Source organism: Vibrio sp. 1078-1 (assembly GCF_033340475.1).
This window is the reverse complement of the sequence record NZ_JAWOWM010000001.1, coordinates 229,640-460,325: the sequence shown is the minus strand read 5'-3', so window position 1 is coordinate 460,325 and position 230,686 is coordinate 229,640. Positions and strand designations below refer to the sequence as shown.

Annotated in this window: 199 protein-coding genes, 1 pseudogene and 1 riboswitch (2 of these 201 cut by a window edge); of the genes and pseudogenes, 90 read left to right on the top strand and 110 right to left on the bottom strand. The window is 44.9% G+C overall.

Annotated elements, in window-relative coordinates; genetic code table 11:
* Both R7190_RS02045 and fhuB read left to right on the top strand, forming a co-directional pair.
* A protein-coding gene (locus R7190_RS02045) for an iron-siderophore ABC transporter substrate-binding protein (RefSeq protein WP_052484250.1) crosses the window boundary here: on the top strand, positions 1-273 show its 3' end. It extends 657 nt beyond the left edge of the window; the window shows 273 of its 930 coding nt (coding positions 658-930); its start codon lies off the left edge, out of view; its stop codon occupies positions 271-273.
* A complete protein-coding gene (gene fhuB / locus R7190_RS02040) occupies positions 270-2,237 on the top strand; it encodes a Fe(3+)-hydroxamate ABC transporter permease FhuB (protein ID WP_005383903.1) in 1,968 nt (655 codons plus the stop codon). Before R7190_RS02045 ends, fhuB begins: the two co-directional genes overlap by 4 nt.
* Before the next feature lie 95 nt (positions 2,238-2,332).
* Here fhuB and R7190_RS02035 read toward each other — a convergent pair whose 3' ends face one another.
* The 8 genes from R7190_RS02035 to R7190_RS02000 form a co-directional block, all read right to left on the bottom strand.
* Entirely contained in the window at positions 2,333-3,181 is an 849-nt protein-coding gene (locus R7190_RS02035) for a mechanosensitive ion channel family protein (RefSeq protein ID WP_005375171.1), read from the bottom strand.
* Positions 3,182-3,276: 95 nt separating this feature from the next.
* On the bottom strand, positions 3,277-4,617 hold the full coding sequence (locus R7190_RS02030; RefSeq protein ID WP_186585122.1) for an HlyD family type I secretion periplasmic adaptor subunit: 1,341 nt from the start codon (positions 4,615-4,617) through the stop codon (positions 3,277-3,279).
* A complete protein-coding gene (locus tag R7190_RS02025) occupies positions 4,592-6,310 on the bottom strand; it encodes a type I secretion system permease/ATPase (protein ID WP_033906740.1) in 1,719 nt (572 codons plus the stop codon). Before R7190_RS02025 ends, R7190_RS02030 begins: the two co-directional genes overlap by 26 nt.
* Positions 6,311-6,462: 152 nt before the next feature.
* Positions 6,463-7,053, bottom strand: coding sequence for a calcium-binding protein (locus R7190_RS02020; RefSeq protein ID WP_033906739.1), 591 nt, complete (start codon positions 7,051-7,053; stop codon positions 6,463-6,465).
* 206 nt (positions 7,054-7,259) lie between these two features.
* Entirely contained in the window at positions 7,260-7,916 is a 657-nt protein-coding gene (locus tag R7190_RS02015; protein ID WP_186585121.1) for a LuxR C-terminal-related transcriptional regulator, read from the bottom strand.
* A 228-nt stretch (positions 7,917-8,144) separates the two neighbouring features.
* Positions 8,145-8,813: a LuxR C-terminal-related transcriptional regulator gene (locus R7190_RS02010; RefSeq protein WP_021707603.1), complete on the bottom strand. Its 669-nt coding sequence runs from the start codon at positions 8,811-8,813 to the stop codon at positions 8,145-8,147.
* Positions 8,814-9,059: 246 nt separating this feature from the next.
* A complete protein-coding gene (locus R7190_RS02005) occupies positions 9,060-9,260 on the bottom strand; it encodes a restriction endonuclease subunit S (RefSeq protein WP_005375165.1) in 201 nt (66 codons plus the stop codon).
* Positions 9,261-9,316: 56 nt separating this feature from the next.
* Positions 9,317-11,233 carry a methyl-accepting chemotaxis protein gene (locus R7190_RS02000; protein WP_182016460.1) on the bottom strand — a complete coding sequence of 639 codons (1,917 nt, stop codon included), beginning with the start codon at positions 11,231-11,233 and terminating at the stop codon, positions 9,317-9,319.
* Between the two features lie 310 nt (positions 11,234-11,543).
* Between R7190_RS02000 and R7190_RS01995 the strand changes: the two genes are divergently transcribed.
* The 6 genes from R7190_RS01995 to R7190_RS01970 are packed head-to-tail and all read left to right on the top strand — an operon-like array spanning position 11,544 to position 18,310.
* On the top strand, positions 11,544-12,500 hold the full coding sequence (locus R7190_RS01995; protein WP_025768547.1) for an AAA family ATPase: 957 nt from the start codon (positions 11,544-11,546) through the stop codon (positions 12,498-12,500).
* Between the two features lie 13 nt (positions 12,501-12,513).
* On the top strand, positions 12,514-13,440 hold the full coding sequence (locus R7190_RS01990) for a DUF58 domain-containing protein (protein WP_033906737.1): 927 nt from the start codon (positions 12,514-12,516) through the stop codon (positions 13,438-13,440).
* A gap of 37 nt (positions 13,441-13,477) precedes the next feature.
* A complete protein-coding gene (locus R7190_RS01985; RefSeq protein WP_017821862.1) occupies positions 13,478-13,954 on the top strand; it encodes a DUF4381 domain-containing protein in 477 nt (158 codons plus the stop codon).
* Entirely contained in the window at positions 13,947-14,951 is a 1,005-nt protein-coding gene (locus tag R7190_RS01980) for a vWA domain-containing protein (protein WP_050550100.1), read from the top strand. The genes R7190_RS01985 and R7190_RS01980 overlap by 8 nt, the downstream gene beginning before the upstream one ends.
* Entirely contained in the window at positions 14,944-16,659 is a 1,716-nt protein-coding gene (locus tag R7190_RS01975; RefSeq protein WP_318137505.1) for a VWA domain-containing protein, read from the top strand. Before R7190_RS01980 ends, R7190_RS01975 begins: the two co-directional genes overlap by 8 nt.
* A gap of 4 nt (positions 16,660-16,663) precedes the next feature.
* Positions 16,664-18,310: a BatD family protein gene (locus R7190_RS01970; RefSeq protein ID WP_186585118.1), complete on the top strand. Its 1,647-nt coding sequence runs from the start codon at positions 16,664-16,666 to the stop codon at positions 18,308-18,310.
* A gap of 128 nt (positions 18,311-18,438) precedes the next feature.
* Here the strand turns inward: R7190_RS01970 and R7190_RS01965 are convergent, their stop codons facing one another.
* The 5 genes from R7190_RS01965 to R7190_RS01945 form a co-directional block, all read right to left on the bottom strand.
* Positions 18,439-20,562 carry a GGDEF domain-containing protein gene (locus R7190_RS01965; RefSeq protein ID WP_170889984.1) on the bottom strand — a complete coding sequence of 708 codons (2,124 nt, stop codon included), beginning with the start codon at positions 20,560-20,562 and terminating at the stop codon, positions 18,439-18,441.
* A 327-nt stretch (positions 20,563-20,889) separates the two neighbouring features.
* Complete coding sequence (pstB, locus tag R7190_RS01960) at positions 20,890-21,639, bottom strand: phosphate ABC transporter ATP-binding protein PstB (protein WP_005375156.1); 750 nt, start codon at positions 21,637-21,639, stop codon at positions 20,890-20,892.
* 60 nt (positions 21,640-21,699) lie between these two features.
* A complete protein-coding gene (pstA, locus tag R7190_RS01955) occupies positions 21,700-22,563 on the bottom strand; it encodes a phosphate ABC transporter permease PstA (RefSeq protein ID WP_005383923.1) in 864 nt (287 codons plus the stop codon).
* A gap of 22 nt (positions 22,564-22,585) precedes the next feature.
* A complete protein-coding gene (pstC, locus tag R7190_RS01950) occupies positions 22,586-23,518 on the bottom strand; it encodes a phosphate ABC transporter permease subunit PstC (protein WP_005375154.1) in 933 nt (310 codons plus the stop codon).
* A gap of 100 nt (positions 23,519-23,618) precedes the next feature.
* On the bottom strand, positions 23,619-24,440 hold the full coding sequence (locus tag R7190_RS01945; protein ID WP_005375153.1) for a phosphate ABC transporter substrate-binding protein: 822 nt from the start codon (positions 24,438-24,440) through the stop codon (positions 23,619-23,621).
* Positions 24,441-24,771: 331 nt separating this feature from the next.
* Between R7190_RS01945 and R7190_RS01940 the strand changes: the two genes are divergently transcribed.
* Positions 24,772-26,415, top strand: coding sequence for a methyl-accepting chemotaxis protein (locus R7190_RS01940; RefSeq protein ID WP_186585116.1), 1,644 nt, complete (start codon positions 24,772-24,774; stop codon positions 26,413-26,415).
* A 108-nt stretch (positions 26,416-26,523) separates the two neighbouring features.
* Here the strand turns inward: R7190_RS01940 and R7190_RS01935 are convergent, their stop codons facing one another.
* The 6 genes from R7190_RS01935 to R7190_RS01910 all read right to left on the bottom strand — a co-directional run bounded on the left by R7190_RS01935 (position 26,524) and on the right by R7190_RS01910 (position 36,647).
* Positions 26,524-27,099 (bottom strand): DUF1566 domain-containing protein, encoded by a 576-nt coding sequence (locus R7190_RS01935; RefSeq protein WP_005375151.1) that lies wholly within the window; start codon positions 27,097-27,099, stop codon positions 26,524-26,526.
* 1 nt (position 27,100) lies between these two features.
* On the bottom strand, positions 27,101-28,552 hold the full coding sequence (locus R7190_RS01930; RefSeq protein ID WP_171344174.1) for a DUF1566 domain-containing protein: 1,452 nt from the start codon (positions 28,550-28,552) through the stop codon (positions 27,101-27,103).
* Positions 28,553-28,577: 25 nt separating this feature from the next.
* Positions 28,578-30,830: a proprotein convertase P-domain-containing protein gene (locus tag R7190_RS01925; RefSeq protein WP_186585114.1), complete on the bottom strand. Its 2,253-nt coding sequence runs from the start codon at positions 30,828-30,830 to the stop codon at positions 28,578-28,580.
* A 9-nt stretch (positions 30,831-30,839) separates the two neighbouring features.
* Entirely contained in the window at positions 30,840-32,981 is a 2,142-nt protein-coding gene (locus R7190_RS01920) for a TonB-dependent hemoglobin/transferrin/lactoferrin family receptor (RefSeq protein WP_186585112.1), read from the bottom strand.
* The gene (locus R7190_RS01915) at positions 32,982-34,979 is read right to left on the bottom strand and encodes a prolyl oligopeptidase family serine peptidase (RefSeq protein WP_186585110.1); all 1,998 of its coding nucleotides are present in this window, start codon (positions 34,977-34,979) and stop codon (positions 32,982-32,984) included.
* Positions 34,980-35,303: 324 nt separating this feature from the next.
* Complete coding sequence (locus tag R7190_RS01910; protein WP_031812859.1) at positions 35,304-36,647, bottom strand: DEAD/DEAH box helicase; 1,344 nt, start codon at positions 36,645-36,647, stop codon at positions 35,304-35,306.
* A gap of 550 nt (positions 36,648-37,197) precedes the next feature.
* Here R7190_RS01910 and R7190_RS01905 point away from each other — a divergent pair.
* Entirely contained in the window at positions 37,198-37,452 is a 255-nt protein-coding gene (locus R7190_RS01905) for an Lpp/OprI family alanine-zipper lipoprotein (RefSeq protein WP_005375145.1), read from the top strand.
* A 26-nt stretch (positions 37,453-37,478) separates the two neighbouring features.
* On the opposite strand, the gene R7190_RS01900 is transcribed toward R7190_RS01905, so the two are convergent.
* Genes R7190_RS01900 through R7190_RS01885 form a run of 4 tightly spaced genes read right to left on the bottom strand, consistent with a single transcriptional unit; the run spans position 37,479 to position 41,590 of the window.
* A complete protein-coding gene (locus tag R7190_RS01900; protein WP_025768560.1) occupies positions 37,479-38,405 on the bottom strand; it encodes a L,D-transpeptidase family protein in 927 nt (308 codons plus the stop codon).
* Positions 38,406-38,411: 6 nt separating this feature from the next.
* Positions 38,412-39,827, bottom strand: a complete 1,416-nt coding sequence (gene phrB, locus R7190_RS01895) for a deoxyribodipyrimidine photo-lyase (protein WP_033906725.1) — start codon at positions 39,825-39,827, stop codon at positions 38,412-38,414.
* A 22-nt stretch (positions 39,828-39,849) separates the two neighbouring features.
* Complete coding sequence (locus R7190_RS01890) at positions 39,850-40,650, bottom strand: MerR family transcriptional regulator (protein ID WP_065275469.1); 801 nt, start codon at positions 40,648-40,650, stop codon at positions 39,850-39,852.
* Positions 40,640-41,590 carry a YbgA family protein gene (locus R7190_RS01885; RefSeq protein ID WP_017635475.1) on the bottom strand — a complete coding sequence of 317 codons (951 nt, stop codon included), beginning with the start codon at positions 41,588-41,590 and terminating at the stop codon, positions 40,640-40,642. The genes R7190_RS01890 and R7190_RS01885 overlap by 11 nt, the downstream gene beginning before the upstream one ends.
* 398 nt (positions 41,591-41,988) lie before the next feature.
* Here R7190_RS01885 and deoD point away from each other — a divergent pair, with 398 nt between their 5' ends.
* The 9 genes from deoD to R7190_RS01840 all read left to right on the top strand — a co-directional run bounded on the left by deoD (position 41,989) and on the right by R7190_RS01840 (position 52,678).
* Positions 41,989-42,699: a purine-nucleoside phosphorylase gene (gene deoD, locus R7190_RS01880; protein WP_005375140.1), complete on the top strand. Its 711-nt coding sequence runs from the start codon at positions 41,989-41,991 to the stop codon at positions 42,697-42,699.
* A 70-nt stretch (positions 42,700-42,769) separates the two neighbouring features.
* Positions 42,770-44,239: a hypothetical protein gene (locus R7190_RS01875; protein WP_005383936.1), complete on the top strand. Its 1,470-nt coding sequence runs from the start codon at positions 42,770-42,772 to the stop codon at positions 44,237-44,239.
* A 166-nt stretch (positions 44,240-44,405) separates the two neighbouring features.
* Positions 44,406-45,890 (top strand): hypothetical protein, encoded by a 1,485-nt coding sequence (locus R7190_RS01870; protein ID WP_005375137.1) that lies wholly within the window; start codon positions 44,406-44,408, stop codon positions 45,888-45,890.
* On the top strand, positions 45,874-47,457 hold the full coding sequence (locus R7190_RS01865) for a GGDEF domain-containing protein (protein WP_017820511.1): 1,584 nt from the start codon (positions 45,874-45,876) through the stop codon (positions 47,455-47,457). The genes R7190_RS01870 and R7190_RS01865 overlap by 17 nt, the downstream gene beginning before the upstream one ends.
* 244 nt (positions 47,458-47,701) lie before the next feature.
* The gene (locus tag R7190_RS01860) at positions 47,702-48,082 is read left to right on the top strand and encodes a DUF3302 domain-containing protein (RefSeq protein ID WP_064376388.1); all 381 of its coding nucleotides are present in this window, start codon (positions 47,702-47,704) and stop codon (positions 48,080-48,082) included.
* On the top strand, positions 48,082-49,212 hold the full coding sequence (locus R7190_RS01855) for an HlyD family secretion protein (RefSeq protein ID WP_005375134.1): 1,131 nt from the start codon (positions 48,082-48,084) through the stop codon (positions 49,210-49,212). The genes R7190_RS01860 and R7190_RS01855 overlap by 1 nt, the downstream gene beginning before the upstream one ends.
* Positions 49,213-49,547: 335 nt before the next feature.
* Entirely contained in the window at positions 49,548-50,096 is a 549-nt protein-coding gene (locus R7190_RS01850) for an ECF-type riboflavin transporter substrate-binding protein (RefSeq protein WP_005375133.1), read from the top strand.
* A 6-nt stretch (positions 50,097-50,102) separates the two neighbouring features.
* Complete coding sequence (locus R7190_RS01845; protein WP_186585108.1) at positions 50,103-51,842, top strand: ABC transporter ATP-binding protein; 1,740 nt, start codon at positions 50,103-50,105, stop codon at positions 51,840-51,842.
* Positions 51,839-52,678, top strand: coding sequence for an energy-coupling factor transporter transmembrane component T family protein (locus tag R7190_RS01840; protein ID WP_005383942.1), 840 nt, complete (start codon positions 51,839-51,841; stop codon positions 52,676-52,678). The genes R7190_RS01845 and R7190_RS01840 overlap by 4 nt, the downstream gene beginning before the upstream one ends.
* 122 nt (positions 52,679-52,800) lie before the next feature.
* Here the strand turns inward: R7190_RS01840 and R7190_RS01835 are convergent, their stop codons facing one another.
* The 4 genes from R7190_RS01835 to napG form a co-directional block, all read right to left on the bottom strand.
* Positions 52,801-53,082, bottom strand: a complete 282-nt coding sequence (locus tag R7190_RS01835) for a YrhK family protein (protein WP_025768568.1) — start codon at positions 53,080-53,082, stop codon at positions 52,801-52,803.
* Positions 53,083-53,288: 206 nt separating this feature from the next.
* Positions 53,289-54,470: an MFS transporter gene (locus tag R7190_RS01830; protein ID WP_005375129.1), complete on the bottom strand. Its 1,182-nt coding sequence runs from the start codon at positions 54,468-54,470 to the stop codon at positions 53,289-53,291.
* 199 nt (positions 54,471-54,669) lie between these two features.
* Positions 54,670-55,524 (bottom strand): quinol dehydrogenase ferredoxin subunit NapH, encoded by an 855-nt coding sequence (napH, locus tag R7190_RS01825; RefSeq protein ID WP_053350046.1) that lies wholly within the window; start codon positions 55,522-55,524, stop codon positions 54,670-54,672.
* Positions 55,524-56,294: a ferredoxin-type protein NapG gene (gene napG, locus R7190_RS01820; protein ID WP_005383947.1), complete on the bottom strand. Its 771-nt coding sequence runs from the start codon at positions 56,292-56,294 to the stop codon at positions 55,524-55,526. Before napG ends, napH begins: the two co-directional genes overlap by 1 nt.
* A 395-nt stretch (positions 56,295-56,689) precedes the next feature.
* Here napG and R7190_RS01815 point away from each other — a divergent pair, with 395 nt between their 5' ends.
* Positions 56,690-57,190 (top strand): GNAT family N-acetyltransferase, encoded by a 501-nt coding sequence (locus R7190_RS01815; protein WP_017820512.1) that lies wholly within the window; start codon positions 56,690-56,692, stop codon positions 57,188-57,190.
* Between the two features lie 46 nt (positions 57,191-57,236).
* Here the strand turns inward: R7190_RS01815 and R7190_RS01810 are convergent, their stop codons facing one another.
* Both R7190_RS01810 and R7190_RS01805 read right to left on the bottom strand, forming a co-directional pair.
* Positions 57,237-58,214 carry a phosphotransferase gene (locus R7190_RS01810; RefSeq protein WP_132936476.1) on the bottom strand — a complete coding sequence of 326 codons (978 nt, stop codon included), beginning with the start codon at positions 58,212-58,214 and terminating at the stop codon, positions 57,237-57,239.
* The gene (locus R7190_RS01805) at positions 58,211-58,486 is read right to left on the bottom strand and encodes a GNAT family N-acetyltransferase (RefSeq protein ID WP_005375124.1); all 276 of its coding nucleotides are present in this window, start codon (positions 58,484-58,486) and stop codon (positions 58,211-58,213) included. The genes R7190_RS01810 and R7190_RS01805 overlap by 4 nt, the downstream gene beginning before the upstream one ends.
* 127 nt (positions 58,487-58,613) lie before the next feature.
* Between R7190_RS01805 and R7190_RS01800 the strand changes: the two genes are divergently transcribed.
* The gene (locus R7190_RS01800) at positions 58,614-59,360 is read left to right on the top strand and encodes a flagellar brake protein (RefSeq protein WP_042521645.1); all 747 of its coding nucleotides are present in this window, start codon (positions 58,614-58,616) and stop codon (positions 59,358-59,360) included.
* A gap of 124 nt (positions 59,361-59,484) precedes the next feature.
* On the opposite strand, the gene R7190_RS01795 is transcribed toward R7190_RS01800, so the two are convergent.
* The 3 genes from R7190_RS01795 to R7190_RS01785 form a co-directional block, all read right to left on the bottom strand.
* On the bottom strand, positions 59,485-60,444 hold the full coding sequence (locus R7190_RS01795) for a porin (RefSeq protein WP_064354918.1): 960 nt from the start codon (positions 60,442-60,444) through the stop codon (positions 59,485-59,487).
* A 397-nt stretch (positions 60,445-60,841) separates the two neighbouring features.
* Positions 60,842-62,470, bottom strand: coding sequence for a methyl-accepting chemotaxis protein (locus tag R7190_RS01790; protein ID WP_005375120.1), 1,629 nt, complete (start codon positions 62,468-62,470; stop codon positions 60,842-60,844).
* A 293-nt stretch (positions 62,471-62,763) separates the two neighbouring features.
* On the bottom strand, positions 62,764-65,124 hold the full coding sequence (locus R7190_RS01785) for a Lon protease family protein (protein ID WP_042521651.1): 2,361 nt from the start codon (positions 65,122-65,124) through the stop codon (positions 62,764-62,766).
* Positions 65,125-65,311: 187 nt separating this feature from the next.
* On the opposite strand from R7190_RS01785, the gene R7190_RS01780 reads away from it, so the two are divergent.
* Complete coding sequence (locus tag R7190_RS01780) at positions 65,312-65,809, top strand: hypothetical protein (RefSeq protein WP_017635485.1); 498 nt, start codon at positions 65,312-65,314, stop codon at positions 65,807-65,809.
* Positions 65,810-65,894: 85 nt separating this feature from the next.
* On the top strand, positions 65,895-67,526 hold the full coding sequence (locus tag R7190_RS01775; protein ID WP_186585106.1) for an ABC transporter ATP-binding protein: 1,632 nt from the start codon (positions 65,895-65,897) through the stop codon (positions 67,524-67,526).
* Between the two features lie 242 nt (positions 67,527-67,768).
* Here the strand turns inward: R7190_RS01775 and R7190_RS01770 are convergent, their stop codons facing one another.
* Both R7190_RS01770 and R7190_RS01765 read right to left on the bottom strand, forming a co-directional pair.
* Positions 67,769-69,802 carry a prolyl oligopeptidase family serine peptidase gene (locus R7190_RS01770; protein ID WP_318137504.1) on the bottom strand — a complete coding sequence of 678 codons (2,034 nt, stop codon included), beginning with the start codon at positions 69,800-69,802 and terminating at the stop codon, positions 67,769-67,771.
* A 120-nt stretch (positions 69,803-69,922) separates the two neighbouring features.
* The gene (locus R7190_RS01765; protein ID WP_186585104.1) at positions 69,923-70,822 is read right to left on the bottom strand and encodes a LysR family transcriptional regulator; all 900 of its coding nucleotides are present in this window, start codon (positions 70,820-70,822) and stop codon (positions 69,923-69,925) included.
* Between the two features lie 162 nt (positions 70,823-70,984).
* Between R7190_RS01765 and R7190_RS01760 the strand changes: the two genes are divergently transcribed.
* Together R7190_RS01760 and lldD are read left to right on the top strand one after the other, a co-directional pair.
* Entirely contained in the window at positions 70,985-72,676 is a 1,692-nt protein-coding gene (locus R7190_RS01760; protein WP_005375111.1) for an L-lactate permease, read from the top strand.
* Positions 72,677-72,991: 315 nt separating this feature from the next.
* Positions 72,992-74,131: an FMN-dependent L-lactate dehydrogenase LldD gene (gene lldD, locus R7190_RS01755; protein ID WP_005383962.1), complete on the top strand. Its 1,140-nt coding sequence runs from the start codon at positions 72,992-72,994 to the stop codon at positions 74,129-74,131.
* A 90-nt stretch (positions 74,132-74,221) separates the two neighbouring features.
* Here lldD and R7190_RS01750 read toward each other — a convergent pair whose 3' ends face one another.
* Positions 74,222-74,569, bottom strand: coding sequence for a helix-turn-helix domain-containing protein (locus R7190_RS01750; protein WP_005375109.1), 348 nt, complete (start codon positions 74,567-74,569; stop codon positions 74,222-74,224).
* A 301-nt stretch (positions 74,570-74,870) separates the two neighbouring features.
* Between R7190_RS01750 and R7190_RS01745 the strand changes: the two genes are divergently transcribed.
* Complete coding sequence (locus R7190_RS01745) at positions 74,871-75,974, top strand: mechanosensitive ion channel family protein (protein WP_025768576.1); 1,104 nt, start codon at positions 74,871-74,873, stop codon at positions 75,972-75,974.
* Between the two features lie 72 nt (positions 75,975-76,046).
* Here the strand turns inward: R7190_RS01745 and R7190_RS01740 are convergent, their stop codons facing one another.
* The 11 genes from R7190_RS01740 to R7190_RS01690 all read right to left on the bottom strand — a co-directional run bounded on the left by R7190_RS01740 (position 76,047) and on the right by R7190_RS01690 (position 89,919).
* Positions 76,047-76,766, bottom strand: coding sequence for a carbonic anhydrase (locus tag R7190_RS01740; protein ID WP_042521660.1), 720 nt, complete (start codon positions 76,764-76,766; stop codon positions 76,047-76,049).
* Positions 76,767-76,907: 141 nt separating this feature from the next.
* Positions 76,908-77,876 carry a spore coat U domain-containing protein gene (locus tag R7190_RS01735; protein WP_158173227.1) on the bottom strand — a complete coding sequence of 323 codons (969 nt, stop codon included), beginning with the start codon at positions 77,874-77,876 and terminating at the stop codon, positions 76,908-76,910.
* A complete protein-coding gene (locus tag R7190_RS01730) occupies positions 77,873-80,299 on the bottom strand; it encodes a fimbria/pilus outer membrane usher protein (protein WP_390904739.1) in 2,427 nt (808 codons plus the stop codon). Before R7190_RS01730 ends, R7190_RS01735 begins: the two co-directional genes overlap by 4 nt.
* Positions 80,299-81,054 carry a molecular chaperone gene (locus tag R7190_RS01725; RefSeq protein ID WP_005375103.1) on the bottom strand — a complete coding sequence of 252 codons (756 nt, stop codon included), beginning with the start codon at positions 81,052-81,054 and terminating at the stop codon, positions 80,299-80,301. Before R7190_RS01725 ends, R7190_RS01730 begins: the two co-directional genes overlap by 1 nt.
* A 20-nt stretch (positions 81,055-81,074) precedes the next feature.
* Positions 81,075-81,572 (bottom strand): spore coat U domain-containing protein, encoded by a 498-nt coding sequence (locus tag R7190_RS01720; RefSeq protein ID WP_017820521.1) that lies wholly within the window; start codon positions 81,570-81,572, stop codon positions 81,075-81,077.
* 39 nt (positions 81,573-81,611) lie between these two features.
* Entirely contained in the window at positions 81,612-82,157 is a 546-nt protein-coding gene (locus tag R7190_RS01715) for a spore coat U domain-containing protein (protein WP_005375099.1), read from the bottom strand.
* 389 nt (positions 82,158-82,546) lie between these two features.
* The gene (tdh, locus tag R7190_RS01710; RefSeq protein WP_005432271.1) at positions 82,547-83,578 is read right to left on the bottom strand and encodes an L-threonine 3-dehydrogenase; all 1,032 of its coding nucleotides are present in this window, start codon (positions 83,576-83,578) and stop codon (positions 82,547-82,549) included.
* Positions 83,579-83,781: 203 nt separating this feature from the next.
* Complete coding sequence (locus R7190_RS01705) at positions 83,782-84,975, bottom strand: glycine C-acetyltransferase (RefSeq protein WP_186585103.1); 1,194 nt, start codon at positions 84,973-84,975, stop codon at positions 83,782-83,784.
* 212 nt (positions 84,976-85,187) lie between these two features.
* Positions 85,188-87,518 (bottom strand): putative bifunctional diguanylate cyclase/phosphodiesterase, encoded by a 2,331-nt coding sequence (locus R7190_RS01700; protein WP_054730634.1) that lies wholly within the window; start codon positions 87,516-87,518, stop codon positions 85,188-85,190.
* A complete protein-coding gene (locus tag R7190_RS01695) occupies positions 87,515-88,447 on the bottom strand; it encodes a transporter substrate-binding domain-containing protein (protein WP_042521667.1) in 933 nt (310 codons plus the stop codon). Before R7190_RS01695 ends, R7190_RS01700 begins: the two co-directional genes overlap by 4 nt.
* 62 nt (positions 88,448-88,509) lie before the next feature.
* Positions 88,510-89,919, bottom strand: coding sequence for an aminotransferase class V-fold PLP-dependent enzyme (locus R7190_RS01690; protein ID WP_005375092.1), 1,410 nt, complete (start codon positions 89,917-89,919; stop codon positions 88,510-88,512).
* A gap of 541 nt (positions 89,920-90,460) precedes the next feature.
* Here R7190_RS01690 and R7190_RS01685 point away from each other — a divergent pair.
* Positions 90,461-90,976: a superoxide dismutase family protein gene (locus R7190_RS01685; RefSeq protein ID WP_017635497.1), complete on the top strand. Its 516-nt coding sequence runs from the start codon at positions 90,461-90,463 to the stop codon at positions 90,974-90,976.
* 27 nt (positions 90,977-91,003) lie between these two features.
* On the opposite strand, the gene R7190_RS01680 is transcribed toward R7190_RS01685, so the two are convergent.
* From R7190_RS01680 to R7190_RS01665, 4 genes are all read right to left on the bottom strand, one after another.
* Positions 91,004-92,377, bottom strand: coding sequence for a sensor histidine kinase (locus R7190_RS01680; RefSeq protein ID WP_213986393.1), 1,374 nt, complete (start codon positions 92,375-92,377; stop codon positions 91,004-91,006).
* Positions 92,378-92,493: 116 nt separating this feature from the next.
* The gene (locus tag R7190_RS01675) at positions 92,494-93,225 is read right to left on the bottom strand and encodes a response regulator transcription factor (RefSeq protein WP_186585102.1); all 732 of its coding nucleotides are present in this window, start codon (positions 93,223-93,225) and stop codon (positions 92,494-92,496) included.
* 146 nt (positions 93,226-93,371) lie between these two features.
* Positions 93,372-94,067 carry a spondin domain-containing protein gene (locus R7190_RS01670; RefSeq protein ID WP_186585101.1) on the bottom strand — a complete coding sequence of 232 codons (696 nt, stop codon included), beginning with the start codon at positions 94,065-94,067 and terminating at the stop codon, positions 93,372-93,374.
* Between the two features lie 9 nt (positions 94,068-94,076).
* Positions 94,077-94,760, bottom strand: coding sequence for a spondin domain-containing protein (locus R7190_RS01665; protein ID WP_104980162.1), 684 nt, complete (start codon positions 94,758-94,760; stop codon positions 94,077-94,079).
* Positions 94,761-95,311: 551 nt separating this feature from the next.
* Here R7190_RS01665 and R7190_RS01660 point away from each other — a divergent pair.
* From R7190_RS01660 to R7190_RS01650, 3 genes are all read left to right on the top strand, one after another.
* Complete coding sequence (locus R7190_RS01660) at positions 95,312-95,785, top strand: hypothetical protein (RefSeq protein ID WP_186585100.1); 474 nt, start codon at positions 95,312-95,314, stop codon at positions 95,783-95,785.
* A 77-nt stretch (positions 95,786-95,862) separates the two neighbouring features.
* Positions 95,863-96,792 (top strand): LysR family transcriptional regulator, encoded by a 930-nt coding sequence (locus R7190_RS01655; protein WP_033906703.1) that lies wholly within the window; start codon positions 95,863-95,865, stop codon positions 96,790-96,792.
* A gap of 11 nt (positions 96,793-96,803) precedes the next feature.
* Positions 96,804-97,187: a VOC family protein gene (locus R7190_RS01650; protein ID WP_053303870.1), complete on the top strand. Its 384-nt coding sequence runs from the start codon at positions 96,804-96,806 to the stop codon at positions 97,185-97,187.
* Positions 97,188-97,244: 57 nt separating this feature from the next.
* Here the strand turns inward: R7190_RS01650 and R7190_RS01645 are convergent, their stop codons facing one another.
* From R7190_RS01645 to R7190_RS01620, 6 genes are all read right to left on the bottom strand, one after another.
* On the bottom strand, positions 97,245-98,684 hold the full coding sequence (locus tag R7190_RS01645) for a PepSY-associated TM helix domain-containing protein (RefSeq protein WP_186585099.1): 1,440 nt from the start codon (positions 98,682-98,684) through the stop codon (positions 97,245-97,247).
* Between the two features lie 154 nt (positions 98,685-98,838).
* Positions 98,839-99,198: a hypothetical protein gene (locus R7190_RS01640; protein WP_080276971.1), complete on the bottom strand. Its 360-nt coding sequence runs from the start codon at positions 99,196-99,198 to the stop codon at positions 98,839-98,841.
* 218 nt (positions 99,199-99,416) lie between these two features.
* Positions 99,417-99,806: a cytochrome b562 gene (locus R7190_RS01635; RefSeq protein WP_021035869.1), complete on the bottom strand. Its 390-nt coding sequence runs from the start codon at positions 99,804-99,806 to the stop codon at positions 99,417-99,419.
* A 156-nt stretch (positions 99,807-99,962) separates the two neighbouring features.
* Positions 99,963-100,715 carry a phosphatase gene (locus tag R7190_RS01630; RefSeq protein ID WP_186585621.1) on the bottom strand — a complete coding sequence of 251 codons (753 nt, stop codon included), beginning with the start codon at positions 100,713-100,715 and terminating at the stop codon, positions 99,963-99,965.
* A gap of 83 nt (positions 100,716-100,798) precedes the next feature.
* Complete coding sequence (locus tag R7190_RS01625; protein WP_318137503.1) at positions 100,799-101,245, bottom strand: SRPBCC domain-containing protein; 447 nt, start codon at positions 101,243-101,245, stop codon at positions 100,799-100,801.
* A gap of 99 nt (positions 101,246-101,344) precedes the next feature.
* The gene (locus R7190_RS01620) at positions 101,345-102,268 is read right to left on the bottom strand and encodes a DMT family transporter (RefSeq protein ID WP_186585098.1); all 924 of its coding nucleotides are present in this window, start codon (positions 102,266-102,268) and stop codon (positions 101,345-101,347) included.
* A 128-nt stretch (positions 102,269-102,396) separates the two neighbouring features.
* Here R7190_RS01620 and R7190_RS01615 point away from each other — a divergent pair, with 128 nt between their 5' ends.
* Entirely contained in the window at positions 102,397-103,290 is an 894-nt protein-coding gene (locus tag R7190_RS01615; protein WP_033906699.1) for a LysR substrate-binding domain-containing protein, read from the top strand.
* A 73-nt stretch (positions 103,291-103,363) separates the two neighbouring features.
* The gene (locus tag R7190_RS01610; protein ID WP_025768593.1) at positions 103,364-104,422 is read left to right on the top strand and encodes a S1 family peptidase; all 1,059 of its coding nucleotides are present in this window, start codon (positions 103,364-103,366) and stop codon (positions 104,420-104,422) included.
* Between the two features lie 16 nt (positions 104,423-104,438).
* Here the strand turns inward: R7190_RS01610 and fliJ are convergent, their stop codons facing one another.
* Genes fliJ through R7190_RS01570 form a run of 8 tightly spaced genes read right to left on the bottom strand, consistent with a single transcriptional unit; the run spans position 104,439 to position 112,462 of the window.
* Positions 104,439-104,879, bottom strand: a complete 441-nt coding sequence (fliJ, locus tag R7190_RS01605) for a flagellar export protein FliJ (RefSeq protein WP_017820533.1) — start codon at positions 104,877-104,879, stop codon at positions 104,439-104,441.
* Positions 104,880-104,903: 24 nt separating this feature from the next.
* On the bottom strand, positions 104,904-106,250 hold the full coding sequence (fliI, locus tag R7190_RS01600) for a flagellar protein export ATPase FliI (protein WP_005375057.1): 1,347 nt from the start codon (positions 106,248-106,250) through the stop codon (positions 104,904-104,906).
* On the bottom strand, positions 106,243-106,998 hold the full coding sequence (gene fliH, locus R7190_RS01595) for a flagellar assembly protein FliH (RefSeq protein ID WP_005375050.1): 756 nt from the start codon (positions 106,996-106,998) through the stop codon (positions 106,243-106,245). Before fliH ends, fliI begins: the two co-directional genes overlap by 8 nt.
* A gap of 4 nt (positions 106,999-107,002) precedes the next feature.
* The gene (locus R7190_RS01590; RefSeq protein ID WP_005375048.1) at positions 107,003-108,016 is read right to left on the bottom strand and encodes a flagellar motor switch protein FliG; all 1,014 of its coding nucleotides are present in this window, start codon (positions 108,014-108,016) and stop codon (positions 107,003-107,005) included.
* Positions 107,985-109,736 (bottom strand): flagellar basal-body MS-ring/collar protein FliF, encoded by a 1,752-nt coding sequence (gene fliF, locus R7190_RS01585; protein WP_005384024.1) that lies wholly within the window; start codon positions 109,734-109,736, stop codon positions 107,985-107,987. The genes R7190_RS01590 and fliF overlap by 32 nt, the downstream gene beginning before the upstream one ends.
* Positions 109,737-109,739: 3 nt before the next feature.
* Positions 109,740-110,096, bottom strand: a complete 357-nt coding sequence (gene fliE / locus R7190_RS01580) for a flagellar hook-basal body complex protein FliE (protein ID WP_005375045.1) — start codon at positions 110,094-110,096, stop codon at positions 109,740-109,742.
* A gap of 15 nt (positions 110,097-110,111) precedes the next feature.
* Entirely contained in the window at positions 110,112-111,443 is a 1,332-nt protein-coding gene (locus tag R7190_RS01575; RefSeq protein ID WP_047102378.1) for a sigma-54 interaction domain-containing protein, read from the bottom strand.
* The gene (locus R7190_RS01570; protein ID WP_033906697.1) at positions 111,443-112,462 is read right to left on the bottom strand and encodes an OmpA family protein; all 1,020 of its coding nucleotides are present in this window, start codon (positions 112,460-112,462) and stop codon (positions 111,443-111,445) included. Before R7190_RS01570 ends, R7190_RS01575 begins: the two co-directional genes overlap by 1 nt.
* Positions 112,463-112,841: 379 nt before the next feature.
* On the opposite strand from R7190_RS01570, the gene R7190_RS01565 reads away from it, so the two are divergent.
* The 9 genes from R7190_RS01565 (at position 112,842) to lafA (ending at position 121,051) form a co-directional block, all read left to right on the top strand.
* A complete protein-coding gene (locus tag R7190_RS01565) occupies positions 112,842-113,660 on the top strand; it encodes a FliM/FliN family flagellar motor switch protein (RefSeq protein WP_005375039.1) in 819 nt (272 codons plus the stop codon).
* On the top strand, positions 113,657-114,028 hold the full coding sequence (gene fliN, locus R7190_RS01560) for a flagellar motor switch protein FliN (protein ID WP_005375038.1): 372 nt from the start codon (positions 113,657-113,659) through the stop codon (positions 114,026-114,028). Before R7190_RS01565 ends, fliN begins: the two co-directional genes overlap by 4 nt.
* 18 nt (positions 114,029-114,046) lie before the next feature.
* Positions 114,047-114,805, top strand: a complete 759-nt coding sequence (fliP, locus tag R7190_RS01555) for a flagellar type III secretion system pore protein FliP (RefSeq protein WP_005375037.1) — start codon at positions 114,047-114,049, stop codon at positions 114,803-114,805.
* A gap of 12 nt (positions 114,806-114,817) precedes the next feature.
* The gene (fliQ, locus tag R7190_RS01550) at positions 114,818-115,087 is read left to right on the top strand and encodes a flagellar biosynthesis protein FliQ (protein ID WP_005375036.1); all 270 of its coding nucleotides are present in this window, start codon (positions 114,818-114,820) and stop codon (positions 115,085-115,087) included.
* Complete coding sequence (fliR, locus tag R7190_RS01545; protein WP_005375027.1) at positions 115,087-115,863, top strand: flagellar biosynthetic protein FliR; 777 nt, start codon at positions 115,087-115,089, stop codon at positions 115,861-115,863. The genes fliQ and fliR overlap by 1 nt, the downstream gene beginning before the upstream one ends.
* Positions 115,860-116,987: a flagellar biosynthesis protein FlhB gene (gene flhB, locus R7190_RS01540; protein WP_005375025.1), complete on the top strand. Its 1,128-nt coding sequence runs from the start codon at positions 115,860-115,862 to the stop codon at positions 116,985-116,987. Before fliR ends, flhB begins: the two co-directional genes overlap by 4 nt.
* A gap of 31 nt (positions 116,988-117,018) precedes the next feature.
* A complete protein-coding gene (gene flhA / locus R7190_RS01535; protein WP_005375024.1) occupies positions 117,019-119,109 on the top strand; it encodes a flagellar biosynthesis protein FlhA in 2,091 nt (696 codons plus the stop codon).
* 19 nt (positions 119,110-119,128) lie between these two features.
* Positions 119,129-119,899 carry an EAL domain-containing protein gene (locus tag R7190_RS01530; protein WP_005375023.1) on the top strand — a complete coding sequence of 257 codons (771 nt, stop codon included), beginning with the start codon at positions 119,129-119,131 and terminating at the stop codon, positions 119,897-119,899.
* Between the two features lie 300 nt (positions 119,900-120,199).
* Positions 120,200-121,051, top strand: coding sequence for a lateral flagellin LafA (gene lafA / locus R7190_RS01525; RefSeq protein WP_005375019.1), 852 nt, complete (start codon positions 120,200-120,202; stop codon positions 121,049-121,051).
* A 70-nt stretch (positions 121,052-121,121) separates the two neighbouring features.
* Here lafA and R7190_RS01520 read toward each other — a convergent pair whose 3' ends face one another.
* Positions 121,122-121,409, bottom strand: coding sequence for a hypothetical protein (locus R7190_RS01520; protein WP_005375016.1), 288 nt, complete (start codon positions 121,407-121,409; stop codon positions 121,122-121,124).
* A gap of 416 nt (positions 121,410-121,825) precedes the next feature.
* Between R7190_RS01520 and fliD the strand changes: the two genes are divergently transcribed.
* The 9 genes from fliD to R7190_RS01475 all read left to right on the top strand — a co-directional run bounded on the left by fliD (position 121,826) and on the right by R7190_RS01475 (position 128,457).
* Positions 121,826-123,172, top strand: a complete 1,347-nt coding sequence (fliD, locus tag R7190_RS01515) for a flagellar filament capping protein FliD (RefSeq protein WP_031781075.1) — start codon at positions 121,826-121,828, stop codon at positions 123,170-123,172.
* A gap of 32 nt (positions 123,173-123,204) precedes the next feature.
* Positions 123,205-123,591: a flagellar export chaperone FliS gene (fliS, locus tag R7190_RS01510; protein WP_005375014.1), complete on the top strand. Its 387-nt coding sequence runs from the start codon at positions 123,205-123,207 to the stop codon at positions 123,589-123,591.
* Entirely contained in the window at positions 123,575-123,895 is a 321-nt protein-coding gene (locus R7190_RS01505) for a hypothetical protein (RefSeq protein ID WP_005375013.1), read from the top strand. The genes fliS and R7190_RS01505 overlap by 17 nt, the downstream gene beginning before the upstream one ends.
* Positions 123,892-124,965 carry a flagellar hook-length control protein FliK gene (locus tag R7190_RS01500; RefSeq protein ID WP_005375012.1) on the top strand — a complete coding sequence of 358 codons (1,074 nt, stop codon included), beginning with the start codon at positions 123,892-123,894 and terminating at the stop codon, positions 124,963-124,965. Before R7190_RS01505 ends, R7190_RS01500 begins: the two co-directional genes overlap by 4 nt.
* 22 nt (positions 124,966-124,987) lie before the next feature.
* A complete protein-coding gene (fliL, locus tag R7190_RS01495; RefSeq protein ID WP_005375011.1) occupies positions 124,988-125,488 on the top strand; it encodes a flagellar basal body-associated protein FliL in 501 nt (166 codons plus the stop codon).
* Positions 125,489-125,500: 12 nt separating this feature from the next.
* A complete protein-coding gene (locus R7190_RS01490) occupies positions 125,501-126,229 on the top strand; it encodes a FliA/WhiG family RNA polymerase sigma factor (RefSeq protein WP_005375008.1) in 729 nt (242 codons plus the stop codon).
* 10 nt (positions 126,230-126,239) lie between these two features.
* Positions 126,240-127,097 (top strand): flagellar motor stator protein MotA, encoded by an 858-nt coding sequence (gene motA / locus R7190_RS01485; RefSeq protein WP_005375006.1) that lies wholly within the window; start codon positions 126,240-126,242, stop codon positions 127,095-127,097.
* Positions 127,097-128,092 (top strand): flagellar motor protein MotB, encoded by a 996-nt coding sequence (locus R7190_RS01480; RefSeq protein ID WP_053350024.1) that lies wholly within the window; start codon positions 127,097-127,099, stop codon positions 128,090-128,092. Before motA ends, R7190_RS01480 begins: the two co-directional genes overlap by 1 nt.
* Before the next feature lie 77 nt (positions 128,093-128,169).
* Positions 128,170-128,457: a hypothetical protein gene (locus R7190_RS01475; protein WP_005375002.1), complete on the top strand. Its 288-nt coding sequence runs from the start codon at positions 128,170-128,172 to the stop codon at positions 128,455-128,457.
* Here the strand turns inward: R7190_RS01475 and R7190_RS01470 are convergent.
* The 4 genes from R7190_RS01470 to R7190_RS01455 all read right to left on the bottom strand — a co-directional run bounded on the left by R7190_RS01470 (position 128,454) and on the right by R7190_RS01455 (position 130,000).
* Positions 128,454-128,672, bottom strand: coding sequence for a DUF6500 family protein (locus R7190_RS01470; protein ID WP_005375001.1), 219 nt, complete (start codon positions 128,670-128,672; stop codon positions 128,454-128,456). The two genes, R7190_RS01475 and R7190_RS01470, sit on opposite strands and share 4 nt — an antisense overlap.
* 10 nt (positions 128,673-128,682) lie before the next feature.
* Positions 128,683-129,060 carry a PH domain-containing protein gene (locus tag R7190_RS01465; RefSeq protein WP_005386881.1) on the bottom strand — a complete coding sequence of 126 codons (378 nt, stop codon included), beginning with the start codon at positions 129,058-129,060 and terminating at the stop codon, positions 128,683-128,685.
* 112 nt (positions 129,061-129,172) lie between these two features.
* Positions 129,173-129,388, bottom strand: a complete 216-nt coding sequence (locus tag R7190_RS01460) for a TIGR02450 family Trp-rich protein (protein ID WP_005374999.1) — start codon at positions 129,386-129,388, stop codon at positions 129,173-129,175.
* Positions 129,389-129,526: 138 nt separating this feature from the next.
* Positions 129,527-130,000 carry an HPP family protein gene (locus R7190_RS01455; RefSeq protein ID WP_005386883.1) on the bottom strand — a complete coding sequence of 158 codons (474 nt, stop codon included), beginning with the start codon at positions 129,998-130,000 and terminating at the stop codon, positions 129,527-129,529.
* Positions 130,001-130,098: 98 nt separating this feature from the next.
* Between R7190_RS01455 and R7190_RS01450 the strand changes: the two genes are divergently transcribed.
* On the top strand, positions 130,099-130,644 hold the full coding sequence (locus R7190_RS01450; protein WP_186585097.1) for a TetR/AcrR family transcriptional regulator: 546 nt from the start codon (positions 130,099-130,101) through the stop codon (positions 130,642-130,644).
* A gap of 84 nt (positions 130,645-130,728) precedes the next feature.
* On the opposite strand, the gene R7190_RS01445 is transcribed toward R7190_RS01450, so the two are convergent.
* Entirely contained in the window at positions 130,729-133,167 is a 2,439-nt protein-coding gene (locus tag R7190_RS01445; protein WP_186585095.1) for a formate C-acetyltransferase/glycerol dehydratase family glycyl radical enzyme, read from the bottom strand.
* A gap of 2 nt (positions 133,168-133,169) precedes the next feature.
* Positions 133,170-134,111: a glycyl-radical enzyme activating protein gene (locus R7190_RS01440; RefSeq protein WP_186585093.1), complete on the bottom strand. Its 942-nt coding sequence runs from the start codon at positions 134,109-134,111 to the stop codon at positions 133,170-133,172.
* A 258-nt stretch (positions 134,112-134,369) separates the two neighbouring features.
* Here R7190_RS01440 and R7190_RS01435 point away from each other — a divergent pair, with 258 nt between their 5' ends.
* The gene (locus tag R7190_RS01435) at positions 134,370-135,044 is read left to right on the top strand and encodes a fructose-6-phosphate aldolase (RefSeq protein ID WP_186585091.1); all 675 of its coding nucleotides are present in this window, start codon (positions 134,370-134,372) and stop codon (positions 135,042-135,044) included.
* A gap of 240 nt (positions 135,045-135,284) precedes the next feature.
* On the opposite strand, the gene R7190_RS01430 is transcribed toward R7190_RS01435, so the two are convergent.
* The 4 genes from R7190_RS01430 to R7190_RS01415 all read right to left on the bottom strand — a co-directional run bounded on the left by R7190_RS01430 (position 135,285) and on the right by R7190_RS01415 (position 139,268).
* A complete protein-coding gene (locus tag R7190_RS01430; protein ID WP_186585089.1) occupies positions 135,285-135,713 on the bottom strand; it encodes a DUF2809 domain-containing protein in 429 nt (142 codons plus the stop codon).
* The gene (creD, locus tag R7190_RS01425; RefSeq protein WP_213986392.1) at positions 135,700-137,040 is read right to left on the bottom strand and encodes a cell envelope integrity protein CreD; all 1,341 of its coding nucleotides are present in this window, start codon (positions 137,038-137,040) and stop codon (positions 135,700-135,702) included. Before creD ends, R7190_RS01430 begins: the two co-directional genes overlap by 14 nt.
* A gap of 75 nt (positions 137,041-137,115) precedes the next feature.
* Positions 137,116-138,558: a two-component system sensor histidine kinase CreC gene (creC, locus tag R7190_RS01420; RefSeq protein WP_186585619.1), complete on the bottom strand. Its 1,443-nt coding sequence runs from the start codon at positions 138,556-138,558 to the stop codon at positions 137,116-137,118.
* Positions 138,558-139,268, bottom strand: a complete 711-nt coding sequence (locus tag R7190_RS01415) for a response regulator (protein ID WP_186585085.1) — start codon at positions 139,266-139,268, stop codon at positions 138,558-138,560. The genes creC and R7190_RS01415 overlap by 1 nt, the downstream gene beginning before the upstream one ends.
* Positions 139,269-139,527: 259 nt before the next feature.
* On the opposite strand from R7190_RS01415, the gene R7190_RS01410 reads away from it, so the two are divergent.
* Positions 139,528-140,040, top strand: coding sequence for a DUF2799 domain-containing protein (locus R7190_RS01410; RefSeq protein WP_005374970.1), 513 nt, complete (start codon positions 139,528-139,530; stop codon positions 140,038-140,040).
* Between the two features lie 34 nt (positions 140,041-140,074).
* On the opposite strand, the gene R7190_RS01405 is transcribed toward R7190_RS01410, so the two are convergent.
* Both R7190_RS01405 and R7190_RS01400 read right to left on the bottom strand, forming a co-directional pair.
* Entirely contained in the window at positions 140,075-140,533 is a 459-nt protein-coding gene (locus R7190_RS01405; protein WP_005386911.1) for a GNAT family N-acetyltransferase, read from the bottom strand.
* 24 nt (positions 140,534-140,557) lie between these two features.
* Positions 140,558-141,028 carry a GNAT family N-acetyltransferase gene (locus R7190_RS01400; RefSeq protein WP_017820545.1) on the bottom strand — a complete coding sequence of 157 codons (471 nt, stop codon included), beginning with the start codon at positions 141,026-141,028 and terminating at the stop codon, positions 140,558-140,560.
* A 132-nt stretch (positions 141,029-141,160) separates the two neighbouring features.
* Here R7190_RS01400 and R7190_RS01395 point away from each other — a divergent pair, with 132 nt between their 5' ends.
* The 10 genes from R7190_RS01395 (at position 141,161) to R7190_RS01350 (ending at position 152,363) form a co-directional block, all read left to right on the top strand.
* Positions 141,161-142,351, top strand: coding sequence for an MFS transporter (locus R7190_RS01395; protein WP_138939454.1), 1,191 nt, complete (start codon positions 141,161-141,163; stop codon positions 142,349-142,351).
* Positions 142,326-143,294, top strand: coding sequence for an HTH-type transcriptional regulator YidZ (gene yidZ / locus R7190_RS01390; RefSeq protein WP_042521700.1), 969 nt, complete (start codon positions 142,326-142,328; stop codon positions 143,292-143,294). The genes R7190_RS01395 and yidZ overlap by 26 nt, the downstream gene beginning before the upstream one ends.
* 141 nt (positions 143,295-143,435) lie before the next feature.
* Positions 143,436-144,305, top strand: a complete 870-nt coding sequence (locus R7190_RS01385; protein ID WP_186585083.1) for a DMT family transporter — start codon at positions 143,436-143,438, stop codon at positions 144,303-144,305.
* A gap of 388 nt (positions 144,306-144,693) precedes the next feature.
* On the top strand, positions 144,694-146,868 hold the full coding sequence (locus R7190_RS01380; RefSeq protein ID WP_186585081.1) for an FUSC family protein: 2,175 nt from the start codon (positions 144,694-144,696) through the stop codon (positions 146,866-146,868).
* 10 nt (positions 146,869-146,878) lie between these two features.
* Positions 146,879-148,525 (top strand): TolC family protein, encoded by a 1,647-nt coding sequence (locus R7190_RS01375; protein ID WP_186585079.1) that lies wholly within the window; start codon positions 146,879-146,881, stop codon positions 148,523-148,525.
* Positions 148,525-148,728, top strand: a complete 204-nt coding sequence (locus R7190_RS01370; protein ID WP_005374946.1) for a DUF1656 domain-containing protein — start codon at positions 148,525-148,527, stop codon at positions 148,726-148,728. The genes R7190_RS01375 and R7190_RS01370 overlap by 1 nt, the downstream gene beginning before the upstream one ends.
* A 12-nt stretch (positions 148,729-148,740) precedes the next feature.
* Complete coding sequence (locus R7190_RS01365) at positions 148,741-149,631, top strand: HlyD family secretion protein (RefSeq protein ID WP_132936268.1); 891 nt, start codon at positions 148,741-148,743, stop codon at positions 149,629-149,631.
* 16 nt (positions 149,632-149,647) lie between these two features.
* Positions 149,648-150,334 carry a potassium channel family protein gene (locus tag R7190_RS01360; protein WP_017634413.1) on the top strand — a complete coding sequence of 229 codons (687 nt, stop codon included), beginning with the start codon at positions 149,648-149,650 and terminating at the stop codon, positions 150,332-150,334.
* Positions 150,327-151,475, top strand: coding sequence for an AI-2E family transporter (locus tag R7190_RS01355; RefSeq protein WP_005386936.1), 1,149 nt, complete (start codon positions 150,327-150,329; stop codon positions 151,473-151,475). Before R7190_RS01360 ends, R7190_RS01355 begins: the two co-directional genes overlap by 8 nt.
* Positions 151,476-151,691: 216 nt before the next feature.
* On the top strand, positions 151,692-152,363 hold the full coding sequence (locus tag R7190_RS01350) for a DUF2057 domain-containing protein (protein WP_017634411.1): 672 nt from the start codon (positions 151,692-151,694) through the stop codon (positions 152,361-152,363).
* 59 nt (positions 152,364-152,422) lie between these two features.
* Here the strand turns inward: R7190_RS01350 and R7190_RS01345 are convergent, their stop codons facing one another.
* Both R7190_RS01345 and R7190_RS01340 read right to left on the bottom strand, forming a co-directional pair.
* The gene (locus R7190_RS01345) at positions 152,423-152,869 is read right to left on the bottom strand and encodes an RDD family protein (protein WP_132936267.1); all 447 of its coding nucleotides are present in this window, start codon (positions 152,867-152,869) and stop codon (positions 152,423-152,425) included.
* Positions 152,870-153,049: 180 nt separating this feature from the next.
* On the bottom strand, positions 153,050-153,814 hold the full coding sequence (locus R7190_RS01340; RefSeq protein WP_017820554.1) for a ferredoxin--NADP reductase: 765 nt from the start codon (positions 153,812-153,814) through the stop codon (positions 153,050-153,052).
* Positions 153,815-154,024: 210 nt separating this feature from the next.
* Here R7190_RS01340 and R7190_RS01335 point away from each other — a divergent pair, with 210 nt between their 5' ends.
* Positions 154,025-154,477 carry an acyl-CoA thioesterase gene (locus R7190_RS01335; protein WP_005374933.1) on the top strand — a complete coding sequence of 151 codons (453 nt, stop codon included), beginning with the start codon at positions 154,025-154,027 and terminating at the stop codon, positions 154,475-154,477.
* A gap of 1,351 nt (positions 154,478-155,828) precedes the next feature.
* Here the strand turns inward: R7190_RS01335 and R7190_RS01330 are convergent.
* A complete protein-coding gene (locus R7190_RS01330; protein WP_186585077.1) occupies positions 155,829-156,047 on the bottom strand; it encodes a VF530 family DNA-binding protein in 219 nt (72 codons plus the stop codon).
* A gap of 132 nt (positions 156,048-156,179) precedes the next feature.
* On the opposite strand from R7190_RS01330, the gene R7190_RS01325 reads away from it, so the two are divergent.
* The gene (locus tag R7190_RS01325) at positions 156,180-157,103 is read left to right on the top strand and encodes a LysR family transcriptional regulator (protein ID WP_158173249.1); all 924 of its coding nucleotides are present in this window, start codon (positions 156,180-156,182) and stop codon (positions 157,101-157,103) included.
* Here R7190_RS01325 and R7190_RS01320 read toward each other — a convergent pair.
* A complete protein-coding gene (locus R7190_RS01320) occupies positions 157,100-157,390 on the bottom strand; it encodes a putative quinol monooxygenase (RefSeq protein WP_005374925.1) in 291 nt (96 codons plus the stop codon). The two genes, R7190_RS01325 and R7190_RS01320, sit on opposite strands and share 4 nt — an antisense overlap.
* Positions 157,391-157,459: 69 nt before the next feature.
* Positions 157,460-158,113: an oxygen-insensitive NAD(P)H-dependent nitroreductase NfsB gene (locus tag R7190_RS01315; RefSeq protein WP_005374924.1), complete on the bottom strand. Its 654-nt coding sequence runs from the start codon at positions 158,111-158,113 to the stop codon at positions 157,460-157,462.
* A gap of 167 nt (positions 158,114-158,280) precedes the next feature.
* Between R7190_RS01315 and R7190_RS01310 the strand changes: the two genes are divergently transcribed.
* Together R7190_RS01310 and R7190_RS01305 are read left to right on the top strand one after the other, a co-directional pair.
* On the top strand, positions 158,281-159,744 hold the full coding sequence (locus R7190_RS01310; protein ID WP_186585076.1) for a helix-turn-helix domain-containing protein: 1,464 nt from the start codon (positions 158,281-158,283) through the stop codon (positions 159,742-159,744).
* Between the two features lie 129 nt (positions 159,745-159,873).
* Entirely contained in the window at positions 159,874-162,531 is a 2,658-nt protein-coding gene (locus R7190_RS01305; protein WP_186585075.1) for an alpha-amylase family glycosyl hydrolase, read from the top strand.
* An 83-nt stretch (positions 162,532-162,614) separates the two neighbouring features.
* Here R7190_RS01305 and R7190_RS01300 read toward each other — a convergent pair whose 3' ends face one another.
* A complete protein-coding gene (locus R7190_RS01300) occupies positions 162,615-163,772 on the bottom strand; it encodes a D-alanyl-D-alanine carboxypeptidase family protein (protein ID WP_186585074.1) in 1,158 nt (385 codons plus the stop codon).
* Between the two features lie 210 nt (positions 163,773-163,982).
* Here R7190_RS01300 and R7190_RS01295 point away from each other — a divergent pair, with 210 nt between their 5' ends.
* Together R7190_RS01295 and R7190_RS01290 are read left to right on the top strand one after the other, a co-directional pair.
* Positions 163,983-165,278 carry an alpha/beta fold hydrolase gene (locus tag R7190_RS01295; protein WP_186585073.1) on the top strand — a complete coding sequence of 432 codons (1,296 nt, stop codon included), beginning with the start codon at positions 163,983-163,985 and terminating at the stop codon, positions 165,276-165,278.
* A 455-nt stretch (positions 165,279-165,733) separates the two neighbouring features.
* The gene (locus R7190_RS01290; RefSeq protein ID WP_005374899.1) at positions 165,734-166,714 is read left to right on the top strand and encodes a rhodanese-related sulfurtransferase; all 981 of its coding nucleotides are present in this window, start codon (positions 165,734-165,736) and stop codon (positions 166,712-166,714) included.
* 68 nt (positions 166,715-166,782) lie between these two features.
* Here the strand turns inward: R7190_RS01290 and R7190_RS01285 are convergent, their stop codons facing one another.
* The gene (locus R7190_RS01285; RefSeq protein ID WP_005374898.1) at positions 166,783-167,088 is read right to left on the bottom strand and encodes a DUF6482 family protein; all 306 of its coding nucleotides are present in this window, start codon (positions 167,086-167,088) and stop codon (positions 166,783-166,785) included.
* A 108-nt stretch (positions 167,089-167,196) separates the two neighbouring features.
* On the opposite strand from R7190_RS01285, the gene R7190_RS01280 reads away from it, so the two are divergent.
* The 3 genes from R7190_RS01280 to gbpA all read left to right on the top strand — a co-directional run bounded on the left by R7190_RS01280 (position 167,197) and on the right by gbpA (position 171,194).
* Positions 167,197-168,678, top strand: a complete 1,482-nt coding sequence (locus R7190_RS01280; RefSeq protein ID WP_017820144.1) for a cryptochrome/deoxyribodipyrimidine photo-lyase family protein — start codon at positions 167,197-167,199, stop codon at positions 168,676-168,678.
* Between the two features lie 80 nt (positions 168,679-168,758).
* A complete protein-coding gene (locus R7190_RS01275) occupies positions 168,759-169,259 on the top strand; it encodes a fasciclin domain-containing protein (protein WP_186585072.1) in 501 nt (166 codons plus the stop codon).
* A gap of 272 nt (positions 169,260-169,531) precedes the next feature.
* Positions 169,532-169,632: riboswitch (cyclic di-GMP riboswitch) on the top strand.
* A gap of 98 nt (positions 169,633-169,730) precedes the next feature.
* Complete coding sequence (gbpA, locus tag R7190_RS01270) at positions 169,731-171,194, top strand: N-acetylglucosamine-binding protein GbpA (protein ID WP_186585071.1); 1,464 nt, start codon at positions 169,731-169,733, stop codon at positions 171,192-171,194.
* Positions 171,195-171,247: 53 nt separating this feature from the next.
* Here gbpA and R7190_RS01265 read toward each other — a convergent pair whose 3' ends face one another.
* A complete protein-coding gene (locus R7190_RS01265; protein WP_186585070.1) occupies positions 171,248-172,120 on the bottom strand; it encodes a patatin family protein in 873 nt (290 codons plus the stop codon).
* 190 nt (positions 172,121-172,310) lie between these two features.
* On the bottom strand, positions 172,311-172,952 hold the full coding sequence (locus R7190_RS01260) for a MarC family protein (protein ID WP_186585069.1): 642 nt from the start codon (positions 172,950-172,952) through the stop codon (positions 172,311-172,313).
* Positions 172,953-173,147: 195 nt separating this feature from the next.
* Between R7190_RS01260 and nfsA the strand changes: the two are divergent.
* A pseudogene (gene nfsA, locus R7190_RS01255) lies at positions 173,148-173,870 on the top strand (oxygen-insensitive NADPH nitroreductase).
* 69 nt (positions 173,871-173,939) lie between these two features.
* Here the strand turns inward: nfsA and R7190_RS01250 are convergent.
* The gene (locus R7190_RS01250) at positions 173,940-174,833 is read right to left on the bottom strand and encodes a hypothetical protein (RefSeq protein ID WP_031780904.1); all 894 of its coding nucleotides are present in this window, start codon (positions 174,831-174,833) and stop codon (positions 173,940-173,942) included.
* 458 nt (positions 174,834-175,291) lie between these two features.
* Between R7190_RS01250 and R7190_RS01245 the strand changes: the two genes are divergently transcribed.
* The 3 genes from R7190_RS01245 (at position 175,292) to R7190_RS01235 (ending at position 179,199) form a co-directional block, all read left to right on the top strand.
* Complete coding sequence (locus R7190_RS01245) at positions 175,292-176,410, top strand: polysaccharide export protein (protein ID WP_017820139.1); 1,119 nt, start codon at positions 175,292-175,294, stop codon at positions 176,408-176,410.
* Positions 176,411-176,538: 128 nt separating this feature from the next.
* The gene (locus R7190_RS01240; RefSeq protein WP_085569411.1) at positions 176,539-176,979 is read left to right on the top strand and encodes a phosphotyrosine protein phosphatase; all 441 of its coding nucleotides are present in this window, start codon (positions 176,539-176,541) and stop codon (positions 176,977-176,979) included.
* Between the two features lie 51 nt (positions 176,980-177,030).
* A complete protein-coding gene (locus R7190_RS01235; protein ID WP_186585067.1) occupies positions 177,031-179,199 on the top strand; it encodes a polysaccharide biosynthesis tyrosine autokinase in 2,169 nt (722 codons plus the stop codon).
* 65 nt (positions 179,200-179,264) lie between these two features.
* On the opposite strand, the gene R7190_RS01230 is transcribed toward R7190_RS01235, so the two are convergent.
* Positions 179,265-179,636, bottom strand: coding sequence for a hypothetical protein (locus R7190_RS01230; RefSeq protein ID WP_017634450.1), 372 nt, complete (start codon positions 179,634-179,636; stop codon positions 179,265-179,267).
* Between the two features lie 7 nt (positions 179,637-179,643).
* A complete protein-coding gene (locus R7190_RS01225) occupies positions 179,644-179,952 on the bottom strand; it encodes a monooxygenase (RefSeq protein WP_186585065.1) in 309 nt (102 codons plus the stop codon).
* A 109-nt stretch (positions 179,953-180,061) separates the two neighbouring features.
* Here R7190_RS01225 and R7190_RS01220 point away from each other — a divergent pair, with 109 nt between their 5' ends.
* The 3 genes from R7190_RS01220 (at position 180,062) to R7190_RS01210 (ending at position 184,192) form a co-directional block, all read left to right on the top strand.
* Positions 180,062-180,952: a LysR family transcriptional regulator gene (locus tag R7190_RS01220; RefSeq protein WP_033906667.1), complete on the top strand. Its 891-nt coding sequence runs from the start codon at positions 180,062-180,064 to the stop codon at positions 180,950-180,952.
* A 280-nt stretch (positions 180,953-181,232) separates the two neighbouring features.
* Positions 181,233-182,498, top strand: a complete 1,266-nt coding sequence (locus R7190_RS01215) for a DUF1835 domain-containing protein (protein WP_186585064.1) — start codon at positions 181,233-181,235, stop codon at positions 182,496-182,498.
* Positions 182,499-182,887: 389 nt separating this feature from the next.
* Positions 182,888-184,192 (top strand): dicarboxylate/amino acid:cation symporter, encoded by a 1,305-nt coding sequence (locus tag R7190_RS01210; protein WP_186585063.1) that lies wholly within the window; start codon positions 182,888-182,890, stop codon positions 184,190-184,192.
* A 104-nt stretch (positions 184,193-184,296) separates the two neighbouring features.
* Here the strand turns inward: R7190_RS01210 and R7190_RS01205 are convergent, their stop codons facing one another.
* The 4 genes from R7190_RS01205 to R7190_RS01190 all read right to left on the bottom strand — a co-directional run bounded on the left by R7190_RS01205 (position 184,297) and on the right by R7190_RS01190 (position 187,174).
* A complete protein-coding gene (locus tag R7190_RS01205; RefSeq protein ID WP_053303903.1) occupies positions 184,297-184,671 on the bottom strand; it encodes a YkvA family protein in 375 nt (124 codons plus the stop codon).
* A gap of 164 nt (positions 184,672-184,835) precedes the next feature.
* Positions 184,836-185,960: a M20 family metallopeptidase gene (locus tag R7190_RS01200; protein WP_186585062.1), complete on the bottom strand. Its 1,125-nt coding sequence runs from the start codon at positions 185,958-185,960 to the stop codon at positions 184,836-184,838.
* Between the two features lie 9 nt (positions 185,961-185,969).
* Positions 185,970-186,437, bottom strand: coding sequence for a YjiG family protein (locus R7190_RS01195; protein ID WP_005374849.1), 468 nt, complete (start codon positions 186,435-186,437; stop codon positions 185,970-185,972).
* Complete coding sequence (locus tag R7190_RS01190; RefSeq protein WP_186585603.1) at positions 186,437-187,174, bottom strand: nucleoside recognition domain-containing protein; 738 nt, start codon at positions 187,172-187,174, stop codon at positions 186,437-186,439. The genes R7190_RS01195 and R7190_RS01190 overlap by 1 nt, the downstream gene beginning before the upstream one ends.
* A 448-nt stretch (positions 187,175-187,622) precedes the next feature.
* On the opposite strand from R7190_RS01190, the gene R7190_RS01185 reads away from it, so the two are divergent.
* Positions 187,623-187,910, top strand: a complete 288-nt coding sequence (locus R7190_RS01185; RefSeq protein ID WP_049872671.1) for a hypothetical protein — start codon at positions 187,623-187,625, stop codon at positions 187,908-187,910.
* Positions 187,911-188,006: 96 nt separating this feature from the next.
* Positions 188,007-188,723 (top strand): DsbA family protein, encoded by a 717-nt coding sequence (locus R7190_RS01180; protein WP_005384623.1) that lies wholly within the window; start codon positions 188,007-188,009, stop codon positions 188,721-188,723.
* A gap of 69 nt (positions 188,724-188,792) precedes the next feature.
* On the opposite strand, the gene R7190_RS01175 is transcribed toward R7190_RS01180, so the two are convergent.
* The 5 genes from R7190_RS01175 to R7190_RS01155 form a co-directional block, all read right to left on the bottom strand.
* Positions 188,793-190,853 (bottom strand): alpha-amylase, encoded by a 2,061-nt coding sequence (locus tag R7190_RS01175; protein ID WP_186585602.1) that lies wholly within the window; start codon positions 190,851-190,853, stop codon positions 188,793-188,795.
* A 180-nt stretch (positions 190,854-191,033) separates the two neighbouring features.
* On the bottom strand, positions 191,034-191,708 hold the full coding sequence (mtgA, locus tag R7190_RS01170; RefSeq protein ID WP_186585601.1) for a monofunctional biosynthetic peptidoglycan transglycosylase: 675 nt from the start codon (positions 191,706-191,708) through the stop codon (positions 191,034-191,036).
* A 137-nt stretch (positions 191,709-191,845) separates the two neighbouring features.
* Positions 191,846-194,089: a 1,4-alpha-glucan branching protein GlgB gene (gene glgB, locus R7190_RS01165; protein WP_186585617.1), complete on the bottom strand. Its 2,244-nt coding sequence runs from the start codon at positions 194,087-194,089 to the stop codon at positions 191,846-191,848.
* Positions 194,090-194,321: 232 nt separating this feature from the next.
* On the bottom strand, positions 194,322-196,502 hold the full coding sequence (malQ, locus tag R7190_RS01160) for a 4-alpha-glucanotransferase (RefSeq protein ID WP_005374838.1): 2,181 nt from the start codon (positions 196,500-196,502) through the stop codon (positions 194,322-194,324).
* Between the two features lie 117 nt (positions 196,503-196,619).
* Positions 196,620-199,073, bottom strand: a complete 2,454-nt coding sequence (locus R7190_RS01155) for a glycogen/starch/alpha-glucan phosphorylase (RefSeq protein WP_005374836.1) — start codon at positions 199,071-199,073, stop codon at positions 196,620-196,622.
* Between the two features lie 734 nt (positions 199,074-199,807).
* Between R7190_RS01155 and malT the strand changes: the two genes are divergently transcribed.
* From malT to sstT, 7 genes are all read left to right on the top strand, one after another.
* Positions 199,808-202,516, top strand: a complete 2,709-nt coding sequence (gene malT / locus R7190_RS01150) for an HTH-type transcriptional regulator MalT (protein WP_005374834.1) — start codon at positions 199,808-199,810, stop codon at positions 202,514-202,516.
* A gap of 578 nt (positions 202,517-203,094) precedes the next feature.
* Positions 203,095-204,012: a DUF368 domain-containing protein gene (locus R7190_RS01145; RefSeq protein WP_025998607.1), complete on the top strand. Its 918-nt coding sequence runs from the start codon at positions 203,095-203,097 to the stop codon at positions 204,010-204,012.
* Between the two features lie 243 nt (positions 204,013-204,255).
* The gene (locus R7190_RS01140; RefSeq protein ID WP_017634464.1) at positions 204,256-204,681 is read left to right on the top strand and encodes a hypothetical protein; all 426 of its coding nucleotides are present in this window, start codon (positions 204,256-204,258) and stop codon (positions 204,679-204,681) included.
* A 9-nt stretch (positions 204,682-204,690) separates the two neighbouring features.
* Entirely contained in the window at positions 204,691-205,305 is a 615-nt protein-coding gene (locus tag R7190_RS01135; RefSeq protein ID WP_017634465.1) for an SCO family protein, read from the top strand.
* On the top strand, positions 205,295-205,603 hold the full coding sequence (locus R7190_RS01130; RefSeq protein ID WP_017634466.1) for a PTS transporter subunit EIIB: 309 nt from the start codon (positions 205,295-205,297) through the stop codon (positions 205,601-205,603). Before R7190_RS01135 ends, R7190_RS01130 begins: the two co-directional genes overlap by 11 nt.
* Before the next feature lie 275 nt (positions 205,604-205,878).
* Positions 205,879-206,955, top strand: coding sequence for a ribosome small subunit-dependent GTPase A (rsgA, locus tag R7190_RS01125; RefSeq protein ID WP_054574875.1), 1,077 nt, complete (start codon positions 205,879-205,881; stop codon positions 206,953-206,955).
* Positions 206,956-207,311: 356 nt separating this feature from the next.
* Positions 207,312-208,529 (top strand): serine/threonine transporter SstT, encoded by a 1,218-nt coding sequence (sstT, locus tag R7190_RS01120; protein WP_005374821.1) that lies wholly within the window; start codon positions 207,312-207,314, stop codon positions 208,527-208,529.
* 65 nt (positions 208,530-208,594) lie between these two features.
* Here the strand turns inward: sstT and pdxY are convergent, their stop codons facing one another.
* The 6 genes from pdxY to R7190_RS01090 form a co-directional block, all read right to left on the bottom strand.
* On the bottom strand, positions 208,595-209,464 hold the full coding sequence (gene pdxY, locus R7190_RS01115; RefSeq protein ID WP_186585600.1) for a pyridoxal kinase PdxY: 870 nt from the start codon (positions 209,462-209,464) through the stop codon (positions 208,595-208,597).
* A gap of 101 nt (positions 209,465-209,565) precedes the next feature.
* A complete protein-coding gene (locus tag R7190_RS01110) occupies positions 209,566-209,754 on the bottom strand; it encodes an AbrB/MazE/SpoVT family DNA-binding domain-containing protein (RefSeq protein WP_042522194.1) in 189 nt (62 codons plus the stop codon).
* Between the two features lie 147 nt (positions 209,755-209,901).
* Complete coding sequence (potE, locus tag R7190_RS01105) at positions 209,902-211,212, bottom strand: putrescine-ornithine antiporter (RefSeq protein ID WP_042522196.1); 1,311 nt, start codon at positions 211,210-211,212, stop codon at positions 209,902-209,904.
* A 61-nt stretch (positions 211,213-211,273) separates the two neighbouring features.
* Positions 211,274-213,454 (bottom strand): ornithine decarboxylase SpeF, encoded by a 2,181-nt coding sequence (gene speF / locus R7190_RS01100; RefSeq protein WP_186585599.1) that lies wholly within the window; start codon positions 213,452-213,454, stop codon positions 211,274-211,276.
* A gap of 410 nt (positions 213,455-213,864) precedes the next feature.
* The gene (locus R7190_RS01095) at positions 213,865-214,311 is read right to left on the bottom strand and encodes a helix-turn-helix transcriptional regulator (RefSeq protein WP_025768646.1); all 447 of its coding nucleotides are present in this window, start codon (positions 214,309-214,311) and stop codon (positions 213,865-213,867) included.
* A gap of 537 nt (positions 214,312-214,848) precedes the next feature.
* Positions 214,849-216,045, bottom strand: a complete 1,197-nt coding sequence (locus tag R7190_RS01090; RefSeq protein ID WP_186585598.1) for a tetratricopeptide repeat protein — start codon at positions 216,043-216,045, stop codon at positions 214,849-214,851.
* Between the two features lie 545 nt (positions 216,046-216,590).
* Between R7190_RS01090 and pulA the strand changes: the two genes are divergently transcribed.
* Positions 216,591-220,580, top strand: a complete 3,990-nt coding sequence (pulA, locus tag R7190_RS01085; protein ID WP_186585597.1) for a pullulanase-type alpha-1,6-glucosidase — start codon at positions 216,591-216,593, stop codon at positions 220,578-220,580.
* A gap of 99 nt (positions 220,581-220,679) precedes the next feature.
* On the opposite strand, the gene R7190_RS01080 is transcribed toward pulA, so the two are convergent.
* The 5 genes from R7190_RS01080 to R7190_RS01060 all read right to left on the bottom strand — a co-directional run bounded on the left by R7190_RS01080 (position 220,680) and on the right by R7190_RS01060 (position 227,368).
* On the bottom strand, positions 220,680-222,296 hold the full coding sequence (locus R7190_RS01080) for an endonuclease (protein ID WP_186585596.1): 1,617 nt from the start codon (positions 222,294-222,296) through the stop codon (positions 220,680-220,682).
* Positions 222,297-222,627: 331 nt separating this feature from the next.
* Positions 222,628-224,241: an alpha-amylase family glycosyl hydrolase gene (locus R7190_RS01075; protein ID WP_186585595.1), complete on the bottom strand. Its 1,614-nt coding sequence runs from the start codon at positions 224,239-224,241 to the stop codon at positions 222,628-222,630.
* Positions 224,242-224,361: 120 nt separating this feature from the next.
* Entirely contained in the window at positions 224,362-224,868 is a 507-nt protein-coding gene (locus tag R7190_RS01070) for a hypothetical protein (RefSeq protein ID WP_005374788.1), read from the bottom strand.
* A 317-nt stretch (positions 224,869-225,185) separates the two neighbouring features.
* Positions 225,186-225,995: a MalM family protein gene (locus R7190_RS01065; RefSeq protein ID WP_005374786.1), complete on the bottom strand. Its 810-nt coding sequence runs from the start codon at positions 225,993-225,995 to the stop codon at positions 225,186-225,188.
* A gap of 101 nt (positions 225,996-226,096) precedes the next feature.
* The gene (locus R7190_RS01060; RefSeq protein WP_005374784.1) at positions 226,097-227,368 is read right to left on the bottom strand and encodes a maltoporin; all 1,272 of its coding nucleotides are present in this window, start codon (positions 227,366-227,368) and stop codon (positions 226,097-226,099) included.
* Positions 227,369-227,814: 446 nt separating this feature from the next.
* On the opposite strand from R7190_RS01060, the gene glgX reads away from it, so the two are divergent.
* Positions 227,815-229,806, top strand: coding sequence for a glycogen debranching protein GlgX (gene glgX / locus R7190_RS01055; protein ID WP_065275519.1), 1,992 nt, complete (start codon positions 227,815-227,817; stop codon positions 229,804-229,806).
* Positions 229,807-229,884: 78 nt separating this feature from the next.
* On the opposite strand, the gene R7190_RS01050 is transcribed toward glgX, so the two are convergent.
* A protein-coding gene (locus tag R7190_RS01050) for an L-serine ammonia-lyase (protein ID WP_186585593.1) crosses the window boundary here: on the bottom strand, positions 229,885-230,686 show its 3' portion. It continues 569 nt past the right edge of the window; only the last 802 of its 1,371 coding nucleotides appear in the window; its start codon lies beyond the right edge, outside the window; its stop codon occupies positions 229,885-229,887.

Genomic DNA, 230,686 nt, shown 5'->3' with positions numbered 1-230,686 from the left:
GCTCCAATTAAAGAGGACCCACGTGCGTGGGGAGTAAAGCAAGATCGAATCAATCGGCTTCAGAGCCTTCAAAACAGCTACGTTCTCTACGTACAACCTTTCCCAGAAGAACGAAAACTGAAAGAGTCGCCACTTTGGCAAGCGATGCCGTTTGTGAAAAAGCAGCGGGTAAATTCAGTCAGAGCAGTGTGGGCGTATGGCGGTGCCATGTCTTTGCAATACACCGCTGAAGCGATTACCGACAGTCTAATAGAGTTGGCACCAGAACAATGAGAACGAAACATTATATTGGTTATCTGGCGCTGATTACATTACTTAGCGTCTTTAGCCTACAAATTGATACTAATTTATCACTTTTCGAACAATGGCAATTATTAACAAAACCAGAGGTAGCAACCGAGTTTCGTGACGTATTCTTTACGCAAGCGCAGCTTCCTAGGTTAAGTATGACCCTGCTTGTTGGTGCCATGCTTGGTCTCACCGGCAGCTTAATGCAGCAATTAACGCAGAATAACCTCACCTCGCCGTTGACTCTTGGCACCTCTTCTGGTGCTTGGCTTGCATTAGTCGTGGTAAACATTTGGTTCGTCGATTGGGTCGCCGATTACTCTGCATTAGCCGCAATGTTTGGGGCTTTAGTGGCGTTTGGCCTGATCGTATCAATTGCCGGTGTGCGTAATATGACAGGTTTGCCGTTGGTCGTTTCGGGGATGGTGATCAATATCTTGCTCGGTTCTATCGCCACAGCCATTATTATTTTAAACGCCCAGTTCGCACAGAATATTTTTATGTGGGGAGCAGGAGACCTCTCTCAATACAGCTGGGATTGGTTTGAGTGGTTATTGCCTCGCTGCGCTATCGCAATCGTAATTTTGATCGTCGCACCACGTATTCTGACCTTAATGAAACTAGGACAAGAAGGCGCAGCAGCCCGAGGCTTAGCGGTATTACCCGCGTTTGGTGCGTTAATGGTGATGGGTATTTGGCTGGTATCTGCCTCCATCACCGCAGTTGGTATTATCAGCTTCATCGGATTACTGACACCCAATATTGCCAGAGCGATGGGGGCAAGAACACCGCGCGACGAATTGATCAGCAGCATGCTTTTGGGCGCAATGCTACTAATCATCACAGACTCTGCCGCTATCTCGCTGAGCTTATGGTTAGAGGAAACCATTCCTAGCGGCGTAGCGGCTGCAGCTATTGGCGCTCCCGCTTTAATTTGGTTTACTCGTAAAAAACTGACGGCAACCGATCAACTTAACCTTTCAATGAGCCAAGGAAAAACGGCGCTTTCTAAACGCGCGGTATGCAGCATTGCGCTATTCAGTCTGGTTGGGATTCTAGCTTACTCATTCGTTACCCATGGTATAAACGGAATTCAATGGTCTGTGCCAGGTGAGTTCCAATGGCAATTGCGCTGGCCGCGCATGTTAACCGCACTTTCTGTCGGTATTGCGCTATCCGTTGCCGGAATCATTTTGCAACGCATAGTTTACAACCCTCTGGCAAGTCCCGATATTCTCGGTGTGTCTTCCGGAGCCACGTTTGCCATTATTACGACAGGAGTCATCGCTGGGTCGCTTCTCTCCGCATTTAGCTGGGGTATCGCTTTTTTCGGAAGTATGTCCGTATTGATGTTATTGCTGGTTATCGGTAAACGAAGCCATTTTAATCCATCTAACTTCGTGTTGTCCGGCATCGCACTAACGGCACTATTAGAAGCCCTCGTTCAATTTTCGCTAGCTCAAGGCTCAGGTGACAGTTACAAAATTTTATTGTGGCTAACTGGTTCTATTTATCGAGTCACAGCCGACACCGCACTGATGTTATGTTTGGCCATAATAGTTCTGCTTGCCGCTGTATTCTCGATTTCTCGTTGGCTAACACTAATTTCCATCGGGCGACAATTCTCAAATGCACGAGGGCTTAACCCTACCGTAGCCAATACGCTTATGCTCACCATCGTTGCTTTGTTATGCGCCTTTTCTACCGCTACAGTTGGTCCAATATCTTTTGTTGGCTTGGTCGCTCCCCATATGGCGATGATGTTAGGAGCAAGAAAAGTGAAAGAGCAACTGTGTGTCGGAGCCTTAATTGGCGCAACCCTAATGTTGTGGGCAGATTGGCTAGGACAAATCGCTATTTATCCAAGTCAGGTCGCAGCTGGCACGTTGGTCGCTATTATAGGCAGCACTTACTTCCTATTTTTAATGCTGAAGAGTAAATTCAGCTAAGTTGGGAATATTTTGACTGCCTAAAAATACGCTAAGAAACACAAACCCCGCTATTTTGATAGCGGGGTTTGAAATTAAAGGCGAAGTACGATGCTCTATTCTTCTCGCACTACAGGAAAACGTTGCTCATAAAGTTCCATAAAGTCCTTACGAATTAAATGCTCTAAGTGGTTCGCTTTATCGGTTGGGCAGAAAATCATCACGTGCAGAATTTGTTCGCCATTAATGTTACTAGAAATATGCATATGTGGCTCAGAACCAGGAAGGTCAACACCAGCATGTTTTTCAATCATCGCATTGTAACGATGTGCAACATCAGCAAAGTAACTGCAATGTTCTTCAATTTTATCAGTTAAAATCGGTAACAGTGGATACAAATTGACGAAGTCTTTCACCACTACAGAAAAGTTGTGGTAAACGTACCGCTTCATGAAGTTGAGGTTCTTTACTGGATAGGTAAAGAACATACTATTAGGCAATGTCGCTGTTTTGCCGGTGTAATGATATTGCCCGTGATGCAGGTCGATCTCTTGAATCACCGTCGCCATCATATTGTGCTCAATCACTTCACCGCATAACTTCCCGACCTCAATCCAGTCCCCAACGCGAAAAGAACGTGAACTTGCTCTTTGAATCGAACCCGTAAAACACAAAATGATTTCTTTGGATGCCACTACAATGGCAACGGCAATCGCCGTTACACTCAGAGCAAACTCGTTAATTTCTGATTGCCATAAAATAAATAAAATCAGTAATGTAACAGCAAAGGTGCCATTTTTAGTTCTGGACATCCAACTACGCTGATCTTCTGAGAGAAAAGCGTGATCACCACGAATCATCGATAAAATTGCACGACGAATTAACCACATAATCGCAAAGATCAGTGCGGTAAAAATCAATTTATGAGTGAGAAGAAAATCGACAACTAACTGCACTTTCTCCATTCCACGGCTCCCTCGAATAAAAATACGGCCCAGTAACAGCTAACGATAACAAATTATTTTGTCTGTTGTCCGTGCTCACTCAAGTCTTTTTGAAATTACTCCTCTCTGAAGGCGCGATTCATGCTTTCTGTAATTGGCTTTATTAGGTAGCTCAATGGCGTTCGTGGCTCAGATAAAATAAGCACTTCGGCATTCATGCCTGAGGTTAAACGATGTTTTGTCACATCTTCCGGTGAAATTGCAATTCTAGCGAGATAAAAATCTTCTTGGTTTTCTTGCGAGAGCTTATCGGCAGAAATCGTCAGCACAGTACCGTCTAAAGGTGCCAACGTCCGTGCATTCAGAGCGGTCAGACGAACATGCGCTTGCTGGCCTGGATTCACTAAATCAATATCCTGAGGATTAACACGAGCCTCGACTAACAACTTATCGTCTTGCGGGACCAGTTCTAGTAACGTTTCACCCGAGCCAATCACACCTTTTTCGGTAAACACTTGCATGTTGACTACGCGACCAGAAATAGGTGCGTTGATCGTTGTTCTTGCGACAATATCTTGAGCGGAGCGATATTCTTCCCGAATTGCGACAATTTCCGTTTTGGTATTTCGTAGTTCCTCGACAATCTCATTCAGCCTTTCAAGCTTCAACTCTTCAATTTGCGCTAGGTTCTCATCTAACCTTTTTCTAACGGTGAGCGACTGCCTATCTAACTGGCTTAAGGTACTTCTCACCTCCGCTGCTAAGCGCTTGAGTTGAAGTAAAGTAGATTTTCCCGAGAAACCTTTTTGCACCAAGGCTTGGTTGCTGTCTATTTCTTCAGCAATAAAGTTGAGCCGTTCCGTCTCAATCACTTTGGTTTGCTGAAGGTTTTCAAGCTCTAAGTTTGCTCCAGAAATACTCTGCTCAATGATACTCAGTTTACTATCAAAGAATCGCTTTCTCGCTTCAAAGATCTTGTTTTGAACCAGTTGTGCTTCTTGTACGATATCGACACGGGGAATGCTTTCAAGATCATCAGACCATACAATCGTTGGAAGCTCATCAAGCTCCGCACTTAAACGGTTTTCCTTTGCTAGAGTATGGATAAAACGACCACTTAACGAATCCAACTTAGCCATAGCTTGACGCTTAGAAAGTTGAATTAATAACTGACCTTTTTCGACTAAATCCCCTTCCTGTACATATAGCTTTTCAATAATACCGCCTTCTAAATGCTGAATTTCTTGTCGCTTAGTGAGAACAGACAAATCACCATAAGCAATCGCTGCACTTTCTAATTTGGCTGTTGCAGCCCAGTAGCCAAGGCCTCCAAGAAAAACACTTAAGGTCACCACACCAAGTAAAATTGGTTTTCGAAAGCTTAGTCTCGCTTTGGGGCTATAACGGTATACGATCTCGGTAGAACTCTGATTAACGGTTGGCAGTTGATTGCTCATTTCTTACCCTTGGGATATCTGTTCTTTCTTCGCCCATCAAACGTTTTAATACTTCATCTTTAGCGCCGTATAACTTGACTCGGCCGTCAGCCAAATACAACAGCCTATCCATTTGTCGTAACGTACTCGGATTGTGGGCAATGACGATAATCGTTGTACTCTGTGCTTTTAAATGGGCAATCAAACGTTGATACGCAGCCTCTCCCTCACCATCGAGGTTGGCATTCGCTTCATCGAAAATCACAATAGGTGGGTCGCCATAAACGGCTCTTGCAAGAGCGATTCTCTGCCTTTCCCCCCCAGATAAACCACGGCCATTTTCACCAATAATGCAATCATAGCCTTTGTTTTTCTTGAGTATTAATTCATGACATCCTGCTAGTTGAGCCGCCTTGATGACTTTAGCGGGGTCTTCTTCTTTAAAGCGCGCGATGTTCTCTCGAATTGTGCCAGGAAATAACTCCACCTCTTGAGCGAGATACCCAAAATGCACGCCGCGATCTTCAGATGCCCATACGGAGACTTCCATTCCATCAAGAGTCACTTTACCCGCTAATGGCTTAACCGTACCTAATAACAGCCGAGCAAACGTCGATTTACCCGTACCAGAAGGGCCAATCACCCCAACAGCAACACCCGGAGGAATCGATAAGTTGATCGATGACAGCACTGGTTCGGTTGCTCCAGGATGGCGATAGGCCAGTCCGGTAAGCTCATAGTGTCCTTTTGGTTTAGGCAGTGGCATATCTGATTCATCTTGGCGCACGATCGCATCGATTTCTTTCAACCTTTTATAGGCGCCTTTAGCAGACATCGCACTTCGCCACGTGCCTATCGCCTGCTCCATCGGCGATAATGCCCGACTCATTAATATGGAGCTCGCGATCATCGCCCCTGCCGTTATCTCATGTTGGATAACTAACCATGCACCACCTCCCAGTAAAAATATCTGTAGTGATCCACGCACAAACTTAGAAAAGTTAGCCATGTAGATGGACTTACCTGCAACTCGCTCTTCAAGCACATTCACTTCACTCACGCGCGACTGCCACTTCTCTAAAAATGCATTCATCATCCCCATTGCGAGAATTGAATTGGAGTTTTGCGTGGCTAATTCTGCGTTGTTGATATGAGAAATCGCTCTGACTTCGCTCTCTTGCATTGTTTTACGCGTCATTAGCTCATTAAGTAGACCTAGGCTAAACAATACGATAGATCCAAGTAACGCGATGTGACCTAGTATCGGGTGCAATAAATACACAAATAAAATAAACAGCGGTGTCCAGGGCGCATCCAACAGTGGATAAGGTGCTTGACTGCTCAAAAAGCTTTTGATGTTCTGAATGTCTCTCAGAGTTTGCGAGGTATAACTCTTCCCGGTATGTGATTGATATTGAATCGTGCGCTTGAGCATGAAAGCGGAGAGTTTTGTGTCCATCCAATAACCAAAAGATTTACTCATTTGTGCTCGTGCAATGTCGATGATGGACATGGTTAACAGCGCGACAATTACGATGACAGTGAGCAAGAATAAAGTATCGGTTGAGTAGGAGGATATCACTCGGTTGTACACTTGAAGCATGTACAACGGAATCGAGAGAACCAATAAGTTGATAAAAAGGCTAAAAACGATCAGCAAGCCCGCAAGCGTGCATAGTTTTTGTTTCACTTCTTTGAAAACCGTTTTTTGCACGACTACTTCCGTTTAACGTGAAAATTGTAGGCGCCAGAAATACTAGCGCCTAGCTTAAGGTAACCTCAAATCGCTCTAGAGTGTCCGATTAGTTCACCTCAGCATGGCAGAGCCACGCAAACTAATTCCCATCCAGAGTTATTTTCAGTCGTTTAGATTACGAACAGATCTGCACCATAGGTGTTGATGTCAGTTTCAGTCACGCCAATAAGTTTCACTGTTAGATCAGCCCCATCGGTAAACACTGCATTCCCAACTGCATCGTAGCTAAAGCTTAAATCACCAAAGTCAGTGACAGAGTCGCTAATGATGTGCAAAGAGTCTTCACCAATGATGAAGTCAACAACTTTGGCTTCGCCATGGCCACCAAACTTATCCGTGAACACAAACTTATCGCCATTGCTGCCGCCAACTAAAACGTTGTCACCAGAACCAGCAACAAGAATATCTTCACCGACACCACCATTTAATTTATTGTCGCCCAGCAAACCCAACAGCAAGTCATTACCGGTACCACCGCCGAGGTAGTCGTTTCCTGTACCAGCCCTAAGGATGTCATCTCCTGCACCACCAGTTAGGCGATCATCGCCGTCGCCGCCGATCACATAATCATTACCGCCACCGCCAACAAACGAGTCATTACCACCAAAACCGATAAACAAATCATCGCCGCCATCGAAATCAGCAAATTGGTTATTTACACCTGCATCGCCTAAATACGTGTCATTGTCACTTGCGCTCATTTTTATTCCCTCTTAGCTTATTAATTGAATAGACCTTCTGTTCCACGTCTGACTAGATTCGTCACGACATGAGAAGTCTAATAGTCAACTGAATAGGAATAAGTTTGAATATGGGATGATATTTCAGACTGACATTTTAATAATAAATATAAAATTTAGTACTTTATAGAGTATTTTCTTTTTATTACAGCAAGTTAATACTAGTACTACAGGTTTCTCTTAGCCCAACTTGTAGCTTGCGTACGGTTCTTTACTTCTAACTTTCTAAAAATATTGTATAGATGTGATTTAATAGTATGCTCGCTGATAAATAAAGAATCAGCGATTTCCATATTTGAACCACCTTCTTTCAACATTTTTAAAACCTGAACTTCACGCCGAGTAAGCTCAACCTCAATAGCAGGTTCGATAATGTTATTTGCTTCTCTACCTCGATAATAATTTACTAGCTGATCAAGTAATCTTCGAGACAGCCAGTTATCCCCTTTTATTATTGCTTTTAATCCCTGACAAACCTTGTCCATTGAATCTCCTGGACCAAATATACCTTTTACATGAGGCCAAGAAGCGAGTTCTTCTGTGTCTAAGTCATAACCTAGATTAAGCATTATGGTTCCTAGCACTTTATTACTATCTTTTAAATAAACTAAAGTTTCGGAAGGAATCTCAACTGAAAAATCAACAAGCAAAAAGTAGCGTTCCGGAATGAGTTCATGATAGCTAGGGTTCTTAGTATCAATGATCGTTATTTTAGTTTCTGTATTTTTAGAAAGCATTTCCTTAAAGTTTTCACTCTGTAAACTTTGTTGAGTGAGCATTAGGATGTCAGGCTTTTCCATATACTGTTCCATAATGTTTCTCATACTTTCAGTGACTTAACATTCTTAAATTAGTAGTTAATCGTCAGCACTTAGTTTGATATGTAAGTGCTAGTTCACAGAGTAAAGTTATTTGCTACTTTTTTAAATTCTAAAGTTATTAAAAAGAGAATCAAAAAAAGTGTTTCTCATAAAAGAAACACTTTTAACACATTCAGGTCACAGAAATTATTAAGAGTTTACTAAATTAGGCAACCTAATATTGCAATAGCATTACACCGTTAACGAGTTGTCTGAAATATTTTCCTTTGCCCAAATAAGTGCTTGAACTCTATTTTTCACATCAATCTTCTTGAAAATATTATGTAAATGCGTTTTTACCGTATTCTCGCTGACAAATAATTGTTCGGCGATTTGTTGATTGGACGCCCCCATGGAAAGAAAGGTAATTATTTGTTGCTCTCGTTTGGTCAGAATAGCGGAAACATTCTTATTTATAGGTTTGCAATGTCGACGAAGGTAAGTAATGTACTGCTGAGAAAACTTACGGCTGAACCACATATCTCCTTGAAGCACCTTACCAATACCAACTTGCAACGTTTTTATATCATCAGAGGTATAGAAAATACCGGCCAAAGTACGCCAAGCAAAGAGATCTTCTGTCGATATGGATTGCTCACAATTAATTAAGATTTCAAGCGTGTCTTTCTGCTTGGCCGCTTTAAACTCCGCATAACGGCGAAAAATTTCATCCGTGATCACGCTGCAATCAACAATAATGGCTGATGCAAGAGATTCATGTAACACTCCGTGAATCAGATTATCTGGCGTGATTAGAGCAACACTAATACCGAGTTTGGTCTCCAATACATCTTTCAACAGAGATGACTGTAGACTTCCCTCCGTGATTAAAATAACGTTTCTTTTTTTTTGCTGCTCCATCCTGATCGCATTCCCTTGGTCGTTTTTATTGAAATACGCAATAGATTTAGATAGAGCGGTAGTATTGTCAAGTATGAAAATTACTAGTACTAATTAATAACTCATTGAAGTGTCAATAATTTTTAAGTGGCAAGTATGTGAGAGGTATTAGCATTTTTCAGACATTAAAAAAGGGAGTATAAACTCCCTTTTTGTGTTTGAGCAGGTGATTTAATCACGCACGTTAGAGGCAAAACACCACCTAACTTAGTGGATTGGAACTGCGTTTTTTTGGTTAAACTTACCAAAGTGTTGTTCTAACACTTCTGGCGTCAGCTTACCTTCCGCTTCCAGCTTTTTCAGCTCAGCGACGATCGCTTTTTGCTCTTCTAGCGACGGCAGTTTTACTTCTGGCTCCTGAGCGGTTTCTTGAGAAATTTGCTCTAGTTCTTTTTCGAAGTCATTCATAGTACTTACCTAAAATTAATGATTGAACTTTTAAACTTCGCCTATTCTATCCAACTCTATAACTTGAAGCTACCAACCATCTTGTCCAAACGAGAAGAGAGCGCTTGAAGATCGCGACTTGCATCCGCCAACTCTTCTGCTGTCGCGGTTGTCATTTCATTTATCGCGTTGATTTCTTCGATATTTTGATTAATGGTATGCACCACCGTGGATTGCTCTTCCGTCGCCGTTGCAACCTGTGTATTACGATCAGAGATGTCGGTGATTCGTTCAGAAATACTGATTAATACCTCGACTGCTTCATCGGTAGAAGTAACCCCTTCTATGGTGACCGCTTTGCCCGCTTCCATAGCACTTACCGCGTCTTGTGCGTCACTTTGAAGCTGATTGATCATGCGCTGAATCTCTTCTGTAGAATCGGCCGTGCGTGAAGCTAGGTTTCTTACCTCATCAGCAACAACCGCAAAACCACGTCCCTGCTCACCAGCACGAGCAGCCTCAATTGCAGCGTTTAGCGCAAGTAAATTCGTTTGCTCAGATATGTCACGAATTACACCCAGAATCGAGCCAATATCTTTGGTTGTCGATGCCAACTGCGTCACAACAATATTGGTTGTTTCAACATCATCGGCTAGGCGGCTGATCACCTCTTTTGCTTTCATCACAACTTCTCGACCAGTTTGAGTGTTATCTGAAGCCTGATTTGCCGTATCAGCAGCGGTAGCAGCGTTCGATGCAATTTCACTGATGGTCGCACCCATTTGGTTGATAGCTGCAACTACTTGAATGGTTTGATCACGCTGCTCTTGGCTGTTGTCGTGTGTGGATGTTGCTTTCGTTGACACACTTTCTGCCGCTTGACTTAATGAGCCACTGGTTAAAGCAACCTCTTTCATCGTGGCATGAATCTTCTCAATAAATCCATTAAAGCCTTTTGAAAGCTGAGCAATTTCATCATTACCCTTAATTTCAATACGCTGCGCCAAATCGCCTTCACCTTGCCCAAGGTCGGTAAAACGATCGGCAATCAGTCGGATTGGTTTCGTAATGCTGTTTGCTAACCATACGCCCATGAGGATGAATACAACGGCAACAATGATGGTCGTAAACAGCATTTTTTTAGCTGTCGCATTCAGGTCTGCGAATACTTCATCAACGGGAACCACGCCAATAACAAACCAGTTCATTGAAGGAACATACAAACTAGAAACAAAAGTATCCTGCCCTTCAAACTCCACATTAATTAGGTTGAAGCTATTTTTGTTCAACAGCGCACTTGCGTCACTACCAAATAGTTTAGTGATAGAAGTTTGGTTCTTACCTTGTTGACGGTGTATTTGAATCTGGCCTTGTTCATTAGTGAGGAACACGTAACCCGTATCTTCAATTTTAAACCCATTGAGCAAAGTAACCATGTCTCCCATAGATTTAGAGAGACCTGACATTGATGTACCATTAAGATCTTGGAAATTGGCAAACATTTTCACTTCGCCATTTGCCTCTTGGAACACACTCACGGACGTTTCTTGACCAGACGACGTAAATCCAAAGAACCAAGCATCTTGCGTTCGGTTAAGTTGACGTAAGAATCCGTTTTGATTCCAGTAATATGCCGTTTGACGATTCGCTACCGACGCATCATTAAGACCATACTGTGATTTAACGTTATTGAGCTGCTGAACCAACTGAACTTCTACTGACGGATCACGGTCTGTATTAGATAGGGCTTCAACAATAAATTCGTTTGTAGCCAGCTGTTTTGCCGCTTGTTGCATTTCGACAACTTCGCGGTCAATTTCGGTATTGATTTGCTGCAACATCGCAGGTAGCTCGATGTCAATAAGACGATGGCTCAATACATCTCTCGCATGACGCTGAGCCATAACACCAACAATGATTGTTGATGCTAGAACAGCAAACGTAATGCCAAGTACAACCTTCTGTTTGATGCTCAAGGAATAAAGTTTCAACATATTCGGACCTTTTAAAAGAATCACTTGTTATTGGCCCCACAAGGGGAATCAGGTGCATATCTCATGACACGCACACCACGGAATCTTTATCGGCTCATATGTACAAAACTAGAGGCATTTCTCATTATATTATGAAAAATAAATGTAACACACTGTCAAATAAGCACTTTCAGAGATAGCACGTACTTGCAATTCTCTGTAGCGTCCCAATATTGAAAAGATAAATTGCAATAGAGCGTTGGAACTTTTTTCACATGGAAAATGACCAATACTCAACACGAAAATCACATGGATACCGAGAGTCCAAAGCATGCATAAATCTAACTTCGAAACTCTTCAGCAATACTTAGAGTCGCAGATCATCGGACAGCAAGATCTGGTAAAGCAACTGCTTGTTGCGCTTCTTGCGGATGGGCATATTTTAGTTGAAGGCCCTCCTGGGTTAGCAAAAACCCGTGCAGTAAAATCACTCTCAGACTGTGTTGAAGGCGACTTCCACCGCATTCAGTTCACCCCAGATTTGCTGCCAGCCGATTTAACCGGCACCGATATCTTCCGTCCCGAAACCGGAGAATTCACTTTCCAATCAGGTCCTATATTCAACTCGCTTATTCTTGCGGATGAGATAAACCGTGCGCCAGCCAAAGTACAAGCGGCAATGCTTGAAGCAATGGCAGAGAAACAAGTCACAGCAGGTCGTCATACCTACCCGCTGCCAGAGTTGTTTTTGGTTATGGCAACTCAAAACCCGATAGAGCAAGAAGGGACCTACCCCCTTCCTGAAGCGCAGCTAGACCGCTTTTTATTGCATTTAGAAGTGGAATACCCAGATGCGGAGCATGAGCTATCTATCTTGCGTATTAACCGCGGAGAAGCAAAAGGCGAAGCAAAGGTTGAACGCCCAATGTTAAGCCAACAAGATATATTCACCGCACGTAAAGAAGTGTTGGATATTCATATGGCGGAAACGATAGAGCAGTACATCGTCCGTTTAGTTATGGCGACACGTCAAGCCAACGAATATGACACTGAGTTGGACAAGTGGTTGTCAATGGGTGTGAGTCCGCGTGCCACCATCGCTCTTGATCGCTGTGCACGTGCGCACGCTTGGCTTGCTGGTCGTGATTTTGTCTCTCCGGAAGATGTTCAAACCATGGCTTATCCGGTACTGCGCCACCGTTTATTGTTGAGTTACCACGCTCAAGCGGAAGGCATTACGGCAAACCAGGTCATCGATAAACTGCTAAACCTTGTTGGCAGTGCATAAACAGGTGAGTGATATGTCCGCTACACATTCATTACCACCTCATGCGAATGGGGTGACATTAACCCTTGAAGAGCTGCTCCAATATCGCACTCAATCTGTACGTTGGTTACCACCAGCACAGAGTCTCTGGTCGCAGATGAGTGGTAACCATACCAGTCGCCAAAAAGGGCGAGGTATGGATTTTATGGAGGTGCGCCAATATCAACCTGGCGACGATATTCGCAGCATTGATTGGCGAGTCACCGCTAGGACCGGTAAAGCACATACGAAGTTGTTTGCAGAAGATAAAGAGCAAGCGGTCATTCTTTATCTTGATCTAAGTTCTAGTCTACATTTTGGATCTAAGTATGTACTCAAATCCGTTCAATTGGCCCACTTTGCCAGTGTTCTAATTTGGCTAACTCTAGCTAAAAAAGATCGCATCGGCGCAGTGATTGATGACGGACATCAATGTCTTGAATTTCGCCCCTCTTCTTTACAAAGACAAGGGCTGCGGATTCTTAACGCCATAGTCGACATACATAATGCGCAAGTAACTCGTACTGCAAGCAACGACACTCGTACACTGCCGTATGCACAAGTATTGGAGACACTTCATACGCTCACCCCAAAAGGCAGCGAATTGATTATGCTCAGTGATTTTGCCCACGTAACACCAACGGAACTGGCACAACTACGTCGACTCAAACAACACAATAGCGTAAGGGCTGTTCAGTTTTATGATCCGTTAGAAAGAGGCGAAACAGACTTTAGAGGTCAAGTGAAAGCTTCGGATGGGCTGCATAGTCAATGGTTTAACTTTGGCTCTAAAGGACAACGAAGAGAACTCGAAAACCACTTTACCCAACATCAAGAAACCATTAAGCAGCAATGCCATTCAATAGCAATTCCATTTAACACGCTATCAAGTGGCCGGCCCTTAATTTCACAATTAAGCTAACAAACTGACAAGCAGTATTTATTAAGCAGTAATAATAATGACAACAAACAACCAAAGCCTAGACCTTGAACCTTTGATTTTGCCAAACGCACCGGATTGGTTTCCGCTCGCTTGGGGATGGTGGGTGGTGCTTGCAGCAACCTTGCTGTTCGTTTTCGGCATTTGTCTTTATGTGAGATGGCGTAAAAAACACTTACGCGCAAAAAAGACAGCATTAACACTTTTAACTCAACCTACCGCGCCTCATACCCCTTCCTCTGCTCTGGAAATATTGCGCCAGGCAGCATTGAGTTACTTTCCGCGTGAAGAGATCGCACCATTAACTGGAATCGCTTGGTATGAATTTCTCGATAGCCATACCAAAGAAAGTCGATTCGTAGACAAACAACATCAGTGGCAAGAAGCGTTGTATCAGAATTCTTCCCAAGGGCAGCATCAAAGCTTGGTAGACGATTGTGTCTTTTGGATAACCTACGCTTTGCCACCAAAGAAAAAGGCAAATAACCGTGACTGAGCAAACACTCATAACCGATCTTGCCCAATGGCTAAACATTGAATTTGTCTGGTGGTGGGCACTGTTTTTGTTGCCCATCCCCTGGCTGGTATACAAGTTTCTGCCACAAGAATCTCAACAAGCCGAGATCAAATTGGCGTACTTACCAACTAATGAGAATCGCAGCAAGCCTAAGCAAGCGCTGCAAAAAGCACTTTCAATCGCGATCTGGGGCCTTCTTGTCGTCGCTTGTGCGCGTCCAGTTTGGTTTGGCGATCCCGTTGAATTCCAACCCAAGTATCGGGACTTGATGTTAGTCGTCGATCTGTCCGGTTCGATGCAGCAGGAAGACATGGAACTCAACGGCGAATATATCGATCGCCTCACAGCAGTCAAAAAAGTTCTGTCTGATTTCGTAGCAAAGAGAAAAGGTGACCGTCTCGGAGTTGTTTTGTTTGGCGACCATGCTTATTTGCAAACACCACTCACTGCAGACCGCAAAAGCGTCATGCAACAGATTAATCAAACCGTCATCGGCTTGGTTGGTCAACGAACCGCCATTGGTGATGGTATTGGGTTAGGCACAAAAACCTTTGTAGACAGTGATGCTCCCCAACGAGTCATGATTTTGCTCAGTGACGGCAGCAATACTGCAGGGGTGCTCGAGCCGCTAGAAGCAGCGGAAATTGCGAAAAAATACAACGCCACTATTTACACCGTGGGCGTGGGCGCTGGTGAAATGATGGTGAAAGAGTTTTTCATGACTCGCAAAGTCAACACCGCAGCCGACTTAGATGAACAAACACTGACTAAAGTGGCAGAGGTGACAGGTGGACAATATTTTCGAGCGCGAGATACGGAAGAGCTCGAAAAGATTTATGACACCATCAACCAGCTAGAACCCGTATCTAGCGACACACAAACTTGGCGCCCACAGTCTGAATGGTTTCCATATCCATTAAGCGCTGCATTTGTATTATCGGTATTGTTATTCCTATTAAGGAGAAAACATGGCTGAGTTTATTTTCCTCAATCCTTATTGGCTTTTGGGGCTCATCGTGATCCCTATAGCACTCTTGCTTAATCACAAATTTAGAGCCCAAAAGTCCACACTGATTGCCCCTCACCTATCGCGGATGCTCGGACAAAACACGCAGTCTAAGCATTACTTCACTCTATGGGGTTTAGCTTGGGCAATAACTTGCATTTCATTAGCGGGGCCAAGCTGGCAGTCCAATGCTCGACCAAGCTTTGAGTTAAACCAAAACCGAATCTTGGTGCTTGATATGTCTCGCTCTATGTTTGCTACAGACATCAAACCCAATCGGTTAGCACAAACACGTTATAAGGCGCTCGATTTGCTGCCTAAATGGAAAGAGGGAGCCACTGGACTTATTGCTTACGCTGGCGATGCCTATAACTTAAGTCCACTGACAACTGATTCCAGCACGCTTGCGGGCATTATCGAAAATTTGTCACCAGAGCTGATGCCTTTTCAAGGAGCAAACCTGCCTGCCGCGATTGAACTTGCGATCAACCAGTTTTCTCAAGCTGGCACGCAACAAGGCGATATCATCGTGTTAGCGGATGATCTTGATACGTCAGAGCTGTCTCGCGCGTTAGATTTAGTCCAAGGTACAAAGTTTCGCATTTCTGTTCTTGCCGTCGGGACTCCTAACGGTGCGCCTATCGCGCTGCCCGATGGCTCTCTGCTAAAAACTGCACAAGGCACAACCGTCGTAGCGAAAACAAACCTGAAAAATCTACAGACGCTAGCGAATAAAACTGGCGGTCTATTTGTTCCTATTCAGCACACCAACCGTGATGTTGAAAATATCGCGGCCTTTACTAATAACATTGGTAGCCAGCTTTCTGCGACCCAAAGCGAAGAAGTTAAAACTGATTCTCGTCTCAACAGTGGCTTTTGGTTACTGCCGTTGTTACTTATTCCTGCGGCTTTACTGTTTCGACGCGGCCTGATTTGGGTGGTAGTTGCGACTGTAGTCCCAGTAACGTGGACACCGCATGCAGAAGCTAATCCGTTCTTAAATGCCGACCAACAAGGAGCGGAACTCTACAAGCAAGGTGAGTATGAACAGGCGCAAAACCTATTTACAAACCCAAGCTGGAAAGGAGCCGCCAGTTATCAAAAAGGTGACTACGAAGCCGCTATCGAAGCATTTTCTCATGATGCCTCCCTTAACGGCCTCTATAACCTCGCCAACTCGCTCGCTCAAAATGGTCAATTAGAAGATGCGGCTGATTTGTATAAAAAACTGCTAGAGGAAAAGCCTAACTTTGAAGCCGCGAAGAAAAACCTATCGGTTGTAGAAGAAAAGCTAAAACAGCAACAGCAACAGCAACAGCAACAGCAACAGCAACAGCAACAGCAACAGCAACAGCAACAGCAACAGCAACAAAAGTCTCAAAACGAAGGGAAAGAAGCGCAAGGACAACAGTCACAAAATCAGCAAGATTCTGAAAATAAAAAAGAAAAACAAAAAACGGAACAACATCAACCGCAACGAGATGACAAGCAAGTGAAGGATCAAGGTGAACCAATACAGGCTAAAGCGCATCCCGAAAAAATGCATCAGGATGATCCTGAGTTCCGTCGACTAGAAGCAGTAGAAAGTGCTCGCGACCCAAGCTTTTTGATCCGTGCGCAAATGCAACTTCAAGCGCAACAAAAACAACCTCCACAACAATCTCAAAAGGAGTGGTAAGCCTGTGATGAACAAAGGCGTAAAACTGGTCTTTATTTTTGTGGCCAGCCTAATATCCAGTTTCTCGGTGATGGCACAGACACTTCAAGCTAGTGTGAATAAAACACAAGTAGCCAAGAATGAAGTGATTAACCTCAGAATCATTTCAGATACTGAGCTCAGCTCAGACTCAATCGACTTCAATGTTCTAGAGAAAGACTTCTTCTTGGGTCAACCTCGTTATGGCCGCTCTAGCAATAACATTAACGGAAGAAAATCAGTGCGTACCGAGTGGAGTATCTCAATTGCACCAATGAAAGAAGGTGTTCTGACTATTCCAAGTTTTTCCGCTGATGGCATGAAAACGGAGCCGATCAAACTACGTGTCAACGCGAGCCAAACAGACCCCAATCTTGATGATCTATTTAGCTTTAATATTACGGTCGACAACAGTACGCTCTACCCTCAGCAATCTGCAACATTACGTATACAACTTCTAATTAAAGCGGACACTCGACGCCTAGATAACCCGCAAATAGTACCTCCGCAGATTGAAGGCATGAAGCTTGAGGCACTGGGTGGCTTACAACAAAGACAGAAGATCTTAAATGGGTTAGAAGTAGCGGTCATAGAGCAGTCGTTTCGCTTAACGGCCAATCAACCAGGCACTTATACCTTGATAGGTCCTAAACTGACCGGTTCTTATATTTATGGCGACAGCTTGACGGGCTCAACCAAAATAATGCCTATCAACACCAAAGCGGAACGCATTCCAATCACGGTCAAACCGATTCCGAGCGAATTTAAAGGTGAATGGCTTCCTGCTTCAGCGTTAGAAATGACACAGAGCTGGCAAGACGATCAAGGTAATCTACTGTCGATTAACGCGATCAACACAGTAAAGCAAGGTTCTTCACTCACTCGAACCATTCAAGTTAAGGCTCGCGGTACACAAGCCGAATATCTGCCACGAGTCAATATTAGTTACCCGAGTTCACTGCGCGTGTATCCCGAACAACCTAAGTTCGATAGCGCGAGAGATGGCACCGTTACCATGACGGTGAAGCAAGTCATTATTCCTACAGAGGCCAGGAAATATACCTTACCAGGATACGACTTGAACTGGTGGGACAGTCAAAATGATGAAGCGAAGAAAACAACGTTACCAGAGCTAACATTAGACGTAGAGAAAAATGACACTGGGCTAATCACGTTGCCGGAATCGCCTCTTTCAGCACCTTTAGTGTCAACCCCTAGTCCTGAATCAAGCGGCGGTGTGAGCAGTCTCTGGCGAACGTTAACCTTTGTTTTCTCAGGGCTTTGGATAATGACATTGGGAATCGCAATTTGGGCATGGAAAAAGCGCCCAATAACAGCAAGTGGAACGGTTTCAAATGCTGAACAACCACTTTACATCAACGCGCTAAAAAAAGTCATCGAAGAAGGCGATGCTGCGAAAATTGAACGCTCTGTAAATGAGTATTTAACCACTCATCAAGACAGGTTAAACCCTGGTGACGTACAAGCAATTAAGCAAGAGCTTAATGCCATGAATCGAGCGCGTTTTAGTGCTAACCAACAACCTTGGAGCCCTGATTCGCTGCTAGCCAAAATTCAAAACCTTGGCAAAGCAAACGTAACGAAAACCGACCACCAACTCGAAAAGTTATAAATAACTAGATAACAATGGCAGCTCTCATGAGCTGCCAATTCTCTTATCCGGTCAAATTTGCTTTAGCGGTTTTATCTAGAGCACCAACCGCCACCTATTCCCTATCAAGTTGCTCTTATGAACATCACTTACTCAACAAACACTTGGGGCTCGTATTCGTATCGCCTTACACAATTTCGCCCATGATTCTTCGCTTGATAGAGTGCCTTATCCGACAACTGATATAAATGGTCGAAATTAAAGTCTTTGCCTTTCGCTTTATAACAGGAGTAACCGACTGAAACGGTAAGTAACTCCCCTTCTGGGTTATGTCGATGCTTTATCCCCTCGCCCTCGATACATTGACGAATGCACTCTGCTCTCAGTCGAACCTCCTCTTGATCAGAACCAATCATGAGCAACGCAAACTCCTCACCTCCGATACGGCAAAAAACTTCATCTTCACCTTTGGTATGATGATCCAAGATATAGCCAATTCGCATCAAGGCAATATCGCCTTCGAGATGACCATAGTGATTATTGAATAAGCCAAAATGGTCAATATCAATCAGGATCAGGCCAAACGACATGTCGTCTTCACACTCTAGGGCACAATATTTTTGCATCACATGTTCTAACATGCGGCGATTACCAAGACGCGTCAAAGGATCGAGCTTAGAAAGTACCTCAAGCTGTCGATTGGCTTCCTCCAACTCTTTTGTTCGGTTCTGAACCTCCAGCTCTAAGTTTTCGTTTAATTCGCGAATAGCCTCTTGAGCTTGAGTACGTTGCAATACTTCAGCTAAGCTGGACGCGAACATACGAATCACTTCACGTAACTGAGAAGTTAACGGCGCACGTGTCAGCAAATTATCAACAGCGATAAAGGCGATAGGACCACTGCTATTTGAAGTCAATACCGTCATCGCAGCCCAACCAAAGCCAACAATATTACAGTCATGATAAATAGGCACTGATTCTTCAAATGCGACTTCGTTTGGCATTGAGCGAGCCAGATTTATAAGAGAGAAATCTTGGGTTTCGCCAAAGAAGTAAGATTCATCCACCACATTACCTTGAATATCGGTACCCCACGTTCCTTGCATGTAAGAGCAATTTTCATCAGTTAAAAACACCGCCATTCGATCAATACCAAGATTTTTAATGGCGAAAGTGACGGCCGATTTGCATACTCCACTGACAGTAGTGCAACGTGATAACTCAACCATGCTTGAATGCAGCATGCGTACGTTTTGTTCTTGGCGCTTACGAATGTAAATTTGAGAGAAAAGTGAACCAAACGAGTCCAACATCTGTTTTTGATATGCCGTTATCGGCTTACGATGAATAAAGTTATCTAGCGCGAACCACCCAAACGGTTCATTGCCATCGCGTAAAATCAACATCGCATTCCAGCCCTGCCCGATGACCTTACCTGCTGTGTATATTGGCGCGTCTTCTACAATCACTAAGTTGCTCTCAAGGCTAGATAACGCGGTGATATACTCCTCGCTAAGTTGATGTAAATCGTATTGTGTGTGAAATTCATCAATCGTAATTCCTGACTCATCCGTGCCGTATGTACCACTGAAGCTGCGCTTTTTCATATCGAGAAGCATCAGTGTAGAGCGATCAAACCCAAGTCGTTCACGTAACGCTTCGACGGCTTTGTAGTACAAGTCCTTTAAAGAATCAGGATTAGAGATTTCGAGTGCAACTTGCTGAACTAACTTCATATTTTCGATAAAGCGCTCGCGTTGGCTAATCTCATCAACATATTGCGCTTCACGAATATCTCTGTGCCTGATCTCTTTCGAGGCATTTTTTTCAGCACGAATACATTGCCAACGCGCCGCTGCGAGCTGCATTGCGTCGTAACTTTCTTCATAGATATTATGTGCTGTGCGAGCATGTACAGATTGAATCAGTAGGTAGGTACGTTTGATAGGCGTGTTGTCGAGCATCATGATGTAACTATCACCGCCTAAATCTCGGGTGTGATTCCAGTTACAAGTGTTGATCGCCAGAGGTATGATGCTTTCAGAGGTATCAAACTGACTTGCCCACTCCCAGAATGTCTCAGGATAGTTTTGGGTTGGGTAAAGCTCTCCGCGAGAGAAGCTCATTGAATGACGAGGGTTAATTGAAGGATCTTCAAAAATAGCGAGGGCTTGAGGGGAGAACAGACTCTCTAAATGATCAAAGATTGCCTCCGCTAGCAACCGATGGTCCCTCGTTGAAGACACTTTTCTTGTAAAACTTCTTAAACTCACCCTACCAACCTAATCTACTTTTTTATCCTCGATAAAAAACTACTTAGGCCATGATATGCAATCAATACGTTCAAATTTGAGCTGTTAAGTCATTCGCAAAATTATCAGACTTAGTGTTACATTCGAGAGCTCTTCAGCACTTTTAAAGCCATATTTCACATAAGTTACATGCTTTATAAACTGGGGAGGAAAGTTGTACTTATTTACAAGATTTTTGTGTTGGTAGATGTTTTAAGCCTACGACTTAAAAAGAAAAAGGCCCCTCATCAAGAGGGGCAAAGTTACCATCGCTTATAGTTATTTAGTTATGCTTGTAAATACGGTGGATTAACCGAAATCACCATTTACGTAGCCTTGAGTACGGTCGTCTTGAGGGTTGCTAAAGATCACTTGCGTATCGTTGTGCTCAACCAGTTCACCCATTAGGAAAAACGCAGTGCGGTCAGAGATACGACGCGCCTGTTGCATTGAGTGAGTCACGATAACGATGGTGTAGTTCTTCTTTAGCTCTTCCATCAGTTCTTCGATTTTGTGTGTCGCAATTGGGTCAAGTGCCGACGTTGGCTCATCCATCAGAATCACATCAGGCTCCATCGCGATTGTACGTGCAATACATAAACGTTGCTGCTGACCACCAGAAAGACCGAATGCGTGTGATTTAAGGCGATCTTTCACCTCATCCCAAAGTGCAGCACCGCGCAGCGAACGCTCTACCACTTCATCAATTGTCTTTTTGTCTTTGATACCTTGAGCACGTAAGCCGTAAGCCACGTTCTCGTAAATGCTCATCGGGAATGGGTTTGGCTTTTGGAATACCATGCCGACTTTGATGCGAAGGTCAGCAACATCAATGTTGCCGTAAATATCTTCGCCGTCCATCGCCAATTTACCTGTAATTTTCACGCCTTCGATTAGATCATTCATTCGGTTCAAACAGCGTAGAAGCGTTGATTTTCCGCAACCTGACGGGCCGATAAGTGCAGTTACTTGGCGAACTGGAATTGGTAAGTTGATCGATTTCAGTGCTTGGTTGTCACCGTAGAATAGGTCTAGGTTTTCAATATCAAATTTGTTCATTGTCTTAATCTCTTAATTCTTGAATTCGTGTCTTTTAACGTGCGTTCTTAATTAGTGTTGTTAGTAAGTTGCGGTGTTAAAACGTCTAGCAATCAGTTTCGTTACCATGTTGATCAAGAGAACAACTACGATAAGCACTGTTGCCGTACCGTAAGCCTGATTCCATTCTTCAACGGTAAACAGTTCGGTAGTCAGTTTGTATAGGTGAACGGTTAGCGTACGACCTGAATCCAATAAAGAATCCGGAATACGTGCAACCATACCTGCTGTCAGGAATACTGGAGCAGACTCACCAATGACACGACCAATACTTAGAATGACCGAGGTTAAGATACCTGGCATTGCGCTCGGAAGAATCAAACGCCAGATAGTGTAAATCTTAGAAGCACCGAGGCCATAAGAGCCTTCACGGTACGTTTGTGGTACTGCCATCAACGCTTCTTCCGTTGTACGGATGATAACTGGCAGGATTAGGATACTTAGCGTCAATGCACCCGACAGAATCGAGAAGCCAAGGCCAAGAATCGCCACGAAGAAAGTCATACCAAACAGGCCGAAAATGATCGACGGGATACCCGCCAATGACTCGGTACAGAATCGGATGATTTTCACCAAACGACTGCCCACTTTCGCGTATTCGGTCAAGTAGATTGCCGTCATGATACCGAGTGGCGCTGCCACTGCGATAGAAGCGATAACCATGTAAATGGTCGCCACAATCATTGGGAAGATACCGTGCTCTTCACCTGTGCGCGTATAGTTATCAGTAATGAAGTTCCAATCTACGTGTTGTAGACCGTTTGATAGGATGTACCAGATAATCCAGAACAAGAAACCTACCGTTAGTGCTGCCGAGATCCAGACAAATGCGTTAAAGACATTATCTTTGAACTGGCGTGCTTTTTTTAGTTTTGCGCGATCCATAATAGTCACCTTTAACGAGCGATTACTTCGCTTTTTCTCGGTTTAGGTACAGTAGTACAGCGTTCAACGACATGATGAAGACCAGAAGTACTACACCTGTAGCGTAAAGTGCGTTCGCGTGAACACCACTTGCGTAAGACATTTCAATAGCGATGTTTGCAGTTAGTGTACGAGCCGAATCAAGGATGCCTTCTGGCATTGCCGGCGCATTACCCATAACCATGATAATCGCCATGGTCTCACCCAACGCACGACCGATACCCAGTATCACACCTGTCATGATGCCTGAGCGAGCCGCTGGAACGAGCAACTTAAAGATGGTGTAGATTTTCGATGCGCCCAGTGCCAAAGAACCTTCTTTATAAGTACGAGGGACAGCGCGGATAGACGTTTCAGATACCGTAATTACTGTTGGTAGAATCATCACACCAAGAACAATAATACCGGCCAAGATAGTGTTACCTGCAGGTACATCAAATACCTTCTGAATCAATGGAACGATAATAACCAGACCGAAGAAACCGTAGACCACTGAAGGAATACCGGCTAGCAGCTCAACCGCTGGACGGATGATGTCTGCTAATCGCTTTGGTGCGATTTCAGCGATAAAAATGGCGGTCAGAACACCAATTGGAACCCCAACAATGACAGCACCAGCCGTCGATACGATAGATGCCACAATCATGGTGGCGACACCGTAAAGCGCAGGTGGTAACCAGTTTTGTCCTAAGACAATGCCCGATACGCCTGCTTCTTGGAATGCCGGAATACTCTCTCGAACGATGAAGTATGCAATAACGGCCAATGAAACAATGCCGATTACGGCACTCGTTAGGAACAAGCCGTGGAAGATGCGCTCTTTCCAGTCTACACGACGCTTCTCGCGTAGGCCTGACTTGCTGATAGCTCTAGCGTCAGTATTCATAAGCTTTTCACTATTTGTTGCGATGGTCATTTAAAAATCTCACGGTTCTGGGCAATGCCGTTGAACACAATGGATAGAAAAGGCTCAGCCCGAAACGTTGGGCTGAGCAAACTTTAGAGTCCCGATGGGATTAGTTAACTGAGATGTAACCTTTTTGGTCAACTAGCGCTTGCGCTTCGTCAGTTAGCATCCAGTCTAGGAATTTTTGCGTTTCTGTTGATGGCTTGCCTTCTTTGTAAAGAACAAGGAATGGACGCGCTACTTTGTAAGAACCGTTTTTAACGTTAGCTACCGTTGCATCAACGCCGTCGATTGCTAGCGCATTAACAGTGTTGTCTACAGTACCAAGAGAAATGTAGCCGATTGCGTATGGGTTAGATGCAACCATTGTTTTCAGTGCGCCGTTACCGTTTGCAACTTGAGCACGTTGAGAGATAGCTGATACCTTCTTACCAGAAATCTTCATTTTTAGAGACATGATGTCTTCAAATGCGCCACGAGTACCAGAAGCTGTGTCACGAGTAATGGCTACGATTGGCTTGTCTGCACCACCGACTTCTTTCCAGTTTGATACTTCGCCTTTGTAGATTGCAGTCACTTGCTCGGCTGTTAGACCTGGCAGTTTGTTTTGTGGGTTAACAACCACTGCGATACCATCACGAGCAACCACTTCTTCGATTAGTGTTGATTCTTTTTCAGAGTCTTTTAGATTACGAGAAGACATACCAAGGTCTGCTGAACCATTTTTCGCTGCTTTTACACCAGCTGAAGAACCAGGACCTTGAACTTCGATAAATACGTTAGGGTTCTTCTTCATGTACGTTTCAGAGAAAACTTCCATCAGTGGAGTTACGCTGCTAGAACCCACTGCAGAGATAGTTTCTTTAGCAGAAACAGGAGTCACTGCCATTGCGCCTAGAAGTGCGATTGCACCGATTACTGTCTTTTTCATCACAATTTCCTTAAGTGGCTTTATTGCCGTTGTGTTTCACTTGAACGGTGCTCACTTTAGAATTTGAATATGACAGTTGTGTTTCACTTAGTTGAACCCTCTATGACACGTTGTCATTTCTAACTATTAATTCCGCGACTTATCCCTCTCTCAATTTGAACGTAACGTTTTTATAACGTTGCCTCATGTTCAAGATGATAACCCCATCGATTTTGGTACATTTCATAACAATTAGATATGAGTAACTCATTGATTTGGCGAATGTAACAATTAAAATCGAAATGCTTATTTATAAAAAAGATAATAATCAAACCGATAGAGGGTCAATCTCATGCGTCAATTTCTTAGTACGCTTTCTATTAAACTTCAGGTTTTTCTGCCTGTTCTATTCACAGTTATATTACTCATCATTGGACTAAGTGTCGGAATCGGTAAACTCGATCAAGCATTCAATAAGGTTTCGGCTTCCACCCATAAGCTAATCATTCACAAAGAGGAACTTAGCGGCATCGTAGACAACACTTACGCCATGCGCATCAAAGCCATTTATAGTCTATTTAGAGCCGAAGATGTTCAGTCTCTCAACCAAGAGCTTTCTGAGCGACAAAACAAAAACCGCGATTTTCTTAACTCCATCGACAATCTCCCTGGCGTTCAAAATGAAGTCAATGCTATGCGTAAGGCCATGAATCACTATGTTGATTTCACTCGCGTTACCATGACACCTCTGCTCACCACTAAACACTCTTCTGATTACACCACCTCTGATTTCAATCAAAAGTACGAATCTGCAATGGCTGAGTATCGATTAGCTGGCGAAGCGATGATCAACGCCATCGACAAACTATCTAAACAATTGAATCAAATCGTCACCGATGAAGTCGAAACGAATGGCGAACAACATTCAACCACGCTCACTTACAGCACCGTCTCGCTTGCGGTGATCTTGAGTGCTGCTTCACTTATTAGTTGGGTACTCGCCAGCTACATCGTTGCGCCGATTCGTAACCTTCAAGTAACGATGCAGGAAGTCGCGAAGGGAAACCTACTAGTTAAGGCCGAAGCCATCGGGAAAAACGAAGTGTCTCAGCTGGCTCGAGATGTAAACCAGACCATAGAAAAACTGCGTGAAACTGTAAGCGCATTGGTTCGCATTAGTGAAGATGTGGCATCAGCATCAACCGAGTTAGCAACTGTTATGACTCAAAGCAGCGTCAACTCGGATCAAGAAAAGCAAGAAGTTGAGCAAGTAGCCTCGGCGATCAATCAGCTAGAGTCGACCGCAGCTGAAGTATCGACCAATGCACAAGAAGCCGATAGTGCATCAAATCAAGCACGTACGTTAACCTCACAAAGTATAAGCATGTTTGGGGAAAGCACTCGCGCAAGTGAAAAGATGGCGGAACAACTTAACGAAGCCGCTGCCGTCGTGACTTCACTAAAAGATCAATCAGAACACATTGGTCGCGTGATCGAAGTGATTGAAGGTATTTCTGAGCAAACGAATCTACTTGCACTGAATGCAGCGATTGAAGCTGCACGGGCGGGCGAAAGTGGCAGAGGCTTTGCGGTAGTGGCCGATGAAGTACGTATGCTGGCAGCGCGAACTCAGGAGTCCACCAAAGAGATCCAAACCATTATAGAAGAGCTACAGCAACAATCTGGTCACGCAAATGAAAGTATGCATTCCAGCTTAGCCATGTTGTCAGACAACCAAGCTCTTACACAAGAAGTTAGCCAATCACTTGCTAATATCAGTAATGCTATCGCCGATCTGAACTCAATCAACACTCAAGTTGCGACCGCATCAGAAGAGCAGAAACAGGTTACGGCTGATATCAACAACAACTTAACGAACATCTATGAACTAGTGAGCCAGAACGTCACTGGTATCACTCAATCCGCCGCGGCAGCGCAAGAGTTGTCTGGTTTAGCAGAAAATCAAAAACATCAACTTAAGCAGTTCCAAGTTTAAATACTCTGCTCAACACGATAAGTTCCAAAGGTTAGAAAAGAAAAAGCTCCGCACTGGCGGAGCCTATCATAAAGGCAAAGCTATCAACCCTTATTAACGTAATAATTATTATTCATCTGTCACTAACAAGAGAGAGCTTTTGAAACTTGAGTTTAACGGATCTCTATTGAAAACCTCACCATTAGTCGTATCAAAAGTTGCAACATGCTTACCGTCGCCATTAGGTGTGTTGCTCCAGACATAACGCCCTAGAACATCATCTCCATCTTTCAGACTATAGCCGCTAGCAAACCCTGTACTATTTATGGCTGGGCTGTGGCAAGCTCGCTCAGTTAGAGATACTAGCTCTTTGATATTTGCTAGTCGCCAATTTTTTTTGTCAGCAAAATTGTGAAGAGGATGGTTGCCGTCCTTATTACGAATTTGTTTGGCTGTGGAGAGAGCGAGTTGCCATGACATTGTAGATCGCGTCCCCTGGCATTCTTGGTTTCCTACATTCCATGTCATACCAACTGGACAGCGCATCCATGTTAGACCTGTTTTCAGGTCAGTTACGGTACCGCTCTCAGAATATGTATAACGCGTGTTAGGTGCCGTTTTAGCAAAGTCAGTAGAACACTCTTGTGCAGCTATTGCAGTTTGAGAAGCCAAAGTAAGAGATAGTACAGTTATTAATTTCTTCATCTTATTGCCCCTTAACTGCGACTAGACGGATTGGGAATTGGTAAGAATCATCGGCACCCGCACTTGTGTTGCTTGATCGAATCTCGACGTATGAAATAGTGCCTCTATCTTTGCCCCGGGAGACAATCGCAGGGAAATAAATCTCGCCATCAATAAGTTGTGATGATGCATTCGTAAACTTAAAATCGCTATGCCAAAACGCACCATATCCTAAATAAGGGCTACCTATGGTTTGCTGTGGAAAGTATTTAACATTAAAACCATAGACGTTGTATTTTGCATATTCATCGTTCGGAGCAAACAGTGTTTGTTCACCAAAGTCTAGTAAGTCATAAGTCTCACGGTAAGTAGGCAAGCGCCAACCAGTGATTCCACATAACGATTGTTTGTTTATGTACTGAACATATTGGCTAGTGGTACAAACTTCATCACCAGCGTCTTTACAACCTGCAAGCTCTACATCTTTGCTAAATGGCTTAAATGTTTCAGACTCAAACGCAAATAGGCGATCTTTAAATTGAACTGAGCTCGCATCCGCACTTTTGTTTTCCCAAACAAGACCAGTACGCTCGTCCATAGTACAAGCCCACTCAGTCGCATCTGCAGCTAAAGCTGCACCTTGTGAATCTAGCTTAACGAACTTAAAGCCAGCGCCTGTCGACGTTTGCTTGTCCTCTTTGTCGAAGCCGTATTCTGCATCTTGACCAGGGTAAGACGCTTGAACCTCAGCAACGTCTGCTGCTCCTTCAGCAAAATAAAGAACGGCGCCCGTATCGTTACTACCAACCGTTTGTTCAGCAACCGCTACAATTTCTTCAGCAAATGCACTTACTTCCGCTTCAGACAGAAGATCAGAGGCCAACGATTTACCTTGAAAGCTAAGATTTTGAGCAAGCAGCGCTACGCCTTTGATCATTTGCTTTGGTTGCATCGCAGCTAATAGCACAACCGTGTTTTGCTCTAGCTTGTCTAGCTCGCTAGCTTCTGCGTTAGACATCACCGTACCAGAAAGAGAAACGCCGGCATCGGCGAGTTGCGCTTTCACAATCTCTTCAGCTTGAGCAACGGTTTTACCGTCAATTACAAGACCCGCGAGCAACGTTGTTACACCATTGACCGTGTTACCCGTTGCTAAATTTTGACCCGGAGCCGCAAGACGCAACGTTTGGTTTGAACCTTGATCAACTTGAGCAAGAATGGTGCTGGTTAGTACGTTTTTGTCGCTTGAAGTCAGGCTAAATTTACCGGCATTATCCGTTTTAGCACTCGGTTCAGTGGAATCACAAACGTAGTTTTGGTTTAAATCGATACATACTGGCGTATCAAGAAGTGTACCTGCAGAAACGATGGTGCCAGCTACATCATAGGTCGGTGCCGACGTGTCACCACCAGAACCTCCGCCACAGCCAGCAAGGGCTAGTGACATAGCAACGAAAGAATATTGAAACTTCATAGATTTTATCTTCTTTTGATTTTAATTAACGAGAGCGAATCACTCTCACCATTGAAAGCAGGACAAGTCCTAACAAGGTCCAAGGCGAACCACTGCCACCTGAATCACCGCCACTGCTTTCTTTAGTGGTATCAGCACTACACTGATACTGAGCAAAGTGACTCACACCCCACTCTTTCAACACCCCAGAATTCCCTGACACGCGGTCAGACACTTCGAGACGCCAAGTACCCCAACTCGGTTGACCGACAAGTGCTCGTAACTCCTCGTCATACTGAGCGGTGAAGTAACCTTTAAATCCTTTGGTATTGCTTGATTGATGACTAAGTAGCACGACCGATTTGCCTTGTGGAGACACAAGCGTCACTTGCAGATCCTGCAGTGAGTCATGTTCGATGTTCAGGTAAACCGCAAACGAATCATCAATCGTGAGTGACTTGTCCGATAGCGTCTGAGAGAACAGCCTGTCGCCCTGCTCTGGCAAAGCGGAATTCACTGATTGAGGCTGGATATCAAGCTCTGGCGTACCATTAACCAGCATCACCTGTTCACTCCACTGGTGAGTCTTTAAACCTTCTGCAAATTGGTAATCCAATGAAATAGAGGAATCGAATTGCGTGCCACACGTCAGACCGCTTGGTAACCCCACCTTCATAGAGGTCGAATCAGAAAGCGTTTCATCAAAGTCGAAAACGGATGCGTTGTTTAGCTGCCATTGCCCTTTGATGCTCGCTTCGCGGCCAGTTTGGCTCAGACTCACACCAACGTCTTCACCTTGTCCGATGTATCGAGCGTCATAGCGAACACGAAGAGGGGCTTTAAGTAAGTTGTGTTTGTTGAAGCTGTCCGTCAGGAATTGGGCGTAATCTTTATTTGGGAACAAGGTGTTTGCGGCAAACACGGTCGATTCCGCCAGATCATGCATTTTCACGCCACGACCAATGCCGTACATGCCTTCAAGTACAATGGCGTCAAACTCACGGAACACGTTATCGGTATCATCACCGTATCGTTCAACCGATGCTTTAAGCGCTTGAAACAGTGGCGTTGACCATAGCTCGTCGCCTAGTTCACCACCTACGCTAACGTGCGCTGGATACTCTGAGCCCTCGAAGTAACGCGCTCTTTGGTTCCATAAGCTACGAGTTGTTTTGCGTGTTCCGAACACACCGTCCCAGTTGAACACCGTATCTAACTCGAATTCTTGACCACGACGCGAAGCATCCAAATATTGAGTGCGGTAGCTCGCGCTGCCTGCCCAGTAATCAGCAAAACCTTCTGCGATAGCACCAGTGTGACCGTACGCCCAATCCGGTACGATTTGGTAATGAATGCCATGCCCAAGTTCGTGTATCACTACATCAGCATCGACTGCATCCGGAGAAACACCACCGACACCCAGCATGAGTGCTTTCGGACCGTAATAGTAAGTAGAGTTATCTTTTGATAAACCGCGAGCATCAAAACGAAGCGGTTCGTCAAACAAGTCGTAAATCAGGCTTGTCAGATATTGGATCGAGCTATCAAGATGATAAAAAGCCATCAACTGTGGGAACGCATTGTCACCAAACTCGGTGCTTTGCATCTCATCAACACTGTCAAATGCTTGAACCCCTTCTGCGCTGAGGAAGTCCAACGTATCGAGTACAGGCGCTTCACCAGGTGCTGGGGCTGCAAATAAACCCGTCGCATCCACTTGCTTTAATCTTGGGTTAGAGAGGTAGAACTTACCGCCGGACTTTAAAACCTCGATCGACTTGGTGACGTACTCGATCGGCTGAGGGTAATCGGACAGTGCTGACCACGTCGATTCTGGTGCCGCTTGCTGTTGCATGGTGCGAAGATCTGGGTTGAATAAAGAAACCTCAACATTAACCAGACTTCCAGAGCTCAAAGCAGGTGGCTCTTGTGCTTGCAGTTGGCGAGGTGATTCCAATTCCATTGCAACCGTTGGTTTACCGTTGCGAATGATCGTATCTTCAAGGCTCTTAAACACTCGCACAACGTGATGATTTTTATCGGTTGTTACTACGAGGGTGCGCTGTGCTTGATATTCACCGTTTACCCAAACATCAAAATTGTAATGCTCACCAAGCTGAGACTGGGTTTTGTAACGGAACTTAAACTCGCCAGCTTCTGAGTAGTGGCTGTCTAGATAAGTTTTCGCTTGCGCTTCATTCGTTACCACAGAGTCCGTTGCGGGATAATCCCACTCTGCAGCCTGCGCCGCAGGGGTACAAGCAATAAGCAGCGAAAACGCCAATGGTTTTAGCTTCATGATTTCGTCCTAGAATTCGTATTTTGCAGTCAGCGTGAAGTAGCGCCCAGGCTCAGTTGAGTAACGCTTACTTTCCTCAGCGATACCCGCTACGTCTTGGTATCGGATGTACTCTTTGTCGAACAGGTTGACGATATTTGCGCTAACACGAAGGTCTTTGGAAACGTAGTAAGTTGCGCCAAGATCAAACGTATTCCACGCGCTTGTCTGCGCACACTCTGTCGCTAGACCAAGTGTGGTCTGGCATTTAGGAACGCGATCCATGGCAGCGGCCCAGTTCCAAGCCACGTAAGCGTTGAAGTCTTGGTTGGCGTATTTCAGTTGAGCATTACCTTCGAATGGCGTAATGCTTCGAACGTATTCGCCTTCCGCGTCTTTGCCATCTACGTAGCCAAACTTAGTGCTGATGTCCCATTGTTTGGTGAGCGCGTACCCCGCAGAAAGCTCTGCGCCATAAGTCTCTACGCCATCAAGGTTTTGGTACTGTTTGATGTAATTACCAGTGCTTGAGTCAAAGCCTGTGGTCACAACATCGATGAAGTTTTCAAACTTGTTGTAGAACACAGACGCATAGACATGCGCACGACCGTTATCGAACTTGTTACCAATTTCAAATGAGTCGGAAGTTTCAGCTTCTAGATCCATGTTTGGTGCAATTACAAACGGCGTGAGCGGCACAAAGTCGTGGCTTACGAAGCCATACGCTTTATCGTATTCCGGAGCACGGTAACCATGGTTATAAGATACATAAGCAATGTTGTTGGCAAACATTTCACGAGAAACCGACAGGCTTGGAGATACCTCTGAGCTATCCATGTCTTTTAATGGGAAGCCGCCCACTTCACCCGCACCGTCTGGCGTGAGACGGTGCGCATCAAAGCGTAGGCCACCTGTGATGGTCCATTTATCCAGTTCCACCATGTCTCGAACGTACAAACCAATGTTATAAGCACGAGCAGGAGCGAAAGGTTGTTTGGTCGAAGGTGTTACTCCGTTCCAATCAATCTTGGAGTCGCTATCTGTGCGTTCGTAATAGTCAGTAGAAAGCTCGACACCGTAAGCCAATTGGTGCTCAGCATTTGCTGCATAAATCGTATTAGTGAAATCGCCACGGAAGCCAATTGTTTCGTCAATGAAGGTTTTGTGTTCCAGCTCGCGACGCTTGGTGATCAAACCATTGTGATCCACTTGGCGCATTAAACGGTTGGTGTCTTCCACCACTTCGGTGTGACGCCAGTAAACTTTGGTATCCAACTCTTCGAACCAAGTTGGATTAATCGGAGTCACCTCTGCACCAATATAAGCGCTGTACTCTTCTGTGGTTTCATCCTCAGCAAAGTCTTCAATATGCCAGATGCCATCAGGTTGAATGGACGGTGAACCCTCCAAACGCTCTTGATTCTGGGTGTAGAGTTCCGCTTTGGCTTTCAACATCACCTCTTCATTGAAAAAGTGGTTGATCGTATAAGCACCGCTGTAACCATCTAGGTCGCGGTTATACAAATCTTCATCAAAGTTACGTGTCTCTTGCCCCTGCCAGTATGAAACGTTAAACAAACTCTCTGTATCACCGGAACGAAAAGCTAGATTACTCGTGCCTTTGTACTTGTTGCTGATATCGGTGTAAGTACCGGAAACATCGGTGTAGAAGTCTTTGTCTTTTAAGAAATCACCCGGCTGACTGGATTCTAAAATCACCACACCGCCGATCGCGCCAGAGCCATGCACCGAAGAACTTGCCCCTTTAATGATTTGCAGCGATTCAAAATTGGATAAATCAAAAGTATCTCTCCCAACTGCATCATTAATGTCATTCGCACCGAAGCCATCCGCAGAACGAATGCCATCACGAACGATCATAATGCGGTTACCCGTCATACCACGGATGGTAATGTTTTGCGGACGTCCTGCACCGCCCGTCACACTTACACCAGGTTCGTTACGCAGCACGTCATATAGCTCGGTCTCGCCTCTTTCTTCGATTTGCTCGTTTGTGATAACCGCGACACTACCTGCCACTTTTGACAATGGCTGATCGATTTTATTGGCGGTTACCACCACCTCTTCCATTGAGAAAACCTTAGATTCGGCGTGCACTTGACTGGCAGCAAGTACCGAAAGTACTGCCGCTGACACTGGGGTAAGCTTCATTTACTGCTCCGCTTTAGATGTTTTAATGAGTGATAGTAGAAATGCGTATTCTTTTGCTTGTTGTTCTTGCGCTTGTCGTGGGTCCATTTGGTGGCCCGAATTAAAATCAGTTTGCAACAAGTACGGCCCGTTGTGCTCACTTAACGCTGAAACTTTAGCCAGATACTTTGCGCCTTCCCAATATGGCACGCGCTGATCAATTAAACCGACTTGAACCAACATGGGTGGGTAAGCGTTTTTATGGATATTGAGAATCGGATCGTACGCCTTCATTAACGCCAATTGTTCAGGTTTGGTTGGGTTACCCCATTCGCCATACTGCTGTGTGGTAAGCGGAAGTGAGGTATCCGACATACTTGCAACCACATCAACAAAAGGCACTTTAAGTACGACACCTGAAAACAATTTAGGATCTTGATTAACCGCTCCGGCCACCAACGTACCACCAGCACTAGAACCGATGGCGAAAACCTCTCTATTGCCACGTTCGAATGTTTGCAGCGCCTTCGCGGCCGCGACAAAATCACCAATAGAATTGGCTTTTCGCACACCACGGCCTTGCTCGTGCCATTCATCGCCAAAGTACCCACCGCCACGGACATGGGCGATAGCGTAAATCACACCTTGGTCGAGTAAACTGATAACCTGAGGCATAAAGTACGGTTTCATCGTAAAACCATACGCGCCGTAACCGTAAATCATCACAGGAGATTGTGGGTGCAATTTGTCTTTGCGATACGCCAAAGAGACCGGGACAGAAACGCCGTCGTGCTTAATAAAAATACGTTGGGATACATAACGCTGACTATCAAAGTCTTGGTAAGCATCTTGAGAGTACAAGGATTTATTCAGCGTTTTTACATCGAACTCTTCCCACTGAGGAGGCGTAGTCATCGACATGCTTCGGATACGAATTTTGTTTGATTCAAAATCGCCCAATGTGCTTAGCCAAGCGACATTACCATCGTGTTCCAATGGCAGTATCACTTTTTCCTGCCCTTGGTAAGAATACACCGTCAATGTCGACAAGTTGTTTGGCTTACTAAGTGCCACAACTCCTGCATCATAAAGGTAGAACTGTTCAAGCGGCTCACGAGGATTGGTAAAGCGTTGCCATGTTGCGCCAAGCGGTGCGAGTTCGGCTTGGTAAAGGGCGAACTTTCCTTCCAGGTTGCTTTTAAGATAAATATAACCTTTCGCCACATCCGCGTAATATTCCACACCCACTTCAGGCTTTCGCAATGAATCTGAGACAGTGCCCGTTTCTAGGTCGACAAGCTTCTGCTCTGTTGTTGACTCGTTGTTGCTTTGCAGCACAGCATAACGGCTATCTGCCGCACGATAGAAAGAAAGTAACCAATCTGACTTGGGTTCATTCCATAGGACTGTTTTTGCCAAAGATTCAGTGGAGATACGTAAGATCTGATGAGGTCGCTGGGTGCGCTTTTCTTTTGCAACGAGGAATGCCACTTTCCCGTTAGGTGACAACAATACGCCACTATCGACGTGCGTCGCCAGTTCCGTAGATTGACCGGAGAGTAAATCAACAACCACAGCACGATATTGTTCGCTGCCGTCGATATCTTCCGTGAAAAGTAGCGTGTCACCATTCACTTGCCATTGACCAAGTTGGTAGTACTGATGCGCAGATTGTCGTTCATCGAAATCGAACACCACGTTTTCTGGTGCATGTTGACTCGCACGGGATAATAGTAAGTAACGACCATCGCGACGCATTAGCGTCCACTCTCTTCCACTCACGATCGACCATGGCTTATCACCTTTGTCTGCCACCATGGTATCCCACTGCGTTAGTAGGTTTTTTGTCAACGTCTGATAACTTTTTTGGTGCTGTTCAGTTTTGTGGTTTTGTTCTGTTAGGTAGGTAAGAACTCGCTCATCTTTACGAGCATCATCTCGAAGCCAGTTGAAATCATCAGCAGCAAAGCCAGAACTAGAGGTAATTATGAGCCCTAAAAAAACATGAGTAAATTTCATATAGAGAGCGAATTCATTTATAGGATTAATACAATGGCGCGTATTCTGCCCTTAAATAAAAATGAGATCAATTATCATTTTCATGATCATGTGAGATTTTTATCTAGTGTGTGAGGAAAAACGTTTGCTTTGACCGAGGTTATAAAACTTAATAACTTCCTAAATTAGCGCTCTATGCTGTTTATATACAACCAGACGGATATAAAAGCTGACTAACGAGTGAGTATGGAAAGACGCTATTTCACCTAGCGACAGACATAAAAAATCCGAGTGCGAACACTCGGATTTTTAAGAACTAAAATCAATGGGAAACTACAGCAGCTTTTACTCTTCAGAGCTCGGTGCCGCTGGTTTTTTCTTAGGGATGAAGACATCATCACCCACAGATACGTTTTTGTAGAAGCTCTTGTCACGCTTAGCTGGTTTTTTCGCCGATTTTTTCGCTTGAGGGCGAGCTTTCTTTGCGGTCGCTTTCTTATTGCGGAAATCTGGTTTAGGTGGCTTAAGGCCTTTAAACTTACCTTTCAAATCTTCGAACAATGAAAACTCAAGATCTTGTTGTAGGTATGCTTCTACACGTTTAAAGCTATCCCAGTCTTTTGGACCAACAAGAGAGATTGCATCCCCTTTGTTTCCTGCACGACCAGTACGACCAACTCGGTGTACGTATTCTTCGGTATGCTTTGGCATATCGAAGTTGATGACGTGTGTCACAGTTGCAATATCCAAACCGCGGGAAGCAACATCAGTCGTTACAAGGATCTTAAATACTGCGCGCTCAAACTGACTCATAATGGTGTTACGTTGAGTCTGGTTCAAGTTACCACTTAGTGCTACAGCCTTCAGTTTCTTTTCGTTCAGCTTTTCTGTTAGTCGCTCAGTATCATCACGCGTTGCCGTAAAGATAATAACTTGACGGTATTCAGCCTCAGAAAGAACACGATCTAAAATTGCCTCTTTATGATCTAGGTGATCACACAAGTAAAATTTTTGCGTGATATCTTTATGCTCTTCGTTAGAAACGCCGATAGCAATTCGCTTTGGCGCATTGAGCATTTCAGCCGCGATTTCATTGACGTCTGCATGATCTAATGTCGCAGAGAACATCAACGTTTGACGACGACGATGCTTGGCTGCTTTATGAATGCGACGAAGCTCTGGTGCAAAACCCAAATCCAACATGCGGTCTGCTTCGTCAAGAATCAGCGTTTCCAAACCATCCAGATAAAGCGAACGATGATCTAAGTGATCAGCCAAACGTCCTGGTGTCGCCACGATAAATTTCGGGTAACGACGCAGAGCTTTTACTTGATCGTTAAAGTTCTCACCACCCAAAATCAGTGCTGCTTCATAAGATAGGCCAGCTAGCATAGAACGAAGCTCACCATATACTTGTTTCGCTAGCTCACGAGTAGGAGCAAGGATTACCGCGCGAGGGTCTTTCGCAGAAAACGATTTTGTCTTTAAAGACTTATGAAGCATTGGCAATACAAACGCCAAAGTCTTGCCCGAACCTGTTTTCGAAGATGCCAATAGATCCTTGCCTGCAATCGCAACAGGAATCGCCTGCTGCTGAATGTCAGTCGCTTTTTTAAAATCGTAGTGTTTTAGGTTCTTCAACAATCGGTTGTCTAGGCCTAGATCTTTAAATTGCAAAGTATTCTCCAATAAATCAGTCAGCGTCTGAGCGCTCTGTAGTGTCGTTTCCGCTCTAACGCAGCAAAAAAATAAAGCTCGGTATAATACCGCAAATCATAGGAGTATAGATAGAGATCACACAAACTAATTCCCTGTGGTAACGGTAAAACATCATTTGTGGCTCAGTTCAGAGTAAAGACTAGCCTTTTTGATGAGCAGCTGGACAGGAAGTTTAGAGAAAAGCCGTTCAAATATGCCTTCTATCCATCAACAAAACGACTTAAATAGCAGTTATTTGGGCCAATAAACTTTCATTTGTGTCAATATCGTCTAAATTATTGATATCAGGAACGTGGCAAATACACCTGCTATGAAAACTGTTGTGAGAACGAAATAAAGGATAGGTAGTTAAACTTTGTTAAGTTCAGGTAAAAGTTGACGTCAGGTACTCCATGAAATTCTTGGGTTTTTTTGACTTTTGCTACATCATGTACTGATAAAATGTAACCACATTTAACCTCGCTACTGTATAAAATAATAGTTAGTAGCGAGACTTTCACTATAAGCAAGGAGTTCTTATATGAACAAAACGTTGATCGCAGCTGCAGCAACTTCAGTACTTCTACTAGCCGGTTGTGCTTCTTCTGATGACGCAGCTACAGCAAATGCAGCAAAATTAGACGAACTAAGCAACCAAGTTAGCCAACTAAGCCAAGACGTACAAGCTCTTCAATCTGACGTTCAAAAATCAGGCGCAGCAGCAATGGCTGCTCAAGAAGAAGCTGAGCGTGCTAACGAGCGTATCGATAACATCGCTCAGTCTTACACTAAGTAAGATTTAATACCGCGTCTTAACGCCCGTTAAGGCGCGGTTATTTCGATAGGAACCCCATTCTGTGCAGCGATTGCTGCTTTAGCCTTCACGTTTTTCATACCGAATTCATCCAACCACCACTTTAACTCTTTCGGCACTTTCAGTTCATCTTTCTCGCCATTACTACGAGTCAAAGGCTCATGTGCTTCTAAGAACACACTTCTGTCAGGCTCAAGTGTCATTTTGATAGGCTGGTTAATGATATTAACGTCTTCGCCGTTACGAACCTTGTCAAATAACCACTCAATGTCACTTGGGTCCATACGAATACAACCCGCGCTGACTCGCATACCAATCCCAAAGTCCTTGTTGGTACCATGAATTAGGTATTCGCCATTCCCGTAAGCTAAACGCAATGCAAACATACCAAGTGGATTATCAGGCCCCGCAGGAACAACGGCTGGTAGGTCAATGCCCTTTGCTTTGTACTCGGCACGAATAGAGGCTGGAGGAGTCCATGTAGGGTTCGGTCGTTTTTGGCTGATACGCGTTGTCATTACTGGGGTATCGCGCCCTATTCGGCCAATTCCGACAGGAAATACATGGACAATATCCTCTCCTTTCGGAAAGTAATATAAGCGCAGCTCGGCTAGATTAATAACGATACCTTTATAAGGTACGTCTGGGAGGATTAGCTGTGTCGGAATAGTAAGAACATGCCCCTCTTCTGGTAAGAAGGGATCCACTCCTTTGTTTGCGGCCATTAAACCTAGCATACCCACATCGTAGAGCTTAGCGATATTTGCCATGGTTTCGCCTTCTTGAACGACGTGGTTTTCAAGGCGACCAATTAAACGGCTTCCATCCTCTGGTAATTCGTACATCTTAGCGAATGATAGACCACTCACTAAAGATAACGACACAGATAGCAGGGTACGTTTTGCGAAACTCATTGATCGCTTTTTGCTAAGCATTTCACTCTATTCCTTGGCACTTTTAAAGAGCTGTAAGGTTATCTCTCTTTCTGTCTTGTGATCAACCATCGGCTTGTGATATTCCAGTAAAGAAAAGCCCTCCCAAGTCCAAGGTTTATGGATGTATTTGTTCGGTACACTTTTGATTTCTGGTACCCAGTGGCGCACAAATTCACCATTAACATCGAACTTTTCGCCTTGGCTTATCGGGTTGAAAATACGAAAGTATGGCTGCCCGTCACAACCCGTAGAAGCAGACCATTGCCAGCCACCATTGTTCGCTGCAAAATCGCCGTCCACCAGCTTACTCATGAAGTACGCTTCTCCCCATCGCCAATCAATATGTAAGTCCTTGGTAAGAAAGCTCGCGACAATCATACGTAATCGGTTGTGCATCCAGCCTGTTTGATTGAGCTGACGCATTGCTGCATCAACGATTGGGTATCCTGTTGTTCCTGTCTTCCATCGCTCAAAGGCTTTCTCATCATAGGACCACTGGATTTTATCCTCCCAATCGATAAATCCTTTGCCTTTGACGAGTTTTGGTTCGAAAACCAATAGGTGCTGATAAAACTCACGCCAAATGATCTCACTTAACCAAGTTGCTTTCCCTTCTGTAAGGTCATTTTGTTGATTTTCAGCATACAAACGAGCAATACACTGCCTTGGTGATAGCGCGCCAATCGCAAGGTATGGAGACAGTTGGCTAGTGCCATCAATAGCTGGAAAGTCTCGCTCGCTTTGATACGCGTCACTGCGCTCCCGTGCAAATTCCCTAAGCTGCTTCAAAATATCATTAGTCGAAGCCAGCCAGTCTTCACTGGATTCTCGAGGATAGCTAAATGTGAAGCTTGAATTAAATCGAGCCGACTCTAATTGTTCGAGTACCTTTTTATTGAGTGGCGCTTGCTCGTGAGGTTTTACTACCGTCGGCATATGGAACTGCGTTAACCAAGCACGCTTGAATGGCGTAAACACCTTAAAATATTCGCCTTGCTTATTAAGAACCGTCGTTGGCGCGTGCACACATTTGTCATGAAACAGTTCAAATTCGATATCGTGAGAAGCTAACGCTTCACTTACTTGTGTATCGAGCTCTCGTTCGTTCACCTCATAGTGAATGTTTGCCATGACAGACGTGGCTTCAAGTGTTTCCGCCCACCCACTAATCACATCTGTACAATCGGAAAACGACGGCACCTCTTTGTACAAAAAGGGAATATTAAGGCTTTCAAGCTCCTCGTTAAGACAAGCTAAGCGACGAGCAATGAGGTCTGCCTGCATCGGCGCCATGTGATGCTCCCGCCACTGCTCTGGCGTCGCGATAAAGCAAGCGACGACAGGCTGACCTGAATCCAATGCCGCTTTGAGTGCCGTGTGGTCTAACGTACGTAAGTCACGTCGAAACCATACTAAAATCATGGTAGCTCCTATCTTTTGTCTACTAAGTTAGGTGTAATTTCTCTATCACTTCAGAGCACCCCATCCGATCACCTAGTTGTGCGTGAAGCATTTTGATGGACGCTACTTGTTTAGCAGCTAGCGCTTTGTTGGAGAAAAGGTAGATAAACGAACCATTTTCAACGACCTCGTGATCTAGTAGACCAGAAACATCATCAACCTTATCGATCAAAGTCGTGTGATACCCTTGTTCGCAAAGCTTCGCTGCTTGAATCCAACTCTCAGACTCTCTGTTTTGTTCAAAGCTAATGAGCAGACACTTTCCTTTGGAAGCGGCTTTGTTTTCAGAATCGATTACAAGGACAAGTCGAGTGATCAAACAAGTCTGAAATAACCCTACTTGTAAAGATCGCAGCGATCCTTTCACCATGTCTAGCGCATCAAATACTGGGCTAATAAACTGATCAATAACGAGTTTTAGTGGATACTCTTTAAGAACAGAGGCAAGTAAACTCTCTGCTTTTCCTCGATTCAGGGTAGACAGCGCAAGCAGCATGTTTTCAACTTCTTCGAGTGTGCGAACCTCGTTTTTGACTTCGACATCGGCGCTTTTTCCTAGCAGCCCCTTCACTTTACCAATCGAAATCCCCTTCGCGAGCCAGCTCTGGACTTCGCGAATCGTATCGAGATCTTGCTGGCGATAAAGTCTGTGTCCTTTTTCAGTTCGCTGAGGTTGGATCAAGTTGTATCTTCGTTGCCAAGCTCTCAGCGTAACTGGTTTTACACCCGTGATTTCTGCGACATCTCGGATCGCGTATAGTTTTTCTTCTGAACTACAAACCATAGCGTAATCTCATCTCCTGCGGATACGGTTCTAAAAACTTCTGTTTTGCTAAATATTCGTCTGGGTAAGTATTTAAGTAATGCTTAATCAATGTAAGTGGTGCTAGCAGAGGCAGCATTCCGATACGGTAGTCGTGAATCACTGTCGCTAACTCTTCTTTTTCTTCTTTAGTTAGTGAGCGTTTGAAGTACCCTTGTAAATGCATCAACACATTTGTGTTATTTTTGCGGCTAGCCCGATTCGTTAACGCCTTCATCAGTCCTAAACGATACTCTTGGTAAAAGTCTTCAATTTCATAATTAGCGACATCAGCGACTAAGCGGCCAAGGGAGCGGTATGACTCTGGGTGGTGTGCCATTAACGTCAGTTTGTAGCGCGAATGAAAGTCGATGATTTTGCCACGAGTAGGCTCACCATCCATCGAGTCGTAAAAGTCATTTAGACAAAATACTCGAGTGATAAAATTTTCTTTCAATACAGGGTCGTTAAGTCTGCCATCCTCTTCAACAGGCAACCAAGGCATTTTTTGCATCAATGTTTGTGTATACAAGCCAACACCTTCTTTCGCAGCACTGTTCTTGCTGTAAACCTTGACTCGCTCCATGCCACAAGTTGGTGACTTAGCACAAACGATGTAACCACAAAGCTGCTCGCTTTGAAGTTCATCTACTTTATTGGCCGAGTAAGTGAGCATATTGTCGGTATGATCATTTTCTGGATTTTTGGTTTCAACCAATGCAACACGCTCTTCATTAGAAACAAGACGAATGGTTGGACGGGGTACTGGCATACCTACGCCGACTTCAGGGCATACCGAAATAAAGTCAAAATACGGGCTAAGCTCTTTAGTCACAAAGTTGCTCACCTTATGACCAGAGTCAAAACGCACTCGTTCACCCAAAACACACGAACTGATACCTACTTTGATCGAAGATTCCATGATGACGCATCCCTATACAAAAAGTTTTGTTGTATAACTTATAGCAAGCCTTTCCAGATTGTACAAGAAAATAAGTTGTACAATTTAATCGTTTTACTTCACTCGAAAGTATTTCGATCAACCAGCTGTCAGAAAAAAGTTTGGCCCAAAAACAAAGAATTTGTGCGCGCAATCGACAAACTGCTCAAAAGCAAATCGATTGCTCTTTTGATTTCAACAGATTTGGTTATCAATAGGAGTTGCAGTTTCTAAATGCGTGGTTTTTGTGACTAAGCTCTCAAGGGGCCACTGTACGTCCCGTTATTATTGCCTCAACGAAAACGAACAAGTTCAACAGAATTGGTAATAGCGTTCTATAATAGAGGCGTTTTATCAAAACAAAACTTTGGAGAGCACTTATGGCAACCCCACACATTAACGCACAACCAGGTGATTTCGCTGAAACAGTTCTAATGCCAGGCGACCCGTTGCGCGCTAAATACATCGCTGAAACGTTCCTAGAAGATGTGAAACAAGTTTGTGACGTTCGCAACATGTTCGGCTTTACTGGCACTTACAAAGGCAAAAAAGTTTCTGTAATGGGCCACGGCATGGGTATCCCGTCTTGCTGTATCTACGTACACGAGCTAATCGCTGAATACGGCGTGAAAAACGTTATCCGTGTGGGTAGCTGTGGTGCAGTACGTGACGACGTGAAACTAATGGACGTTGTTATCGGTATGGGTGCTTCTACAGACTCTAAAGTTAACCGTATCCGTTTCAACAACCACGATTTCGCAGCAATCGCTGATTACGGTCTTCTAGAAGAAGCAGTTAACCAAGCGCGCGCTCAGGAAGTGCCTGTAAAAGTAGGTAACGTATTCTCTGCAGACCTGTTCTACACACCAGAAGCAGACATCTTCGAGAAGATGGAAAAACTAGGCATCCTAGGTGTAGACATGGAAGCGGCTGGTATCTACGGCGTAGCAGCTGACCTAGGCGCGAAAGCACTGACTATCCTGACAGTTTCTGACCACATCATCCGTGGTGAAAAACTAAGCTCAGAAGAGCGTCAGAAGTCGTTCAACGACATGATGAAAGTTGCACTAGAAACTGCAATCAACATCTAAGAACAAATAGTAAGTAATAATTTGCAGCCAGAGTTATGCTGGCTGCCCGAATTATCCCGAGGGGGCGATTGTGTCTAACGGCGAACTGCCAAAAGACGCAGATGGGTTACAACTCAACTTTTGTAAAACATTGGCGTGTGACAACTTTGGATTGAGTGATGCAAAGCGTTACGTTCTGCAACATGCGAACCCTAAGCGTCCGGCGATGGTATGCCGTGAATGTGGAGCTTTCCCCCCCTTACTTAATAATCGCGATGTCGTGAACGAACTTCATCGCCTGCGGCACGTCCACAGTGACGGGTTGCCTGCTTGCCGTAATGATGATTGCGACAACTTTGGACTTTCTGTCCACACTCACAAACACCTCTATCACGCTTTCGGTTACAGTGGCGATCGCCAACGTTACCGCTGTAAAGTGTGTCAAAGTACCTTTGTCGACAAGTGGTCTGGTGCCAACAAGAAGCTTCAATTTCAAGAGAACTTGATGGGTTTATTGTTTACGGGATATTCCGTACGAGAAATCTGCCGCAAGCTTAGTATTAACCCAAAAACCTTTTACGATCATGTTGACCATATAGCTAGCCGCTGCCGCCGCAAGCTGGCAACCATTGATGCGCGCTGGGTAAACCACGCAACGCATTATGAATTGGCCTCAAACTATATTGCATTGCAACCGAACAGCAATAATGGTGTGTATTGGATTGTTTCTGGCGAAGCGCATTCTGGCTATATTCTTTGCCAGCACGTCAATTATTCCGCTGATGAAGAGCCAATCGCAACTCTCGATCATAATCCTTACGATGAGGTGTCTCGTTTTGTTTCCCAGGAGTACGTAGCGGAAGCAAGTGAGCCGCTTGCGGAACCTTCTCATCACCTCAGAGAGCGAATTGACCAAAAATACCAAACAATTTTGGCTCGCGGTAACGTAGAAGACCCTCTTGGTAATCTATCTGTATTTCATTACCCTTCAAAAGGGGCATTAGTCCGTCCGCCATACACCTCGTATGCACACTATTTGCACGTACTTGATATGTGCTGCCCAAACAAACGTGTATCTCTATACATGCCTCAAGATCCCCTACTACGTTCAGCTGCATTGAGCGTTTGTTTACCTCGTATTAAAGAGAAAAGTGTCGACTTGATGTATGTAGAAGAGGACGCTAGTTGGGACATGAGCACTCCCTTTGGCAAAGTCGATATCGCCTATATGAGTTGGTGGCGCGATCGTTGGGCAATCTCTAGTCAAAACGAAAACCACAAAGGCATTTGCTACCTCGCTGGCGATCAAAATGAGCCTGAAAAATGGTTTAACGTTGCGACAACTCGTCATGTGAAGTTTTATCAAAACCGCTTTCAGATTCTTTTCGAAAGCTTCATTAACGAGCCACGTCGCAAATTACGACCTGCTGGTATTTTACCTCTTTTAGATATATTCAGAGCTTGGCATAATTTGTGCTATCAGGATAAACAAGGTCTTACCGCTGCACAAAGGTTGGAAGTCTCTGATGCACCTTTGACAATCAAACAGCTCCTATCGTAGCTATTCTATTGGTAATTTAGATGTAGTAATTAGGGGTTGTAACGGTATACATTACGGCCCCTGATCGTTTACCAAAACGTTATCCGCATCGCTTTGGTAAAGAAACATGCATCTAACCACTTAATATTAGGTGTGATTTCCAGTTCGATAGTCATGGATGTGAACGTTGGATAAAAACCAAATTCAGCTAGAAGATGATCTCACTAAGCTTAAAGGCCAAATAAAATCGGCCCCTAAACATACCTTTAATATTGCGCAGCAATATCGTATCCGCGCGGAACAAATTTTATTTGTGGACGGAGAGATCAAAGCCTTACTCATCATGGCGCAATGCTGTTGGTGCCTAATGGATTACCGACAAGGCTTAAAACTCGTCAAAGACGCTTACAGCAAACAAACACAGCTTGAAACCGACGATCATCTCCCGGAAATTCTCCATCTTTTTGCACTCCAATATTGGGGCCAAGCAAAGTATTATTCCGCGCAACAATATTGGATTAATGCGCTCGAACAATCTGCTCTTGTTGATGATGTTGAAATTCAAATCGAATCTCTAATTGGGCTTGGTAATGTATGGCGCATCACTAATGAACACCAACTTGCCGCTTCAACTCATGAGTTAGCCGTTAAAGTGGCAAACAATGTTCGTATTGCTTGGTTAGAAGGCAAAGCGCGCATCCTATTAGCTTGGGACTATTACTTACTAAATAAGTTTGTCGAGATGCTTACGGTACTGGATGGAGCAACCGAAGTATTAAAAGATCATGATGACAGTACGTGGCAAGCCGAGATCTGGGACTTTAAAGGGTTAGCACTGCTTGGACTAGAACGCCTTGATGCGGCCGAAGAAGCCACCCAAAAAGCCCACCAGCTCGCCATTGAGCATGACCTCGTTTGGATGAAAGCACACTCTTTTATTAGCCGAGCAAGACTTGAGCTTTTGCGCCAAAATACAGACAGCGCTGCCAAGTTGCTACTTGCAGCAGAAGAGTCTGCACTCAGTTTCGACCACGGTGAGCTACTCAGCCAAATTTGCTTCCAACAATCACGAGTCGCTGAAGAACAAGGTGACTTTGAGTCTGCGTTTAACGCGTTCAAGAAATACCGTAAGCACGCACTCAAAATGCTCAAAGAACAAACTCATCGAATCAGCATGGATAAAGCAAGAGGCTCTAAACGCCAACTAGAGCAGCGAGCACGTAAGCTGATCAATCATATTCGCTCTCAACACGAATACGACCCTGAAAAACAGTTCTCTAATGTCGTTTCTGAGACCTACTGGTGGGAACAGTTAGTTTTGTTTAAAACGGAGCTCAAACGCTCTAACCACGCCATCATTATGATTCAGCATTCAAACCCCGAAGTTCTCGATGTTTGTACCGAGCTCGTTCATGCATTGACAACCTCCAGCGACCTCATCTCGAGAATTTCCAGTAACAGGCTAGCAATGTTAATTGCAGAAAAAGGTCAAGCAGCAGAAGAGGTCTACCGCACTGTCCAAGCGATGTTAGACATCTATCCATGGAAGCGACGCGGAATCAAAGGCCCGAAACCGATACTGTATTTGCAAGATATCCTGACCTTCCCATTCACGTTAGAACAGCTCGAAGAAAGTTATATTGAGGTAATGAAGAATGGAACAACTGCTTAGCAAGGTGACTGACGCAGGTATCGATCCTTCTTCCGTTTCAGGTGAAGAAGCGATTACGCTATGGGAACACATAGGGTTACATATTGCGTCAACAAACCGAGAGAAAGCGCATTGCTATATCATTAGCGCCGAGTATCGAAGAGAGATCAAACAGCTCAACGACAGCATTAGTGAATTGAAACAAGCGCTTGAGTTGCTTGTTTTACCAGAGGATGTAGAAGATATTCTTTCTGTGAAAGCAAGCTTGAGTGAGCGTTTGGTTGAAGTAGGTGACTACAATGCGGCATTAACCGAGTATGTTGCTTCAACCAATATCGCCGTCGAGTACGGCTATATTGATGAGTACGTATTGGCCATTATTGGAATGGGTAATTTGTGCGATGCCCATGGGGATCACCAACGTGCATTACGTTATTATCAAAAAATAGATGCTATCGATCACGCTATTGGCAGTCGATCCCTACGCCTTCGTTACAAGCTGTACATGCTTGCCTGTTATATCAGCTTGAACCGTACCGCAGACGCCAAAGAACTATTGAGTGAATGTGAAGAACTGAGCATTCTCGTCAGTGATAAAAACCTCGCCGCACAAATTCACCTCTACCGAGCCAAATTACATCGTCTGCAAGAAGACTACCCCAATGCGTTGCTGGCTATTTCGAATGTTCAGTATACAACGGGTAGTGCCACGACATACTGGTTATCCACGATGGTCAAAATTGAGACTGCGTATTGTCTAAACGGTGTAGGGCACACTTCTTTAGCTAATTTAACGTTGGACTCCATCAGTAAAAGGATTCAAAAGCAACTATCTCCTATCGTTACTCAGCATTTTTATAACGCGATGAGTCAAGTTTACGCCTCTCAAGGGTTGTATCAAGAAGCATTAAATTGTGAAAAAAAAGCGCATAGAATCGAATCTGATCTTGTAAAACATATTCCGATCGGTGAGTTAGGGTCTGCTCAACTACGCCGACTTTCACGCTTTGAGTTACAACTCAAACTCATTTTGTCAGAGCTAGAAAACAAAGAACTAAAAGAAACCACCAAGCAGCATAAAAATACTGTTGCTCAGCTACAGCAGGACGTCTTTACCGATCCACTTACGTCTTTACACAACCGACGCTGGTTAGAAGTTAAACTAAAAGATCTACTTCTGCACGATACTGCATTTGCATTGATGGTCATCGATATCGATCACTTCAAATCCATCAATGACGAACTAAGCCACTTGGTTGGCGACAAAGCGATCAAAAGTGTGTCACAGGAACTGGCGTCCTACTTCAGATTTAAAGGCGCATCGTGCGTACGATTTGGTGGTGAAGAGTTCCTCGTGATCCTTGAGAATACCCAACTGGAACGCGCAGAAATGCATGCCGAGAATTATCGTGAACGGATTTATCAATATGGTTGGGACGATATTCTTGGTGAACGGGGGCTGACCGTATCCATAGGGATTACCTTGCATCGAGAAGGCGAGAATACTCAGCGAACTTTTTATCGTGCAGACAAAGCTCTTTATCGCGCCAAAGCCAATGGCAGAAACCAAGTCTGTACCGAACTTTAAACCATGCCCCGGTTGACACCTGGGGCTTTAGTATACTTTTTACTTATCCTTCCTATATCACTTCACTGCTTGTTTAAATAAGTACTCAGCAACACCTTAACTGCCAATAAACATCAGTGGATACTTACATCGCATAAACATAATTCCTACATAAAAACCGCTTGATTCATCTGTAGTTAAGACAAATACTTAAATTGTTAATTTACGTAGATTTTCCATTTCGCAATACGCACAGGTAGGTAAGATGTTTCTAGACTATTTTGCACTTGGGTTACTCATCTTCGTTGCTTTAGTGATCTTTTACGGAATCATTGTCATCCATGATATTCCATATGAAATCGCCAAAGAGAGAGAGCACCCGCACCAAGACGCAATTCACTACGCTGGCTGGGTCAGCCTTTTCACTTTGCATGCGCTGTGGCCATTTTTATGGATCTGGGCAACATTATGGCGCAAGGAACGCGGCTGGGGTTTTAAACAACTAGAACAAGAAACACACGACATTCATCACCGCCTTGAAGAACTCATCGATGAAGTCAACGAACTCAAAAACCAAGTATCGATGTTGAAACAACAAAAGATTCAGCAAAAGCCTTTGCCTGAACAAAGTAAAGAGGACGAATAATGGACTTATTGCTGATTCTGACTTACGCCGCTCTTTGTATTGCCATTTTTAAAATTTTCAATATTCCTCTAAACAAATGGACCGTTCCAACCGCCGTACTTGGCGGCGTAGTGTTAGTGGGCACACTCGTGCTGCTTATGAACTACAACCACCCATTTACTCAATTGGGTAACCAAGTGTTCCCAACTACGCCTATCGTCTCTGGCGTGCGTGGCCGCGTGGTGGAAGTGCCAGTCCAAGCCAACCAACCGCTCAAAACGGGCGATATTCTTTTCAAAATCGATCCTGTGCCTTTTGAAGCAGAAGTTGCTCGCCTTGAAGCGAAAGTCAAAGAAGCAAGCCAAGGTGCGTTGGGTTTAGAGTCTGATCTAAGAGAAGCAGAAGCTGCTGTATTGAAAGCGCAAGCGGACAGAGATAAAGCACAAAGGGAGTTTAGCCGATATCAAAGGGGCTTTGATCGTGGCGCGTTTACTGAACAAGATTTAGATACTCGACGCCAAGCGTATAAAGCGGCAGAAGCCATGTTAGACGTTGCGATTTTGCAACAAGAACAAGCGCAAATCGCTCTGGACTCTGAAATCGGAGGCGAAAATACCCAAGTCGCGCAACTTCTTGCCGAGCTGCGTAAAGCAGAGTTTAACCTAGAGCAAACCGTCGTTCGTGCGCCAACCGATGGTTACGTTACGCAATTGGCTTTGCGTCCTGGTGTTATGGCTGTGCCGTTGCCACTTGCCCCGGCAATGACCTTCGTACATACCGAAGACATTACGTACACCGCGGCATTCAGACAGAACTCATTACAACGCTTGAAGCCAGGCTTTGAAGCAGAATTTATGTTCCGCGCAATTCCGGGCAAAGTGTTCCGTGGCGAAGTCATTGACGTGATTCCAGCCATTGGTGAAAGCCAAATTCAAGCGCGAGGCGCTCTGCTTGGGACTGATGCCTTGCGCACGAGCGGACGTGTTTTTGCGAAGCTGAAAATTACCGACGACTTGAGTGGATACCACCTACCAATGGGTACTGCGGTTGAAGTTGCAGTTTATTCAGACAGCTTTACTCACGTATCAGTGATGCGCAAAGTGCTTATTCGTATGAAGAGCTGGCAGAACTATTTATACCTCGACCATTAATGAACATATAGCGCATTCATTTATTGGTAAAAATAACATCAAACCGTGTAATCAGGGGCTGACGATCAGCCCCTGATTCATTCTAGCCATCCAGATAGATAGCATTCCCACTTTTATTAATATTCTGTATAATGCGCGCCTTATTTTTAATGCTTGCTAAAACCAAAGCCAGTCAAAGGGATGCGTGAATCAAATCACACATTTCCTGAAGAAAAATAGAGCAAACAATAAGCAGCTTGGTTGTTTTGAATATATGTTACACAATCAAATAACTAACGCTTTCCAACAATATAAATGAACGTTCTTTAAAATCGACTATTGAACTGAGGTTATCTATGAATCTTTCCGCTAAAACTGTTGTGGTTATTGCAATCGGTGCTGCTCTTTACGGTATCGGCGGCTTACCTATGTTTGGCATCCCTGTGTTTGCAAACACAACGCTAAAACCAGCAATGGCAGTATTAGCATTGTTCTCAGTACTATTTGGACCACTTGTTGGCTTCTTGGTTGGTTTTATTGGTCACTGGGTTACTGACCTATTTGCAGGTTGGGGCGTATGGCTCACTTGGGTACTTGGTTCAGGTATTGTTGGTTTGATTATCGGTCTATTCCCTTCTCTAACGCGCTACCGTTTGGAGAAAGGTGATTTCAATATGAAAGACTTCGCGTTATTCGTAGTACTTGCGCTATTAGGCAACGTATTTGGTTACGGTTGCTCTGCATTCCTCGACACGATTTTATACGCAGAACCGTTCACTAAAGTGTTTACCCAGCTTTCTATTATCGCGATCGGTAACACCATTCTTATTGCTATTGTTGGCTTCTTCATTCTTAAGTCTGTCGCTAAACGTAACAAGCAAAGCCGTAACTTAACAGAGGCTTAATGTCGAATGACAATCGAATTTTCTAACTTCTCTTTTAGATATGAGTCGCTGGACAAACCGACGCTAAAAAATATCAATCTAAGGATAGAGAAAGGAGAGAAAATCGTCATTATCGGTCCAAGTGGTAGTGGTAAATCTACTCTTGGGCAATGTCTTAACGGACTGATCCCACACGCAATCAAAGGGGAAACCAGTGGAACATTGACCATCAATGGTCAAGACACCGCCCCTTTCGACATGCACCAATACACTGAGCAAGTTGGCACCGTACTCCAAGATACGGACAGCCAATTTGTCGGTTTGAGCATTGGCGAAGACATTGCATTTGCGCTGGAAAACCAGCTAACTTCAAATATCGACATGTACCCATTGGTCAAAGCCACGGCCAAAATGGTCGACTTGGAACAGATGTTAGATCGCTCTCCCCACGATTTATCTGGCGGGCAGAAACAGCGTGTTTCTTTGGCGGGCATTCTCGTCGATGACGTCGATATCCTTTTGTTTGATGAACCACTAGCTGCGCTTGACCCTAAAACGGGTAAAAAAACCATCGAGATCATCGATGATCTACACCGCGAAACGGACAAAACCATAGTAATCATTGAGCATCGTCTTGAAGACGTTCTGCATTGCTCAGTTGACCGTATTATCTTGATGGAAAGCGGCGAAATCATTACCGATACAACGCCAGATGAAATTTTAGCGTCGCCTCTACTAGAAGATTACGGCATCCGCGAACCGCTTTATATTTCAGCACTGAAAGAAGCAGGCTGCGCGATTGAGGGCGATGCAAAACCTTCTAGCTTAACTACCTTACCGTTGGAGCAATATAAACCAGCGGTACAAGCATGGTTTGATGGTTCAACAGCACAACCACCTAAAACGCCAGCCGAGACTTTGCTTGAAGTCCGTGGCCTCACCTATTCTTACGACGGTGAGAAAAACGCGTTAGAAGACGTGAGTTTTGACATTAAGTGTGGCGAGTTTGTCTCTGTACTTGGCAAAAATGGCTCGGGTAAATCGACCATCACCAAACTGATTATGGGCGTTATTGAAGCGGATAGCGGCTCAATGAGCATGAATGGTCAAGATCTTAACGAACTGACCATCTTCGAGCGTAGCCAGAAAGTGGGTGTGGTGATGCAAAACCCGAATCACATGATTTCCCATCACATGATTTTCGACGAAGTGGCCTTCGGCCTCCGTAATCGTGGCGTTGAAGAGAAACAAATCGACGCTAAAGTACTTGAAGTCCTAGAGCTGTGCGGTTTGAGCAAATACCGTCACTGGCCAATCGAAGCATTGAGCTACGGCCAGAAAAAGCGCGTAACCATTGCGTCAATTTTGGTCTTGGAACCAGAGCTTCTGATCCTTGATGAACCGACGGCAGGTCAGGACTATCGAAACTACACGTCTATGCTGAGTTTCATCGAAAAGCTCAATCGCGAGTTGGGCGTAACCGTAATGATCATCTCTCATGACATGCATTTAGTGTTGGAATACACCTCGCGCTCTATCGTGATTGCAGACAGTAAATTAGTCGCGGATGCACCAATGACGCAGGTATTCAGCAGTCCAGAGCTACTAGACCAAGCAAACCTCACTACCACAAGTTTGTTTGAGTTGGCTACGAAAGTTGGTATCGAGGACACCAATGGCTTTATGCAGCACTTTATCAATGTAGAAAAAGCGCACCGCCAACAAAAAAGCGACGACGTAAACCAACTAGAGAAAGCGGTGGCATGAAAGACAATAAGATGAAGTTTGGTATCAACTACATCGATACCCAATCGCCACTTCATAAGTTGAATGGCATTACTAAGTTCTTGCTTTTCATTGCTTGGGTAACGGTGGTATTGACCACATTTGACTTGCGAATCATCGCGCTGTTGATCGTGCTGGGTTTGGGCTTATTGAAAATGACCAAAGTGCCCTTTCATGTCTACAAACCGCTGTTATTCGGTACAGGTACGGTATTACTGATCAATGCCCTGTTTATGTTCGCGTTAGCACCGCAACAAGGTACTGAGTTCATGGGTTCATCAACGGTTTTACTCTCGTTACCCGGTAATTACTCGCTCACTCAAGAGACATTGTTTTACCTAGTAACAGTGACGTTGAAGTACTTCAGCATGTTCCCAATCGCATTGGTGTTTGTATTTACCACTCATCCGACAGAGTTTTCAGCCAGCTTGAACCGTTTAGGTGTGCCTTACAAAATCGCCTATGCCGTAAGCTTAACGCTGCGCTACTTGCCGGAAGTGAAAAAGGACTTTGTTAACATCATGCACGCGCAACAAGCACGCGGAGTAGAACTGAGCAAGAAGGCTCCGTTGTTCAATCGTATGAAGAACGTCGCGAAGATTCTTGGACCTCTGATTTTCTCTAGTTTAGACAGAGCCGATCAAATCTCAAACGCGATGACGCTACGTGGTTTTGGCCGCCACTCCTCTCGCACTTGGTACAGCTTAAAACCACTGACCAAAGCCGATATGATCTGCATGGCTGGGATTGCGGTGATAGTGATTGCTGCGATCAGCAAGCGTGTGATGGACACACAACTGTTCTGGTATCCGTTTTAAATTCTGAAGCTTCAAACTGAACATAACGTGGTTAGTGTTGTGACCACGTTATCTTCCGTCTTTCCCCTCGATAACTCACCTGTTGGCTTCTTGCTTGCGAGTGTTCAAAAGAAGCGGTAATTTCAGCGGCTCGCTGATGTGCCAGAAAGTTGCTTATTTAAACGACCAACATGAACTAAACTCATCAGTTTTATCAGGGGCTTAATGATCAACTGCGCACTGCCTACAATGAAAAGCCAAGTACCACTTTCAATCAACGAATCATTCAAAAAGAAAAAGCTACCAATTAAAAACCAAATAGCAATGAGTAGGTCGTTTGCAGCACCTAACGCCTCATAGCGGCGCTGAATAACGATGTGACGGCTTCCTAGATCTAAATCCAACTCTCTGCCATGTATCTGCACTGTATAGCTCCCCTCTTATTGTTTCGCGTCAGTTACGCCCAAGTTATTTCGAAATACTTAGTTCTAAACCCTAACGGACGTGGCATGCATTGACAACCATTGGAGGGATTATCTATTTGCAATAAAAAGAAAAGGGCGCATAAGCACCCTTTTTAGCGAGTCTAATTACAGGTATTCGCTTTAATGATTAGATAGTGAGTACCAACTTAACTCCACTTCAACAAGCGAGTTTCGTTGCCTTCTTCCGGCTTCGCTGGAATATTGAGTGACAACAGCAAGCTCACTGCTGCCATACCAGCGCCGATGTAAAATACGCTAGCAGGTGAAACCAGCCAAATCACACCAAACGTAACAGGTATTACAACCGCCGCAATATGGTTAATCGTAAACGCAACGCCCGCGGTCGACGCCATATCTGCTGGGTCGGCAATTTTCTGGAAGTAGGTTTTAATCGCAAGCGCTAACGCGAAAAATAGATGATCGACAACATACAATGCTGCCGCCCACTCAGCCGTTTGCACCAAACCGTACCCGACAAACACGAAGATCAAACCGACGTATTCAAACATCAACGCTTTGCGCTCACCTACAACGCCGATAAAACGGCCTATTCGCTTCGCAAACAAGAAGTTAAAGACATAGTTAATCAGGAACAGCAACGTAATATCTGCGGCGGAGTAACCAAACTTTTCTACCATCAAGAAACCAGCGAACACCGTAAAAATTTGACGGCGTGCTCCACTCATAAACGTAAGCGCATAGTATAACCAGTAACGTTTACGCAGGATGAGCTTCTTGTTCTGAGGCACTTTTGTCTTAAATTGTGGGAAGGCAAATGCCATCACCAAAATGAGCACAAAACCTAAACCACCAGCCATTAAATAGACCGTTTTAAAATCAAGTTTGAGCTGTTCGAGCGAAACCCAAATGGCGCCGTAGGTAAACAGAGAAGCCAAAGCTCCAACAGAAATAAACTTACCCAGCATTTCTGGCGCTTCTTCTTTAGATAGCCATTGTAAAGACAAAGACTGCTTGAGTGTTTCAAAGTAATGGAAGCCGGTGGACATTAACAAGGTTGTAAAAAGTAGACCGTACAAAGTGGGAAAATAACCTGTTAATGCCGTACCAAGCGTAAGCATCGCCAAAGATACGAGCATAAAGCGTTGCTCTCGGATAAACAGCAATACAAACACGGCGGTAAAGGCCAAAAAACCCGGAATTTCGCGCACACTTTGCAATAGGCCTATGTCGGCACCATCAAAGTTTGCTTTCTCTATAACAAAGTTGTTCAACAACGCCATCCAGGTAGAAAAAGCAATGGGCACGATAATGGAAATTAACAGGAGGAAATTTTGCGGCGTTCTCCAGCCGTGCGATGAGGTAGTCATGATGTTTCCTTTAAATATGAAGGCATCATCATAGCTTTAAATGTAACAAATTCGCAATATCATTATTATTTTCAACCCAGAGCAAGCTGATATGGCTGAGGAATATTGTTATGAAGATAAACATCGCACTCAATTCCTTGGCTAAGCGCGATGTTCAAGTATCAAGAGAACTAAAGCATGAGTAAATGTGCTCAGTGGCTTAATCAATGACTTTTACTGATAGGCGATTTTTAAATTCAAACACATGTTCTGGACACACATCCAAACAACGGCCACAGCTAATGCAGTTTTGATCCATAACTCGACGATCTCCCTCTTTCAAAGGCTGCCGAAGCACTTCTGGTTCTGGGCAAATGTAAAAGCAATCCATGCATTTGGTGCAATCTTCGCGCCGAACAGCAGTAACGCGCAACAGGCTTTTTCGGCCTATCACGCCATAGGTAGCCCCCAGTGGACATAAGTGCCCACACCACCCATGCTCAACCAAGAGTAAATCCAACACAAACACTAGGGCGATTAGCACCCAACCTGCGCCCATACCAAACACCAACCCGCGATGCAGTGCCGCAACTGGATCTAACCATGTCCAAAGAATCGCGCCAGATAGCGCACTGCCCAACATCAAAACAGGGATCAGCCAATAACGAATCATGGGAGACCAACGATAGCTCGCTTTAATGTTGAACTTTCGACGCAACCACGCCGCCAAGTCTGTCACGATGTTCAACGGGCACACCCAAGCACAAAATGCGCGCGGCGCCAAAATCGCGTAAAACGCAACGACAATCACTACGCCTAACAACGCATTAAACTCCGGAACATGCCCTGTCGCCAAAGCTTGAAGCACAATTAACGGGTCACTTAACGGCACGGTATCGAGCAACATACTTGATGACAGATTACCAGTTAGAATTCCCAGCGTCGGCCCAGCCATAAACAGCGCAATGATGGTGAACTGACATAGCCGACGTAAAATCAAAAACCGATGCGCGCGCCACCAACCAAGCTTTTCAAGCGCTTCTTTGCCAGCATTTTGAGCTAAATTCTTTGCCATTACTTACCTCCTTTTAGCGATTCAAGCGCACCTTCCGGTACAGGCGTCTCACTAGGGAGGATATTTTCGAGTGGTTTGTCGATCTCTTTCCAACCAAAATTGTAGTGGCTGCCCACTTTGCCTTTCGCCAAATCCGTCGGGACGACTTTAATAGCAGCGACATCCAACACGCACGCTTGTTCACACTTACCGCATCCGGTACACACTTCGGAATTCACTGTTGGGATAAGTTTGGCGTGATAACCGGTTCGGTCGTTGTGAACCATCTCTAATGTGATGGCTTCATCAATCAGCGGACAAACGCGATAACAAACGTCGCATCGTAACCCTTGCCAGTTAAGGCAAGTTTCATGGTCAATAAGAACCGCTGTACCCATTCGAGCATCATCAATATCGGTTAGTTTCGGATCCAGCGCCCCACTCGGACAAGCGACAACACAAGGAATGTCTTCGCACATTTCGCAGGGAATATCGCGTGCAGTAAAGTAAGGTGAGCCAGTCGCGACGGGTGAAAGTAATGTCGCAAGTTTCAAGGTATCGTAAGGACATGCCTGAACACACAAGCCACATCGAATACAAGCTGATTCGAAATCGCCTTCCGGCAGTGCACCAGGCGGACGAATAGGCACACCTTTGGTTTCTCGAGCTTGGCTTTGTAGCGATTGTAAGCCCAATACACACGCAGCTGCGCCAACACCAGCCGCAGTTCGAGCTGTATCACGCAAAAATCGGCGCCGACTTTGCGATATTTTAGACTGAGAGGATTTCATGCTATTTCCTCAACAAAACTCCCTTATCAAGTTAAGCATAAATAGCCCTAAACGTGTCGTTTCCCTATACCTCATAGGAGGTAACCCCATCCTCTATTGATTCAAGTCAACTGACGCACAGTGCCGTCGTCACAGTTTGACTAAATGCGTTTATTTACTGCGACATGAAATTCACCACGATACTCTGCAGTACGCGCCATTCTCAGTACAATAATTCAACACCTTTGCAATCTACTCGCTCAATTCGATGATAAATCACTACTAAAAATTCAAAAAATGACATCATAACAAGCTAATTTAAAAGGCATTTATCCATTAAACATAAAAAAACACTATCCAAATAAGAAAACTGTGGTTAGATTAAAAATTAAAACTAAAAAGCGAAGGAGAGAGGCATGGAAATTATCGTACGTCCAACGACCGTCGAAGACGCAGCGGCACTCGTAGAAATCTATTCACAACCAAAAGCACAACGTGAAACCCTGCAACTCCCAAAGCCTTCGCTCGCGATGTGGGTGGAAAGATTGTCAAACATACCTGATGGTGTTTATAGCTATGTCGCTGAAATTGATGGTAAAGTCGTCGGAAATATTGGCTTTCACCACTCTCTACGTCCAAGAACGATGCACACGGCATCGTTTGGCATCGGAGTACATGATAGTTTCCACGGACTCGGTATTGGTAGCAAATTGATAGAAACAGTCACTGAACTAGCAGATAACTGGTTAAATGTGAGAAGAATTCAGATAGAGGTCAATGCCGATAACGACGCCGCCATTGGGCTTTATAAAAAGCATGGATTTCAAATTGAGGGTGAAGCGATTGACGGTTCCTTCCGTGATGGTGAATTCATCAATACCTATTACATGGCGCGCATCAGACCAGGCCAAAGATAAAACAAAGCCTCCTACTAATTGGAGGCTTTTCTTTTTAAACTTCGACTCACTTTCGTAAGTAAGCCAACGCTCTGCGAGTCAATGCTTCTGTGTAGGGATTGATCTTCCAGTGGTCGGGACTCCAACCTTTCACAAATCGCTGAAAGTCTGCCCAAGCCACAGCAAACAAAGGACGCCACTCACGCTCGACTTCATTAGGGTCAAGATTCGGTTGATAGACAATTAGCGCGTGTTGCAACTGAGCAAAATACGTATCCAAAACCCAAACTTCCATCTCTGCACAACGTTCTGGCTTAACGGCGCTACTCATAAACAGTGCCACATCTTTCATTGCACACCCACATCCAACGTATTGAAAGTCAACCGCAACAACGCTTGATTCTTCTTCATCAAAACAGAAGTTCGCCAATTTGGCATCACCGTGTACTAGTGTTTTAAACTTAGCTTGCGAAAGCGTTTGATCAATCAATTGAGCCGCATTTTGTAGCTCAGTGTCTTGCAATGCTTCAAGCTCGTCGGGTCTGGTTGCTAAGTGCCAGTATGTTCCGGTATGCCACAACTTATCCGAACGAACATCGATGTATCGCGCATGAAAGTTCGCCAACCAAGTGAGGCAGGCTTGTAGATGCTCTAGCTGTGCATCTGTGATGACTTTTGGAAAGCCCACCTCGGCGAGATCTTCCATCACAATGAGCCATTCATTCTCCGATTGGAACGTTTTTAGACCTTGTGGTACTCGGCAGCGAGTATCCACCCCTCCGGAAAAATACTCATACCAATTCACTTCCACCTGATAAGAGTGCAACTTTCTTTGATGAGAACGGTCCGTATTCCAGCCTCTAGGATGCTCTGAAGGCTTAGGGAGTTTTACATGCTTAATGATCACTGAACCAGTAGAATAAGTAACTCGGACTAACTCCCCATAGCCTCCCCATAGCGATTGTATGACTTCTACAGAGCGGTAATTACCGAGATTGAGTTCCTGGCCAATATTTTGGTAGCGTTGGTGGTTGTTACTCATCATGTGAGCAGATGTGACCACGTTTGGTTCTTCTCCATGTAGTGAATAACATATGGGCAAACTGGTTTGATTTGATAACCGAGTGACTCAATTTCTGGCAACACCGCTTCCATCATCACTTTTCCGTACCCCTTACCTCGCAGTGCTTCAGGAACAACCGTTGATGTAATGTGCATGACATTACCCTTAAGCTGATAAATCACCTTGGCTTTATAACCCTGCTCTAAATCAACCCAGAATGTACTATTCGTGGTCTCATGAGTTACTTTATGCATATCTTGCTCTCTAATTTTTGTTACAGATTGATTGAATCAAACTATATCACTGAATAAAATCGATACCATGCGAGAGTGCTGCTTCGCCTCACGCGATTACCTTCTTACATCAGGTACGACAATTATAATGAGAAATATGAGCCCAATTGCCAGAGACGGCAAGCTACCTCTGCAAAGCAAGAAGGCACCAGAACGTCAGGCAAGTACATTAAATAGCACCGATGCAATGGCAATGGTCGAACACGGCAGTGAAGTGAGCTTAAACGTCACCACCCCCGTTGGTACAAAGTTTATTACAACCAGCACATTTGTTGGCTGTCACTCAAATAATACTGCATTGATAGAGGTTCCGAACATCTCCGATGAAGACTTGAAGTTCTATTTTCAGGAAGGCTTTTGGATCAATGTAAAAGCCTACTCTCATCGAGGTGAAGGGGCCGTTATCCCATTTCGGGCCCAATTGCAGCATCGACTAGGCGATCCGTACCCAATTTTGGTGCTAGACCTACCCAACACTATGCAGGTCTTTCAGCTTCGCAAAGAAGTGCGTTACGAAGTAAATTTGAGAGCGCGTGTTTGTTTAGAAGCCTATCGAACTGAATGCGAAATAAGAGATTTATCTCGTAGTGGCTGTCGTTTTGTAACATCACCGATGAGCCGACCACTTCAGGTTGGTGACCACGTTTCATTGGATCTAACGATGCCCGGAGAAAGTCGTATGCTAGCGCCGTTGCGAGGTCGTATTTGTAATTTACAAAAATCAACGCACTATGCTCGCTACGGAATGGAGTTTGATGAGGTTGGTAAAAACAACGCTAAAAACCTCCTCAGTCACCTCAAATTTGATGGTACTAAGCTCACACTAAAAAGATAGATTTGATCACCCCTATCGCTTATCAAGAAGCTTTGAAGTGCTAGAAAACAAGAAACCCCTTACTTTTCAGTAAGGGGTTTTTATTTACTAAGAATAAGGCAGTATCTTAGATAAGAGTCATGACTTAGAAGTCGTAACGTAGACCTAGCGCTAGCTCATCTTTTTCAGCCGCGCCTTCGTTATCCATTAGATCGAAGTTGTATGATGCGTAGCCACGGAAGTTAGGCTTGAAGTAGTAAGTTACATCAACAGCTAGGTTTTCTACAGTATCTGCGTCTTCTAGTTCACCTTTGTTGAACGTAGAAGTGAATACAGTTTGACCCATAGTGTAAGCAGCGGCTAGTTCGTAGCCTTTGTAATCAAAAGTCTTACCTGCAACATCCATATCCGCGCCAGTGTAGTTACCAGCGAAGTAGAAGTCACCTACAGAGTATGCAGCTACCAGCATGAACTCATCGCTGTCGTTTTGATCTGCGTAACCAGCACCTAGTTCAAAACCAGTGTTAGCAAACGCGTAAACACCAGATAGAGAGAAGCCATCTTCCTCGTTGTCTGTAAAGCCTTGTGCATCTGTTGTGCGATCAGCAAAACGGTAGCTAGCGCGTACAGCTAGTTGCTCGAATTGGCCTTTGTAAGACAGCATGTTATCTGTACGGTCAGAAACAGGCAGTTTAAGTGCTGCTGTGTTACCGTGGTAAGCCATAATGTCAGTAAAGTCAGTAAGAACCACTAGTGCGCCGTCGTTTTTACCGTAAGTTACTTCACCGTATTTGCCACCCAGACCTGCATAAGCGTAACGAGTTTCAAGATCACTATTGTTATCTACGGCACCTTCTTCTTTTGTTTTGAACTCACCTTCCCAAAAACCAACGCCGTATAGGTTTTCATTGATTTCCTGTTTGCCTAGGAAGTTAAGACGGATGCGAGTACGGTCTTCTGCCTTACCATCCATCATAGAAAGACGCGCTTCAGCGCGGCCGCCCATCTCAAGAGAAGTGCCATCTTGGTTGTATAGTTCTGAAGCGACAACTTGAGATCCTGATGCCATTAGCGCCACTGCTACAGCTAAAGTTTTTAATTTCATTGTTATTTTCCATATCATTGTTTTATATGTGTTTTCTCACCAGAAAAACAGGACTTTTCTGTACCAACGAGAAAACTGGCGGCATAGTAGCAGCTGTTATTTTTCACGCAACGTGTTGAATAAACAGCACTTATAGAAGAAAACACCACTTAAAATGACGATATGAATACCTCTCAACCATCAAGTTATCGGTTGAGTTAAAAAAAATGTTCGCGTCAAAAAAAAATTGACGAAAAAAATGTAAAAACAATATCACAAAACGTGATATTGCCCGCAAAAAAATCTTGTTAACTGACTGTTTTAGATAGACTTATTGATAATAAATCCGATTATTACAAACAAAAAAATCCCTGAGCATTCACTCAGGGATTTAGAGATTTGATAAGTAGATGATGAATTAAAGCTTAAAGAAACTTAATTGCTCTTTCTGCTTCTCTGCAAGTAATGAAAGCTCAGTACTCGCACTTGCACTTTGGCTGATGCCCGCTACGTTTTGGTTTACAAGCTCCGACATGTTAACCACGTTGCGATTGATATCTTGAGTAACTTGAGACTGCTCTTCGGCTGCGGTTGCTACTTGCGTGTTTGAATCGTTGATGTTGGCGACCGACTCGGTAATTCCAACCAACGCTTCATTCGCTTGTTGCGTCAGCTCGTTGTTGCGGCTAAGCATATCAAGGCTGACTTGCATACTGTCATTCGCCAGCCCAGACTGCGCTTGAAGCTCTTCAATGATCGTTTGGATCTCTTGTGTCGAGTCTTGAGTACGAGCTGCTAGCATGCGTACTTCATCAGCTACTACCGCAAAACCACGACCAGATTCTCCAGCTCGCGCCGCTTCAATCGCAGCATTCAATGCTAGCAAGTTGGTCTGCTCAGATACGCCGCGAATCACTTCAATAACATCGTTGATCTGTACAGATTGCTCTTTTAGACGCAAAACAACTTGCGCTGCATCGTTCAATGCTTGAGACATTTGCGCACTTGCTTCCGCACTTTCTTGGAAGATGGCCAAACCTGATTGAGCAAGTCCATCAGCTTCACGCGCAGTTGCGTCAGCAGAGGTCGCGTTATCACTCACATTATTCGCAGTGCTTGCAAGCTCATTAACCGCAGATGCAACTTGCTCGATCTCCGCCAACTCTTGTTGAGCGTTCGCTTCCGCTTGCGTCATTACCGCAGCTAATTCGGTCGATGCAGATGCAACTTCCTCACTAATACGGGTTAACTGGTCCACAGTGTTGTATAACTGCTCTGCGGTTTGGTTTACATCTTTGCTCAGCTTAGAGATCTCATTGTCCCCATCGACATCTGCACGTACTGATAGATTACCCATTGCTAACTGACGCATCACTTCTTGCAGCTTTTGGATTGGTGTAACAATCATGCCAGATAGGAACCAAGCGCCTATCAATGAGAAAGCAAATACCGCTAAAACCGTCAACATAGCGTTATTTTGCACACGTTCATTTTGCTGATGACTTCTGATAGTAGATTGTTCAGCTTGCTCGTTTACATGCTTTGATAGTGTGTTAATTTGTTGGACCATTTCTCGGCCAACATTGCGATACTCTTTGACAAATGCACGGTACTCGCTATCCGATTTCAAACCTTGATCGTATTGGTTGAAGAAAGCAACTGAGCGCTCTGAATATCGCACATAGGATTCAATTGCTTGGCGAACTTTAACGGCATCGTCACGGAATAGATTTCGGGCTTCAATTGCACTTAAATCGGCATCAACTTGCTTTAAGCCTTCTTTCAATTCGGTTAGAAAATTCTCACGACGAGAAGCATCGTAAATAGCGTAAACCGCGCTTATGCGCAGAGGGTAAATTTGGTCGTCAATACTCGCCAATGTGTCTTTGTGAAAAACCAAAGATTCTTGGTTGGAAGCAATAACATCTTGCTCTGCTTGAAGATTGTTTTTAGTAATCCAAAGAGCAATAAACAAAACAATCGCGGTAAATAATACCGGAACCAAAATTTGCGTTCGTACTGACAAATTTTTCAGTGATAACTGCATGACAGGGCCTCAGTTGTATGCGTGATGTCTATATCCAAACAAACTCGAGCTGTGCTTATAACAACGTTACTTTTCGGCAGTTTGAATATCTATGCTTCCTTGCGACGGGATAAATCCCAGACGAATAAACAAGTGGCGAATATTAGAGGTCGATCACACTTTTGTCTAGTACAAAAACTCTCCATTTTCAATCTGTTATTGACAATATCCCGACAGTAGCGTCGGGATATTGTCGTTATGATAAATTATGATCACTTATGATGAGATACATTCACATTTAGGACGGTTTCAGCCTATTTTCTCAACGAATTGAGCTTAGCTTGAGCAAGGCCAAAAATGGTATCGATTGGATAAGAACCTTCATCAGTTGGCTCACCAGCAACTTTCCCCGTAAACAATTCGATAGCTTCAGTAACATGGCCAATCGCCCAAATATTAAACTCACCTTTTTCGACTGCTTTCACGATGTCGGAACGAAGCATTAGATTGTGAACATTAGAGCGCGGAATAATGACCCCTTGCCCGTCATGACGACCTTTAATTACACACACATCATAAAAGCCTTCGATCTTTTCGTTTACGCCACCAATAGGCTGAGCTTGACCAAATTGATTCATCGACCCTGTTATCGCAATGTCTTGTCGGTTTGGTTGCTTTGAAAAAGCAGACACAACCGCACATAACTCAGCCATGCTGGCACTATCACCATCAACACCACCATAAGATTGCTCAAAGGTAATGGTGGTCGTTAATGGCACTCGTGCCGTTTTACCAAATACGGAAGATAAGTAGGCAGACAAAATCATCACGCCCTTAGAGTGAATACTGCCACCCAAATCCACGCTGCGCTCGATATCGATAACATCCCCATCACCGTAACACGTCGTCGCTGTGATGCGATTCGGTGCACCAAACATGTAGTCACTAGTGCTCAATACCGAAAGTGCGTTGACTTGGCCTACGGCTTCTCCTTCGGTGCGAATCAGCGTTGTGCCGTTAATAAAGGTTTCCATTACGTTATCGCGTAATCGGCTTACTCGCATTTCTTGGTTATTGAGCGCCTCTTCAACATGCCCAATACGAATCATGTTGGAGTTGGCTTGACGAGCTACGTAGTTCGACTCTCGAAGCAAGTTGGCGATATTAGCCGAATGTAGAGATAGCTTGGATTGGTCGCCAGACAAACGTGAGCTGTATTCGATGATTCGAGCAATGGCTTTGCGATCGCAATGCAGCATATTGTTGTCATGCACCACGCTAGAGATAAAGCGCGCGTAATGCAGCTCAGACTCCGGCGTACGTTTCATTTCGTCTTCGAAATCTGCCGTCACGCGGAACAACTCGCTGAACTCTGGATCGTAATGTTGGAGTAATTGGTAAGTTCGGTAATCACCAAATAAGATGATTTTGATATCAAGCGGAATCGGTTCAGGATCGAGTGATACCGCCCCCGTCAATGTGACTTCTTTTTCTAGAGACGTAAAACTCAATTGACGAGCACGCAATGCGCGCTTCAAACCATCCCAAACGTAAGGCTGTTCAAGTACTTTCTGAGCATCCATTAATAGAACGCCGCCATTCGCCTTATGCAAGCTCCCTGCGCGAATCAGCGAGAAGTCGGTAAACACCGTTCCCTTGAAAGTGGCAGTCTCAATCGACCCGAAGAGTGAATGATAGTTGGGGTTTTCTTCAACAACGATAGGAAATTCGCTGCTTTTACGGCTTACCAAGACGTTCACTTTATAACGACGTGGCAATTTTTTATCCAAGGATGCCGTCGCAATTTCGCCTTGCTCGCCACTTTGGTCAAGGAAGATATCTGCGTTTTCAACAATATCTTTTTGCAGCTCAGTTAAGTAGGTTTTGATTTCGGAATATTGCGCGTAATCCACTTTGAGTTTTTTGATGAAGTGAGTAATCACATCAAGTGTCACTTCATCATTGAGCTTTTTGATTTTATCGCTGTATGTCTCTTCCCACTCCGTAAGCTCACGAACCATCGAGCGCAATCTCACTTCGAGTTCATCAATAGCATCGCTGAATTGCTCTTGTTCTTTTTTGCTTAGTACATCAAAAGACTCTTCCGTATGAAGCTCATCACCGTTCATGGCGACAAACTGATAATCCCCCTGCGTAGTCAGTGTTAGGCTGATGCCCTTTTCTTTTGCCTCTCGACTAATACGATCCAGCTCGTTTTGTTGCTTAGCTGCCAATTGATTTTTTAATCGCTCAGCGCGGCTAAAGTACATTTCATTGTCGAATGCTAGGGGTAAAGCATTCAATAATTTGCCCATTAAAGCTTCAATATCAACACGTAGCTTATTTCCGATACCACAAGGCAACTTTAATACCTTTGGTGTACGGGTATCCTCAAAGTTCGCAACGTAACACCAATCAAACAGGGCTGCTGCATCGTGCTGGTGACGATTCAGATAGCGCAAGATCATGGTGCGTTTACCTAGCCCATTCTGACCAATGGCGTAGATGTTATACCCTTTCTCTTTGATGGACATCGCAAACTCGACCGCTTTTTGCGCGCGCTCTTGGCCCACGATTTCATCAATTGGAGGTAACTCCTTGGTCGACTTACATGGCATATTCTCTAGATCTGCTACAGAATATAGCTGCTTAGCTTCCAATCTTAGTATTGCCATATCCACTTCCTTTTTTCTTATTTTCGTTATTTGAGTGTAGAGATTATTTGCTTAATTTTAAGTGATTTACCTTCCACCCTAGATTGATTGGACATTTTATGAACACATAAGTGATATTAACACGCACTTGCAATTGATAATCAATTTCATTTAATATCTAAACAAATCAAATGTTGTGGAGATGGATATGAATATTGAGCAATGCTGGATGCGCTACTTAAAAGCGGAGCAACTGATGGAACAAGGCCATTGGCCAGAAGCTCATCGTTTATATGACGACGTGCTCAACAATCTACCCAACCACATTCATTTAGCGCTAGAAAATGCACAAACTAAACCTTGCCAGTTTGTATGTCTCATTACGGGGCTTAGAGATGCCAGCGTGACGCAATCAGAGATTCTCAACAAACTCGGCTTACAACATGATGCGTTCTCAATACTCAATCAAACTTACGCGCTATTTCAATTTTTGCAGCTAGAGAGCCATGAACTGATTGAGCGCGTAGGTCACCTACTTGGTCAACAGAGCGAAGACTTGTTAGCTCACATGGCGGCATTTTGCTCTGCCCAACGTAATGCTCAATGGATGATAGAACTCGAGCACGTAACGCGCGCGCATGAGCAGTTCTTACATTTGCAAGCAATGAGTTCGGCAAAAGCTTCGCCTTCTCACCTGTATAATTAATCTAAAGCTCAAGCATTGAGGCCAGCTAGGTTTGTACTGTCCATTGCTTGAGTATCATTTGCTTTATCAACCACAAGGATCTGTGATGTCTTCTAAAACCATTCTTTCGGTGAACAACCTATCAGTCAGCTTTACGACAAACGATGGGATCGTCGATGCAGTAAAGAATGTTAGCTTCGATTTAAAAGCAGGCGAGACGCTGTCCATCGTTGGCGAATCTGGCTCTGGCAAGTCAGTATCAACCAATGCACTGATGAAACTACTGCCAGACAACGCTATTTTTCATGAAAGCTCATCCATCATGTTTGAGGGTAGCTCCATCTTGGATAAAACAGAGCGTGAAATGCAAAGTATTCGCGGTGATCGCATTGGCATGATTTTTCAAGAGCCGATGACCTCACTAAACCCGTACATGCGGGTGGGTATCCAAGTCGCTGAGGCCATCATGTGTCACCGCCCGGTCGACAGACGAACAGCAAAAGCAAAGGTGTTAGAGCTGTTTGAATTGGTTCATATGCCAAACCCAGAAAAAGCGTACAACAAGTACCCACACGAATTTTCTGGTGGTCAATTGCAACGCATCATGATTGCGATGGCACTGATTAACGAGCCCGATATTTTGATCGCCGACGAACCTACAACAGCGTTGGATGTCACGGTTCAAGCAGAAGTGTTGCACCTGATTAAAGAAATTCAGGCTCAGATGGGCATGGCAATCCTATTTATTACTCATGACTTAGGCGTCGTAAAACACTTTGCAGACCGTGTCATTGTGATGTGTAAAGGAGAAGTCGTCGAAGAAGGCGAAACGCAAACACTCTTCGAGGACCCAAAGCACGAATACACACGTATGCTAATCAACTCGATTCCTAAAGGCAGTAAGGAGCCTATTAGCGAAAGTGCTACACAGCTTTTAAAGGCCGACGATATACGAGTCAAATTCTTGGTAAAGTCGCATTTTATTGCGAGCAAGAATGAGTACTTCGAAGCGGTAAAAGGCATTTCTCTTGAGCTTAAACAAGGAGAGACCCTCGGGATCGTTGGGGAGTCCGGTTCAGGTAAGTCTACACTCGGCCGAGCTTTGATAGGTCTACTGCCCTCAACTGGCAAAATAGAATATAAAGGCCAAGATATGGCCTTGCTGACAAACAAAGAACGTTTTGAGCTGAAAAAAGACGTTCAGATGGTATTCCAAGACCCTTATGGTTCGCTTTCTCCTCGTATGACTATCGGCGAGATCATCACAGAAGGATTAACTGTCCACCAACCAATGTTGAGTAAAAAAGAACGTATGCAGAAAGCACGCGACGTGCTCCGTGAGGTCCGCTTAGATCCCGCGTCCATCAACCGTTATCCGCACGAGTTTTCAGGAGGCCAGCGTCAGCGTATTGCTATCGCGCGAGCACTGATCCTTGAACCTTCGTTTATTCTGCTTGATGAGCCAACCTCTGCATTAGACCGCTCGGTGCAACTGACAGTGATTGACCTTCTGAAAGATTTGCAGAAAAAACACAATATTGGCTACTTGTTTATTAGCCACGATCTATCAGTAGTTAAAGCACTCTCTGATCGTGTTCTAGTCATGCAAAAGGGCGAGGTCATGGAACAAGGTACGGCCGAAAAGATTTTCCAAAACCCTAAAAATGACTACACGAAAAAACTGATAGATGCCTCATTTGATCTTGAAAACAGTGAAAATCAGCACAATGCGGCTTAGGTTCATCACAGTTTCATATTCATAAACTAGGATTAAGAAAAGGTGATAAATTCATCTTGTCTTAAGAATGGCGTAGCTGCCTTTCGGTTTGGCCGCCGAGACTGGTTGGTTCAAGGGTCAGACTTAGTCAACCTGGCTCAAATACTGGCAAACAGTATGAATTGAGTTCCCCCAACCATGAAAAATGCCGCGACACTGTCGCGGCATTTTTTTATTCTCAGAAGTTTCTAACAACTAGGGCATTAAATCGACTCAATACCCATATTATGTAACGTAAATGCATACACGTCTGTGGTGAGGTCAATTTGCTTACTCAGCGGCATTCCTGCACCATGACCGGCATTAACATCAATGCGTATCAATACTGGATTAGCGCCTTGCTGTTTGTCTTGCAGCTCCGCAATAAATTTGTACGAATGTGCTGGCACAACTCGGTCGTCGTGATCAGCAGTTGTCACCAAGGTAGCAGGATATTGCACGCCTTCTTTTACATTGTGAACAGGAGAGTAACCAAGCAAGTATTGGAACATCGCTTCACTTTGCTCCGACGTGCCATAGTCATACTTCCAGCCTTCTCCAGAAGTAAACGTGTGATAACGCAGCATATCAAGCACGCCAACCGCAGGCAGCGCGACTTTGAATAGTTCAGGGCGTTGCGTCATACACGCTCCAACTAACAAACCACCATTAGAACCACCGCGAATCGCTAGGCGATCCGAGCTAGTGTAGTCGTTTTCAATCAGGTATTCCGCCGCCGCAATAAAGTCATCAAACACGTTTTGCTTTTGCTGCTGAGTGCCTGCGTTGTGCCAGGCTTTACCGTATTCACCGCCGCCTCGCATGTTGGCGACAGCATATATACCCCCCAACTCTAGCCAGTTGGCTACATTGCCAGAAAACATTGGAGTAAGGCTGATGTTAAAACCGCCGTAACCATACAACATGGTTGGTGCTCTACCATCAAGTGCAATGCCCTTCTTGTATGAGATGATCATCGGAACTTGCGTGCCGTCTTTTGAGGTGTAAAACACCTGTTTTGATTCATACTCATTACGATCGAACGGTGCCTTTGATTCCTGAAACAGTGTCGATTCACCAGATTCGACATCAAATGAGAAAATCGTCGGAGGCGTCACGTAGTTAGTGAATGTGTAATAAAGTGTGGTTTCTTCTTTTTTACCCGCCAGACCATAAGCCGTGCCTTCTCCCGGCAATTGTACATCTCGAATCCACTCACCTTGGTAGTTAAACTGCTGCACTTTAGAAAGCACATCTACCATATAAGTCGCAAACAGATAACCGCCACCTTTGCTGATTTCTAACGGCTGTTCTTGTTCAGCAATCACGTCAGCCCATTGTTCTGTCTGAGTGTTGTAGCTGACAACTTTGCCATTCGGCGCGTCTAGGTTGGTGTAAAGCAGCAAGGTTGCGTCTTGGCTATCAATTAAGTAGGTGTCTCCTTGCGTTGTCTCGCGCAGCGTCACAATTGCCTGTAACTCAGACTGTAAATCAATATAAAACAGACGATTACCCGATGTAGATTCTGCGCCAGAGATAATGAGGAAGCGATCATCTGTCGTCGTCGTACCAGACACATAACGATGAACTTGCGTATCCAACTCACCGAAAATCACTTTATCTTCAGATTGAGGTGTACCAAGTTCATGATAATAAAGCTTGTGATGCTCAGTTCGAGCAGACAACTCGCTGCCTTGCGGCTTATCGTAGCTTGAGTAATAGAAGCCTTTGCTGCCCAGCCAAGAAATCGACGTAAACTTCGCATCAACAATCTCAGGCTCTAGCTGTTCTTTGGTTTCCGTATCAATGACAAAGATCTTACGCCAATCACTGCCCCCTTCCGAGATGGAATACGCGACCAAACGGTAGTCTTTAGAGAAGCTGACTTCGCCAAGAGAGGTCGTGCCCTCTTCGAAGAAAGTATTTGGATCAAGGAAAACCTCGGCTTCTCCCTCGCCTTTACGTCGATACAATACGCTTTGGTTTTGCAAACCGTCGTTTTTGTAGAAGTAGGTGTAGTCACCACGAACAAATGGCTGGGAATATTTTTCGTAGTTTTGACTCTTCGCCACTAAGTCACGGATTTGTTGGCGGTACGGTATCTGACCAAGGAAATCGAAGGTGACCGAATTTTGACCCGAAACCCATTGAGCGGTTTCTTCACTGCGATCATCTTCTAACCAGCGATAAGGGTCGGTAATGTCGTGACCAAAATAAGTGTCCACGACAGAATCTTTACGTGTTTTTGGGTAATGCATAACGTCCGTGTTACTCCGTTGTTTTTATTAAGTTGTTTATCTTCAATCGTTTTATTGCGGTGATTACCTTAGAGCACCCTATTTTGATTTCAACGACATTGTTTTAAATCTATGAAGAACCTAGAAATAATGAGATATCGTTAAGTATCGGTCACGAATGTGCTCAATAAGCAGCTTCACTTTGTTCGGTGGTTGACGAGTAAACGGATACACCGCGTAGATACCCAACTTTTTACCTACTAATTCAGGAAAAATATCCACCAGTTGACCATTACGAATATCGTGATACACCAAACAGCGCGGGACGTAAGCAATACCATGGCCGCCCAGAGCGGCTTTACGTAATGCGGTCGCGTTATCAGTAGAAAAGCAGCCCGATACTTTGACGATGTAATTGCCACCTTCTCCTTTAAACTCCCAATCCGTTGCACCTGTGGTTTGGTAAGCGTATTGCAGACAATTGTGCGTGGTGAGATCAATCGGCTCGATCGGTTTCCCATTTTTCGCAATATAAGAAGGTGACGCGCATACCACCCATTGGGAATCGAGAATATGTCGTGCGATCAAACTAGAGTCGGCTAAGTAGCCAGTTCGAATGACTAAATCGTAACCATCAGCCACTAAATCGACAAAGCGATTATCCAATGACATGTCCACGGTCAGACCCGGATGAAGGTTACAAAATTCGGCAACAGCATCAGCAAGTATCAAATCTCCAGAGATACACGGCACGGACATTTTTATATGACCGCTCACATTCTCTCCAAAGCCTGCAACAGCATCCATAGCCTCCTGAGTGGCCTGCTTCACATTTTTAGCACTGTGGAGTAACACCTTACCTGCCTCGGTCAAGGTTAATTTGCGCGTTGTTCGATATAATAGCTGAGCCCCTATTTCTTCCTCCAACCTCGCCATTCTTTTGCTAACTACCGAATTTGTAAGGTTATTTGCCTCTGCAACCTTACTAAAGCTACCAAGTTCGATTACTTGAGAAAATAGGATTAAGTCGTCTGCTCTCATACCATTATGTCACTTTTGGAATTAATTATTTTCATTATTTCCCTATATCAACAAAAAATAAAGGAGTAAATTCACGCCAAATTAACAAAACCATTACAACAAAAAGTCACCTCTACAGCGGATTGACACCGTTCGAGAAGTCAGCGTACGAAGGATGTACAAATGAGTGAAACCCTACTTGCCCTAGTGGCATTTTCGCCAATTGTTGTTGCCGCCATCTTATTGGTTGGTCTCAACTGGCCTGCTAAAAAAGCCATGCCTGTCGCGTTCGGTCTAACCGTCGCTATCGCACTTATGTTTTGGGATATGTCAGCCAATCGCGTACTGGCTTCCGTATTCCAAGGACTCGGCATTACTGTCTCTGTTCTATGGATCGTGTTTGGTGCCATCTTCTTGCTCAACACTTTAAAACACACTGGAGCGATCACCACAATCCGTAATGGATTTACCGATATTTCGGCTGACCGCCGTGTACAAGCCATCATCATTGCTTGGTGCTTTGGCTCGTTCATTGAAGGCGCATCTGGGTTCGGTACCCCGGCAGCAATCGCTGCACCACTACTGGTTGCAATCGGCTTCCCTGCGCTAGCCGCTGTCCTAATGGGCATGATGATTCAGTCTACGCCTGTTTCATTCGGCGCGGTAGGCACGCCTATCATCGTAGGTGTAAACAAAGGTTTAGACACCCATAACATCAGTGAGTCGTTGGCCGCACAAGGTGCAACGTGGGAAATGTACCTGCAAGATATCACAGCACACGTTGCTGTCATTCACGCAGTCGTAGGTACGATGATCCCGGTATTAATGGCGATGATGTTAACACGTTTCTTCGGCAAGAACAGAAGCTGGAGTGAAGGCCTGGATATTCTACCATTTGCGTTATTCGCTGGTGTCTCTTTCACCGTTCCATACGCGTTAACCGGCGTATTCTTGGGCGCAGAGTTCCCTTCACTTATCGGTGGTTTGGTTGGTCTGTCTATCGTTGTTACCGCAGCGAAAAAAGGCTTCTTAGTACCAAAGACTAAGTGGGATTTCGAAAGCGAAGACAAATGGCCTGCAGAGTGGTTAGGTTCGCTAAAAGTCGATCTAAACGACAATCCGGGCAAGCCAATGAGCATCGTAAAAGCTTGGGTTCCATATGTAATGCTGGCAGTTATTCTCGTCGCAAGCCGCGTAAGCCCAGAACTGAAAGGCTTTGTACAAAGCGTAAGTTTGTCGTTCAGCAACATTCTTGGTGAGACTGGCGTTAGCGCTGCGATTCAGCCGTTATACCTTCCTGGTGGCATTCTGGTGTTTGTCGCACTACTTGCTGCAATGTTACAAAGCGGCAGCGTAAAGCCATTGCGTGAAGCATTTGGCGAGTCAAGCAAAACACTGATTGGGGCGGGTTTTGTCTTGGTATTTACCATTCCGATGGTTCGTATCTTTATCAACTCAGGCATCAACGGTGCTGACCTAGCAAGTATGCCCGTCACAACCGCAAACTTCGCCTCTGACCTTGTTGGTTCTGCGTTCCCAGCGCTGAGTGCCACCGTTGGTGCACTGGGTGCGTTCATCGCTGGCTCAAACACGGTATCAAATATGATGTTCAGCCAGTTCCAATTCGAAGTGGCACAAACGTTGTCTATTTCGAGTGTGATTGTTGTATCACTCCAGGCCGTCGGTGCTGCTGCAGGTAACATGATTGCGATTCACAACGTTGTTGCCGCATCAGCCACGGTAGGTTTGCTTGGTCGTGAAGGCGCAACATTGCGTAAAACGATTATCCCTACGTTCTACTACATTGTAATGACAGGCATTATTGGATTGGTTCTGATTTATGGCTTCCAAATGACAGATGTCTTGATGAAGTAACGCGAAACGCAGGGTTTACAGCCCTGCCTAATTTGACACAGCTGTCTGCACTACTACCCCGACATGTTGATTTAGCTTGCTACATCAATTCCCCCGACAGCTGTGTCACCCTTTCCAGTTTGCATAACTGATTGAGTGATTTAATAAAATTTTTCAACCAATTATGTAAATGGGTTACCAACATCACCGATTCAAACGTAAGTGAACCATAGGTAACTATACTCATTTTGATGTCTTCACTGCTTTGCGATGAAGGCTCAACGAAAGAGCAAATTGCTCCACAACTTTGCTTAGAATAACCGCTAGGACACCATTATGATTATCTCAGCTTCTACTGACTACCGCGCTGCCGCGAAAGCCAAGCTTCCCCCGTTTCTATTCCATTATATTGATGGCGGCTCTTACGACGAACGCACGCTGAAGCGTAATACTGACGATTTAGGTGATGTCGCTCTTCGCCAACGCGTCCTACGCGATATGACAGATTTGAGCCTAGAAACCGAGATCTTCGGTGAGAAACTGGCAATGCCAATCGCGCTAGCTCCTGTTGGTCTAACTGGTATGTACGCGCGCCGAGGCGAGGTGCAAGCAGCAAAAGCAGCCGAGAAAAAAGGCATCCCATTTACTATGTCGACTGTTTCGGTTTGTCCGATTGAAGAAGTCGCACCTGCAATTGAACGTCCAATGTGGTTCCAGCTTTACGTGCTTAAAGATCGTGGCTTTATGAAAAACGTACTTGAGCGTGCAAAAGCAGCAGGCGTAACAACGCTGGTGTTTACCGTTGATATGCCAGTTCCTGGCGCACGTTACCGTGACATGCACTCAGGTATGAGTGGCCCTAACGCGGCCATGCGTCGTGTATTCCAGGCGATGCGCCACCCAAGCTGGGCGCTGGATGTGGGTCTACTTGGTAAACCGCACGACTTAGGTAACATCTCTACTTATCGTGGCGAACCAACAAAGCTAGAAGATTACATCGGCTGGTTAGGCGCAAACTTCGACCCTTCTATCTCCTGGAAAGATCTTGAGTGGATTCGTGATTTTTGGGATGGCCCAATGGTTATCAAAGGCATTCTAGATGAAGAAGACGCGAAAGATGCGGTACGTTTCGGCGCAGATGGCATTGTGGTATCTAACCATGGTGGCCGTCAGTTAGATGGCGTACTTTCAAGTGCTAAAGCACTGCCAAGCATTGCGGATGCGGTAAAAGGTGATCTTAAGATCTTCGTAGACTCTGGTATTCGTACTGGTCTTGATGTCGTTCGTATGCTCGCACTTGGTGCAGACTGTACGCTTCTTGGCCGTTCATTTGTGTACGCATTGGCAGCACAAGGCGGAGCAGGCGTTGAAAATCTACTGGATCTGTACGATAAAGAAATGCGTGTAGCAATGACGCTGACTGGAGCTAAGTCTATCGCGGATCTTTCACGCGATTCGCTAGTGAAAATCCCATAATCTTTGCGAGCGAGCAAAACAGAAACGAAAAAACGAGCCAACAGTGGCTCGTTTTTTATTGCTCTTCAACCCGATAATTTGACGAGCAAGCTAGCTAACTTGGTGAACGTACTCGATCACGACTTGGTTTCCGTCGATAAACACGTTACTGATATCACCATCCACCGTCACACGATTTTGTAAATAAACGGTACCAGATGCAGATAGATCACGCTCCGTCAAAGACGGAATCACCTGACCAGGACGTACATGTAGCTGCTCGCATAGCTGTTTTACAAAACCTAGCGTCAGTGGAGAATTACCACGTAACAAGCCAGAAAACTCGTGTAGACTCAAACCAAGGCGCTTAGCCATTTCCATTTGAGTGATGTGCATTTTGGCTTTTTGTGACATCCAGATGTCGTAGAGCGCGTTTCGATCCAGCTCTGTAAATTCCATATCTGCCTCCGCTAATTCAAGAGCCAATACACTCTCACACTTACTTAAGATAAATGTTAGCGATAAGTCAGAGAAGTTATAATTGATCGTCCAAATATCAACCCTCAATCATTGGTAGCGTACCTCTGAACATGCATGAGGCGGTCGCTCAACAGAACATTGAGGTGACTCTCTTGTCATCGGAAGGAAAAGTCCATCTCGGACGGTTTAGACATAAGTAAATGATTTAAAGGAAATCACTGGGGTGAAGGAGTAATATCTGCTACCTTTCCTTCCATGGTTCACTAGAAATAAGTTACATATGCCACAGTGGTTTACCGAATTACAAAGCTACATTGAAACGTCTCATCAAAATTGGAGTGGAAGCGTCCTTTTCATTACGCTCGCTAGCTTTATAGCTTGGATAACTTGGCGGCTGATCCGCTCTCGCCTCGCTGCGCTCGTAGAGAAAACGCCCTTCCACTGGGATGACATGTTGCTTGATGCGCTAAAAGCGCCAGTCAGTACACTCATTTGGTGTTGGCCAGCAACCGTCTCTATCGGCATCATATTAGAGAGCGAGCTCAACGATAAAATAAACTGGTTAAGTACGCTGAAACTGATTTTAATCATCAGCATCTTCGTATGGACCGTTATGCGGCTCATTACCAATGTTGAAGAGCATGTTCTCGAACAAAAGAACCGAGATGAAACAACAGTACAAGCGATAGCTAAGGTCGCGCGCCTGTTCTTTATTACCGTCGGAATTCTAACCGTAATGCAGGCATTTGGTCTGTCACTATCGGGCCTACTTACCTTCGGTGGTGTTGGTGGTTTGATCGTCGGTTTAGCGGCGAAGGATTTGCTGTCTAACTTTTTTGGAGGTCTTATGATCTACTTCGATCGTCCATTTAAAGTTGGCGATTGGATCCGTTCTCCAGACCGACAAATAGAGGGGACGGTAGAACGCATTGGCTGGCGTATGACCATTATCCGAACTTTCGATAAGCGTCCACTGTATGTGCCAAACTCAGTGTTTAGCAGCATTGTCGTAGAAAACCCATCTCGCATGCTGAACCGACGTATCTACGAAAAAATTGGACTTCGTTACGACGATGCTGAAAAAATGCCGCAAATTATCACCGCGGTAAAAGAAATGCTGAAAAATCACAAAGACATTGATGCACGCCAAACACTTATCGTCAACTTCGATACATTCGGTCCATCATCATTGCACTTCTTTATCTATACCTTTACTAAAACCGTGAATTGGGTGAGATACCATGAGGTTAAGCAGGACATACTGCTTAAGGTAATCAACATCATTAAAGAACACGATGCAGATATCGCGTTCCCTACTCAGACGCTTAAGCTTGATCCTATACAAATGGTAAAAGCGGAAGAGCAAGAAGATCACGGCTTCTAGTTTTCACCAATACCCAAATAACCAAGCCCGCTATGTTTAAGCGGGCTTTTTATTTTTCTTCGCATGAAGTGGTTATTGTTGCGTTAACACCATACGTGCATTCAGCGGTTGGATTGGGCGATTGTTTTTCCCCATTACTTCCGAAAAAGATTTTATCTGCTCAGGAGAAATAGTTTGTGCTTCTTTCATCACGAACCAACGTACACCTTCAGAGCATGGCGGTGTCGTTAGTGAGCCGTTAAAGCGGTAGTAGTCTTTATCACTTGGGATAAGGGCATCAGCATCAAATGGAACCTTGATGGTAACATCTTGATCTTTAGTTGGAATGTTAGCTAGCATCTTAGCTAGATCTGGGTTCGCGTCACCCAGTTTAAAGAACACCGCGACAACAGCTAGATGACCTACTTTGTCGGCATGCACAAAGTGTGCTTCTAGAGGGTATTCTTTACCGTCCACATGGTTTTCAGATGGCGTATGGAAGTGGAACTGTTTCAACGTAAACTCTTTACCATCAATGGTGAGTGTGTTTTTACCTTCTAAACCAGTCTGTAAAGTGTGACCGTTGTTCAGCAGTGAAATTGCCTTACCTTCGTAGTCGAAATTCAATTTTTCTAGCTTCGCTTCGGTCGCCGATTCAATGTTGATTGGGCTCTGGTTTTGACCTTTTGCGCACTCAGATGCAAACTCACCCCAATGAGCTGGCCCATGGTTTCCCTCGTAGCCCCAGCTTGCTGCATAAGCTGTTCCTGTAAATACCAGTGCCAAACCTAATGTTGTTAGTGACTTCTTCATCATTTTCCTTATTTCTGAAAGTTAAATTCCGTGAGAATAAAGCCATACTAATCTCACAAAATTAAGCAGTGACAGAGTGAAAACTATGATTACAAAAAATTTTTGGAATAGAAGCCTCTAATGATGTAATTGACATGATGCTCAAAATTGAACGTCAACGATTATTGAATCGGTGTAAGTACCTGCAGGAGGGGTCGTTTGGCTGGTTAGTATCTGCGCGCGATAATTATAATTCTGTGGAGTGATACCATCCGGAATGGAGCCGCCAGTATCGACGTCACCGTGTTCACGACGTTCAGAACTGGTGCCTCCCCAGCGCTCCATCGTTGATGACTTATAGATTTCATACTCCAAATAGTGACCACTAGAAATCATTCGCCGCTGACCGCCGGACGCATTTAGGCCGTCATTCAAGCCAATGGAGAAGGAACTATTCTTGGTACAAGTTAACGATATAACCTGACTGACTGGTTCAAAACCGGCCACTAATGGGGACGAACCAAAGTCAATATCTGGCGCCGTGATCATACAATCAGGGGTCACTTCTAACTCAACCGTAATCACGCTTTGAGCGCTGCCATTGGCGCGGCCAATGCATACCCCTAGAACCCCGATACCCTTACAGTAATCCCAAATCCAGGATACGGTGATTTGGTCTTTATAAGTCCCAGCGGAAAGATTACTACCCACTCCCGTCCGAGCATAAAGCGGAAACTCAGCTTGAGTGCCAAACAACCCGAGTAAATCGAGTAACCCGATTTCAAAAAAATTGTAAGTTTGGCCGAATACATACTCTTGTGAAAGACCTGGATCGCCAAAAATCTGATAGCTGAGCTCCGAACTCGGATCATCCTCATTTAATAGCAAACCATTATTTATACTGTTAAACGTTGCTGATACGTAGTCGCCACTTAACAAAGACACAAGTGTAGAAAAGTCACACGTAATCCCCGCATGAGGCTGAGCTGAGCTTTGCTGCTGAGAGCTTGAAACAGTAAACGAAGAAACATTGCCAAACAAGATTAAAGGTGTTGCCGCCGTGAGCTGACAAGCCATTGTCGAGCACGAGAAAAAGAGAAGTAGGCTAGCAAACCAGCTGCGCAAAATCATAGTGCGGTCTCTTCTTCGGCTTTGATACAAACCTGCTCAGGCAATGTTTGTATTTTTTGACTGTCACGCTGATACAACCCCTCAATAAACACTTTACATGGCGACTGTCCTTGAGGATAAAACTGAATATAGCGGCCTAGGTCAACGCCTTCAAAGTACGTAAAACCATCCCAACCAATTTGGCTTGTTAAGCCCGTTTCTGAGCGGCCATATGTACCAATCGGAAGGAACAAATGATTTTCGTCTACCACCGTCATGCTCAGTGCAATTTGTAGCTCTATTGGGAACTCTAACAGGTAGCCGTAGCCCGAATGTATCGAAGCAAACTGCTCTGTCTCAGAAAACGCAGCATTGGCTGGTAAATTAAGTGGATCGATTTCATATTTGGCGGTGTAATACGCCGTAGCCCAAGGAACAAGTAAGTAACCTTCATCGTCTGTCACTCCGACAATTTGATTCTCATATTTAACCGGAATACCTTCAAAACCACTGGTGCTCACCACAGCGAAGCTGTCATACACTTCATTCGCCGGGAATATTTCTCCATCCAACGTAGAGACCGAACCTGCCATTTCCGCAAAATAATCATAGTCGCCACTGGTGCCATTTAACCCCGCTCTGAACTGCGCCCATGACGCACGGTAGGTCAAATCAGCCTGTTTACGGTTTTCTGGGTGTTCGTTAATATCATGCGCTAAATTGACGCCCCACCCACCTCGTATTGGCGCAAGGCGGCTGTAACCCACTCGCCCTCGCACATCGCCATCGTCCTCTCTTTTCAGCGTTAGCCCCGAACTTCCCCCCAAAGAACTGAAAGGTAGAGAGAATTGCGCCAACGTAACACTCTGACCACCAATACTATGATTGTAAGAAAGGGACATATTGATATTAAAAGGCAGAGCGTAGCTATAAGTGAGATTTAGGGTACGTGAATCTGAGTCGGATTGTTGAATATCAAAGTACCCACCAGAAAGTGAGCCCCAATCTCCCAAACGGACTCCCATATTGATTTGTGATAGATGGCGCGACGCGAGTGAAGCGTCTTTGCCTTCATCGAGCATTTCGTAATTTGGTAAATGAGATAAGGTATAAAAGTCGGCTTGTTCTACTTGAGTTCGAGCAGCGAAGCTAAACAGCCGAGACTGATAACTATAACCTAGCGCATATGAGGTAGATTGATCCTGAAAATTACTCACACGAAACGAGGCATCCACCGTACCCAAGTTGAAAGCATTAGTGACAAAGCCCAGCCCCGCAACGATCAGGTCATCTTTTGCTTCAGCTTGAGCTTCTAATGTTAACCAATCAGTCATGCCATGACGCAGAGCGGTAACCACGCCACCGTCTCCATAGTCGTTAGATGCATTACCGAAATTTTCTCTGATCGCACCAATACTCGCACTGTAAGATGTAAATCCGGTCTTCAGTAGATCGGAAGAGAGAAAAAATGGGCTGGTCATGACCGTTTGCTTACCTTGAGCATCCGTTGCAATTACCGTTGCTTCCCCAGCACCAGAGAGCATTGGAATATCGTTAATAATGAAAGGACCGGGCCCAACATTCATTGAGTCAGTTTTAAAGCCATTGATAAACAAATCTAACGTAGTGGGCGCTGTGACCTCACCATAAAATGCAGGTAACGGCGTCGTCACGACATCCGGACGCATAGAGAAATCATGTGACAACTGAATACCCGCCAGTCTTACTGGTTGGCTCCAAGATAAAGGGCGAACAATATAGTCCCCTACCTCCATACGAATTCGCTTCTCTTGATTGACGTACTCGTAACTCGTATCAAAACGAGTGTACTGGCTGCTTTGCTGGGACTGAACATCGCGATGAAAGTTAGATTTAAATATCCCGGTAGTAGAAAAAACGCCAAACTCAGAAAAGGCTCTGACTTCATGATTGATAGAAACCTCCTTTTGTCGGCTTTCGTTCTCGTACACACCAAATACGTTGTAGTTAAGCAGGCCACCACGCCCAAACTGAGCCGGGGAAAATCGCCCCATATCCTGCGCTGATAAATTCTGCATCGGTAACCAATTAGGCGGTACGTCAATTGCGAGTTGCAATGACGATTGCAAGTAACGCACGTTAACACCTGGGATAGACGTAACCTCAAGTCTCTCTTCGGTTCCAGGCAACGACTTGGCGGTAACCCCAACTGAAATGAGGTCCTCCCGGAGCAAAAAGAACTGATCGCCAACTCGCTCAACTTTCGCAACAAGCCCGGTTGCTCTTTGATTGATCACCAACTCCAGATTGAGGCTAATATTCTCAAACTTTTCTAATGAGAAATTTTCAGGACTCGGTAGCTCAGAGAAGTGGTTTGCTGAATTTGCACAAAGACCAATACTGCTCCACGTTACGCTAAGTAATACCAACCAAAAGAAAGCATTCATTGTATTAAATCTATTCATTATTGCTTCAATGGTATTTGGTAACGTTTACCTCCAATATTCGCGCTCAAACTCAAGGGTCTGACATTACTATGGGGAATAGACCAAACCTTATACTGTTCAGGAAGAATATAGCCAGCTAGTCCATCGGAAATAACGACAGGATCTTTATTTGGTAGATTCAACTGTAAATTCACTAAGCGAACATGGTGTTTTCCTGAATTTTTAATGTGAACAAAACGCTGATTATTTTTCTTAATAAACTGTGCCTGTAAATCATCCCATAATTCACTGTCACGGTTTGGTTTTTGAGTATCAGTCAGCCCTTTCCCGTAAATAAACAAAGGTATCGAGTAACGCATTCGGACTTTTACAGCGAGTTCATTTTCCGTCAATTCTGTTTGAGGGTTTTGAGTTGGCGGTAATTCATCTATGATCACTCGGTATGCATACTCCTTACCCGCAGAGGCCTCATCTTGGTTGATGATGCGGATTAACTGCTTTTCACCTGGTTCAATTTTGACAAACGGAGGGGTTGCAATTAACTGGCTTTGACTTGAATAACTATCTTCTCCTTCGTTTTGTTCCCACTTAAAAATTCTCACCTGTAAATAAGAATCAACACTGCCTTTATTTACCATCCAAAGTGATGTTGCATTACTCTCCTCTGATATTTTGGGGTAAATCGGCCAAATTAATAATGAGTTAGCATTGGCATTTGAGAAAAAAACAAAAAGGAAGGTTATTAATAATAGTTTTTTGAGTATGAATTCCATTTCACCCCTCCAAAGTTCACTTACCACTCTAATGTCAGCGTCAGCGTATCCATATAAATTCCAGCCATTTCATTCCCATTTATTGTCGCCTTTGCCCAGATAGGAAACTGAATATTATCTGGGTCTTGGTCGGTATCGACGGAATATTGCGTGTCAATATCAAGCACCTGCGTATAATTTAGATCCTGAAACAAAAAGTAATCTACCGTTGTCGCTTCTTCACTGTGCTTTAGCTTACGTACACCGTCCGATGCATTCATCCCGCCATTTACGGAAACATTCATCGTAATACCCGGAGTACAACTTAATGTGAGTGATGAACTGTAAGTGATGCTGCCTTGTACTTCCGTCGCGTAAACTGAAGAATGCTCACCAAAATCTAACGTGCCTATTTGCCCAGCTTGGGTTGCGCTTTCTTCTTGTACTGCGCCGTTAATCAAACAACCTGTATCTACGGTGGCAGACACCTGAAAAGTTTGTGTCGCATCAGCCAGCACAGTTAAAGAGCACAAACTCATCGCGACAAGTGAAAAGCCCCTAACAACCAGCGTCACGTTTTACCAGCTTAGCGTCACACTGATGGTATCGGAGTATGTGCCGGCAATGCTGCTCGTACCGTAAGCTTTCGCAAAAAGCTCAATAGTTTGCGATGTTGCACTAGTAAATTCAGACAGAGCTACCGTCCCGCCTTGTATAATTTGTGTGCTTCGGTCTGAGTCGGTAAACAACGTATAATCAATAAATTGCGCGCCATTTGACATCGCGTAGGTACCAACGGTCGCACTTGCATCATACAATCCGGTGCCCAATGTAAACGTCGGTGTCACACCGTTACTACAAAGCACTTCAATACCCGTCGCACTACCACCATTTACCACACCATCTTGTTCACTGAAGATTGCAGGCACGTCTCCAAAGGCGAGTGAGCCAAAGCCAACGCCAGAAGCTGCATCTACCGCATTGTTTCCATTAATCACACAACCTTGTACAAGGTTAATTGAAACATCAATCGTACCGCTCACTGACGCTCCACTCGCTTGCCAACTAAATGAGGTTAAGAGCAGAGGCATCATCAGATAAAATCTTTTCATATAAAGCTCCATTTTTACATTCCACTGTATATCGGTAACCTTTTTATTAGTTATAGCTCAATTATGACAAACCAAATGCATATAAAATGTAAAACAATAAAAAGAAGCAGGATAAGGATAAAGACGAACAGCAAATAAAAATATTAAACTTAAAAGTGACGATTTTTAAGCATGTAATGCTAAAAAATAACCACTAAAAACAAATGGTTATTATCTTGTTCCAAATACAGAATCGACAATGAGTTAGAAGGTAGGGTGAAGTTGAGTGGAAAAAATCTAAAAAAAGTAGCAGAACGACACGAGAAGTTTAGAAAAGATTGGCGACCATTTCTTCCCGAAACAAGAATCTTCATGAAACAAAAATGCGCCCCAAAAAGGAGCGCATTTCTTACTTGAATAAGTTATTCCCAATCAAGAATAACTTTGCCTGACATACCGCTGCGCATTACATCGAAGCCTTCTTGGAAGTCATCAATCTTGTAGTGGTGCGTGATGATTGGCGATAGATCCAGACCAGATTGGATCAGTGAAGCCATCTTGTACCAAGTTTCGAACATTTCGCGACCGTAGATACCTTTGATCACCAAGCCTTTGAAGATAACTTGGTTCCAGTCGATACCCATGTCTGACGGTGGAATACCTAGTAGTGCAATGCGACCACCGTGGTTCATTGTGGTTAGCATTGAGTTGAATGCTGCTGGGTTACCAGACATTTCTAGACCAACGTCGAAGCCTTCTGTCATGCCTAGCTCAGCCATTACGTCTTCTAGTTTCTCTTCTGCAACGTTTACTGCGCGTGTTACGCCCATCTTACGAGCAAGTTCTAGACGGTATTCGTTCACATCTGTGATCACTACGTGGCGAGCACCAACGTGTTTTGCAACTGCCGCTGCCATGATACCGATTGGGCCAGCACCTGTGATAAGCACGTCTTCGCCTACTAGGTCGAAAGAAAGCGCGGTGTGTACTGCGTTACCAAACGGGTCAAAGATAGACGCTAGATCGTCAGAGATGCCTTCAGGGATCTTGAACGCGTTGAACGCTGGGATCACTAGGTATTCTGCGAATGCACCTTCGCGGTTAACGCCCACACCAATCGTGTTACGACATAGGTGAGTACGGCCGCCACGACAGTTACGACAGTGACCACACGTGATATGACCTTCGCCAGATACGCGGTCACCGATTTCAAAGCCACGAACTTCCTGACCAATCGCAACCACTTCACCCACGTATTCGTGACCAACAACCATAGGCACTGGAATTGTCTTTTGTGACCATTCGTCCCAGTTGTAGATGTGTACGTCTGTACCACAGATAGCGGTTTTCTTAATTTTGATCAGAATGTCGTTATGGCCAACTTCAGGTTTATCAACCTCAGTCATCCAGATGCCTTGTTCAGGCTTTAGCTTTGATAATGCTTTAATTTTCATAGTATTCACCAAACATTGCCCCGCTCTATGCGTGACAAAAAATTCTTTCATCTAATGCGTTTAAAGAAGAAATAAAGGCTTTGCCCATGAGCCGACTCTGAAGAGTTGGGAAAGCCTTTTTATCTTTAAGCGTAAACTCTTTCTCCTTCCTATCTAATCCCTCTCCTATGTTTTAGGAGGAGGCTAGGAAGAGGAAACGAAACTTAGATGATGCCCATGTCCTTACCAACTTGGATGAACGCGTCGATTGCACGGTCTAGTTGCTCACGAGAGTGCGCTGCAGACATTTGAGTACGGATACGCGCTTGACCTTTTGGTACAACAGGGAATGAGAAGCCGATTACGTAGATGCCTTTCTCCAGCGCACGCTCTGCGAATTCTGCTGCTACTTTTGCGTCACCAAGCATGATCGGAATGATTGCGTGGTCAGCACCACCCATTGTGAAACCAGCGTCTTCCATACGAGTACGGAAGTGTGCTGCGTTTTCCCATAGACGATCACGTAGGTCACCGCTCTCTTCTAGTAGATCTAGAACGCGGATAGAAGCGCTTACGATTGCTGGTGCAACAGAGTTAGAGAATAGGTATGGACGAGAACGCTGACGTAGCCAGTCAATCACTTCCGCTTTACCAGATGTGTAACCGCCTGAAGCGCCGCCCATTGCTTTGCCTAGCGTACCAGTGATGATGTCGATACGGTCAACTACGTTGTGGTGCTCGTGCGTACCTGCACCTGTTTTGCCCATGAAGCCAACAGCGTGAGAGTCATCAACCATAGTCAACGCGCCGTACTTCTCTGCTAGGTCACAGATAGCCGGAAGGTTTGCTACTACGCCGTCCATTGAGAACACACCGTCCGTTACGATAAGAATGTGGCGAGCACCTGCTTCTTTCGCAGCGATCAGTTGTTGCTCTAGCTCTTCCATGTTGTTGTTTGAGTAGCGGAAACGCATTGCTTTACATAGACGAACACCGTCGATGATTGACGCGTGGTTTAAAGCGTCAGAGATGATTGCGTCTTCTTTGCCTAGAATAGTTTCAAATAGGCCCGCGTTTGCGTCGAAACATGATGTGTAAAGAATCGTATCTTCTTTACCTAGGAACTTAGAAAGCTTCTGCTCAAGCTCTTTGTGGATGTCTTGCGTACCACAGATAAAACGTACTGAAGCCATACCAAAGCCGTGCTCGTCCATGCCTGCTTTACCCGCTTCGATAAGTGCCGGGTGGTTAGCAAGACCAAGGTAGTTGTTCGCACAGAAGTTTAGTACTTCTTCACCAGTAGAGATTTTAACAGCCGCTTGCTGTTGAGACGTAATGACACGCTCTGATTTGTAAAGGCCTTCCGCCTTTACTTCTTCGATTTGCTGCTGAATCTGTTGGTAGAATGCAGAAGACATTTGAAATTCCTTCCTAGTTATTTTGGCGAGTATTTACTCGTTTAGAATTAGGCTTAGCCTTTATGTGACGGGCGTCACGGGCTATCACTCATCAATTAATTGTAGTGTAATTCAAGGAAGGAGGAAGGATTATACCTTAAGGTGGAAAAGCATTAATGAATCCTAGGCACAAATTCGATTAATGCTTTTCTATGAGGTTGTTATAAAAGGAATTATAGCCAGGTAGGCTTAGCCAAAAGTGCTTCAAAGTCCTTAGCAGGTAATGGTCGGCTATAGTGGAAACCTTGTCCGAACTCACAGTTTAGGTTTTTCAGGTAATCCACATGACGCTGTTCTTCGATGCCTTCTGCGACGATCTTAAGATCCAGCGCTTTCGCCATTGCTATGATTACGTTGACAAGCTCGCGGTCTGAGTCGTTCTCGAACATATTTTGCATAAAGCTACGATCAATCTTTAAGCGGTCGAACGGAAACTTCTGCAAGTAACTCAGCGCAGAATAACCAGTACCAAAATCATCAATAGTAAGTTTGGTGCCTAACGCTCGTAAGTTATTAAGCATGTCTAATAGCTCAGAATCGTGATTGAAGAGGAGACTTTCTGTCACTTCAATATCGAACTTATCGGACGGAAGACCAGACTCCTCAAGGCTGTGTTTAATAAACGTAAGTAAGCGCTCGCAGTACCTAAATTGAACACTAGAAAAGTTTACAGAAACAAACAACGGAGTCAGACTCTGCCATTGTGCCGCTTGTCGACACGCTTGTTGAATAGCAAACTCACCAATTTGATGAATTAAACCATTTTTCTCTGCAATAGAGATAAACTCTTCAGGGTTTACAAATCCGTACTTGTCATCATTCCAACGCATTAGCGCTTCTGCACCTACGATTTTACCACTACTCAGCTCAATAATTGGCTGATAATACAGCTCTAATAACTGATTGGAGATCGCACTTCTCAGACGATTTTCCAGATCCAAATAGCGTTGCAAATCTTGGTTCATATTATGGTTATAAAAACAAAAGCCATCACGCCCATCTTGTTTCGCCCGATACATTGCCATATCAGCACATGCAAGGAGCTGCTCAGCGTTGTCTCCGTCATCCGGGAACACAGACATTCCAACGCTGCTACTCAAGAAGAATTCATGGTTGTTCCAAACAAACGGATCGTTAAACGCCGAAAGCACACTTGAAGCAACTCGCTTTGCAGTATCATTATCAGGCAAGTCTGGGATGACGAGTAAAAACTCATCCCCACCAATTCTCGCCAATAAGTCTGTTTTTCTTGCGACTTGATACAGTCGCTGAGCACTGAGTTTAAGGATTTCATCCCCAACAAAGTGTCCCATTGAATCGTTAATCTGCTTAAAGTGGTCTAAGTCGATGAACATCACCAAAACTTTAGACCCACTACGCGATGCCCTAATTAACTCCAAAGCCAATCGCTCGGAACCATAACTACGATTAGGTAAATTGGTTAATGTGTCATATTTAGCTTGGAAGGCGAGTTCTTTTTCAGACGCTTTTCGACGTTCAATTTCGTTCGTTAATTTTTTATTCTGTTGAGAAAGAATATCTTTACGCTTTTTTTCTTCCTCAAGCTTAATTTTCAATTCAATCCTATTATTGTTCGTGATGAATGCATAACATAAAGCAATGACGATCATAACGGCGAGAATACTCAAACCAATAATAAAGAGCCGTGATGTAAATATATCTCGTTCACTCAAAGGCTCGAACCACGCCATCAATTTGAAGTGATGTTTATCCACAGGCACTTCAAAGTAAATTTTTCCGTCTATAGCCTCAGAAACGAAATAGTTCTCATCCTTATTGTGAGAAGGTGTTTTATTTATGGTATCCCATACAACCATTTCCACGTCTTTTATTTTTAGCACCATTCGGCTATAACTATCTTCGTGTTCTTGGTTAGTAAGTTGGTCAATAACAATATTCTTATTAAGATCGGCAATTAAAAAGGCAACAGGCTTTCCGGAGAACTTAACTTGCTTAATGACTTGAATGCGAACGTCATCATTGTATCGCGTCGCACAAACCTCTTCGGGATGCCCGTGTTGAGTCATTAAGGTTTGTATGTCCATTTTGTGCTCGGCAAGGTTTTCAGATCCAGTGGTGACAATGGTGACTCCATCACTGCCTACCAGCGTGAGCTTCTTATAGATTTGGCTGCTATTAATTAGCTTACTGTCTATCTTCTCATCGAAGCGACGCTTTAAATTAATTAAACTGGCACCTAACCCATACTCCATTGACATTCCAGAAGCTAAATTACCAAAGAATGTTTGTATTGTTTTATCTGTAGCTAGATTATCAACATCTTCACTCGCTATGGTAAATAAATTATCGAGTGTGCTTGCATAACTTTTAACTTTTAAATCTAGTTCTCTGTATTGAGATTCTTTTAATTTATTTTGACCTACGCTAGTCACAGTAATAAGCATAGCTAGGTAAATTGAAACTAATATTGCGCTTATTGTAATAAATCTTTTACTGGAAAATTTTTTAACGGCCTTATTCATCGGACTTTCTTTTTATCTTCTATAAAGTAATCGTTATAAAAGTAGTAAATAGATGGATAGTATTTTTTTACTAATTTTTCGTATGAACCGTCTTTTTTTATCGAGTTTAAATAACGATCAAATGCTTTGCGTAATTCAGGGGAATTTTTACGGAATGCAACAGCCATTTTTTGATTTTCAGATATAGGGCCAATGACTTTTATTTCGCCCGGCCATTTTTCGAGGGCAATTAGCGTATCCGCAACATCTAATAATGTGCTTTCCGCATCATTTTTCATTATCGCTGGAACCATCTCATTAAGGAGACGCGCCCCATCAGGTAATATAACTTTTGCACCTGTGTCATATAAGTCATAAAGGTTAGGATCCAAGCAAGAATGTTCTAAAGCTAACACTTCGCGACCATCGATCAGCTGCTTGACGTTTTTAACATCTTCATTGACCGACCCACTTGGTTTAATCGGGCTCAGACTAGAGTCGGATCTGGAAACCAACCATACACCTGAAGGAAAATAATCTTGTGAAAAATCGACAACCTCAGAGCGCCAATCAAGAATAGTAACGCCATTTGCGATCAAATCGCCTTCAATTGGAACACTTTCTCCGACAACAGCCTGCTTGTTGTGATATTGCACATTTTGCCCTGTCAACTTACCAACCACGTCGCTCCACTGTGCTGGAACATACTGGTACTGAACACCTAACGACTTGGCAAAACCTTTTATTATCTCTACATCCAAGCCAGTCAAAGTTTCCACTTCACCTTGTTCAATATAGGAGACAAAGTTAGCGTACGGGACACCAATGTGACGCAGTACACCGCGTTCACGGATTTGTTGTAAATCGTCTGACCAAGCGGCAGACGACGCAACAGAGGTAACCATGAGCGCCACCGTCGCTAAAGTTCTTTTGAATGTTATGACTGACATAATAATATCCTTACCTTTCACAAAGCGCCCAATAATGGGCGCTTGAGTGATAAACAACGATGTTAGAACGACGAGTAATACAAATTCGTCATCGCCACTACGAGCCCTTCCACATCTTGTTCGTCATGGAACAAATGCGTAGAGATACGCAGCGCGTAAGTATCAAAGTCATCATCCTTATGCAGCTTAAAGCTAGTCGTACGGATGATGTAACCATACTCTTCACGTAAACGATCTCGGAATTCCGTCAGTATCTCTTCATTAGTTACATCGGAGAACGGGTTAACCGTCGTTAAGCCACTGGTTAAGCCTTCCACGTTTGGTGAATACATTTTGGCTTGTGGTAAGTACTCTTGAAGCAAGGTTTTACATAAACTACCAAGGCTTACAACTCGCTCTTCGATACGGTCTCGACCAATCTCATCCCACATTTTGCAACTATCAACTAGTGCTTGTTTCGCAGGATAGTTATCGTTACCAATGTATTGCATTTGCAGCTGTTTACCTAGGTAATCAGCATGAGAAAGTGAGGAGTTGATCAACCATAACGGGTTCTCTCGGTCACTCCAATACTCATTCAAACGGTTACCGTTATCACGAACATACAGAATACCTGTCGCACCCGGACCACACTGCCACTTATGACCAGATCCTGCATAGAAATCACAATCCATATCGTGGAAATCAAGGTCAAACATACCGACCGTATGCGCGCCATCAACAAGAGTAGGTACACCATACTCTTTTGCTAAAGCACAAATGGCTTTTGCTGGTAGCGCGGTTCCTGTTTTGTATGTGATATGAGAGAAAACAATTAGGCGAACGTTTTGATTCGCATCAAGCGCGTCTCGGAACGCTTGAATGTAATCTTGCTCAGAAACGTTTTCGGTACCAGTAAATACTGGTAGTTGAATTTCTACCACATCCACACCAAAACGATGTTTCGCTACGTTCATAGGTGATGTTGCAGCAATATGTTCATGGTGTGTCGTTAGAATCACATCACCTGGTTCAAAGTGTAAGCCATTAATGATCGAGCATAAGCCATCAGTAGTGTTGCGGCTGAGAATGATCTCTTCTGGGTTAGCACCAAAACCTGGTGCGACGTCTTTAACCATCTCAGAAACATACGGCCAAGAGCCAAATTTGCCTTTCATATCCCAAGGATATTTAGCCACCAGCTTGTTGTTATGCTCGTAATCTTCAAGAACATGTTTTGGCATTGAACCTGTTGTACCAATGTTCATGTAAGTGGTTCGTTTGTCCAAAACGAACTGCCTTCGCACTTTACGCCAGAAGCGCTTATCGTGTTTTCTACCTAGCCCGCGGCTGCTCCAATCAATTTTCTGTTCTCGTGCTTGAGCTACGCCTGAGAAAGCGGAAGCACTCACACCAGCAACAACAGCTCCTGTTGCGCCTTTCAGAAAATTACGGCGGCTGCTATTAGTCTGAATAGATTCCTTGTCTTTCATCTTTTTCAATCCTTGTCGGAAATTAGCCATATTATTAATTTTAAGTGCGTAACTATCTGTTACTAAAACATTATTACCCATTACAATCAGAGTTTAATTTTTTCCTCTGCCATTAAGTGACTTTAGTTCCAATTTTTTATCTTATTTGATGATATAAGCAACAGTTTGACCACAAATCTATAAACAACAATGTTCACATTAATATATTCGTTAATTTGACTATTCTTTATTGCGGACAATTCCACCAAATTCTTTATAAAACAATTATGAGCTTTGTTATAAAGTCATTAAAAATTTAACTTTGCGTTAATTTAAAAATATTCAGGCTATTTTAAGATTGGCGTCTATTCTTTTTATATCTTAACGATCTCAATATGTTAAGACTAAATAAAAGAAAGCTGATTTCGGATCGAGATATCAGTTTAAGACCATAAAGTGATACACATCACTCTATGACATAAACTCACCGCTCAACATACATAAGTAAAACAGGTTTTCACTAATATGTGCTTGAGCGTACACCCTAAAAGAAGGAGGTCCCATGTTAAAAGGATTGCTATGCATTTCAGTTGCATCCGCTCTTGTCGCCGCCCCTAACGCGCTAGCAAAAACGGTAGAAATGACTGCTCTCAACACCAATGAGAGTGCGGGTACCATTGAGATTTCACAAAGTGATTATGGCGTTGTTTTTACGCCTCAATTATCAGGTTTGTCAGCAGGTGTGCACGGTTTCCATGTTCACACTAATCCATCTTGCGATAGCATAGAAAAGGATGACAAAACCGTATTAGGCGGCGCAGCAGGTGGCCATTATGATCCTAACAACACAGGGAAGCATGGCTATCCTTGGACCGATGACAATCATTTAGGCGACTTGCCTCCACTCTATGTGGACATGGACGGCAATGCCAATCAGCCCGTTGTCGCACCTCGCCTAAAATTATCGGATTTAAAAGGTCGAGCGTTAATGATCCATGCAGGTGGTGACAATCACTCCGATCACCCAAATAAGCTAGGTGGTGGTGGCGCTCGCGTCGTATGTGGTGTTATTGAATAAACATTAACTTATGTCTCACACTTCTCTTTAGATTGCGAGAAGTGTGAACTTCTGTTGATACTGAGAGGAGGTTGCATTGGTCTCAAGATAGCTGTGGTGAAGCATTAAGATCGATTGGACAATCTTCGTCCCGATCCCCAAAGAACCGCCCTCCGCTTCTTCCTCGATGTGATTGACGAAGGTAAAGTGGATGCGCGACTTATCTTCACTCAAATACGCTTGGCAATGCACTTCCGAGCCAATTGGGCTGTGGCGCAATGCATTTTCAAGCAGGTTCAACACCAACCGCTCTAAGAGTCCTTTATCACCCACGGTTTGGATTTCGTTATCGATATCCACTTTCAACACCACTTCTTTACGAGAAAACTGGCTCTGCATCGTTTCTGCACATTCTGCCATCAAAGCGCCAAGATCTACGGGGCGGTACTCGTAGTTTGGCAATGGAGCTTCTTTGCGCGCAGCGTCTAACAAAGAATGCAATTGAGTTGAGAGCTTCTCACAATTTCGGAAAGCGACGTCAATCAAAGGATCAGATTCCGGATGTTGCAAACGCCACGTTTCCAAATAGCCCAGCACGCTCGATAACGGCGTTTTTAAATCATGACTAAGCTGCAACAAGCTTTGACGACGATGAGACGATTGATACTCCAACTGTAAAAACTGTTGCTGAATGTGCTTCGCCATCATCTGATAAGAGTGCGCAATCGGCACGAGCTCCGGCACTTGGTGAGTAAAATCAGGTTGCAGGCGGAAATCATGTTCGGCTTGCTGTTGAAGTTGCTTGGTCACACGCTCAATCGGGTTCAATAGGCTACGTTTCACCAGCACATAAGCCCCAAGAGCAAAGCCTAAGATGGAGACTAAGACCAATCCTGCCAGCGCGATGTAAGGGGTATCGACTTGAGCATTGGCAATGGCGTCATGTCGGGTACTGCCAATCACCACGTAGAGATAACCGACCGTAGAGCCTAATTCCTCTATCGCCGCGACAGAAAAGACTTTGTGCTCACCACGATTGCGTGGGTCTTCACCCAAAATAGGAAAAGGCTGGTCATTTAAGAATTGCTTAATGGGATTGAGATCCACCTTCCCCATGATCTCCGCCCCTTCCGGCGCTGCGTGAGTGGTAATGTTGCCTTGGCTATCGAGGAAGTAGATTTCAAAATCAGGGCCGATCAGCATGAGCGTATGAAAGATCGACTTAAGCGCTTTGGGGTTGTAATCCGTCCCGATCATCAGCGGATTATCATCACGCATATGGCTAGCTAGCTCTTTATGCAGGCTTTGCTTAGTGCGTAACTCAATGGTTTCTTTTTGCCAATTGTAAGTCAGTGCAATCACCACCGCCGCGAGGCAGAACCACAAGCTAGTAAATACCACTAAGCGAGATTTGAAGCTCATCCTATCGCCTCCTTAAACAGCGGTGTTTTTGAAACATCCGTGATGATTGAAAAATGACGGTGAAAACAACTGCCGACTTACTGTCTTGGCTTGATGTTTTGACTTACTTTCTTGCATTAGTGTCTTGGCTGAAACTTATACCCAACACCCCACACGGTTTGTATGAAGTGATGATCAGAGTCAGACAACGACAACTTGCTGCGTAAACGGTTTATGGTGCTACACACAGTGTGGTGATAACCAGAATGACTGGTGTTCCAAACGTGATCGAGCAATTCATCTTTACTGTAGACTCTGCCCGGACGAGTCGCGAGAAACTGCAGCAAAGTAAACTCTGTCGCGGTGAGCGTGACATCCTTGTCGTTTAAGGATACTTGGTGCAACTCCGGAATGATTCTCAGCGGACCAAAATCCATCGCATCTTTGAGGACCTCATTTGCCACTTTGGCTTCTGCGGTTTGGCTGACTCGGCGTAGCACGTTTCGCACTCGTGCTTGGAATTCTAATACGCTAAATGGCTTAGTGATGTAGTCATCAACACCCGCTTCTAAACCGTCAACCTTGTCCATTTCACCGTCTCTGGCTGTCAGCATGAGCACTGGGCTCCAATCTTGTTGCTGACGCAAATAATGGCAGATGTCTAGGCCATCGCCGTCTGGTAAACCTCGGTCAAGGATCAATAAATCAAAGGGTTGTTGCTGGTATTGCGTTTTAGCATCGGCGACATTTGTCGCTCGCGACACTTGGTGTCCTTGAAACTTGAGATGCATCTGAACCAGTTCTGCCAAATCATCGTCATCTTCCACCAACAAGATGTTCGCGACTAAATTGATTGCCTGTTGTTCCATGGTCCTTTCCTTGCCTTCGAGTATCCTCACTTTGCACATGACCGGAACAAATTAGAAATTCTTTCAAAAAAGGTTCCGATGACGCCATGAGGGATAAAGCGCTCGGCTACAAGCGCTTTGGAAAGGAGACGTCATCGGAGCCTGTGTTACTCGACTCGAGTGATGGTGACTTTCGCACCTGGGTTCAAGAAACGATGGTTCGCAGAAAGCGCTGAGTTTGCTAATCCGTCATCTTGGCTAACGACCCCCGCATGGAATGCAACAACATCACTGCTGTCATTACGAGCGGCATTGAAGCCCTCACCACCACCTGCTGGGCCCGGGATGGTTGCGGCAAGTTCATCGTTTAGCTCTGTACCGGAATCCCAAACGTTCATGCTCATTTCGTAGCTTTCACCTACTGCGAGCGATTTGAGCGATAGCCCCGTTTCGCCAACAAAGGCATCGTTGGTATTCACGAACATAGACGCCACAGACAAGTAACCGTAACGACTAGGGTCAACCGTGATGGTGACTTCGTCCGATGCGCCCGGCAACACCAATCCATTACCCGAAATGCCTTGGTAAACACTGTCATTGCTGTTCATCAATTCAATTAACTCTGCGTTACTACCGCCTTCGGCAAGATGCTCAAGTTCAACAGATGCCACTTGGCCAATTTCAAACAGTTGGTAGTCACCATTGTGAGTGAGTACCGCTAGCGGAGACATAGGTTGATTCGCAGTCAAGTTCGCCACGTTGACGGTGTAACGGTACGATTTCACTACGTCGTTATCATCATCGCTTGGACAACCGGCGAGCAAGCCGACTGAAGCTGCTACTAGTAAGATTCTGTATTTCATACATCCCCCTTACTTCACAACGATTGTGATGGTTGCAACTGGGTTTAACCAACGATGGCTGCTGCTGTCTAGGTCACTGATGCCGCCAGTTGGGTCGCTATCACCAAGGTTACCCGGATGCACGTGAACTTTGTCGTTAGTTACCGTTGCTTCAACGCCTGTGCCGCCAGTACCAAAGGTAATGAAAGGTGGGTTTGGCATGCTAGACGCAAGCTCATCGTTCGCTTCTGTACCAGCATCGTAACTTCTTAGCGTTGCTCGGTATGTACCCGCTTCCGTTGGAATCTTCCAACTATCTAGACCGACAAAACCGTCATTGGTTGGCAGCAACATCGCGCTCAGAGAAAGATATCCGTGGTCGCCACTGTCTAAGGTGAAGGTGGTTGCAACACCCGGATTCAAAATGCCACCAGCAGGGTTCTCAACCACCGCACCACCAGCGTTACCAATCACGCTAGCAAGACCAGAGATATCACCGCCTTCTGCCATAGCTTCTAGTTCTGGCGTTGCTGCTTGACCCGTTCTGAACATTTGAAGATCAGAACCATGTGCAGCGACAATAAGTGGCGTAAAGTAGATGCCTTTGGTTGCGTTTGTCACGGTGATTTCCAATTCCGCCGCGTTCACTGATGTAGAACCTAGTGCCATAGCGACTGAAGTCATGACGAGTCCGAGTTGGGTACGTTTTTTCATTGTGATTCCATCCTTTAATGAGGGTTGAACTACCCAAGCCCATGTGTACGGCTTTACTTCTTTGTTCGTGACTTGAGTAGGTTAAGCATTACGTTTCGAACGTTTTGCGTTCTTGCCTCTAAGAATGACGAGCAAATCTATCAGCAACTTCATCGAATTCTCATAAAATTCTCACAAGTTCTGTTCGAATTCTGTCAGCAGCACTTTTTTATTTATACTCAAGTAACCTCGAGATGCTTGGTTCAGCGAGGATGACTTGGTTTGAAGGCGAGGCAACAATTTGAAAATCTAGTGGTTCTAAATCGAAAATTGTTAACGAAGCATGCGAACCAAGGCAACTCGCCCTTCGGGAGCGTGCCACTGAAGCAATTTCTTCGTCAAACAACTTGGAAAGAGCTCGCTATTCCGCTTCGTTGTTTTCCTTGAACTTGAATCAGTGACAACGCTCTGAACCATGTATCTTGAAGTCACTTGAGTATATTCAGATATTTACACTTCGCGCTCTCCCCTCCTACAATGCGGTATTCCCTGTTTAAATCACGATTCTCACCATGATTCATAACGTTCTGTCTGCCTACTATGGCGAAATCTACGGCATCGCTTTTTTCAACCACTACTTGAGCCATTACACCCAAAGTGAACAACAAACACTGTGGCAAACCTTGATTGAAGTGGAAGAGCTAACCGCAGAAAAGCTCAAACCTGTACTGCTAACACATGGCATGGATATCGAAAGTCGACACCAAGAGATGCTGGATAAAGGCTTGGCAGATGCAACTAAGTGGATTGGTTTACCATGGCAAGAGTTGGTGGCGACTCTTTTGAAGTGGGTAGAACCTTATGAGGTTAAGTATCGAGAGTGGCATGAAGAAGTGAAAGCTTCACAGCAGTATTCAATCGCTGAGCGAGAAGCTATCGAGTTAATTGCAGACCATGAAACGGCCATTTATCACTGTTGGCAGCAATACCATACTGGTGAATCTGGCTTGCCTGCACTCAATGCATTTTTGGCAAAATATCGTTAAAGCGAGACGGTGACACTTGAACCTCGTGAAACCGTACCAGACAATATCGTTATTCCGCTGCGCAGAACTGAACAATTATGGTTAATCCAAAACTCATTGCCCTACTTCCTGATCTTGCTTCGTTTATCTTGGTGGTAAACGAAGGCAGTTTTACCGCTGCTGCTAAACAACTCGGCGTAACGCCATCGGCTTTAAGTAAGTTGATCACACGGTTGGAACAAGCCCTCTCGGTCAAACTGTTTGAGCGCACAACTCGTAAGTTGATCATCACTCAAGCAGGGCAAAAGGTTTACGACCAAAGCATCGCAATGGTGAATGCCGCGCAGCAAGCCGTTGAGCTATCTGCGGAAGATCATGCTGAGCCAACAGGCGCACTCACAGTAGCAGCCCCTGAAGCATTTCTTAATTCGGTGCTTCAACCGTTTGTGTTGCCATTCCTAGAACGTTATCCAAACATTCAGCTTAAGCTGCGTGCAGCAGATGGTGAGATTGATCTGTTCCGCCAAGGTATTGATGTTGCCTTTAAGCTCACCGACAAACCCGATGAGAATCTAGTGCTCAAAGAGATCAGCAAGACCAATCTCGTTTTATGTGCCTCTCCAGATTACCTAGCCAAACATGGTATGCCTGAGCACCCAACCGAGCTTGAGCAACACGACTGCATTTATCTTGCCGAGAACGACAAAGACAACATCTGGTCATTCTTTAAAGAAGAAGCGTTCCACTCCATTGCCGTGAGTGGACGCTACGCCGTCAACCATTCTCAAATGCGCTTGAACGGGGTTAAGTCTGGCTTGGGAATTGGGATCTTCCATGACTTCGTGATCAAAGACGCGTTAGAGCAAGGAGAAGTGGTAGAGGTTCTGCCGGATTGGATGATCAAGAGTAACTACCATGGCGCTATCGCGATGCAGTATGCGCAAACCAAATACATGCCCGCTCGTCTGCGTGTGTTTATCGACTTCGTTAAGGAGCATTTAGTCTCCGAGGATACTAACCATGCTTGAAGAGGCTAACCATGTTTAATGCCATTCATCACGTCGCGATCATTTGCAGCGATTACCCAAAGTCAAAACGCTTTTACACTGAAGTGTTAGGACTGAAAGTCATTGCCGAAAACTATCGTGAAGCCAGAGACTCCTACAAGCTTGACCTCGCTTTACCTGACGGCAGTCAAGTTGAGCTGTTTAGCTTTCCGGGCGCCCCTGAGAGACCGAGCTTTCCCGAAGCGCAAGGCCTGCGACATCTCGCTTTTTTGGTTGATGATGTTGAGCAAGTCAAAGCCTACCTAGAATCGAATGACGTTGAAGTTGAGCCAATTCGTATTGACGAATTTACAGGCAAAGCCTTTACCTTCTTCCAAGACCCAGATGGCTTGCCACTGGAGATTTACCAGAAATAAAAAGAGCCAGCACTTCGACTTCGCAGGCTCTTTTATTATTCCATTCTTTGTCTGTTACTAATTCAACGCCGTTTTCAGTTTCTCAACGCGGTTGAACAACAGCCAATCCAGTGCGAGAACCGTAACAATTGCCAAACCGCCCATCGGAAACGCCAGACACAATATCACCAACGTTACTAAGCCAAGCTTCCAAATACCGTCTTGCTGAAACTTAGGTGGTGCGCCCAATGCGGCACTGCGACTTGGTCTACGAATCCACCACATCACCACACCTGTGATTGAGATTAAGATGAACGCCAAACAGAACACTACGTTGAGCACTTTGTTCAATATACTCACATCACCTTGATGCAATGACACACCTGCCGCCATGAACTTGGCAAATACGCTGTAATCTTGCCACGTTACATCCACCAACAAGCGACCGGAATATTGGTCAAAGTGGCTGGTGCGATCTTGTCTTGGGTCGGAGATATCGCCACCCATGGAGTTAGCTGCAACGGTGTAAACGCCCTTCTCAGAGCGTGGCAAAAACAGCTTATAACCAGTGAAGCCCATCATTTCAGCCTTGAGGATGATATCATCAATGGAGAGCGCATCATGGCTGCCTGCGTATGCCATATCTTCCTTCATATTGGCATGATCATGAGCGGGTTTGTCTTTCGATTCAGGCACAGCAGCAAGCTCTAAGTTCCATGGCATCTCTTCTGAAGCGCCATGGTTGAGATCTTTGTGTGTCAGTGTGGATTCCGGTTTCTCACCCCATGTGTAATAGGTTGGGAAGGTATTCCAAGCTTGCACCATTTTCGCCCCCCAGATCCCTGCCCACGACAAACCTGAAATCAAAAAGAACAACAGAACAATCGACAGCACACCACCTAAATTCGCATGCAGGTCACGCATCAAAATCCGAGGACCGTTGTTAAGGCGAATTTTCAAAAAGCCGGCGCGACTGGCGTTGTCTCTAGGTAACCAAAGGTACAAACCAGATACCAACAGCAAAATCCCCAGACTTGCGGCGATTTCAATTAAACGGTCGCCTAGGTCGCCAATGAGCAGCGTACCGTGAATACTATTCATCAGTTCATAGATGCTATCACCACGATTAATGGTGCCTTGTACGTCTCCTGTGTAAGGATTTACTGCAACAATCAGCGAGCTGCCTTCTTGGTTTTGAAGCGAGAATCGGTTGGCGATATCGGCCGTTTTAGCAGGTACAAATTGAGTGACATTAAAATCGGGATACGCCTGCTTTACGGTTTCCAATTGTGCAGAGACAGGAATCATGTGCTCTTGTGGTGAAACTTGTAATGTCGCTTCGTATCGAGCCAGTTCGATTTCATCATCAAACAACATCACCAACCCCGTGAGGGAAAGCATGAGCATAAATGGAATGACGAACAAACCTGCGTAAAAGTGCCATCGCCACGTCATAAAGTAGATGGATTTTGCGCGTGAGGCTTCCTTGAGTTGAGGCTTTGCCGAGTTTCTCAACATGTGTATTTTCCTTTTTTCATTGTTGAACACCCAAATTCAGTCAAACGCATCCTGCACATACACATTTGTATGCGGCGCTAATTGACTTAGATTCGGGAGTACTACTGCTCGAAGTGGCAGTGTTGTTGGCTTTATTTACTTGTAATTGTTTTTGTTATGAGAAAAGGGAAACTGGCGGCGCTCGAGGAACTGGTGTTTCAAATCGCACACTTAGAGCCAAATAAGCGTAGCTGTCAGAAGTCACCAAGCTCTGTCTTGAAAGTATCGGTGTCGTTGGAAGTGTATCGTGATGAAAAGTCGAGAAGTGGCTAAACGGACAAGGCTTGCCTTTGTGGCTGACCGAATTGTCGCCCTCTTCTATTTGGACCAACTCAAATCCGTTAAGCGTACATAGCGTCGCCCACACGCCCATGCTGTTACCATGAGCATTGATAACAGGCATCAGTGTCACTAGCACCCAACTGAGAGCACTAGCAAATAACATCGAGCGGTAAAAAGGAATTAATCTACGCATAACGGTGACTTAACAAATTTCACACAGCGTAACCAATTTTGAGTGATAGCTCAAAAACAGGATCAATAAGTGCTTGCTACCTCACAGGTTTTCTTGAATGCATCGATTGACAGTCGCAAAAAAGCCCGCCGAAATGGCAGGCTGATAATGTGTTCATTCATTACTTAGAGATAACGCGTAATCCACTGCCACGAGCAAATGCTCCGCTCAGTATATAATTAGCCAAACAACTTGCTCCAAATGCTTGGATTGCGCTTGTCGTGGTACTCTTCACGAAGACTATCGATTTCACGCAGTTGAGCTTTTGCTTCTTGTAGCTTGCCCGCATCAAGATCCGCTTCAATCTTATCTAGCGTTACCGTCAGCTTGTTAAAGCCTTCTAAGTAAGTATCAAACTTCTCTGGTGGGTAATTACCACGCTTAGATTGTTCAACAATCGCTTGCAAGCTATCAATCGCAGATTTCATGGTTTCGACATCAGATGCTTCTGCCGCCTGTTTGAATTCCATCTTCATCTGTTTCATGTTTTGTTTTAAATCAACCGCTTCTGCCATTGCGTATGTTGAGCCAAACGCAATCGCACACCCTAGGACTAAAGGACGTAACATTTTTCACTTCTCCATTTATAGTGCCGAATTCTGTGTCGGCTTTATTCACCCAAATAACCTACGCCATAAAAGGCGAAAAACTAGCTTAGTTGAGTATTTCCGGGTCGCAGTGTAAAGCAATCTGGCGTCGGGTGCATACCTTAAATGTAATCAAGTTTATGCGTTGAGAATGCTGTCATATTCTGCAATTGGTTTACGGCCTCTCAAAGCTAAGAAAGACAAAAACTGCTGAGCGGTGTGAGTAATCACTTTCTTGCTATCAATACCCACTTTGTCCATTAACTCTCCAACCAAATCCAGATTACCAACATCGTGACAGAAGTGCGCGTCACTGCCCGTGGTGAAGAAAACACCGAGATCTTTCCCGATTTGTGCAATCTCGTGGCAACGGTCTACGCTGCCTACTCGGCTGTTGCCTTTCAGCGTGGTGTTATTAATTTCAATCGCGACATTGTGCTCTTTCGCGCACGCTAAAACGGTCTGAAAATCAAAGTCGAAATTTGGATTACCAAGATGACCGAGCGCATCAATACGACCACTCTGAATGACATTAACAAGTGCTTCCGTGTGAGTTTGCTTGTTTGCAGGACGAAAAACGGGTTCATGAAAACTCGCAATCACCCAATCTAAGTTGCGGTCCACACTCAGTGGAATATCAATGTCGCCTTCGGTATTCATAATGTTAGATTCAACGCCGCGAATAATCGCAACGCCTTCAAGAAAACGAGGCAGAATTTTCTGGTTAGAGAAGAACCAGTAATGAGGCGCACCCGGCATTAATTCTGCGTGATCGGTCGTGCAGAACATATCCAGCCCGTTCTCTTTTGCCAACTTTGCATTTTCAATCAAGGTACTGTACGCGTGACCACTGGCGTACGTATGTGTATGGGTATCAACTTTAAATTCCATCATCCACTCTCTTAGGTGCGCTATCTTGCGTGCTATTGTATACCTTCCGGCAACGCATCGTCAGCCCAAGATAAGCAAGAACCCTAAGCTTGCTCTTCACTAATGGCTTTTATCAAGGGTAAGGCTTTTTCCCATCCGTGATTAAACATGGAAACAAAGTCATTGTGAGTATGAATGATAACATTGAGTAGTAAACGATCGTTGTTGGTATCGATCTGGTAGATCTCTCGCGATCCGATCCACCTAGATGCTAGGTCAGCATCGAGTTGTTGACGATTATCCGGATTAAAAATGGCAACATGATGAAATTCAAGTTTTTGAAGCGGTAGCACCGTATCTATGATCGCCCTTGTCCCGCCCATATCTGGATCAAAAAAAGTGATGCCACCTCCTTCTTCCCAAGCTCCTTCAAATTGAGACTGCGGTGAAAAGGCTTGCGCCCAACGTTTATACAACTCAACATCGGTTAGCACTTCCCACACTCGTTGCGGTGTCGCCGAAATTTCGACGTAATAATTTAGCGTAAGCATGATTTCTCTCCTTGAACCTTTCTTGACGCTAGCCCATACTCAGGAAAAATCAAACCACACGACCAATTTATCTACCTGCCCCCTTCATTTTCCGACAGACTAAGAAGTTCTCGCTTGTAAACCGCCACTGCGATGCGCCGTAAAGCGAACCCAACATGTGTTCAGTATGATTGCGAGCACTATTAAACTCATCCCAACAATTTGACTTTGACTCATTCGGTCTTCAAAAAACAGGCTCTGCCAAACCGCAGTGAATAATAAGTTAGTAAAAATGAGTGGTGCAAGTTGAGAGCCACTGCTTGCCAGTTTATATGCTTTGGAGCGAAAAACTTGGGTGTTAATGATCATCAGAGACATCATACCGATCCACAGCACATTTGAAGAAATCTCAGGCGCCATAACACTCATATTAAGTAACGCGTCGAAGTCGTTAAACAAAGTTAGCGGCAACAGAAATACGGCAGCAAAACCAAACGCCCAAAAGTTGATTTCTAGCGGCGACATATTTGTTTTACTCACTTTATATAACGTAAGCTGAGAACCAGAATTGAAGAGTCCACCAGCCAAGCCGAGCAATAAATCCGCTCGCCATGTGATCTCACTTCCACCGCCCGCCAACATAACCACACCAGTGAACGCCATTGCTAAAGCCGCCAATGTTGAAACACGAATGCGCCCCCTCATGAACAGCTTTTCAACCAAGGGAATAAATAATGGGCCAGTAGCAAACAAAACGACCCCCTCAACGAGCGTTAACGTTTGTAATGACGCGATAAAGCAAAGTTGTGACAAACCGATACAAAGAGCACGCAATAAAATAGGCTTTAGCGTGCCCGCTTTAGGAAAGGTAAGGTTTTTCACACGAAGTAAGATAAGCAAGATAAGCGCAGGCACCAAAAAACGTAAGAAGCTAAATAGTGTGACGGAAAGTTCGCCTGACAACTGCTTTGCTAACAGTCCAGTAACAGATAAGCTTAACGTAGACATCAACATGAAAAGGATAGATTTATTTACAGCATTCATTCAATACTCCTTAATATATGGAGCATTTTAAAAGACATCACTTATCGTAAATAGCGAGTAATATTAACCATTGATGTAAGAAAAACTTACAGTTTAACTTATCTATCACCAGCTACGGTTTTTAAATTATGCGGAAACTAGTCCCCTTAAAGTCCATCTACGCATTTGTTGCAGTAGCTGAGTCTGGCAGCATGACAGAAGCAGCACAGATATTAAGTGTGAGCCACTCAGCCGTAAGTCAGGCAATTAAATCGCTGGAGAGTCAAGTCAACAAGCCTCTATTTGATCGCATAGGCAGACAAGTTCAACTCAACGCGGACGGTAAAAAGTATTACAGGAAGGTGGCACCCGCTTTAGAGCAAATTGTCGATGCAACGGAAGCACTCATCCAAGATCAGAACTTGCAGCGTGTTACGCTCAATATGGTGAATTCATTGGCTCTTCACTGGTGGATTCCTCGAATGTCAGATTTACAAGGGTTTGCTCCTCAATTAGACGTTCGTTTATCAAACCTGTCTGGCAGATTCAATTTAGAACAAGAAGGTATCGACGCGGCCTTGGTGCATGGAAATCCCGAAGAATGGCAGGATTACTACTGCGAAAAGCTCAGTGAAGATGAACTGGTTTTGGTGTGCAGTCCTGAATTGATAGCGAAGACCAAGGACTCAAACATCACTCAACTCTTAAAGCAGTATCCCATCATTGAAGTTACTAACGAACGAAGAAAAAATGACTGGAACGTGTGGCTGGACGCGACGGGTATCCAGCGACCTAAAAATAAAAAACCAATCACTTTTAACATGTCGATACAAGCCGTCCAGGCCACAACTCGTCGTTTGGGGTTATTGGTCACTCATCGCTTGTTTGTGAAGGATGACATCAAATATGGTCAGCTAATCGAGCTGGGTGAACCCGTCATTAATCCTCATCAACAGCTTTACTTTGTATGCCCGCCACACAAGCTAAAGCTTGAATCGTTTCATCTGTTGCGATCTTGGCTACAACAATCATTCAACTATTAGAAACTTTTGTTAAGCACATTCACTGAAAAACTAGTATAAAGTTAGAAGAGCACTTTTCATCCAAGGATGGTTTATGAAGCAGTATCAAATATGGCTAAGCGCACTCTGTTTTGCAGTATCTTTGAGTACGACCGCTGAAGTAGAAAATGATAACCGCCTTTCAGAACAAGGGATCTCCACGGCAATTATTGGGGGTCAGCAGGCTACCCAAAACCAACTTCCTTTTTTTGCACGTCTTATTCTACATAAAACTGGCGCTAATCAGTTTGCCAATATTTGTGGGGGAACCATTGTAAACGACCGCTTCATTTTAACTGCGGCTCACTGCGTAGAACCAAGCGTTTTTACTGACGGCTGGACAATCAACGACCTACGAGTGTTAGTCAAAAACCCTACGATGAATGACGTGTTTGTTGAAGAATTCAAAGATGTTCGCTCTATCACGATTCATCCTGATTATGTGCCTAGCGATTTATGGATTAATGACATCGCTGTCCTTGAATTGACTAGACCTATCACCGATAACGTCCAATCCATCACTTTACCGCAAGACTTTGGAGACTACAGCAGCAAGTCAGTTTATCAGATATTCGGTTTAGGTCAGACCTCAACCAATGATGAAAGCCCCCCTAACTATTTACGCTGGGCAGAAGTAAAACCCCTTACCGACACCCAATGCGCTTCGTTGGTAACAGGGTTTAACGCTCAGGAAAGTTTATGTGCGAATGGATTTCCTGAACGAAGCTACACTGGTATCTGTCGGGGTGACTCAGGCGGTCCTCTCACCTATCAAGACAATAATGGCATGTATCAGCAAATTGGCATTGTGAGCTACGGTTCTTCAGTTTGCGAATCCGCTGCGATTCCAAGTGTGTTTACCGAGATTTTGAACTATGCAACATGGATTGAGACCCAAACCAGCTCAGGTGTAAAAACCAGTTATAACGCCCTCTTAGCAAGTTCGGAAGATTATCATAGCGAAGGGGACTCTGGCTTTGAGCCTGTCGATACCAACACATCTGGCTTTGGTAACAACGGCAGCAGTGGCGGCGGTGCTCTCGGATCAGGGTTGATCATGCTTGGAGGCTGGTTTGGTTGGCTAAGACACCGCAGAAATTATTCGCGCTCCTAGTAGCGTCAACAAGACATCATAATATCTTGCGCTTAACGCGAGAGTTAATGATGTCTTCAATCATCTTTTGCTCTTTTTTCGCTTTTTCATAGTTCTGCTTAGTACGCCAACGATCAAGCACTTTTTCTAACCCTTGAACGCGTGCGTGCTTGTGTTCTAGCGTTTTCTGTACAGATGCACATTCCGCTTGCATAACGGCTTGCTCTTGCTCGTGGTGACGAAGCATTCTTTGTAGCATTTGGTCAACACGATTAAAGTTCATCAAAGCCGCGCTCGTCAGCGTCGGGCCGGTTCGGGTTGATTGTCCAGCGTGGCCTTTCAACGCCGACAACTGTTCCAATTGCATTGAAAGATGGGAGTGACGCTGACGCATGGCATCAAGTTGTTGACCCACACGGTCACGCTGTTTTTCTTCCATTTGCTGTAACTTGCCTACGGCTTTTAACTTGGATTTCATTTCAGCCTTGTCACTCCCATTTGATTAAGCACTTTGAAAAAGCTGCGCGAGCTCGGTCAAACTGGTTGGGTAATCTACAGACTCGTTGGCAGCTTGTTGTAGATATGCACGCAAATTTGGATACATAGCAACAGATTGATCTAACTCAGGATCTTGTCCTGGTTGATAACCCCCTAATGGCAGTAACTCTTTAACCTGAAGGTAGTTGGAGTACATTTGACGGAAGTTATTCGCAATCGTGCTGTGTGCGTCCTGCGTACAAGTATTCATACAACGGCTAATAGACGCGTTGATATCTATCGCGGGATAATGCCCTTGCTCAGCCAGTTGACGCGATAAAACGACATGCCCATCTAAGATGGCGCGCGCGGAATCCACGACAGGATCTTGTTGGTCGTCCCCTTCTGCCAATACGGTATAAATTGCCGTTAAGCTACCATGTTGATTTTCACTGTTACCCGCTCGCTCTAGGAGTTGAGGTAACACGCTGAAGACTGAGGGCGGATAACCACGAGAAGCTGGAGGCTCACCGAGCGAAAGAGCGATTTCGCGCTGTGCCATGGCGTATCGGGTTAGAGAGTCCATCAGAAGTAGAACGTCTTTGCCTTGGTCTCGGAAATACTCTGAAACGCGATGACAAAGTAGTGTCGCTCTTAACCTCATTAGCGGGGATTCATCAGCAGGAGCCGCGATAATGATCGCTTTCTTGCGCGCTTCTGGGGTTAAGTTTCTCTCGATAAACTCACGTACTTCTCTGCCTCGCTCACCGATAAGCCCGACCACAATTACATCGGCCTCCGTGTTTTTGGTGATCATCCCCATTAACACACTTTTACCGACGCCACTGCCAGCCATCAAACCAATACGTTGGCCTTTGCCTACCGTCAATAGTCCATTAATCGCTCGCACGCCTACGTTGAGTGGCGTATCAACTGGGCGTCGCTTCAGTGGGTTAATCGGTTTTGGTTCAAGTGAAACTCGATCACCCCCCTTAAGCGGTGCCCCGTCATCTAACGGCTCACCTAAACCATTCAGTACGCGTCCTAACCACTGAGAGCTTAGCTGCACGGTACTATCACCATCAAGAGGGATGACTTTTGCACCTGCAAACAGACCGCCTAAACGGCGGATAGGCATGAGGTAAGCAATAGTGTGTTCAAAGCCCACAACTTGCGCTTCGATCATATCGCCTTCCGCGGTTTCTACGAGACAACGCTGCTCAAGCTTAAACCGACACCCTACGGCTTGTAACATTAAGCCGTTTACTTTTATCAATCGCCCTGTTACGCGAGCAACAGGGATTGAATCGAGCGAAGCCAAGGCTTCGCTCAAACGCTCACTTAATAGTTCATGGCTTAGGGTATTACTCATGCTCAGACTCTACCTGTGGAATACTGACTTCATCCAAAAGGTGTTGCTTTACATTGTCCATACAGGCTTCCAAACGAGAGTCGCAGCTCGCATCCGCTTCTGCGTCATCAGTCACTAACTGACAGCCACCAATAGGAAGCTCCGTATTAGGGACCAGTTTCCAAGATTGCGGCAAATCAGCATTGATGTGAGTAATGCGCTCTAAATCTTGCGGATTTAAATGCACAGTTACTGTTTCCGCTTTACCAGGCATGGCAGACAATGTCTCGTCCACCAAAGCTAGGATCTGCTGAGGCATTAAAGTGAGCTCGGCACGAATCACTTGCTGAGCTACCTTTTGTACCAGTTCACAAATCATATGGCGTTGTTGCTGTTCTTTTTCATCTTGCCAACGAGAAAGGGCGTGAAAAAGTTCATTGACAGGCTTCGCCGCCTCCAAAAAGCCTTGCTTTCCAGACTGCTCACCGGAAACAAAGCCTTTTTGGAAACCTTCTTTTTGGCCTTCCAACAGACCTTGTTGCTTGCCCTGTTCGATACCTTGGCGTAAGCCTTCCTCATGTCCTTGTTGCAAACCTTGTTGAAAACCTTCTTCAAGTTGCTGTTGGATATCTATTTGAGGTTCTTGCCAGCCTTGGTTATCTAGCCCGAATTCGTCTTCGATAGTCTTAGGTTGCGCTAAAGGCGGAAAACGGTGTAAACGATACCCGCTCGGAGGCAATCGCATAGTACTTGATTTTGTCTCTAGCATGACCTTACTCCACCGTTGGCTCTTCATAGAGAAGCAGCTGAACTTCACCAGATTCATCCAGCTCACGTACCATTTGCATGATGTCTTGACGTGCTTTTTGAACTCGACTTAACGCAACAGCGCCGCGTGCGTCCATGTCATCTTCTAGCGCTTTTACCATACGTTGCGGCATTGAACGCTTAATAGCTTGTTGTAAGGTAATATCGGAACCTTTTAGCGCAACTGCCCACAACTCTAGCGGGATTTGCTGCACCAACATGTCCATAGTTTCTTCGCGTTGTCGGCCAAGAACCATAAAGTCGAACATGTTTTCTTCGATTGCATTAACAACATCTTCATCATGCAACTTCAGCATTTCCATCAATGAACCACGGTCACCTTCAAAGCGGTTAATGATATCTGCTGCTTGCTTAACACCTGATAACGGCGTGCTTTGACTTGCGGATACTTTTTCGATGCAACGCTCAACGAGTTCATGCAAATCAACGGCAACTTGATGATCGATATCTTGCAATTGAGCAATACGGAACAATATTTCGTCATGGTAATCTTGTGGCAAGTGCTTCAATACCGCTGAAGAGCTGTCCGCTGGCAAATACGCTAGAAAAATTGCTTGCATTTGTGGGTGCTCATTCACAATGAAACGAGCGAGAGTTTCTGCTTCCACCCACTGTAAGCGCTGCATGTTGTTGCGAATTTCATCGCCATATAAGGTATTTAATAACCCTTTTGCCAAATCGTTACCCAACGCTTTGCGCAATGTATTAGATAGGTATTCCTTAGAGGCTCCTCGAATACCGCTGTGCTCACGGAAATCTTCAAAGAAAGTTTGAATAACACCACGAGCAGAATCGCTCTTAATGCCATTTAACTTCGCCATTGCACGAGTCACACGCTGGGTTTCATCACGGCTAAAGTGTTGCAAAACCTTCGCTGCGGCATCCTCGCCCATGCCTAATAGCACGAGCGCGGTTTGTTCAACATAACTAAGCGTCTGCTTTGATAGAACTGTGTTCATTGATGTTTACCCATTGTTTCAGTATTTCGGCTACGCGCTCTGGCTCTTCATTAGCAATAAGCTGTAGGTGTTTCAATTGAATTTCTAATGGCGAACCTGCTGGTGGTAGCATGTCGCTGTTTACATCTAAACCTGAAGAGGCTGAGATGCCTTTTTCAGATAGGCGGCGATCAAGTACTTCTTCATGCTCGCGCTCTTCACGCGTTTGCAAGTTTTCGTAGTCAGGTTCTTCCTGAGGCTCAGCAAAATTTAGCTCAGGCACAGGTTTATCAACGCCAGTTAGGTGCATGATTAATGGACGCAGTACGAAGAAGATCATCGCCAAGCCTAACAAGCCACCAATAACGTAGCGTATTGGCTGCTGTACTGTAGGGTCTTGCCACCACGGCAGTGCAGGAGGAGCATCAATTTCAATTGGGGTGAAGTTGAAACTCATTAAACTTAAGCTGTCACCTCGTGTGGCAGAGATACCAACAGCATCCATGATCATGTTTGAGATTTGCTCTTTATCGGCTTCACTCCACGCCACACCATCTGGCGAAGCTTTCGAGTTCAACAAAACCGAGACACTAAGCTTTTCTATTTGGCCTTGTTGGTATTGAGTACGACGAACACTACTACCTACAGCATATTGACGATTCACTTCAGATCGCGCATTCGTGTTTTGGCTATCGTTCGTTTCCACTTCACCAGATCCTGTCACTGGCGGTTGGTTACTTAGAGAACCTGGAACACCCAACGCAATTTGATCAACCGAGTTGTTATGAATGGTGTGCTCATTACGCACAACCGGCGCGTTATCCAAAATTTCTTGTGTTTCTTCAACTTGGCTAAAGTCCAGATCGGCAGCGACTTGTACGCGGAAGTTACTCGGCCCCACAATCGGCGTAAGCATATCTGCTGCGCGTTGGATGATCTGTTTTTCAACACTCTTCTGGTATTCAAGATATTTCGCGTTTACTTTGCCGGCTTCCGCAGAAGCGACATCCGCACTAAGAAGACGGCCATACTGGTCAATGACAGAAACAAATTCTGGCTTCATTGCCGTGACACTACCGACCACTAGGTTAATGATCGCTTCGACTTGTTCAGGCTTTAAGTCTTCACCAGGTTTGAGCTCAAGCATGACAGATGCTGATGGATTCTCACTGTTTTGGCGGACGAATAGAGTTTGACGAGGTATTGCTAAATGAACACGCGCGTTCGCTACTGAGTTCAAAGACATGATAGTACGTACTAACTCACCTTCTAAACCATGACGATAACGCGCCGTTTCCATAAATTGGCTCGTACCAAGAGAGCTATCTTCCTTGAGCGAATCCAAACCTGTCGGCAGCTTAGCTTTAACACCTTTTGATGCAAGCAACATGCGTACCTTCGCAACCTCACCTTCTGGTACAAGAACTTGTCCATTTTGCTCTTGCATGCGGTAGCTTACGCCTTCGCTTTCTAATACCGACACAATTTCGCCGATATCAAAACGCTCTTGTTGGCTATAAAGCGGACGAAAGCTCTGCGAGGAACTCCATAGTGCAACCACAATAATCGCTGCAACAATCGCAGCTAACACCGCAGATAGCACTAAGTTTCTCTGACTGCTAGACCAGATTTGCTTCAGCTTCGTTGTCACATCGTCCATGCCATTGGCAGTAGAAAATGTCTGTGCTGTGCCGGTAGCCATAGCTGTGTTTCCGGCGACTTGGGGGGTTAGTTCTGACATGAATTACACCGGCATCTTCATAATATCTTCAAATGAGGTCACGACTTTGTTGCGCACTTGCATCAAAGCATTAAAGGACAAGCTGGCTTTTTGGCTCGCGACCATTGCACCAACTAGGTCATCACTTTTTCCTGTTTCTACGGCCGTCATTTTTTGACTAGCCACTGATTGATGTTGATTCACTGTATCCAACACATTTGTCATCGCTTGTGAGAACGATAAAGGTGCGTTTAGTGATTGTTGATCTAAAGGATTTGCACTCACGATAAACTCTGGCGGCTGCACTTGTGCCTGCATCGCCTGCATTTTTGACAACATAAGTTGCTCTGCCGAGACCGCATGAGTAGGTTGACTTGCCATCTATTTTTTCTCCTATTAGGCAGCCGAGCCTAGTGCCGACTGTAAATCAATACCATGTTCTCGCATTGCTGCGAGCTTGTAGCGTAGCGCTCGAGTAGAGACTCCAAGCGCGTTTGCGGTTTTCGTTCGGTTTCCACCAAACTGACGTAACTTTTCCAAAATAAACTGATATTCAGCTTGCTTCTTCGCTTCTACATGACCAAAGTTTGAAGTTGGCTCTGCTGTAGGAACTGACGCGACAAGCTCAATAGGCAGCATCAGGTCATGGGCTGTAATGTAATCACCATGACGCATGACCAAAGCGCGTTGAATGACATTTTCCAACTCACGAATATTGCCCGGCCAGTGATACTGACTCAGCGCACTAATCGCATCTTGGGATAGGTGACAGCGGCTGCTATCTTGATACTTTTCAATAAAGAATTGGCTAATCGGTAGAATGTCCTCTTTTCTTTCACGCAAAGGCGGCCAGTGCAGAGGCAGCACATCTAATCGATAATAAAGATCTTCACGGAACGTGCCTTTTTGAACTTCCTCACGTAAGTCTTTGTTGGTTGCCGCAATAACACGAATATCGAGCTGAACGGCTTTATGGCTACCAACACGTTCTACTTCACGCTCTTGAAGGACGCGCAACAATTTCGCTTGAACCGCAGGTGACATTTCACCAATCTCGTCAAGCAGAATCGTCCCGCCATTTGCTTCTTCAAACTTACCGCTTTGAGAATTTGTCGCTCCGGTGAACGCGCCTTTTACATGACCGAATAGCACAGCCTCTAACATTGACTCTGGAATGGCGGCACAGTTAACCGCCACAAATGGACCATTGATACGCGGAGAGTGCTCATGCACATATCGCGCCAGCACTTCTTTACCCGTTCCCGATTCACCTGTAATAAGCACACTCGCGTTAGTACATGCTGCACGATGCGCCAATTGCAGAACTTGTTTGCTTCTCCAAGACTCCGCAACAATGTTGGCCATTGGCTTACCTAACGCTTCAACACGTTTAAGCAGATTAACCAACTGATTAGATTCAAATGGGCGTAATAGATAATCAGTAGCGCCCGCTTTCATCGTCTCAGCAGCCAAGATGCCTTGCTCTTGGTCGACAATCGCAATAACAACACCCGAATTTCGCTGCTTTTGGTGACACGCGACAAACTCACGAACACACATATCCGGCAGCGTAGAGCTCACTAAAGTGATTTCTGCTCGCTCTTCAAGCAAAGCGCCTCGACCAGTACGAGTGTGTTTCGCGGTGTAACCTGCATTTTGCAACACATCCAATACTGGTTGAGCAAGAGCTTCATTTGGCTCAACCAACAAAATTTTCGTTTTCGTCATCATTGAACCTTAACTTTCGTTTGTTGATTTTGTGATTGTAGATCTGGGTAGTGTTTCGTAGCCGTATACTCGTTGTCCCTCACTAAACGCAGGGTGACACGTCGGTTTTTTGCTTGGCCATTAACCGAGTTATTGCTGGCAATTGGGTAACGCGAACCATGAGCTCGTGTTTCGATCATCGACTCGTCGACCCCAAGCTCAATCAAAGCGTTGGTGACTTGCTCTGCTCGAGTACGTGACACAGAAAGGTTCGTTAAACTTGAACCAACGTTATCGGTGTGACCGTCGATGAGGATTTTGGTCACTCGATCATCCACAGATACATAGCTATACAGCGCTTCTAGTGTTGCTTTCTGTCCACGACTTAACGTCTTCTGACCAAACTCAAATGAGAGCGCCATATCCCTTGCCTCTGAAAAAGACAATTTAGGCAATCGCGCGCGACACGCATTAAATGATTTCAATGCGTTTTGAATTTGAAGAGTAGGAATCACAATCTCTGAAACAGAGGAAGCATTACTTCCTTTAAGTGACAGCGTCACCCAACTACCCGAAGCAATTGAATCCATGAATTCTTCAGCGCCTTTATTAAAGATGAAACGCTGAGACGGCTTAGTAAATTCAAGGGAACCAAATTCTTTTCTATAAAGCTCATCACCCCAAGGAGCATTTTGAGTTGTTAAAGCAATCGTTTTCCATTTATTGTTTTCATATTCTATATCGGAAATAAAATAGAATTTATTATTAGGTTCCGCTAGGAAATAAAACTTCCCATAGTCTTTATTTGATTGCAACAAGTTGCATTTGAATTTATTTCCCTCATATGTCCATTTAGAGAGGTCCATAGGGATTGTTAAGACTTCTTCTGAATATGACACTTTTGAAAAAATAAAACTGATAACAATAATTGTGTTACAAATTATCAAACGGACATGATTCATGTATATCTTACATTCCCATGACTTAAACCGTTTAATTAAATATGCCACCAAGCCGAGAGAACTGGCATAGCTAATCATTTTAATTACCTATTCTGAATATTAAAATTGGTTACAAAACGCTCAAGAGAGCACGCTTAGCCTCCAACGGAAGCTTTAAGCATAAAAAACAGTATCTTATAATTTATTTATTTGAAGTTGTTGTTACGCCATAAAGGCAATTTAAAAAATCTATAACAACTAAAACGCTCAACATTGTTATTTTATTTATTAAGCGATTTATAAAGAAAACTAACTCTTTTTAAATTTCATTAAAAGATTATGACTATATGAACAAAGCAACATGTGAACTAAAGTCACAATCTTAGAGTTTGGAGCTAAAAGATCATTAAAATTTCTGTGTAGACTACACGCCATTAAGTTAAAACACTTTCGATTGTTAACGCACGGTAAAATATAAATGGAAAATAGAGTTAGCGAGCCTATTTCTGATAGTCAACTACTTGATGTAGAATTATTAGGCAAACCTATTCATATCATTCGTGAGAAGCTCGATAATTTAATTTCAGAATCTTGCTCAAACCTTACGACTGAATTACAAAATTGGCTCAGCACAGGAAAAGTGGAAGCTAGCTTAACCTCAGTAGACTTGCACCGCTTTACATCGGTTGAGATGGACAAAGAGCAAACGTCGACCTATCAACATCAGGAAGGCGGCATGGTATTCATCCATGGTAACCCTCACACGCTAATAAAGTTGGCTGATAGATTTTATGGTGCAAGTGCAGAGCGTTCAGCCGCTACTCTGACGGCCAGTGACTTACGTTTACAAGAGCGCATCAGTCGAATCATCATCGGTTGGCTTGCTCCTGGTGAAATGTGGGACACGGGTGAGTATGAGACCCCTAGAGGTATTGGCATTAACGTTCAATTAAACATTGCGTTTGACGATCATCAAGGCTCAATTCATCTCAAGCTAGATGGTCATCTTATTCAAACGCTAATCGAGCAGCTTGAACTGCAGCCTGATACCGATTTGTTTCAACCTTTCTGTCGTTCTTTAGAGACGACCCCCGTTCGACTGAACGTTGTTCTAAGTAAAAAGAAGATGCCTTTAAGTGATGTGGTTGGCTTACAACCCAACGATATTTTACCTATTGAGCTTCTTAACACGGTTCCAGTAAGCATTGGCAACCAATCTCTATTTACAGGTCGTATTGCCGAGCAAGACGGCCAACTTGTTTTGATCTTTAACCCTGATAAGGAACCGCAGCGATGAGCGAAGCGCTAGAAACTAATGCATTCGACGCAGAAGAACTGAACTTTGATGATTTTCAATTAGAAGACTTTGAAGCCGAAGATACGCTCCAACAAGAACCAGCCACTGCGGAACGTGACCTTAGCTTTTTCAAAAGCATTCCTGTCACAGTCACGCTGGAAGTTGCGAGTAAGGAGATCCCACTTGGGGACTTAATGAAAGCGGGTGAAGGCACGGTTATCGAGTTGGAAAAGCTCAATGGCGAGCCTTTAGACGTGAAAGTAAACGGTTCTCTTATGGGCCACGCTGAAGTTGTCGTTGTCAATGATAAGTATGGACTTCGTCTGATCGATGTACATGACTCTGCATTGAGTGGCGTTGGTCAATAATCTTAGGTAGGCATCACAATGAAAAATCTGAGCGCTTGGCACCGTTGGTTACCTCTTTTGGTATTGGTGTCACTTTTGTTTGCTTTCCCAACAATGGCGGCTGACAACGGCTTAACTATCTTGTCCGTTTCTGATGGCGACACACAACAAGAATACAGCGTTAAACTGCAAATTCTGTTGTTGATGACGGCGCTCAGTTTTCTTCCAGCATTTATTTTGATGGCGACGAGCTTTACTCGAATTGTCGTTGTCCTTGCGATTTTGCGCCAAGCTCTTGGTCTTCAACAAAGCCCACCTAACAGAGTGTTGGTCGGGATCGCTCTCGCATTGACGTTACTGATTATGCGCCCTGTCTGGAGCGATATTTATGAAAATGCGTTTCAGCCATACGACAACGGCGAAATCACGCTAATACAGGCTTTTTCTGTTGCAGAGAAACCAGTGAGAGAGTTCATGCTGGCACAGACGCACCAAAGCTCTCTTGAACAAATGTTACGTATTGCCAATGAGCCTCTCGACCAAAACGTTGAGGATATTTCATTTGCCGTTGTCTTGCCTGCATTTGTCATTAGTGAACTAAAAACCGCCTTCCAAATTGGTTTTATGCTTTTCATCCCGTTTTTGGTCATCGACTTGGTTGTCGCCAGTGTCCTGATGGCAATGGGTATGATGATGCTATCACCTTTAATTGTCTCACTTCCCTTTAAGTTGGTGGTATTTGTACTCGTGGATGGTTGGGCAATGACAGTTGGCACCTTATCTGCCAGCTTCGGTTAACTAGGAGCAGTTATGACCCCAGAACTAACCGTAACGTTATTTTCCGATGCAGTATGGCTGATCATTTTGATGGTTGCCGTATTGGTTGTTCCAGGCTTAATTGTCGGTTTGTGTATCGCCGTATTTCAGGCTGCCACACAAATCAACGAGCAAACACTCAGCTTTTTGCCACGTTTGCTCGTTACCTTATTAATGGTGATTTTTGCAGGTCACTGGATGCTCCGTAAGATCATGGAACTGTTTGATTTCTTGTTCCACAACATACCAGGGATGATTGGCTAATGGCCATCACATTTGCAGAGCTCTCGGCGATACTCGGTCAACTCTGGTGGCCGTTTTTTCGTGTGGGAGCCGTATTTATTTCAATGCCTTTCTTTGGTGATGCAATTATTCCTGTTTGGGTTCGTACTTTACTGGCCCTCTCGATCGTTGTCATTACTGGACCGTTAATGCCACCCATGCCACAAGTCGAATTATTCTCTATGACTTCCCTGTTCCTTGCTTTTGAGCAAGCTATTTGGGGGGTAATGTTTGGGTTAATTTTGCACATGCTCTTTAACGTTTTCACCATGCTTGGTCAGGTGATTTCTCTGCAAATGGGCTTAGGTATGGCGATGATGAATGATCCTATTAACGGGCTTTCTGTCGCCATTTTGGGACGCATATTTCTGATTTTCTCAACCTTGTTGTTTCTTGCGCTAGAAGGACACTTACTCGTCATAGATATCGTGATTCAAAGCTTTGTTGTTTGGCCAGTCGGATCTGGTATCACATCGCTTTCTCTGCAAGGTGTTGTCAATATTTTCGGTTGGATGTTTGCCTCTTCACTAGCTTTGGCTTTACCCGCTATTGTTTCCATGCTTCTAGCCAACATCAGTTTTGGTGTAATGAACCGAGCCGCACCATCACTTAATGTCTATGCGTTAGGTTTTCCTATGACGATGCTGCTGGGTCTATTCAGCGTATTAATCTCAGTTTCTGGTGTTCCTGGTCGCTACACGGCGCTCGTTCACGACACCATTAGACACTTGAGTAACTTTATGTTGGGGGGAGCATGAGCGATCAATCTTCTCAAGACAAAACTGAAAAAGCCTCACCGCAGAAGGTAAAGAAAGCCCGTCAGGAAGGACAAATTCCTCGCGCGAAAGAGTTTACTACTGCGGTTATATTTCTAGCGGTGGCGCTCTACTTTTACTCTCAGCTTAATAGTATTTGGGAAAGCATGTCGGGGATCTTTCGCTACAACATGATGCTGACGCGAGCCGACCTAGAAAATCCTAAACAACTTGTCGAGCAATTGGGACAAAGTTTAGCAGTCATCATCGACATGCTATTACCATTGTTTACCGTCATTATTATCGTGACCTGTGGTAGTAGCCTTGTGCTAGGCGGCTGGATGTTCCGTCCCGCGAACGTGATGCCAAAGCTCAGCAAAATTAATCCTTTGAGCGGGATAAAGCGCATTTTTTCGACCCGCTCAGTGGTTGAGCTCTTAAAGTCGACGTTCAAAGTAGCCGTGATCTTCGGCATCTTATATGGCTATTTAGACAACCACTTACAGCCATTACTTGGCATGCAAAACCTCCCACTCAGCCAAGGTTTTTCTCTAGTAATGTCAATTCTGTTTGAAGGCTTACTCTTAATGGGCTTCGCCTTGTTGTTATTTGGGGTTATCGACATTCCTTATCAGCGTTGGGAACACCTAAAAGAACTCCGCATGACGAAACAAGAATTGAAAGAGGAATTTAAAAATAATGAAGGTCGTCCGGAAGTAAAACAACGTATTCGTCAAATACAGCAACAGTTTGCGCGCCGTAAGATCGATAAAATGGTGCCGACGGCTGACGTGATCATCACAAACCCAACGCACTACGCAGTCGCACTGAAATACGAGCCTTCGCTTTCTGACGCGCCCTTTGTCGTCGCAAAAGGCGTAGACGAAACTGCTATGCACATTCAACGTATCGCCCGAGAAAACAAAGTGGAAATCATTAACTCCCCGCCACTTACCCGTTCGATTTATCACACGACGGCGATTGAACAAGCAATCCCAAGCCAACTGTACATCGCAGTGGCACATATTCTTACTTACGTTTTGCAATTGAAAGCCTTTCGTAAAGGTGAGGGAAAAGAGCCAATTCCTTTACCTCATTTTTCGATTCCAAAACATTTGCAGCACTGATTAACCCGCGTTTATCCAAGGACACGAAAGTATGCTTAACCGGTTAAAACAACTTCAAACATCAACCAAAGGCTACGTTGGCATTCCAATCGTCTTGCTAATGATATTAGCAATGGTGATTCTTCCTTTGCCTCCTCTGCTACTGGATGCGCTGTTTACCTTTAATATCGTCTTAGCAATCCTAGTATTGCTGGTCAGCACAACCGCAAAGCGACCATTAGATTTCTCTGTTTTTCCAACTATTTTGCTGGTCGCAACATTATTACGTCTCACATTGAACGTGGCTTCTACGCGAATTGTACTCCTAGAAGGACATAATGGTGGTGACGCAGCGGGTAAGGTCATTCAAGCATTCGGTGAAGTCGTCATTGGCGGTAACTACGTCGTTGGTATGGTGGTGTTCGTCATCTTGATGATCATCAACTTCGTCGTAATCACCAAAGGTGGTGAACGTATTTCTGAGGTTTCAGCCCGCTTTACGTTGGATGCTTTACCAGGCAAACAAATGGCAATTGATGCCGACTTAAACGCTGGCCTTATCGATCAGGAAACGGCTCGCTTACGCCGTAAAGAAGTCGCCAACGAAGCCGATTTTCATGGTTCGATGGATGGTGCATCAAAGTTTGTGCGTGGCGATGCCATCGCAGGTTTGTTGATTCTGTTTATCAATATCATTGGTGGTATTAGTATTGGTGTCTTCGAGCATGGACTCGCTGCGTCTGACGCCTTTAAAACTTATGCCCTACTCACAATCGGTGATGGTCTAGTTGCTCAAATTCCTTCACTACTATTGGCAACGGCTGCCGCGATTATCGTTACGCGAATTAATGATAGCGATAATGGCATGTCGGAAACCATGCAAAAGCAATTACTGGCAACTCCTGCAACGCTATTTACTGTCGCAGGTATTATGGCGGTAATCGGTATGGTACCGGGTATGCCACACCTAGCCTTTTTTGCGTTTGCTGGCGCATTAGCGTTCGCAGGGTGGCGTCAAACCAAGAAGCCAGTGCAAGACTCCCAGATTGAAGAGGTCGAAGCACTTTCACAAGCAATGCAAGACGATGATACACCGCTGACATGGGATGATATTCCTCACGTCCAAACATTATCACTTGCGCTTGGTTACCGACTCGTCCATCTAGTCAACAAAGAACAAGGGGCTCCTTTATCACAACGTATCCGCGGTGTGCGTCGAAACCTTTCTGAACAAGTTGGCTTTTTATTACCTGAAGTTCGTATTCGTGACAATCTGAGCCTCAAGCCAAACCAATACACAATTTCTCTAAATGGCGAAGTCATTGAGCAAGGTTTTATTGAACCAGAGCGTTTAATGGCGATAGCGGTTGGCGAAACTTACGGTGAGGTAGATGGCATTTTGGGTAGCGATCCTGCTTATCAGTTGCCAGCTGTGTGGATTGAGCATCAAGATAAAGCAAAAGCACTTAATATGGGTTACCAAGTTGTCGATGATGGCACTGTTATTGCCACTCATATTAGTAAAATCATGAAGACAAACCTTGCAGAATTGTTTACGCACGACGATGTGGAAGCAATAACCCAGCGTTTGACACAACAAGCCCCGAAACTAGCAGAAGCATTAGCAGCAGCACTTAATCCAGCGCAGCAGCTGAAAGTATATCGTCAGCTTTTATTGGACCAAGTGCCACTAAAAGATATTCGCACGATTGCCAACACAATGTTGGAATCCGCGGAAAATACAAAGGACCCGATCCTACTTGCATCTGATGTGCGCTGTGCACTAAAGCGTACGCTTGTTAACTTAATTGCAGGACAAAAGAACGAGTTAAATGTCTACGCACTGTCTGATGAGTTAGAACAAATGCTACTAACTTCACTGCAACAAGCACAATCTTCTGGTACGGTAACACTAGATAGCTTCCCAATTGAGCCAAACATTCTTGGTCAGTTCCAACAAAACTTGCCATTGATCAGACAACAGCTTAAGCAACAGGGGCTACCTCCGATCCTTCTCGTTATGCCACAGCTGCGCCCTCTTCTAGCGCGTTACGCTCGTACATTTACACAAGGGCTGGCAGTATTGTCTTACAACGAAATCCCAGAAAACAAACAAATCAATGTGGTAGGAAACCTTGGTTAATCTTATTTCAACACATGCGATGTACGAACATTTGGTTGGTCTCGCAGTACAACATATCGTCACGGATGACGATCAATTAGTCTTTGATGCTTTAAAACACAATGATGTCCAACACGCATGCCAAGCAATTAGGGAAGCTCAATCAGGAGAAGTAGAATTCCAACACCTGACGTTGAGATTTGGTATGCGTGGAGAACAAAGTGTCTATCAATTCAAACTCTCTGAACAAATGCAGTACTGCCTGGATTTGTTCAGTCTTTACCTTGCACTAAGACAAACACAATTTCAGTTAGAAGCCTTTCATCACGACTTGATTAGTAATGTTGTCGTGCCGATTCGCGTGGATGCATTACTGTGGGAGCCTGGGGTTTATTTCCTCGAACAGACGATTCAATTCCACTCTTCTGCTTTTCAACATGTGATTCCTTCTCTTCAAGCTGATGAAACGTTATGTGATCGTGATAAAGTCGCCACACTCACCAAAAAGTTAAAAGAGAATGCATATTCACTTTGGTTTGAAGTCGCAACATCGCAAGTGAACTTCGAGCGCGTCGCAGACTTTAGTCCCGATATGATCAAATTGTCAGTCACACTAGAAGATAAAGAAGAAAGACACGCTTTCCTACCTATTGCTAAGTTCTTAAGAAAGCATAAATATACTTGGGTTGCCGGACGTGTAGCGAGTCAAACGGAACTTAACCGGTATCGTTTATTGGGTGCCAGTTATTATTTTGGTTATTTCAGCGATATCCCAACCTCTCTCTCCTTTCAATCTTTTGATGAGGAATAGTTGAAACTCAACCATTTATATTTAAAACAGCACGATTTATTCGTGCTGTTTTTTATTTATAACGGATAACCACAAGATCATTGGGCAATAGTTTCTTTAACTTAACTAAAAAATTTAGGCTTATATGATGATTTTCCCGGTTTTCATGGAATACAAATCACTAAAAATCATCAATTTTTATCTTTTTTAGAAATTTTTTAATTTTCAAATTAATCATTAAAGCCGACCGACCGCCTCTAGTTAGTGACAAGGGAATATCCCGAGGCCTGAAAGATATAGTGACTAACTAAGGAGACTAAGATGGCTTTATCAATGCACACTAACTACGCTTCGCTTGTAACTCAAAACACAATGAACACAACAAGCGGACTTCTAAACACAGCAATGGAACGTCTAAGCACAGGCTACCGTGTGAACTCAGCTGCTGATGACGCTGCTGGTCTTCAAATTGCTAACCGTCTAGAAGCGCAAACACGCGGCATGTCAGTAGCAATGCGTAACGCACAAGACGGCATCTCTATGATGCAAACTGCTGAAGGTGCGATGGATGAAATGACAAACATCGTTTACCGTATGAACGACCTTGCTACACAATCGTTGAACGGTTCAAACAGTGCAACAGACCGTGCGTCTCTTAACAAAGAGTTCACACAGCTTACTGCAGAACTAAACAACATCGTAGACAACACTAAGTTCGGTGGTCAAAACCTTCTTAAAGGCGGCGGCTTCGGTGCAGGTGACGTAACATTCCAAATCGGTGCATCTTCTGCTGAAACATTGACTGTAAGCGCAAGCGCAGGTATCGGTGAAATCACTACTATCCTTGCTGATGCAGCAATTACAGATGGTATCGATGACGCGACTAAAGCAAAAGCAGCACTAGACAAAATCAGCGGCGCTGACGGTCTAGTAGAAAAAATTGGTAGCTCTCGTGCAGACTTCGGTGCGAACATCAACCGTCTTGAGCACACTATGGCTAACCTTGGTAACATGGTAGAAAACGTTACAGCATCTAAAGGTCGTATCATGGATACAGACTTTGCAGTAGAGTCTTCAAACATGACTAAGAACCAAATGTTGATGCAAGCAGGTACAACAGTTCTGTCTCAAACTAACCAGCTTCCAAGCATGGCAATGTCACTACTACGCTAATTACTTAGTTAATAGTGCGCTTAATTTAAATCGTCTTAATTATAAAGCCTTCCTATGGAAGGCTTTATTTTTATCTACGAATATAAATAGAGCTCGTATTATCTTTGTGAGATTCAGGCACTCTGAATCCGAACTTCAACATAATATTGAATAAAACCTTATTAAACAGTTCTAATTCTATCGTCTCTAATTTACTTCCTATTTTACTATCTCTAAGTTCAGGAAAATTGAACTTAGCTTCCTTTAAGATACTAGCTATCTCATCAGAATTGATGCTCTGTTTACTTAATAGTTTTTTGTTAATGAACTCTTCATATGCACGAGCACATTTCATCAATCGTAACGCAAATTCATTCATAACTGACATTCTTTGAAACGTAAAAAATTTAATTTTTAGTGAGAACACTTGCACATCGCACTATCAAAAATAATATCAGAACGCAATTAATGCACTCTGTAAGAATTATCTGAATCAAGCTGAAGTAAAGGCTGAATATAACGTCTAATTAAAACATCTCTCCTAATTAGAACCGTCAATACAATTAAATATTTTCTTTGTTTAGGTCGCCTTTTCTTATAAGGAAATTACTTTTTCCATGGAGGAAGGCGGAACAAACAAGGTGGAAACACCACTTCCTCCCAAGAAAACAAAATAGCTTTAAGCCTTTGTTTTAATTGAATTTAATATACGGCACGCATCTTGCCACTGATAATTAAACTAAGGCGTAGCATTCAAAGTATTCAAGCCAATAAGAGATGAGAGGAGCACACCTCATGAGTTCTTTAGACCCAGTAAAAATGGCAACCCAATTCGCACAATTGGACACAAACCCATTCAAAAACCGTTACCAAGCGCAAGCTAATGTGTACCAGTCACAACTGTCAGCTTTTAATAAAGTTGAAAGCGCACTACGTGATTTTCGTACTGCAATGAAAGAGATGAATAACAGCACAAACAGCATCATCAAAAACAGTGCGACACTCTCTCAAGAAGGTAACTTTACTGCAAACGCGGATGCTAAAGCGCTAACGGGTAACTATCAGATTTTTGTAGAAAAAGTGGCAACGGCGCATCAAGTATCTACAGGAATGCCTGCAGACCTTGAGGCGACGACAGAAGTACCAACAACTGGATCTTTAGAATTCACCATCAACGGTGAAACAATGACTCTAGACTTGTCCTCCGTTGATGTTAATGGTGACGGCACTGCAACGATCAGTGATTTAGCCAGTGCGATTAACAATCACACGGATAACCCTGGCGTTAACGCCACTCTAGTTCGCTCGAATGGTCAAACACACTTTATGCTATCGAGCACTGAGACTGGTGTCGAAAATAAGATCAACGTATCTGCAACGGGTACTGGCCAAGCGTGGTTTGAAGACGCCTTCACCAACCTCAAGCAAATTAACGCTCCGCAAGATGCGGTTATGTGGCTAGGTGCAAAAGACTCAGGCCTGAAACTAACCAACGCAAGTAATACTTTTGAAGGTGTCATCGACGGTGTTGACATTACCGTATCTAAACCGCAAGCCGCGGGAGATTCGCCAATCGGTTTAAAAATCGGAGCTGATAGCGAAGGCACTAAAGAACAACTAGATAAGTTTGTGGAAACCTACAATGCCCTTGTTTCGACTATCGATCAGTACACCCAAATTGGCGGTGAAGATCAGAAACGCGGCGTGCTCGCTAGCGACTCGACATTGCGTTCTATTGAGAGTCAGTTAACGGGGTTAATCCGAGGTGAACACAATGGTATGCGCCTAAGCGAAATCGGCGTGAGCCTAGACCGCAACGGTAAAATGAAAGTTGATCAAGAAAAGTTCAAAGAAGCTCAACAAACAAATAGCGCAGGCTTAGAGGCGTTGTTTAATGGGGATGACGCTTTGCTAGATTCTCTTGACGCGATGGTAGAGCCTTTCTTGAAGTTCTCATCAGGTACCTTCAGCACGCGTAAAGACGCAATACAGTCAAGCTTAGACCGAATCAAAGATAAACAAACCAATTTAGAGCGTAAGTACGAAATGTCGTACAACCGCTATCTCAAACAATTCACTCAAATGAATTCAATTATGACCCAAATGAACCAAACCATGTCCATGTTTAATGCTCAAAAATAAGACATTTGGTTCCAAATTTAGGAGAAATATTCATGCTTATGGATTCTGGTTACGATTCGTACCAACAAGTCGATCTCGACGCTCAAGCGGCAGCAGCAAATCCACACCAATTGGTCATCATGTTAATCGATGGCCTACTCGATGAAGTTGAACGTATTCGCGGCCACCTAGCCGCAAATCGTTTGGCCGAGAAAGGGAATGGAATCAACAAATGCATGAACATCTTGATTGGACTAACAAGTGCTTTAGATGATGAAAACGGCGGTGAAATTGCGGAAAACCTACGCCAGCTGTATGACTTCTGCCAAGTCGAACTTTATTACGCTAGCGTGCAAAACGATGCAAATCGCTTGGTTAACGTTGAGCGTGTAATGGGTAACATTCGTGAAGGTTGGATGAATTTTGGACAACAAGCATAAAGTATCGCCAGAGCGATTCCGTCATTTATCTCAGCTCATCCAGTTCGCCGCAAAAACGGCCGATTGGCATGCGCTCAAGCGGTACGACTTGCAGTTGCGAGAGCTTTTGATCAGTCACAAGCCTTTTTTGAAAGATCCTAAGCTTGCCCCTGAAATCCAGCGAGCGAAAACAGTGCACGCTAATGCCTTCGCAGTATTAGAGAAGTCGACCAACGAGTTGAAAAAAGAGATGAACATGGTCAATGACCATCAAGAACGCGCTATGGCCTATCAATTAGCAATGACCATGGAGCTAACTCAATGATCATACCTTCTTCAACTCAGCACTCGGGTAATTCGCCAGCTAACAATGAGGGTCACATCAAGCAAGCGAACTCGGTACACGGCTTTTCTCATGGTTTTAAATCAGGGAACAAGCAGAATGGTGAGCAAGACTTTAACTCTGCGTCAGCGGTACCGAGTTTTCACCTTACGGCCTCTACTTTGAACAGCGCAAACAAAGTACAAAGTCATGGTTTTGATACTGATGACCGCTCAGCTTCAGATCCGGATGCCAACTTGACCAGTACACTAGGGTTAACAGAATCGACTGATCTTGCAGCGCAAGCTCAAGCTTTAACCCAGGGTATGATTACCATGGCAGAGAAGCAGGCTGAGAAACTAGGAAAAGCGTCATCTTTAATGACTGCGAGCGAAGTTAAGTCTGTTACTCAAGATTCGTCTAACGCTATGTTAAACACATCATCAAAACAAGATGTGAAGCAAAGTCTGCCGACTTCATCGAGTTCGCGTTTGCCTATCTCCGGTGCTGAGTTTCAAACTCTTTTGAATCAACCTGTTCAAGGGCAACCAACCGCCTCTCTACTTCAAGCACAAGCTCCTACAACACAACCTGCACATTCACCGGTTGCGACGAGTCATGTTCAAGCTCAAGGCTCTGAGTGGGCAGCGGTGCGTGTTGATACCACTGCCGGAAAGTGGGGGGAGCAAATGATGCAAGTATTACATGATCGCGTGACGCTCCAAGCTCAACAAAATGTACAAGAAGCAAAAATCCGCCTAGACCCACCAGACTTAGGGAAATTGGATTTACTTGTACGTGTTGAAGGTGACCGATTGAGTGTCCACATCAACGCCAATGCCGCAGCAACACGAGAAGCTTTAATGCAAGTTTCGGAACGATTGCGTACTGAGTTACAAGAGCAAAACTTCGTTCATGTCGATGTCAATGTTGGCTCTGATCAAAACCAAGGTCGAAATGACCCACATGCAAACGAAGAAGACGCCAATATTTTCGCCGCACGAGAATCTGGTGCATTCCAAACCACGACAACAACTAACTATTCAGAACACTGGCTAAGCACTCAAGCTTAGTGAATCTTCGAGGAAAAAGGTTATGACCAAACAACAAATGATCGCCCTGTTTATCGCCATGATCATCACCAGTGCCCTCGTTTCGGCCGTCACAATTATGGGCGGAATCTGGTACTTAAACAAACACGCTCAAGAGTCACCTGACTCTGGTTCACTGATCGAAGACTCTCCACTGTCTTTTTTGGTCACAGAACAACCGACAAGTAAAGGTCCTAGCTTCCATCCTTTGGACAAAGTCGTTTTGACCGTTAAAGGCAAGAAACAGACTCACTTTGTGATGCTAGAACTGGCAATTGAGACACGCCGCCCAGAGCGTATCAAAGAGATCGATGAATACATGCCTATGGTACAAAACTCTCTATTAAAACTGTTTAGCGACAAAACGTTTGATCAGTTACAGCAAGCGGGTGCCATCGATATTCTGCAAGACGAAGTGAAGCAAACGCTTCTACTCGCTTTTGCTAAAACAGACATCGTCCGAGAAATCGACGATGTTTTGTTGACTAAATATGTTGTGCAATAACGGAGCACAACCATGTTAGACATGAATGTACAAGACACTTACACCACAGAAGAGGAAGTGACAACACCGTCACGACCAATTGATGAAAACGCATTGCTACAACGTCATCAGGTCATGGTAAAACGCGTAGTTAACCAGCTGCGCGTTCATGCCACTTCTCACTGTAGTATTGAAGATATGCAGCAGATAGGCCTTATCGCTCTAGTCGAGGCTGGACGCCGATATGGCGATGTTGACGATCCTCACTTTCCTGCTTTCGCCGTTTGTCGAGTTCGGGGAGCTATTTTAGACGAATTACGCCGACTAGATTGGCGTTCACGTAAGACTCGTCAACAAGCCCACGAGCTCAACGACGTGACTCGAGATCTCACTCGAACGTTAGGTCGAATGCCAACGGATGCCGAAATCATCCAGGCTTTAGGGACGAATGAGCAAGATTATTACAACCGTCAAAATGCCGCTCTCGCAGGCGAGATGCAAAGCCTTGATCAACTGATGGAGAGCAGCGGTGATAGCTACATTGGCGGACAATACGATGGCATGGAACATGAACATATTCGTCGTAGTTTAGACAGTGCTTTGGGTAAGTTACCTAAGCGCGATCAACTGCTCCTGACTCTGTTCTATCAACATGAACTCAACTTACACGAAATAGCTCTGGTATTGGATCTGACACCACCTCGTATATGTCAGCTTCACAAACAAGCGCTGAAACAACTCAACCAATTAATGTCCTCTTAGGAGTCACAAGATGCAAAAGTTTTTTGGAGTGCTCACTATCCTGGTGTGCGTCTTCGGTGGATATATGTGGGCCGGTGGTAGCTTAGGTGCTATCTGGCAGCCAGCCGAATTCCTTATCATTATTGGCGCCGCTGCTGGTTCTTTGATCATCGGTAATCCGCCTCATGTACTAAAAGAAATGCGTCGCCAAGTGCCAGCGACCATTAAAGGTCCAACAGAAGAGCATGAGTACTACATGGAATTAATGGCACTACTCAACAACTTGCTAGAGACAGCGAGAAACCGCGGATACAAGTTTCTGGATTCTCATATTGAGGCTCCGGAGCAAAGCTCTATGTTCCTCGCTTACCCGACGATCGCCGAAGATCATCGCCTAATTTCTTTCATTACTGACAATTTACGTTTAATGGCAATGGGACAGATGTCGCCTCATGAATTAGAGGGACTGCTAGAGCAAGAAATCGAAGCAATACAGAACGAAATGCTTTTACCTTCACGCTCACTACAGCGTACAGCAGAAGCACTACCTGGCTTCGGTATTCTTGCAGCAGTTGGTGGCATCATTATCACCATGCAAGCTATTGATGGCTCAATCGCTATGATTGGTTATCACGTTGCGGCAGCTCTCGTTGGTACATTCATTGGTATTTTCGGTTGTTACTGTGGCTTAGATCCACTAAGTAACGCCATGGCTCAGCGAGTAAAACGTAATATGACTGCTTTTGAGTGCGTTCGTGCAACCTTGGTTGCCTACGTAGCGAAAAAGCCGACATTGCTCGCCATTGACGCTGGTCGTAAACATATTCAGCTAGACATCAAACCAACATTCAACCAAATGGAGAAGTGGTTAGCTGAACAGGAGGGATAATGCAAAAACAAGAGCATGTAGTGTTCAAACGTGCCAAAGTATACAGCCATGATGAGTCGTCTCATGGCGGCGCGTGGAAAGTCGCGTTTGCTGACTTCATGATCGCCCTAATGGCGCTGTTTCTTGTACTTTGGGTTATGCAGGTGGTAGACAAAGAAGAGCGTAAAGCGATTGTTGCCCACTTGCATAGTTCAAGCGTATTCGACAAGAGTTACGGCAACCCATTTGATACGTCACAAAGTATTTCTCCTATCGACTTGGCACAGGACTCTTCTGTGCCAAGTAAACACAACTCCAACCATGTGGTAAGCTCTTACTTCAAAGGTGATGGGGATGGACCAGAAATTGATTCTTTGATTCCTGGTAACTTCGATACTCAAGAGCAACTTGCCGCACTAGCGAAAGTAATTGAGCAAATGACTGCCCAAATTAATGCGCAGGGAAATGTAAACGTCACGGTGACACCACAAGGTTTGCGTATCGTCCTTCAAGATGATTACAAACAGCATATGTTCAGCCGTGGTGGTGCGGAACTTACTCCTTTTTTTGAAGATTTACTTCTCGCACTAGCACCTGTATTTCATCGTGTTAACAACCCTCTGATCATAAGCGGACACACAGATGCAATTCCATTTAAAAAGCGTTTTGGTCGTCAATCTAACTGGGCGTTATCAGCCTCTCGAGCAGACGTAGCAAGAAATACGTTAGTTGCAGGCGGTATGCCGGATGATAGAGTAATGCAGGTAACGGGTATGTCAGATAGAGCGCTGCTTAATCCTGATGAGCCAGATTCTAGCGAAAACCGTCGTATTGAGCTGTTTGTTTTAACGACTCCTGCCGCTAAAGTGCTTGAGACCCTTTTTGGCAACCACCAAGAAAGCGAACTGCAAAAAGCGAAAGATAAGGCTGAATTCAACCAACCAGTCATTCGTCAAGAAGTCATCAATTACTCCGGCGATACCGCCACCAGCGAAGTAAAAATTCAAGAATTATAATCTTAAAAGGTCACCACTCTGATGGTGACCTCTCTAACCAAAGCCTCTGTTACTGTGACTTTTTAGTTGAGTTCTATATGCACATAACATCATCCGAAAAAAGAAAAAGCGACTTACTGAAGAAAGCCTTTTTATGGCTCATTGTCTTCGATTACCTTTTATTGGCGTTTTTCTTAACTCAGCTATCAAGTATGACATTAAACAGCGGAACCATGATCAGCTTGTTACTTGTAGTTTATAACGTCTTACTTGTTTCGCTATGTTTTCAACGAACCAACAAGCAGGACTCTTACATTATCTACCCTGTTTTGTCCGCAACGTTATTAGCATTTGTCTGCTTTCTTTACTTCTTTTTTTTAATTTAGCTCCCCGACTCGACCATTGATTTTACTTTTACTGCTTTTTCGAAGTGGTCGAGCTGATGAGTCTGAATCCACCACGTAGCCGCTTCCATCAACAGCTCTGGGTCGTCATTTTTATTAGCGAAAAACGCATAAAATGAGAGACCAACCAATTCACCTTTACTCGCGATCTTTTTGTCACAGACCTCTATAATTTTGTCTCTCAGCGAAGCTCTCATTTCTAATCCCTTAACCTAGTACATACTCACTAACCATACGGTTGAAAGAAATCAAATCAAACGAGCCTTTAATTTCAAAACGCACTCTTCCCACCTCACTCATGAAGAACTCGATTTCACAATCCAAATCAAAAGTACCAGAGGTCTCGATAGAAAATGCATTGATCTTACTGTAAGGCAAAGAAGTGTAATCCACTTTTGAGCCGGTAATCCCTTGCACATTTGCCGCTATCACTCGCTTGTTCGTAAACACCACTTGGTCACGAACTGTTTTAAAAGCAGCGAAAATAGTCTCACCATCAATCAAGAACTTAAGGAAGTCTTCTCTGGCATTAGAAACGTCAATCGGCTTAAGCTTAAATACAGAGGAATTGTCGAAATCAATCATAATTAATCCTTTGAGTGGGCGTTAGAACGAATTATCAACGTATCAGATAGCACCACTTTTGCCTACTCGCAACGCACGTTTCTGCTTGATTCGCCCAACAACGAAGCGTCACTCACTTCCACCCTTGCATCCATTGCTCAGAGTCTTTTAGGTCTTGCCAGTTCATCTCTCGGTCGCGTTTACTCATGACTGCCTCGATGACACATCTCACAACGTTACCATCTTCATCTAGTTCCATTTCCGTCACGACAAAATGCTTCTCTTTGTTTTTAGGTGAAATTGCCGTCCATTTACTGTGCAATAGTTTCTTAGGGTGGATTCTGTTCATCGCATTGTACCAACTTAACTACCATGTTGATGTATACGACTGAATACCAAGAGAGAATCAGATTTTGTTTTTGCAAACCGACAAAAGATAAAACCGCAAAAGAGATCACTCCCTTTCGCGGCTCTAACTACAATCCGACTAGGTCTTCTGACCATTCAATCGAGGGTTTAAGTACTGACTTTGTAGCAACTGTAACCCTTTACCGACCAGAACAATCACTACCGCGCCAATCAGGACAGGCGTGAAGAGAAAACTCCATCCCTGCCCAGACGCCATGATCAAAATTGGATTTGCCCCCGCAGGTGGATGAGTGGTCTTCGTAATCAGCATCGCAGACACACCTAGCCCCGTCGCAATCGCGAGCGTGACCGGCGTGACATCAACATACTGGCTAAACGCAATACCGATAGAGGCCGTGATGAAGTGACCAATGATCACGTTTTTGGGTTGAGCAAGAGGGCTGCCTGGCACCCCAAACACCAGTACTGCGGTAGCACCAAATGGTGCCATCAGGAGTACAACCTCCGTCAGTGATACCTCAGCGTAGGACAATACGCCAATAGCCAACGTAGCGCCAAGCCCGGCAACCAACGATAAAATTAAATTATTCATAAACACCTCAAAGTAGACCGAATTGTCTACAAAATAAAATAGACAAATCTGTCTACCTTTGTCAATATGTGTTTATGGAACTTTTTGAGGACATAGTTATGAACAAAAAGAAACAGTTATTGATCGACACAGCTTTGTCACTGTTTTATAAACAAGGCATCAACTCTATTGGCATCAATGAAGTCCTCAATGTTTCCGGCGTGGCTAAACGCACGCTATATAACCATTTTGAGAGCAAAGAAGCGCTTATCATCGCCGCATTAGAACAACGCCACCAAGTATTTATGGAATGGTTGGAGGAAAAGCTTTCTTCAGCACAAACGTGCGCGGAGGTGATCGATCAGTTATTTACAGCACTCAACGGCTGGTTTCATGGCTCTGAAGAAAAGTTGGGCGAGTTTCGCGGTTGCTTTTTCATCAATACGTCCGCGGAATTCAGTGACGACAGTGGCGAGATCGCAACGTATTGCCGCTACCATAAACAGCAAGTCAGAGAGCTAATTCAACGCTATCTCAAATCAGAAAACGCTTCATTACTCGATGCCATTTGCATCATGAAAGAGGGCGCGATCACTACCGCTTACATAACGAAAGAGTACGACAACGTCACGAAGAAATGCGTGACCATTTTGCACAAGCTTTAATGCGTTCAGGTATAGTCATTTGCGGATTAAGTATTCAAACCAAAGGCACCAATCGGTGCCTTTTGTTTTAGTTAATCAGTGTACTTACAGCTCGTGCTCAGTACGTGCGATGATGTCGTCTTGCGCGTCTGGTGATAGCGCGGTGAAGAAGGCTGAGTAGCCTGCAACTCGCACAACCAGATCACGATATTGTTCAGGGTTCTTCTTCGCAGCTAGCAAGGTCTCGCGAGAGACGATATTGTACTGAACATGCCAGCCTTTGTGGTGGTTGAAGAAGGTACGAATCAACATAGAAAGCTTGAGCTTATCCCCTTCAGACTCAACCGCTGCCGGGCTTAACTTCTGGTTAAGCAGCACGCCACCAAGGATCTTATTCGCTTGGATCTTACCGACCGAATTGTACACTGCCGTTGGACCTAAACGGTCTGAGCCAGACGATGGGCTTGCACCTTCTGCCAATGGCGTTTTCGCTTTACGACCGTCTGGCGTTGCCATGGTTGAAGCACCGAATGGGACATTTGCCGAGATACTTGATGTACCTGCGTAGTAGCCGCCGCCAATTGGACCACGCCCATGACGCGTATTAACGAACTGCTCTAGCTCATCAATGTACACTTGGTACGCGTCTGAGAGCAGTTGGTCTACCGCGTCATCATCGTTACCGTATTTTGGTGCAAAGTTGATAAGACGTTGGCGAAGCTGTTCGTTCTCCATGCCATCGAAATCTTCTGCCAATGCTTTTGCTAGCTGTTGTTGTGAGATAAGGGGCTGAGTAATCTGCGCGTCATCGAAAACAAGGTGCTTGATGGCAGCTAGGCTGTTACCCAAGTTCGCGATACCGACTTGCAAGCCAGATACCCAATCGTATTTCGCGCCGCCTTCTTTCACGGTTTTACCGCGAGCCAAACAGTCATCCACCAGCGTTGAACAGAAGATGTCTTGTGCCTGCTGTTCAAGCACACTGTCGACTACCGTATCAATCTCAATCGATTTACGGGTGTAGTAGCGGATTTGCTCTGCCCAAGAAGCTGTCACTTGCTCAAAGTTCTCAAAGTTGCCTTTTGCTAATGACTTATCGTGCGGCAAGAAAGCTTTACCCGTTGTTGCATCCACACCTTCGTTCAATGAAGCAAGCAAGATACGAGCGAAGTTAATGAAGCTCATACCCGTACAACGGTAACCCCATTTGCCCGGAACCGCCGTCTCGATACAGCCGATAGATGCGTAGTTGTAAGCGTCTTCTTTCTCTACGCCAAGCTTGATGAATTCAGGAATAACAATCTCATCGTTGTTGAACGCTGGCATACCGAAGCCGCATTTAATCACTTCGATACAACCCATTAAGAACTCTTGGTTCAAACCTTCGTGGTAACGCACACTCAAGTTAGGTTGCGTCGAACGCAACTGACCACAAGATTCCAGAATCGCCCAAGAAAGAGGATTCACTGCGTCTTCAGGCTCACCCTTTTCATTCAACTTCTGACCGCCAATACACACGTTTTGGTACAGTGGAGAACCTGCGGATGCTTTCGAGTGCGCGCCAGAGCGAATCTTGTTTACTTCAAGCAGCTTCAACCAGCAGCTTTGTAAAAGCTCTAGTGCAAAGTCTTTTTCGATCGCGCCGTTTTCGATATCGCGAACATAAAATTCGTTTAGGAACTGGTCCATACGACCAAAAGAAACCGAGTGACCGTTCGATTCGATTTGTAACATCAACTGAACAAAGTAGCTCAATTGCAGTGCTTGCCAGAAGTTTTCTGGTGCGTGGCTCGCGACATGACGACAGTTTGCCGCAATGCTTTCTAACTCAGCTTTGCGCAGCGGACGCGTCTCTTCTAGCGCCATTTTTGCCGCCAATTCAGCGTAGCTCACCATGTGGTCTTGAATGGCAAGCAGTACAATTTCGACCGATTTGTAGAACTGCTCTTTCTTCAAGCCTTCAAAGGTCGAAACATCATTGTTAGCACGGTGCTGACGAACACCCTCTAGCAAACCGTTCATGCCTAGCTTCAAGATTTTCTCGTTATCCACCGCTAGGTGCGCGTCACCCGAAGTCATGTTGCCTTCGGCTTTAATGATGGTGCTGGCTAAGATTTCTTGCTGCTCATCAGTAAACAAGCCATAACAACGGTCTTGAACGGTTTTACCGCGCCAGTACGGTGTGATGCTGTGGATGCTTTGCTTATCTTCTTCAGTAACCGCAAAGCCTGCACCAGGGCGGTCGGCTAGCTCATCAATTTCCGCTTCAATCCAACGTACAGTGTATTCTGGGAAAATAGGTGCAGCGCGCACTTTGCTCGCTTGGTTACCGACGATTAACTCATCGTGTTTAATCCAAATCGTACGAGTGCTTAAGTGTTCTTGCAGTGCTAGCGCACGTTGGACAATTACAGGTTTGTCTTCGTTTGCTTGATAAGCACGAGTGTATGCCTCTGCACGCTCGGTACAGACAGGTGGCGTTACGATATTTACCAGTGCCGATTTGTGCGCTTTGATACGCTCAGGAAGGTAATTCAGGTCCATAGTTAACCTCTTACAATCACGTTAAGTTGGGTGTTTTCGCTTGCGTATTGCATGACGCTTTCTAGCAGTTCTGGTTTGTTTAATGGCTTGTCAGAACACTCGTAAGGCATATCGAGCAAACGGTATTTATTGATGCCGAGCGTGTGGTACGGCAGCAAGTGAAGTTCTTGGCAGCTTTCTAGTGAAGCCGCAAAATCGATGATGTCTTTCAACTCTTCGATGGTGTCATTGAACCCCGGCACCACGGGAACGCGAATCACAATGCGTTTCGCGATAGGTGCCAGTTTTCGGAAATTGTCTTTGATGCGTTTTAGTGAACCTTTCGCCCAGCTAAGAAACTTCTCTTCATCGGTATGTTTTAAATCCGCCAACCAGCAATCAATGTGCGGCGCGGCTTTTTCGACGTTCTTCCACGGCACATGCATGCACGATTCAATGGCGGTAGAGACTTGGTTGTCATGCAGACGCTGTGCGAGTTCTGCTACCAAATCGGCTTGCATGAGTGGCTCACCACCGGAGAAGGTCACACCACCTTGGCTTTGGTCATAGAAAGGTTTGTCTTTCATTAAGGTGTCGAACAGCATGTCTGATTTTGCATCTTCACCGCAGACGGTCAGTGCTTGCGTAGGACAGACGTTTCGCAGCGCGATCAGTTGGTCTTCTTTGATGGCTTTGCGATTGATGATGATTTGGTTGTCGATGCGTCGAATACCATCACCCACCGTTTCACTATCCGTTGTAGATTGAGTTGTGGCTTGATAAGCAGAAACGCACAGTTGGCAACCTTCCATGCAGCTTCGCTGATCAAAAAGCAGTGAATGCTTTTCGCTGCGGCTTTCTGGGTTTTGACACCAAGGGCAAGACAAGCTGCATCCTTTAAGAAAAAGAATGGAACGAATGCCATCGCCATCATGGGTAGAGAATCGTTGAATATTGAAATACATCTCTGCTTGCCTCTTGGTCTGTGCTACCGCTGTGTACTTAATCCGTTTCTTTCTTGCTGGTTAAGTCTTATGAACAGCTTTTCTTTGTTCGAACTGAAAGCTTCATTTGAGCGTTTACAAGTTTCACTTAACTTTCATTTAATGAAATTATTATAGTTTCAAGTGAAATTTCAATTGATCAAAATCAAGATCTCGTTCGATTGTCAGATCTATAGTGATCCCATCATCAAAACGAAGATTTTGTTTAAGGTAGAAACCATGATTGAACTTTATTTAGATACTGCTGATGTGGCAGAAGTAAAACGCTTTAACCAGTGCCTACCGCTAAAAGGCGTGACGACAAACCCAAGCATTTTGGCGAAGTCAAAGCAGGGACTGAATGAAACCCTAGCAGACATGCAAGAAGCACTTGGCGGTACACCTCGCTTTCACGCTCAAGTAGTGAGTTCAACCGTCGAAGGCATGGTGGCAGAAGCACGCCAATTGAATGAATTGCCTTACGACATGGTGGTAAAAGTGCCAGCAACAGAAACAGGCTTAGCTGCAATTAAGCTAATGAAAAAAGAGGGAATTCAGGTTCTTGCTACCGCTATCTATTCAGCTCAACAAGGTTTCCTTGCAGCACTGTGCGGTGCAGACTACCTAGCACCTTACGTAAACCGCATTGATACGATGAACGGCAACGGTGTTGAAGTGGTCGCGGATCTTCAATTGTTGCTCGATCAAAACCAACTACCAGCGAAGATTTTGGCAGCCAGTTTCAAGAATACTCAACAAGCGATGGAGGTGATGAAACTGGGCATCGAAGCCATTACATTGCCAACTGATGTGGCGGCACAAATGTTCGCACATCCAGCAGTAAAACCGGCGGTTGAACAGTTCGATAAAGACTGGAAAGAGACGTTCGGCGAGAAACTTTCATTTGAAAGCTAATTAAAAGTAGCAGCTAGACCTTTCAATGAATAATAAAGGGAATCTTAACTCACCCTGTGCGCCGGTGAGTTTAAGGTTCCCTTTTGTATTTCATATAAAGAGGTGAGGTTTACAGCAGTTCTCTATTGGTCAGTGACCAAAGGTACAGGCGCTTGAGTAAACTAATTTTGAACCTCTTACGAATACCTCGTTTGGAATAGCGGAGTCGGTCTGGTAGCGCAATAGCTTTCATCTCGGTTTTCATTTCTTTTCTATCCACCAACACAGTAGACCTCCGATGCAGTAAGCCAGCAGATCTTTCCAATCAAATGTAGCGCCCAAAATCACTGCCAGAGGCGATGAAGATTCGATACCAAGCCAAGCTGCGACCTGTAACAATTGCCCTAACTCAACAGCAAACGCAATCAACACCACCAATGAAACCAGCCAGTTAACAGGCATAGAGAACATACTTGCAAGAAAGTAGTAGAGCCAAACCACAACGAGAACATCACCAAATGTCGGGCGAATAAAGTTGTCTCGAACATAGAGTGCAATAACGACCAATGCGATAAAACACACCAAGCTTTTCAGTCCATTTTTTGCAGAAAATCGCAGGTAGATAGCGGACGTCTCTTCCACCATATCGCTTGGCTGACCAGCAAGAGTGACTCGTTTAAACATCTTCACGATTCGCCTTTGCACTTTCTTCTGCTTTCTTATTTCGTGCGTACCAGTCGATGTTGCGTGTAATGACCATAGTGAAGCTCAAAATCGCAAAACACAGTAATGTCCCCATGACCAATGCGTAACTCTCTGCTTGTAGCAAGCCAAACAGTAATCCGTAGAGAGTGAGCAAACACGCTCCAAATATCGCGCCGTGTTTGGTGTTGCTCAACATACCGCTCACGTACACACTTAAAAGCCAGGTCGATGCAACTGCCGACACCACATATGCCCAGTTAAAGCCGAGGTGTTCACTCATCGAAATCAGCAACAGATAGAAAAGTGCTAAAGCCAGACCAATAAAGCCGTATTGCACTGGGTGAACCGGACGCGCTTGGAACAGCTCCAGTAAGAAGAAACTCGCAAACACTAATGTGATAACCAATAGTGAATAGTTCACAGCTCGGTGGGATTTCAAATAGTGGTCCACGGGATCAATCAAATCTACGCCCATTTGTCGCTGTTCAAGCTCGTGACAAGCGTGATTCGATGACAAACAGCTTTGGAACAGCTGCGCGATATTGGTAGAGAAGTTATTGCTCGCCCATTGTGCATTAAATCCATCCTCAGAGACTTCTGATGACACCGGTAAGTAATCACCGATAAAGCTTGGATGTGCCCAAGTTGAAGAGAGTTCAACCGTTGTTTGACTGCCGATTGGTGTGACTTGAAGCTGCCCCATCCCTTGTAGCAAGAAGTTAAGATCGAATGCCAAAGGTTGTGCTGGGTTTAGGTCTGCAAGTGTCAGATCACTGTGGAAGCCTTGTGGTAACTGATTTAACCCCGTTCCCGGTGCGACTTCGATATCAGAGCTCGCCATGGTCATGTCATCCAAACGAATCAATCCACGGCTGTCTTCAATGCCAACGACTAGGCTCATGTTGTCAATATCAAGCCCCTGCAATGCCGTGAGATCGTCTGCATCGAAAGTGCCTTTCAGTGCCACTTGTGCTTTGTATAAACGCGCGCGGTAAATGCCTCGGTACTTTTCAAAACTGTCCAGATTCGCGCTCATATCAAAAGTGCTAGGTAGGAGGAATTTACGACGCTCTTTAATCTGTACTTTGTCATCTCGGTAACTGGTTTCGGTGTAGTTAACCATGATGAATGGGCCAATGATGCGCTGTTCGCCGCTGCTGCTGCGTGCGATGTCGTTTCTGACTTCATCTTGGCGATATGAGCGTTCTGAGATCAGCCCTGTGACCATTGAAAGCGGGATTTGCAGTAAGACAAACAAAAACAGCACGAAGGCGAACTTCGTGCCGAGTTGGTTATTGAGGATCTTTTTCATGTTTCATTCTCCATTTGCTGATGGAAGTAATCTAAATCAGCAATTTGGAGAACGAATGGAGCTAATGTGGAGTTTCTATGGAGTTGGTAAAATCAGGGTCACTTTCACGCCAGAATCGACGTTTTCGACTTGTAACTGACCTTTGTGCAGCTTGATCACTTGCTCAACAAAATTCAGCCCGAGCCCAGTGCTCTTAACGCCATTTTCCCGAGCGAGGGAGTAGAAGCGTTCCGTCAAACGCGACATCGCGTAGTCGGGAATGTGAGGACCTGAATTGAAAATCGACAGGCACATTTTCTCTTTCGCGACCTCAGCTTTCCATTCAATGCATCCCTCCGAATCAACAAAATCCAGCGCATTGTCCATCAAGTTAAAAACGGCTTGTTTCAGTAAGAAGGCATCACCAAGCACGGCGAGATGGTCATCAATTTGGATGTTGGCAATCACCGACTTTGCACTCAAGCGCGCATCCGCCGATTCAACCACTTCATTGACCATTTGTTTTAGCGAGATAGCTTCGACTTGCTCTAGCTCGGGGCGCTTTTCAAGACGAGCCAGTTCGAGCAACTTATCAATCAATGACTGCATGCGGTCGCTTTCTCGCTCAATGTTGCCAGCAAAGCGCGTGACCTTTTCTGCAGGCAACGGCATTTGCAATATTTCACTCGCGCCTTTAATCGCTGATAACGGGCTTTTCAGCTCATGAGTCAGCGTCTGTACGTACTCTTCCACATATTGTTTACCATCGAGTTGATTGCGCATCTTCTCTAATGCGTCGCTTAGCGTGCCGTACTCATAAAAGATACGAAATGTCGGCTTAGAGACCTTTTCACCTTCACCCATTTTGGTCGCGTAGTCTTCTAGCTTGTTCAGTGCTGAGTGAATTCGCCAAGCAAACAATGCCCCTGCCAATAGCACTAAACCACTCATCCACACCATCCAAAACAGCACATTGCGTTTAGAAAGATCGATGAAGGGTTGTACTGAGCGATTGGATTTTGCCACCGTCACGCTGCCAATGATTTCACCTTTGTGGTAAATGGGCGCAGCCACGTGCATAACGGTTGAGAGCGGATCTTTCGGGTCTTCGATGGTACTGCGCGCGCCGTATTGACCACGCAACGTGAGATATACATCGTTCCATTGCGAGTAGTCTTTGCCTACGTCTTGCTGCCAAGAATCCGCAATCACAATGCCTTGTTTATCGGTAATGTAAATTCGATGGTTAATCGCTTTTTTGCCAATTTCCCAAATGCGCGCTTGAGGCTCTCGCTGCCCATAAGCCGCTAGTAGTTTGGAGAAGCGACTCTCAGACAACTTGTCATTCGCGACGTCTTCTTCCGCCAATACCGCGAGTAAGTTCGCCATATCCACTAGCGTCTCTTCGGTGGTTTGGCGCACGGTTGGCTTAAGTTCTTGGACAACCGTTTTGCTCACCATGTAAGCCGTCATCCCGACTAAGATGAAGTAGAGAAAAAACAGTCTGAGTCCAAGCGGGATCTTCGGCCAGCGATTCATCATTCACCTTTAATGCAGTAAAAGTAACCAAAGCCACGTTTGGTACAGATGCGTTCAGACATCTCAAACGGCTTCAACTTATGGCGAATGGCTTTGATGTGGGTATCGATATTACGCTCGTATGCAGCTTCCGGCGCCATGTCTGCCGCGACCATGAGCTGCTCTCGGCTCAATACATTGGAAGAGACGGAAATCAGCTTATCGAGAATCTTAAATTCGACCGCAGTTAACCCAAGCATTTGCCCGCCAACACCGTAGTCAAAGTTTTGCGCAACCAAATCATGGCTCAATTGAGGTTGATCTGGAACAGCCACAGGCTCTGGTTTGTGCTCCATCATTGGCGCTTTAGCTTTGATTCTAAGTTTAATGCGAGCCAACATTTCACGCGGACTAAATGGCTTAGTCACGTAATCATCCGCGCCAATCTCCAAGCCGACTACACGGTCAATTTCATCGCTTCTTGCGGTGAGAAAGATAATGGGAATATCAGAAAACTCACGGATGGTTTTGCACAATTCAAAACCATTGCCATCCGGTAAGCCTACGTCTAACACAAGTAACGATGCTGAGTTATGCTGCAAAAAGGCCAAGCCCTCTCCTGCTGTTGCAAGCCACTCTGCGTGGTAGCCATCCATCTCTAATACATGAATCAGGTTCTCTGCGATAGCAGATTCATCCTCGATAATAAGGACGGTGGGTTGTTCGCTCAATGTCTTAGCCTCATTGACGGTGTTTATCTTTATGTTGGTATTATCACTTAATTTGGGGCCAAGGCTAGTGGATTGATGCAGCAAAGGCGCAGTTCGTGGATAATACTAATCAAACACACTTCTATTCAGCATAATAAATTTATCACTTAGATTAATGAGTCACCACAATTGTGAATACAATGATTTCAACCATTGATATGAACAGTGTTCATTTTAAACTCAAGTTATCAATTCGATTTTATTTAAAGGACAGTCACTGATGAAAAGAGCGCTAATCCCCCTGGCTTTACTGACTTTGCTCTCAGGTTGCGCCAGCATGTCTCCGGATGAGTGCAAAACGGCGAACTGGTACAACGTAGGTTATCAAGATGGCCGAGATGGCAACGATCCAAACATTATCAATAGCTATACCGAAGACTGTGGTGAAGCGGGTGTGACACCCGACCGAGCGAAATGGAAAGAAGGCTTTGATAAAGGCACTATCCAATATTGCTCACCAGACAATGGGTACACTGTCGGTATCGAAGGCAAAGAATATTACGGTGTATGCAGCAGCAAAGAGTTTATTGAGAACTACCAGTTAGGTCATCAAGAATATCAACGCCAGCAACGCATCCAACAAATCGATACTGAAATCTCGGTCATCGATAATCAGCTTGATGGCAATCCAGACAAAGATAATGCCAAGAGACTGAAAGAGAAGAGAAAGCGATTGGCTGACGAGCGTTCAAGCCTCTTGTCGCCAACCATCAACTTGAATCTGAATTTCTAAATCGATTGGATTTAGCTTCTAAAAATTCATGGCCCTAGCTCAGTTCTAGGGTCATGAATTGACTGTTCGGATCGAGTTCGTAATCCCCGAACGGCTCGCAGTACACAAAGCCATGCTTTTCATACAACAGGCGCGCTGGTTTAAAAAACTCCATCGAGCCCGTTTCTAAACTCAAGCGCTGCAAACCTTTTTGCTTCGCTTGCTCAATCACATGAATCAATAATTGAGATGCCACACCTTGGTTTCTTGCCGTAGGCGTGGTGCGCATGGATTTCAGCTCCGCGTGTTGGTCATCCAACTCTTTAATCGCCGCACACCCAAGCAGTTGCTCACCTTTCCATCCTGTCCAAAATGTCACTTCTGGCGCTTTGAGCTTATCTAAATCTAACGCATGCACGCTTTCTGGTGGTGACGTGGCGTACATGTCCTGTAAATGTCCTTCCAACAGCGCTATCACTTGCGGCCGTTCTAAATTGTCGATTTCAATCCTCATCTTTCCATCCTTGGTTTTTCCTAGCTAAAGCGGCTGTCTCATAATGTGTTGCGGTCCAACGGGGCCGCCGTGGTAAAGCTCATTGGTATCTTCAAACCCTGATTTTAAATAGCACTGATAAGCGGGTATGTTGCGGCAATTCACAGTGAGATAAAGCGCATCAAACTCGGGATAATGGCGTTTGGCGAAATCGGCAAACTGTTGAATGGCTTGCTTGGCGATACCTTTGCCTTGATGACGGTGATCCACCAGCAAAGCACGTACGCCTAAACTGTTTTTCGGGCAAAAATCGTATTTCTCGCTGTAAGCTGCATCAAATAGAAAAAAGCCAACCACGTCATCGTCTGCCAAAATCAGATGCGGAAGCTCTGTGGGTTCAAGACGTGTAAGCATTTCACCCACATCCGCGACCGTAAACTGCGATTGCTCTTCTAGAACGCTAAGTTCGCAAGTGTGTTCATGTCGCTCAGGCGAATACTTTTCAATAGTAATCATAATCTTCCTTGTTGTTTTTATGCTCGATTCATACAGGGTATGTCGTAAATAGAAATACCTAGTGTCGTATTTCCCACTCGCAGGCAAACGTTTAGCACTCTATTATCCTCGCCATTCGATAGAGAGGTTTCCATGTCCCGTTTTTTACTTTGTAGTTTTGCACTCGTTTTACTCTACCCTACTGCCATTGATTTGTATCTTGTTGGTTTGCCTCAAATTGCGTCAGATCTCAACGCCAGTGAGTCTCAGTTGCATATTGCGTTTTCGATCTATTTAGCTGGCATGGCTACCACCATGTTATTCGCGGGGAAAATTGCAGACTCTGTGGGACGAAAGCCTGTTGCCGTCGTCGGCGCGATGATCTTCGTGCTCGCGTCTTTTCTCGGCGGGATGGCTGAGCAACCAAACACTTTCTTGATTGCTCGCTTTTGCCAAGGCATCGGGGCTGGATCTTGCTATGTCGTCGCGTTCGCGATTTTACGCGACACATTAGACGATGAACGCCGCGCGAAAGTATTGTCGATGCTCAATGGCATCACCTGTATCATTCCAGTGATCGCACCCGTGATTGGTCACTTGATTATGCTGAAATTTCCTTGGCCGAGTTTGTTTACCACGATGGCAGGAATGGGCATTCTCGTCAGTGTATTGGCCATTTTTGTTCTCAAGGAATCACTACCCAGCCAACAAGGTGAAGAACAGACAACGCCAGAGAGCCATCAAGAGACTTTCTTCGAGCGATTTTTTATCAGTAGGCTGATCATTACTGCACTTGGAGTGACCACCATCCTGACCTTTGTTAACGCTTCACCAATTGTTGTGATGAGTATGCTTGGTTTTGATCGCGGTGGCTATTCTTCCATCATGGCGGGGACTGCGACGATCAGTATGTTGATTTCGTTCTCGGCGCCATTGGCATTGGGGATTTTCAAGCAGCGAACCTTAATGATGAGCTCTCAAGTATTGCTCGTTTGTTCAGCCATCGTGCTCAGTGCAGCCCATTTCCATGATGGACAACCTTTTTACTATGTGTTCGGACTTGGGCTGATTTGCGCAGGCTTCGCTTGTGGCTTTGGCGTGGCCATGAGCCAAGCGCTCAGCCCATTCTCTCAACAAGCTGGCGTGGCAAGCTCGTTACTGGGCATTGCTCAAGTTTGTAGTTCCGCGTTCTATATTTGGTTTATGGGTTTCATCGGCGTTACTGCACTGAATATGTTGGTGTTTATCTTAGTGCTAGGTAGCGTAATCAGCCTTGCTCTAATACTATTGATTCCAAAGCCTGTTCACGATACCCATTATGAAGAAATCCCTAGCGCGACTTGATTTAAACTTACTGTTCACTCTGCAATTATTGTTGCAAGAGCAAAGCGTCTCGAAAACCTCGAAAAAGCTGAACGTTACGCCCTCTACCGTAAGTAAGTCGCTCAACAAACTTCGTCATTGGTTCGATGATCCTTTGTTTGTCAAAACACCTAAAGGTCTTGCGCCAACGTCTTTGGCGCAAAGCATGGAGCAAGATCTTGCAGAATGGCTGCAAATTGGCAGCCAGATTGCAGAAAAACGCAGCGATATTACGCCTAAAGGAGTGCGTTTTGATATCACGATTGAGTCGCCATTAGTGCTCACAGTGCTGGACAGACTCATCGTCGCTATCCACCAGCGATACCCTGAAGCGAAAGTAAAAACCAGTAACTGGGATTACGATTCACTCGACGCCATCATTCGAGGCGAGGCGGATATCGGTTTTACCGGCCGAGAAAGTCACCCGAGATCGAAAGAGTCGTTGGATCTTCTGCCGTATTTCTTGGATTTTGAGATTCTATTTTTTGACCTGCCGATGGTGTATTTACATAAAGATCATCCGGCATTACAGCAAGAGTGGAATCTCGAGACCTTTCTGAGCTACCAACACATCAATATTGTTTGGGAAAAAAGTGAAACTTGGGCGTTGGATGAAGTATTAACGGAACTAGGGCTACAGCGCTCTATCGGGCTGACGATGTCCAACTTTGAGCAATCCCTTTTTATGGCAGCGCAGCCGACGCATGACATGATCACCACCGCGCCGCACTATTGCAAAAGTTACACAGAAAAGCTGCATCTCGATTTGGTGTGCTTGCCAATTCCATTAGACCAAGCTCAACAAGACAAGTTACTGATTCCATTTACCATGATTTGGCATAAACGCAATGCGTACAATCCCAAATTGCTATGGTTGAAAAACACCATTAAGTCATTGTACAAACAACCTTCCCAACCACAGTAAGACTCAGGCTAAGGTCAGGTTTTCTCTGGTTATTTTTAATGACTTTCTTGCTCTGATAGCTATAACTAATCACTTTATCAACTAATAAAAATGTTCTTTTGGATCTACACTAGCTGTTCATTTACACGCTAAGGATCAAGGATGTCGACCTTTTTACTCACTGCCATTGCAATGCTGGCGTTCGCTGCCAATTCATTATTGTGCCGACTTGCATTGGCCGAAGGGTTAATTGATGCAGGAAGCTTCACTCTCGTTCGATTGATATCTGGCGCTGTTATCTTAATCGCATTGCTTGTCGTGAGAAGTCAGTGGAAAACCGATCGGCCAACGTCTCGCTTTCGCTTTTTTGCTGGCGTGGCGTTATTTGGTTACGCTGCCCTTTTCTCTTTCGCGTACTTACAACTGGCGACAGGAACAGGTGCTTTGCTTTTGTTTGGTGCCGTGCAACTTACGTTACTGGCAATCTATTGGTGGCAAGGTGAGCGCTTTCAGTTTCTCGAAATCATCGGTATCGGCCTTTCAATTGTTGGATTTGTTTGGTTGATGTTGCCATCTGCCACGCGCCCCGATATTAGCTCTGCACTTCTCATGTTGATTTCTGGCGTTTGTTGGGCTGCGTTTACTGCGCTCGGTAAACAAGCGCCTTCTCCAAGTAGTGGAATCACGTGGGGATTCATCGCAGCATCAATAATTGGCGTGCTCCTTTCGCCATTAATCTTGTCCTCAATCCACCTTTCTTTGAGCGGAGTGTTGCTCGCTATCGCATCTGGTGCCATTGCCTCTGGCCTTGGTTATACACTTTGGTACCAAGTCGTACGTAAGCTCTCTTTACTTCAAGCCGCCGTCAGCCAACTTTCCGTGCCAGCCATTGCTTTACTACTCGGCAGCATCGTACTCCACGAGCCTCTTTCACTGCATACTCTTTTAACCAGCGGCATCATTCTTGGTGGGATCGCTTTGGTTTTTTTATCTCGATCCAAAAAAACAAACGAACAATCGGCAAGCCGATAAAAAGTAATAACTTTCCCTCTCAAATACCCATTCATCATCTATGCTTTTTAAAGCAGTAAAGCTCATTGCAGATGGTACAAGTGGTCTGCTTTGGTACCAGGCGAAGAATATAAGGTGAGAATTGGCTCACACAATGCAGCGATTTTGTTTCAAAAGTGAGAATCATCACAGATCGCGAATTTGCTCGTTTTAGGCGTTTCACCAATAACGCCAAGGGCTAGCACGAGATCAAGCCAAATACGCACTTTTTGTTTTGACAAAGGGTTTACAAAGCACACTTTTTCACCCGCTATATTCCGCCCCCCGAATTTATTCAGAACAAGATTCTGATTATTCATATAAGAAATTCATCAACTTATAACGATAAGCCTGAGCAAACTTTGACACTATGAACGACAAAATAAAATTCGCTATTAAAGTATCGCTTAGCCTAACTCTGGCTTATCTGATCCCGTTTGCCATGGGTTGGCCGCAAGCATCGACGGCCGCAACCACAGTGATGCTGATTGCATCCACAGGCAGTCGTCGTGAATCCCTCGCCAAAGGTACCTTACGCGTGTTAGGTACATTGGTTGGTGCCGTGGTTGGCTTGTTACTGGTGGGGTTGTTTGCTCAAGACCGCTTGCTGTACATGCTGAGCGTGTCGGTTGTGGTCTCATTCATTTTTTACTTCCGTAATGCCTATCAAAAAGATCCTACGCTACTCATGCTGACCGGTGTGATGACGTTGATGATGTCCAATGGCGGTGACGCAGAAGGTGCGTTCCTTTATGGCGTTGACCGCGCCTATATGACGGTGTTTGGGGTGGTGGTTTACACACTCGTGGGAACTTTCTTATTCCCGACCAAAACAGAACAAAACCTAAGACAGCTCATCGAACAACTCAACCAAGCACAACGCGCGTTGTTCACCACTATCTTGCAAAATTTCGAGCAAAAATCGGCAGGGCGAATCTCTCCTCAAGAAGGCGGAGAAGAAAATCCAGAAGCGGAAGAGCCACAACCTAGCGTGGACACTCTCATCGAACAGATGTTTGCCGCTCAAAATGCGCTCGAACAGCGCTTTGCCACGGTCAGTGTGGAATGCAGCGACGTGTCCGCCTACATGAAAGAGTGGCGCTTGGCAGTTCATTTGAACAAACAGGTAACGCAACAATTGACCGTCGCGGCGCACAGCCACTTTAGCCACCAGCAAGACCGTGAAAGCATCAGCAACTTTGATCAAGCCGTGGCGGAAATTGACGCGCTATTTGATACCTGCCAACAAGTCTGGGACGAAAAAGAACCCGCTTATCGTGCTCAGGAATTCAAAGTCAAATACAACCAAGCGTTGCTTGAGGACGCAGCTCACCTAGAGAAAGGCTCTGCGCTTACGCTTGGTCACCTATTGGAACTGATGCATCAAAACTTGTCACGTTTAGCTGAGAGCATTAGCTGTATTGACTCTGTGACGAATAATGTCTCCTTTGACGTGCCACTGCCGAAACCGAAAGGCAAGTTTCTATGGTGGGACGCAGAAAACTTTAAAACTGCGGTCAAAACCTTTGTTACCTATTGGGTTGCAGGACTGATTTGGATTTACTTCAATCCACCAGGCGGCTACTCATTCGTGGTCTTCTCGACCATGTTTATGTCTTTGCTGTCGTTCGTGCCTGTGCACCCAATTTTGTTGCTTGTGCTGTTCACTTTCGGCTTCTTGTTCGCGGTACCTTCTTACGTATTCATCCTTCCGCAATTGGATCTCGGATTAGAACTTGGCCTGTTTATCTTTATCTACACCTTTATCGGTTTTTATCTGTTTAACGGGCCAGTGACGATTTTCTATATGATTGGCTTGTTTGTTCTCGGTTTAGATAACAACATGTTCTATCACTTCGGGATCCTCATGACGATCATGCTGTTGTTTTACATGGTGGTGTTCATGATTATTTTCGCGCACTACTTCCCGTTTAGCTCACGACCAGAACACCTCTTTTTGACCATAAAAGAACGCTACTTCCGACATACCCGAGAGCTCTTCACTACCTATCAACAGCAGTCCAGCTCGGTTGTTACGCCGCTCAAACGGGCCTTGCACTTGGTGACGCTCAATGTCTCATCGAAAAAGCTCAAAGTGTGGGGTTCGAAAATCAACCACAAACACTTTGATAAAACCACGCCAGAAGCGATCGGCGCGTTTAGCAAAGCGTGTGATGTACTCAGTAATCACATCAACATCTTAATGGCCGCCGAGAAAAAGTTGATGACCAATCCACTAATTACTCAGCTTCGCCAACAGCACCGCGATTCCATCATTCCTTTGATGGCGGGCGCTTTAGCCAGCCATCAAGCAACACAAGAACTCGACTCCGTATTCGACCAATACAGTCAAGATTACCAAACATTCGAAGATAAACTGGAAGATTTTTTTAGTGAGTTGGATTTATCTGACTACGCTTATTCAGAGATAGCCGGTTTTTATATCTTGCTGAATTTAAAACGGAACGTGTTCGAAGCAATCAAGCATTGCAAGCAAACCTACGAGGATATCGATTGGGTGAACTTACAACAGAAGCGTTTTTAAAGGTGGGGATATGATGCTTCCAAAACTAACCAAACCAAGCCTCGCCATACTTTCTTTGCTCGGACTCAGTGCGTGTACCACGGTAGGACCAGATTATGTTCATCCAAAGCAGGCGCCACTGCCAAGTGACTGGTCGGTGCAAAAAGCAGCAGCCAAAGATACGCAGCAATCAGAGCAACAGCTACAACAATGGTGGCAGCAATTTAATGACTCGACTCTTAATCAGTTGGTTGAGTTGGCGAGCAAACAAAACCTCGATTTAGAAGCCGCAGGGCTACGAATTGTCCAAGCACGTTCATTGCTTGGTATTTCGACTGGCTTGCAATACCCACAAGTTCAAACCGTGTCAGGAAACCTAGCGCGTGCCTACGTAAATGATCAGGGCGTGAATAACGCCACTTTGTCGTTTGATGCTGCTTGGGAAATGGATGTTTGGGGCAAGTATGCTCGCGGTATTGAGTCGGCAGAAGCGGGTTACTACGCATCCATCGCATCGTATCACGACATCATGGTCACCATAACCGCCGAAGTGGCGCGCAATTACATCAACTATCGCACATTCCAAGAACGTATTTTGCTGTCTCGCCGCAATATCGAGATTCAAGAGCGTGTCGTACGTATTACTCAGGTGCAGTTCGACTCTGGCAACGTTACAGAATTGGACGTTCAACAAGCTAAAAACCAACTCTACACCACCAAAGCAGTGTTACCGAGCCTCGAAGTGGCAATGAAGCAATCACGTACTGTGTTGGCTTTGCTACTGGGTCTGTTACCAGAAGAAGTAGATGGACTGCTACAGTCGGATGGGATGCACAAGCAAATCGCTGAGTACGAAGCCCAGTTCAAATCAACGGGCAGAAAATCGGCGCTATCGGGCACCGACGAGCGCTCCATTGTGCCACGTCCACCGCTTTTGGATACGCAAGTGGATGCTAACTTAGTGATGCGACGTCCGGATTTGCAAGTCTCTGAGATGCAAGCTCGCGCGCAAAGTGCGCAGATTGGCGTGGCAGAAACCGCTCTGTACCCAAGCTTTTCGTTGATCGGTTCCATCGGTATCGACAGTACGGTTCCCGATGGCAGCAGTTTCAGTTTTAGCGATTCGCTCACCATGGTGGTTGGCCCAACGTTCAGTTGGAACATTTTCCAATACGGACGCGTGAAAAATAACATTCGTTTCGAAGATGCTCGCTTCCAAGAAACGCTGACGAACTACAACAAAAAGGTACTAAAAGCCGTTAATGAAGTCACCAATGCAATCGAAGCATATGACCTGTATTTGCAGCAAAAAGATTTACGCTTGCAATCGGTCAACTCTTCCATTCGTGCGTTCAACATATCCATGACACAGTACGAAAACGGACAAATTTCATTCGAACGTCTGCTTAACTCGGTAGAAAAAATGACCCGCGCAGAAGACAGCTACGCAACGATCAAAGGTAATGTTGCGAACCAAGTTGTCGCGCTCTACAAAGCCCTCGGTGGAGGCTGGCAAACCCAAACAGGCAAACCTTTCATCAGTGAATCGATTGCCACGCAGATGACAGAGCGCACTGACTGGGGAAGTTATTTAAATGAAGAAAACCGCGTATTGCCGCCTTTGCGACTCGAAACTCCGGCTGAGACCAGTGATGAAAACAAAACGGAGGATCGGTAATGCCTCATGAACTCTCTTGGGGAGACGTTTACTTTTCTCCTACGCTACTCGTGCTCTTTCTCGCCGTCACGGCCACGTGGATAACGGTGATGATATTGAACAAGACACGTTTGTCTCGCTTCATCGCTTTTCCGTCTCTGACGTTTATTGCCATCATGGTCGGTTATGTGGTGGCCATCGACAGCTTTTATATTCAATTTTAGGTGCCAAACAAGATGAAAAAACTATTCGTAATCGCACTCAATCTTGTCATTCTTGGTGGCGCAGCTTGGCTCGGCTATCAAAAGTTTGAGGAATACTTTAATAACCCATGGACACGAGATGGACAAGTGCGTGCTAACGTCATCAAAGTGGCTCCTCGCGTATCAGGCCCAATTGTAAATGTCGCGGTGCAAGACAACCAAGAAGTAAAAACGGGGGATTTACTGTTTGAAATCGACCCTGCGACTTACCAGGTTGCGTTATCTCAAGCCGAAGTAGCACTGGAGCGCTCCATTGTTAGCTCTCGCGGTAAAAAAATCGAATATGACCGCTTAAAAGACATTCGTGCCAAAGACCGTGGCGCAGTTTCTCACAAGGATCTGATTCGTCGTGAAATCGCTTACGAAGAATCGCTACTGCAAATCAAATCTGCAGAAGAACAACTAAAATCAGCACGCCTTAACCTCAGCTTTACCAAAGTTTATGCGACCGTCGATGGTTTTGTATCTAACCTCGATATTAGAAACGGTACGCAAGCGGTCGCAAACCAACCACTGCTCGCACTGATCGACAAAAACAGCTTTTGGGTATTTGGTTTCTTCCGTGAAAACCAACTTGCGCAAATCGAACCTGGCAGCCAAGCGCGTGTCACTTTGATGTCTCACCCAGGCACGCCAATAGACGCGACGGTTGACTCGATTGGTTGGGGTATTGCGCCCAAAGACGGCACGGTCGGCTACAACCTTCTTCCAAACGTAAACCCTGTTTTTCAGTGGATTCGCCTAGCACAACGTATTCCGGTGCGAATCTCCCTACAAGAACTTCCTGAAGATGTTGATCTTCGATTCGGGCTTTCTGCGTCCATCATGGTGATGAAAGAGTCATCCGCAGAAAGTGAACAATAACTAAGTGAGAAGAGCCATGGTCATTGGTAAAAACCTCAAAAATATTAATGAAGAAAACAACTTCTTCTATCTAACCTTAGCACTAGTGATTTTGTTGCTAGGGAGTGCGATGGCACAAGTCGTAGGTGAAGGGACGATTGAACACATACTTCAGGCTTTCACGGTTCTGACGTTTATCGTCTGTTTTGCGAGCCTTCGCTTTGACAAAACCTGGTCTCGTTTCCTCTATAGCCTGTTTGGTGTTTGGGTTCTTGTGATTGTGATCAAGACCGTTTTCGACATCAGAGAGATGAATGTGGTGATGCTTGCCCTTACCTTTGCGTTCTTTTTCGGCACTTTTAAATCCATCGCAAGACAGATTCTTTTCACCGGCCATGTCAACAGCAACAAAGTCATTGGCTCGGTCGCGCTTTTCTTGCTGCTTGGTCTGATGTGGGCGATTGCCTACCTCATTCTGCTTGAGTTTTCGCCTGAAGCCTTTACCGGTATGGAAGCGATTTCTTGGGGGCAGAACTTCTCCAATGCAGCGTATTTCAGTTTCGTTACCTTAACCACGCTCGGTTATGGCGACATTAGTCCTCTAACACCACTGGCTCAAGTCGTGGTGTATTTAGAGGCCATCACAGGTGTTTTTTATATGGCGATTGTTGTTTCAAGTCTCGTCAGTTCTAACATTGATCATCAGGTAAACAAAAATGGATAAACAATCGGTAAAAATCGACAGTAAGCTTTTCATCAGTAATATGGTGGAATCGGCAATACGCATTGGCTTGATCTTTGTCTTGCTGATGTTTACGTACGACATCATCAAACCCTTCATCCTTCCGGTTATTTGGGGCGCTATTATAGCCGTCGCTTTAATGCCGCTTACCCAAAAATTGCAGCGTGTATATGGTGGTCGCAGAGGTCTGGCAGCCACAACCATTGCTTTACTTGGTATTGCCCTCCTTGTCACGCCACTTGTTATGGTATCAGGCTCCATTGTGGATGGTGCAACGCACGCGCTTGAAGTACTACAAAATGGACAAGTGAAAATACCAGGGCCAAAACCTTCCGTAGCGGATTGGCCTATCGTGGGTGATAAGCTCTACGAAGTGTGGACCCTATTCGCTACTAATCTTGAGCAAGCGATTCAAACCTTTATGCCACAAATAAAGGCAGGACTCACATCTTTACTGGGTACACTTGGGGGCGTATTGGGAAGTTTACTGCTTTCAATCTTGTCACTTGCGATTGCAGCAGGTTTCATGACGTACTCTGAATCTGCAGCATCAGGCCTAAGAACCATCGCGATTCGAACCGCTGGTGAAAACGCAAAAAGCTGGACCACGCTTATCGCTGCGACAATTAAAAGCGTACTGCTTGGCGTAGTCGGTGTAGCGGCGATTCAAGCACTGTTGATCGGTGCTGGTTTCTTCGTATTTGGCGTTCCCGCAGCAGGTTTACTCACACTGCTTCTAATGATCTTGTGTATCGCTCAGCTCCCGGCGTTGCTCGCTGTGCTACCTGTGATTGGCTTCATGTACATGACCCAAGACACCTCAACAGCAACCATGTTTACTGTTTGGGTCGTAGTTGCTGCTCTTTCTGAAAACCTGTTCAAACCAATGTTAATGGGACGTGGCGTCGACGTGCCAATGCCTGTGATTCTGCTCGGTGCCATCGGTGGTATGCTTTTCTACGGCATCGTTGGTCTGTTCTTAGGTGCCGTTATCCTAGCAATTTGGTATGAGTTATTTGTTTGGTGGTTGAGCATTGAGAAAGCACAACAGCAAGAAGAAATGGCAGAACAACAAGACGCTTCTGATGACCAATCAGAACCTGGACACGGTGCTGGCATTTAATAAATCAATAAGTTAGAAAGAAATTTAATCCATAACTTATGATATCAAACCGCTGCATTTCAGCGGTTTGATTCTATTTGGATCACAGTTTCGTCGTAATAAATGCGATAAAAATGACGTTCTTGTTAAATTTTCATACTTATTACACTTGGGAGTTGCAATCGGGCAATGAACGATGCACTCTCGATGACCACTAATTTGCTTAGGATAAAAACAATGAAATTGATCAAGCCTTTAACTTGTGCGCTTGCTCTCGCAATGAGTGGCATGGCATTCGCAGATGTAACCGTGAGTGTTCCTGACAACGTTTCAGTATTAGCGGCTAACGGTGAAAAAGCAGATCTTTCGGGTGGTTTTTTCGCCTCTGAAAGAACACTGACGTTACCTGATGGCCTTAACCAAGTCGTATTTCGTTTCGCCCCTTACTTCAACCAAGGTAATGACCGTTTAAGTGTTGAAAGCGATGTTATCGTTACACGATTTGACGCGACCAATGCCGAACTCACTCTACAAATGCCAGAATACCGCAACCTACGTGATGCGGAAGAGAAGATCAAAGACTTAGATTGGAAACTGGTTGATGATTCTGGCAACGCAATCGCGGTTGACCAAGACAAGTTGCTCAAACCGGGTATGCAAATCGGTCGTGATTACGTACGTGAAATCGAAGATTATAACCAAGCTGGCGGTGCAGCAGCCGTGGCTTTTGCTGGCGCAGCAACCATGCAGCCAGTCACGCTTCCTGCAAAGGTTCCTGCGGATATGAAGCAAGTGAGAGCAACTGCGGTTAAAGCGGATTCGACAGCTGAAGAGATGCTGCACTTCTGGTACCAAAAAGCAGACGCAGAAACCAAAGCTCGCTTTAAGAAATATGTTAATCAACAGTAAATCTGGTTAACTTTATCGATATTAAAAAAGCCACTTCACGTGGCTTTTTTGATCAAAAATTAGGAAGCTTGGACAACTTTAGTATTGGCGATCAAGTCATGCAACAATCGTCGCTCCGGATGAAAGAACAACAATGCCAAATTTACCAACGGGATCCCCGGAATGAGCATCTCCAGCAAGTAGCTAATAACAAGCCTTAACCCTGCTGTAACTTTCGTTGCCTTACTATCATTTTTCATTACAACTTTAATACCAATCATGCGCATACCAATGGTTTGCCCATGACTCAATGGATTCCAGTTGATCATTAAAACCGTTGGTAAAGAAAGCAAGTAAAACGCCTGAGTTTCACGAACAAGCGTGAGGTTATCTGCTAAAGAGAGCTGAAAGTCGTTAAGAAAAGAGTTAATACTCAATGCGATGATTAACACGACCACCATCGCAAAGAGCAGGTCGATAAAACCAGCAATGATTCTCTGTTGCTTGCTCGCGATAAAAGCATACATGGACTTCAGTCACCTCAATGTAATTGGTTAAGCGAGAATGACTGAGTGTACAGACGCGCAATGGTGAGCGCAGTTTAGGTATTGCCAACATAATATTCAACTAAGAACATACTAAATCGCGATCGTATCTCAAAAGTAATCATTACATCTTGAGCATAACCGTATCAATTTAACAAAACGCTACCAGTAACGTTCGTAAATGATATTTCCCCCAGTTTGATGGCGATACTTTTCCAAGCCTAGCTCTTGTAAAACGGGCACGGTATCTTTGATCATTTGTGGATTCCCACACATCATGACAAAGCTACGCTGAGCTGAGAATGGCGCATCAGCGGCGTTGGACAGTAAACCCGATTCGATGAGTTCAGGAATTCGGCCTTGTAATTTACCGTCAACCACTTCCCTGCTGACTATCGGTATATACTTTAATCTGCCTTCATATCGTTGCTGAAGCTGTTCAATAAGGTATTTATAAACCAGATCTTTTTCGAAACGAACGGCATGAACCAGCACAATGCGCTCATTGTGAGGCGGTAGGTTTATATCATCCAGCAGCGATAAAAACGGCCCAATCCCCGTACCTGTAGATAGCAGCCACAGGTCATGAGCCTGTTTAGGAATAGAATCATGGATTAAATCGCCATGTGCGGTGGTACCGACATAAATGCTATCACCAGATTTAAGCTTTTGGAGCCGTGGAGAAAGTTGTCCTTGAGGGTCGGCTACTATTAGAAATTCCAACCAATCGAATTGCTCGCTTGGCGCATTAACCACAGAGTAAGCACGGCTGATCGGCTTACCTTCATCATCAAGCAAAGCAAGCTTGGTGAATTGGCCAGCTTTAAAGGAAAGAGGCGCGCCAGATATTCTCAAACTGAACAGCTCACCTGTCCAATCAATGCGTTTCTCAACTCTTGCGAGGTTGAAACCTTTGAGTTCAATCATGAGACACCTCCTATCTGGTTACTCTTAGTTAAACTTACGCCTTCAACTCGATTATGTAAAGTTTCTAGTTTACATAATCAAACCACTATTTCATTTCACATTTTGAAAACAATTTTATTACATATTAAATGATTACATCTAGAATAAATGCTCAAAGTGATAAGTCGCGTCGCAATTTGTGGCAAAGCAGATGAAAAAGGAGCAATAAAAATGGACACACTGTTAAAGGACTTTCCCGTTATCACAGAGATAAAAGTCGCATGGGGTGAAATGGATGCTCTGCAACATGTTAATAACGTGGTCTATTTTCGCTACTTTGAGACCGCACGTTTAGATTACTTCAACAAAATTAACCTGCTGGTCGACCTGCAGACCTCGCAAATTGGGCCAGTACTGAGCGAGACTCAATGCCGCTACAAATTGCCTGTTACTTACCCAGACACGCTATTAGTCGGTTCTCGCGTAATCGACATGCAAGAAGATCGCATCACGATGGAGTACCAAGTGCTGAGTAAGAAGTGGGGTAAAATTGCGACCATCGCGACCGCCACTGGTGTGATGTTTGATTTTAAGAACAACGTTAAAGCTGCGATTCCAGATCACGTTCGCCAGTCGATTTTAGACTTGGAAGGAACCGTGGGTAGTACGCATCATTTGGAGTAGTAAGAAATGAGAGATTAAAGGCGAGGTTCCCGACAGCGATTCTTCATCGCTGTCGGGAATAACGTATGGCTAATCTTCCAACCTACGCGATAAGAGAACTAGCGTCATTCTAGCGAGCCAAGGCGAGACTAAGAATCTACTTACCGCTTGCTGCAGGCCTATATGACCATCCGGAATTTCGCTTTAGACGTAACAGTAGAGCGACTCTTTCAGCCCACGCGATAAGAAAAGCTACGTCATTCTAACGAGCCAAAGCGAGACTAAGAATCTACTTGCTGCTTGCTGCAGACCATAGAGCTATGAATAAACTCAATACAATCTGAGGGTAGATTCTGAATCACGCTCGTTCCTCGCGGTTCAGAATGACGGTTCGAGTTTGGCTCTGACCTCTACAAAACCATCTAAAAAAGCGATTCCAGACAAGCCTAAGTGACCATCCGAAATCTCGCTTGAGACGCATCAGCAGCGCGACTCTTCCAGCCTACGCGATAAGAAAAGCTGCGTCATTCTAGCGAGCCATAGCGAGACTAAGAATCTACTTACCGCTTGCTGCAGGCCATAGAGCTATGAATAAACTCAATACAATCTGAGGGTAGATTCTGAATCACGCTCGTTCCTCGCGGTTCAGAATGACGGTTCGAGTTTGGCTCTGACCTCTACAAAACCATCTAAAAAAGCGATTCCAGATAAACCTATGTGACCATCCGGAATCTCGCTTTAGACGTATCAGCAGAGCGACTCTTCCAGCCTACGCGATAAGAAAAGCTGCGTCATTCTAGCGAGACTAAGAATCTACTTGCTGCAGACCATAGAACCATGAATAAACTCAATACAATCTGAGGGTAAATTCTGAATCACGCTCGTTCCTCTCGGTTCAGAATAACAGTTCGAGTTTGGCTCTGAGCTCTACAAAACCATCTAAAAAAGCGATTCCAGATAAACCTATGTGACCATCCGGAATCTCGCTTTAGACGCATCAGTAGAGCGACTCTTCTAGCCTACGCGATAAGAAAAGCTGCGTCATTCTAGCGAGCCATAGCGAGACTAAAAATCTACTTACCGCTTGCTGCAGACCATAGTGCCATGAATAAACTCAATACAATCTGAGGGTAGATTCTGAATCACGCTCGTTCCTCGCTGTTCAGAATGACGGTTCGAGTTTGACTCTGACCTCTACAAAACCATCAAAAAAAGCGATTCCAGACGAGCCTATTTGACCATCCGAGATCTCGCTTTAGACGCATCAGCAGAGCGACTCTTCCAGCCTACGCGATAAGAAAAGCTGCGTCATTCTAGCGAGCCAAAGCGAGACTAAGAATCTACTTACCGCTTGCTGCTGACCATAGAGCAGTTAGCAAAACGTCTCGATATACAGCGCTTCGACTTTGTCCCGCGCCCATTGCGTTTTACGCAGGAACTTCAGCGACGATTTGATTGAAGGATCTTTCTTGAAACAGTTCACTCGAACGCGCTCATACAGGCCATTCCAACAAAAGTGTTCAACTAGTCGGGTGACGATTTTTTCTAAACTCAACCCGTGAAGTGGGTTATTCGGCTGCTGTTGGCTCATGCTATTGATCCGGTAAAGTGAAGTTGCGCGCTAATCTAACTCAAACTCGCCATGCAACCTAATGTTTTAACCTTGAATTGGCCTACGACCCTCCCCTATAGTAGCCCAAACTTCTTAAAAGCCCTTTTCATTATGAAAGCCCTCAACGACCTCAATATTTTTGTCGAAACAGCGCGCCAAGGCAGCTTTTCAAAAGCCGCTAACAGCATGGACATGACACCTGCCGCCATTAGCGCATCGATTAAGCGTCTTGAAGGGCAAATCGGTTTCCCACTGTTTGTGCGTTCAACCCGAAGCCTGCGTTTAACCTCAGAGGGCGAACTGTTTTTAGACAAAACCACGCAAGCGTTGGCAACATTGCAAGAGGGGTTGGATCAGATCTCAAGTGCGCGCGGGGAGTTGTCTGGTCAGCTGCACATTACTGCACCCTCCGATTTTGGTCGCAATATGTTGCTCGATTGGGTGGATGAGTTCATCGATCTCTACCCAAATGTTTCCATTAAACTAGAGCTGTCCGATAGCTTGACGGATATGTATACCAAGCCTGTCGATATTGCGATTCGCTACGGCGAACCGGCCGACTCCAATCTGGTCGTATTGGCATTGTGTGGGTCAAACGAACGGATATTATGTGCATCGCCAGAGTACGTAGCTACACATCCAGAACTCACCTCTCCTGCCGATTTAACGCAACACAATTGCTTGTGCTACATGGTCGCGGATTCGGTCTACAACAAATGGACGCTCACGCGTGACGGCGAGAAAGAACAAATCGTGGTCAGCGGTAACTTGTTGAGCAACGATAGTGACTTGCCACACCGGTTAGCGATCAAAGGCAAAGGCATTGCGAATAAATCATTGATGGACATTAGCCGAGACTTAATCGAGGGAAGATTGGTGCGAGTGTTACCAGAGTGGGATTGCGGCCCAGTGCCGCTCTACATGGTATGTGCCGATCGTCGATTATTGACGCCAACGATTCGGACTTTCCGCGACTTTATCCAACAAAAATGCTGCCAGCAACGCGCCAACGTGCTGGCAACCTTCTGTCATTAGGCGATAAATCGAAGAGGACGAATCTGGGTATATTCAACCCAATCATTCTCTTCCAATGTTTCAAGAAACGTCGCCATATGCGGGCTTTGCAAATGCTTATCCAAGGCCTCTTGCGATGCCCAGATTTCTTGGAACATAAATAGGCCATCAACTTTTTCGTCGAGATACAACTCGTATTGGCAACAGCCTTCTTCTTTACGAGTTGGCTCTAGTAAACCAGCAAGCAAATTCACCACCTGATCCTTACTATCTGGATAGGCTTTCACTTCTGCGACTAAGTGGATCATCGTTTTATCACTCTTTTGCGATTTATATATTGATTACGGGGTTCTACGTCACCTGTAAGTAAGCTCGAATTAGATCTCGGTGAATACGGTTTCTGCGTCCCAGCGAGACTTTGGCGTTTTCGCGTTGAAGTCATCTTCCGCGTGGTAGCCAAGCGGCACGATCACAACACTGGTATAACCTTTTTCACGCAAGCCAAATTCTTCATCCAGCACTTTTGGATCAAACCCTTCAATTGGTACTGCATCGATTTCTAACGTCGAAGCACCCAACAGCAACGTACCCACGTTGAGGTAAACTTGTTTCTCCATCCAATGGTTTGCATCTTTCAAATCAAAACGGTGCATGTTCACAAAGTAGCTACGACCACCGCGCACAGCCGCTTTCGCTTCTTCAGTTGGGAATCGACCATCTTTTTCTTCTTGCACCATTAGCGCTTCAATGTAGTCGTTATCAATGCCTGTTTTTGCACAAAACACCAATACGTGAGAAGCGTTGAGAATCTTCGCCGCGTTAAACGCGTAATTCTCTTGCGCCGCTTTAGCGATGCGCTGCTTGCCTTCTTCTGTGCTTGCCAGAATGAAATGCCAAGGCTGGGAGTTCACACTCGATGGACTAAAACGAATCAGCTCTTTAACTGCGTCGATTTTTTCTTGAGGTAGCTTGCGCGTTGGGTCAAACACTTTCGTTGAGTAACGAGATTTTGCAGCTTGTACGATATCCATGAGGTTCTCCAATTAATGAATTTAAGCTGTGTAACAGCATAACCTCATGAGATAAAGGGAAAAACCGATTTCGATTAAAAACATTTTCAAAATAAATTTGAAAATAAAACGATAAGAAAGGCTTTGAGCGTTCTCACTGAACTTCTTCATCTTTTCAGCAATAATGCATGTTTGCTCGCAACCAAACTCAACTCATGCTGCCTCAAGATAACGTTATTACATCCTTTCTGTGCAAAAAGCTCGGTCACAATCACCTTCGAATTGCCGGCGAATATTGGCACATTGAGAAGTTGGTGGCCTTGCAATGCATGATGTTGAAAGAAGCGCCTAACCTCCAAGAAGGGCTGCTTTGGTGGAGCAAAAGTGTCTCATTATTCGACCGCCGTTTGTACGTCACATTGCAACATGGTGATGCCCAAATCCATCTGCAAGTAGAATGCAGAACAGCCGATATGCCAAATTGGGCGGAGTCGGTGTTTGGCTTGCTCAAAATGCAGTTGGAGACGCTTGAGCTAAGCGAATCAATACAAGTACAAGTTCACGCCAACAATCCACTCACGGCCGATATTTTTCTAAAGGAAACGCGAGATTCTAAAACGAGTTCAAGCGTGTTTGAACTGGTGAAACATGTTTATTTGCTACTTTCTCACCAGCCAATTGAACAACCCGAATTGCTGAGTGTTTTGAACGCCTTGTTCATCAAAAACAGCAATTACGCGCTCAAGTTAGAGCAAGCGGCAAGGCAACTGGGCGTCTCCAAACGCACCTTGCAACGTCGACTGCAAGAGAAGCAAATGAGCTACTCTCAATGCGTTGATTTCGCTAAAAGAAAGCAAGCACTCACTTTGCTTGCCGACACCCAACTCACAACGCAGCAAATCGCCTATCAACTTGGTTATGAAGAACCTTCGAACTTTCACCGCACTTTTCGTCGTTGGTATCCGTTTTCACCCATGCAATATCGCCAGCAGTGCTTAGATAACCGCACTCATCTCAACAACCAACCCATCCGCTTGTACTACGCCAAAGCGAATACTTTAGCCGATAACGACATTGACCAACCCGTCGGTAAAATCTGGATGGAAGTGGATAATATTGCGTTTGAGAAAGTGGTCTCGGTAGAATGCCGTGACCGTGATGGCGCATGGCGGCGCTACCCCGCTTTCTTCGAGCGTTTTTTAAGTCATGGCACCGAACTATGGGCAACGACCGAACTTCCGGTAGCGCACCCCCTTACCTTTCGCCTTTGTTATGAAGTCGATGGGGAACGTTACATTGAGAATAACCACCAGCGTGACTATGTGGTCTCCAAGGGGCTTTTAATTGGCGCAACGGAATACATTGTCCCGACAAGACAACTTATCCAACTCGGCACTCAGTACACCTTGTTTGTGGAACTCGCGTGTAGATTAAAAGACGTAGCGAAGATCGATTGCTACGTGGGTGACGCGCCAGCTCTGCACGCAATGAGCCAAACTCAGAATGCAGAAGATTACACATGCTGGGCGCTACAACTTCCCCTCACCCAAACGGCTAAACAGTGTCGATTCCGACTCTATGATCATTCTGGTAATGAGTTAGCCAAAGACCATTACCCGATTCAATACCCAATTGTGCAACCACTCAGTTAAATATGTAGCACAGTTCAAATTCAGCACTTCGTGACATCATTTCACGTCTCTTTTGGCGTGAAATGACACTCTCAATTTCAAACCTTTGATTTATCGTTTCCGCATTGCTGCACAACGGAGACAAAAACCGTGTTTGAAACCTTACCTAACCCTATGAATAAAATAAAAATACTCCCTATAGCGATCGCCCTAGCTCTTTCTGGCTGTGGTAGCGATGAAACTACGCCAACCGATACAGGAAGCCACGTGGCATCTCCTGATTGGCAAGACCAGATCATTTACTTCTTGATGATCGACCGTTTTAACGACGGCGACAACACGCTTAACGATCAAGGTCAGAATGAATACGATCCTACCTCAGACAAGAAATTCAGTGGTGGAGACCTGGTTGGTGTCAGTGACAAACTGGGCTACATCGAAGACCTAGGCGCTACCTCTATCTGGATTACACCGCCAGTGGCAAACCAATGGTGGGATGCCGAGCAAAACTACGGCGGCTACCACGGCTACTGGGCGCGTGATTTCCAAAAAGTGGATGAGCACTTTGGTGACATGGAAAGCTACCAAGCGTTAGCGCGAGAAGTGCACGCTCGTAATATGTTCTTGATTCAAGACATCGTGACCAACCATGTAGGCAACTTCTTCACCTACAATGATCCTTACAGTTATGATCCAAGCCTACCTTGCCAAGGCTTCCGTTTGATTAAAAATGCGCTACCCGCCGGGCAAGAACTGCCGTACCCACTCAACATGAATGAGTGTAAAACAGACGGCACAGGCAGCTACCACTGGACGCCAACCATCACCGACCACAACGATCCAGTACAAGAAAAAACCTGGCAACTGTCGGATCTGGATGACCTAAATACGTCCGATCCTGAAGTACGCGCTTATCTAAAAGAGAGCTACCGAAAATGGATCCGAGAAGTTGGCGTTGACGGTTTCCGTATCGATACCGTGAAGTTTGTAGAGCACGATTTCTGGAACGACTTCCTGCACGCCGACGATGGTGTGATGACTCAAGCGGTTGATACTGGTCGCGATAACTTCCTCACCTTTGGTGAAGTCTTCGAAACATCTACGCCTTACCACACCGAAGGCGAAGAGAAGATGCTGACTTACATCGGTGAAAGTGGCTCGCCGAAACAGCTAACCTCGGTACTGAACTTCCCATTGCAAGCAACCATGACGCGCGTATTTGCATCAGGGCAACCGACCGACTATTTACGTTTCCGTCTTGAGAAGATGATGGAGATGTTCCCGAATCCATACATCATGCCGAACTTCATTGATAATCACGACATGCCACGTTTTCTGTCGCAAGGTAGCGTGAATGACATGAAACAAGCACTGATCACCATGATGAGCGTACCGGGCATTCCTGTGATTTACCAAGGTACAGAGCAAGCGATGCCAGCAGCGCGCGATGCGATGTTTGCTGGCGGTTACCGTGAAGACGGCGACTACGTAGATTCATTCGACCAAAACAGCGAGATGTACTTGTTCATCCAAGAGCTTGCTAAGTTACGTACCGAAAACAAAGTCATGACACGCGGCGAAATGAAAGTCATTGGCAGCGATAAAGCTGGTGCAGGTGTGTTCGCCTTTACCCGCACTTTGGATAACGACGAAGTCTTAGTGGTAATGAACACATCTAACTCCCCAATGTTGATGAACCAACTCGATGTAGAGCAAGCGGGCGGCACCGTTTTCCAACAACAAATCATATCTAACTGGGCAGAAGCTCCAGAACAGTTAATCGCCGATGAAAACGGTCACGTAACCCTTGAGCTACCAGCCAAATCTGCCGTGATTTACTCGAAAACTAACGACATCCAATCGGTAGAGACCCCAGACCTCAACATCCAACTGGCACAGGATTGGGAAGGACAAACCATCACTGATGACATAGTGATTACTGGTACTGCTAACGCAAACGAGAAGTTGAACCTTGTCGTCGACGGTAATCTAAAAACCGCACAAGCGATTACCGTTGGTGCTGACGGTCAATTTAGCGTGACTTTATCTACCCGTCACTTTGCGATTGGCGAACAGCAACACCGCTTCGCGATTTACTCCACTGAGAAAAAAGCAGGCATTGAAGATGTGAACTTTGTGTCGGACTTAAGCTGGTCGAACACGCCAGACGACACTATTGATGACGCAAGTGATGCGCAAGATGGTATGGGCGGTCCTAACGGTAACTACTCGCTACCAACGGATCCAACGTTCGATAAAGATAACAGCCAACTCGCAATCAACAAAGCTGAGGTATTTACCGTCGGCAGTAACGTGCGCTTGACCTTCACCATGGACAAGATCACCGATACTTGGTTGCCGCCAAACGGCTTTGACCACGTTGGTTTCACCATCTTCATTGATTTACCGGAAAAAGCAGCAACCAACCTAACGGAACTACCAAAGATCAACGCTTCTATGCCAAACGGAACATGGAGTCGCAATGCTGTGGTCTTCGGCTGGCAAAGCTCGATTTACAACACTCAAGGGGCAAACGCGACAACATGGGGCGAAGCGGTGACGCCAGCACCAATGGTGACGGTAGATAAAGCCAACAACACCATTTCGATGGACTTTGCGAGTGACGCGCTTGGTCGACCTGATTCACTGGATGGCATTCGATTCTATGTGACAACTTGGGACTTGGATGGATTGTCTGCCACTTACCGTCCACTTGAACAAGACAAAGGTCCTTGGAACTTCTCTGGCGGCGCTTCGGATGAGAGCAAGATTTGGGATGACTTACCAATCATCACCTTGTCGGAATAAACCGTTAAATAAAACACCGCCCAGCGTTTAGCTGGGCGGCCATCAACAAAAAATGCAGAAAGACACTTCTGCTCGTTTTTATTCTAGTTAAAGAACGATTTCACCCACAGCACCAGACTGTCCCAAAGCTGAGCGAACCACGAGCCCTCTTCTACCGCTTGGCTGCTGACCAAGGGATAACTCGCCACGGTACTGTCATCGCTTTTCCAAACGACCTTACCAATCTCATCTCCTTGCGCGATCGGCGCAATCAACGGTTCATTTAACACCACACTCTTATCAAGCCCAGCCGTCATTGAACGAGGCAGAGTGAGATAGGCATCTTTAGCAAAGATCGCCTCAATTTGATTAGCATTTCCCTTCCAAACGCGAACTTTAGACTCAACTTCCCCCTGTTTAGCAACTTGCTTGGTGTCATAAAAGCGAAAACCATAGCTGAGTAGATTCTTCGATTGGCTGATCCTAGCCTGTTTACTTGGCGTACCCATCACCACCGAGATAAGGCGCATTCTTCCTTCTTTGGCCGAGCTCACCAAGCTGTATCCGGCATTGCTGGTGTAGCCGGTTTTGCCCCCGTCGACATCAATGGAATTGTCCCATAACAACTTATTGCGGTTGTACTGCGTAATGTCGTTCCACTTGAAGACTTTCTCGCTGTATAGCGCATACACATCAGGAACATCGCTGATGATCGACTGCATGAGTTTTGCCATATCGGTTGGTGAGGTTTGGATGCCATCACTATCAAGACCATGGGAGTTCACAAAATAGGTGTCTTGCAGTCCTAATTTCTCCGCCCAACCATTCATCAAGGCGACAAAGCCGCGTTCACTGCCTGCAACGTGCTCAGCCAGTGCAACGCACGCGTCATTTCCTGATTGGATGATCACGCCGCGCATTAAGTTCGCAACACTAATTTCATCTTTCGGTTTGATGAACATTTTAGAAGAACCGGGAAACTTGGCCGACCACGCGTTTTCGCTCACGGTGACAACATCATCCCATTTCAAACGCCCCGCTTTGATTTCTTGTCCAACTACATAAGCGGTCATCAACTTGGTTAAACTCGCCGGAGCAAGGCCTGCTCGCCCGTTATGCTCGGCAATAATGGCACCGGATTGAAAGTCCATTAATACGTAACCTTTTGCCTGTAACTGAGGTGGGTTGGGCGTAACAACGGCAAAAGTAGGTACGCTCATTAAACAAGTCACAATTGTCCATCGAGCCAGTGACACTTTCATCCGACTTCCTCCATGCTCTTACTTTGTCGCAACTCTATTGAGCATAGCTCACTCAACCAGTTGCACCAGTCGCTAATCGTTTCATTTTCTTGAACTTACATTGATTTGACCAAGGTATAGAACTGAAGAGGCAATTGGGAAATAGCGTTGGTTCTTCGCGCCATTCGCAGTAAAGTAGCGCTACCCCTCAATAAGGAAATAAAGATAACAATGAACGCTCAATCATTTATCGACGCAGGATTGCATTACACTCCCCACAGTTTTACCGTTCCTCTGGATTACCAAGACGCAAGCAAAGGCACCATTAGAGTCTTCGCCCGTTCGGTTTGCCTAGTTGGCGATGAAGAATCGACCAAACCTTGGTTGGTTTACTTTCAGGGCGGGCCTGGCTTTCCCTCTCCACGTCAAAACGGCAATAATGGCTGGGTAAAACGCGCCCTGCAAGAGTACCGAGTTTTGCTTCTCGACCAGCGCGGTACGGGCAACAGCAGCGTAATTAATCACCAGACGCTTGCTCACCTCACGCCAGAGCAACAAGCAGACTACTTGAGCCACTTCCGAGCGGATAACATCGTGCGCGACGCGGAATACATTCGTGAGCAATTTGGCGTCGAAAAATGGGCGATCTTAGGTCAAAGCTTTGGTGGGTTTTGCTCCCTCACCTATTTGTCTTTGTTCCCAGACAGCTTGCTACAAAGCTACATCACAGGTGGCGTGCCATCAGTCTCGCGTCATGCCGACGATGTGTATGAAGCCACCTTCAAACGCACCATGGAGAAAAACCAAGCGTTCTTCCAACAATTTCCAAGTGCGCAACAACTTTGCCAAAACATTGCGAATCACTTGCTGGAAAATGAAGAGTACCTACCAAATGGTCAACGCTTCACGGTGGAACAATTTCAACAAATCGGCATCAATTTTGGTGTGAGTGATACTTTCTTGCCAACTTACTATTGGCTAGAAAGCGCGTTGATTGAAGTGAACGGCAAACCACAACTTCGCTATGAGTTCTTGAACGATATGTTGGCGCAGCAAAACTTCCAAACCAACCCGATCTACGCCATTTTGCATGAATCGATTTACTGCCAAGGCTTTGCGTCGAGTTGGAGTGCGCACCGTGTTCGCCAAACCCGACCAGAGTTTAATTATGAACTTGGCCAGCCATTTTACTTTACGGGGGAAATGGTCTTCCCGTGGATGTTCGACCAATACGTCAACCTTAAACCACTAAAAGACGCCGCAGAAATATTGGCCGCGAAAGACGATTGGGCTGCGCTGTACGATCAAAATCAACTGGCTCAAAATAAAGTGCCTGTCAGTTGCGCCGTTTACGCCGATGATATGTTTGTTGAAATGGATATCAGCCGAGAGACGCTCGCGTTAATCCCAAATTCAAAAGCGTGGATCACCAACGAGTACGAGCACAACGGTTTGCGTGCCGACGGTGAACGCATTCTCGACAGGCTCATTGCCATGGGTAAACAGACCGCAGCTGCGTTGAAATAAGCAGGACAGACGTTAGAAATACGCCTTTTTAGTATTTGATGAAAAGGCGTTTATAGCGGTTTATGAACAATGGCGATCAGTCATTCACTCTTTGTCCCTAAACCTTTATCCCTCACCACCTCATGTATAAAACTGCGACATGTCCTTTCCTTGTCAATGACTCCGGTGATTACTTGGTGCTTCTTGCGCCTAACTTTTTTGAAGGGCCCAAAACAGCATAAATTTAAACCAAAAGTATCGGCTCCAACCTACCTAACCCACTATAATTAATGCTTATAATTTGAACACATAGCGGCTTCACCTGCGGACATGCTCCCCCTATCAAAGACCGCCAGGCCCCGCCTACTCATAATATCCGTATAATTTGTCCGTATTTCCGACTAGTTTAGTCAGGTATACTTCGTGCCGCTAAAATTTTAAGGTCGTTGACCACCTGTATTTTTAAAGGAAACCTCATGAGTCAGTATGTAGTTTGTGCGCTGTACAAGTTTGTTGAGCTGAATAACTATCAAGAGCTACGCGAGCCATTACTTGCGTTGATGGAAAAACACCATATTCGCGGAACATTACTACTGGCAAGTGAAGGTATCAACGGTACTGTTGCATCTGATCGTGCAGGTATTGATACGCTACTGGAGTGGCTAAACAACGAACCTCGTTTGACTGGCACCGTATACAAAGAGTCGTATTCTGAGACCCAGCCATTCAATCGCACCAAAGTGAAACTGAAAAAAGAGATCGTAACATTAGGTGTTGAAGGTATAGACCCTCGCCACGTGGTGGGTACTTACGTGAAACCTCAAGAGTGGAACGATCTTATTGCTGATCCTGAAGTGTTTGTTGTCGATACACGTAATGATTACGAAATCGAGATCGGGACATTCAAAGGCGCTGTAAACCCAAATACTGAAACCTTTCGTGAATTCCCAGACTATGTAAAAGAAAACATGGACCCGGCAAAACACAAGAAAGTTGCGATGTTCTGTACCGGTGGTATCCGCTGCGAAAAATCAACGGCTTACATGAAAGAACAGGGCTTTGATGAGGTCTACCACCTAGAAGGCGGCATTCTTAAATATCTTGAAGAAGTTCCTCAAGAAGAGAGCATGTGGGAAGGCGATTGTTACGTATTTGACGGTCGTGTTGCAGTGAACCACCAGCTAGAAAAAGCAGATTACGATTTATGTAACGCTTGTCGTCTACCGATCACTGAAGAAGACAAACAGTCAGAATTGTTCGAGCAAGGCGTGAGCTGTCCAAAATGTCACGGCACACACTCAGAAGAACAAATTGCTCGATTCCGCGAGCGTGAAAAACAAGTTGTTCTTGCAGAGCAGCGAGGCGAGCAGCATGTTGGTGGTGAAAGTGCCAAGCAAAGAGAAGCCCGACGTGCCGCTAAGTACGCGCAAAAAGAAGCGCAGCGTAAACAAGACTAAGCCCAACTCTCCTTATATTTAGCGAGCTGCCGTAAGGTGGCTCGCTTTTACTACGCAACAATACTCTTTCAATACAATTTTGTATCCCTCACCAATACCTCTAGTTGATTGTCTCTTTTGCCTTCGGGTAGCCCCACCATTTCATCATAAGCACTTTGATGTACTAAAACCTGCTTATTTGCTTTGATATTCCTGCACTTCTTTTGCATCTCGATCAGGGAATGAGCCCTCAAAAAGATACCGTTGTCATCAGTGATAAATTGCGCTTCTCCATCAATCACGACAGATGCCTGGTACAATGCGAGATCAAGCGAATGAATGACCAATTTGTCTACATAGAAGTATTTTTGTAACTTACTCAATGGTATTGCCATGTGTCACCTCCCTGAAAGTTACCTCTACGTTTTGTAGAATAAAACCGATCATTGGATGAGATTTCTTCGGTTTACTTGCGTACAACATCGGAAACAAAGAGGATTCCGATGCAAACAATCAATGTCGTGTGGTTAAAGCGAGATTTAAGGCTGACTGACCATCAACCACTAACTCAAGCATTATCAACAAAGCACCCAACTGTGCTTTTGTATATTGTTGAACCATTGCTATTGAACAACCCACACTATTCTGAGCGCCACTGGCGATTTGTTTGGCAATCACTGCAAGACATGGATGAAACGCTCAAAGCGTATGGGCATCGAATCACGGTGCTGTTTGACGATGCCTTAGCATGTTTCCAATCAATTCAAGCGCAATATCAAATCAACGCTGTTTTTTCTCACCAAGAAATAGGACTCAACTGCACCTTTGAACGAGACCGACAAGTTGCCGCTTGGCTGTATGAGCAGAACATCGACTGGTTTGAATTCGAACACGGTGCTGTAATCAGAGGTGCAATAAACCGGCAAGGTTGGGACAAACATTGGGACTCTGTCATGAGAGCCTCAATAAGCCCTATTGAGCTCCAAACCGACTTATTGCATTCATTGGATGCAGAAGCTCTCGGCTGTTCGTTTTCGCCACCATCATCCTGGCTATCAAAATGCAAAGGAATGCAAACGGGAGGAAGCCGGCTCGCTTGGAAAACACTAGAGGACTTTTTCCATCGTCGAGGTCGTGATTACTATCGAAGCATTTCTAGTCCCACAGCCTCACGCACAGCCTGTACTCGACTTTCTCCATATCTCGCTTGGGGTAACATATCCTTGCGTGAAGTTTATCAATACCTTTTGAAACACTGGCAAGTCGCTGGGTTTCGTCGCAGCTTAATTGCATTGTCTTCACGGCTTCATTGGCACTGTCACTTCATCCAAAAATTCGAATCGGAATACGACATGGAGTTTTACTGCGTTAATCGGGCTTACGAACCATTGATTAAACAAAGTAGTACTTTCGATGAAGAAAAGTTAGCAGCATGGAAATCCGGGCATACTGGCGTACCTTTGATTGATGCCTGCATGCGCTGTTTGCACCACACTGGTTACATTAACTTTCGCATGCGTGCCATGCTGGTTAGCTTTCTTACTCACCACATGAACATGAATTGGCGAGTAGGTGTAACGCATTTAGCGCAACTGTTTCTCGACTTTGAGCCCGGAATTCATTACCCACAATTCCAAATGCAAGCAGGAGTAACCGGGACTAACACAATCCGTATTTATAATCCGATCAAGCAAGCCCAAGAACATGATCCTGACGGCACGTTCATCTACAAGTGGGTACCTGAATTGCAAATGGTTCCTCCCCCTCTTTTATTCGAGCCTTGGACAATGACCCAGATGGAAGCTGTCATGTATCAGTTGCAGCCAGATAGCCGTTACCTTGCACCTATTATCACACCAGACAACGCAGCTAAGGCAGCAAGAGAGCGCTTATGGACGTGGCGGAAACGAGCCGATGTGAAACAAGAAGGCAGACGAATTCTTGCGCGACATGTTAGACCCTCAAAAGAAAGTAGGACGCGATGATCATCTCTCAATCACAATGCGTACAAATGCAAACACACTCCAGGGAACCAGTTGTACCCTCAACTAGTAAGGAACACATTATGTTCAAACGTATCTTAGTTATCGCGGCGACACTGATGGTGACGTTATCTTTTATGCTTCCCGTCAAGGCTCATGAGCATGGCATGATGAAAGCCGATATTGTCGACGTTGCCGCTGAAAACGGCTCTTTCAATACGCTTGTTGCTGCGGTAAAAGCAGCGGGCTTGGTTGACACTCTCAAAGGGGAAGGCCCATTTACTGTTTTTGCACCAACGGATGACGCTTTTGCAAAACTGCCAGACGGCACAGTCGACATGCTCTTAATGCCGGAAAACAAAGACAAGTTAGTATCTGTTTTGACTTATCACGTCGTCCCAGGGAAAGTGATGGCTGCCGATGTTGTTAAGCTAGACAAAGCGACTACGGTTCAGGGGCAAGATGTGATGATTAAAACCATGGGCGATAAAGTCATGGTTAACGATGCAAATGTCATTGCAACCGATGTGAAAGCTAAAAACGGTGTCATTCACGTGATTGATACTGTCATCATGCCGAAATAACACCATTCAAAGGGCGGTACACTCCGCCCTTTAGACAGAACTTCTTCCACCCTTAGCACGATTCCTCTCCACTTATCCCCAACAAACCCCCACTCATTCACGATGACTATAAAAAAGATAAAAACAAAATTAAAATCAATACCTTGCAAGACAACACTGCACAATATTGACGAGGTTAAGATATCGTTATCTTTCAATTTGAGAACAGGATTCCATGTCAGTGACGTTTACTTTTCCACATGTAAATTCTTAAGCTAAATTTTGGCTGCTCAATCACATTTCGGCAAACCATTCGAAAGGGTGGGACGCAAAGCTTCCGGTCTGTCAGCATTTAAAAATCTAAAAGAATGCTCATGATAGCGGGGTTACCATGACGCAGTGTTACAGAAGTCCAATTTCTGTAGAGTTGCTTTATGCTCAGCATGCGCCGGAGTGTGACATTAGTTTGTCAGCCATAACAGAGGACATGTGATGAAATCATTTCCAACCAAATCCGTACTCGCGTTAGCACTTGCAAGCATTAGCTCAGGTGCTGCGGCTCACGGTTATGTATCAGAAACCAATGGTGGTGTCGCTGCAAGTCGCTCGGCACTATGTAAGTATCCAACGCCAGATACTAACGAAAAAAATAATAACTGCGGTGCGATTCAATATGAACCGCAAAGCGTTGAAGGCCCTGATGGCTTTCCCGAAACAGGGCCTCGCGATGGTAAAATAGCGAGTGCCGAAACCGCTTTAGCAGCTGCCCTTGATGAGCAAACTGCCGACCGCTGGGTAAAACGCCCTATTCAAGCAGGTACACAAACTTTTGAATGGACATTTACCGCTAACCACGTGACGCGCGACTGGAAATATTACATCACCAAGCCTGATTGGAACCCAAACGCTTCACTATCACGAGACTCTTTTGATCTAACTCCTTTCTGTGTCATCGACGGCAATATGGTTCAACCCCCGAAACAGGTAAGCCATCAATGTAATGTGCCTACTCGCGAGGGATACCATGTCATCCTGGCAGTATGGGATGTTGGCGACACTGCAGCCTCATTTTATAACGTGATCGATGTGAAATTTGATGGTGACAGTCCCGTTATTCCAGATTGGAAGCAAGGCGGTCAAATTATTCCTACAATGGATTTAAATATTGGGGATTCGGTTTATACACGCGTATTTGATCAAGCAGGTGAAAACGTGGCGTATAGAACTGAACTAGAAATTACCGATGCAGCAATGGGCCAAGCGAAAAACTGGTCTTACGCACTCGCGACTAAGCTAAACCAAAAACAAGCAAAACTGCAAGCCGGGCAGTATGCAGAGGATAAATTCACTCCTGTTTATGGTACTAATCCGGTGTATCTGCAAGCAAATAGCGGCCTTGAGCGAGTAGAGATCGGCTATAACATTGAAACTCCTGTCCCAGAATACTCACTCACAGTAGATGGCTTAGCAGACGAGTATATCATTGAGTCAACACCGACAACGTTGGATCTGACACTAACTGCTGAAGGCGATTTAAATGCAGAACTCACCGTTTACAATCACCATCGCGAACCACTTGCAAGTTGGGCAAACGAAATGAAAGACGGCTCGGTAGAGGCGATATCGCTCGCTTTAAGTAAATCGGAGCCGGGTCACCATATGCTCGTAACACGTATTAAGGATAAAGATGGCAACTTGGTGGATCAGCAAACACTCGACTTTCACTTAAAAGAAGAGTCAGTTACTCCACCACCATCTGGTGAGTACGATTTTGTCTTCCCTGAAGGACTATCTAGCTACACGGCGGGCACAAAAGTGCTTGCCAGCGACGGGGGCATTTATCAATGTAAACCTTTCCCATACTCTGGTTACTGTATGCAGTGGAAAGAAAGCGCAAACCATTACGAGCCTGGAATAGGTTCACACTGGGAGATGGCTTGGGATAAAGTCAACTAAATCACCCTTTGAACGTTAAGTAAAAAGAGCCTCACTATGAGGCTCTTTTATAATCAAACGCAAAAATGACAGCTTTCCCGGTCTAAACCATGAACACCAGATAAACTAGTGAGATGCGCTCGCCCCTCAATCAGCCCCATTTCATACCCTTCTAGTAAAACGGATTGTCGCATTGATAAGCGCTGAACATGAAAATTATCTGGTGGGGCAATCACCCTAACATGTGTTCCTGGTGGAGGGTTACGAATAAACTCTAATGATTGATTATAGTTATCTGCACGTCTTAACATCGCATCCGCCATTTTGGGGTGCTCCGCAAACAGTTTCTTCATCAGCCATGTGGTCTTAACTGGTTTTTTGGCATAATTCAGCGGGTGAGAGAGTACTACGGTTATGTCGCGAGCCCCTCGACGATAAGCCTCACGCACTGGGATAGAATCAGCGACCCCACCATCGGTATAACAACCACCAGAAAAACAAGGGGTATGCTTGTAGGCAATCGGTAACGCTGTTGTCGCTTCAATCGCATGGTGAAAATTATCACGTGTCACGCGATAGTAATCTGCTTGCCCTGTATCTACATTTGTTGTCGCTGCGAGAAAAGGAACGCCATTAAACAGTTTATTTTCATCGACGGGATACAAGCGATTAGATTCTTCAAACAACCACTTCACATCGATGAGGTCCCCACCTTTAACGAAGCGAGTCGGGTCAAAAAAGCGTTTGCTTGTGGCCAGCTTAGTAATGACGTTAATACTGCGATGTGGGTAGTCGGTCAAATACCCAATCAAATTTGATGCACCAGCAGATACACCGACTGCAAAATCAAACGGTTTATAACTCTGCTCTAAAAACGCATCTAACACTCCGCTTGCGAAGACGCCTCGCATCGCGCCACCTTCTACTACAATTGCTTTTGTTGCCATATTTCCCCCATTCTCCTTGCCAAAAGAGTAATGAAATTCGTGCAATCACAACAATTGAATATTCTTATTATTGAAATAGGTGAAGTCTATTTATTTCTCTCTTAGAAAATGAAAACTAAAGTTCAAAAAATCCGTACCCGTTAGAAATGTAATTGCGGGCTTAACCAAGGTGGCAAGGTCTAAGAGAAATCTAGGAGAAAACCGTTTTATAGGCTTCGCCCGCGCCATCAATGAACATTTGAGTACCAATAACCGCTAGAATTAAGCCCATCATTTTAGTCACAACATTTAGAGCACTTGGTCCAACCGCTTTGACCAATTTGTCTCCAAATAAAAACAGTACATAGGTGATCGCACAGAGGACAGCGAAAGAAACGATAGTAATAATGGTTTGATCGAAACCACCCGCTGTCGCAAAGTTCATCGCGGTAGCAATCGTTCCAGGCCCAGCTAATATTGGCATCGCCAGTGGAGACACTGCAATACTCAATGCCGCCCGTTGCTGAGCTGGTGAATACGCCTTCTCTTTGGTTTTCTGATGCGTCGAATCACCTTGAAGCATGTTAAAACCTATCAAAAACACCAAAATACCGCCTGTTATTCGCAATGCATAAAGCGTGATGCCAAACAAATCAAAAATTAACTTACCGGCAATAGAAAATATCGCGATGATAATAAATGCAATAAAAACCGAGCGGAGCGCAATGGAACGGATGGTTTCTTTATCTTCATCAGCAGTTAAACTCAAAAAGATGGGAATATTGGCGATAGGGTTCATGATGGCAAAGAAGCCCATAAACACCGTAACTGTATGAACAATGAGTTCTTTCATATTTTCCACTGCATTTAAATTATTGATTCTAAAAACAGTATATACGCTCTCAAACAGAACGAGTGGTGTATTCTCGATTCGTCTTCACACTTATGCACCAAGCATTGTTTTTCTTTTGAGATAGTTTACCGACTCATCAAATGTCGCTAAGGTGAGTCTTCAGCCTTTACACGTAACAGGGGATGTTAAGTCACCATGAACAGCACGATTCAAACAATTCTCAATCACCGCTCAATTCGAAAATTCACCTCACAACCGATTGAGAGCGAACAATTAGATGCCATTCTTCAAGCCGGTCTTGCGGCGTCCTCATCAAGCATGTTGCAAGTCGTTTGAATTATCCGCGTGACCGACAAAGAAAAACGTACGCTATTAGCTCAATATGCCGGAAATCAAGGGTACGTTGAAAGCGCGGCTGAGTTTTTGGTGTTTTGCATTGATTACCAACGCCACGCCAGTATCAACCCAGATGTTCAAGCTGACTTTACCGAGTTAACGCTAATAGGCGCTGTAGACTCGGGCATCATGGCACAAAATTGCTTGCTAGCGGCGGAGTCGATGGGACTAGGAGGTGTGTATATTGGTGGTTTACGAAACAATGCCCAAAAAGTAGACGAATTATTAGGTTTACCTAAAAATACCGCCATTTTGTTTGGTATGTGTCTTGGTCATCCAGATCAAGCCCCTGAAGTAAAACCTCGCCTACCTAAGCATGTCGTGGTGCATGAGAATCAGTATCAATATCTAAACTTGGATGATATTCAGACGTATGACCAAACTATGCGAAACTACTATGCAAACCGTTCGAGCAATCAAAAACAGAGTACTTGGTCACAAGAAGTCACCAGTAAACTGGCTGGCGAATCACGTCCGCACATCCTGCCTTACTTAAACAGAAAAGGGCTCACTAAAAGGTGATGACTACAATACGATAGGATCAAAAAAGGCCTCTGAAGAGGCCTTTAGAATTTATCAGCAAAAACTTGCTTAGTTACCGCCTGTCGCGCCAGTGCCTGGACCCGGTGGATCTTCAGGTTCAATTGGCTCACCGACTTCCGCATCTGGGATTTGTGGTACGTCAGGTTCGATATCTTCTAATGGAATGTCGTTATCGATAGCCTCTTGTACATCAGCAACAACTTTCTGAGTATCTTCAGCTGGAATCGTTACGTAGATAACATCTCCTGAATCATTCTCAGGATAATTTGGGTTCGCCGCGATTACATCTTCTGTGATTGCTTTTGCAGCAACAGCTACAGCTTCAGGCGAAGCTGTTGGGTTCGCTTTGATGATATCTGATACAACGTTTGCTGTTGCAACTAGCTGAGTAGCAAGTGCGCTGTTACCACCCTCACTGCCAAGTCCTGCTACTACAGATTCTGTATCACGAAGGATTTCGTCAACTGTTTTACCACTTGCATTGATATCGATACCCAAATTCTCGAATACTTTTTCAGCGATATCAGAAGAGTATACTTCACCATCTTTTAAAGAGTTAGCAACCAAAGTCGTAAATGGAGAGCCTGTTACCAATGAATCCGCCTGGGCTAGGCCTTGAGGGATTTTGTAGTCAGATGTAATAGGTTTGCCATTTGACGCGTCTTTACTATCTTCTGTGTGCGTTAATACGAAAGCACAATCACCTGGCGCATTTACAACGTTGATATTTTCAAAACGCGCTTTACCAACCATACCTTCATAGTTTGTTGTATTTTCAATCGCGTCGTATGTCTCACCACCACATACTGCTTGAACTTTCATGCCGATAACAGCTGGGTCATAAGCCTGAACTGAGTATCTTTTTACCTCAGGGTCGCTGTCACTACCACAACCTGCTAGTAGGACTGCTGCCACACTTGCCGTTAAAAGTTTGATTTTCAAAATTAGCTCCAATATTTGTTGTTATATCCGACCGCAACAGGAAGCATAACGGCAGTTGCATATAGTGTAAATAGGATGCATACAACTTTGGCATGAGTTTTTTCACATTCTTGCCTGTTTGCTTGTGCAAAATCATGCATTCATCTCAATAACGTTAAATAGACACAATTTTGTCATGTATTCGTCAGTATTTTTTCAAGTAACTTGTTGCCTTTATTGCAACCAGATGGATAATAGTTGACTATTTTTTGTGGGTCGGATTTTCACACCTTCATTAATGAAACTAAGAGCTCTAAGTCGCTAGCAGCCATTTGGAGTGTTTATTACACAAATAATTCTGAATGGACTCGCTTTCTAAAGGCTTAAAACTGCAGTAAATCATCAATATTGATGAAATGCAGCTCAATTAGAATGAATCAATTTCAGTCGGCAAACTTTCTTTCGGTAGTTATAAACCAATGAACACATTTAATAAATTTTTGGGGATATCAGTACTTCCTATCCTTCTTACAGGGTGTACTTTGCCTGGTAGCCACCTTTCGGTCAGTGACAAAACAGTCATGAGCACTGAATCGAGTGATATAGAGTCTCAGGTTACCGTTTATCCCTTAACTTTGGAGCGCGTAACGTCTTTAAATTCAGTGGACCCTTTTTCAAAACCAAACCCAGAGTTAGATATTGAAATCGCAAAATATGAATACGAAGTAGGACCTGGCGATATCCTAAATATCACTATTTGGGATCACCCAGAGCTAACGATCCCAGCGGGCTCATACCGAAGCTCAGCCGAAGCGGGTAACTGGGTGCATTCGGATGGCACGATCTTCTACCCTTACATAGGTGTCGTACATGTTGAAGGCAAAAACGTACGTCAGATTCGTGCAGACATTGCAAGCCGCCTTGCAAAATACATTGAGAGCCCACAGGTCGATGTAAGCGTTGCGGCATTTCGCTCTAAAAAGACTTATGTAACTGGCGAAGTTAACAAGCCAGGACAACAACCAATTACAAACATCCCCCTTACACTTCTAGATGCTGTGAATAGAGCTGGCGGACTGGCTGCCGAGGCTGATTGGCGTAATGCGACACTGACACGCAATGGCGTTGTTGAAAACGTCTCTTTGTATGCTCTGATGCAACAAGGCGATTTAACTCAAAACCGCCTTCTAAAGCCTGGCGATATTGTTCATATTCCTCGAAACGATGCGCAAAAAGTATTTGTTATGGGCGAGGTTAACGATCCGAAATTACTCAAAATTGATCGTAGCGGCATGAGCCTTACTGAGGCTCTTAGCAGCGTTGGTGGTATCAGTGAAATCTCCGCAGATGCTACCGGTGTGTTTGTCATCAGACGTTCAAAAGAAGAAGCTAAAATGGCGGACATTTATCAGCTAGATGTTTCTGACGCTTCTGCTTTGGTGATTGGTACTGAGTTTGATCTCAACCCTTACGACATAGTCTATGTGACGGCTGCACCTGTTAGTCGTTGGAATCGTGTGATTGCTCAGCTCGTTCCAACCATTTCCGGCTTTAATGAACTAACTGAAGGTGTACTACGAGTACGCACTTGGCCGTAAAACAACGTGCCGCAAGAAATTATCTCTTGCGGCACGTAATCGATAGCTACTCAGCTCAATTGCGCAATATAAAGAAGCCAGCAATTCAGTTGAGATCATAAGCATACAACTTAAAGTAGGGTAAGCATTTGTTTTCTAATATTCTTGTCGTCTGTGTCGGTAATATTTGCCGCTCTCCAACAGGAGAGCGGCTTTTGCAGTCTTTACTACCAAACAAACATGTCGCATCAGCAGGAATCGCAGTAGATAAGAGCCATCTAACGGGAAAAGCTGCTGACGAGATGGCAACCACTATCGCGAACGAACATGGCGTAAGCTTAGATGGACACGAAGCACGACAATTAACACCTGAGCTTTGCGCTCAATACGATCTGATATTGGTTATGGAAAAAGGTCATTTAGAAGCCTTAACCAAAATCGCTCCTGAGGCACGAGGTAAAACGATGCTGTTTGGACAGTGGATAAATGAAAAAAACATCCCTGATCCATACAGACAAAGTAGAGAAGCTTTCGAACATGCATATACGCTTATAGAAAAAGCAGCAAAAGCGTGGTCTCAAAAACTATAAGCCGCAAGGCTAAATAAACGCCAATGGCAAGGTATTTAAGAAGTTAAAGTAATGACAACACAAACTATTAAGCAATCACGTCAAGCCGACGATGAGATCGATTTGGGAAAGTTATTTGGGATCATTCTCGATGCCAAATGGCTCATTCTATGTACCGTAGTCCTATTTTCAATTATAGGCGTCGGCGTTGCCATGCTATCAACACCTATCTATAAAGCTGACGCTCTTATCCAAATCGAAAGTAAGAGTTCAGGTGGTATTTCAGCGATGGTTGGTGATATGGGAGAGCTGTTTTCAGCAGAATCATCAGCGACAACAGAAATAGAGATCATCAAATCTCGTATGATCTTGGGCGGTACTGTTGATAAGTTCAACTTAACGACTGTCGTTTCTCCAAACTACATGCCAATTATTGGTAAAGGCCTCGCTCGACTACAAGGTGAGCAAATCAGTCTGAGCGTTTCACGATTTAATGCTCCTTCTTACGCAGTTGGCGTTCCTTTAACTCTTGAAGTTATTGATTCTGAAAAACAGACGTTCAGGCTCTTAGAAGATGACAATAACGTCATTTTAGAAGGTAAAGTTGGTGAACTGCTTGAGAAGAATGGATACCAGTTTTTGGCGACTGAACTTGTGGCTCAAACTGGTGACTCATTCACGGTCAGCAAAATCAGTAAATTAGATGCAATTAATAAACTTCAAGAAAACTTATCGATTAGCGAACGTGGTAAGCAAACCGGGATTATATCTTTAAGCTTCTCTGGTGAAGACCGCGCTAAGATTCAAGATATCTTGAACGACATTAGCCAAAACTACTTCTTACAAAACGTTCAAAGAAATTCTGCAGAGGCAGAGCAAAGCCTCGAGTTCTTGAAAGGTCACCTCCCAGACATCAAAACAAAACTGACCGCTTCTGAAGACGTTTTAAATCGATTCCGTCAAGAAAATGAATCTATCGATTTAGGCCTTGAAGCTCAGTCAACGCTGAAAGTAATGGTTGAGTTAGAAGCACAGCTAAATGAGCTTACATTCAAAGAAAGTGAGATCAGCCAACGCTTCACACAGGATCACCCAGCTTATAAGTCGCTACTTGATAAACGTGAAACACTATTAAAAGAGAAAGAACGTCTTAATAAACAAGTTCAAAAGTTACCGAAAACACAGCGTGAAGTTCTACGTATGACACGCGATGTAGAAGTAAACCAACAAATCTACATCCAACTATTGAACAAGGTTCAAGAGCTCAACATTATTAAAGCCGGAACAGTTGGCAACGTTCGAATCTTAGATAACGCTCAATCTTTCTCTAAGCCAATCAAGCCGAAAAAAGCGCTTATCGTTGTGCTAGCAACACTGCTTGGCGGTATGGCAGGCGTGGCTTTCGTATTAATTCGTGCAGCATTCCACCGTGGTGTGGAAACACCAGATCAAATTGAACAGATTGGCATGCCAGTTTACGCAAGCGTTCCAAAATCTATTCAACAACTGGAATTTGCAAACAAGCTTAAGCGCAACAAAGGCAGCAACAATGAGCTAGTCCTTCTAGCGGAAGCTAACCCAGCCGATCTTTCCATTGAGGCTCTACGTAGTCTTCGCACTAGCTTGCACTTTGCAATGATGGAAGCGAAGAATAACGTTCTTATGATTTCAGGTCCTGCACCATCTATCGGCAAAACATTTGTATCGACCAACTTTGCGGCCGTCGCTGCGAAAACCGGTCAGAAAGTGCTGCTTATTGATGCGGATATGCGTAAAGGTTATTTGCAGCAATGCTTCGGTCTACGCTGGGACAACGGTCTTTCTGATTACTTGAGCGGTAAGACATCCCTTAGCAACATCATTAAATCTACATCCATTGATAATTTAGATGTTGTGACTCGCGGCCAAGTACCACCAAATCCGTCAGAACTTCTTATGCACCCTCGCTTCAAGAGCTTTGTTGACGAGATGTCTGCACAATACGATCTAGTCATCATCGATACGCCGCCTGTACTCGCAGTTACCGACCCAAGCATTGTTGGCGCGCTTGCAGGAACAACTCTGATGGTCGCTCGTTTTGATCAAACGACTTTGAAGGAGATTGAAGTCGCGCAAGGTCGCTTCGAGCAATCAGGCGTTGAAGTTAAAGGTGTGATTCTCAATGCAGTTGAGAAAAAAGCATCTAACTCATACGGCTATGGATACGGCTACTATAACTACGCGTACAAAAGCGAATCATAACTTGAATTTAGATCGCTAATTAAACCAAATATGACAAAGCCCTGCTAGAAACAGCAGGGCTTTTTCTATTGCACTCTTAATTGCTTGTACGTAATCAAACTAAGCAAGACAAAGAATATTGGGTCACTCCAACCAAAACCGACAAATACTCCGATAATGCCGGCATAGGTAGTAATCACTGCCCCTAAGCCATTAGTAATCAATAATGCTTTAAACAGCTGTTTCGCAGTATGCCCTGATTCCACATTACGTAACATCAAACTCACCGCTGCGATTCCACCTAAAAAGATCGAAGTATGCTGCGATAAAAACAGCGCGTACTGGTCGTTAATTTGTACTCCATACATCGGCCACATTATGGTTGGTACAAAAAACAACGCAAAAGCGAATACCGTATATACGACACCATGAACGGTTAGAAAAGTGCGGTTGGTCATCATCTCCTTATCCTCTAATAGGCCCTTGATTGAGCGTCGTTAACGGCACATTGATATCGAAAATTTGACCTCGTACTTCGACTACGCCCATTTTTCGTAAGCGTGCGGCATGCGTTTCGAGATAAGCTTGCGCCGTGGCTTCATCTTCAAAAAGATAGATACCACCACCGAGTTTGTCTTTTTCGCTTTCCGTCCAGATTTTCCAAATCATGCCCGGCTCTTGGTTAATCGACTTAGCTAAGTCGACCAGAGCATTCGACATCTCGTCACCAAACGGACCATGAAATTCAAAATCAACTTGCAATAATTTCGCCATCTTGAGTCTCCTCTTCTTATTGACTCGTTTTCGATGACAAGATTATTACCTTTATAAAACTGACAGAAAAGTTCATAATTTCGCCATTAACTGTCTAAAAAATTGACTCATGAGACTAAAAACGACCTTAGAACAATGGCAAACGCTACAAGCGATTAATCAAGAAGGCAGCATTCAATCCGCAGCTTTACTGCTCAACAAGAGCCATACCACATTGATCTACTCGGTGAGGAAGTTAGAAGACCAACTTGGTATTCAACTTATCGAAGTACGAGGGCGCAAAGCGGGTTTGACAGAGCACGGCAAAACCATACTGCGTCGTGCACAATCCATGCTTGAACAAGCGCGGGAACTAGAAGTCATCAGCGAGCAGTTAAAAAGTGGTGTGGAATCTCAAATCACGGTCGCAGTAGATCATCTTTGTGACCCTTGTTGGCTTTATGCACCACTCAGTCAATTTTTGGAGGACAACAACACGACCTCCGTTCAAGTGGTTGAAACGTCACTGAGCAAAACAACCGAAATGGTCGTAAATGAGCTCGCTGACATCGCAATCATCAACTTACCGATAACCAACTACCCTGCCGAAGCATTTGGCGTAACAACCATGCTGCCTGTAATCGCAGCACACCATCCACTCGCTAAAAAGCCGCATGTTTCCATCGACGATTTTGCAACCACCAGCCAAATTGTCATCCGTGACTTAGGTGATTCAGACAAAACGAAAAGAGATGTGGGTTGGTTACGCGCACGTCAGCGTATTACCGTCGATAACTTCGACCACGCTTTTCACGCCGTAGAGCAAGGCGTTGGGTTTTGTCGGCTACCAGCGCACTTAGTCTCAGCCCGAAAGAGCGATAAAATTAAAGTATTGGAGCTCGAACACTCCCATCAATATCAAGTTGCGCTGCACCTCACTTTGCCCAAAGGAGCCAAAAGTGGTCCTGCGACTCAAGCGCTTTATCGTATTTTACTCAAAAGTGTAGAAACTCGAGTCTAGCAACAGTGGTATTGAGTTGAATCGCTAGTGTTATCGCCTATTGATTCTCCCTAAACATAGAGAAACGGCCATTTTGTGACGCTACACTCTCACAAAAGGTTGCACGAAGGATAGCGACCACCTACTATCACTCTGCTCATGCCTAAAGCACCCAACACTCGCGGAAAGAACTCGGTTCACGGCAATATCCTCACCTGCTTGGTTTAGCAGGCACAATCTGTTTTTACCTTCTTTTTAGCTTCTATTTAGGCGAGTGTGGAAGAAATAAGAAAGGTGAAATATGAACTCTACAAATAGCTTCTCGATCAATATCAATCAGCAAAAATCCATTGCTAAAAAAAGGCTCAAAGCTATCCGCCTATACGATGACGCCACGTTGGAGTTAGTTAAGCGATTTCACTCCAAACCAGAATCTTTGGCTCCCAATACAATTCAATTGGCTGACGTTCAACATGCACTCGCAAGAGAACTGGGCTTATCCAGTTGGAGTAAACTAAAAGCTCATGTCGAAGAGCTAGAAGCGCACAAACTAGCCATCAAAGAACAAAAACCGCCCCTAGATGCAAAAGTAAAAACGCTACACGTTCGTTGTGGCCACGACATTCAACAACAACTTAAAGCCAGCGGATTTGAAGGGACATTTTTAGCCCTGATCGATCCGCTTTGTATTGGCCCCATACCAGCAACACCGCAGAACTTCCTTGCCATTCGTGCCCAATATGTCGTAGAGACTCTGCTGCCCGTGATGAAGCGTGAAGACTCGGTTCAAGATATAGTCACATTGGAACAATCAAACCTCGATCTGTTGCAAAGTGATGTATTTGAACGAATCGTCTTTTGGGTCGAACATGACAGTTATGATCAATTGATGCTAATTCGTGCTCTAACACAGTTAGAGAATGTAGAGAATAAAGTGATAGAGATCATTGAGTTGAACCAGTTCCCGGGCACTGAACGATTCATCGGCTTTGGGCAGTTGCCTGAAGAAGCTATTCGTTCTTGTTGGCGATACCGTAAACCTGTGACAGCAAAATTATTCAGTCAGGCTAAACGGTGTTGGCACGCTATTACATCACCGACACCTATTTCCATAGTTAATTTGATTCAGCAGCATAACCTGGATTGCTTGCCCAATATATTCAACGTGCTTAAACGCCATTTGCAAGAGTTACCTAATTCACAAACTGGATTGAGCTTGACACAACACCTCGCACTAAAGGTCTTGAGCTCGCAAAATCGTTCAATTCCCATCAAAGATTGGTTTGAGCAATATCAACAACTAGAACCTCTTCCTTACCTAGGAGACGTGATGTTTTACGCGTTACTCCTCCCTCTAGCACAGTGTCAAACACCTTTGATCACGATTGAGCCACGTGAAAGGCACTGGTGGGAACAAAGCGTCCGTATCACTGAGGCTGGCAAGCAGTGTTTGGAAGGCTTAATACGAGCGAAACAATGCTATTGGATTGGAGGGATTAAAAATACCAGTCAAAGTTATTGGAGCTGGGATCACCTCCAACTAACTACACTTGCCAACCATCATTGAGTTGACAAATATGAAAGCATAAAGGGTTCGTTGGCTCTGATGAACACTCAATACTAAATTATCCCTAAAGAAGCGACCGCTAGCCTGAATATAACTTAAATAGTTATGCAGAAATGCATCCACTCCAAGAGAGTATGCACTCTATCTCTTATTAAAATTTATTGTAAATCCTCTTTGTTATCGGTTGTATATTCGATAAAAGTGTTAAAATACAAACTTTTCATCCGGCCAATTCGTTAATATTTGGTTAAAATCCCATTTTTATTAGTGATAAAGTTCACATCTATTAACCATTTAGAGGATTATTCTTTCGTATTTTCTCACTCCGCTGCTAATCTGCTCGCCGCTTTGAAGTGAACTCAAGGTGCATAACTATAAGGAGTGTTCTCATGAATACCAAGAAACCGATGTCGCTTACCAGCCGCGTAATTTTAGGTATGGTTGCGGGTATCTTGACAGGATTTGCAATTCGCACACTTTTTGCCGACAACGGATTTGTCGACGCATACATTGTTAATGGATTATTCGAAGTTGGTGGACAGATCTTCGTTGCCAGCTTAAAAATGCTTGTTGTACCGCTAGTATTTGTTTCGTTAGTTTGTGGTACTAGCTCTCTCAAAGACCTCTCTACACTGGGTCGCATGGGCGGTAAAACCCTCGCTTTCTACGTTACGACAACGGCTATCGCGATTACGCTTGCTCTAACTATGGGTACTCTATTTCAGCCAGGGGCAGGGGCAGATCTAACGGCAGCAAGTTCATTCAAATCAGCCGAAGCGCCATCTTTAGGTCAGGTGATCATCGATATGTTCCCGACCAACCCAATCAGCGCAATGGCAGAAGGTAAAACTCTGCAAGTTATCGTGTTCGCCGTGCTATTCGGTATCGCGATCAGTGCAGCGGGTAAACCAGGCGAACGCATCGCAGCATTCTTCTCTGATCTGAATGAAGTGATCATGAAACTGGTCGCGATTTTGATGAACTTGGCGCCTTATGGGGTGTTCTTCTTAATGGCGAAGCTATTTACTGGTCTTGGTCTGGGCGCGATCGTCAATCTGGCAGAGTACTTCTTAGTACTGGCTAGTACGCTTGTCCTACACGGTCTAGTTACTTACAGCTTAATGTTAAAAGGTTTCACAGGTCTAAACCCAATTACGTTCCTACGTAAGATGGAAGACGCGATCATGTTTGCTTTTTCTACAGCTTCATCGAACGCGACCATTCCAGTGACAATGGAAACAGCAAAACACCGCATGGGCGTAGATAACCGTATCTCATCATTCACTGTTCCTCTAGGTGCAACTGTGAATATGGACGGCACAGCCATCATGCAAGGTGTCGCAACCGCATTTATTGCTCAAGCATTCAATATTGATTTGAGCATGGGCGATTACATGATGGTTATCATGACCGCAACACTTGCATCTATCGGTACTGCGGGTGTCCCTGGTGTTGGCCTAGTAATGCTTGCTATGGTATTGAACCAAGTTGGTCTGCCACTTGAAGGTATCGCGCTCATCATGGGTGTTGACCGTCTTCTTGATATGATTCGTACCGCGGTAAATATCACTGGTGACAGTGCTGTAACCGTCATCGTTGCGAAATCAGAAGGTGCATTGGATGAAGCTCGCTTCAACGACCCAATGGCAGGCGTAGCCGAAGAAGAAGTGCATCTTAAACGCGCTGACGCCTAAATCGTTCTACGATTACCATTCTGAAATTATATAGTCCTGTCTAAAAGAAAGCCCCGATGGAAACATCGGGGCTTTTGTTTTCTCCGCGTCTAGAAATACTCTTTCTAATCCGCCATCGAATTCAGCTTTTCTCTCGCTTGTTCTTCATGCTCGTCGGTGATGGCATTACCGACTGAGTTCGCGGCTAAGGTAAGTGCTGCCATGTCATCGGTAAAACCGACGCCAGCGAGTACGTCTGGCACCATATCTGTTGGTAGGACAAAGTATGCCAGCGCACCACCTAAAATCGCCTTATGGCGAACAGAGGTGTTAGAATCTGTCATCGCGAGCCATGATTTAATGCCCATTACGGCAATTTCTTCACCCGCTTTCTTAACCGACCCTTTCATTTTTCGCCAGAATGTTTTCTCATCTGGCGCTTGCATCGTTTGATCTTTGGCGTCTTTCGGCGCCGATTTTACAGACATTGTTGTGGTCATCGTTGCCTCCGAAATTTATGACTGTGGCCAACATATTAATAAATCGAACCTGAACGCAAGATTAATAACAAGAAATGATAGTAAAGTGAAACAAAAACACAGATAGAAAATCCCCAAACCGAAGTCTGGGGATCGTGATGTTGGGAACTAAGTTGTCGAGTGCACTACTGAGCTATCTTCTCCAGTACACGCATCAGCATTTTGATTCGCGGTTCGATAGACTCAAGCAACAAGTACTCTTGATCGCTGTGGAAGCCCGCACCGATAGGTCCTAGACCATCCAAAGTTGGAACGCCAAGAATCGCCGTATTGTTTGCATCAGAGCCGCCACCGACTTCTTTCCAGTTGATGTCGATCGCCAGTTCACTTGCCGCTTCTTCAACTAATGTCATTAAGCTTTCTGTTTGTGGGCTTGGCACCATAGAAGGCTTATACGCTTCACTAACCAACTCAATGCTCACGCCATCAACGAATGGTGTTTCCAGCATGCCGTTTAGCTTGCTATCGACATCATCGTATTCTTCGTTGCTCCAGAAACGCACATCCACGATCGCTTCAGCGTGCTCAGGGACGATGTTCGCTCCGTTGCCACCAGAAACAATACCGACATTCAGTGTGGTACCAGATTCAAAGTTGGTCATTGCATTGACTGCTAGAATCCAATTCGCCATCTCAGTGATTGCGCTGCGGCCATTTTCTGGCTCGTTCCCTGCGTGAGCAGCAACGCCATTAAAGGTCATTTTGTAGCGAGCCATGCCTTTACGCGCTTTCACTAAACCACCGTCTGCACGTGCCGCTTCTGCAACCAGTACATTCTTAGCGTTTTTCGCTACTGATTGAATCCAATCCACAGAGTTCAGAGAGCCCGTCTCTTCATCTGGGTTCATGCAGATAGCGATAGACAGCTTATCCAACACCGCTTGGTCTAGATTACGCATCGCGTACACGATGTTCAGCAAACCAGATTTCATGTCAGACACACCTGGACCGTACGCTTTCTCTGCATCTTGAAACATTGGACGAAGCTCAGCGGTACCCACAGGGAACACCGTATCCATGTGACCAATTAGCATCACATCGATTTGCTCAGCTTCCGGCTTGTTTCGAACTTCAAGACCAACACCCGCTCTGCCACAGTCGATGCGTTTTACGCTCCAACCTGACATCGCTTGGTACTTATCTTCAAATTGAGAAGCGATGAACTCGATGCCATCAGTCGTGTAAGTGCCACAATCCACATTGATTAGCGGACGTAGCTCTTCTAGATATTCATTTAGAGAGAATTGCATGACTCACTCCTAGACAAACAGATTCATCACCAGCATTGCGCCAAACGCGTTCAATACTGAGATTGCAATCATAACTGGGATGTAACGACCTTCAGTACCGATTGGGCCCATGATACGACCCATGTACTGAACTTGAGAGCCCATAAGGTAGATGGCAGGCGCTAGAATCGCAATGTGCGTGCCGTTAAGGATACCTTGGTCAAACAGCGTGATAACCACCCCCACTGCGCCACCCATCGACATCCAAGCACCGATCAATACCGCTGCAGCTTCACCCGGAAGACCAAACACCGCCATGATTGGAGAAAACACCGTGCCCATCAGATCCAGCGCACCAGTGATTTGCAGCGCTTTGATGATAACGAACGCCATTAATACGTTAGGAACCGTAGAGGTAGTCGCAATCACCCAACCTTTCTTAGCACCTTCGACGAAGATATCCGTCACCATTGGTTTTTTCGCTTTAACGTCACCCATTATGCCGTCTCCTCTTTTAGGTTCTCTGATTTGTTTTGGTCTTGCTTGTCTTCGTTACCTTCCGTCATGTTTAGGTAGATACGGAACAGGTTCGCACCAATGATCTTAAACGCGAACATCACCACAACCGCCAAACCAATAGAAGAAGTTACTGCTAGAGAGCCGTCAGCCATCGTCAGTGTGAACAGCACAGCACCCGATGAGAAGAAGTTCACGATGGTTGCACCTGCAGTGAACTGGAACATGGTAAATACGTCCGTTTCACGCTTAGTTAGGTGACCTTCATCTTTTAGCTGACGCGTCATTGCCGCACCTGCATCGGTACTTTGTAGAGAAGCAATTAAAGCCAGACCAGAGTTACCAGGGATGCCCATTAGAGGACGTAGAAGAGGAGTAAGAAGCTTACGAGCTGCTTCAAGTGCACCGTAGTGCTCAAGTACGTTGATCATACCTAAGGCGAACATAACAGTTGGAATCAAAGTAAGTGCGAAAATGAAACCGTCGCGAGCACCGCTACCACCAGTACCGCGAAGCGACGTTGTTGCAACTTGCACACCGTCAGCCGTTTCGGTGACACCATACGCCACCTTGCCGAAAGAGCCATTGAGCGTTGTAAAATCGAATACACCGTACCATTCGCTAGATTGCATCAGGCCAGAAAAGAACACAACCGCAAACGCCAGAGCAACGTAGCACCCCAGTGTAACTTTACGCTCAGTTTGAACAGGAATTTTCATAACATTACCTACACATGTGGAACTTAACACATATGTTCACCTGAATAATGTGCTAGAGAGATGATCAAAATCAATCCGCCTGCCGAACATTATCGCGACTCAGTTATGAAGTTTTGTTTTATGATTCCAATCACAATTGAAAGATAATAAAAATTTGTGCCAACAATTAGGTATTTTAATCTATATCGATAGCTCACGACTTCTTCATCAACTCAACAAATGATTCTGACGAATATTGCTTTCTACAACATTCATGACGTACTTCATACTTTGGCATTGAGGCAATATCGATTAACTCGAAAGTAACATTCAGCCACGAAATTTAGGTTAGGATGGCCCGGTCATATGTAAACGGCATAAACCAGAATTAACAGGACTATACGACCCATTGTTACGCTCACAATATAAAATAGCCAAATGGACACTCGCCCTCGTGCTTTGGGTGGTGATGATATGCTTAAGCCAAAATTCTGGTTTCTCGAAAAGCTGCCCGAAGGCTCACCAAATACAGAGTCAGCAAGATGAGAGTGTGAATTTATCACCATCTTGCGACCTTTCAGAAAAGCTGGTTCAAGCGTACCAACATCAGTTTGATCATATTCTTATTCCATTTTTTCTGTTTGCTTTGATTGTGGCGCTGCCGATGACAACCACAGCAATTCGTTATCTGGAATACACAGAACCGATACCGGAAAAGTATCGGGTTCACCTAAAACTTTGCGTGTTTAGAGAATAAAGCCAGCAAGGCGAGAGACCTTTCTGCCTGACTTTTGTACATATTTTATTCACTTCACATAACAAACAACGAAATTTAAAAGTTTTAGGAAATATTATGACATTCACTCGTACACTTTTGGCGTTAACGATGGCTATCGTATCTGCCGTATCTTTCGCATCAGAAAAGACCGCAGAACAAAAGCTAGAGGAAGTTAATCAGATACTAAAAGATAACCCTCAAATTCTTGATTCATTGCACCAAAACCTTCAAGAGTACATTGCGTATCAACAGTCATTTGGCGACACCTTGAAGGAGGTTCGTCAATATCTAAGTGATGGCAAACATTCCTCTTTTGGTGCTGAAAACCCTGAGTTAACCATTATTAACGTAACAGACTACAGCTGCCCTTTTTGTAAACGTTTAGAAGGAGAGCTGGTCAAAGTTGGTAAGGAATATCCGCAGGTAAAAGTGCTTAACCTCAATGTCTCTTTTAAAGAACAATACGAGAAGAACGGTTACAACTCGGCAAGTTACGCATTAAATGTTTGGCAAAACCAGCGAGATAAGTACGAACAAGTGCATGAGTTATTGGTGAAAAAACCGGGCGCACATGACGCACGTTCCTTAAATCAAATCGCGAAAAAAACGGGGACAGAAGCACAGCTTGTCGACGACAAAGAGACCAAGGCGTTGCTTGATAAAAACTATCAGTATTTCACGCAACTTGGTTTACGCGGCACGCCCGCGTTGATCATTAATGATCAAGTCATTCCTGGCTATGTGCCGTTTGACGAGCTAGAAAAAGTCATCGACCAAGAACTGGCGAACTAATACAACAAAGCCCTTCCCTGATAACTCAAGGAAGGGCTTTTTCTATCTAGGCTTAAAACGAAGTTCTAACTACTTGTCGCGACCCACAAACGCCACAACGACTTTGTCATTGCCAAGCGAGCGAGAGAACACGTACGCGCCTTCTTGTTCAATTACTTGATGCTGACCCGCACCAATCGCTGGGTGCGCTTTACGGAACTGACCAAGAGTTTGCCAGTGTTTGAGCAGCGCTTGCTTCTCATCAGATAGCTTCCATACCATGTCAGAACGAGTGCCTTGGTGGAAATCGTCCGCGTAAGGACCAATGTTACGACCAACTTCATCACCATAATAAACCTGAACAGCACCAGGACTCAGAAGCAGTGCATTCGCGGCGTTACGCTGCATACCGTAATCTTTGAAGCGAGAGAAGAACAGCTCGGTATCGTGAGAAGACATGTAGCTCACAGGGTTAAAGTCTTTCTCATTGGCGATAGTGTCCGCATAGCTTTGGTAAGTGTCTGCCATTTGGCTGAAACACGCCGCGCCTTTGTCTAACTTCTTCTGCATGTCGAAGTTAATCAACGCATCAAAGCCATCGTCAAAGTAAGGGCTGCGATAAGCGGTATGTCCCCATACTTCACCCATCATCCAGAATGGCTGACCTGACTTACCGTTCTCTTTACGCCACTGCTCAAGGCTGCTTGATGCCTCTTCTTTCAAGCGTTTCCACACATGGCCTTCAACGTGCTTCACCGTGTCGACACGGTAACCATCAATACCAAAGCGTTTCACCCAATCAGTTTGCCACTCAATTAGGTAGTCCGAGACAGTGTAATTATCACGCGCCTCAACGCGAGTGCCAGGGTTATCCAATAGCCATTGAGCTGGCTTCACGGCTTTGTCTGATTCAGTGATAAAGTCAGGCAAACCCGCCAATGACATGGTGATATCACTGCTGCCCGGAGCTGGGTATCCCGGTAGACCTGTTCTTACCCAGTCACCGCCCCACCATTTCGCCCAGTTTGGACTCTGGTAATCAATCTTCTGGTGGTAGCTATGCCAGTTTTCACCCGCTTTTGGTTGCCAATCCCCCCACTTCTTAGGTAGTTCAGCGTTTGGTTTTAACACCTCAATACCATCAAATTGCAAATCGGCTAACGTCGAGTAACCGGTGTGGTTGATTACTGCGTCCATCAATACTTTAAGGCCACGTTTGTGTGCCTCTTCCACCAGCTTTTTCAGATCATCTTCGTTACCGAAGTTCTCATCAATCTTGGTGAAATCGCGCGTCCAGTAACCGTGGTAAGCGTAAAATGGGAATGAGCCACTATCGCCGCCGCCCACAAAACCATGCACTTGCTCAACGATTGGCGACAACCAAATTGCATCTGTACCTAGGCTCTTGATGTAATCTAGCTTTTCGATCACGCCTTTTAGGTCACCGCCGTGGAAGGTGCCGATCTCTTCTTTGCTGTCTTTCTTACGCCCATAGCTGTTGTCATTGCTGGTATCGGCGTTGTTGAAACGGTCAACCATCACGAAGTAAATGTTGGCATTGCGGTAATCAAACGGCACTGCTTCTTTGGTTTTCTTCACTGGCTCTAGTAGCACCAACCCGCCTGAATCTTTGCTTGGCGTCAGCGATACTTGCTGATCTTTTACTTCGACCATCTGCCCAGAGTAAGCATCACGCAACTTGGTGCCATCGGGGAAACTGTCACCCAGCGCAATGGTGACTTCGCCGCCTTGATAAACCTCACATTGCACTTGTGGGATTGGGCGTTTGAATTCTGTCTTCGCGGCTTTCTTAGGTTCACGCTTGAAGCGCAATGTTTTCGCTTCCGCATCAAAAGCAAAAGAGTAATCGCCAGTAAAGCGGATTTTTAATGGCAGTTCTGTTGGCTTTCCACAGTTCAGCGCGATAGGTTTGTTGAATTTGACCTTCTGGCTATCAGGCGCGACACAGTCGCCCTCAACGCCCGTGATTTTGAGCGTGTATCCGTCTTTGGTTAAGGGCACAACCAAAGGCTGTTCTGCACTTAAGGGAAAGTCACGGCTGTTAGTCGTGGTAGAGATGGTGATGTTTGGCTCGGCGATGGCACTTGCCGATGCAAGCAATAAGGTAGTCGTAATCAGATTCAGTTTCATCGTTCAGTCCATTGGTTGCGCATAGGCGCAGTATTCGTGTTGTAGTTTTATTCACACTAATAGTAAATGGATGAAAAACTGAGCACATCATTCTGAAAAGCTACGCCCTAAAGCTTGTGACGCTTCACATTTTGCTTTTATGGGGGCGTAGTTCTACTTATGAGCAGGGTAAAAAGGAGTTTAAAGCAGAACGCTACCAAGGTTACGCATTTGTCTCATCGCCCAATTGACGCGGCTGATGGTGTAAGAAGTCTGAGGGTAAACTTTGATGCGATACGGATTTGGCAGCACCACCGCAAGCCTTGCTGCTTGGCGTGTTGAAAGTTGTTTAGCAGGAATACCAAAGTAGTTTTGCGCAGCGGCTTCCGCGCCATAAATACCTGGACCAAACTCCACCACATTCAAATACACTTCAAGAATGCGTTTTTTACTCCACATTGCTTCCATCAGCAGAGCAAAATAAAGCTCATACGCTTTGCGCACATAAGAGTGTGAAGGAAACAGAAACACGTTCTTTGCAGTTTGCTGAGTAATCGTGCTCGCACCGCGCGAGGGACCGTTCTCGCCAGACTCTGAGATCACTTTAAACAAGGAATCAAAATCCACTCCGTAATGGGTCGGGAACTTTTGATCTTCTGTCGCAATCACGGCCAGTTGAATGTGTTTAGAAATATCACTCAAAGGCACCCATTCATTTTGACTCTCTTCAGGAAATCCTTCAGGAGGAGAAATTATGCGGCTGATCTTCCATCCCCAAATTGGTGGATCGATGTATTTCACTATGCCAACGAGCATCACTGGTAAAAGCAAAAGCACCAATAAGATATTGAACAGAAGGGATTTAATCTTTCTCAAAGTCCGACCTAGCCTGATTTCATAAAACAATATGATGCAAGTATAGAGTATGCAGTCTGTTTATCGTTAGTGAAAACTTGGTTAAAAAAAAGCCCGATTTACAATGTAAAACGGGCTTAGAATTTGATTAGACTAAATTATTTGTGCAGCTTGTAGAACACGGTTGAAAGTGGAGGCAAACGAAGCTCAAGTGATTGAGGCAGTGATTCACTTTCGACTTGTTCCGTTTTCACACTGGTCAGCACTTTAAAATCGCTTCCGCCGTATTTGCTGTCGTCCGTGTTCAGCAGCAGTTCGTATTGACCTGCATTTGGAACACCTAAACGGAAACGCTCGTGTGGTACGGGCGTAAAGTTGGTGATGATGAGAATACGCTCACCCCCTTTACTGATACGCTCGTGCGCTAGGATGCTTGCATCTGCCTCGTCTTGTAGACGCCACTCAAAACCAGCAGGAACACAATCTTGATCGTGCATCGCCGCTTCATTTCGGTACAAGTGGTTCAAATCGCGCATCAGCTTTTGAACGCCTTGATGACGTTCGTATTCCAGCAAGAACCATTGCAACTGATCATCGTGGTTCCACTCCGCCGTTTGGCCGATTTCCGCGCCCATGAAGTTCAGCTTTTTGCCCGGTTGACCATACATATAACCGTAGTATGCACGTAGGTTTGCGGTTTGCTGCCATTCATCGCCCGGCATCTTGTTATGGATAGAGCCTTTTCCGTACACCACCTCGTCGTGAGAGAGAGACAAGACGTAGTTTTCGCTGTGCGCATAAACCAGCGGGAATGTGATGGTATTGTGGTGGTATTTGCGGTGAACAGGATCTTCTTTGATGTATGAAAGACTGTCGTGCATCCACCCCATATTCCACTTGAAGCCAAAGCCTAAACCACCCATAAAGGTTGGCGCAGACACACCCGGAAACGCCGTTGACTCTTCCGCAATCGTCATCGCATTCGGGAAGTGCTTGTACACTTCTTCGTTCATCCATTTTAAGGTTGCGATTGCGTCGTAGTTTTCGTTGCCACCATCAACGTTCGGGACCCACTGATCGTGGCTACGTGAATAATCGAGATAGAGCATCGACGCGACGGCGTCCACGCGAATACCATCAATATGGAATTGTTCAAACCAGTACAGCGCATTCGACACAAGGAAGCGACGCACATGTTCACGGCCTAAATCGTAAATGTAGGAGTTCCAGTCTTGGTGCCAACCGCGACGCGGATCTGGATCATGGAACAGAGGCGTACCATCAAAGTTCGCTAAACCATGATCATCCGATGGGAAGTGCGCCGGTACCCAATCCAGCACAACACCGATACCTGCTTGGTGACACGCATCCACGAAGAATTTGAAATCATCAGGGGAGCCAAAGCGGCTAGTTGGTGCAAACAAGCCAACGGGTTGATAGCCCCATGAACCATAGAATGGATGCTCAGACACAGGCATCAGCTCAACGTGGGTGTAGCCCATATCCACAAGGTATGGCACCAACTGCTCTGCGAGTTCTCGGTAGTTGAGGAAATCACCTTTCTCGTCGCGCTTCCATGATCCAGCATGTAGCTCGTAAAACGATAACGCTTCATCACGCTTTTGCGTCACTGCACGGTTTTGCCATTTCGCATCTTGCCATTGGTAACGCTTGTGATCGTAAGTAATGGACGCGAACGATGGGTATTGCTCAGAGTAGAAACCCCAAGGGTCTTGTTTATGAGGAAGCCCTTCCCCATTTGGCCCTTTGAGCTCAAATTTGTATTGTACCCCCTCTTCCAGACCAGGAATGAATAGGCCCCAGATACCGTAGTCTAGGCGTTGCATTGGATGACGACGGCCATCCCATTGGTTGAAGCAACCCACAAGGCTAACAGCCGATGCATGTGGTGCATAAACAAGGAAACGCACACCAGAGATGTTTTCACCGCCACGTTCTAGCGTGACAAAGTGTGCGCCCATGTAGTGATACATGTCTTTTGGCGTATGCAGATGCTCGTACTCTTGGTAGATATTGTGATACTGGTACGGGTCATCAATAATTTGTTCAACACCATTCCAATCGACCGCTAAACGGTAGTGGGTCAGGTGTAAATCGCGTTGCTCTTTTAAGATGAAACCGCTGTCGCCATCACGCTCAAGCGCCACGCGAGGTTCACCATTAACAAGTAGTTCAACCTTGTTTGCGCCCGGCATCCAAACTCTCAGCGAAGCTTCGTCGTCAATGAATGGACCCAGCGCAGCAAATGGATCTGAGTAAGCCGCCTCAGCAAGCAGTTCGTATGCGCGTTCGTGTTGTTTCTTTATTTTCTTGGTTTTGGTGGTTTTCAAATCTTTCTCCCTAGAGCCAATATCCTTTTCAAGACCAGAGATCTGAATCAAACATCGGTTTCTCCACAGCCAACGTTGTGAACTCACAAAAAGACTCCGCTTCTCACGTTCGTTGCGTAAACGGCGTCAAAATACAAAAATGCCCGCTATTGTCGCGGGCATAATAACGGTACTTCATCCTAACGGATTGTGTTTTAGGAATGAGTGACCTAGACGGAACTTTCGTACCTCTGAGCTAACAAAATTGGTAATCAGCTCGTCCATCTACGCCACTCTAGGCATTTTACTTACTCGCCTGTGCACGAACTTCAGTAAGGCGTTTAGAAATACGATTCACATCTTCACGGCTGAAGATTTCATCTAGGTTCATCGACAATTTACGACGCCAGTTTGGATACTCATCCACCGTACCAGGAATATTGACCGGTTGATCCATTTCTAGCCAGTCTTCAAGCTGCACACTAAGCAGTGCAGAGTCACCTGCGGCTACGTGCAGTTGCAGCGCTTCGCTTAGGTATGAATCCATTGGCACGTACTGAGCATCATGACCAATGCCTTCTGGCAAATAGCCATGCCAGCGAACACTGTCTAGAATGCCTTGTTTGCACTTCAAGCGATCAGCGAATAGGCCTTCCAACTGCTGCTCATCAGGGTACAGACCAATCTCACGCCCCATCTTCAAGTCATCACAGTGCCAGAAACCGCGTAGTGTTGGCATATCGTGCGTACACAGCGCAGCCATAGACTGCTCAGCGTAGTGCTTCGGAGAAATAAAGCCACCGTCGTCTTTTGATGTTTCGAAGAAGAAGACTTTGTACGAATGCACACCCGCATCACGAAGGATATCAACGATTTCATCAGGTACAGTACCCAAGTCTTCACCGATTACAGAACACTGATGACGGTGAGATTCCAACGCTAGGATTGCTAGCATGTCTTCCACTGGGTAGTACAAGTATGCGCCTTCTGTCGCTTTCTCGCCTTTTGGAATCCACCAAAGGCGAAGCAGGCCAAGTACGTGGTCGATACGCAATGCACCACAATGCTTCATGTTAGCACGTAGCAATTTGATGTAAGCGTCGTAGCCAGTCGCTTCTAAAACCTGAGGGTTAAGCGGAGGCAGACCCCAGTTTTGGCCTAGTGGACCAAGTACATCTGGTGGTGCACCGATGCTTGCATCCAATACTAGCGCGCCTTCATCAGCCCATGTTTCACTACCAGAATCAGCAACACCAACCGCAAGGTCACGGTACAAACCCACAGCCATGCCTTTTTCTTCGGCTAGCGCTTGCGCTTCTTTGATTTGATCGTCTGCGATCCATTGCAGGTACATGTACAAGTGAACACGATCTTGGTTATCCTTGATGTACTTCTGAGTACCAGCTGCGTCGAATGTGCGGTATTTCTCAGGGAATACAGGCCAACCCCACATGTTTGCATCTTCTGCATGTAAATCAGCATGAAGTGCATCGAATGCAGCTTGATGTAGCAAGCTGTCGCCGCCTTTTTCAACAAAGTCCAAGAAGGCACGAGCGCGATCGGTGTTTTTGTCTAAATGGCGAGCTTTAAACTCACTGAATAGTAGCGGAAGAACGCTCATTTTTAGTTGCGAAACTTCGGTGTAATTCACCCAATGAGAGTCTCGCGCTTTTTGTAAACGTTGTTGGAACTCTGCGCTACCAACACGCTGTTGTGCTTCTGCACTTAGCGCGAATTCAGGTACAGAGCTTACGTCGATGTACATGATGTTCAGCCAGCGACGAGAAGACGGGCTGTATGGGCTTGCCCCTTCTGGATTCGCAGGGAACAGCGAGTGAATCGGGTTCAAGCCAATGAAGTCACCGCCACGAGAGGCAATATCACTCACCAGTTGTTTTAGGTCACCAAAATCACCGATGCCCCAGTTATGCTGAGTCCGCAGTGTGTAAAGCTGGATACTAGGACCCCATAGCTTTTTGTGTTGGTTTAGATCGTCTTGTTTGAAACACGCTTTCGGCGTAATGATCAATGACATCTCGTAAGGTGTTTTACGACGCTTACGACTGATGATCAGTTTGTGATAACCCCAAGCCAAGTTCTTTGGCAATGCAAACACTAGAGGGCCACCCTCAGCACGCTCATCACGAACAATTTGGGACTGAAGATAGCCTTCAAGTACCTCTCCTTGTTCTGTTTCTAAACGCCAGCTGAATTCACTCTCACGAGCACTCGTACCTAGGTTTAGTTCCACTTCGACTGGTTCGCCGTCGCGTAAAACAAGAACAGGGGCTAGTACGTCTTTTTTATGTTTCTTTTCAGCAGAAGCCAGTAGTTTTTCATCACTGCTAGTATCGTAGCCAAGCGAAGCGAGCAAGCGGCGTAGCGTCTCCTCAGACACTTTAGCCTCATCTCCCCAAGCACTGACATAGCTATCAGCCAATCTCGCCATTTCCGCGACTTTCTTTAATGCTGTTTGTTCTTTCATCGCTTTCTCCGAAGGTAATACCAACACCTTCCATGTAGGGTTTTATTGTTATCAATAACTTCTTTTGGAAAATGACCAAAGGTAGCGCTTGGCTACCTTGGTCTTAACTAGGTTCTATTAGCGTTTCACCGCTTCAAGTTTCCAGATATTGTTCACGTAGTCGCGGATTGAGCGGTCTGACGTGAACTTGCCAACAAGGGCGGTATTAAGAATGGCCTTCTTCGCCCAGCCAGCTTGATCTTTATATTGTTCGCTCATGTCTTCGTGTGCTTTCACATAAGAGGCGAAATCCGCGAGACATAAGTATGGGTCACCACCGTCTAGCAGGCTGTCGTATGTGGCACGCAGTAAGCCTGGTTGGCCTGGTGTGAACTCTTCACCCAATAGCAAGTCCATTGACGCTTTGAGTAAGTGATCCGCATTGTAGTAATCAAATGGGTTGTAACCTTGAGCTTTCAGCGCTTTCACACCTTCAACATCTAGACCGAAGATGTAGATGTTCTCATCGCCTACTTCCTCACGAATCTCAACATTTGCACCATCCATTGTACCGATAGTTAGCGCACCGTTTAGCGCCATCTTCATGTTACCTGTACCTGATGCTTCTTTACCCGCTAGCGAGATTTGTTGAGAAACGTCAGCCGCAGGGATAATGATTTCAGCCATGCTCACGCGGTAGTCAGGGATGAATACCACTTTCAGCTTGTTACCGATGCGAGGATCGTTGTTCACCTTGTCTGCAATCTTATTGATTGCGAAGATGATTTCTTTCGCTAGGTGGTAACCCGGTGCTGCTTTTGCTGCGAAGAACACAACGCGTGGCGTACACTCAAAACCTGGTTCATTAAGAATACGGTGGTACAGAGACAGTACGTGTAGCAAGTCTAGATGCTGACGTTTGTACTCGTGCAGACGCTTGATTTGAACATCGAAGATTGCATTAGTATCGAGCTCGATACCCATGTTCTCTTTCACCCAAGTTGCTAGGCGTTCTTTGTTCTCTTTCTTCACTGCCATGAATTCTTTTTGGAATGTCGCGTCAGTAGCGTACTTCGCAATACCTTCAAGTTGCTCTAGTTTCGCTGGCCATTCTGGGCCGACTTTCTCAGTGATAAGCTGAGACAGACCTGGGTTACAGAACTTCAACCAGCGACGTGGCGTAATACCGTTCGTTACGTTGTGTAGACGTGTCGGGTACATTTCGTGGAACTCTGGGAATAGGTCTTTCTTAACCAATTCAGAGTGAAGTGCTGCTACACCGTTTACTGCGTAAGAGCCGATTACACATAGGTTTGCCATACGAACCATGCGGTGGAAACCTTCTTCGATGATAGAAAGCTTCTGTTGCTTCGCGACATCACCCGGCCACATTGCACGTACGTCTTGTAGGAAGCGGTGGTTAATCTCGTAAATGATCTCCATGTGACGTGGTAGCAGGTGCTGGATTAGCGACTCTGGCCATGTCTCTAGTGCTTCTGGAAGTAGCGTGTGGTTGGTGTACGCAAATGTCTTAGAGCTGATTTCCCAAGCCGCTTCCCAAGCTAAACCTTTTTCATCCATCAGGATGCGCATTAGTTCAGGAATCGCAATCGTTGGGTGTGTATCGTTAAGCTGGATAGTCTCTTGCTTAGGTAGATCCGCTAGCGAGTAGCCCGCAGCTTCGTGGCGACGTAGGATGTCACGTACAGACGCTGCTGAGTGGAAGTACTGCTGCATTAGACGCAGTGTTTTACCTTTCTCGTGGTTGTCGTTCGGGTAAAGCACTTTAGTGATGTTACCTGCGTCGATCAGTGCGTGCTGAGCTTCGAAGTAATCACCATTGTTAAAGCTTGCTAGTGAGAATGGTGCAATCGCCTGACATTCCCAAAGACGTAGCGGGTAAACCGTGTCTGATTCGTAACCCACAATTGGAAGATCCCAAGGCATTGCTCTTACTGTCATGCCTGGTACCCATTTGCGAACCTCTTTACCGTTCTCGTTAATCACTTCAACGTGACCGTAGAAACCGATCTCTTGCGCAAGTTCTGGACGCGCAATTTCCCAAGGGTAGCCTTCTACACCGCGCCATGCGTCAGGTGCTTCTTGCTGGCGACCATCTTTGAATGACTGTTTAAATAGACCGTATTCGTAATGTAAACCATAGCCGACAGTTGGGAATTCTTGTGCCGCACATGAATCCATGAAACACGCAGCCAGACGACCAAGGCCACCGTTACCCAATGATGGGTCGCGCTCTTCTTCTAGCAGATCAGTTAGGTTGTAACCCAGTTCAGCCATTGCTTCTGTTACTTGTTCATACAGACCCATGCTGATTAGGTTGTTACCCGTCAAACGACCGATAAGGAATTCTAGCGAAAGGTAGTTAACGCTCTTCGCACTTTTAATGCGTGGATCTTCTTCTGTCGCAAGCAAATCTAGAGTAGTAAATTCAGCCAGAGCATGCCCCATTGCTAGGTACCATGCGCGGCTGTCTGCGTTTTCAATCGTATGAGCGTAAGTTACAGATAGGTGTTTCTTTACGCTTTCTTGGAACGACTTCTTGTCAAATTGTTTTTGTTGAGTAGGTTTCATTACGAAATTCTCACGTCTTTTGGTAATTCATCTGCCATACATCGTGCATTTACCTCTGTGAATAAACATCCTCCTAATTCTCATCCTTTGAAGGAGGAGGGCTGAGGGCGTAGAGGGGGTACCATTGCTAGGTTAGTGATCCAAATCTCAACAAAGTGAACTTTGCACCAGTTCTTAGTGATTTTGATCACAATGGAATGTGAGAAAGGTTAAAACCCGTTCATGACGCTTTTTATAGTCCACTCATCTGATGATGTGAAAATTGTAATATCGGTCACATTAACTCGGTCAGCGTAGAAGAACTTTTCGTAATCTATGTGCAACGCGATCTTAACGCTAACGAAACAAACGATATTTAAGTGACGACAATCACAAATAAAGGGCGTAGTTGATGGTAAATCCATCAACCCTTGAGAATTAGGAAGTGGATCAAAGTAACGAACATTTCTGATGTCGTAACATCCCTCTCAGCTCACAGGATTGTACGCTTTTTATACAAACTAGAATTAGGCGATGTGAGTTATTTCTAGTTTTCGCTAGCTTTTATATTTAAGTGACCGTATGGAATGGTTTTTCAGACGGACGCAAGCCCCAATAGTAGCGACATTATCCGGTATTCAAACAGTGTTTTTGATGCTGATGGCATCATTCAGTAAGACGGCTTTCAAGGGGGCTTTACTAGAATGATCACGTTGCTGTCATTTGGGTATACATAAATAAGGACATAACTACTAATGTGGATTCCATCTAAGCTTACTCGACCAGGACGCCTGCACAATGCCATCGTGCGCCCACGAGTGTTGGACTTACTACAGCAAGCGCCTTACTACAAATTGGTTTTATTCCGATCCCCAGCAGGTTACGGAAAAACAACAATGGCAGCGCAGTGGCTATCCGATAAGCCAAACGTCGGTTGGTACAGCATTGATGACAGCGATAACGACGGCTTTCGCTTTGTAAACTATCTGCTTCAAGCACTAAACAAAGCCACCAACTTCAGTTGCGCTAACGCACAAAAACTGGCGGAAAAACGTCAGATCTCGTCTTTACGCTCCCTATTTAGCGAAGTATTCGCAGAAATGGCTGACTTTCATCAAGAGTGCTACGTGGTGCTTGATGACTACCATTTAATCACGAATGATGAAATCCATGAATCCATGCGTTTCTTTTTAAAGCACATGCCAGACAACCTCACCGTTGTGGTAACCAGTCGTGCAGCGCCGCCTCTAGGCACTGCAAACTTACGTGTTCGTGATTTAATGATCGAAATTGGCAACGAGATGTTGGCGTTTGATACCGAAGAAACCACTCGCTTCTTTAACCAGCGTATCGCCGATGGTATTGATGAAGACATGGCGAACAGCCTAAGAACCTATGTTGAAGGTTGGCCATCGGCGATGCAGTTGATCGCATTACAAGCCCAACATCAAAACCGCACATTGGCGCAAACTGTAGAGTCGGTATCGCAGTTCAATCACGCGCATTTGTGGGATTACTTGGTCGAAGAAGTGTTTGACTTACTCGATCACGAAACTCGTCACTTTTTAATGCAAGTATCCGTGCTTGACCACTTCAATGATGAGCTAGTGTTTGCCCTTACCCAACGCGAAGATGCACTGGGAATGATTGAATCGCTTAACCGTTACGGCTTATTCATTTATCCGCTCGAAGGGGAACAGAACTGGTTCCGGTTCCATAACTTATTTGGCGAGTTTTTATCGCATGAGCGCCAAGCTCGTATTCCTCAGCAAGAAAAAGATCTCCACCGCAATGCTGCTATCGCTTGGTTACAACAAAAAGCACCACACCAAGCGATTCATCATGCACAAAAATCGAATGATAAGGACTTAGTGGTAGAGATCTTAAACGAATTCGGCTGGAAGATGTTTAACCAAGGCGAACTCAGCACACTGGAAAGCTCAATTAACAAGTTGGACGATGATCTGTTGTTCAGCCACCCAAAACTTACGATGCTCCGAGCATGGTTGGCTCAAAGTCAGCATCGTTATAACCAAGTGGGCCACCTGCTTGAAGAAGCGGAAGAGGAACACAAAAAGCGTAACATTGCGTTAGATATTCATTATCAAGGTCAAGCAAACGCGTTGCTTGCTCAAGTGGCTATCAACAGTAACCAACCAGAAAAAGCTCTCGAATTAGCGGAGCTAGCGCTTAGCCAACTTGATAACACAATTTACCGTAGCCGAATTGTGGCGACTTCGGTTGTTGGTGAAGTTAACCACGTGCTAGGTAAACTAGACCGTGCTTTGCCGATGATGCAACAAACTGAAAAGCTAGCTCGTCAGTATCAGGTATATCACCAAGCGTTATGGGCAATATTGCAGCAAAGCGAGATTTTAATTGCACAAGGTTACGTGCAAGCTGCCTTTGAACTACAAGATTCCGCATTTCGTCTGATTGAAGATCAGCAGCTTCAGCATGTTCCTCTTCATGAATTTTTGCTGCGTATTCGCGCGCAAGTACTTTGGTGCTGGAACCGACTTGATGAAGCGGAAGAATGCGCGTACAAAGGTCTGCAAATTCTCGAAAACCATTCACCAAGCAAGCACTTACATAGCTATTCGATGTTGGCGCGTATTGCGATTGGACGCGGTGAATTAGACAAAGCAGGTAAATTCATTGAGCATATACAGCACTTGATGAAACAGTCGACTTATCACGTAGATTGGACTGCAAACGCTTCACTATCGTTGATTCTATTTTGGCAAGCGCGCGGGAATACCGATGCAATGCAAGAATGGCTCAACACTGCGGTTCGTCCTGAATCGGCATGCAACCACTTTTCTCAATTGCAATGGCGTAACATTGCTCGCGCCCACATTAATTTAGGCCAATATACCGACGCTCGTGCTGCGTTAGATTTTCTCCAAGGTGAAGCTCGTCGCACTAACCTAATCACAGATACTAATCGCAACTTAGTGGTTGAAGCGGTCCTTTCTGCTCGCCAAAAAGATGAGGAGCAAGCCAAGGCTCTGTTAAAAGAAGCATTAGTAATGACGAACCAAACTGGCATGGTCGGAAACTTCCTGATTGATGGTGCAACCATTGGCGGTCTGCTGGAGAAGTTGAGCCTCCGCCATGAACTGGGCGATCTTGAGCGTCACCGTGCTCAACAGTTAATGAAGGACATTTCATCGAATCAACGTAGCCGGTCGATTCACTTTGATGAAGACTTTATTGAAAAGTTGGTGAATCACCCTAATGTGCCAGAGCTAGTACGTACCAGCCCATTAACACAACGCGAATGGCAGGTTCTGGGACTGATTTATTCAGGCTTTAGTAACGAGCAAATCGCACAAGAGCTGGATGTGGCAGGTACGACAATTAAAACCCACATTCGCAACCTGTACCAAAAGCTTAATATTGCTAATCGTAAAGAAGCCATTGTGACAGCTGAAAATTTGCTACAGTTAATGGGATACTGAACTGCTAGATAAACGGGTTAAAACGTAAAGTAAAACACAAGGGTTGGCGTAACACGTCAGCCCTTTTTTATGACTGACAGTAAGAGAAGTGCAATTTGCAAAGCACGTAAGTAACGTTGTTCATATAAAAAAATAGCCAACCGCAATAATCGCGATTGGCTTATATTTAGTGTGAACAAATTGTATTCACTAACAACGTCAGTTGGCTAGGTGACCCTCGGCTTAAGAAGGGTCGAGCAGTATTATGCATTAATCATGCCAAAATGCAAAGACTTATTTTTGGGCACAAGATCTCATATAAGCTGGATTTATTCACGCGCAAATTATCAAAATGCAACTTTGTAATGCAAATTGCAATTGCATAATGCAACCAAGACTGATAATTGATAGTAGAGTTAATCATCTCAAAAATGTAAACCAAGCATTAAAAGCTCGTTACGGCGACATTGTCTCTTGGCGGGTAATAAAGATAGGCAATAGATTGGATATAAAACCAAGTAGTTACAGCACTATTTCATACTTTTTTCATCGCAATGTTTGTATACTCTCTGCCATCGAAACGACTTAGCATTAGAGCAATGAACTACTTAATTACTTTCTTCAAGGGAATCGCCATGGGTGCAGCAGATGTTGTACCTGGTGTATCTGGCGGCACCATCGCGTTTATCACTGGTATTTACGATACGCTGCTTGAAAGCATTCGACGCATTAACCCCTCACTTTTCTCTATCTGGCGAAAAGAAGGGGTTAAAGCCGTGTTTAATCACATCAACGGATTCTTCCTTATCGCTCTGTTTGCCGGCATTTTCACCAGTATTGCAACGCTAGCAAAGTTGATTACTTGGCTTCTTGACACACACCCGATCCCACTTTGGTCATTTTTCTTTGGTCTAATTTTGGTCTCTGTGTATCACATTATTCGTCAGGTTGAGCAACGCGATCTTGTCCGCTTTGTCATTCTGCTCGTTGGTGTCGGGTTTGCTTATAGTATTACTGTGCTCAAACCTTTACACATGGAACCAACGGCCATTAACACCTTATTCGCTGGAGCTATCGCGATTTGTGCAATGATCTTGCCGGGTATCTCTGGCAGTTTTATTTTGCTGCTGATTGGCATGTATGCTCCTGTATTAGCCGCAGTGAAAGGTTTTCAAGTCGATACATTAGCGCTATTTTTGTCTGGCTGCGTGCTCGGTTTACTGTCCTTCTCTCACTTATTGTCGTGGTTACTACGCAAGTTCCGTGATTTCACCCTGATGTTTTTGACTGGATTAATGATTGGTACGTTGCCAAAGATTTGGCCATGGAAAGAAACCATCACTTGGCGCACCAATTCGAAGGGCGAACAAGTGCCATTGCTACAGCACAACCTATCACCATTTGAATTTGAACACGTGACATCACAACCTTCTCAGTTAGTACTTGCTGTCGTGATGATGCTTGCAGCCATTGCTCTGGTTTTGGGTCTAGAGAAATTCGCAGATTCAGATAAATAACTTTGGTATCAAACACATACTGAACCAAATAAAAACGGAGCCAATTGGCTCCGTTTTTATCTATTGGCTAAGGGCAAAACATCTCAATTGAAAACTCTGCTGTATTTGATGCAATAAAGTCCGTCGCGTTACTAAGAAGCTGGTCACCGAGGTATAACGCACAATTTACCGAGGTCACGAGTTGGCGAGCGGCGCATCTGTGCTACGATGCTCGTAATGTTAAGTGATAAATGCTGAACCTTAATGAAACTGTTACAAATCGCCGCTGTTTCAGCCGCATTAGTTGCGGGATTTTATGCCCCGACTCTAATAAAAAACTTTTCTTCTTCCACTCAAAGCAAGTCAATAGATGAATACTGCTTTCTCTCTACAACCTCTTGCGTCCAAGAAAATGTTACGATGACGCTAAACTCAGAAACTGCTCAACCCTTGGTTCCTACCACTCTAAATGTTGAGTGGCATACAAGCGATGCTAAGCAACTCATCCTAAGTCTTTCAGGAAGAGAAATGGAGATGGGTGAGCCTAAGTTTTTGCTGAAGCAAATCGCTCCTGGCCAATATCAAGGTGACATCATTCTCCCAGTTTGCACGGAGGATGCAATGACTTGGGTTGGTGAACTCAGTGATGGAGAGAATACCGTTTACCCTGCTATAAAAATGCAAAGATAAGGAATCGTTATGAGCCGCAATTGGTCCCTATTTCTCGTAGCTGCTTTCGCACTCGGGTTTGGCGTAAAGAGCTATTTAGATAATCAGAAAACGAAGCCAGAGCAAGTGGACAGTTCCACCTCTCAACAAACAGTATTGTTTGGGGAAAATAACCAAGCCATCAATATCTTCGATGTGAATGACCCTCGCATCCGAGTCGTCTATTTTGGCTTTACTCGCTGCCCAGACGTTTGCCCAACTTCTCTTGCAATGCTGGCAGGAGCACTGAATCAAATTGACGACGCGCAAAAAGCACAACTACGCCCGATGTTCATTTCTTTAGACCCAGAGCGTGATGAGGCCGATGCATCAGCAAAATATGCCCATTACTTCCATCCAATGATTGAAGGCCTATCGGCACCACTTGATGTAACGACACCTTTGGCACACAACTATGGTGTCATTTTCCGCAAGACAGAATTGGAAGGCTCGGAACTAAAGTACACGCTGGATCATAGCTCTTACTTTTACTTCTTGAAGCCGGATGGCACGTTAATCACTAAAGTACCGCATACGCTCTCGCCGGCACCGATTGTTGAAGCCATTTCAAAACTAACGACCGAAGGCTCTTCAAATGACGGTTAAGTCAGCGCTGAAGCAATTTTTCAATTTCCTAACTCATACCAACCCCAATGTCGAACAAGACGTCGATACGATCATTGACGCCATTGGGGGCATAGAGAACCTGCTAGAAACTGGTGCATGTGCGACTCGGCTGCGTCTTACCCTCAGAGCGACGTCCGTCATCGATAAGAACGCACTCAAAAATCATGGCGCGCATGGCGTCGTGATATTGGATGATCGTCATGTCCAAATCATATACGGCTTAAAAGCCAACACGTATTCGCAAATTATGGAAGAGCGCATCACAAAACAAAGTTAATATTTTTGCAGTATAGCTACCCTCTTTAAAAAACGGCGGCTATACTCTTTTGGCTTAATTAACTCACTTATTTATTAACCAACGAAGAGGACACAAGATGATTGTATTGAATAACACTAACTGGGCATCGCAAGGGTAACCCTAACAGCACCAACTCTGTGGCATAGCCACAACTCCCCTTCTCTGCCCGGTCTTCACCGGGGTCAACTCTATCCGAATTAGACCCTAATGCGATTTGTATTAAGGCGCTTTGTTGCGTCTGGGATAATTCAATGATGAATCAAACACATACTTTTTGTGACACATTAGTTTCAACTTCAAACCCTCTAAAACAATTGGGTTGGAAACCATTTTTTCAGCAACAACTGACATTAGACGATTACGACAACACTATCTTTGCTCGTGTAATTGCGCATCACCGAAGTGGTTATTTATTGGCAACAGAAACTGGGCAAGTTCATCTTAATGCCCACCATTCTTTACCCAATATGACCGTCGGAGACTGGGTAATCTTAAATGAAGATCAGCAATTTGTTCGCCTACTGGATCGCTTGAGCCTCTTTAGCCGCAAAGCCGCTGGCAGCAAAGTGGCAGAGCAACTCATCGCAGCCAATGTGGATACAGTGTTTATCGTCTGTTCCCTTAACGACGACTTCAATTTAAGTCGTATTGAACGTTATCTTGCCTTGGCTCATGAAGCCGAAGTCGAACCCGTCATCGTGCTTTCCAAAGCCGATTTGTGTGACAATACTGATGAACTAAAAAGCCAAGTACAGAAGCTCGACCCTCTATTAGCGATAGAGACAGTCAACGGCTTAGAAATAGAGAGTGCTTCTAAACTCATGACCTGGTGCAAAGAAGGACAAACCCTCGCTTTTATCGGTTCTTCAGGCGTTGGCAAATCAACTCTTGTTAATGCATTACTCGGGCAACAAGAACAGGCAACTGGGCATATTCGTGAAGACGATAGCAAAGGGCGACATACAACTACATCGCGCTCTATCCATCTATTACCTGATGGCGGCATCTTGATTGATACTCCGGGAATGCGCGAGCTTCAACTAGCAGATTGTGAATCGGGGGTCAGTGAGGCATTTTCTGATATTGAGGCTCTCGCTCAGCGTTGTCGCTTTGGTGATTGCCAGCATCAAACTGAGCCGGGTTGCGCAATTCAAACTGCGATTGAAAATGGCAAACTGGAAGTTCGTCGTTTCAATAACTATCAAAAACTATTGCGAGAACAAGCCTTTAACGGTGCGACTTTGGCAGAGCAACGAGCTCAAAGTCGACAGTTCGGGAAACTCACTCGAAATGCCATGAGTGATAAGCGCAGGCGCCAACAAAGTTATTAATTTGTTGCGTTTGAGTTGTCAATAAAATCAAAGGAGACGAAAGTCTCCTTTTTAACAACTTTATTAAAAACCATTACTCATAACTAATGATAATTTTCAACATAAAAATCTTATTTAAATAACATTGAGCAAACACTTAATCCAAAAACAAACTAAAACTAGACACAAAATATTACCAAGCTAAGATATGTGATATTCAGCAAGAAAATGGCTGAATTTATAAAAACAGGATAATTGATAATCATGTGTCTTAGTGACCAGAAGCAATGCTCACCCCTTGCAATACAAGGGCATTATCGCCGTGTAATGATGGACTATTGCCCTGCCACTCTGGCATAAAATTGCAGGAATGATGTATGCAACACAACAGCCTCGTTGCCCGATATGCTCGTGGTAACCTCGTCGTCCAGATCCTTGTCGGTATCGTCTTTGGTATTTTGCTCGCGACAATTTCTCCAAGCCATGCCGAAAGCGCGGGATTAATTGGTAGCCTTTTTGTCGGTGCGCTTAAAGCGATCGCGCCAATTCTTGTGTTTATTTTGGTTGCCGCTTCAATTGCAAACCAAAAGAAAAACCAACACACTTACATGCGCCCAATCGTTGTACTGTACCTGATGGGTACATTCTTCGCGGCGCTATCAGCAGTGGTTCTAAGCTTCCTTTTCCCGACCAATTTAACGCTTGTCACCGGCGCTGAAGGTGCAACGCCTCCTCAAGGTATTGCTGAAATTCTACGCACATTGTTGTTTAAACTGGTCGACAACCCAGTAAATGCACTAGTAGAAGCAAACTACATCGGCATTCTTGCTTGGGGTGTGGGTCTGGGTCTTGCACTACACCACGCATCGGCAACAACGAAGGCCGTATTTGAAGATCTAAGCCACAGCGTGTCTCACATTGTGCGCTTTATCATTCGTCTTGCACCATTTGGTATCTTTGGCTTGGTTGCTTCAACGTTTGCGACAACAGGCTTTAGCGCGCTAGCAAGCTACGCACACCTTCTGGCGGTTCTTCTTGGCGCAATGATGATCATCGCACTCGTTGTAAACCCGGCGATCGTGTTCGTTAAAACCAAACAAAACCCTTACCCACTTGTATTCCGTTGTCTACGTGAAAGTGGTGTAACAGCGTTCTTCACTCGTTCAAGTGCGGCGAATATTCCAGTAAACATGGCACTATGTGAGAAGCTAAAACTGGACGAGGATACATACTCAGTATCTATCCCTCTAGGTGCGACCATCAACATGGCTGGTGCTGCAATCACTATCACAACGCTAACGCTTGCAGCTGTGCACACTATGGGTATCGAAGTTGATCTACTGACTGCGCTACTTCTAAGTATTGTAGCTGCGGTTTCTGCATGCGGCGCATCAGGTGTTGCAGGCGGCTCTCTACTACTTATCCCACTTGCGTGTGGCCTGTTTGGTATCTCAAACGACGTAGCAATGCAGGTTGTAGCGGTTGGCTTCATTATCGGTGTGATTCAAGACTCTGCAGAAACTGCGCTAAACAGCTCAACAGACGTTGTCTTTACGGCAGCAGTTTGTAAATCAGAGCAGCAAAAAGCTCAGTAAGACTGACAGAACAAATAGAAAGGGGAGCCGATGATGGCTCCCCTTTTTTGTTTAATTGCGCTCAATTATGCGGTGACCAGAGCCACTTCTTCAATCGGGAAGTGTTTGCTTGGTTCAACAAACTCTTGCTGCGCCGCGATAGTTTGCAGCTCCCATTCGCCTGCATGATACGTTGCACTTAACACCCCGTAGCACGCGTCATGACAATGTTGGAAAGCTTGTTTAGGAGACCAGCCTTTTAAGAGTCCCGCGGTAAAAATAGCTGAAATAAGATCGCCCACGCCAACAGGTTGTTTAGCAAACTCAAATTGAGGACGCTTCGCAAGGTAAATACCTTCTTGCGTAGCCAATAGCATGTTAAAGCTGCCATTTTCTAGGCAGTAAAGGTGCTTAACTAGCACCACTTTTGGACCTTTCTCTAGCGCACGTTGGCATGCGGTGATCGCATCGTCTAGTGAGTGGATTTCCATCTCAGCAAATTGACTTAGCTCGAATTGGTTCGGAACGATCACGTCCGCCATTGGCATCAAACGCGTTAGAAGATTTTCAGCAATGCCCGGAGCCACAATGCAGCCTTTGTCTGGCGCGCCCATCACAGGGTCGCAAACGTAAAGTGCGTTCCGGTTCGCTTGCTTCACTTTCGTCACGGTATCTTCAACAGCAAGGCACTGCTCTGCGCTACCTTGGTAGCCCGTCAATACCGCTTGGCACTTTTCCAGCGCGCCGATGTTACCAAGTCCACGAACTAACTCGCTGATGTCTTCAGCCGCAAACGCTCGCCCAGTCCAGCCTTCTTGATACTGCGTGTGGTTAGAAAATTGAACGGTATGAATCGGCCATACTTCGAAGCCCATGCGTTGCATTGGGAAAACAGCACTGCTGTTACCAGCATGACCAAAAGAAACATGAGATTGTATAGAGAGGATACCTTGCATAGTACCTTACCTCTTATTGTAGTTATCGATAGTTCAAAGACAGCGGCAAGCGCCAGTTTTGCGAAACCAGTAGTGTATCCGACAAACCAAGATTCTCTAACTCAATTCTCCTCGATATCTTCAGAGTAAGTTGGAGCGTTGGTTTTCAACACCATCTTCTTAATTTCCATTTTGTCTTTATTCAGTGCGATTTCTAGGGTATCTCCTTCCCTTATCCTAAGCTGAGCCAGGATTACGCTTGGAATGACTACGGCGGTGTCGTCACCGATTTTAACAGGTTGACTTATCATCTTTCGTCCTCCAAATGTCGAAAATGAGTTTTCACGTCATTGGATGTCTAGCCTCAAATACGTTGAGCTGACTTGGGTTTGGCGTAAATGCCTAAAAACAAAGAGCCTTCCACACCGCGTTTGGGAAGGCTCTTTCTGTATTATTTTTTAATTTGCTAAAGGCTCATGCTTCGCAGCAATCAGACCGTAAGCACTCCAGCCTAGGAAGGTTACGATAGACCCCCACATCATAGCTTCGTAGCCGGAGCCGTAAAGCGCATAGAAGCTGTACAGAGAGCCAATCAGAGCGATAACGTTGGTGGTTTTCATCTCGCGCTCTGGCACGTGCGCCACTTGCTGCATAATAAAGATTGCGCCCATACATAAGATGTAAGGAATAACGTTTGTTACTACCGCTAGGTTAACCAGTGCTTCGAACTGCTCGTTCAGCGTTGGAGAAATCGTCATTAGAGACAATACTGATTGGATGATAGTAATCGCGATCATACCTTTGATCGGTGTGCCGCGTTTGTCCACTTGAGAGAACAATTTAGGGAAGAAGCCCGCATCAGAAGACGATTTGAACACTGACGCGATAGTGAATTGCCAACCCAATAGAGAGCCCGCACAAGCCAATACCGCCATACCCGCAACCACTTTACCTGCTGCTGAGCCAAGCATCACAGACCATACGGTTGAGAATGGTGCGGTAGAAGCGGCAAGCTCAGAGTTTGCAACGATACCAGAACAGATGTTTGTCGATACAATGTAAACCACAGCCGCAATTAGCGTACCGCCTAGCACTGCGATTGGTACGTTCTTCTCTGGATTTTCTACTGCTTCAGAGTTCGCACAAGCTGATTCAAGACCAAGGAATGCCCATAGAGTCATCGCAATAGAAGCACTCACCGCTTCACCAAATGGCAAGCTGTGTGGGTTCCAAGCTTCAATGTACATGGTTGGGTTAAACCAGAACCAACCAACAATACCCAATGAACACACTGGTAGGATTACGCCCCACACGGTGAATGTACCAATTTGACCTGTGATTTTCGCACCACCGAAGTTAGCGAAAGTACAAATCCAAAGAATGGCGATGGTGTACAAACAGGTTTCGACCGGAGATAGGGTCACTTCAAAGAATGCGGAGCCGTAACCCACACAAGTAATCGCGATCGCAATATTCGCAATAAGGAGCGACAAACCGTAAGTCCAGCCCGCCATAAATGCACCCGATTTACCGAATGCATAAGACGCGTAACCGTTCATACCACCGTCACGTTTACTAAAGCGACCACATTTTGCGAACACGTAAGCCAACGCCAAAGAGCCCGCCGCCGTGATCAGCCAAGACAACACAGAAATGGTGCCCACTTGCGCCAGTTTACTTGGCAGCATGATGATACCGGAGCCAGCCATATTGATGAACGTCAGAATGGTTAACTGCACCACCGACATTTTTTTAGTTTCAGTACTCATAAATTATTCTCCACGAATAAGCGGTTCGCACCGACGCCGGAGCGTGGTGCGAACGGGTAGATTAATCTTTTAGGACATAACAATGTGCGGTAGTGCGACCGTTAACATCTTCAAGGTACACACCTTGAATTTCTGGCGCGAAGCCTGGGAAGCGGTTAATGCCTTCTTCTAGAGATAGGAAGTAATCCACCACCTGTTGAGTCCAGACTTCACCAGTGATCACACAGATAATGCCTGGAGGGTAAGGAAGTGCACCTTCAGCGGCTACGCGGCCCACGGCCTCTTTAAGTGGTAGGTAATTGCATTCACCACGGAAGTATTTGCGTGTTGCTACTTCAGGTTTGTGAACCATTTGTGGGAAGTACTCGCTGCGGAACATCGCTTTTTGTAACTGTTTCACGTTCAGCTCTTTGTACATGTCATGCATTTCCTGACATAGCTGACGGATGGTGTAGCCACGGTAGCGTTCTTTATTCGCTTCGTAGACGCTTGGAAGTACGATACTTAAAGGGGCATCATCACGGATGAATTTTTCGAATCGGTTAATTTGAGCTACAAGGTGACGGATCTTACCCATATCTTCCGCAGGAGTGAGTAGGAACAAGATAGAGTTCAAGTCACACTTCTCAGGGATGATGCCGTTTTCACGAAGGAAGTTCGCCAATAGCGTTGCAGGAATACCGAAATCTGCATAGCTGCCGTCTTCTGCAATACCCGCAGTAGTTAGCAACAATTTACATGGATCAACGAAGTATTGACCTTCACCGTAACCTTCAAATTTGTGCCAGCTTGCGTTTGGCTCAAACATGAAGAATTTCTTGTTCGTTGCTATCACGTCAGTGTCGTAGCTGCCCCAAGGTTGGCCTTCGACTTCATCTGGAATGAACGGACGAATCAATTCACAACTCTTAAGGATTTCTTTACGCGCTTCGATACCTGTCTTAACCGCATCGCGCCATAAACGCAGACCTGCTTCGCCGTCGTGGATCTTCGCGTTCACATCAAGCGCAGAGAACAGTGCGTAGAATGGTGAAGTCGATGCGTGCATCATAAACGCGTTGTTAAAGCGTTTGTGGTTACAGTAACGAGCTTGACCTTTGATATGGCGGTCTTTTTTGTGGATTTGCGATGTTTGAGAGAAGCCAGCTTGTTGTTTGTGAACAGACTGAGTCACGATCACACCTGCGTCTTCTGGTTTCAAATCCAGCAGCAGTGGTGAACAGTCTTTCATCATAGGGATGAACTGCTCATAACCAACCCACGCAGAGTCAAACAGGATGTAGTCACAAAGATGACCTATCTTATCCATTACGTAGCGAGCGTTGTAGATAGTACCGTCGTAAGTACCAAGCTGGATAATAGCAAGACGGAAAGGACGTTCATCGCGTGCACGTTCTGGGTCCACTTTCGCGATTTGAGCACGAATGTATTCTTCATCGAAACAGTGTTCATCCATACCACCGATAAAGCCCCAAGGGTTACGCGCCGTTTCTAAGTAAACTGGCATACCACCCGCTTGGATTAACGCACCGTGGTGGTTCGATTTGTGGTTGTTACGGTCGAACAGTACCAAATCACCTTCAGTTACCAGCGCGTTACACACCACTTTGTTTGAAGCAGAAGTACCGTTGAGTACGAAGTAAGTTTTGTCCGCGTTAAATACTTTTGCAGCGTGCGCTTGCGCTTGGTGTGCAGAACCTTCGTGGATCAGCAAGTCACCTAAATCCACGTCCGCGTTACACAAGTCACTACGGAACAGGTTTTCGCCAAAGAAATCGTAGAACTGTTTACCAGCTGGGTGTTTTTTGAAGAACTGACCACCTTGGTGTCCCGGACAGTCAAACGCTGAGTTACCCATCTCAACATAGTGCGTTAATTGCTTGAAGAAAGGAGGAAGAAGACGACATTCGTACTTGGTTACTGCTTCATTGATTTGACGACAGTAGTACTCAATAGATTGTCTTTCTAAATCGATAACGCCAGTTAGCCAAACGTAATCTTCTGCCGAAACTGGGTTTTCATCCGTTACTAAGAAAACTGGAATACCGTAACCCGTTTCAGAAATCATTTTATGCAGACCTGCTTTAATGTCTGCTGAAGTAATAATAGCCGCACCAACGTCGGTTAATTCAACTTGCTCTAAAGGTTGTAAATGACGATTAAATTGTTCATCTAAAGACTCAGCTAATAAACTGAAGTCTTCTGGCATGTAATTACTAACACCTATAATTAAACTTTTCATTTGGAATATCTCTTTTTTGTTCTTTAAAATTGACAAGTACAGATATTACAAACGAAAACGATATTTAAAATTCAAAAAACAAATTTCGTGATTAAATTTTCACATTTAAAAGACTTATTTCCTCGAATTAAAATTTCGCGACCTTCATCACTTTCCAATTGATAGTCCAATGATATTGAAACCAGAATTAAAAGGAAAAATAATTAAAAATTGTGTGACCACAACCATTATTGTTAGAAATAAAATATCAAGAAAATAATTTTTTGAGATTTCCATCACTATATAATTATTAGGAGTATATTATTAGGAATGATAAATATTTTAATTTTAACTAAATTTAAACACATAATAAAAAAGCCATCAACACATGTATTGATGGCTTTTTACTTTAGGTGCAAAGGAAACACAATTCAATTAAATAAATGACTATCTAGTTTGACTCCATCATTCGACCATTGCTGATAACGTTTTACAGACATGCCTGACGAGTACATAGTGTGTTTACAATCCATGCACTCGACAAAATACAAGCCACTCATGCCAGCCATAACGTGCAGTCTACGGCTATCACAACGCTTACAGGACAAGCGTTTTACTTTGGTATTGACGTCAATACGACGAGCAAAGTTTAACGTTTCGTGAGAACATAAAGCCTCAACAGCACTATCTTTAAATGGATGTTCACTCAACAAGTAATTAATGGCGTAATCATACACCGGGGGGATTGAAGATTTTCCACTTTCAATATTACTTATTTTAGCGACGGAAACACCTAATAAAGAAGCGAACTCAGCCTTACTGTACTCTAAGATAAACCTTGAAGAGATAAATTTATCTGCACTAATGATTCTCAACATACACAAATCTCTAATATAAATAAAAACAGAGATAAAAAATTATCTCTATTTATTATGAAACATGTAATGAAAAAGTTACTTCCTAGTGTAATTCTGCATATTAACTATGCTATTTTATTTTTACGTTATCTTGCGCCTAATTAATCATAAAATCAATAATCGACACCTAAATATAAAAGAACAATTTAAGATTTATAATACATTTTTTAATTTAAATTATTAGATAAAGTAATGAGTACTATTCACCTATAAATCGGGGCATCAAGTATTGCTCTTCAATCATTATTACTATCAATTGAAAAGTCTTGATCTAAGCCCAATAGCGGAAGTAAATAAAGAGGGAAAAACCTCTTTTTTAAGGTAAACAGATCCCATCTTAGTTAAGTACTAAAAATATGTTGAAAAATCGCATAAATAGTATGCACATCAGTAAAATGACTGCTTAAGTAAGTTTACATTCTGTTGTCGTGACTGATAGAGATACTGGCAAAAGAGCAAAAGAAAAGCCTCAATCTTGAGGCTTCTGGATAAGATAGGTTATGGTTGAAGGAAGTTTTGAGTGAAATCGAGCGCCTCTTTAGAAAGTTTTTTTTCGTTGGGCGATGTGCTTGCCTGACCTTCTGCTGTTACCGTTGTCATGTTAGGCTGAAAATCTAGTGTTGATGCCTCCTCCCAAGCCTCGGAGGCGTCTTTATTCTCATCATTCAACACCGCATTGAGCTCCTCTTCCGCAGGAAAATACGCTTCGCGTTTGTACACTTTGTTAAGGGCTCGAATAATAGAGTGCTTTCTCACCATTCCTGAGGCCAGTTTTCTTTGCAACGGCTTCGCTATGGACTGCAATCCAACGACAATATCAACACCAATATTGGTTGCCACTTCATCACGTAACGTACGCGCAGGTTGGTAGCCCATATTGGCAGCAAGAAACAGCCAAACGTAAGCAATTGCATTACCCGTTTTACCTTTATCCTTCCACGCTTCGCCAGCATGATACATCGCTTTAGCACTGCCACCTTCCGCGGCCCGTTCCAGCCAGTAGCAACCTTTAACCATGCTTTTTTCTGTACCAATGCCATTTAGGTAACATAAGCCGACTTGGATCTTGCCATCCGCACTGTCTTTTTCCGCCGCTTTCATAAACCAGTAAAGCGCATCTGCACTGCGTCCTGCACTATTGTCTGGTGAAAGCTGCCACTCACCCATGTAAAGCATGGCATCAATGCAGCCTTCCTCGGCTGCGGTTTCAATCAGTTGGTTACCTTTGGGAATATTTTTTTCCGTTCCGCGACCAAAAACCAACGCTTTGCCTGTCGAAAATTTCGCTTCGGTATCCCCTTCCATTCCCGCAATTGCGGTACGCCAGAAGTTTGCCTGCTCTTTTAAAATCACATCTTCGCGCATGCGTTCACTTAAGCGAACAATGCCGTACATCCCCGTCACATTGTCCAGTTTAGCGGCTTTATCATACCAATACAGCGCTTGACGAATGTTGTCCTTTTCGGCTTCTTTCGCTAGAAATAAAATGGTGGGGATATGCCCGGTTTCTGCTTTGAACTCTCGCTCTTTACGCTCTTGCTCTCGCGCTTTATGCATCGCCTTTCGATAAGCGGCTTCGCGAGCTTTCCTCTCTGCCTCGAGTCTCTGTTTCCGCATCGACAACGAGATCATCCACACAAATATCAGGACGAGTGAAAGGCCAGTTGCCGCAATGGCAATGCCCATACTACTCATAAATAGCCTCTTTTGGTTTCAGGGCCCAATTCAACTCCCTTTCAGGGAAATCTTATGATTACGCGCCGACATAACGCCGACTACCTTCATTATATAACGACCACTTAGCGAAAATCTGAAGCTTGCGAAGACTTAATGGCGGTATTTTATTCAACATCACTGCAACTTATTTTTAAAAGAAAAATATAGCCCTCATTTTTATAGAACTTAATCACGGTTTTGGGGCTGAGACATTCTCATCCCCTATCATCCCCCCTTACTCCTCCCATAAAAATTCACATTTTAATGATGTGCAGAATCTCTCACTATGCGCCTGTTTTATTATTTAATTTGTGAACAAAATCGACTGTGACAGAAAATTTGCACCTGTAAAAAACTTAACAGCCTGCTCTCACATTTTGCTGATGATTCAGTGTATTAGCATCTAATTGAACATTTCCTTTTTGGCATCTGCCTTTCTAGCGTGTGCAAAACCTTCTTGATGATTGAGTCAGCGAAGGCAGCGCGCAGCTCAATATCAATTCAATAACAATGGATTTGTAAACGTGGACAATAAGACATTTAAATTATCAACAATTGCCAAAACCGTACTGCCTTTGATTTCCGTCGCGGTAATCAGCGGTTGTGGTAGTGATAGCACGAACGAAGATACGACGAACCCTGGCTCAGGCTTGTACCCTGCGGGAGAGAACGAAGTCGTCATTTATTACAAACGTGACGTAGCATCAGCTTCAACGGCCAGCGACTACGAAGGTTGGGGCTTGCACCTATGGAACGGTGAGGGCTGTACCAGCACAGATTTAGACGCAATGGGCATTCCGGGAACAGGAACGGATTGGTCTGCGCCACACCCATTCGATGGCATCAACGACACCTACGGTGCTTACTACGTACTGAAAATAAACCCAGATGCCTCTGACCCACACGAATGCATGAACTTCATTCTGCACAAGGGTGATGAGAAAGCGTTCGGCAGCGCAAACTCAAAAGTAGAGTTGACGAAAATCGGCGAATCGAAAGGTTTGTTTGGCTTCCACGGCAGCAGTGAACTTTACTACGAGCCAATAGAAGAGCGCCCTGTTGATATTGATGGTCAAAAAGCCCATTGGTTAGACGCCAACACCATTGCATGGGAAGCGGCGACCAGTGCGGATTCCATGAAGCTGTTCTACAGCCTTAGCAATGACATCAAAATGGATGAAGATAAGCAAATCTCTGGCGGTACAGCGGTTGAGCTGACAAAAGCTGGTGAGTTGTCTGATGGTCTGAAATCACGCTTCCGTCACCTTGCTAGCCTTCAAGCTGCGGGTATCGATGTCGATGACGCGACCTTGCGTACGATCCTGAAGTCACAAATCGTTATGGTGGCTTACAACGCAAATGGTGACGTCATTTCTGCAACTGAAGTGCAAAAACCGGGCGTTTTGGATGCGGTGTTTGCCGATTCCAAGGCAGGTAACGCGATCGGTCAAGAACTCGGTGCGATTGTGGAAGGCGGTGCCGCAACCTTCAAACTATGGGCACCAACTGCCCAAGATGTTGATCTGATAATCTACGATGAAAACTTAGCAGAAGAAGCGACCGTTGCCATGACGGAAGACCCAGCAACAGGTATCTGGGTTTCTGAGGCACAAAGCAACGTTGTCAACAAATATTATCGCTACCAAGTTAAGGTATACCACCCAACAACTGGCGTCGTTGAAACGCGTTTGGTAACAGACCCATATTCAATGAGCTTGTCTAAGAACTCACGATACTCGCAAGTGGTTGATTTAGATGATCCAAGCTTAATGCCTCAAGATTGGAAAAACTACGCACGCCCAACGGTTAAAAAAGACGAAGACCACGTCCTTTACGAGTCACACATTCGTGATTTCAGCTTTAACGACAGCAAAGGCACACCAAGTCTTGATGGCAAATATCTGGCGCTTACAGAACCTGAGCGTGAGTCTGTATCTCACTTACAAGCTTTAAAAGATGCTGGCCTAACAACGCTACATATCCTGCCTGCGTTTGATATTGCAACCGTGGATGAAGACGCTGACAAGCGAGTCGATATCACCGACACCGTGGGTAAACTTTGTGGCATCAAGCCAGAAGCCTCCATTTGTGAGACCGAAGATGACGGCAAAGTAATTGAAGAGGTATTAAATAGCTACGACCCAACAACGGGCAAAGCACAAGCGTTGATGAACGATCTTCGCATGCTAGACAGCTTCAACTGGGGTTATGACCCTTACCACTACACCGTGCCAGAAGGCAGTTATGCGACCGATCCTAACGGGTCTAAGCGTATTCTTGAGTTCCGCGAAATGGTTCAAGCGACGCATAAAATGGATCTGAAACTGGTCATGGACGTCGTGTACAACCACACAAATGCATCTGGTGTGAACGAAAAATCAGTACTGGATAAGATTGTCCCTGGGTACTACCACCGCCTAAACGTCAACACTGGCGGCGTCGAAAACTCAACCTGTTGTGATAACACCGCAACCGAGAACTTGATGATGGGTAAACTAATGGTTGACTCATTGATGGTATGGGCGGATGACTATAAAGTCGATGGTTTCCGTTTTGACCTTATGGGCCACCAGCCGAAAGATGTGATGGTTTACGCACTTGAAAAAGTCCGTGAAATTGACCCGAATACCTTGTTCTACGGCGAAGGTTGGGACTTTGGTGAAGTCGCGCAAAACGCTCGCTTCGATCAGGCGACACAAGTCAACATGGCGGGGACAGAAATCGGTACTTTCTCTGATCGTCTGCGTGACGCAGTTCGTGGCGGAAGCCCGTTTGATGGCGGTGTAGATTCTGAAGGTAAGCACCCACTTCGCTTTAACCAAGGCTTTGGTAACGCCGCTTATCCTAACGAAGAAACCAAAACTGACGCAGAGTCGGTGAATGGTCGTTTACACAACCAAGATCTGGTTCGTCTAGGTATGGCTGGTAACTTGGCTGATTACATCCTTCTTGATTACAAAGGCGAAACCAAACTGGGTAAGAACGTTGATTACAATGGTGCGCCTGCAGGCTACACAAAAGTGCCATCAGAGAACATCTCTTACGTGTCTAAGCACGACAACCAAACATTGTGGGATAACAACGCCTACAAGATTGCGACAGGCACTTCATCTGCCGAGCGTGCACGTATGCAGTCTGTGTCCCTATCAACGGTGATGCTTGGTCAAGGCATTCCATTTATCCACATGGGTTCTGAGCTATTGCGCTCTAAATCTATGCAGCGCGACTCGTACGATTCTGGTGACTGGTTCAACCGTGTATTCTTCGACGGAAGCGACAATAACTGGAACGTTGGTCTACCACGTGAAGACAAAGACGGTGCAAACTGGGAGCTGATCAAAACCATCGTTGGTGACAGCACGGCGAAACCAGATTCAACCGACATCGAGCTGACTAAGCAACAATTCCTAGAGCTACTAAAAATCCGTAGCACAAGCGAACTGTTCCGCCTAGATACCGCGCAAGAAGTGATGAACCGTGTGGACTTCCGCAACGTAGGGAAAGACCAAGTGGAAGGCTTGATTGTGATGTCTATCGACGATGGTACATCAGCGGGTGCCGATTTAGATTCGAACTACGATGCTGTCGTGGCCGTTGTGAACTCAACATCAACTGAGAAATCTTTCAAAGTTGCTGGCGCAACTGGTTTCGAACTGCATGAAGTTCAACAAAACTCTGCGGATGACATCGTCAAAGGTGCAAGCTTCACCAATGAAACGTTCACAGTACCAGCACTGACAACAGCGGTATTCGTGCAGCCACAAAACGGCGCACAAGGTGCTGGCCTACCAGTAAACACGGATAACAAAGACGTATCGAGCATTCCTCCTTACGGCGAAACCGTTGTTTACGTGAAAGGCACGATGAACGAGTGGTCTGATAGCAGTGATTGGGCGATGACCTTTATTGGCAACGGTATGTACTCTGTAACTGGCGTTCTTGAAGCTGGTGAACACGAGTTCAAATTCGCGGACTCTGGTTGGGCAAATCCAAACATCGGTTGTGATGCTGCGAATATAGCTTCTGGTTCACTAGACTTAGGTTCAGAAGGTAACTGTAAGCTGTCTGTTGCTGAAACAGGTAAGTACAACTTCACTCTGAACGCGCTGCATGTTCAAGATGAAAGCGTAGAAAAACCGGTCGTGTCAGTGACCAAATCAGCAGATGCACCAACATTCGGTGAAACAGCACTTTACTTACGTGGCACTATCACTACATGGGATGCTCCAGCACAAGACTCAACAGCGAAGTTCAGCTATGTTGCAAATGACGTTTATTCGCTAGACATTGACCTAGCGGCGGGCAACTACGAAATGAAAGTTGCGAGCGCAGACTGGGCAGCAGACACCAACTTCGGTGGCGAAGGCAGTGTTGAGCTTGGTAAAGCGCTAACGATGGAAGTCGGTGGCGGTAGTGCAAACCTGAAAATTGCGATTGCAGAAGCAGGAAATTACAACTTCCACTTCAACGCGGCTGACAAGTCGGCGCCAATCGTGACGGTAACGAAAAACTAATTTCATTTAAAAACATCCGTAATGAAAAAGGGGAAGCATCACGCTTCCCCTTTGTTTTGTTGGCGTCACTAAATGGTGGATACCAAAATCAAAAAGGTGTTAGTTTCCCCAAATCTGTTCAACAAACTCAGGATGATCAATGAATGGATTACGATTGCCCTGAAAATCAAACACTTGTTGATTCCGATTTCGTTCTTTTTCACTAACGGGATCATTTTTGTGCCAACGTTTCAGCATGTTTAACATCCAAGGTTCAAAAACCGTTGAACTTGAACCATCAAGGACAGCATCCGCATTGCTTGAATTGCCTTCCCAGTTACCTACAACATTTTCATAGCGGGTTGCCATGTAGAAATAAGCACGGGCGAAGTCGCCCTTAAACTCATCAATCGGCTCAAACACCGTACCGGAGTAGCCCAGATTAGTGCTTGCTTGGCCAAGTTTAGAGCCATTACTAGACACGTAGGTCGCGGTGCCCACTTCACCAAATGGCCAATTACTGCGCTTCGCGTTTACATAACCATCAGTTGCAAACAAGTGATGACCGTCTGAGTTCATCGGCTCAACCTTACCGCCAAACCAGCTTTTCGGAAAAGAGTGCTCACGGTTGTAGCAATCCCCTTCCGTTTTGTATTGGCCACATTGGTCTGTGACTTTGGTAAAGCTTACTGTATCGCTAGCAGATGGCTTTTCAGAGTACATATCGAGAATAGAGCCATCATTTTCATAATAACGATCAATATCGGCATCTTTTACCAAGGTCCACACCGCAGAATAACCTCGGCTAGAGTGATTATTGATAATGTTAAACAACGCTGTTTTTAGAGCGTATCCCGTCTTACCAGATGCCGCTTGATAGTAACCATCAACCACTGGTGGGGTCGTCGTTGTGTCACCTAAGTTAAAATCGGTGGTTTCACTTTTCGAGAATTCAGCGCCAGAAGCAAGAGTCTTATCTCCCACCTTCAACGCGTAAGACCCCGAACCATTGCCACAGCAAATGCCGTCGCCATAGCTGTCTTGAATCGTAAATTGGTAGTTACCATCGGCCAAACACATGGTCTTATCTACAGAGGTTGACGACTCATACCCCTGACCAGAGAAAAGCACTTGCGCTTGGCTATTTTTCAACTCCCAGCTAGTTTCTGAGCCATAGTTGTCCGTCGTGAGTGTAAGAACCACCTCATGATCACTACAATTTTCTACAGGAGGTTGTGTACTTGTCTCGGTCGGTTGAAAATTATCGACGTAGACAGCTTCTGAGCCATCAAAACTGGCTTCATCGTAAAAACGCAAACCGACGTTGATGGTCTTGTTCGAGCTCGCTGTGTAGTTGTGCGCGAGCTCTTGCCACTGGTTTATCTGTTGTGGGTTCGAGTAATTGTGATAACCATCAACCACCAGACGTGCTTTTACATTTCCTTCGGTATGATAAACCGAGACAGAAAACGGATAGGTTTTCCCTTGCTCCACATTAATGGTTTGCAAAAAGTCGGTGTTGCTTTGGGTACCTGTATTCACGACGACCTGGGCAGCCAGACCACCCGATTTGATTTGCTCGCTGCTTGGCGACACTGTAATGCCCGCGTCAATCTCTGACCACTGCGTAGGTACATTGCCATTCCACTGCTCAAAGTCACCGTTGATAATTTGGCTATATGCAAACGGAGAGCTAACAGCAGCAAGGAGACAGAGGGAGTTTGTTATGGATTTCATTATACTTTTCCATTAGTTATATAAATCCCAAACACGATAAACATATTAGTGGGGCATAAGTAATCCTTCAATCACATTTTTACGTTGCACAAGTGTTAATTTACTTTTTAATGTGCAGCTTATCTCACAAATATCCATCTGCTGAAAACAAATGCCAATACAAAAAGCGAAGCAACTTGTTGGCTACATCGTCGTAAAACCATTAAGGGAAAAGTAAAACAGACAGAAAAAAGCCAAGTGTGCGCCTATGGGGGTCAGCAACAACACTTGGCTTGTTTATAAGAAAACTTGTAGTCAGCTCAACTGGTGAGCATCAATTCTGGATAATTCCTTAAGGTTTTACCGCAAAGAATCTTCCTTGTAGTGGCGACATCAGAATCTGATATTGACCATTACTCGGAGTAATTTTTTCATTCGTGAGCAAATCCACCAACTCACCAGTACCAACACTCTCCTGAGTAAGAGTGACGCTTCTAGCGCTCTCTAAGGTATTTAGCGCAAACAAGACTTTGTCCGAACCAGATTGTTTCAAGTCCACATAACTGCCGTTACTCGCAACTAAATTCGTGCGTGACCCTTGATAAAGTGCAGGATGCGCATCGCGCATTGTCATCAGCGATGTCACATAAGATTTGAGATCGGCTTGGTTTGCATCAAGCGTCGCCGTCACGCCTTCAATTTTCGCACTACTGCGCGCAACGTGATCATCGCACAAACCTTGAATGGCGCAGGTGCTGTTGTCTTCTTTTACGGCAAAACCATCCACTTGATCCCCGATTTCATCACCGTAGTACAACGTGATTGGCCCGGTGTACGCCGCTTGGAAAGCAAACGCGGCTTTATGGCGTAACCAATATTCTGCATCATTCACATCCGCCAAGTTTCCGCGCTGTAACAAGTCACCAAAGCGCACTAAATCATGGTTGCCGATCATCAAATTCGGCTGCGCATGTGTTGGATATTGGTTGTGTGTGCTGTAGCCGTTGTCTAACCAATCCGCACCGCGACCACCCACGCCGCTCTCATTCACGGCCAAAGTTTCAACGATGCGATATCGCATAGGGAAGTCAAACGCAGAGCACAATGCTGGATCGCTGTTCGATCCATACGCCTCATTCGCGATCTCAGACTCCCCTTTCCAAATCTCTGCCACCATATAGCCCAACGGATTCACTTGTTCGCCTTTGCTATTGGTGTACGTCACACTTTGTGAGGCTTCATCGACGGCTTTACGAAGTTGTGTCCAAGCGTCTGTCGGAACTTGATAGGCTTGATCTAAACGCCAGCCGTCAATCTTGAGTTCTTTGATCCAATACGTCGCCACCTCTTTGTAGAAATCGAGACTGGCTGGGTAATCCACGGGATTGCTTGAGCCTGAAGGCAACAAGCCGGAAGGCGAGGGTTTGATCAAACCATTCTTATGGTGGCCAAATACGCCATCAAAAAATACGTACAGACCGCGTTTGTGTGCTTCTTCGACTAAAGTTTTCGCGGTCGCTAAGTCACCAAATTTGGGGTCGATTTTAAAGTAATCTGTCGCAAAATAGCCGGTGGCGTCCAAACGATCCGCCCAATGATCTTGTCCTGCTATCGCTTCCGATTCAAAAACTGGCGTCAACCAAATCGCGTTCATCCCTAAATCTTGGATGTAATCGAGTGAATCAATCACTCCTTGCAAATCGCCGTTATGATGGCTGGTGCCATAACCTGTACCGTGACCAATGCTCGCATCACCATCCACAAAACTCTCTACCATGATTTGATAAGTACGAAGTTGGTTACTTTGCGCCATGACATTGGCTTGGCAAGCATAACTGGTATCCGGTAGCGGAGTGCTGCTATTAGTGTCGCCACCACCAGAAGAATTACACGCAGATAAAGCACCAATCACACTTAACGCAAGCAACGATCGAGACAGGCGATGGTTACGTAGGATATTACGCATTTTATTCTCCCTAACTTACTCAAATAAACTACGGAAATTTGAGTAATAAAATTAACCCCGACATGTGTTTCATGCAGGGATTAATAAATAAAAATAGATTTTAAATAATTGAATTGAATATTATTGGCACTTATTTACCATGACATGAACAGGTTTGCCTTTTCCTTCAAACTGAAGACTCCATACATATTTACCATCTTCTTTAATATCAACCGAAGTATCCGTACCGTAACCACCAAATGTTAATGGTGTTAATTCACCAACGTTCATTCTATTACCTTTTGCGGTAAATTGTGGGAACCACAACTCGGTCGCATACTGCATTTTGTAGGAGCCTACTTTTTCTTGAACCACGGCTTGGTAGAAATTATTCCCTTTGTAGGTGTATTGACGCTGAGGCACGTGTTTCCAATCGGAATCCGCAAAAGTACCCACCACAAATAGTGGTTTAGAAATAGGTCCTTTCGCTGTGCTATCTGGGTTGTCACACGCTTTCATGAAAGCAACCACTTCGTCTTGAGACATATTAACAACAGGCTCTGCGGCCGCTTCTGGTTCTGCCGTCGATTGACAACCTACTAAGGCAACAAGTAGGGCAGCAGCAAGAGAGGTCTTCATCATGTTCATTTCACGTAATTCCTTTTTAGTATATCCAAAGCAAAATAAACTCAACGGTTAAAAGAAATATTAATCGTTATTAAAATGGAAATATCAAACGCCAAATAAATATCGTCAGATTGCGAATTTAAATCACTTCGAGAAGTTTGTTTATTTCCTAAGTACAAAAAATAAATTAGGAACTGCCATTAATTATTGATCCAACCTATATAAAAAACAAAGTAATAAAAATAATTATGTGAATAAGGTAACTCTATGTAGGGGTATTTTTATTAGTTTATTTTCTATGAAAAAGGTCAGCATTTCGCTGACCTTTTTTTATCTGATTATTTTCTATTTACGGCTTTCACAAACACTTGTTGCGCACCTTCGATACCCAGTTCTTTTGCTTCATCAAGCAAAGTGAGCGCTTTCGGAATATCATTCGCTGCGACTGCCGCTTCAATTGAGCTGTAGTAGTAGCTAGTAAGGTCCGTACCTTGGGGAATGTTATCGTTTTTCGCAACAATCTTAGTATTCACAATATCATTCGCGGATACCGAAAAGCGGAACTGACCGAGTGGGCTATGTTTCGCTAGAGGGTCTGCAATATCTGGCGGCTGAGTGTGACGCGCCATGGCGAAGGCTTTTGCAGGGTGTAAAACTTGTGTACTTCCTTTTAGATCGGCGGAAGTCGTGTAAACCAACACATGCAGATCGTTACCTGTCATGTCTGGAATCACATTGAGATCAAGTACGAATTTATCGTTGTCCAACAGTTTTGCTGGTTCATACTTAAACTTTGAAAAATCTGCTTGGTAAATGGTTTCTCCTGCCGAGTTCATCACTGCGACATTAGGAGCATAAAATTGAAGTTCTTTACTTACGAATGTCTCTAATTTGATATCGAGACTGCCACGGTTACCTGGAAGAGCAAACGCTGCAATAGCGCCAGCACTGTTACCATCCAACAACATTTGGCTTTTATCAGTCAAAGCGAATTCAGTAACCACAGGCACGTTAAGCGGTACCCATTGAATATCACCCGATTGCGTGATCACTTGTTGCTGACCTTTTGGACTCATCTCTACTTGTTCTACAGACGCACAACCAGTAGCCAACATGCCCAGCAGTACGGGAGCAAGCCATTTTTTCATTACTGTCTACCTCGACTCTTTATTGTTTTTTTAAATAAATACAGCCAGATAAGTTCTGGCTGTATCATTCTAGGACAATTTAGGACTTAGTGGTTAGATGATTACCACCAAGCTTCAGCTTGTACACCGAATTGGAACGTATCGTCTGAACGACCGTTGTCAAATGTGTTTGAGTTGTCTTCTTTGTCAGCCGTTAGGTAAGAAGCGTAAACACGGATTTCAGGACGAGCCCAGAAGCTAGAGCCAGCAGACCATGCTTGAGCAACAGTTAGCTTACCGTATTTGTTTTCTTCGCCGTCGTTATCGTCGATAGCGTAACCAGCTTCGAAGATAGTTTTGTGGTTGTCATCCCATTTGTACATTGGACGAACAACAACAGACATTGTTTCCCACTTGTCTTGGCCAGCCCACATGTCTTCACCAACACCGTACACTAACTGGTGACCCATTTCCCAGCTGTCGCCCATGCCGATTACACCCCAGTTGATTAGGCGGTAACCAGATGCACCGTTGTCAGCTTCTGCGCCGTACCAGCTACCGTCGCCGTAGAATGCCATTGTTTTTGAGTAACCTTCAGTACCGTACTGAAGCACTGTTTTGTTGAAACCAGCGTCTAGACCTTGAGTCAATTCTGCTGTGAACATTACGCCGTTTTTCGCATCTTTAGTGCCGTTTGGCGCAGCGTCAGTTTCGTTAAGAATTGCGTAGTTCAAGCCCATTTCTAGAGAGCCGTTGTCCCATAGAGGAAGACCTGCGTAACGTACGTCTAGAGTGTTTACGTTTGTTGCGCCACCATCGTTGCCTGGGTCTGCGATATCGCCACGGTCATTACGAACCCAAGCGAAAGAAACTTTACCTGGACCAGCTTCGATACCTTCAACACCAGCGCCCGCGCCAGAGATATTCCAGTAGTAGAAGTCAGAGATATGAATGTCGTGACGTTGGTAGTAGCGCTTACCAGCCCAAAGTGTTGCTTCTGGAGCAAAGTTTAGTAGGCCTTTAGCTTGAACGTTGAATTGACGTAGTGCGAATTGTGCATCGTCAACACATTTCACTTCGCCGTTATCCAAACCACAGTTAGCAGAAGTGCTTTCCCAGTCGTTTGAACCATTAGAAGTCATTGCAACCATAGAGTCTACGTAGAACGTTTTGCCGTTGTTGTTGTAAACTTCTTTACCTAGTTGAATCTCGCCGTAGATATCGCTTTCATTACCTAGACGACCGATCTTGTTCTTTTCGAATGTTAATTGTTGACCACCGTCAGCGTTCACGCCAACGCCAGCACGCATGTAACCGTGGAAATCCACTGCGAATGCAGAACCAGCAGCTAAAGTTGCAGCTACAGCAGCAGCAATTGCACTTACTTTTTTCATTCTTAACTCCATTAAGGGTATTTATAATTCTGTCTTCCCTGCTCACTCTTTTAGGTGAATATAGGCAGTAAAAACACACCTAAAGAAAGAGAGGTAAGATGGGAACGAATCCCCGTTTGTTTCAACAGTTGTGAGATTACCCGAGGCGTACAAGGATGACTTCCTCCGCCCTAAACTAATTTAAGGGGGATGAGAAGGGAGTAGAAAATTTACCGAATGGTGTTTTTTCGAGTCAGATCACCAATCTAGGGAGGAATTAGTAAGTTTGTTCGGTTTTGAGCCGCTACAAAGTGATAGCCATTTCATATTTTTGACTCTAAGCCGTCACATAAAGTAATTAAATTACACGAATATTTTTATATTTAGGGTGGTTGACCTTAGTAAGACAAAGTTTTTAACTTATAGTTTCCTAAAGGTAGCAATAAATATTAAATAAAGTATCTCCGATGACACGACTTCTCTCTCGCCCCTACCCCCTGGGCGCAACATTGAATAAAGAAGGCTGTAACTTCTCTATTCATGCTCCGGGCGTAAAAGACATTCAACTGGCATTGTTTGCAGACGATGGCAGCTACGAGCTTCGCGGTTTACCGAATGAATACGCTGGCATACGTCATACTTTTATTCCAGATATTAAGCCGGGGCAAAAATACGGTTATCTTGTCTCCCACAAGGACGAGCCACTGTTAATTTCTGATCCGTACGCAAAATCAATAGATAAAGCCCTCCACTATCATCCTCCCTACTCTCCAGCCAAAAGTTTCGATATGCCGAAGTGCGTCGTTATCGAAGATGATTTTGACTGGCAAAACACGGATCACCCGCGTATACCCAGAGAAGAGATGGTGTTGTTTGAGACGCACGTCAAAGGGATTACCCAACGCCACCCAGAGGTTGAGGACAAGCTGAGGGGGCGCTATTTAGGTCTTGCATCACCTGAAATGCTGGCCTTTTACAAACAGCAAAACATCAACACGCTGCAATTGCTACCTGTCGCAGCATGCATGCATGAGCCTCACCTACTAGAGATGGAAAAGGTCAATTATTGGGGATACAACCCTTATCTCTTTATGGTGCCCGATCCGCGCTACGCAGAACAAGACGCCGTTACGGAATTAAAAACAACAATTCGCGAATTGCATAAAAACGGCATCGAAGTGATTCTCGACGTGGTTTACAACCACACTGCTGAAGGTGGTGAAGGGCCTACAATTTTCAACCTGAAAGCCCTCGACTCCTGTTTTTACATCAAACATGGCAACCACTTCGCCAATTACACTGGCTGCGGAAATACAGTGGATCTCACCTACCAACCAGCCTTAAACCTTGTGATGGATACATTGCGCTACTGGGTTAGCGAATTTAAAGTCGATGGCTTCCGTTTTGACTTGGCTGCAACGTTAGGTCGACAGGGCGATGATTACAACCCAGAAGCAGCTTTCTTTAAAGCCGTTGCGCAAGACCCAATTTTGCGTGAAACCAAATTGATTGCCGAGCCTTGGGATATTGGTCCAAATGGCTACCAAGTGGGTAACTTTCCATTTGGTTGGAACGAATGTAATGACAAACTGCGTGATATTTCCCGCAGTTTTTGGCGCGGTGATCAAGGCTATTTAAAAGAGTTTGCCACTCGATTAATGGGCTCTCGTGACATTTATAGTGCAGCGAACTGGCCATACAAACTCACCGTAAATTACATCACGTATCACGATGGCTTCACACTGCAAGATTTAGTGTCTTACAAGCACAAACATAACGAAGCCAATGGCGAAGAAAATCGCGACGGTCACGGCGACAATCGTTCAGAAAACTACGGTGTTGAAGGCGAGACCGAAAATCTGATGATCATCGCCACGCGTGAGAAGCAAAAACGCAACCTTATTGCTAGCTTGCTGTTTGCCTTCGGTATCCCACACATTCTCACTGCTGATGTTCTGTCTCACACCCAAGGCGGTAACAATAATGCCTATTGCCAAGACAACGAAACCAGTTGGCTGAACTGGGAAGAGACAGAACGTAAGCAACATTTCAAAGCATGGATGTCACAAATGGTCGCCAACCGAAATCAATACATGGTGCCATTTATCCGAGCTTTCAGTGGCGAAAACCGCAATAACAACCGCATTTTCTGGCGCCGAACAGACGGTCGCTTAATGGAGCACGATGATTGGAACCGTTTAAGCTCTGTCGCACTTCACCTTGGTATCGGTAAAGAAGGACAAGAGTTGGTCTACCTCATCAACCAAACTAACGCCACAGCGCGCTTTAAGCTCCCCAATGAGCGAAAGCAAGAATGGGTGACGATCTGTGATACAAACGTACGTAACCTCAACCCAGGACATGCTGAAGGCGAAGTCTTGTTGTCACCCACCTCGATGGTGATTTTGCACTATCAACCAAACCAAAGCACACCAAAAGGTGAGCAAACGCATAGCTAAATTATAAACGTTCCAAAAAAGGAAAGCCGATGCATCTCAGTGCTTCGGCTTTTTTGTTGGTTAGATGTGCCTAACTCATTATTCGCAAGGCGGCGCTAGGTGAATCAAAGCTAACCCACCCTGTGACGTCTCGCGGTATTTCTTGTTCATGTCCTTGCCCGTTTGGTACATGGTTTCAATCACCTTATCCAACGAGATCAAACATTTACTATTACGCTTTAGTGCCATGCGAGATGCATTGATCGCTTTCATTGCACCCATTGCATTACGCTCAATACACGGTACTTGCACTAAGCCACCAATTGGGTCACAAGTCATGCCTAGTGAGTGCTCCATGGCGATCTCGGCCGCAATACAAATTTGCTCATTACTACCACCACGCAGCGCGGTCAAGCCAGCTGCCGCCATAGAAGAAGAAACACCGACTTCGCCCTGACAACCTACTTCGGCACCCGAAATAGACGCATTAGTTTTGTACAAAATGCCAATCGCACCGGACACAGCAAGGAAGTCTTTAAGCTGTTTAGTATCAAGCTCTTTGATGAAGCGATGGTAGTACATCAATACCGCCGGAATCACACCCGCCGCACCATTAGTTGGCGACGTTACGACTTGTCCACCAGCCGCGTTTTCTTCACTCACAGCAAAAGCAAACAGGTTAATCCAATCCATGATTTCCATCGGATCGTTTTCGATTGCTTCATTTGCTTCAAGCTTCTTCAGTAAGTTAGGCGCACGGCGGGTCACATTCAAGCCGCCATCCAAGATGCCTTCTGTTTCGAAACCACGCTCCATGCAACGCGTCATCACACGCCAGATCTGTTCTGCACGTTGATTGATGGCTTCCATATCCTGAAACGCTTGTTCGTTTTTCAGAATC

Coding starts and splice junctions, on each gene's coding strand:
- R7190_RS01090 (WP_186585598.1), bottom strand. CDS start 216,045: ATGAGTAGTATGGGCATTGCCATTGCGGCAACTGGCCTTTCACTCGTC.
- R7190_RS01070 (WP_005374788.1), bottom strand. CDS start 224,868: ATGAACATGATGAAGACCTCTCTTGCTGCTGCCCTACTTGTTGCCTTA.
- R7190_RS01400 (WP_017820545.1), bottom strand. CDS start 141,028: ATGATTACTATTGAAAAGTATTCGCCTGAGCGACATGAACACACTTGC.
- R7190_RS02010 (WP_021707603.1), bottom strand. CDS start 8,813: ATGGAGCAGCAAAAAAAAAGAAACGTTATTTTAATCACGGAGGGAAGT.
- R7190_RS01800 (WP_042521645.1), top strand. CDS start 58,614: ATGAGAAATATGAGCCCAATTGCCAGAGACGGCAAGCTACCTCTGCAA.
- R7190_RS01570 (WP_033906697.1), bottom strand. CDS start 112,462: ATGATTAGCTATGCCAGTTCTCTCGGCTTGGTGGCATATTTAATTAAA.
- R7190_RS01830 (WP_005375129.1), bottom strand. CDS start 54,470: ATGACTACCTCATCGCACGGCTGGAGAACGCCGCAAAATTTCCTCCTG.
- R7190_RS01480 (WP_053350024.1), top strand. CDS start 127,097: ATGCAAAAACAAGAGCATGTAGTGTTCAAACGTGCCAAAGTATACAGC.
- R7190_RS01335 (WP_005374933.1), top strand. CDS start 154,025: ATGGACACACTGTTAAAGGACTTTCCCGTTATCACAGAGATAAAAGTC.
- speF (WP_186585599.1), bottom strand. CDS start 213,454: ATGAAAAGTTTAATTATAGGTGTTAGTAATTACATGCCAGAAGACTTC.
- creD (WP_213986392.1), bottom strand. CDS start 137,040: ATGAAAAAGATCCTCAATAACCAACTCGGCACGAAGTTCGCCTTCGTG.
- R7190_RS01665 (WP_104980162.1), bottom strand. CDS start 94,760: ATGAAAAAACGTACCCAACTCGGACTCGTCATGACTTCAGTCGCTATG.
- glgX (WP_065275519.1), top strand. CDS start 227,815: ATGACACGACTTCTCTCTCGCCCCTACCCCCTGGGCGCAACATTGAAT.
- R7190_RS01575 (WP_047102378.1), bottom strand. CDS start 111,443: ATGACGAAAACGAAAATTTTGTTGGTTGAGCCAAATGAAGCTCTTGCT.
- R7190_RS01985 (WP_017821862.1), top strand. CDS start 13,478: ATGACAACAAACAACCAAAGCCTAGACCTTGAACCTTTGATTTTGCCA.
- fliR (WP_005375027.1), top strand. CDS start 115,087: ATGGCCATCACATTTGCAGAGCTCTCGGCGATACTCGGTCAACTCTGG.
- R7190_RS01315 (WP_005374924.1), bottom strand. CDS start 158,113: ATGGATATCGTACAAGCTGCAAAATCTCGTTACTCAACGAAAGTGTTT.
- R7190_RS01310 (WP_186585076.1), top strand. CDS start 158,281: ATGTTTGCTCGCAACCAAACTCAACTCATGCTGCCTCAAGATAACGTT.
- R7190_RS01155 (WP_005374836.1), bottom strand. CDS start 199,073: ATGAAACCTACTCAACAAAAACAATTTGACAAGAAGTCGTTCCAAGAA.
- R7190_RS02005 (WP_005375165.1), bottom strand. CDS start 9,260: ATGAATGACTTCGAAAAAGAACTAGAGCAAATTTCTCAAGAAACCGCT.
- R7190_RS01215 (WP_186585064.1), top strand. CDS start 181,233: ATGAACTCTACAAATAGCTTCTCGATCAATATCAATCAGCAAAAATCC.
- potE (WP_042522196.1), bottom strand. CDS start 211,212: ATGAGTACTGAAACTAAAAAAATGTCGGTGGTGCAGTTAACCATTCTG.
- R7190_RS01705 (WP_186585103.1), bottom strand. CDS start 84,975: ATGTCTTCTGCATTCTACCAACAGATTCAGCAGCAAATCGAAGAAGTA.
- R7190_RS01080 (WP_186585596.1), bottom strand. CDS start 222,296: ATGAAATCCATAACAAACTCCCTCTGTCTCCTTGCTGCTGTTAGCTCT.
- R7190_RS01375 (WP_186585079.1), top strand. CDS start 146,879: ATGATGCTTCCAAAACTAACCAAACCAAGCCTCGCCATACTTTCTTTG.
- lafA (WP_005375019.1), top strand. CDS start 120,200: ATGGCTTTATCAATGCACACTAACTACGCTTCGCTTGTAACTCAAAAC.
- R7190_RS02030 (WP_186585122.1), bottom strand. CDS start 4,617: ATGAGCAATCAACTGCCAACCGTTAATCAGAGTTCTACCGAGATCGTA.
- R7190_RS01865 (WP_017820511.1), top strand. CDS start 45,874: ATGGAACAACTGCTTAGCAAGGTGACTGACGCAGGTATCGATCCTTCT.
- R7190_RS01840 (WP_005383942.1), top strand. CDS start 51,839: ATGAAAGACAATAAGATGAAGTTTGGTATCAACTACATCGATACCCAA.
- malT (WP_005374834.1), top strand. CDS start 199,808: ATGTGGATTCCATCTAAGCTTACTCGACCAGGACGCCTGCACAATGCC.
- R7190_RS01790 (WP_005375120.1), bottom strand. CDS start 62,470: ATGCAGTTATCACTGAAAAATTTGTCAGTACGAACGCAAATTTTGGTT.
- R7190_RS01795 (WP_064354918.1), bottom strand. CDS start 60,444: ATGAAATTAAAAACTTTAGCTGTAGCAGTGGCGCTAATGGCATCAGGA.
- R7190_RS01940 (WP_186585116.1), top strand. CDS start 24,772: ATGCGTCAATTTCTTAGTACGCTTTCTATTAAACTTCAGGTTTTTCTG.
- R7190_RS01265 (WP_186585070.1), bottom strand. CDS start 172,120: ATGGCAACAAAAGCAATTGTAGTAGAAGGTGGCGCGATGCGAGGCGTC.
- R7190_RS01300 (WP_186585074.1), bottom strand. CDS start 163,772: ATGAAAGTGTCACTGGCTCGATGGACAATTGTGACTTGTTTAATGAGC.
- R7190_RS02035 (WP_005375171.1), bottom strand. CDS start 3,181: ATGGAGAAAGTGCAGTTAGTTGTCGATTTTCTTCTCACTCATAAATTG.
- rsgA (WP_054574875.1), top strand. CDS start 205,879: ATGAATCAAACACATACTTTTTGTGACACATTAGTTTCAACTTCAAAC.
- motA (WP_005375006.1), top strand. CDS start 126,240: ATGCAAAAGTTTTTTGGAGTGCTCACTATCCTGGTGTGCGTCTTCGGT.
- fliS (WP_005375014.1), top strand. CDS start 123,205: ATGCTTATGGATTCTGGTTACGATTCGTACCAACAAGTCGATCTCGAC.
- R7190_RS01625 (WP_318137503.1), bottom strand. CDS start 101,245: ATGCTTACGCTAAATTATTACGTCGAAATTTCGGCGACACCGCAACGA.
- R7190_RS01990 (WP_033906737.1), top strand. CDS start 12,514: ATGTCCGCTACACATTCATTACCACCTCATGCGAATGGGGTGACATTA.
- R7190_RS01175 (WP_186585602.1), bottom strand. CDS start 190,853: ATGAAACTGAATCTGATTACGACTACCTTATTGCTTGCATCGGCAAGT.
- R7190_RS01815 (WP_017820512.1), top strand. CDS start 56,690: ATGGAAATTATCGTACGTCCAACGACCGTCGAAGACGCAGCGGCACTC.
- sstT (WP_005374821.1), top strand. CDS start 207,312: ATGCAACACAACAGCCTCGTTGCCCGATATGCTCGTGGTAACCTCGTC.
- R7190_RS01465 (WP_005386881.1), bottom strand. CDS start 129,060: ATGATTGATTTCGACAATTCCTCTGTATTTAAGCTTAAGCCGATTGAC.
- R7190_RS01385 (WP_186585083.1), top strand. CDS start 143,436: ATGTCGACCTTTTTACTCACTGCCATTGCAATGCTGGCGTTCGCTGCC.
- R7190_RS01845 (WP_186585108.1), top strand. CDS start 50,103: ATGACAATCGAATTTTCTAACTTCTCTTTTAGATATGAGTCGCTGGAC.
- fliE (WP_005375045.1), bottom strand. CDS start 110,096: ATGGCAAGTCAACCTACTCATGCGGTCTCGGCAGAGCAACTTATGTTG.
- R7190_RS01500 (WP_005375012.1), top strand. CDS start 123,892: ATGATCATACCTTCTTCAACTCAGCACTCGGGTAATTCGCCAGCTAAC.
- gbpA (WP_186585071.1), top strand. CDS start 169,731: ATGAAATCATTTCCAACCAAATCCGTACTCGCGTTAGCACTTGCAAGC.
- pstB (WP_005375156.1), bottom strand. CDS start 21,639: ATGAACAAATTTGATATTGAAAACCTAGACCTATTCTACGGTGACAAC.
- R7190_RS01110 (WP_042522194.1), bottom strand. CDS start 209,754: ATGATAAGTCAACCTGTTAAAATCGGTGACGACACCGCCGTAGTCATT.
- lldD (WP_005383962.1), top strand. CDS start 72,992: ATGATTATCTCAGCTTCTACTGACTACCGCGCTGCCGCGAAAGCCAAG.
- R7190_RS01885 (WP_017635475.1), bottom strand. CDS start 41,590: ATGGAATCTTCGATCAAAGTAGGTATCAGTTCGTGTGTTTTGGGTGAA.
- R7190_RS01720 (WP_017820521.1), bottom strand. CDS start 81,572: ATGAGTTTGTGCTCTTTAACTGTGCTGGCTGATGCGACACAAACTTTT.
- malQ (WP_005374838.1), bottom strand. CDS start 196,502: ATGAAAGAACAAACAGCATTAAAGAAAGTCGCGGAAATGGCGAGATTG.
- fhuB (WP_005383903.1), top strand. CDS start 270: ATGAGAACGAAACATTATATTGGTTATCTGGCGCTGATTACATTACTT.
- R7190_RS01715 (WP_005375099.1), bottom strand. CDS start 82,157: ATGGAGCTTTATATGAAAAGATTTTATCTGATGATGCCTCTGCTCTTA.
- R7190_RS01475 (WP_005375002.1), top strand. CDS start 128,170: ATGCACATAACATCATCCGAAAAAAGAAAAAGCGACTTACTGAAGAAA.
- flhB (WP_005375025.1), top strand. CDS start 115,860: ATGAGCGATCAATCTTCTCAAGACAAAACTGAAAAAGCCTCACCGCAG.
- R7190_RS01905 (WP_005375145.1), top strand. CDS start 37,198: ATGAACAAAACGTTGATCGCAGCTGCAGCAACTTCAGTACTTCTACTA.
- R7190_RS01945 (WP_005375153.1), bottom strand. CDS start 24,440: ATGAAAAAGACAGTAATCGGTGCAATCGCACTTCTAGGCGCAATGGCA.
- R7190_RS01925 (WP_186585114.1), bottom strand. CDS start 30,830: ATGAAGCTAAAACCATTGGCGTTTTCGCTGCTTATTGCTTGTACCCCT.
- pstC (WP_005375154.1), bottom strand. CDS start 23,518: ATGACCATCGCAACAAATAGTGAAAAGCTTATGAATACTGACGCTAGA.
- R7190_RS01745 (WP_025768576.1), top strand. CDS start 74,871: ATGCCACAGTGGTTTACCGAATTACAAAGCTACATTGAAACGTCTCAT.
- fliQ (WP_005375036.1), top strand. CDS start 114,818: ATGACCCCAGAACTAACCGTAACGTTATTTTCCGATGCAGTATGGCTG.
- R7190_RS01685 (WP_017635497.1), top strand. CDS start 90,461: ATGTTAAAAGGATTGCTATGCATTTCAGTTGCATCCGCTCTTGTCGCC.
- R7190_RS01220 (WP_033906667.1), top strand. CDS start 180,062: ATGAGACTAAAAACGACCTTAGAACAATGGCAAACGCTACAAGCGATT.
- R7190_RS01650 (WP_053303870.1), top strand. CDS start 96,804: ATGTTTAATGCCATTCATCACGTCGCGATCATTTGCAGCGATTACCCA.
- pstA (WP_005383923.1), bottom strand. CDS start 22,563: ATGGATCGCGCAAAACTAAAAAAAGCACGCCAGTTCAAAGATAATGTC.
- R7190_RS01730 (WP_390904739.1), bottom strand. CDS start 80,299: ATGAATAGATTTAATACAATGAATGCTTTCTTTTGGTTGGTATTACTT.
- R7190_RS01770 (WP_318137504.1), bottom strand. CDS start 69,802: ATGCATTACCCAAAAACACGTAAAGATTCTGTCGTGGACACTTATTTT.
- R7190_RS01805 (WP_005375124.1), bottom strand. CDS start 58,486: ATGCATAAAGTAACTCATGAGACCACGAATAGTACATTCTGGGTTGAT.
- R7190_RS01410 (WP_005374970.1), top strand. CDS start 139,528: ATGAAAAGAGCGCTAATCCCCCTGGCTTTACTGACTTTGCTCTCAGGT.
- R7190_RS01130 (WP_017634466.1), top strand. CDS start 205,295: ATGACGGTTAAGTCAGCGCTGAAGCAATTTTTCAATTTCCTAACTCAT.
- fliP (WP_005375037.1), top strand. CDS start 114,047: ATGAAAAATCTGAGCGCTTGGCACCGTTGGTTACCTCTTTTGGTATTG.
- R7190_RS01930 (WP_171344174.1), bottom strand. CDS start 28,552: ATGAAGTTTCAATATTCTTTCGTTGCTATGTCACTAGCCCTTGCTGGC.
- R7190_RS01610 (WP_025768593.1), top strand. CDS start 103,364: ATGAAGCAGTATCAAATATGGCTAAGCGCACTCTGTTTTGCAGTATCT.
- R7190_RS01245 (WP_017820139.1), top strand. CDS start 175,292: ATGAACACATTTAATAAATTTTTGGGGATATCAGTACTTCCTATCCTT.
- deoD (WP_005375140.1), top strand. CDS start 41,989: ATGGCAACCCCACACATTAACGCACAACCAGGTGATTTCGCTGAAACA.
- R7190_RS01285 (WP_005374898.1), bottom strand. CDS start 167,088: ATGGCAATACCATTGAGTAAGTTACAAAAATACTTCTATGTAGACAAA.
- phrB (WP_033906725.1), bottom strand. CDS start 39,827: ATGATTTTAGTATGGTTTCGACGTGACTTACGTACGTTAGACCACACG.
- R7190_RS01320 (WP_005374925.1), bottom strand. CDS start 157,390: ATGATCCACTTAGTCGCAGAAGTGAAAGCCTATCCAGATAGTAAGGAT.
- R7190_RS01235 (WP_186585067.1), top strand. CDS start 177,031: ATGACAACACAAACTATTAAGCAATCACGTCAAGCCGACGATGAGATC.
- R7190_RS01630 (WP_186585621.1), bottom strand. CDS start 100,715: ATGGAATTTAAAGTTGATACCCATACACATACGTACGCCAGTGGTCAC.
- R7190_RS01565 (WP_005375039.1), top strand. CDS start 112,842: ATGGAAAATAGAGTTAGCGAGCCTATTTCTGATAGTCAACTACTTGAT.
- R7190_RS01345 (WP_132936267.1), bottom strand. CDS start 152,869: ATGTATGCTTTTATCGCGAGCAAGCAACAGAGAATCATTGCTGGTTTT.
- R7190_RS01740 (WP_042521660.1), bottom strand. CDS start 76,766: ATGAAGAAGTCACTAACAACATTAGGTTTGGCACTGGTATTTACAGGA.
- R7190_RS01460 (WP_005374999.1), bottom strand. CDS start 129,388: ATGAACAGAATCCACCCTAAGAAACTATTGCACAGTAAATGGACGGCA.
- R7190_RS01700 (WP_054730634.1), bottom strand. CDS start 87,518: ATGAATAAGGCCGTTAAAAAATTTTCCAGTAAAAGATTTATTACAATA.
- R7190_RS01890 (WP_065275469.1), bottom strand. CDS start 40,650: ATGGTTTGTAGTTCAGAAGAAAAACTATACGCGATCCGAGATGTCGCA.
- R7190_RS01440 (WP_186585093.1), bottom strand. CDS start 134,111: ATGTATTTCAATATTCAACGATTCTCTACCCATGATGGCGATGGCATT.
- R7190_RS01810 (WP_132936476.1), bottom strand. CDS start 58,214: ATGATGAGTAACAACCACCAACGCTACCAAAATATTGGCCAGGAACTC.
- R7190_RS01260 (WP_186585069.1), bottom strand. CDS start 172,952: ATGAAAGAACTCATTGTTCATACAGTTACGGTGTTTATGGGCTTCTTT.
- R7190_RS01445 (WP_186585095.1), bottom strand. CDS start 133,167: ATGGACCTGAATTACCTTCCTGAGCGTATCAAAGCGCACAAATCGGCA.
- creC (WP_186585619.1), bottom strand. CDS start 138,558: ATGAATCGCTGGCCGAAGATCCCGCTTGGACTCAGACTGTTTTTTCTC.
- napG (WP_005383947.1), bottom strand. CDS start 56,294: ATGAAATCCTCTCAGTCTAAAATATCGCAAAGTCGGCGCCGATTTTTG.
- R7190_RS02020 (WP_033906739.1), bottom strand. CDS start 7,053: ATGAGCGCAAGTGACAATGACACGTATTTAGGCGATGCAGGTGTAAAT.
- R7190_RS01295 (WP_186585073.1), top strand. CDS start 163,983: ATGAACGCTCAATCATTTATCGACGCAGGATTGCATTACACTCCCCAC.
- R7190_RS02015 (WP_186585121.1), bottom strand. CDS start 7,916: ATGAGAAACATTATGGAACAGTATATGGAAAAGCCTGACATCCTAATG.
- R7190_RS01760 (WP_005375111.1), top strand. CDS start 70,985: ATGAGTGAAACCCTACTTGCCCTAGTGGCATTTTCGCCAATTGTTGTT.
- R7190_RS01180 (WP_005384623.1), top strand. CDS start 188,007: ATGACATTCACTCGTACACTTTTGGCGTTAACGATGGCTATCGTATCT.
- R7190_RS01225 (WP_186585065.1), bottom strand. CDS start 179,952: ATGGCGAAATTATTGCAAGTTGATTTTGAATTTCATGGTCCGTTTGGT.
- R7190_RS01395 (WP_138939454.1), top strand. CDS start 141,161: ATGTCCCGTTTTTTACTTTGTAGTTTTGCACTCGTTTTACTCTACCCT.
- R7190_RS01490 (WP_005375008.1), top strand. CDS start 125,501: ATGTTAGACATGAATGTACAAGACACTTACACCACAGAAGAGGAAGTG.
- R7190_RS01785 (WP_042521651.1), bottom strand. CDS start 65,124: ATGGCAATACTAAGATTGGAAGCTAAGCAGCTATATTCTGTAGCAGAT.
- R7190_RS01060 (WP_005374784.1), bottom strand. CDS start 227,368: ATGAAAAAAGTAAGTGCAATTGCTGCTGCTGTAGCTGCAACTTTAGCT.
- R7190_RS01230 (WP_017634450.1), bottom strand. CDS start 179,636: ATGACCAACCGCACTTTTCTAACCGTTCATGGTGTCGTATATACGGTA.
- R7190_RS01935 (WP_005375151.1), bottom strand. CDS start 27,099: ATGAAGAAATTAATAACTGTACTATCTCTTACTTTGGCTTCTCAAACT.
- R7190_RS01780 (WP_017635485.1), top strand. CDS start 65,312: ATGAATATTGAGCAATGCTGGATGCGCTACTTAAAAGCGGAGCAACTG.
- R7190_RS01455 (WP_005386883.1), bottom strand. CDS start 130,000: ATGAATAATTTAATTTTATCGTTGGTTGCCGGGCTTGGCGCTACGTTG.
- R7190_RS01640 (WP_080276971.1), bottom strand. CDS start 99,198: ATGCGTAGATTAATTCCTTTTTACCGCTCGATGTTATTTGCTAGTGCT.
- R7190_RS01135 (WP_017634465.1), top strand. CDS start 204,691: ATGAGCCGCAATTGGTCCCTATTTCTCGTAGCTGCTTTCGCACTCGGG.
- R7190_RS01275 (WP_186585072.1), top strand. CDS start 168,759: ATGTTCAAACGTATCTTAGTTATCGCGGCGACACTGATGGTGACGTTA.
- R7190_RS01590 (WP_005375048.1), bottom strand. CDS start 108,016: ATGAACACAGTTCTATCAAAGCAGACGCTTAGTTATGTTGAACAAACC.
- R7190_RS01725 (WP_005375103.1), bottom strand. CDS start 81,054: ATGGAATTCATACTCAAAAAACTATTATTAATAACCTTCCTTTTTGTT.
- R7190_RS01210 (WP_186585063.1), top strand. CDS start 182,888: ATGAATACCAAGAAACCGATGTCGCTTACCAGCCGCGTAATTTTAGGT.
- R7190_RS01435 (WP_186585091.1), top strand. CDS start 134,370: ATGATTGAACTTTATTTAGATACTGCTGATGTGGCAGAAGTAAAACGC.
- fliH (WP_005375050.1), bottom strand. CDS start 106,998: ATGCTAGAGACAAAATCAAGTACTATGCGATTGCCTCCGAGCGGGTAT.
- flhA (WP_005375024.1), top strand. CDS start 117,019: ATGCTTAACCGGTTAAAACAACTTCAAACATCAACCAAAGGCTACGTT.
- R7190_RS01140 (WP_017634464.1), top strand. CDS start 204,256: ATGAAACTGTTACAAATCGCCGCTGTTTCAGCCGCATTAGTTGCGGGA.
- R7190_RS01205 (WP_053303903.1), bottom strand. CDS start 184,671: ATGACCACAACAATGTCTGTAAAATCGGCGCCGAAAGACGCCAAAGAT.
- fliJ (WP_017820533.1), bottom strand. CDS start 104,879: ATGAAATCCAAGTTAAAAGCCGTAGGCAAGTTACAGCAAATGGAAGAA.
- R7190_RS01850 (WP_005375133.1), top strand. CDS start 49,548: ATGAATCTTTCCGCTAAAACTGTTGTGGTTATTGCAATCGGTGCTGCT.
- R7190_RS01695 (WP_042521667.1), bottom strand. CDS start 88,447: ATGTCAGTCATAACATTCAAAAGAACTTTAGCGACGGTGGCGCTCATG.
- R7190_RS01185 (WP_049872671.1), top strand. CDS start 187,623: ATGATATGCTTAAGCCAAAATTCTGGTTTCTCGAAAAGCTGCCCGAAG.
- R7190_RS01635 (WP_021035869.1), bottom strand. CDS start 99,806: ATGTTACGTCCTTTAGTCCTAGGGTGTGCGATTGCGTTTGGCTCAACA.
- R7190_RS01975 (WP_318137505.1), top strand. CDS start 14,944: ATGGCTGAGTTTATTTTCCTCAATCCTTATTGGCTTTTGGGGCTCATC.
- R7190_RS01645 (WP_186585099.1), bottom strand. CDS start 98,684: ATGTTGAGAAACTCGGCAAAGCCTCAACTCAAGGAAGCCTCACGCGCA.
- R7190_RS01900 (WP_025768560.1), bottom strand. CDS start 38,405: ATGCTTAGCAAAAAGCGATCAATGAGTTTCGCAAAACGTACCCTGCTA.
- fliN (WP_005375038.1), top strand. CDS start 113,657: ATGAGCGAAGCGCTAGAAACTAATGCATTCGACGCAGAAGAACTGAAC.
- R7190_RS01405 (WP_005386911.1), bottom strand. CDS start 140,533: ATGAGGATTGAAATCGACAATTTAGAACGGCCGCAAGTGATAGCGCTG.
- R7190_RS01775 (WP_186585106.1), top strand. CDS start 65,895: ATGTCTTCTAAAACCATTCTTTCGGTGAACAACCTATCAGTCAGCTTT.
- R7190_RS01340 (WP_017820554.1), bottom strand. CDS start 153,814: ATGATTGAACTCAAAGGTTTCAACCTCGCAAGAGTTGAGAAACGCATT.
- R7190_RS01325 (WP_158173249.1), top strand. CDS start 156,180: ATGAAAGCCCTCAACGACCTCAATATTTTTGTCGAAACAGCGCGCCAA.
- R7190_RS02000 (WP_182016460.1), bottom strand. CDS start 11,233: ATGTTGAAACTTTATTCCTTGAGCATCAAACAGAAGGTTGTACTTGGC.
- R7190_RS01860 (WP_064376388.1), top strand. CDS start 47,702: ATGTTTCTAGACTATTTTGCACTTGGGTTACTCATCTTCGTTGCTTTA.
- R7190_RS01095 (WP_025768646.1), bottom strand. CDS start 214,311: ATGTTGAGAATCATTAGTGCAGATAAATTTATCTCTTCAAGGTTTATC.
- R7190_RS01680 (WP_213986393.1), bottom strand. CDS start 92,377: ATGAGCTTCAAATCTCGCTTAGTGGTATTTACTAGCTTGTGGTTCTGC.
- R7190_RS01675 (WP_186585102.1), bottom strand. CDS start 93,225: ATGGAACAACAGGCAATCAATTTAGTCGCGAACATCTTGTTGGTGGAA.
- fliI (WP_005375057.1), bottom strand. CDS start 106,250: ATGAGTAATACCCTAAGCCATGAACTATTAAGTGAGCGTTTGAGCGAA.
- R7190_RS01330 (WP_186585077.1), bottom strand. CDS start 156,047: ATGAGCCAACAGCAGCCGAATAACCCACTTCACGGGTTGAGTTTAGAA.
- R7190_RS01145 (WP_025998607.1), top strand. CDS start 203,095: ATGAACTACTTAATTACTTTCTTCAAGGGAATCGCCATGGGTGCAGCA.
- R7190_RS01360 (WP_017634413.1), top strand. CDS start 149,648: ATGGTCATTGGTAAAAACCTCAAAAATATTAATGAAGAAAACAACTTC.
- R7190_RS01995 (WP_025768547.1), top strand. CDS start 11,544: ATGCATAAATCTAACTTCGAAACTCTTCAGCAATACTTAGAGTCGCAG.
- yidZ (WP_042521700.1), top strand. CDS start 142,326: ATGAAGAAATCCCTAGCGCGACTTGATTTAAACTTACTGTTCACTCTG.
- R7190_RS01765 (WP_186585104.1), bottom strand. CDS start 70,822: ATGAGAGCAGACGACTTAATCCTATTTTCTCAAGTAATCGAACTTGGT.
- R7190_RS01195 (WP_005374849.1), bottom strand. CDS start 186,437: ATGGGTGACGTTAAAGCGAAAAAACCAATGGTGACGGATATCTTCGTC.
- R7190_RS01530 (WP_005375023.1), top strand. CDS start 119,129: ATGTACGAACATTTGGTTGGTCTCGCAGTACAACATATCGTCACGGAT.
- R7190_RS01520 (WP_005375016.1), bottom strand. CDS start 121,409: ATGAATGAATTTGCGTTACGATTGATGAAATGTGCTCGTGCATATGAA.
- R7190_RS01920 (WP_186585112.1), bottom strand. CDS start 32,981: ATGAAGCTTACCCCAGTGTCAGCGGCAGTACTTTCGGTACTTGCTGCC.
- R7190_RS01670 (WP_186585101.1), bottom strand. CDS start 94,067: ATGAAATACAGAATCTTACTAGTAGCAGCTTCAGTCGGCTTGCTCGCC.
- R7190_RS01350 (WP_017634411.1), top strand. CDS start 151,692: ATGAAATTGATCAAGCCTTTAACTTGTGCGCTTGCTCTCGCAATGAGT.
- R7190_RS01750 (WP_005375109.1), bottom strand. CDS start 74,569: ATGGAATTTACAGAGCTGGATCGAAACGCGCTCTACGACATCTGGATG.
- R7190_RS01470 (WP_005375001.1), bottom strand. CDS start 128,672: ATGAGAGCTTCGCTGAGAGACAAAATTATAGAGGTCTGTGACAAAAAG.
- R7190_RS01660 (WP_186585100.1), top strand. CDS start 95,312: ATGATTCATAACGTTCTGTCTGCCTACTATGGCGAAATCTACGGCATC.
- R7190_RS01290 (WP_005374899.1), top strand. CDS start 165,734: ATGAGTCAGTATGTAGTTTGTGCGCTGTACAAGTTTGTTGAGCTGAAT.
- R7190_RS01380 (WP_186585081.1), top strand. CDS start 144,694: ATGAACGACAAAATAAAATTCGCTATTAAAGTATCGCTTAGCCTAACT.
- fliL (WP_005375011.1), top strand. CDS start 124,988: ATGACCAAACAACAAATGATCGCCCTGTTTATCGCCATGATCATCACC.
- R7190_RS01735 (WP_158173227.1), bottom strand. CDS start 77,876: ATGATTTTGCGCAGCTGGTTTGCTAGCCTACTTCTCTTTTTCTCGTGC.
- R7190_RS01190 (WP_186585603.1), bottom strand. CDS start 187,174: ATGAAAATTCCTGTTCAAACTGAGCGTAAAGTTACACTGGGGTGCTAC.
- R7190_RS01655 (WP_033906703.1), top strand. CDS start 95,863: ATGGTTAATCCAAAACTCATTGCCCTACTTCCTGATCTTGCTTCGTTT.
- R7190_RS01200 (WP_186585062.1), bottom strand. CDS start 185,960: ATGCAATTCTCTCTAAATGAATATCTAGAAGAGCTACGTCCGCTAATC.
- R7190_RS01065 (WP_005374786.1), bottom strand. CDS start 225,995: ATGAAAAAATGGCTTGCTCCCGTACTGCTGGGCATGTTGGCTACTGGT.
- napH (WP_053350046.1), bottom strand. CDS start 55,524: ATGGCAAAGAATTTAGCTCAAAATGCTGGCAAAGAAGCGCTTGAAAAG.
- R7190_RS01855 (WP_005375134.1), top strand. CDS start 48,082: ATGGACTTATTGCTGATTCTGACTTACGCCGCTCTTTGTATTGCCATT.
- R7190_RS01450 (WP_186585097.1), top strand. CDS start 130,099: ATGAACAAAAAGAAACAGTTATTGATCGACACAGCTTTGTCACTGTTT.
- R7190_RS01690 (WP_005375092.1), bottom strand. CDS start 89,919: ATGAAAGACAAGGAATCTATTCAGACTAATAGCAGCCGCCGTAATTTT.
- tdh (WP_005432271.1), bottom strand. CDS start 83,578: ATGAAAATTAAAGCATTATCAAAGCTAAAGCCTGAACAAGGCATCTGG.
- pdxY (WP_186585600.1), bottom strand. CDS start 209,464: ATGCAAGGTATCCTCTCTATACAATCTCATGTTTCTTTTGGTCATGCT.
- R7190_RS01355 (WP_005386936.1), top strand. CDS start 150,327: ATGGATAAACAATCGGTAAAAATCGACAGTAAGCTTTTCATCAGTAAT.
- R7190_RS01075 (WP_186585595.1), bottom strand. CDS start 224,241: ATGCGTAATATCCTACGTAACCATCGCCTGTCTCGATCGTTGCTTGCG.
- R7190_RS01365 (WP_132936268.1), top strand. CDS start 148,741: ATGAAAAAACTATTCGTAATCGCACTCAATCTTGTCATTCTTGGTGGC.
- R7190_RS01620 (WP_186585098.1), bottom strand. CDS start 102,268: ATGAATGCTGTAAATAAATCTATCCTTTTCATGTTGATGTCTACGTTA.
- fliF (WP_005384024.1), bottom strand. CDS start 109,736: ATGTCAGAACTAACCCCCCAAGTCGCCGGAAACACAGCTATGGCTACC.
- R7190_RS01915 (WP_186585110.1), bottom strand. CDS start 34,979: ATGAAATTTACTCATGTTTTTTTAGGGCTCATAATTACCTCTAGTTCT.
- fliD (WP_031781075.1), top strand. CDS start 121,826: ATGAGTTCTTTAGACCCAGTAAAAATGGCAACCCAATTCGCACAATTG.
- R7190_RS01370 (WP_005374946.1), top strand. CDS start 148,525: ATGCCTCATGAACTCTCTTGGGGAGACGTTTACTTTTCTCCTACGCTA.
- R7190_RS01280 (WP_017820144.1), top strand. CDS start 167,197: ATGCAAACAATCAATGTCGTGTGGTTAAAGCGAGATTTAAGGCTGACT.
- R7190_RS01615 (WP_033906699.1), top strand. CDS start 102,397: ATGCGGAAACTAGTCCCCTTAAAGTCCATCTACGCATTTGTTGCAGTA.